Origin of the sequence: Bacteroides xylanisolvens, assembly GCF_018289135.1 — a bacterium.
Lineage (GTDB): Bacteria > Bacteroidota > Bacteroidia > Bacteroidales > Bacteroidaceae > Bacteroides > Bacteroides xylanisolvens.
The window spans coordinates 2,422,197-2,652,882 of record NZ_CP072216.1 but is presented as its reverse complement, the minus strand read 5'-3'; the positions used below and the strand labels follow the sequence as shown (position 1 = coordinate 2,652,882).

At 41.3% G+C, this 230,686-nt stretch carries 190 protein-coding genes, 3 tRNA genes, 3 pseudogenes and 1 riboswitch (2 of these 197 only partly in view); of the genes and pseudogenes, 96 read left to right on the top strand and 100 right to left on the bottom strand.

Translation table 11 applies throughout. The features are described 5' to 3' along the window. The 6 genes from INE92_RS11400 to fsa all read left to right on the top strand — a co-directional run. Positions 1-230: the end of a SusC/RagA family TonB-linked outer membrane protein gene (locus INE92_RS11400; protein WP_151921605.1), read on the top strand. Its footprint begins 3,364 nt before the window's first position; 230 of the gene's 3,594 nt are visible here — the last part of the coding sequence; its start codon lies off the left edge, out of view; its stop codon occupies positions 228-230. 21 nt (positions 231-251) lie between these two features. After that, complete coding sequence (locus INE92_RS11395) at positions 252-1,679, top strand: RagB/SusD family nutrient uptake outer membrane protein (protein ID WP_015533009.1); 1,428 nt, start codon at positions 252-254, stop codon at positions 1,677-1,679. 16 nt (positions 1,680-1,695) lie between these two features. Beyond that, the gene (locus tag INE92_RS11390) at positions 1,696-4,185 is read left to right on the top strand and encodes a zinc-dependent metalloprotease (protein WP_195436579.1); all 2,490 of its coding nucleotides are present in this window, start codon (positions 1,696-1,698) and stop codon (positions 4,183-4,185) included. Positions 4,186-4,493: 308 nt separating this feature from the next. Continuing rightward, entirely contained in the window at positions 4,494-5,240 is a 747-nt protein-coding gene (gene gpmA / locus INE92_RS11385; RefSeq protein ID WP_008026056.1) for a 2,3-diphosphoglycerate-dependent phosphoglycerate mutase, read from the top strand. A gap of 27 nt (positions 5,241-5,267) precedes the next feature. Continuing rightward, positions 5,268-6,320 (top strand): class I fructose-bisphosphate aldolase, encoded by a 1,053-nt coding sequence (locus tag INE92_RS11380; RefSeq protein ID WP_195436578.1) that lies wholly within the window; start codon positions 5,268-5,270, stop codon positions 6,318-6,320. Positions 6,321-6,387: 67 nt separating this feature from the next. Next, entirely contained in the window at positions 6,388-7,044 is a 657-nt protein-coding gene (gene fsa, locus INE92_RS11375; RefSeq protein WP_004312675.1) for a fructose-6-phosphate aldolase, read from the top strand. A 153-nt stretch (positions 7,045-7,197) separates the two neighbouring features. On the opposite strand, the gene INE92_RS11370 is transcribed toward fsa, so the two are convergent. Beyond that, positions 7,198-11,148: a hybrid sensor histidine kinase/response regulator transcription factor gene (locus INE92_RS11370; RefSeq protein ID WP_195436576.1), complete on the bottom strand. Its 3,951-nt coding sequence runs from the start codon at positions 11,146-11,148 to the stop codon at positions 7,198-7,200. A gap of 113 nt (positions 11,149-11,261) precedes the next feature. Here INE92_RS11370 and INE92_RS11365 point away from each other — a divergent pair, with 113 nt between their 5' ends. The 12 genes from INE92_RS11365 (at position 11,262) to INE92_RS11310 (ending at position 34,959) form a co-directional block, all read left to right on the top strand. Then, complete coding sequence (locus INE92_RS11365; RefSeq protein WP_008026060.1) at positions 11,262-12,692, top strand: RapZ C-terminal domain-containing protein; 1,431 nt, start codon at positions 11,262-11,264, stop codon at positions 12,690-12,692. 36 nt (positions 12,693-12,728) lie between these two features. After that, positions 12,729-13,478, top strand: a complete 750-nt coding sequence (locus INE92_RS11360; protein ID WP_004300821.1) for a nucleotidyltransferase family protein — start codon at positions 12,729-12,731, stop codon at positions 13,476-13,478. Positions 13,479-13,586: 108 nt separating this feature from the next. Then, complete coding sequence (locus INE92_RS11355; protein ID WP_117809719.1) at positions 13,587-15,569, top strand: hybrid sensor histidine kinase/response regulator; 1,983 nt, start codon at positions 13,587-13,589, stop codon at positions 15,567-15,569. A 659-nt stretch (positions 15,570-16,228) separates the two neighbouring features. Continuing rightward, a complete protein-coding gene (locus tag INE92_RS11350; RefSeq protein ID WP_008026065.1) occupies positions 16,229-17,278 on the top strand; it encodes a PD-(D/E)XK nuclease family transposase in 1,050 nt (349 codons plus the stop codon). A 295-nt stretch (positions 17,279-17,573) separates the two neighbouring features. Next, positions 17,574-20,780, top strand: coding sequence for a SusC/RagA family TonB-linked outer membrane protein (locus INE92_RS11345; protein ID WP_008017577.1), 3,207 nt, complete (start codon positions 17,574-17,576; stop codon positions 20,778-20,780). Positions 20,781-20,802: 22 nt separating this feature from the next. Continuing rightward, positions 20,803-22,617, top strand: a complete 1,815-nt coding sequence (locus INE92_RS11340) for a RagB/SusD family nutrient uptake outer membrane protein (RefSeq protein WP_008026069.1) — start codon at positions 20,803-20,805, stop codon at positions 22,615-22,617. Between the two features lie 271 nt (positions 22,618-22,888). Next, the gene (locus tag INE92_RS11335) at positions 22,889-24,472 is read left to right on the top strand and encodes a sulfatase family protein (RefSeq protein ID WP_004316231.1); all 1,584 of its coding nucleotides are present in this window, start codon (positions 22,889-22,891) and stop codon (positions 24,470-24,472) included. Positions 24,473-24,490: 18 nt separating this feature from the next. Beyond that, positions 24,491-26,815, top strand: a complete 2,325-nt coding sequence (locus INE92_RS11330) for a glycoside hydrolase family 20 protein (RefSeq protein WP_141409454.1) — start codon at positions 24,491-24,493, stop codon at positions 26,813-26,815. Positions 26,816-26,884: 69 nt separating this feature from the next. Then, a complete protein-coding gene (locus INE92_RS11325) occupies positions 26,885-29,974 on the top strand; it encodes a glycoside hydrolase family 2 TIM barrel-domain containing protein (RefSeq protein ID WP_008026074.1) in 3,090 nt (1,029 codons plus the stop codon). A 144-nt stretch (positions 29,975-30,118) separates the two neighbouring features. Then, positions 30,119-31,936, top strand: a complete 1,818-nt coding sequence (locus tag INE92_RS11320; RefSeq protein ID WP_195436575.1) for an alpha-L-fucosidase — start codon at positions 30,119-30,121, stop codon at positions 31,934-31,936. Positions 31,937-32,076: 140 nt separating this feature from the next. Next, on the top strand, positions 32,077-33,252 hold the full coding sequence (locus INE92_RS11315) for a mechanosensitive ion channel family protein (RefSeq protein ID WP_008017581.1): 1,176 nt from the start codon (positions 32,077-32,079) through the stop codon (positions 33,250-33,252). Positions 33,253-33,348: 96 nt separating this feature from the next. Then, positions 33,349-34,959, top strand: coding sequence for an ATP-binding protein (locus INE92_RS11310; RefSeq protein WP_004316226.1), 1,611 nt, complete (start codon positions 33,349-33,351; stop codon positions 34,957-34,959). A 78-nt stretch (positions 34,960-35,037) separates the two neighbouring features. Here INE92_RS11310 and INE92_RS11305 read toward each other — a convergent pair whose 3' ends face one another. Then, positions 35,038-36,255 carry an endonuclease/exonuclease/phosphatase family protein gene (locus INE92_RS11305; protein ID WP_008645821.1) on the bottom strand — a complete coding sequence of 406 codons (1,218 nt, stop codon included), beginning with the start codon at positions 36,253-36,255 and terminating at the stop codon, positions 35,038-35,040. Then, on the bottom strand, positions 36,236-37,696 hold the full coding sequence (locus INE92_RS11300; protein ID WP_008645824.1) for an aminoacyl-histidine dipeptidase: 1,461 nt from the start codon (positions 37,694-37,696) through the stop codon (positions 36,236-36,238). Before INE92_RS11300 ends, INE92_RS11305 begins: the two co-directional genes overlap by 20 nt. A gap of 133 nt (positions 37,697-37,829) precedes the next feature. Here INE92_RS11300 and INE92_RS11295 point away from each other — a divergent pair, with 133 nt between their 5' ends. Continuing rightward, positions 37,830-38,063 carry a hypothetical protein gene (locus tag INE92_RS11295; protein WP_008026083.1) on the top strand — a complete coding sequence of 78 codons (234 nt, stop codon included), beginning with the start codon at positions 37,830-37,832 and terminating at the stop codon, positions 38,061-38,063. A gap of 27 nt (positions 38,064-38,090) precedes the next feature. Continuing rightward, a complete protein-coding gene (locus INE92_RS11290) occupies positions 38,091-38,693 on the top strand; it encodes an OmpH/Skp family outer membrane protein (protein WP_032812121.1) in 603 nt (200 codons plus the stop codon). A gap of 114 nt (positions 38,694-38,807) precedes the next feature. On the opposite strand, the gene INE92_RS11285 is transcribed toward INE92_RS11290, so the two are convergent. Then, the gene (locus INE92_RS11285; RefSeq protein ID WP_120144005.1) at positions 38,808-39,149 is read right to left on the bottom strand and encodes a hypothetical protein; all 342 of its coding nucleotides are present in this window, start codon (positions 39,147-39,149) and stop codon (positions 38,808-38,810) included. 3 nt (positions 39,150-39,152) lie between these two features. Further along, a complete protein-coding gene (locus INE92_RS11280) occupies positions 39,153-39,449 on the bottom strand; it encodes an FtsB family cell division protein (protein WP_004316220.1) in 297 nt (98 codons plus the stop codon). 233 nt (positions 39,450-39,682) lie between these two features. On the opposite strand from INE92_RS11280, the gene INE92_RS11275 reads away from it, so the two are divergent. Then, complete coding sequence (locus INE92_RS11275; RefSeq protein ID WP_008026087.1) at positions 39,683-41,548, top strand: DNA polymerase III subunit gamma/tau; 1,866 nt, start codon at positions 39,683-39,685, stop codon at positions 41,546-41,548. A gap of 100 nt (positions 41,549-41,648) precedes the next feature. Here the strand turns inward: INE92_RS11275 and INE92_RS11270 are convergent, their stop codons facing one another. Beyond that, positions 41,649-41,882, bottom strand: coding sequence for a PspC domain-containing protein (locus INE92_RS11270; RefSeq protein WP_117685175.1), 234 nt, complete (start codon positions 41,880-41,882; stop codon positions 41,649-41,651). Positions 41,883-42,187: 305 nt separating this feature from the next. Here INE92_RS11270 and INE92_RS11265 point away from each other — a divergent pair, with 305 nt between their 5' ends. The 5 genes from INE92_RS11265 (at position 42,188) to INE92_RS11245 (ending at position 46,708) form a co-directional block, all read left to right on the top strand. Next, positions 42,188-42,721, top strand: coding sequence for a Crp/Fnr family transcriptional regulator (locus INE92_RS11265; RefSeq protein ID WP_008645828.1), 534 nt, complete (start codon positions 42,188-42,190; stop codon positions 42,719-42,721). Between the two features lie 60 nt (positions 42,722-42,781). Beyond that, positions 42,782-43,963 (top strand): acyltransferase, encoded by a 1,182-nt coding sequence (locus tag INE92_RS11260; protein WP_141409654.1) that lies wholly within the window; start codon positions 42,782-42,784, stop codon positions 43,961-43,963. A gap of 408 nt (positions 43,964-44,371) precedes the next feature. Further along, positions 44,372-44,728 (top strand): hypothetical protein, encoded by a 357-nt coding sequence (locus INE92_RS11255; protein WP_032845447.1) that lies wholly within the window; start codon positions 44,372-44,374, stop codon positions 44,726-44,728. A gap of 63 nt (positions 44,729-44,791) precedes the next feature. Further along, positions 44,792-45,706, top strand: coding sequence for a hypothetical protein (locus INE92_RS11250; protein ID WP_141409450.1), 915 nt, complete (start codon positions 44,792-44,794; stop codon positions 45,704-45,706). 12 nt (positions 45,707-45,718) lie between these two features. After that, positions 45,719-46,708: a hypothetical protein gene (locus INE92_RS11245; RefSeq protein WP_120144354.1), complete on the top strand. Its 990-nt coding sequence runs from the start codon at positions 45,719-45,721 to the stop codon at positions 46,706-46,708. A gap of 698 nt (positions 46,709-47,406) precedes the next feature. On the opposite strand, the gene tnpC (INE92_RS11240) is transcribed toward INE92_RS11245, so the two are convergent. The 10 genes from tnpC (INE92_RS11240) to INE92_RS11195 all read right to left on the bottom strand — a co-directional run bounded on the left by tnpC (INE92_RS11240) (position 47,407) and on the right by INE92_RS11195 (position 56,011). Continuing rightward, complete coding sequence (tnpC, locus tag INE92_RS11240; protein ID WP_141409449.1) at positions 47,407-49,176, bottom strand: IS66 family transposase; 1,770 nt, start codon at positions 49,174-49,176, stop codon at positions 47,407-47,409. Between the two features lie 107 nt (positions 49,177-49,283). After that, positions 49,284-49,616: an IS66 family insertion sequence element accessory protein TnpB gene (gene tnpB, locus INE92_RS11235; protein WP_004316244.1), complete on the bottom strand. Its 333-nt coding sequence runs from the start codon at positions 49,614-49,616 to the stop codon at positions 49,284-49,286. Beyond that, positions 49,610-49,984: a hypothetical protein gene (locus INE92_RS11230; protein WP_008641868.1), complete on the bottom strand. Its 375-nt coding sequence runs from the start codon at positions 49,982-49,984 to the stop codon at positions 49,610-49,612. Before INE92_RS11230 ends, tnpB (INE92_RS11235) begins: the two co-directional genes overlap by 7 nt. Positions 49,985-50,469: 485 nt before the next feature. Beyond that, positions 50,470-51,327 (bottom strand): IS3 family transposase, encoded by an 858-nt coding sequence (locus tag INE92_RS11225; RefSeq protein WP_015533000.1) that lies wholly within the window; start codon positions 51,325-51,327, stop codon positions 50,470-50,472. Between the two features lie 35 nt (positions 51,328-51,362). Beyond that, the gene (locus INE92_RS11220) at positions 51,363-51,743 is read right to left on the bottom strand and encodes a hypothetical protein (RefSeq protein WP_015532999.1); all 381 of its coding nucleotides are present in this window, start codon (positions 51,741-51,743) and stop codon (positions 51,363-51,365) included. A gap of 179 nt (positions 51,744-51,922) precedes the next feature. Continuing rightward, positions 51,923-53,692, bottom strand: coding sequence for an IS66 family transposase (gene tnpC / locus INE92_RS11215; protein ID WP_151928351.1), 1,770 nt, complete (start codon positions 53,690-53,692; stop codon positions 51,923-51,925). 107 nt (positions 53,693-53,799) lie between these two features. Beyond that, complete coding sequence (gene tnpB, locus INE92_RS11210) at positions 53,800-54,132, bottom strand: IS66 family insertion sequence element accessory protein TnpB (RefSeq protein ID WP_004316244.1); 333 nt, start codon at positions 54,130-54,132, stop codon at positions 53,800-53,802. Continuing rightward, positions 54,126-54,500, bottom strand: a complete 375-nt coding sequence (locus tag INE92_RS11205; RefSeq protein ID WP_008641868.1) for a hypothetical protein — start codon at positions 54,498-54,500, stop codon at positions 54,126-54,128. The genes tnpB (INE92_RS11210) and INE92_RS11205 overlap by 7 nt, the downstream gene beginning before the upstream one ends. Before the next feature lie 163 nt (positions 54,501-54,663). Further along, positions 54,664-55,599: an ISAon1 family transposase gene (locus INE92_RS11200; protein ID WP_008025715.1), complete on the bottom strand. Its 936-nt coding sequence runs from the start codon at positions 55,597-55,599 to the stop codon at positions 54,664-54,666. A 40-nt stretch (positions 55,600-55,639) separates the two neighbouring features. After that, a complete protein-coding gene (locus tag INE92_RS11195; protein WP_008640050.1) occupies positions 55,640-56,011 on the bottom strand; it encodes an ISAon1 family transposase N-terminal region protein in 372 nt (123 codons plus the stop codon). A gap of 324 nt (positions 56,012-56,335) precedes the next feature. Between INE92_RS11195 and INE92_RS11190 the strand changes: the two genes are divergently transcribed. Beyond that, positions 56,336-58,003 carry an ISL3 family transposase gene (locus tag INE92_RS11190; RefSeq protein WP_074911576.1) on the top strand — a complete coding sequence of 556 codons (1,668 nt, stop codon included), beginning with the start codon at positions 56,336-56,338 and terminating at the stop codon, positions 58,001-58,003. Positions 58,004-58,352: 349 nt separating this feature from the next. Here INE92_RS11190 and INE92_RS11185 read toward each other — a convergent pair whose 3' ends face one another. The 18 genes from INE92_RS11185 to rho all read right to left on the bottom strand — a co-directional run bounded on the left by INE92_RS11185 (position 58,353) and on the right by rho (position 80,380). Next, positions 58,353-58,958 (bottom strand): putative polyvalent protein kinase domain-containing protein, encoded by a 606-nt coding sequence (locus INE92_RS11185; RefSeq protein WP_008644546.1) that lies wholly within the window; start codon positions 58,956-58,958, stop codon positions 58,353-58,355. An 825-nt stretch (positions 58,959-59,783) separates the two neighbouring features. Further along, entirely contained in the window at positions 59,784-60,995 is a 1,212-nt protein-coding gene (locus tag INE92_RS11180; RefSeq protein WP_008644549.1) for a hypothetical protein, read from the bottom strand. 55 nt (positions 60,996-61,050) lie between these two features. After that, entirely contained in the window at positions 61,051-61,479 is a 429-nt protein-coding gene (locus INE92_RS11175) for a pepsin/retropepsin-like aspartic protease family protein (RefSeq protein ID WP_008644557.1), read from the bottom strand. 23 nt (positions 61,480-61,502) lie between these two features. Beyond that, positions 61,503-62,366 carry a WG repeat-containing protein gene (locus INE92_RS11170; RefSeq protein ID WP_008644563.1) on the bottom strand — a complete coding sequence of 288 codons (864 nt, stop codon included), beginning with the start codon at positions 62,364-62,366 and terminating at the stop codon, positions 61,503-61,505. Between the two features lie 944 nt (positions 62,367-63,310). Further along, complete coding sequence (locus INE92_RS11165; RefSeq protein ID WP_008644565.1) at positions 63,311-63,766, bottom strand: JAB domain-containing protein; 456 nt, start codon at positions 63,764-63,766, stop codon at positions 63,311-63,313. 8 nt (positions 63,767-63,774) lie between these two features. Beyond that, positions 63,775-64,860: a DUF3871 family protein gene (locus INE92_RS11160; protein ID WP_008644567.1), complete on the bottom strand. Its 1,086-nt coding sequence runs from the start codon at positions 64,858-64,860 to the stop codon at positions 63,775-63,777. Continuing rightward, complete coding sequence (locus tag INE92_RS11155) at positions 64,826-65,713, bottom strand: AAA family ATPase (RefSeq protein WP_151923693.1); 888 nt, start codon at positions 65,711-65,713, stop codon at positions 64,826-64,828. The genes INE92_RS11160 and INE92_RS11155 overlap by 35 nt, the downstream gene beginning before the upstream one ends. Positions 65,714-65,807: 94 nt before the next feature. Then, entirely contained in the window at positions 65,808-66,077 is a 270-nt protein-coding gene (locus tag INE92_RS11150; RefSeq protein ID WP_008644571.1) for a hypothetical protein, read from the bottom strand. Between the two features lie 330 nt (positions 66,078-66,407). After that, positions 66,408-67,082 carry a hypothetical protein gene (locus INE92_RS11145; protein ID WP_008644575.1) on the bottom strand — a complete coding sequence of 225 codons (675 nt, stop codon included), beginning with the start codon at positions 67,080-67,082 and terminating at the stop codon, positions 66,408-66,410. 234 nt (positions 67,083-67,316) lie between these two features. Beyond that, a complete protein-coding gene (locus INE92_RS11140) occupies positions 67,317-69,428 on the bottom strand; it encodes a DEAD/DEAH box helicase (protein WP_151923694.1) in 2,112 nt (703 codons plus the stop codon). Positions 69,429-69,528: 100 nt separating this feature from the next. After that, complete coding sequence (locus tag INE92_RS11135) at positions 69,529-70,824, bottom strand: phage integrase SAM-like domain-containing protein (protein WP_008644577.1); 1,296 nt, start codon at positions 70,822-70,824, stop codon at positions 69,529-69,531. A gap of 142 nt (positions 70,825-70,966) precedes the next feature. Further along, positions 70,967-71,042, bottom strand: a tRNA-His gene (locus INE92_RS11130). Positions 71,043-71,106: 64 nt separating this feature from the next. Further along, positions 71,107-72,261 (bottom strand): CapA family protein, encoded by a 1,155-nt coding sequence (locus INE92_RS11125; RefSeq protein ID WP_141409444.1) that lies wholly within the window; start codon positions 72,259-72,261, stop codon positions 71,107-71,109. Next, the gene (gene folD, locus INE92_RS11120; RefSeq protein WP_004312924.1) at positions 72,258-73,139 is read right to left on the bottom strand and encodes a bifunctional methylenetetrahydrofolate dehydrogenase/methenyltetrahydrofolate cyclohydrolase FolD; all 882 of its coding nucleotides are present in this window, start codon (positions 73,137-73,139) and stop codon (positions 72,258-72,260) included. Before folD ends, INE92_RS11125 begins: the two co-directional genes overlap by 4 nt. A 206-nt stretch (positions 73,140-73,345) precedes the next feature. Further along, complete coding sequence (gene ffh / locus INE92_RS11115; RefSeq protein WP_004312925.1) at positions 73,346-74,668, bottom strand: signal recognition particle protein; 1,323 nt, start codon at positions 74,666-74,668, stop codon at positions 73,346-73,348. A 104-nt stretch (positions 74,669-74,772) separates the two neighbouring features. Then, positions 74,773-76,095, bottom strand: coding sequence for an MATE family efflux transporter (locus INE92_RS11110; RefSeq protein WP_008025832.1), 1,323 nt, complete (start codon positions 76,093-76,095; stop codon positions 74,773-74,775). Positions 76,096-76,368: 273 nt separating this feature from the next. After that, positions 76,369-77,835 (bottom strand): sulfatase family protein, encoded by a 1,467-nt coding sequence (locus tag INE92_RS11105; RefSeq protein WP_015532996.1) that lies wholly within the window; start codon positions 77,833-77,835, stop codon positions 76,369-76,371. A 286-nt stretch (positions 77,836-78,121) separates the two neighbouring features. Further along, positions 78,122-80,380 carry a transcription termination factor Rho gene (rho, locus tag INE92_RS11100; protein ID WP_015532994.1) on the bottom strand — a complete coding sequence of 753 codons (2,259 nt, stop codon included), beginning with the start codon at positions 80,378-80,380 and terminating at the stop codon, positions 78,122-78,124. A 236-nt stretch (positions 80,381-80,616) separates the two neighbouring features. On the opposite strand from rho, the gene INE92_RS11095 reads away from it, so the two are divergent. Beyond that, the gene (locus tag INE92_RS11095; RefSeq protein ID WP_074705482.1) at positions 80,617-81,453 is read left to right on the top strand and encodes a 4Fe-4S binding protein; all 837 of its coding nucleotides are present in this window, start codon (positions 80,617-80,619) and stop codon (positions 81,451-81,453) included. On the opposite strand, the gene tilS is transcribed toward INE92_RS11095, so the two are convergent. Further along, positions 81,438-82,718 (bottom strand): tRNA lysidine(34) synthetase TilS, encoded by a 1,281-nt coding sequence (tilS, locus tag INE92_RS11090; RefSeq protein WP_195436736.1) that lies wholly within the window; start codon positions 82,716-82,718, stop codon positions 81,438-81,440. The genes INE92_RS11095 and tilS overlap by 16 nt on opposite strands. 145 nt (positions 82,719-82,863) lie before the next feature. On the opposite strand from tilS, the gene feoB reads away from it, so the two are divergent. The 3 genes from feoB (at position 82,864) to INE92_RS11075 (ending at position 85,685) form a co-directional block, all read left to right on the top strand. Further along, complete coding sequence (gene feoB / locus INE92_RS11085; protein ID WP_008774741.1) at positions 82,864-85,350, top strand: ferrous iron transport protein B; 2,487 nt, start codon at positions 82,864-82,866, stop codon at positions 85,348-85,350. After that, positions 85,347-85,562 (top strand): hypothetical protein, encoded by a 216-nt coding sequence (locus INE92_RS11080; RefSeq protein ID WP_004312937.1) that lies wholly within the window; start codon positions 85,347-85,349, stop codon positions 85,560-85,562. Before feoB ends, INE92_RS11080 begins: the two co-directional genes overlap by 4 nt. Positions 85,563-85,613: 51 nt before the next feature. Next, positions 85,614-85,685: transfer RNA gene (locus tag INE92_RS11075), tRNA-Cys, on the top strand. A gap of 204 nt (positions 85,686-85,889) precedes the next feature. Here INE92_RS11075 and INE92_RS11070 read toward each other — a convergent pair. From INE92_RS11070 to INE92_RS11045, 6 genes are all read right to left on the bottom strand, one after another. Continuing rightward, positions 85,890-86,174, bottom strand: coding sequence for a DUF3853 family protein (locus INE92_RS11070; protein ID WP_117610426.1), 285 nt, complete (start codon positions 86,172-86,174; stop codon positions 85,890-85,892). A 60-nt stretch (positions 86,175-86,234) separates the two neighbouring features. Next, a complete protein-coding gene (locus INE92_RS11065; protein ID WP_117610427.1) occupies positions 86,235-86,534 on the bottom strand; it encodes a helix-turn-helix domain-containing protein in 300 nt (99 codons plus the stop codon). A gap of 41 nt (positions 86,535-86,575) precedes the next feature. Beyond that, positions 86,576-86,908, bottom strand: a complete 333-nt coding sequence (locus INE92_RS11060) for a hypothetical protein (protein WP_151923698.1) — start codon at positions 86,906-86,908, stop codon at positions 86,576-86,578. A gap of 182 nt (positions 86,909-87,090) precedes the next feature. Then, a complete protein-coding gene (locus INE92_RS11055; RefSeq protein WP_147337299.1) occupies positions 87,091-87,321 on the bottom strand; it encodes a hypothetical protein in 231 nt (76 codons plus the stop codon). Positions 87,322-87,523: 202 nt separating this feature from the next. Beyond that, positions 87,524-87,718: a 2-C-methyl-D-erythritol 4-phosphate cytidylyltransferase gene (locus INE92_RS11050; RefSeq protein WP_117610430.1), complete on the bottom strand. Its 195-nt coding sequence runs from the start codon at positions 87,716-87,718 to the stop codon at positions 87,524-87,526. 120 nt (positions 87,719-87,838) lie between these two features. Further along, the gene (locus INE92_RS11045) at positions 87,839-88,231 is read right to left on the bottom strand and encodes a hypothetical protein (protein WP_117610431.1); all 393 of its coding nucleotides are present in this window, start codon (positions 88,229-88,231) and stop codon (positions 87,839-87,841) included. 167 nt (positions 88,232-88,398) lie between these two features. On the opposite strand from INE92_RS11045, the gene INE92_RS11040 reads away from it, so the two are divergent. The 5 genes and pseudogenes from INE92_RS11040 (at position 88,399) to INE92_RS11020 (ending at position 91,781) form a co-directional block, all read left to right on the top strand. Further along, positions 88,399-88,647, top strand: coding sequence for a helix-turn-helix domain-containing protein (locus INE92_RS11040; RefSeq protein WP_117610432.1), 249 nt, complete (start codon positions 88,399-88,401; stop codon positions 88,645-88,647). Between the two features lie 2 nt (positions 88,648-88,649). Continuing rightward, entirely contained in the window at positions 88,650-89,411 is a 762-nt protein-coding gene (locus INE92_RS11035; protein WP_117610462.1) for a Fic family protein, read from the top strand. A 3-nt stretch (positions 89,412-89,414) separates the two neighbouring features. Further along, positions 89,415-89,964, top strand: a pseudogene (gene fic / locus INE92_RS11030) (protein adenylyltransferase Fic). A 73-nt stretch (positions 89,965-90,037) separates the two neighbouring features. Next, a complete protein-coding gene (locus INE92_RS11025; protein ID WP_117610433.1) occupies positions 90,038-91,429 on the top strand; it encodes a P-loop NTPase fold protein in 1,392 nt (463 codons plus the stop codon). Beyond that, entirely contained in the window at positions 91,422-91,781 is a 360-nt protein-coding gene (locus tag INE92_RS11020; RefSeq protein WP_229097076.1) for a hypothetical protein, read from the top strand. The genes INE92_RS11025 and INE92_RS11020 overlap by 8 nt, the downstream gene beginning before the upstream one ends. Positions 91,782-91,818: 37 nt before the next feature. Here the strand turns inward: INE92_RS11020 and INE92_RS11015 are convergent, their stop codons facing one another. The 18 genes from INE92_RS11015 to INE92_RS10935 all read right to left on the bottom strand — a co-directional run bounded on the left by INE92_RS11015 (position 91,819) and on the right by INE92_RS10935 (position 106,977). Continuing rightward, positions 91,819-92,052: a hypothetical protein gene (locus INE92_RS11015; protein WP_117610434.1), complete on the bottom strand. Its 234-nt coding sequence runs from the start codon at positions 92,050-92,052 to the stop codon at positions 91,819-91,821. Further along, entirely contained in the window at positions 92,039-92,521 is a 483-nt protein-coding gene (locus INE92_RS11010) for a DNA-packaging protein (RefSeq protein ID WP_061447832.1), read from the bottom strand. Before INE92_RS11010 ends, INE92_RS11015 begins: the two co-directional genes overlap by 14 nt. A gap of 2 nt (positions 92,522-92,523) precedes the next feature. Further along, a complete protein-coding gene (locus tag INE92_RS11005; RefSeq protein ID WP_195436735.1) occupies positions 92,524-93,018 on the bottom strand; it encodes a hypothetical protein in 495 nt (164 codons plus the stop codon). A gap of 26 nt (positions 93,019-93,044) precedes the next feature. Next, positions 93,045-96,305, bottom strand: coding sequence for a phage tail tape measure protein (locus tag INE92_RS11000; RefSeq protein WP_195436734.1), 3,261 nt, complete (start codon positions 96,303-96,305; stop codon positions 93,045-93,047). 9 nt (positions 96,306-96,314) lie between these two features. Next, on the bottom strand, positions 96,315-96,644 hold the full coding sequence (locus INE92_RS10995; protein ID WP_117610438.1) for a hypothetical protein: 330 nt from the start codon (positions 96,642-96,644) through the stop codon (positions 96,315-96,317). A 25-nt stretch (positions 96,645-96,669) separates the two neighbouring features. After that, entirely contained in the window at positions 96,670-96,831 is a 162-nt protein-coding gene (locus tag INE92_RS10990; RefSeq protein WP_007754900.1) for a hypothetical protein, read from the bottom strand. A 4-nt stretch (positions 96,832-96,835) separates the two neighbouring features. Next, entirely contained in the window at positions 96,836-98,617 is a 1,782-nt protein-coding gene (locus tag INE92_RS10985; RefSeq protein ID WP_195436733.1) for a hypothetical protein, read from the bottom strand. A gap of 57 nt (positions 98,618-98,674) precedes the next feature. Further along, positions 98,675-99,094, bottom strand: coding sequence for a hypothetical protein (locus tag INE92_RS10980; protein WP_117610440.1), 420 nt, complete (start codon positions 99,092-99,094; stop codon positions 98,675-98,677). Positions 99,095-99,227: 133 nt separating this feature from the next. Beyond that, positions 99,228-99,500: a hypothetical protein gene (locus INE92_RS10975; protein ID WP_117610441.1), complete on the bottom strand. Its 273-nt coding sequence runs from the start codon at positions 99,498-99,500 to the stop codon at positions 99,228-99,230. A gap of 50 nt (positions 99,501-99,550) precedes the next feature. After that, positions 99,551-99,994, bottom strand: coding sequence for a RusA family crossover junction endodeoxyribonuclease (locus INE92_RS10970; protein WP_117610442.1), 444 nt, complete (start codon positions 99,992-99,994; stop codon positions 99,551-99,553). Positions 99,995-99,996: 2 nt separating this feature from the next. After that, on the bottom strand, positions 99,997-101,046 hold the full coding sequence (locus tag INE92_RS10965; protein ID WP_120144341.1) for a DUF6371 domain-containing protein: 1,050 nt from the start codon (positions 101,044-101,046) through the stop codon (positions 99,997-99,999). A 144-nt stretch (positions 101,047-101,190) separates the two neighbouring features. Then, entirely contained in the window at positions 101,191-102,225 is a 1,035-nt protein-coding gene (locus tag INE92_RS10960) for an AAA family ATPase (RefSeq protein ID WP_117610464.1), read from the bottom strand. Continuing rightward, entirely contained in the window at positions 102,218-102,526 is a 309-nt protein-coding gene (locus INE92_RS10955) for an AbrB family transcriptional regulator (protein ID WP_117610444.1), read from the bottom strand. The genes INE92_RS10960 and INE92_RS10955 overlap by 8 nt, the downstream gene beginning before the upstream one ends. 2 nt (positions 102,527-102,528) lie before the next feature. Further along, positions 102,529-102,735 carry a helix-turn-helix domain-containing protein gene (locus INE92_RS10950; protein ID WP_229097073.1) on the bottom strand — a complete coding sequence of 69 codons (207 nt, stop codon included), beginning with the start codon at positions 102,733-102,735 and terminating at the stop codon, positions 102,529-102,531. A gap of 31 nt (positions 102,736-102,766) precedes the next feature. Then, positions 102,767-104,074: an IS5 family transposase gene (locus INE92_RS10945; RefSeq protein WP_008771523.1), complete on the bottom strand. Its 1,308-nt coding sequence runs from the start codon at positions 104,072-104,074 to the stop codon at positions 102,767-102,769. A gap of 59 nt (positions 104,075-104,133) precedes the next feature. Next, positions 104,134-104,262 (bottom strand): hypothetical protein, encoded by a 129-nt coding sequence (locus INE92_RS27095; protein ID WP_262893712.1) that lies wholly within the window; start codon positions 104,260-104,262, stop codon positions 104,134-104,136. A gap of 177 nt (positions 104,263-104,439) precedes the next feature. Further along, complete coding sequence (locus tag INE92_RS10940; RefSeq protein ID WP_117610446.1) at positions 104,440-105,645, bottom strand: hypothetical protein; 1,206 nt, start codon at positions 105,643-105,645, stop codon at positions 104,440-104,442. 6 nt (positions 105,646-105,651) lie between these two features. After that, positions 105,652-106,977 carry a tyrosine-type recombinase/integrase gene (locus INE92_RS10935; protein ID WP_117515376.1) on the bottom strand — a complete coding sequence of 442 codons (1,326 nt, stop codon included), beginning with the start codon at positions 106,975-106,977 and terminating at the stop codon, positions 105,652-105,654. Between the two features lie 509 nt (positions 106,978-107,486). Between INE92_RS10935 and INE92_RS10930 the strand changes: the two are divergent. Both INE92_RS10930 and INE92_RS10925 read left to right on the top strand, forming a co-directional pair. After that, a pseudogene (locus INE92_RS10930) lies at positions 107,487-108,134 on the top strand (hypothetical protein); the annotation flags it as partial. Between the two features lie 283 nt (positions 108,135-108,417). Continuing rightward, positions 108,418-109,305, top strand: a complete 888-nt coding sequence (locus INE92_RS10925) for a DMT family transporter (RefSeq protein ID WP_008644587.1) — start codon at positions 108,418-108,420, stop codon at positions 109,303-109,305. A 46-nt stretch (positions 109,306-109,351) separates the two neighbouring features. Here INE92_RS10925 and INE92_RS10920 read toward each other — a convergent pair. After that, positions 109,352-109,425 (bottom strand) — tRNA-Thr (locus tag INE92_RS10920). A 94-nt stretch (positions 109,426-109,519) separates the two neighbouring features. On the opposite strand from INE92_RS10920, the gene INE92_RS10915 reads away from it, so the two are divergent. Both INE92_RS10915 and INE92_RS10910 read left to right on the top strand, forming a co-directional pair. Next, positions 109,520-110,122 (top strand): TlpA family protein disulfide reductase, encoded by a 603-nt coding sequence (locus INE92_RS10915; protein ID WP_015532990.1) that lies wholly within the window; start codon positions 109,520-109,522, stop codon positions 110,120-110,122. A gap of 230 nt (positions 110,123-110,352) precedes the next feature. Then, entirely contained in the window at positions 110,353-111,711 is a 1,359-nt protein-coding gene (locus INE92_RS10910) for a transposase (protein ID WP_212702029.1), read from the top strand. 276 nt (positions 111,712-111,987) lie between these two features. On the opposite strand, the gene INE92_RS10905 is transcribed toward INE92_RS10910, so the two are convergent. Then, positions 111,988-112,719 (bottom strand): class I SAM-dependent methyltransferase, encoded by a 732-nt coding sequence (locus INE92_RS10905; RefSeq protein WP_008644591.1) that lies wholly within the window; start codon positions 112,717-112,719, stop codon positions 111,988-111,990. Between the two features lie 95 nt (positions 112,720-112,814). Between INE92_RS10905 and INE92_RS10900 the strand changes: the two genes are divergently transcribed. Further along, a complete protein-coding gene (locus tag INE92_RS10900; RefSeq protein WP_004300779.1) occupies positions 112,815-113,000 on the top strand; it encodes a hypothetical protein in 186 nt (61 codons plus the stop codon). A gap of 786 nt (positions 113,001-113,786) precedes the next feature. On the opposite strand, the gene INE92_RS10895 is transcribed toward INE92_RS10900, so the two are convergent. The 6 genes from INE92_RS10895 to INE92_RS10870 form a co-directional block, all read right to left on the bottom strand. After that, positions 113,787-114,164 (bottom strand): VOC family protein, encoded by a 378-nt coding sequence (locus tag INE92_RS10895; RefSeq protein WP_004304308.1) that lies wholly within the window; start codon positions 114,162-114,164, stop codon positions 113,787-113,789. A gap of 14 nt (positions 114,165-114,178) precedes the next feature. Then, complete coding sequence (locus INE92_RS10890; RefSeq protein ID WP_009041223.1) at positions 114,179-115,324, bottom strand: DUF4468 domain-containing protein; 1,146 nt, start codon at positions 115,322-115,324, stop codon at positions 114,179-114,181. A 13-nt stretch (positions 115,325-115,337) separates the two neighbouring features. Continuing rightward, the gene (locus tag INE92_RS10885) at positions 115,338-116,069 is read right to left on the bottom strand and encodes an MBL fold metallo-hydrolase (RefSeq protein ID WP_195436770.1); all 732 of its coding nucleotides are present in this window, start codon (positions 116,067-116,069) and stop codon (positions 115,338-115,340) included. A 66-nt stretch (positions 116,070-116,135) separates the two neighbouring features. Beyond that, positions 116,136-116,783, bottom strand: a complete 648-nt coding sequence (gene pdxH, locus INE92_RS10880; protein ID WP_008025801.1) for a pyridoxamine 5'-phosphate oxidase — start codon at positions 116,781-116,783, stop codon at positions 116,136-116,138. A 43-nt stretch (positions 116,784-116,826) separates the two neighbouring features. Further along, positions 116,827-117,531 (bottom strand): pirin family protein, encoded by a 705-nt coding sequence (locus tag INE92_RS10875; protein WP_004314524.1) that lies wholly within the window; start codon positions 117,529-117,531, stop codon positions 116,827-116,829. A 63-nt stretch (positions 117,532-117,594) separates the two neighbouring features. Next, positions 117,595-118,596, bottom strand: a complete 1,002-nt coding sequence (locus INE92_RS10870) for a 2-hydroxyacid dehydrogenase (RefSeq protein ID WP_151926961.1) — start codon at positions 118,594-118,596, stop codon at positions 117,595-117,597. Positions 118,597-118,807: 211 nt separating this feature from the next. Between INE92_RS10870 and INE92_RS10865 the strand changes: the two genes are divergently transcribed. Further along, entirely contained in the window at positions 118,808-120,151 is a 1,344-nt protein-coding gene (locus INE92_RS10865) for an OmpP1/FadL family transporter (protein ID WP_055236463.1), read from the top strand. Positions 120,152-120,231: 80 nt separating this feature from the next. Continuing rightward, the gene (locus INE92_RS10860) at positions 120,232-121,662 is read left to right on the top strand and encodes an MAC/perforin domain-containing protein (RefSeq protein ID WP_151932097.1); all 1,431 of its coding nucleotides are present in this window, start codon (positions 120,232-120,234) and stop codon (positions 121,660-121,662) included. A gap of 466 nt (positions 121,663-122,128) precedes the next feature. On the opposite strand, the gene INE92_RS10855 is transcribed toward INE92_RS10860, so the two are convergent. Beyond that, the gene (locus tag INE92_RS10855; protein ID WP_055236461.1) at positions 122,129-123,418 is read right to left on the bottom strand and encodes a DcaP family trimeric outer membrane transporter; all 1,290 of its coding nucleotides are present in this window, start codon (positions 123,416-123,418) and stop codon (positions 122,129-122,131) included. Between the two features lie 164 nt (positions 123,419-123,582). Here INE92_RS10855 and INE92_RS10850 point away from each other — a divergent pair, with 164 nt between their 5' ends. Further along, positions 123,583-124,089, top strand: a complete 507-nt coding sequence (locus INE92_RS10850; protein WP_032851668.1) for an RNA polymerase sigma factor — start codon at positions 123,583-123,585, stop codon at positions 124,087-124,089. Positions 124,090-124,318: 229 nt separating this feature from the next. Here the strand turns inward: INE92_RS10850 and INE92_RS10845 are convergent, their stop codons facing one another. After that, positions 124,319-125,323, bottom strand: a complete 1,005-nt coding sequence (locus INE92_RS10845) for a virulence RhuM family protein (RefSeq protein ID WP_055236460.1) — start codon at positions 125,321-125,323, stop codon at positions 124,319-124,321. A gap of 234 nt (positions 125,324-125,557) precedes the next feature. Here INE92_RS10845 and INE92_RS10840 point away from each other — a divergent pair, with 234 nt between their 5' ends. The 4 genes from INE92_RS10840 to INE92_RS10825 all read left to right on the top strand — a co-directional run bounded on the left by INE92_RS10840 (position 125,558) and on the right by INE92_RS10825 (position 128,630). Beyond that, entirely contained in the window at positions 125,558-126,238 is a 681-nt protein-coding gene (locus INE92_RS10840; RefSeq protein WP_008644604.1) for a queuosine precursor transporter, read from the top strand. 8 nt (positions 126,239-126,246) lie between these two features. Continuing rightward, positions 126,247-126,906 (top strand): 7-cyano-7-deazaguanine synthase QueC, encoded by a 660-nt coding sequence (gene queC, locus INE92_RS10835; RefSeq protein ID WP_004314519.1) that lies wholly within the window; start codon positions 126,247-126,249, stop codon positions 126,904-126,906. A gap of 580 nt (positions 126,907-127,486) precedes the next feature. Beyond that, positions 127,487-127,942: a preQ(1) synthase gene (gene queF, locus INE92_RS10830; protein ID WP_008644607.1), complete on the top strand. Its 456-nt coding sequence runs from the start codon at positions 127,487-127,489 to the stop codon at positions 127,940-127,942. A 55-nt stretch (positions 127,943-127,997) separates the two neighbouring features. Next, a complete protein-coding gene (locus INE92_RS10825) occupies positions 127,998-128,630 on the top strand; it encodes an HD domain-containing protein (protein WP_117809087.1) in 633 nt (210 codons plus the stop codon). Positions 128,631-128,743: 113 nt separating this feature from the next. On the opposite strand, the gene rlmH is transcribed toward INE92_RS10825, so the two are convergent. Beyond that, positions 128,744-129,217: a 23S rRNA (pseudouridine(1915)-N(3))-methyltransferase RlmH gene (gene rlmH / locus INE92_RS10820; RefSeq protein WP_004314516.1), complete on the bottom strand. Its 474-nt coding sequence runs from the start codon at positions 129,215-129,217 to the stop codon at positions 128,744-128,746. A gap of 127 nt (positions 129,218-129,344) precedes the next feature. On the opposite strand from rlmH, the gene INE92_RS10815 reads away from it, so the two are divergent. The 7 genes from INE92_RS10815 to INE92_RS10785 all read left to right on the top strand — a co-directional run bounded on the left by INE92_RS10815 (position 129,345) and on the right by INE92_RS10785 (position 134,975). Further along, the gene (locus tag INE92_RS10815; protein ID WP_004311346.1) at positions 129,345-129,737 is read left to right on the top strand and encodes a DUF4783 domain-containing protein; all 393 of its coding nucleotides are present in this window, start codon (positions 129,345-129,347) and stop codon (positions 129,735-129,737) included. Next, positions 129,730-130,578 carry a carboxylating nicotinate-nucleotide diphosphorylase gene (nadC, locus tag INE92_RS10810; protein ID WP_195436769.1) on the top strand — a complete coding sequence of 283 codons (849 nt, stop codon included), beginning with the start codon at positions 129,730-129,732 and terminating at the stop codon, positions 130,576-130,578. The genes INE92_RS10815 and nadC overlap by 8 nt, the downstream gene beginning before the upstream one ends. A 226-nt stretch (positions 130,579-130,804) precedes the next feature. After that, positions 130,805-131,356, top strand: coding sequence for an RNA polymerase sigma factor (locus tag INE92_RS10805; RefSeq protein WP_004300758.1), 552 nt, complete (start codon positions 130,805-130,807; stop codon positions 131,354-131,356). Next, positions 131,340-132,389, top strand: coding sequence for a porin family protein (locus tag INE92_RS10800; RefSeq protein ID WP_004314513.1), 1,050 nt, complete (start codon positions 131,340-131,342; stop codon positions 132,387-132,389). The genes INE92_RS10805 and INE92_RS10800 overlap by 17 nt, the downstream gene beginning before the upstream one ends. 11 nt (positions 132,390-132,400) lie before the next feature. After that, a complete protein-coding gene (locus tag INE92_RS10795) occupies positions 132,401-132,925 on the top strand; it encodes a DUF4943 family protein (protein ID WP_008644616.1) in 525 nt (174 codons plus the stop codon). 211 nt (positions 132,926-133,136) lie between these two features. After that, positions 133,137-133,862 carry a DUF4858 domain-containing protein gene (locus INE92_RS10790; RefSeq protein WP_004314511.1) on the top strand — a complete coding sequence of 242 codons (726 nt, stop codon included), beginning with the start codon at positions 133,137-133,139 and terminating at the stop codon, positions 133,860-133,862. 168 nt (positions 133,863-134,030) lie between these two features. Then, positions 134,031-134,975, top strand: coding sequence for an NAD(P)H-dependent flavin oxidoreductase (locus INE92_RS10785; protein WP_195436768.1), 945 nt, complete (start codon positions 134,031-134,033; stop codon positions 134,973-134,975). A 336-nt stretch (positions 134,976-135,311) separates the two neighbouring features. On the opposite strand, the gene INE92_RS10780 is transcribed toward INE92_RS10785, so the two are convergent. Further along, positions 135,312-136,670, bottom strand: a complete 1,359-nt coding sequence (locus INE92_RS10780) for a transposase (RefSeq protein ID WP_172725346.1) — start codon at positions 136,668-136,670, stop codon at positions 135,312-135,314. 279 nt (positions 136,671-136,949) lie between these two features. Here INE92_RS10780 and INE92_RS10775 point away from each other — a divergent pair, with 279 nt between their 5' ends. Next, positions 136,950-138,227 (top strand): IS5 family transposase, encoded by a 1,278-nt coding sequence (locus tag INE92_RS10775; protein ID WP_195436805.1) that lies wholly within the window; start codon positions 136,950-136,952, stop codon positions 138,225-138,227. Positions 138,228-138,349: 122 nt separating this feature from the next. Here INE92_RS10775 and ald read toward each other — a convergent pair whose 3' ends face one another. The 5 genes from ald to INE92_RS10750 form a co-directional block, all read right to left on the bottom strand. Continuing rightward, the gene (gene ald, locus INE92_RS10770; protein WP_015532982.1) at positions 138,350-139,456 is read right to left on the bottom strand and encodes an alanine dehydrogenase; all 1,107 of its coding nucleotides are present in this window, start codon (positions 139,454-139,456) and stop codon (positions 138,350-138,352) included. Positions 139,457-139,586: 130 nt separating this feature from the next. Then, complete coding sequence (locus tag INE92_RS10765) at positions 139,587-140,270, bottom strand: WG repeat-containing protein (protein ID WP_015532981.1); 684 nt, start codon at positions 140,268-140,270, stop codon at positions 139,587-139,589. A gap of 441 nt (positions 140,271-140,711) precedes the next feature. Then, positions 140,712-142,049, bottom strand: a complete 1,338-nt coding sequence (locus tag INE92_RS10760; protein ID WP_015532980.1) for a RagB/SusD family nutrient uptake outer membrane protein — start codon at positions 142,047-142,049, stop codon at positions 140,712-140,714. A 10-nt stretch (positions 142,050-142,059) separates the two neighbouring features. Then, positions 142,060-145,407, bottom strand: coding sequence for a SusC/RagA family TonB-linked outer membrane protein (locus tag INE92_RS10755; protein WP_212702026.1), 3,348 nt, complete (start codon positions 145,405-145,407; stop codon positions 142,060-142,062). Between the two features lie 30 nt (positions 145,408-145,437). After that, entirely contained in the window at positions 145,438-148,071 is a 2,634-nt protein-coding gene (locus tag INE92_RS10750; protein ID WP_195436043.1) for a zinc-dependent metalloprotease, read from the bottom strand. A 198-nt stretch (positions 148,072-148,269) separates the two neighbouring features. On the opposite strand from INE92_RS10750, the gene INE92_RS10745 reads away from it, so the two are divergent. From INE92_RS10745 to INE92_RS10735, 3 genes are all read left to right on the top strand, one after another. Continuing rightward, positions 148,270-149,922 (top strand): M23 family metallopeptidase, encoded by a 1,653-nt coding sequence (locus INE92_RS10745; protein WP_008774697.1) that lies wholly within the window; start codon positions 148,270-148,272, stop codon positions 149,920-149,922. A gap of 28 nt (positions 149,923-149,950) precedes the next feature. Then, on the top strand, positions 149,951-151,594 hold the full coding sequence (locus INE92_RS10740; RefSeq protein WP_032849015.1) for a C69 family dipeptidase: 1,644 nt from the start codon (positions 149,951-149,953) through the stop codon (positions 151,592-151,594). A 159-nt stretch (positions 151,595-151,753) separates the two neighbouring features. Beyond that, positions 151,754-153,499: a phospho-sugar mutase gene (locus INE92_RS10735; RefSeq protein WP_004300737.1), complete on the top strand. Its 1,746-nt coding sequence runs from the start codon at positions 151,754-151,756 to the stop codon at positions 153,497-153,499. 385 nt (positions 153,500-153,884) lie between these two features. Here INE92_RS10735 and INE92_RS10730 read toward each other — a convergent pair whose 3' ends face one another. From INE92_RS10730 to nudC, 4 genes and pseudogenes are all read right to left on the bottom strand, one after another. Then, the gene (locus tag INE92_RS10730; protein ID WP_212702025.1) at positions 153,885-155,060 is read right to left on the bottom strand and encodes a DUF418 domain-containing protein; all 1,176 of its coding nucleotides are present in this window, start codon (positions 155,058-155,060) and stop codon (positions 153,885-153,887) included. A 15-nt stretch (positions 155,061-155,075) separates the two neighbouring features. Beyond that, a pseudogene (locus INE92_RS10725) lies at positions 155,076-156,118 on the bottom strand (acyltransferase family protein). Between the two features lie 80 nt (positions 156,119-156,198). Further along, the gene (locus tag INE92_RS10720; protein WP_008644635.1) at positions 156,199-156,762 is read right to left on the bottom strand and encodes a Crp/Fnr family transcriptional regulator; all 564 of its coding nucleotides are present in this window, start codon (positions 156,760-156,762) and stop codon (positions 156,199-156,201) included. Between the two features lie 7 nt (positions 156,763-156,769). Continuing rightward, entirely contained in the window at positions 156,770-157,564 is a 795-nt protein-coding gene (gene nudC / locus INE92_RS10715) for an NAD(+) diphosphatase (RefSeq protein WP_255344452.1), read from the bottom strand. A gap of 390 nt (positions 157,565-157,954) precedes the next feature. On the opposite strand from nudC, the gene INE92_RS10710 reads away from it, so the two are divergent. Then, complete coding sequence (locus tag INE92_RS10710) at positions 157,955-158,509, top strand: restriction endonuclease subunit S (RefSeq protein WP_134993716.1); 555 nt, start codon at positions 157,955-157,957, stop codon at positions 158,507-158,509. Positions 158,510-159,076: 567 nt separating this feature from the next. On the opposite strand, the gene INE92_RS10705 is transcribed toward INE92_RS10710, so the two are convergent. The 5 genes from INE92_RS10705 to cdd all read right to left on the bottom strand — a co-directional run bounded on the left by INE92_RS10705 (position 159,077) and on the right by cdd (position 164,621). Further along, positions 159,077-160,777 carry an ABC-F family ATP-binding cassette domain-containing protein gene (locus INE92_RS10705; RefSeq protein ID WP_004311332.1) on the bottom strand — a complete coding sequence of 567 codons (1,701 nt, stop codon included), beginning with the start codon at positions 160,775-160,777 and terminating at the stop codon, positions 159,077-159,079. Between the two features lie 376 nt (positions 160,778-161,153). Further along, the gene (locus INE92_RS10700; protein WP_212702023.1) at positions 161,154-162,527 is read right to left on the bottom strand and encodes an FAD-dependent oxidoreductase; all 1,374 of its coding nucleotides are present in this window, start codon (positions 162,525-162,527) and stop codon (positions 161,154-161,156) included. Positions 162,528-162,626: 99 nt separating this feature from the next. Continuing rightward, a complete protein-coding gene (locus INE92_RS10695; RefSeq protein WP_004304234.1) occupies positions 162,627-163,208 on the bottom strand; it encodes a DUF417 family protein in 582 nt (193 codons plus the stop codon). Between the two features lie 88 nt (positions 163,209-163,296). After that, positions 163,297-164,136, bottom strand: coding sequence for an AraC family transcriptional regulator (locus INE92_RS10690; protein WP_004304233.1), 840 nt, complete (start codon positions 164,134-164,136; stop codon positions 163,297-163,299). Between the two features lie 2 nt (positions 164,137-164,138). Further along, complete coding sequence (gene cdd, locus INE92_RS10685; RefSeq protein ID WP_004304232.1) at positions 164,139-164,621, bottom strand: cytidine deaminase; 483 nt, start codon at positions 164,619-164,621, stop codon at positions 164,139-164,141. Positions 164,622-164,731: 110 nt separating this feature from the next. On the opposite strand from cdd, the gene INE92_RS10680 reads away from it, so the two are divergent. From INE92_RS10680 to INE92_RS10555, 26 genes are all read left to right on the top strand, one after another. Then, entirely contained in the window at positions 164,732-165,637 is a 906-nt protein-coding gene (locus INE92_RS10680; protein WP_004311330.1) for a glucosaminidase domain-containing protein, read from the top strand. Positions 165,638-165,718: 81 nt separating this feature from the next. Next, the gene (locus INE92_RS10675) at positions 165,719-167,116 is read left to right on the top strand and encodes an NAD(P)/FAD-dependent oxidoreductase (RefSeq protein WP_120070546.1); all 1,398 of its coding nucleotides are present in this window, start codon (positions 165,719-165,721) and stop codon (positions 167,114-167,116) included. Between the two features lie 233 nt (positions 167,117-167,349). Next, complete coding sequence (locus INE92_RS10670; protein ID WP_195436041.1) at positions 167,350-168,597, top strand: efflux RND transporter periplasmic adaptor subunit; 1,248 nt, start codon at positions 167,350-167,352, stop codon at positions 168,595-168,597. Between the two features lie 17 nt (positions 168,598-168,614). Continuing rightward, entirely contained in the window at positions 168,615-169,280 is a 666-nt protein-coding gene (locus tag INE92_RS10665) for an ABC transporter ATP-binding protein (protein WP_008644652.1), read from the top strand. Positions 169,281-169,347: 67 nt separating this feature from the next. After that, positions 169,348-169,974, top strand: a complete 627-nt coding sequence (locus INE92_RS10660) for a GIN domain-containing protein (protein ID WP_195436040.1) — start codon at positions 169,348-169,350, stop codon at positions 169,972-169,974. Between the two features lie 96 nt (positions 169,975-170,070). Beyond that, positions 170,071-171,360: an ABC transporter permease gene (locus tag INE92_RS10655; protein WP_195436039.1), complete on the top strand. Its 1,290-nt coding sequence runs from the start codon at positions 170,071-170,073 to the stop codon at positions 171,358-171,360. A gap of 29 nt (positions 171,361-171,389) precedes the next feature. After that, a complete protein-coding gene (locus INE92_RS10650; protein ID WP_195436037.1) occupies positions 171,390-172,643 on the top strand; it encodes an ABC transporter permease in 1,254 nt (417 codons plus the stop codon). 84 nt (positions 172,644-172,727) lie between these two features. Beyond that, complete coding sequence (locus INE92_RS10645; protein ID WP_212702021.1) at positions 172,728-175,337, top strand: sensor histidine kinase; 2,610 nt, start codon at positions 172,728-172,730, stop codon at positions 175,335-175,337. Positions 175,338-175,466: 129 nt separating this feature from the next. Further along, positions 175,467-176,945: a TolC family protein gene (locus INE92_RS10640; protein WP_015532970.1), complete on the top strand. Its 1,479-nt coding sequence runs from the start codon at positions 175,467-175,469 to the stop codon at positions 176,943-176,945. A 301-nt stretch (positions 176,946-177,246) separates the two neighbouring features. Continuing rightward, positions 177,247-178,596, top strand: a complete 1,350-nt coding sequence (locus INE92_RS10635; RefSeq protein WP_004314283.1) for a sigma-54-dependent transcriptional regulator — start codon at positions 177,247-177,249, stop codon at positions 178,594-178,596. Between the two features lie 54 nt (positions 178,597-178,650). After that, positions 178,651-179,943 (top strand): sensor histidine kinase, encoded by a 1,293-nt coding sequence (locus INE92_RS10630; protein ID WP_195436033.1) that lies wholly within the window; start codon positions 178,651-178,653, stop codon positions 179,941-179,943. 97 nt (positions 179,944-180,040) lie between these two features. Further along, the gene (locus INE92_RS10625; protein ID WP_149944877.1) at positions 180,041-182,593 is read left to right on the top strand and encodes a DUF5686 and carboxypeptidase-like regulatory domain-containing protein; all 2,553 of its coding nucleotides are present in this window, start codon (positions 180,041-180,043) and stop codon (positions 182,591-182,593) included. 108 nt (positions 182,594-182,701) lie between these two features. Continuing rightward, positions 182,702-183,991, top strand: coding sequence for an inositol-3-phosphate synthase (locus INE92_RS10620; protein WP_004314280.1), 1,290 nt, complete (start codon positions 182,702-182,704; stop codon positions 183,989-183,991). 162 nt (positions 183,992-184,153) lie between these two features. Next, positions 184,154-184,633, top strand: a complete 480-nt coding sequence (locus INE92_RS10615) for a phosphatidylglycerophosphatase A family protein (RefSeq protein ID WP_004311319.1) — start codon at positions 184,154-184,156, stop codon at positions 184,631-184,633. Positions 184,634-184,647: 14 nt separating this feature from the next. After that, positions 184,648-185,115 (top strand): GtrA family protein, encoded by a 468-nt coding sequence (locus tag INE92_RS10610; protein ID WP_081104589.1) that lies wholly within the window; start codon positions 184,648-184,650, stop codon positions 185,113-185,115. A gap of 103 nt (positions 185,116-185,218) precedes the next feature. Beyond that, positions 185,219-185,869 (top strand): CDP-alcohol phosphatidyltransferase family protein, encoded by a 651-nt coding sequence (locus INE92_RS10605; RefSeq protein WP_009040796.1) that lies wholly within the window; start codon positions 185,219-185,221, stop codon positions 185,867-185,869. A 153-nt stretch (positions 185,870-186,022) separates the two neighbouring features. After that, positions 186,023-186,940 (top strand): phosphoinositol dihydroceramide synthase, encoded by a 918-nt coding sequence (locus tag INE92_RS10600; protein WP_004326585.1) that lies wholly within the window; start codon positions 186,023-186,025, stop codon positions 186,938-186,940. 108 nt (positions 186,941-187,048) lie between these two features. Then, entirely contained in the window at positions 187,049-188,059 is a 1,011-nt protein-coding gene (locus INE92_RS10595) for a lysylphosphatidylglycerol synthase transmembrane domain-containing protein (protein WP_032851591.1), read from the top strand. 133 nt (positions 188,060-188,192) lie between these two features. Continuing rightward, the gene (locus tag INE92_RS10590; RefSeq protein WP_004314277.1) at positions 188,193-189,365 is read left to right on the top strand and encodes an iron-containing alcohol dehydrogenase; all 1,173 of its coding nucleotides are present in this window, start codon (positions 188,193-188,195) and stop codon (positions 189,363-189,365) included. A gap of 219 nt (positions 189,366-189,584) precedes the next feature. Continuing rightward, the gene (locus INE92_RS10585; protein ID WP_195436031.1) at positions 189,585-192,722 is read left to right on the top strand and encodes a SusC/RagA family TonB-linked outer membrane protein; all 3,138 of its coding nucleotides are present in this window, start codon (positions 189,585-189,587) and stop codon (positions 192,720-192,722) included. Between the two features lie 8 nt (positions 192,723-192,730). Next, entirely contained in the window at positions 192,731-194,290 is a 1,560-nt protein-coding gene (locus tag INE92_RS10580) for a RagB/SusD family nutrient uptake outer membrane protein (protein WP_004304210.1), read from the top strand. A 12-nt stretch (positions 194,291-194,302) separates the two neighbouring features. Then, entirely contained in the window at positions 194,303-195,028 is a 726-nt protein-coding gene (locus INE92_RS10575) for a DUF4843 domain-containing protein (RefSeq protein WP_004314272.1), read from the top strand. A 9-nt stretch (positions 195,029-195,037) separates the two neighbouring features. Further along, complete coding sequence (locus tag INE92_RS10570) at positions 195,038-196,678, top strand: PKD-like family lipoprotein (RefSeq protein ID WP_195436025.1); 1,641 nt, start codon at positions 195,038-195,040, stop codon at positions 196,676-196,678. Between the two features lie 55 nt (positions 196,679-196,733). Next, positions 196,734-197,690 (top strand): fimbrillin family protein, encoded by a 957-nt coding sequence (locus INE92_RS10565; protein WP_004314313.1) that lies wholly within the window; start codon positions 196,734-196,736, stop codon positions 197,688-197,690. A 42-nt stretch (positions 197,691-197,732) separates the two neighbouring features. Further along, on the top strand, positions 197,733-200,300 hold the full coding sequence (locus tag INE92_RS10560; RefSeq protein WP_074705543.1) for a zinc-dependent metalloprotease: 2,568 nt from the start codon (positions 197,733-197,735) through the stop codon (positions 200,298-200,300). 274 nt (positions 200,301-200,574) lie between these two features. Continuing rightward, positions 200,575-201,930, top strand: a complete 1,356-nt coding sequence (locus INE92_RS10555; protein WP_004314315.1) for an ATP-binding protein — start codon at positions 200,575-200,577, stop codon at positions 201,928-201,930. A gap of 128 nt (positions 201,931-202,058) precedes the next feature. On the opposite strand, the gene INE92_RS10550 is transcribed toward INE92_RS10555, so the two are convergent. The 5 genes from INE92_RS10550 to INE92_RS10530 form a co-directional block, all read right to left on the bottom strand. Then, a complete protein-coding gene (locus tag INE92_RS10550; protein ID WP_015532968.1) occupies positions 202,059-202,508 on the bottom strand; it encodes an N-acetylmuramoyl-L-alanine amidase in 450 nt (149 codons plus the stop codon). A 72-nt stretch (positions 202,509-202,580) separates the two neighbouring features. Next, positions 202,581-202,874 (bottom strand): hypothetical protein, encoded by a 294-nt coding sequence (locus INE92_RS10545; protein ID WP_008648736.1) that lies wholly within the window; start codon positions 202,872-202,874, stop codon positions 202,581-202,583. A 121-nt stretch (positions 202,875-202,995) separates the two neighbouring features. After that, entirely contained in the window at positions 202,996-203,490 is a 495-nt protein-coding gene (locus INE92_RS10540; RefSeq protein WP_015532967.1) for an HU family DNA-binding protein, read from the bottom strand. 189 nt (positions 203,491-203,679) lie between these two features. Continuing rightward, positions 203,680-205,059, bottom strand: coding sequence for a replicative DNA helicase (dnaB, locus tag INE92_RS10535; RefSeq protein ID WP_004314319.1), 1,380 nt, complete (start codon positions 205,057-205,059; stop codon positions 203,680-203,682). Between the two features lie 47 nt (positions 205,060-205,106). Next, the gene (locus tag INE92_RS10530) at positions 205,107-205,730 is read right to left on the bottom strand and encodes a hypothetical protein (RefSeq protein WP_004314320.1); all 624 of its coding nucleotides are present in this window, start codon (positions 205,728-205,730) and stop codon (positions 205,107-205,109) included. 83 nt (positions 205,731-205,813) lie between these two features. Here INE92_RS10530 and INE92_RS10525 point away from each other — a divergent pair, with 83 nt between their 5' ends. Continuing rightward, positions 205,814-206,077, top strand: coding sequence for a hypothetical protein (locus tag INE92_RS10525; protein WP_004314321.1), 264 nt, complete (start codon positions 205,814-205,816; stop codon positions 206,075-206,077). A gap of 155 nt (positions 206,078-206,232) precedes the next feature. Here INE92_RS10525 and INE92_RS10520 read toward each other — a convergent pair whose 3' ends face one another. Next, positions 206,233-206,502 (bottom strand): DUF4248 domain-containing protein, encoded by a 270-nt coding sequence (locus tag INE92_RS10520; RefSeq protein ID WP_004300655.1) that lies wholly within the window; start codon positions 206,500-206,502, stop codon positions 206,233-206,235. 202 nt (positions 206,503-206,704) lie between these two features. Between INE92_RS10520 and INE92_RS10515 the strand changes: the two genes are divergently transcribed. From INE92_RS10515 to INE92_RS10505, 3 genes are all read left to right on the top strand, one after another. After that, positions 206,705-207,649: a tyrosine-type recombinase/integrase gene (locus INE92_RS10515; RefSeq protein WP_004314322.1), complete on the top strand. Its 945-nt coding sequence runs from the start codon at positions 206,705-206,707 to the stop codon at positions 207,647-207,649. 372 nt (positions 207,650-208,021) lie between these two features. Further along, positions 208,022-210,670 (top strand): collagen-like protein, encoded by a 2,649-nt coding sequence (locus INE92_RS26815; RefSeq protein ID WP_229096907.1) that lies wholly within the window; start codon positions 208,022-208,024, stop codon positions 210,668-210,670. Between the two features lie 567 nt (positions 210,671-211,237). Further along, entirely contained in the window at positions 211,238-212,794 is a 1,557-nt protein-coding gene (locus INE92_RS10505; RefSeq protein ID WP_195436024.1) for an ATP-binding protein, read from the top strand. Positions 212,795-212,839: 45 nt separating this feature from the next. Here the strand turns inward: INE92_RS10505 and INE92_RS10500 are convergent, their stop codons facing one another. Then, positions 212,840-214,414, bottom strand: a complete 1,575-nt coding sequence (locus INE92_RS10500) for an Rne/Rng family ribonuclease (RefSeq protein ID WP_004316204.1) — start codon at positions 214,412-214,414, stop codon at positions 212,840-212,842. 283 nt (positions 214,415-214,697) lie between these two features. Then, positions 214,698-214,973 (bottom strand): HU family DNA-binding protein, encoded by a 276-nt coding sequence (locus INE92_RS10495; protein WP_004300646.1) that lies wholly within the window; start codon positions 214,971-214,973, stop codon positions 214,698-214,700. Positions 214,974-215,184: 211 nt separating this feature from the next. Here INE92_RS10495 and mutY point away from each other — a divergent pair, with 211 nt between their 5' ends. From mutY to INE92_RS10475, 4 genes are all read left to right on the top strand, one after another. Next, positions 215,185-216,225, top strand: a complete 1,041-nt coding sequence (gene mutY / locus INE92_RS10490; RefSeq protein ID WP_008644690.1) for an A/G-specific adenine glycosylase — start codon at positions 215,185-215,187, stop codon at positions 216,223-216,225. A gap of 181 nt (positions 216,226-216,406) precedes the next feature. Then, the gene (locus INE92_RS10485) at positions 216,407-216,886 is read left to right on the top strand and encodes a single-stranded DNA-binding protein (protein WP_008025720.1); all 480 of its coding nucleotides are present in this window, start codon (positions 216,407-216,409) and stop codon (positions 216,884-216,886) included. A gap of 77 nt (positions 216,887-216,963) precedes the next feature. Then, complete coding sequence (locus tag INE92_RS10480) at positions 216,964-218,316, top strand: gliding motility-associated protein GldE (protein ID WP_008644692.1); 1,353 nt, start codon at positions 216,964-216,966, stop codon at positions 218,314-218,316. Positions 218,317-218,359: 43 nt separating this feature from the next. Next, positions 218,360-218,992: a 4'-phosphopantetheinyl transferase family protein gene (locus INE92_RS10475; protein WP_195436023.1), complete on the top strand. Its 633-nt coding sequence runs from the start codon at positions 218,360-218,362 to the stop codon at positions 218,990-218,992. Positions 218,993-219,171: 179 nt separating this feature from the next. Here INE92_RS10475 and INE92_RS10470 read toward each other — a convergent pair whose 3' ends face one another. From INE92_RS10470 to INE92_RS10440, 7 genes are all read right to left on the bottom strand, one after another. Continuing rightward, positions 219,172-219,396 carry a (4Fe-4S)-binding protein gene (locus INE92_RS10470; protein WP_008644695.1) on the bottom strand — a complete coding sequence of 75 codons (225 nt, stop codon included), beginning with the start codon at positions 219,394-219,396 and terminating at the stop codon, positions 219,172-219,174. 8 nt (positions 219,397-219,404) lie between these two features. Continuing rightward, the gene (locus INE92_RS10465; protein WP_004316210.1) at positions 219,405-219,707 is read right to left on the bottom strand and encodes a GNAT family N-acetyltransferase; all 303 of its coding nucleotides are present in this window, start codon (positions 219,705-219,707) and stop codon (positions 219,405-219,407) included. 169 nt (positions 219,708-219,876) lie between these two features. Further along, on the bottom strand, positions 219,877-221,250 hold the full coding sequence (locus tag INE92_RS10460) for a tryptophanase (protein ID WP_141409437.1): 1,374 nt from the start codon (positions 221,248-221,250) through the stop codon (positions 219,877-219,879). 236 nt (positions 221,251-221,486) lie between these two features. Continuing rightward, positions 221,487-222,272: a DUF4465 domain-containing protein gene (locus tag INE92_RS10455; RefSeq protein ID WP_004316212.1), complete on the bottom strand. Its 786-nt coding sequence runs from the start codon at positions 222,270-222,272 to the stop codon at positions 221,487-221,489. Positions 222,273-222,308: 36 nt separating this feature from the next. Next, positions 222,309-224,285, bottom strand: coding sequence for a YncE family protein (locus INE92_RS10450; protein ID WP_008016879.1), 1,977 nt, complete (start codon positions 224,283-224,285; stop codon positions 222,309-222,311). Positions 224,286-224,308: 23 nt separating this feature from the next. Further along, positions 224,309-226,351 (bottom strand): TonB-dependent receptor plug domain-containing protein, encoded by a 2,043-nt coding sequence (locus INE92_RS10445; protein WP_118407355.1) that lies wholly within the window; start codon positions 226,349-226,351, stop codon positions 224,309-224,311. Positions 226,352-226,534: 183 nt separating this feature from the next. Then, a riboswitch (cobalamin riboswitch) is annotated at positions 226,535-226,735 on the bottom strand. 266 nt (positions 226,736-227,001) lie between these two features. Continuing rightward, positions 227,002-227,946: a DUF5106 domain-containing protein gene (locus tag INE92_RS10440; RefSeq protein WP_008644705.1), complete on the bottom strand. Its 945-nt coding sequence runs from the start codon at positions 227,944-227,946 to the stop codon at positions 227,002-227,004. A gap of 75 nt (positions 227,947-228,021) precedes the next feature. On the opposite strand from INE92_RS10440, the gene INE92_RS10435 reads away from it, so the two are divergent. Both INE92_RS10435 and INE92_RS10430 read left to right on the top strand, forming a co-directional pair. Beyond that, complete coding sequence (locus INE92_RS10435; protein WP_044133446.1) at positions 228,022-230,085, top strand: tetratricopeptide repeat protein; 2,064 nt, start codon at positions 228,022-228,024, stop codon at positions 230,083-230,085. A gap of 102 nt (positions 230,086-230,187) precedes the next feature. Beyond that, positions 230,188-230,686: the 5' portion of an Rpn family recombination-promoting nuclease/putative transposase gene (locus tag INE92_RS10430; RefSeq protein ID WP_004314849.1), read on the top strand. Its footprint extends 326 nt past the window's final position; 499 of the gene's 825 nt are visible here — the first part of the coding sequence; the start codon lies at positions 230,188-230,190; the stop codon falls past the right edge of the window.

Here is a 230,686-nt window from a genome sequence, read left to right as displayed (position 1 = left end):
ATGCTGGTTATGTGAAATTGCGTAGCTTGAGTTTGGGGTATAGTTTGCCGTCTGGTATCTGCCGTCAAATCCGGCTTAATTCATTGAATTTGAAGTTGCAAGTGAACAACCTGTTTACCTGGTGTAAGGCAGGAAGCGACATTGACCCGGAAAGCTACGGATTGAACAGCGGCACACGCGGCATGGCTTCACCCAAGACTTATTCTATCGGATTATCAACAAGTTTCTAATTATTAAAAAGAATATAGGATATGCGTAAATTACTTTATATATTGCCGGTTCTGCTTATCTTGGGATTTGCGGCTTGCGAGAATTACGTGGATATTACCCCTACAGGAAAGAAGACTGTGGACTCTACCGAGACTTATTATGAATTGGTGGCTTTGCCGAACCGGAGTTATTATCCGTCGTCTTTTGCTTTGTTGAGTGATAATGTCTGGTCAAAAGAATCGAATATTATCGGCAAGGAATATCTTTCCTCTGATGGAATCAATATGACTTTTAATGAGGATGCCGATCGTAAAGAATTAAGTGATAATAATCTGTATGCAAACTGTTATCAATACATCTTACGCTCTAACATCGTGATTTCATTGGTAGATCATAGTACAGGTGACAAGGATGTGAAGGAGCTGGCTAAAGCGGAAGCAAAAATCATGCGTGCGTGGGATCATTTTATTCTGGTGAATACATTCGCTAAAGCCTACAATCCGGAGACAGCAGCCACTGACGGTGGTATTGCTATTGTCAGCGAATATGACTTGGAAGCGACTCCTACCAAAGCTACTGTTGCCCAAGTCTATGACTTTATCATCAAGGATATCGAGGATGCGTTACCTTATCTGCAGGAAGAACCGGTGAATGTATATCATCCGTCGAAAGCATTCGGCTATGCATTGGCGGCACGCGTTTACTTGTTCCACCGTGACTGGAAAAAGGCTAAGGATGCGGCGGAGGAATCTTTGAAACGGAACAATGCCTTGATAGATTATATAGCTTTGGATGCTGTAGGGGGGCCGACTAAGGTTTCAACTTATGCCAAAGGTGGCAATCCGGAAGTGTTGAATTATGCTTATATGGGTAGCACTTCGGACAATCCTGCTTATACCTATGGCATGATTAGTCCGGAATTGGTACAGCTTTTCGGAGATAATGACGAGCGTTTGAACCTGTTCTTCAAAACGACCGGTAATCTTGAGTACTACTTTGATGAAGGTTCCGGAGCTGCTTTATGGAACACTGCCCTTACCTATTCTAAGTTTCAATACATGGCTGTAGGTATGCGTACAGCCGAAGTTTATTTGATTTTGGCAGAGGCGATGGCACGTTTGAACGATTTGTCCGGATCCGTTGAAGTGTTGAATCAGTTACGTGAAAAACGAATCAAAGGAAGTGAAGCTGTGCTTCCGGAACCGGCTACACAGCGTGAGATGATGCAGGAAATCATTAACGAGCGTCGTAAAGAGTTGCTCTTCGGATTCAGCCGTTTCTGGGATTTGAAACGGTTCAATACGGAAGCCGACTATGCAAAGACGATTACCCGTACTTTTCCGCTGGTAACTACGACCGTAGAACAGAAAATATATACATTGAAACCGGATTCACGTTTGTACATTATCCCGTTCCCGGTAGCTGCCCGTGAGAAGAATCCCAATTTGACACTAAATACTAACGAATAAAATAGATAGAAAAGCGATGCGAAAAATTTTAATGATGGCGACATACATACTCTTTACACTACAATGTGTTGGAGTGTATGCCGGTGGTAAACTTCCGCTGGAGTATGGAAACAAAAATCTGGTAGTTCATGAAGATACGGTCAAAAAAGACACTGTCAAGAAGGCTACCGCTTACGAGAAACTGTTGAAAGATGGAGGAAGTGAATGTGAGGGTATGTTCACGATCCGTCACATCAAAGATGACTGGTATTTTGAAGTACCGGATTCTTTATTGGGACGATTGTTATTGGTTGTTACCCGCTTTAAAGCTGTTCCGCAAGGATTTAAAATGCTTAGTGGAGAAGAGGTGAACCGAAGTGTGGTTTATTGGGAACAACATAATGATAAAACTCTCTTCTTACGTGAATATGTGCAGTCGCAGTTTGCCCGCCCGGGTGATAAGATAGCAGAGGCGTTGAAGCAGTCTACTGTAGATCCGGTTATCGGTAAGTTTGATGTTATTGGTAGAAATCCGGAGACTCGGGCACAGCTTGTCAACGTCTCCAAGTTTCTTTTAAGTGATAACAAGACCTGTGGCTTTACATCAAGTGACCGTTCTATTCTTGGTATTGGTTCTTTAGTTCAGGATCGTACATTTATGGATACTATAAAGACCTATCCTATTAATGTGGAAGTAGTAACTTTGCGTACTTACAACATAACTTCCGGCAAACTGCCGGCTGCGGCAACAGGATCAGTGACTGTGAAATTGAATACCAGTATGGTAATGTTGCCTAAAGAGCCGATGCAGCCGAGACTGGCAGATGAACGGGTCGGCTTTTTTCAGAATCCGGTGACAGAATTCTCTGATGAACAGCAAGTCACATCGCGTGGAGCTATCATTCAGCGTTATCGGTTGGAACCGAAAGACCCGGAACGTTATCGTCGAGGGCAACTCACTGAACCGAAACGCCCTATTGTATACTATATAGACCCGGCGACACCCAAGAAATGGATCCCTTATCTTAAAGCCGGTGTGAACGATTGGAATGTTGCTTTTGAAGCAGCCGGATTTAAAAATGCCATTATTGCCAAAGAGTGGCCGGACGATCCCACAATGAGCTTGGATGATGCACGTTATAGTGTATTGCGTTATTTGCCTTCGGAAACAGAGAATGCCTACGGACCGCGTATTGTAGATCCGCGTAGCGGAGAAATAATGGAAAGTCATATCTGTTGGTATCATAACGTGATGAACCTACTTAAGAAATGGTATATGGTGCAGTGCGGACCTTTGGATAAACGTGCGCAATCAATGACCTTTGATGACAAATTAATGGGAACTCTGATTCAGTTTGTCTCCTCGCATGAAATAGGACACACACTCGGTTTGCGTCACAATATGGCTGCCAGTTCAGCTACTCCGGTAGAGAAGTTACGTGATAAAGCCTGGGTGGAAGCCAACGGTCACACGGTATCAATCATGGACTATGCACGATTCAATTATGTGGCACAGCCTGAAGATCGGATTTCAGAAAAAGGACTTTTCCCTCGCATTGGCGATTATGATAAATGGGCTATAAAATGGGGATATCAATATCGTCCGGAATTTAAAGACCCCTTTAAAGAGAAAGCGGCATTACGTGCCGAAGTTACCAAGAAACTGAAAGGAGACCATCGTTTATTGTTTATCGGTGATGAAGGAAAAGGCTCTGATCCGCGCAGCCAAAGCGAAGATTTGGGCGACAATAATATGAAGGCTAATGAATATGGTATCAAGAATCTGAAAAGAGTGATGGAGAACATTCTGACTTGGACGGCGCAACCTGACGGTCAGTATGACGATTTGAATACTATCTATAATTCAGTTCGCGTCCAATATCTGAAGTATACGCTGCAAGTACAGAAAAATCTGGGAGGCCGTTATACCAAAAATGTGCCGGATAGCAAAGGGCGTGATTATGTGCCGCGTAGTATACAAAAAGAGGTTGTTGAATGGTTGGGACGTAACTTGTTCGTAGCTCCCCTCTGGCTCTATCCGAACGAAGTGGTAAGTCGTGTAGGCCTGAAAGCGGTAGATGAAATTAGCGACCGTCAGAGTTCTGCGTTAGCTTTGTTGCTTGCGCCGGGAATGCTTCACAATATCTATTCAACTTCCTTCAGCGTACCCGAACCGTATTCACTGGACGAGTATTTGAATGACGTATTTGTCGCTGTATGGAAACCGTTGAACGATCCTAATGAGTTGGAGAACAATTTCCGTCGTCAAACACACCGGACTTATCTGTCGTTTGTAGAGCGTGTGATTAAACCTAATGAGAAAGATAATACAAGTTTGAATATGACAGTCACCCGTTCTGATATTCAACTCTTTATGGAGAAACATCTGGACAAGATTGAAGAGCATGTAAAGGAACAGTTGGCAGCTTGTAAGGAAGGAGATATGAACTATCGCCACTATTCATCTTTGCTGCGAAACATCAAAAAGACGAAAGAAACCTATTATGGAAAAGATGCTGATGTGTAGACTTCAACAGTGGAACTTTTTAAAAAGAACAGAAAAGTAGAACAGATTTTCTTGTATATATAAACTCTCTCTTTTTTACTTTAACAGACTTACTCTTCTCTAACGATAACCTTGCTTTGATGAATCATCATCCATAATGCAAGCTTAGAATTAGAGGAGGGTATTTTTTTATGTCCCTGATTACTGCATCCCGCTTCTTTGCAGAAAGAATCATTATTTCTGGGTATTGACAACTATTTGTTTTCTAGTGAACTTTGTGAAGAAACAATCTGTTGTATATATAAAAAGAAGAAAGGAGAATTTTAGAAATGAAAAAGATAGTATTACTTCGTCACGGAGAGAGTGCATGGAATAAAGAAAACCGCTTCACGGGCTGGACAGATGTCGATCTGACCGAAAAGGGAGTTGCCGAAGCTGAAAAAGCCGGAGAGACATTGAAAGAATATGGTTTCAATTTCGATAAGGCTTATACTTCCTATTTGAAGCGTGCGGTGAAAACCTTGAACTGTGTTCTCGATAAGATGAATCTGGACTGGATACCTGTAGAGAAAAACTGGCGCCTGAATGAAAAGCATTATGGTGAATTGCAGGGATTGAATAAAGCCGAGACTGCCGAGAAGTATGGAGAAGAACAAGTGCTTGTGTGGCGTCGTAGCTATGATATAGCTCCCAATCCGCTTTCGGAGAGTGATTTGAGAAACCCGCGTTTTGATTACCGTTATCATGAAGTGCCCGACGCCGAGTTACCTCGTACCGAATCATTGAAAGATACCATTGAACGTATCATGCCTTACTGGGAAAGTGATATATTCCCCAGTCTGAAAACGGCCCATACTTTATTGGTTGTGGCTCATGGTAATAGCCTGCGGGGTATCATAAAACATTTGAAAAATATCTCCGATGAAGATATCATAAAACTGAATCTGCCTACTGCTGTGCCTTACGTTTTTGAGTTTGATGAAAACCTGAACGTGGCCAACGACTATTTCCTGGGAAACCCGGAAGAGATCAAAAAACTGATGGAAGCAGTAGCCAATCAGGGAAAGAAAAAATAGAAAAGTTACACATTAAAAAATGAAGTTATGAGTAAAGTAGTAGAATTATTAAGAGATAAGGCCTGTTATTACCTGGACCACACTTGCGAAACCATTGATAAATCACTGATTCACGTTCCGTCTCCCGATACAATTGATAAAGTATGGATTGATTCGGACCGGAATATCAGAGTATTGAACAGTCTGCAAACGTTGTTGGGACATGGTCGCCTGGCAAATACCGGTTATGTATCCATACTTCCTGTCGATCAGGACATCGAACATACTGCCGGAGCATCATTTGCTCCCAATCCGATCTATTTCGATCCGGAGAATATCGTGAAACTGGCTATTGAAGGAGGTTGTAATGGAGTCGCTTCTACCTTTGGTATCCTTGGTTCCGTAGCACGTAAATATGCCCATAAAATACCTTTCATCGTCAAGTTAAATCACAATGAACTACTTTCTTATCCCAACACTTTCGACCAAGTACTGTTTGGTACAGTCAAAGAGGCCTGGAATATGGGAGCAGTAGCGGTAGGAGCCACCATCTATTTTGGTTCGGAACAGAGCCGCCGTCAGCTCGTGGAGATTGCCAATGCTTTTGAATATGCTCACGAACTGGGGATGGCAACCATTCTTTGGTGTTACCTGCGTAATAATGATTTCAAGAAAGGTGCTGTCGATTATCATGCGGCTGCCGATTTAACAGGACAGGCCGACCGTCTGGGAGTGACTATTAAAGCTGATATCATAAAACAGAAACTTCCTACTAATAATGGTGGTTTCAAAGCCATCGGCTTCGGCAAGGTAGACGAACGTATGTATACCGAACTGGCTTCCGAACACCCGATTGACCTTTGCCGTTATCAGGTTGCCAATGGCTATATGGGACGCGTTGGTTTGATTAACTCCGGTGGAGAATCTCACGGAGAATCAGATTTGCGTGATGCTGTCATTACAGCCGTTGTCAACAAACGTGCCGGTGGTATGGGATTGATTAGCGGACGTAAAGCGTTCCAGAAACCAATGAACGAAGGGGTGGAATTATTGAATACCATTCAGGATGTATATCTTGATTCGTCAATTACGATTGCTTAATCAGGGATGAATAAAAATAAATTCTTATCTTTGACTATTAGATCGTTAACCATTAAAAATTAAGAGTATGAAGTTTTTTATTGACACAGCTAATCTGGAGCAAATCCAGGAGGCTTATGACCTCGGAGTACTTGACGGAGTGACTACCAACCCTTCGCTGATGGCGAAAGAAGGTATCAAAGGAACGCAGAATCAGCGTGAGCATTATATTAAAATATGCGAGATCGTCAACGGAGATGTAAGTGCCGAAGTGATAGCAACCGATTATGAAGGAATGATTCGTGAAGGCGAAGAACTTGCCGCGCTCAATCCGCATATCGTAGTAAAAGTTCCCTGTATTGCCGATGGCATTAAAGCTATCAAACATTTCACGGAAAAGGGAATCCGCACGAACTGTACATTAGTCTTTTCAGTAGGGCAGGCATTGCTGGCAGCTAAAGCCGGAGCTACGTATGTTTCACCTTTTGTCGGCCGTCTGGACGACATTTGTGAAGATGGAGTAAGGCTTGTGGGAGATATCGTACGTATGTATCGTACGTATGACTATAAAACACAGGTGTTGGCTGCTTCCATCCGTAATACGAAACATATTATCGAATGTGTAGAAGTAGGAGCCGACGTTGCTACTTGCCCGTTGAGCGCTATTAAAGGATTGCTCAATCATCCGCTGACTGACTCGGGATTGAAGAAGTTCCTGGAAGACTATAAAAAAGTCAATGGTTGAGTAAGCAATGAAACTTGCAATATATTAAAATGTTAGGCACGAATTACACGGATTTCACGGTTTTAAAAATGGTAGTTATCATAAAACAACTATAAAAAAGCGTGAAACCTGTGTAATCCGTGCCTAAAAAATATTTATTTTCCGGGTAGCTTCTTATTGCTCTTTTTTCCTTTCCTGTTTCTGCTTTTCTTTGTATTGAGTCGGCGTTTCTCCCGTATATTGTTTGAAAGCCGTACTGAAATAGCGTGAAGTAGTAAAACCGACCTTCTCGGCAATTTCCGTGAACGACAGGTCAGTACTGGTGATTAAGGTGATCGCTTTCTCCATCCGGAATTTATTAATGTAATCATTGGCTCCCATATCGGTCAGAGCTTTCAGCTTATTGTAAAGGGAGGCTCTGCTCATACCTATCTCTTTACAAATAAAAGTGACATCCAGATGACTGCTATCCAAATGCTCCAGGATAATTTTATTCAGTTTCAACAGGAATGTTTCATCTGCCTGGCTAAAGGTGCTTTCTTCCGGCGCAGGGACTAGTCCTGTATTCAAATATCTCTTCTTGATAGATTCGCGGTTCTTCAACCGGTTGCGAATGATTTCCATCAGCATTTCTATCTCAAAAGGTTTAGTCAGATAAGCATCCGCCCCGTTCTTGTAACCACTCAACTGGCTTTGTTTATCATCTCTTGCTGTCAGCAGAACGATAGGAATGTGACTGATCGTAATATCTTCCTTTATATTTTTGCATAGTTCATATCCATTCATTCTCGGCATCATCACGTCGCTGATGATAATATCCGGGGCATGGCTTTTGGTCAGTTGAAGGGCTTCCACACCATCCGAAGCAATCACTACCCGTTTGAAATATTCTCCCAGTGACTTTTTCAGGAAGTCCGTCAAGTCCGGATTATCATCCACTACTAAAACACTGTAAGGACTCGTGTCGAAATTATCTTCCTCCGGTTGTTGTTCTTTACTATCGTCACTCATTAATTCGTTCAAATATGCTTTCGGTTGGCAGATAATCTCTTCCGATTGTTGTCTTAAGGGCAGTTCAAAGAAGAATGTCGCACCGGCATCCTGATTATCTTGTGCACCAATGGAACCTCCGTGTAGTTCTACCAGAATCTTGGAATAAGACAGTCCGATCCCTGTGCCGCTCTGCTCTCCTGTACCCTGATAGAAACGGGTGAAGAGTTTCTGTGTATTTACTTGTTTCAATCCGTTTCCCCGGTCAATGATGGAGATACGTACGCTATTCCTTTCGGAAAGCAACTCCGACATAATTGTTATTTCTGCATCCTGCGGACTGTGTTTCAAGGCATTGATAAGCAGATTACTTAGAATAATCTCACACTTATCTTTATCAAAACTTACAGTATCGATATGTGGATCAAGCTGATAACGGATATGGACGTTCTTTGCTTCTCCTTCACTGATGAAATCTTGGGATACATGTTCAATCCATTGATTGAGAACATACGGTTGTATCTGCAATTTGCTTTCTCCAACCTCCATCTTGCGTACATCGAGTACCATATTAATAAGGTTTTTCATTCGCTGCGCTTGACGGTAGATCGCTTTTATTGGCAAATACTGTGTATCTTCGGTAGAAAGGGATTTCAACATCCGGTTAAGTGGTGCGTATATTAACGTTAAAGGTGTACGCAACTCATGACTGATATTAATAAGAAAACGTACTTTTTCTTCATATACCTGTTGCTCATGTTCTTTCATTGCCCACTTTAACTTCTCTTCTTTACGTTTCCATGCTCTTCGGAAAGCTTCGATAATAGCGGCAGCAATAAAAACGGCACAACAAAGAATAAACCACCATGTCCGATACCAGGGAGGAAGGATGGTCAATTCCAGTACTTCCTGACTGGGAATCCAATTACCATCCTTGGCGGTACAGGATGCCATGATTTTATAACTTCCCGGAGGAAGTGAACGTATGGCCAGTTCGGGATTGTATGATTCGATTTGCTGGTCATTCAGCCCCTCTATTTGGTATCTGTACACTTTCTGTCGAAAAATATCTTTCTCTTTCGACATGATTCGAATAGTGATATTACTATTCCAGGGAGCAGAAATCCCTGTTGGATGATTCGTTAATTCGTTATTTACTGACTCTCCATTAATGATGACATCTGATAATTGGAGTTGGGGAAGTTCGGAAGTGGTTAATGGTATTTTGCTGTTAATATGCAGTAACCCTTTCACTCCACCCATGTAGACGTCTCCCCGCATACTTAATAGACGAGGTTTGGAAAGATATTCGTTTTGGATTACACCGTCTGATTCACCGAATAGAACGAATTTTTTCTCTTTGATGAGCCAAGCGAAAAGCATACTGTCGGCTCCTATCCATACTTTTCCTTGCTGGTCGCATGCGATCAATGTGATTTCACTAAATAGAGAGGTCGGGATTGGTGTCTGTATTTTGGTGGCAGGATTGTAGTGTACCAATCCGTAGTTGTTTCCAATCCAGAAATTTCCCTCTTCGTCTCGTGCAACAGAGTTGATCGTTGTATCTTTCCAACATCTGTACAGGGCTTTCAGTCGGTTGGTATGGTTGTCCAGTTCATATATGTGCTTCGTATCATTTAGATAAGTGATATTCTTATAATTGTCGATCGGTAAAAGAGCACCGATAATTTCCTGCTCTTTTTGTTCTATAACGGTACTGAAAGTACGTGTATTCAAATCATATATATAGATATGTTCTCCAAGGAACAGAATATTGTGATGAGTGTTCCGAAGTAGATTTACAGCCTTGCCTCGATTGCACAAGAGTGCTGTCGTTTTAGCGTCAACAATGGTGAAAGGCTGTTTTTCTCCTGTTGCCGGGTTGAAAATAAATACTCCCTGTGAGAAAAGAGAAATTAATAATTTGCCGGGAGTAAACTGGCAGATAGAGGCTACTTTGTCTTCCCAGGTGGAAGGGTAATGGATAAATTTCTCTGTGAGTGGGTTAAAGCTGTTGATGCCTCCTCCGTCTGTACCGACCCAAATTTGGTCTTGGGATTCTTGGAAAAGACTTAGAACGGTATTGTTGCTTAGTCCGCGGTCGTTGCCGGGAGGTACATCTGTATACGTTTTCATGGAAACTTCCCGGATGCTGATTAGTCCGTTACGGATGCTACCTGCCCACATATTATTGTTGCAGTCGTTGTACAGACATAAAATAGAGTTAGCGGGGAGTGAGTAGTTGTCACTTCCGGGCATATGCTCCAACAGCGAAATACGTCTTGTTTCCGGGTCGAGAATATTAATGCCTCCTCCGTCTGTTCCAATCCAGATTTCTCCTTCCCGTTCGGCGAGACTTAGTATGACATTGTTGCTTAAAGAGGAGTTGTGGGTAGTATATGTAGCCAGTAGTTTACCGTCGCGTGTCAGACAGTTCAGCCCTCCATTGTAGGGAGCTACCCAGATTCTTTTTTGTGAGTCTATGAGTACATTCATGATTTCTTTTCCACAATCGAAAGGAGGACGTCGGCATTTTCCGGTATTCAGGTCGAGCAGGAGTAGTCCTTGCCACCGGCTGCAACAGAGTAATGTGTGTTTATCCCATAGATTTAGTAGAGTCACATTATAATTGGGTTCTAAGTCAAATGTTTGTAGGAGGCGTAAAGAGGTATCCTGATAATTATAGAAAAAGATTTTATTTTTCGAACCGAATAACACTCCGTCATCAGTCAGGCAGGCGGAGTAGGCGATGATATTATTTCCTGTCTCATCAGTCGGTATAAAAAAGTCATCGCTTTGCCTCTGATAACGTGCCACTCCTTTGTCTGTCAGAATCCATATATTGTTTTGTACGTCTTCTATCATCTGGTAGATTAAATTGTGAGGAATGGAATGAGGGTTATTTGCCTGATGAATATATTTTTTGAGTTCATGTCCGTCATATCGCCCAAGTCCGGAACGGGTTCCAATCCATACAAATCCTTGTTTGTCCGTTAAAATACATCTCACGGTAGAGGGAAGACCATCTTTTAGGGAGATTTGCTTATAGTAATAATGACCGGCTTGAAGAGTGGAAACGCCGATAAACAGTGTGATAAATGCAATGCATAGTAGTAAAAAGGTTTTTGTTCTCATGAGATCAGGTCAGTTAAACTGAAACAAAGATAGTGTATTCGGATGAATATTAGTTAAATCCCCTCTCTTATTTTTTAGTTTTTATGCTTATCTTTGCTCGAAAATATACGACTATGATTACCGAAGAACTACAGAAACTTTATCAGTCATATACGGGCGTTCCCGCTGAAAACATAACAGAATTACCGTCTTCTGGTTCCAACCGCCGTTATTTTCGGCTGACGGGTATAGAAACATTGATTGGAGTCTACGGGGCTTCTATTGATGAGAATGAGGCATTTCTTTATATGGCAGGACACTTCCGCAAATGTGGACTGCCTGTTCCCGAAGTGCGCATTGCCTCGGAAGATAAAACCTATTATTTGCAGGAAGATTTGGGCGATACTCTGTTGTTCCATGCCATAGAGAAAGGACGTGCTACCAGTGTCTTTTCCGAAGAGGAAAAAGAGTTGCTTCGCAAAACGATTCGTCTGCTTCCTGCTATTCAATTTGCCGGGGCGGATGGATTTGATTTTTCCCGCTGTTATCCTCAACCGGAGTTCAACCAACGCTCTATTCTGTGGGATTTGAATTACTTCAAATATTGCTTCCTGAAAGCTACCGGCATGGAGTTTCAGGAAGACAAACTGGAAGATGATTTCCAAAAAATGAGCGATGTCTTGCTCCGCAGTTCTTCCGCTACTTTCATGTATCGTGATTTTCAAAGCCGTAATGTGATGATAAAAGACGGGGAACCGTGGTTTATCGACTTTCAGGGCGGACGCAAAGGCCCGTTCTATTATGACATAGCCTCTTTCCTGTGGCAGGCGAAAGCGAAATATCCCGATAGCCTCCGTAAAGAACTGCTGCAAGAATATATGGAAGCTCTTCGCAAATACCAACCGATTGACGAATCCTATTTTTATAGCCAGCTTCGCCACTTTGTCCTTTTCCGTACGCTGCAAGTGCTGGGGGCCTACGGTTTCCGTGGTTACTTTGAAAAAAAACCGCATTTTATCCAAAGCGTTCCTTATGCCATCGAAAACCTGCGTGAATTGTTAAAAGAAGAATATCCGGAATATCCGTATCTCTGTAACGTTTTGCGGGAGCTTACCGGACTGAAACAATTTACGGACGACCTGAAAAAGCGGCAGCTAACTGTCAAAGTAATGAGCTTTGCCTATAAAAAAGGAATTCCTGATGACTCTACCGGCAATGGAGGAGGATATGTGTTCGACTGCCGTGCCGTGAATAATCCCGGCAAGTATGAGCGTTACAAACCTTTCACCGGACTGGATGAACCTGTAATCACTTTCTTGGAAGAAGATGGCGAAATACTCCGTTTCCTCGATCATGTCTATGCTTTGGTAGATGCCTCCGTGAAACGTTATATGGAACGCGGATTCAGCAATTTGTCCGTCTGCTTCGGTTGCACCGGCGGACAGCATCGTTCTGTTTATTCTGCCCAGCATCTGGCAGAGCACCTGAATCAGAAATTTGGTGTGAAAGTCGAACTGGTGCATCGGGAACAGAATATCGAACATACGTTTGAGGCAACAATCTAAGAAGAGTAAATATTAAAGAAGAAAGTAACCGAAAGAATGAAAGCAATGATATTTGCAGCCGGTTTGGGTAGCCGGCTGAAGCCGCTCACCGATACCATGCCGAAGGCTTTGGTTCCCATAGCCGGACATCCGATGTTGGAACATGTGATCTTAAAACTGAAAGCTGCCGGATTCACAGAAATAGTGATTAATATCCATCATTTTGGCGAACAAATACTTGATTTCTTAGAAGCCAATGAGAATTTTGGGCTTATCATACATATTTCCGATGAACGCGATCTGTTGCTCGACACCGGTGGGGGAATTAAGAAAGCCCGTTCTTTCTTTGAAAACTCCGATGAGCCTTTCCTGATACACAATGTCGATATTCTTTCAGACGTGAATCTGAAAGAATTATATGACTACCATTTACGAAGCGGTGCTGTTGCCACTTTACTGGCCAGCCAACGTAAAACCTCCCGCTATCTTCTTTTTGATACAGATAAGAGACTTTGCGGATGGATAAACAAGGATACGGAACAAGTGAAACCGGAAGGTTTTCAGTATGATTCTTCCCTTTATCAAGAATATGCATTCAGTGGCATCCATGTACTTTCGCCCGCCATTTTTCAATGGATGACCTCTCCCTCATGGGATGGAAAATTCTCTATCATGGATTTCTATCTTGCCACTTGCCGGCAAGTAAACTATGGTGGTTACTTGACAGAAAAGTTGCATCTGATTGATATAGGCAAACCGGAAACATTAGCGAAAGCAGAAGGCTTCTTATACCAAAATGCGAAATAAAGATACTGAAAGAGGCTAAAAGGCCTCTTTCTTTCTATGTAACAAAATATTAAAGTAACTTTGCTTGGATAAACAATCAATATTGTAATACTATACAAATTTTGCTGCATGGAACAGACTTTGGTAAATGGGATAGCTGATAACTTATTGCATAATATCTTTAATGACTTGTCTGTAGGCTTGGAATTGTATGATAAGGACGGTCTCATGATAGATGTCAATTATTCACGGTTGAGATCAATGGGGATAAAAGACAAAAAGGATATTTTGGGCTATAATCTATTCAACTACACCAGTTTCTCTGATGAAATCAAGGAACAGATCAGAAAAGGAGAAACAGTGCGTTTCATGGCAAAATATGATTTTGATGACTTGTGCCGTCTTTTTCCTACTAATCTGTCCGGTATAAAATTCTTCGAGATTACCGTTTCTTTTGTACATAATGATAAGTCTGAAATTACCAATTATATGGTGATAACTCAAGATATCACCGAACGTGTTTTGTGGCAAAACAAATATGACAATCTTTACGAAGAGGTTGTGCGTTCGAAAAAAGAACTTCTTGAGAGCGAACAAAGAATGATCCATTTGATTCGTCAGAATGAATTGGTATTGAACAATATTAATTCGGGATTGGCATATATTGCGAACGACTATATCGTACAATGGGAGAATATCTCGCTTTGTAGTAAAAGCCTTTCTTATGAGGCTTACAAAAAAGGAGAACCTTGCTATCTGACAGCCCATAATCGCACCACTCCTTGTGAGAATTGTGTGATGCAACGTGCCCGGAAATCCGGTCAGGTAGAGTCTATCTTGTTTAATCTGGATAACAAGCATGTCATAGAAGTCTTTGCTACTCCCATATTTAATGAACAGGGAGATGTTGACGGTGTCGTGATTCGCGTAGATGATGTTACCGAGCGGCAGCACATGATAGGTGAACTTGAAAAGGCAAGGAGTCGTGCTGAACAATCCGATAAGTTGAAATCCGCCTTTCTGGCAAATATGAGCCACGAAATCCGTACACCGTTAAATGCTATCGTTGGTTTTTCCGATTTATTGATGGTGACGGAAGATCAAGAAGAAAAAGAAGAATTTATTCAGATTATCAATGCCAACAATGAGTTGCTTTTGAAACTGATTAACGACATACTGGATCTTTCGAAAATAGAAGCCGGCTCGGTAGAACTGAAATACGAAGATTTTGATTTGGCTGTTTATTTCAACGAATTAGCTGCTTCGATGCATCGTCGTGTAGTAAATCCGCAGGTTCGGTTAGTTCCCGTGAATCCTTATGAAACCTGTACCGTTCGTTTGGATAAAAACCGGTTAGCGCAGATTCTCACTAACTTTGTAACTAATGCTATCAAATATACCTCCAAAGGAACTATTGAAATGGGGTATGAAAAGATAGACGGAGATATTCGTCTTTACGTTCGCGATACAGGTATTGGTATACCGGAAGATAAAAAAGACAAGGTATTCCATCGTTTTGAGAAACTGGATGAATTTGCACAGGGAACCGGACTGGGACTGTCTATTTGTAAAGCCATCGTTGAGGCTTGCAGGGGAGAGATAGGCTTTGAGTCGGAATTTGATAAAGGGTCTTTATTTTGGGCGGTTTTGCCATGCCAGTTCGATTCGGTTGACAGCGAGCCGACTTCTTCACGTCGGAATAATGAGAAGGATGCAGATAATGAAAACGTTCTTGACTCCGAAGAAACAAAGAAAGTACCTAAAAGAGTGCTGGTCGTTGAAGATATTCAAAGTAACTTCTTTTTGGTATCTTCTATCTTGAAAAACAAATGTCAGTTGTTACACGCACCGAATGGACTGGAGGCAGTTGAGATTGTCCGTACCCAACCGGTGGATTTGGTACTGATGGATATGAAGATGCCTGTTATGGACGGGCGTACTGCAACCTCGGAGATCCGGAAGTTTAATGCTGAAATTCCGATTATCGCCTTGACTGCTCATGCCTTTGATGCTGACCGGGTAGCTGCGTTGAAAGCCGGTTGTGATGATTATCTGGTGAAGCCGATCAATGGTGCGAAGTTGATGCAGACTCTGAAAGAGTATGGTTGTTGAAAGGATGGGATTAAAAATATGCTGATCTGAAAAAGGGTATATTCTATTCTTTCTGTTTTTAATATATCGGTCACTTGTTTGTGGTGAAGGAAAAAACGCTCTGCATTTTGGATGAAAGAATGTAGGGTTGTTTGTTGTCCTGGATAATTCCTGTCTAAAAATAAATAATTCCTCTGTATTGCTATCTATATGCTTACTGTTTGCCCGTATGTAGTTTGCTTTATCATTTTTCTTTTGTGCGCTTGTGATGATGAACTAGCCTATAAACGGGCTTTTTCGAGGGCTTTTATAACTTGGTCGGTGAGTATGGAAGGCTTTCTCGGTGAGGAAGGATGTGTTCCTCACCGAGGAATGGCTTATTGCTCACCGAGGAAAATCATTTATTTCTTTAAAGAAAACGCATATCATCTGAAAATATATGCTGTATTGTGGTGGTAATATGCATATATATGTGGTAATATGGATGCTTTTAATTCCGGATTACCATCTTCAATAGTTTTGTTTTCTTTCTTAATCTGAAAAATAGAACATTTCTCTTGTTTGTTTGGAGGAATTGAAAGGGAGACAGCTTACTATAAAAGGCTATAAATCCGTAAAGTTTGGGATTGTTTTTTATGTTTATGGATTTAAATAGTTACCTTTGCTAAAAATAGAATATCATGTCCAAATACGTCAATCCTTTTACTGATATAGGATTTAAAATTATTTTTGGTCAACCGGCCAGTAAGAATTTGCTCATCACTTTGTTGAACGAATTACTTGCAGGTGAACATCATATTACAGAACTTACTTTTCTGGATAAGGAAGATCATGCAGACAATGTGAGTGATAAAGGTATCATTTATGATCTTTATTGCCGTACAGCAAGTGGTGAGTATATTATCGTGGAGATGCAGAATCGTTGGCACAGTAATTTTTTAGATCGTACACTTTATTATGTTTGTCGTGCTGTGAGTCGGCAGATAGAATCTCCTTCTTCAAAAGAAGTCCCTGTCCCTGAAGATCCGATGACTGCAAGAGAACCACTTGTCTCTTATGGAAAGCAGTATAGACTACCTACTATATATGGAATTTTCCTGATGAATTTCAAAGAGGAAAATTTAGAGGCTAAATTCCGTACGGATACGGTTCTTTCCGACCGTGATACAGGGAAGATTGTTAATCCGCATCTCCGGCAGATTTATTTGCAATTTCCTTATTTTACAAAGGATTTGTCGGACTGCCATACATTATATGATAAATTAATTTATGCACTGAAGAATATGAGCAATTGGAATAGAATGCCGGATGCTTTGAAAGAACAAGTGTTTGAACATCTGGCGAGATTGGCAGCAGTTGCCGATCTTTCGGAAGAAAACCGTATCGCTTATGATAAGGCATTAGATCGGTATAGGGTCAACCAAATTGTAGAGGAGGATGAACGGCGTAAAAACGAAGAGATGCGGAGAAAAGCGGCTGAAGAAGGGTTAAAGGAAGGGATGAAGGCCGGGTTGGAAAAAGGAGTGAAAAAAGGAAGGCTAGAGGGAATAAAAGAAGGGATGAAAGAAGGGATGAAAGAAGGGATGAAGGAAGGGTTGGAGAAAGGGTTGGAGAAAGGAGAGCAAAAGAAGCAAATTGAAATTGCTCGGAAGATGAGAGAGGACGGAATATCCATTGATATAATTATCAAATATACGGGTCTTCAATCTTCTGATATAGAAAACCTATAATATATCTTCATAGGAAAATTGTTGTAGTTATATTAGGATAAAATATAAAGGAGGCGGGAATATTCAAGAATGGATACTTCCGCTTTCTTTTTTTGATTCGTAAGATGTCCAACAATGTCTATGATGGTTAGATATATCGATGAAATGGATGATTTTAGACAAAATTGGAAAAATAGTAGCTAAAATAGAACATGCATATTCAGTAACCACGTCTATATTTGCGTATGGATTTCAGCAAAAAATCTGGAATAAGCTTTTTAATCTTTAAATTTAATAATTTATAAAAATGACTTCTATGAAGAACCTATCAAAAGTTTTTCTGCTATGTTTCATCACATTGTTTGCGTTTGTAGCGCAATCTATGGGACAAGGAAAAAACATTACCGGTCAGGTAGTGGATGCTCTAAATGAAAGTATGCCTGGTGTCAATGTACAAGTAAAAGGTACTACTAATGGGACAATTACCAACATTGATGGAAAATTCTCCATTTCCGTTCCAAACTCAAAATCAGTGTTGGTCTTTACTTTTATCGGTTATTCCAAACAAGAAATAGTGGTTGGAAATCAGACTAAAATTAACGTTCAATTAAAAGAGGATGCACAAAATTTGGATGAAGTAGTTGTTGTTGGTTATGGAACGGCTAAAAAGAGCGATTTAACAGGCGCTACAGCCAGTCTTCGTCCTGATGCGAATGATGCTTCAAAAGCTGTATCTATTGACGGGCTATTGCAAGGTAAGATTGCAGGTTTAAATGTAACAGCTTCAATGTCTACTCCGGGTGCTGCTTCTTCTGTCACTATTCGTGGTGCTAACTCATTACGTGGAGATAATCAGCCGTTATATGTGATTGATAATGTGCCGCAAGCATCTACTGGTGAGTTTGCCGAGTCTGCTGTGGGAGGTGGTGACTTCCAAATAGCTCAAGATCCGTTGAGTGCAATAAATCCTAATGATATTGAGGATATTACCGTCTTGAAAGATGCTTCTGCTACTGCGATTTATGGTTCTCGTGGTGCCAATGGCGTAATTCTTATTACAACTAAAAAGGGAAAGGCCGGAAAGGCAAAAGTAAATGTCACAGCGAACTTTACGATAGCTAATGCACGTAACTTGCACGATATGTTAAATTTGGAAGAGTATGCCGATTACACTAATTCTAAATTAGACCAACCGCGATATTATCTGCAACCTAATGGTGAAATGCGTTACGTATTTAGTGGTAATGAATCCGCTTATCAGGCAGATCCGAATAATCCGGAATTATATAAGGTTATTACCTATCGCAACTGGCAAAAAGAAGCATATACATCAGCTTTCTCACAGGTCTACTCGGCTTCTGTCAGTGGAGGAACTGCCGGTATGAAATATTATATCTCCGGTAACTTTAAGGATATTAATGGTATCGTAGAAAATACAGGAATAAAACAGGGTGACTTGCGTGCTAATTTAACTGCTGAATTATCTAAAAAAGTAACTTTAAATTTGATATTGAGCGGTTCATTAAAGCAGAATGATATGATGACGGGCGGTAATACAACCGGAGGCGTTGCCGGATCTTTGGCTCGTACGGTTCTTGATACAGCTCCTTATATTGTTCCTGATGATGATCCGGGTGCTTTGGAATCAAAAATGAATGTATTTAGTTGGGTAAATGATTATGATGATATTACTAATAATAAGACATTTAATGGAAGCTTGAATCTGAATTGGAACATTAATAAATATTTCTCGTATAGTCTGCGTGCAGGGGGGAATATAATTGTCAATGACCGTAAACGTTGGTATGGGATTCAGTTACCTCCGGGAGAAAATGTGAAGGGTTTACTGGCAATCAGTAATGTCAATAAGTCTAATTATACAGTGGAAAACCTGTTAAACTTTAATATGGACTTGACTAAGGATTTTCGTCTGTCGGCAACAGCGGGTATCACTTATGATGAATATCATTTTCTGACAGAGAATGTTTCAGGCAATACTTTTTCTATCTATGACTTACGTACTAAAGGATTGTCTAATGCAGGAAAAGTGGATGTAAAACAGCCTATACAAAAAGATTATCAATTACTTTCATATTTAGGACGTGTTAATTTATCTGCTTATGATAAGTACTTGTTGACGGCTTCATTGCGTGCTGACGGATCCAGTAAATTTAAAAAGGGTAATCGTTGGGCATATTTCCCGTCTTTCTCATTAGCATGGCGTATGGAACAGGAAGCTTATATGAAGAGCATTGATTGGCTAAGTCAGTTGAAGGTACGTGTTGGTTATGGTGAGACAGGTAATCAGGGTATTGATCCATATCAGTCTCTATCTATTTATGAAAATAAGGTGGACTATGCTGATGGAGATGGGAATAAACTGACGTCTATGCAAATCAAAAGTCTGCAAAATGAGGGTTTGAAGTGGGAACGTACTTCTTCGTGGAATGTTGGTCTTGACTTTGGTTTCTTTAATGGTCGCCTGAATGGTGCATTTGATTATTACCGTAAAAACACAAAAGATTTGTTGGTTGAGCGTGCTCTGCCATATTCCAGTGGATTTGCAACAGTGATGATAAATGAAGGCTCGTTGTTGAATAAAGGTTTTGAGTTTAGTTTAAATGCTGATATTATTCGCAGTAACGGGTGGAAGTGGAATGTAGGCGGAAATATTGGTTTCAACAAGACTACGATTGAGAATTTAGGTTTGGAAGTTTCTGATATAGGTTCCTTGAAAGGAGTACGTGGTTATTTAGGTAAGACGATTGGCGATCATTTTGGACCTGCAAATGTTTTTATTGAGGGTGAGGCTCCGGGACTATTTTTCGGTTATAAGACACAGGGAATTATTCAGGAAGAAGATGTTGTTGATGGCAAAGTAGGATATATCTCATCAGATGGTTCTACCAAATATTACACTTCATCTGTTGGAAATGATATGGCAGCTGGTAATATTAAATGTGTGGATGTGAATGAAGATGGTATAGTAGATCCTAATGACATGGTTGTGATAGGTGATCCGAATCCTGATTTCACCTATGGTTTCCAGACACGTTTGGAATGGAAGAATCTCTCTCTCTCTGCTTCTTTTACAGGTGTTTATGGTAATGATATTCTGAATACAAATATCCGTTACGAACAGACTCCTTCCAGACAGGCTGGAAACTTGAGAAAAGATGCTTATTATAATGCCTGGACTCCGGAGAATCGTTCTAATTTATATCCGTCGTCTACTTCAAATGTAAAAGGTGTTGTTTATGATCGTTATGTAGAAGATGGAAGTTATTTGCGTTGTTCAGATATTACGCTGAATTATATTTTGCCTAAAGCGTGGATGACTAAGATTGGGTTCCAGAATACCAGTATTTTTGCTTCAGTAAAGAATGCATTTGTTATAACCAATTATAGTGGATATGATCCGGAGGTAAATAGCTTTGCATTTGATGGCCTGCGTCGGGGTATTGATATGAATGCTTTTCCAAATATGCGTTCTTTTGTGTTTGGCTTGAATGTAACCTTTTAATTTACAATAAATGATTATGAAAATGAAGAAATTTACCTATATATTTTTATTAGCAAGCTGCTTATTATTGGCTTCTTGTGAATCGTGGTTAGATGAAGACCCGCAATATACTTTGAATACACAAATTCAGTTTTCTACTTCTGAAAAGGCACGTGCAGCATTATATGGATGCTATGGTTATTTTGCATTGACTAGTGGAGGATATGGTCAGCATTGGCAAGAAATTCCGGTACGATATAGTGGTTTCGGATGGGCACAGACTAATGGGGGTACAAATGATATGTGTGGATGGCTGCAATGTGACTATACAGATGATCTGTTGACAAATGCATGGTATGTAATGTATAAAGTAATTAATGAAACGAATGCATTTATAGCCAACGTAGAAAGTACTTCTTTGGAGGATAAAGACGAAATGGCTGCAGAGGCTCATTTCTTGCGTGCCTTGTCTTATTATAACCTTGCAATATGTTGGGGAGATGTACCCTTGAAGACAACTCCTTCTTCTCATGACGGCGTAGCTGTACCTCGTTCCTCGCGTTTAGAGGTGTTGGATGTTGTACGAAGTGACTTGGAATTTGCTTCAAAATATTTGCCGGAAACGAATTCTGATGGATTTCCAACGAAATGGACTGCAGAAGCATATTTAGGTAAGTTGTATCATACTTTAGGTTGTTTGGGTGATGCTACAGCTTGGGAAAAAGCAAAGACCTATTTTGAAGGAGTGAAAGGTAAATATGATTTGGAATCGAAATTTTCTAATTTATTTGTTGATAAGATTAAAGGTTCTAAAGAATCTATATTTCAACTGGGATTTCAGGTGAATGGTGAGTTGTCTTCTTTTAATAGGGGATCTTGGGTTTTTAATCCTGCTGCATCATCGTATGGTAAGAGTTTCCATAGAGTGAAGTGTACGAAAGCTTTTTATGATTTCTTTGCGGGAACCTATTGGGGAGATCCTCGTATTGAGACTACATTTATGGCAAAATGGAGAAAATGTACAAACAATATCGGACCTGTAGCTCAAGTAGAGCCTGTGCCGTCTGCCCGTGACTCTACCTATGAATATCCTTATTTCACTTATGATAGCGGTATAAAACCTGCCGGTTGGAAAAATAACAAGTTGTTAGTTGGTAGAATTCCTTATGAGTTATTGACTAATAAAGAGAATCCGAGCGCGGATGAAATTTTGGCTATCACGAATGATGAAACCAAATTTGATGAGAAATATCGTAAAGGATTGAAAGATTTTTTGAATGTATGTACTGCGGCGGGTAGGACAGGAGAAAGAGCGGCATGGCCTCATTTTGCAAAAGCTTTTGATATGAATATGGCAGGTATTGCCAGTCATAAAAATCTAATTTTATATCGTTATGCAGATTTATTATTGATGTTGGCTGATGTCTATAATGAATTGGATAGAAAAGACGATGCAATTAATACAGTAGATCTCGTGTTGGCGCGTGCACGTAAGTCGGGAGCTAAGGTTTCGACACAACCAGCCAAATGGGAGTCAACATTAACAAAAGATCAAGTACGTGAAAAGATATTCTTTGAAAGACTTTTTGAAGGTGCCGGTGAAACTGAAATGTATCAAATGATGCGCTTGCGTGGAACTGAATATTTGAAAAAAGCACTTACTGTGAATAATAATCACTCAATAACTAAAAAGTGGCAGGAGAATAATCCCAATGCAACGGGAGTCTGGGGTGAACGTATTTACAATAATGGAAATTTGAATGATGAGACTTTCTTGAAAAAGAATTTGTTGTTCCCTATTCCGCGTGATGAAATGAATACTAATATAGCTATTACAAAAAATAACTTCGGCTATTAAAAATAGTAGTTATAACAAGTTGTTTTTTCCCGAATGCAGAGGAGGAGTGTTTCTGCTTTTCATTCGGGTTTTCTTTATATAAATAGAAATCATTGTATATATTTTCTTGGATTTGCTGGATTGGAAATGAGTTGTAAATAGTGTTTTTGCCATTTTTCCTTCTGAAACAGACAAAAATGGAGAATATTGGAAATTAATTGGTTATTTGTGAACATGGATTTTGTTGACAGGTCTCTACCTTTGTCACTACAATCTAATATAAAGTTGTTTTATGGAAAAACTGCAATCAAACTTATTCTTTCCTTTAGCAGGAATAGCTGCCGTAGCTTCCCTTGCTTCCTGCTCAAACAAGCAAAGGCCTGCGGAGCAACTCCCTTTGAATATCGTCTACATTATGACAGACGACCACACAGCTCAAATGATGAGCTGTTACGACACACGCTACATGGAAACCCCCAACCTCGACCGCATTGCTGCTGACGGTGTACGTTTTACTCAAAGCTTTGTTGCCAATTCTTTAAGCGGCCCCAGCCGTGCCTGCATGATAACGGGCAAACATAGTTGTGCCAATAAATTCTATGATAATACCACTTGCGTATTCGACAGTTCGCAACAAACTTTTCCGAAACTGTTGCAGAAAATCGGTTATCAGACAGCATTGGTGGGTAAATGGCATCTTGAAAGCTTGCCTTCCGGCTTTGATTACTGGCAGATTGTTCCCGGACAAGGAGACTACTACAACCCGGATTTCATCACACAAAACAATGACACTATTCAAAAACATGGATACATCACGAATCTTATTACCGATGACGCCATTGACTGGATAGAAAACAAACGCAATCCGGAAAAACCTTTCTGCCTTTTGATTCACCACAAGGCAATTCACCGTAACTGGTTGGCGGATACTTGCAACCTGGCTTTGTACGAAGATAAAACCTTCCCGCTACCGGATAATTTCTTTGACGATTATGAAGGACGTCCCGCCGCTGCCGCGCAAGAGATGAATATTGTGAAGGACATGGACATGATTTATGACCTCAAAATGCTTCGTCCTGATAAAAACACCCGTCTGAAATCCTTATATGAGAAGTATGTCGGACGTATGGACGAAGGTCAACGTGCTGCATGGGACAAATTCTACACGCCGGTTATAGATGATTTCTACAGGCAGAACCTGCAAGGCAAGGAACTTGCCAATTGGAAATTCCAGCGTTACATGCGTGACTATATGAAGACCGTAAAATCACTGGACGACAATGTTGGTCGTGTACTCGACTATCTGAAAGAGAAAGGCTTGCTGGATAACACACTTGTCGTCTATACTTCCGACCAAGGATTCTACATGGGTGAACACGGTTGGTTTGATAAACGCTTCATGTACGAAGAATCCATGCGTACACCGCTTATCATGCGTTTGCCGAAAGGATTCGACCGCAGGGGTGATATCACAGAAATGGTACAGAACATCGACTATGCACCCACCTTCCTCGAATTGGCAGGAGCAGAAATCCCTTCTGATATCCAAGGGATATCCCTCGTTCCTTTACTGAAAGGCGAACATCCGAAAGACTGGCGGAAAGCTCTCTACTATCATTTCTATGAATATCCCGCTGAACACATGGTGAAACGTCATTACGGGGTACGTACAGACCGCTATAAATTGATTCATTTCTATAATGATATCAACTGGTGGGAACTCTACGACTTGCAGGCAGACCCGTCGGAAATGCACAACCTCTACGGGCAACCTGAATACGAATCGGTAGTGAAAGAACTGAAAGAAGAAATGCTGAAACTTCAGGAGCAATACAATGACCCTGTCCGCTTCTCACCGGAAAGAGACAAGGAATAACACCAACGTATATACACCATGAAAAGATACATCTTAATCATTCTCATACTGCTTTCGCCACTGACAGTGTTCTTGCAGGCTGATAACTTAACATCCCCTTTAATTTCAATAGTACCACGCCCGACACAGATTGTGCCGGGTAGTGGTAATTTCACCTTTTCTGCAAAAACGGCCTTTGCGGTAGAAAATCAGGAACAAGCCGTGATTGCCCGCAATTTTATCGACTTGTTTACCCGTGCTGCCGGAATAACTCCGGCTTTGAATGTCGGCAGCAAAGAAGGACAAATTCGTTTTGTGACGGATTCTTCTTTTAAACCCGAAGCATATCTGTTGGAGATTACACCGCAACAGATACTTATTAAAGCTTCGGATACAAAGGGTTTCTTTTATGCCCTGCAATCTATTCGCCAACTCCTGCCTGCTGCCATAGAATCAGAGCAACCGGTACAGAATATCGCTTGGAGCGTTCCCGCAATGACAGTTCAGGATGAGCCCCGTTTTGGTTTCAGAGGATTACTTTTGGACCCGGTACGTTGCTTTATTCCCAAAGAGAACGTACTGCGAATCATCGACTGTATGGCGATGTTGAAAATAAACAAACTTCATTTTCATCTGACGGACGATAACGGCTGGCGGATTGAAATAAAGAAATATCCTCGTTTGACGGAAGTAGGAGCGTGGAGAGTAGACCGTACGGATGTACCTTTTCACTCACGCCGTAACCCGGAGCGTGGAGAGCTTACTCCAATAGGTGGTTTCTATACACAGGAGGAGATTCGGGAAATTGTAGCTTATGCTGCCGACAGACAAATAGAAGTCATTCCGGAAATAGATGTACCGGCACACAGTAACGCTGCTTTGGCTGCTTATCCCCAGTTTGCTTGTCCGGTTGTGAAAGACTTTATCGGTGTACTTCCCGGCTTGGGAGGACGAAATTCCGAGATTATCTACTGTGCGGGAAATGATAGCGTATTTACATTCTTGCAGGATGTCTTTGACGAAATTCTGGCACTTTTCCCTTCCCGCTATATTCATGTCGGAGGAGATGAAGCGCGAAAGACGAACTGGGAAAAATGTCCGCTTTGTCAGAAACGGATGAGAAAGCAGCATTTAGCCAATGAGGAAGACTTGCAAGGTTATTTCATGAAGCGTATCAGTGATTACCTGCGTAAGAAAGGACGCGAGGTGATTGGCTGGGATGAGTTGACAAACAGTTCTTTTCTTCCCGAAGAATCCATTATTCTCGGTTGGCAGGGAATGGGAACGGCTGCCCTGAAAGCTGCTGAAAAAGGACATCGTTTTATCATGACTCCGGCGCGTATCATGTACCTGATTCGCTATCAGGGACCGCAATGGTTTGAACCGGTAACGTATTTCGGTAACAATACCCTAAAAGATGTTTTTGATTACGAACCTGTACAAAAAGACTGGAAACCGGAATACGAATCATTGCTAATGGGTATACAGGCCTGTATGTGGACGGAATTCTGTAATAAACCGGAAGACGTGGATTATCTTTTGTTCCCTCGTCTGGCTGCCTTGGCAGAAGTGGCTTGGACAGCTGCAGGAACGAAGGACTGGACTGGATTTTTGAAACGAATGGATGTATACAATTCGCATATTGCAGAAAAAGGAATTGTTTATGCCCGCTCAATGTATAACATACAACAGACGGTGACACCAGTGGACGGACATCTGGAAGTGAGTTTGGAATGTATCCGTCCGGATGTGGAAATTTATTATACACTGAATGGGAGTAATCCGGCAATGTCTTCTCATCGTTACGACGGACCTATCTGTGTGACGAAAACGCAAATGGTGAAAGCCGCTACCTTTATGAACGGCAAGCAAATGGGAGAAACCTTAGAGTTACCACTCACATGGAACAAAGCTACGGCAAAACCTTTGCTTGACAATAAGAAGAACGAAATGTTATTAGTCAATGGATTGCGGGGAAGCTTGAAATATACTGATTTTGAATGGTGTAACTGGAGCCGGAATGATTCTATCTCTTTCACAATAGATTTGCAGAGTCAGGAAAAACTGAATAAATTAACCATTGGTTGCATTACGAATTATGGAATGGGAGCGCACAAACCGAAAATGATTCGCGTAGAAGTTTCTGATGATAATCGTACCTACCATGCCATAGGAGAATTGAACTTTTCTCCGGAAGAAATCTATCAGGAAGGAACTTTCAGAAATGACTATTCGATAGACATGGGCGGAGTATCTGCTCGTTATGTCCGGGTGACGGCAGAAGGTGCGGGGATATGTCCCGACGAGCATGTCCGCCCCGGTCAGGAAGCGAGAGTCTATTTTGATGAAGTGATTATAGAATAGTAATCAAGTAGTTAAAAATAGCAATTAGGTGCTTTGTAAAACAATCTTGTATAAACTAATTATGATGACATGCTTATGAACATTAGCTTTAAGAAACGAACTTCTTTAATCTTATCAGCAGTACTGGCTGCCACTACTTTCACGTTAGCGCAGCAACAACCGTTACCCGAATGGCAGAGCCAGTATGCGGTGGGACTGAACAAACTCGCTCCTCACACATACGTATGGCCTTATGCCAACGCTTCCGACATTGAAAAGCCGGGAGGGTATGAACAGTCTCCTTTTTATATGAGCCTGAACGGAAAGTGGAAATTCCATTGGGTGAAGAATCCCGATAACCGTCCGAAGGACTTTTACCAACCTTCTTATTACACAGGAGGATGGGCGGACATCAATGTGCCTGGCAACTGGGAACGTCAGGGTTATGGCACAGCTATCTATGTCAACGAAACGTATGAATTTGACGATAAAATGTTCAACTTCAAGAAGAATCCGCCGCTGGTACCGCATGCGGAGAATGAAGTCGGCTCATACCGCCGTACCTTCAAAGTGCCTGCCGACTGGAAAGGACGCCGGGTAGTACTTTGTTGTGAAGGGGTCATCTCTTTCTATTATGTATGGGTGAATGGAAAATTGCTTGGATACAATCAGGGGTCAAAGACAGCTGCCGAATGGGATATTACTGACGTCCTCAATGAAGGCGAAAATGTGGTTGCTTTGGAAGTGTACCGATGGAGTGCGGGTGCTTACTTGGAATGTCAGGATATGTGGCGTTTGAGTGGTATCGAACGCGATGTGTATCTTTACAGCACTCCCAAACAGTACATTGCCGACTACAAACTGAATGCATCTTTGGACAAAGAGAAATACAAAGATGGAATTTTCGGACTTGAAGTGACCGTAGAGGGACCTTCTATTACACCTGGAGCCACTTCTATTGCTTATACCCTGAAAGACGCCGAAGGCAAAACTGTCCTGCAGGATGCCATCCGGATAAAATCCCGTGGATTGAGCAATCTTATCACGTTTGATAGAAAGAATCTACCTGATGTAAAGGCTTGGAGCGCAGAGTATCCTCATCTTTACACATTAATACTCGAACTGAAGGATGAACAAGGCAAGGTCACCGAACTGACGGGTTGCGAAGTCGGCTTCCGTACTTCGGAAATTAAGGACGGACGTTTCTGCATCAACGGTGTTCCGGTATTGGTGAAAGGAACCAATCGCCACGAACACTCCCAGCTGGGACGTACCGTGAGCAAAGAACTGATGGAACTGGACATCAAACTGATGAAGCTGCACAATATCAACATGGTGCGTAACTCGCATTATCCGACTCACCCTTACTGGTATCAGCTTTGCGACCGCTACGGATTGTACATGATTGATGAGGCAAATATCGAATCCCACGGCATGGGATATGGGGCTGCTTCTCTTGCCAAAGACACTACCTGGCTGACCGCACACATGGACCGCACCCACCGGATGTACGAACGTTCCAAGAATCATCCCGCTATCGTCATCTGGTCGTTGGGAAATGAAGCCGGCAACGGAATCAACTTCGAGCGTACCTACGACTGGCTGAAATCGGTAGAAAACACTCGCCCCGTGCAATACGAACGTGCCGAATTGAACTATAATACGGATATTTACTGCCGTATGTACCGCAGTGTGGACGACATCAAAGCATATCTTGCGAAGAAAGACATCTACCGTCCTTTTATTCTTTGTGAATACCTGCACGCGATGGGCAACAGTTGCGGCGGACTGAAAGAATACTGGGATGTATTTGAAAACAATCCGATGGCACAAGGTGGCTGCGTTTGGGACTGGGTGGACCAGTCATTCCGCGAAATAGACAAAAACGGTAAATGGTATTGGACGTATGGCGGTGATTACGGGCCGGAAGGAATCCCGAGTTTCGGTAACTTCTGCTGTAACGGTTTGGTAGGCGCCAATCGTGAACCGCATCCGCATTTGCTTGAGGTAAAGAAAGTATACCAGAATATAAAAGCGACTTTGGCAGATCAAAAGAATCTGACTATCCGTGTCAAGAACTGGTATGACTTCTCTAATCTGAATGAGTATGTACTGAACTGGAATGTGACGGCAGACAATGGCAAGATTTTGGCAGAAGGTACGAAAACGATTGATTGTGCACCGCACGCTACCGTAGATGTAGCTTTAGGCGCTGTCAAACTTCCGAATACAATTCGTGAGGCTTATCTGAATATCAGCTGGATGCGTCGTGAAGCATCTTCAATGATCGATAAGGACTGGGAAGTGGCATACGATCAGTTCGTGCTTGCCGGTAATAAGAATTACACAGGCTACCGTCCGCAAAAAGCAGGTGAAACGGCTTTCACCGTTGACAAGCAAACAGGGGCGCTGACTTCATTGAACCTGAATGGCAAAGAATTATTAGCTGCTCCGCTGACATTGAGCCTTTTCCGCCCGGCAACGGATAATGACAACCGGGATAAGAACGGTGCACGTCTGTGGCGTAATGCAGGATTGGATAATCTGACCCAAAAGGTCGTTTCACTGAAAGAGGGCAAGACTTCGACCACTGCCCGGGTGGAAATTCTAAATGCGAAAGCGCAAAAGATAGGAACTGCCGACTTTGTTTATTCATTGGATAAAAACGGTGCGTTGAAAGTACTTACTACTTTCCAGTCCGACACGACCATCGTGAAATCAATGGCACGTCTGGGACTGACATTCCGTGTGGCGAACACCTACGATCAGGTTTCTTACCTCGGACGTGGAGGGAATGAAACATACATTGACCGCAATCAGTCCGGCAAAATCGGTGTATATCAGACCACACCGGAACGGATGTTTCATTATTATGTTGCTCCGCAATCTACGGGCAACCGCACCGATGTACGTTGGGCGAAGTTGGCAAATACTTCCGGCGAAGGCCTCTTTGTAGAATCAAATCGTGTTTTCCAGTTTAGTATGATTCCTTTCTCGGATGTATTATTAGAGAAGGCCCGCCATATCAATGAACTGGAACGTGATGGCTTGTTGACAGTGCATCTGGATGCCGAACAGGCAGGCGTGGGAACGGCTACTTGTGGTCCCGGAGTGTTACCGCAATACTTGGTTCCATTAAAGAAACAGAGTTTTGAATTTACCCTTTATCCGGTGAAATAGATACTAAATCAATAGGTTATTTAGATTATATATAAAGGTGGGGGTTACACTGATTGAATGGGATATCGTAAGAAAGTATTCCATGAGAATCGTGAAATCCGTACCTTTATTTTATTTTTGTAAAACTGCAATAATTTATAGGCTATGAATAAACTACTAATCTCTCTCTTATTGTCTTCTACCCTCATCGGTGGAGTGCAGGCACAGAAAAAAGAAAACTACTACGTGAAGCATGTTGAATTTCCTCAAGATGCAACGCTCGAACAGAAAGTCGATATGGCAGCGCGGCTGGTACCCACTCCGCAACAATATGCCTGGCAACAAATGGAACTGACCGCTTTCCTTCATTTTGGCATCAACACTTTTACCGGACGTGAATGGGGAGACGGAAAAGAAGATCCCGCACTCTTTAATCCTTCAGAACTCGATGCTGAACAATGGGTGAAGAGTTTGAAAAATGCAGGTTTCAAAATGGTTATTCTGACCGCAAAGCATCACGACGGTTTCTGCCTGTGGCCTACAGCTACAACGAAACATTCCGTAGCCTCTTCTCCTTGGAAGAACGGACAGGGGGATGTCGTAAAAGAACTTCGGAAAGCCTGCGATAAATATGATATGAAGTTCGGCGTCTATCTTTCTCCGTGGGACCGCAATGCGGAATGTTATGGAGACTCTCCCCGTTACAATGAATTTTTTGTCCGTCAATTGACGGAATTGCTCACCAATTATGGTGAGGTGCATGAAGTCTGGTTCGACGGGGCGAATGGCGAAGGCCCGAACGGAAAGAAACAAGTGTATGACTGGGACGCTTTCTATAAAACCATTCAACGCCTTCAACCGAAAGCAGTAATGGCGATTATGGGCGACGATGTCCGCTGGGTAGGAAACGAGAAAGGGATAGGCCGTGAAACGGAATGGAATGCCACCGTACTGACTCCGGGAATTTATGCCCGCTCGACAGAAAACAACAAACGTCTGGGTGTCTTTAGCAAAGCGGAAGATTTAGGAAGCCGCAAAATGCTGGAGAAAGCTACGGAATTATTCTGGTATCCTTCGGAAGTGGATGTGTCCATCCGTCCGGGATGGTTCTATCATGCGGAAGAAGACGCGAAAGTGAAATCCTTGAAACATCTGTCGGATATTTATTTCCAGTCGGTAGGATATAACTCCGTGCTTTTATTGAATATACCGCCCGACCGCAAAGGCTTGATTAATGAAGCGGACGTGAATCGTCTGGAGGAATTTGCAGCTTACCGTGAACAGATATTTGCCGATAACCGGGTGAAGAAAGGGAGAAACTACTGGAATGCCATTTCGGGCAGTGAAGCCGTTTATTCTTTGGAACCGGGTTCGGAAATTAACTTAGTGATGCTTCAGGAAGATATCACAAAAGGACAGAGAGTGGAGTCTTTCGTCGTAGAGGCTTTGACTGATAACGGTTGGAAAGAAGTAGGCAAGGGTACGACAATCGGATATAAACGTATGCTGCGTTTCCCGGTCGTGAAAGCCAGTCAGTTACGGGTGAAGATTGACGAATGTCGTCTGACTGCTCATATTAACCAAGTGGCCGCTTATTATGCAGCTCCTTTGCAGGAAGTGGTTCAGGGTGAAGATTGGAATAATCTGCCTCGTGCCAGCTGGAAACAAGTCGCTGATTCTCCGTTGACGATTGACTTGGGCAAATCGGTGACATTAGCCAGCTTTACTTATGCCCCTTCGAAAGCGGAAGCGAAACCGACGATGGCTTTCCGTTATAAATTCTTTGTGAGCATGGACGGAAAGCACTGGAAGGAAGTTCCTGCCAATGGTGAGTTCAGTAATATCATGCACAACCCGCTGCCGCAAACGGTCACTTTCGGGCAGAAAGTACAGGCGCGTTATATTAAGTTGGAGGCTACTACACCTACCGCAACAACCGCGAAAGTAGGAATGGATGAAATAGGAGTGATAACAACTCCCTGATGGGATTGTTATCGCTGAAAGATATGCTTAGAGAATAGCAGTGAAGACTGGCAGTCCCGATTTCTTGTGAATCGGACGCCAGTCTTTTTTTCTAAACCAAATGAATCTTTTGCTGTTATTAATAAAAAAGGACAGAAGTTATGCTTGTACTAGATTTAGGAAAATGGATGAACAAAATCCTGATAGATTGGGGAATAGACCCGACAGTTGCCGACCGTTTTGATGAGACTATTATTGCTGTGCTGATGATAGCAATTGCTATCGGTCTGAATTATCTCTGCCAGGCGATTCTTATAGGAGGAATGAAGCGGTACACCCGTCGGAAACCGCACCTTTGGAATACGTTGCTGATGAAGCGCAAAGTGTTTCACAACCTGATTCATACGGTTCCGGCTTTTCTGGTTTATTCTTTACTGCCAATGGCTTTTATTCGTGGCAAGGACTTATTGCTTATTTCCCAGAAAGCTTGTGCCGTTTACATAATCTTTTCTTTGCTGTTGGCCATTAATGGGATTCTATTGATGATAATGGATATCTACGACGGGAAGGAGTCAATGAAGAACCGTCCGATGAAAGGATTCATTCAGGTGTTGCAGGTGCTTCTGTTCTTTGTCGGTGGAATCATTATCATTGCCATTATTGTGAATAAGTCCCCAGCCAGTTTGTTTGCGGGATTAGGGGCTTCGGCCGCCATACTGATGCTGGTATTCAAGGATTCCATACTAGGATTTGTGGCGGGGATCCAGCTTTCCGCCAATGATATGGTTCGTCCGGGCGACTGGATAACGCTTCCTTCCGGTGCTGCCAATGGCACAGTGCAGGAGATTACTCTGAATACAGTCAAGATTCAGAATTTCGATAATACGATTTCTACCGTTCCCCCTTATACCTTGGTCAGCAGCCCTTTCCAGAACTGGCGGGGAATGGTGCAATCAGGAGGACGAAGGGTAATGAAGAATATAACCCTGGATTTGACTACGCTCCAATTCTGTACGCCCGAAATGCTCGACCGTTATCGGAAGGAAATCCCTTTGATGGCGGATTATCAGCCTGAAGAAGGTGTAGTACCTACCAATTCCCAGGTTTATCGTGTATATATCGAGCGTTATTTGTGCAGCTTGCCTGTGGTGAATCAAGATTTGGACTTGATTATCAGCCAGAAAGAAGCCACGATGTATGGAGTACCTATTCAAGTTTACTTCTTCTCCCGAAACAAAGTTTGGAAAGAATACGAACGTATCCAGTCGGACATCTTCGACCATTTGCTGGCAATGGTTCCCAAGTTTGACTTGAAGGTTTATCAGTATTCGGATTAATATAACAAAATTCGTTTTATAATGTCCGGAATCGTTTGTATTTATGCCTGTTTTCACGTATCTTCGTCTAGTGATTCATAAAAAGCCGATAAAAAGATGAAATATCCTATTGGAATACAGAGCTTTGACCGCCTTCGTGAAGACGGTTTTGTTTATGTAGACAAGACTGCCTTAGTTTACAACCTTGTGCAAACGGGTTCAATCTATTTCTTGAGTCGTCCCCGTCGTTTTGGGAAGAGTCTGTTGGTGAGTACACTTGCCTGTTATTTTCAGGGGCGGAAAGAACTTTTCGACGGACTGGCAATTGCTGACCTTGAAAAAGACTGGTTGCAATATCCTATTTTCCGCATTGACTTTAACGGTGGGCCATACACCCAACCGGGAGTGCTCGAAGCAACTATCGAAGGGTATTTAGGCAATTGGGAAGACATCTATGGCAAAAATCTGAACTATACTACCACAGGTGACCGCTTCAAGGAACTGCTCCGCCGTGCTTATGAACGGACAGGGCAGCGTGCGGTAGTACTGATTGATGAATATGACAAACCAATTCTCGATGTGTTGGATACCGGAACTTACACCTGCAACCATGTAGGAGAGAAACTTTTGCTTGAAGACCATCACAGGGAAATTCTGAAATCTTTTTATTCCACCTTCAAAGGAGCTGACGAATACTTGAAATTCGTACTGTTGACGGGAGTTACGAAATTTTCGCAAGTAAGTGTGTTCAGTGGCTTCAACCAACCAAAAGACATTAGTATGGATGAACGCTACGAATCACTATGCGGAATCACTCAGGAAGAATTGGAGAAATACTTCGCAGAACCCATCTCGCGATTGGCAACTAAATACGAATGTACGGTGGAGGAAATGAAGGACTGGTTGAAACGGCAGTACGATGGCTATCATTTTAGTACGAACATGGCCGCCATCTATAATCCGTTTAGCATACTTAATGCCTTTGATATGAATGAAATCCGTGACTACTGGTTCGCCACCGGTACCCCGACTTATTTGATACGTCTGCTACAACACAGTCGCGAACAGATGAATGAACTAACAGGAAAATTCTACGACCCAACTATGTTTATAGACTACAAAGCGGATGTGGAACAGCCCCTACCAATGATTTTTCAAAGCGGATACCTCACAATCAAGGAATATAATAAAAAAATGGGAACCTATCTGCTCGATTTCCCAAACAACGAAGTACGGAAGGGATTCTTGTCTGTATTAGCAGCCAATTATATGAAGCCGAAGAGTAAAGAAGTGACGAGTTGGATAACAGATGCCGTGATGGACCTTGAACGCGGTGATACAGATGCGTTCCGCCGTTCCCTCACCTCTTTTTTGGCAAGTATTCCCTATGACTCCCACGGCTCGTTGAAAGATATAGATATAACAGAAAAGCATTTTCAATACACTTTTTATCTATTGCTTCGACTGATAGGCGTATATTGCACCGCCATCCATTGCGAGGACCGCCAAAGCTACGGACGGGTGGATTGTACGCTGGAGATGGAGGATTACGTCTATATCTTTGAATTCAAAATGGATGGAACAGCACAGGAAGCTCTGGAACAAATAGAGAAGACTGGCTACGCCAAGCCTTATTTGGCAGACAAACGAAAAGTGATTTGCATCGGAGTGAACTTCTCATCTGTCACACGGACAGTAGAAGACTGGGAAGAAGTTTCTATCGTATGAGAAATATCATAATTATTTTCCAAGATATATTTGTTGTTCATTCATTATTATAGAAAGAACTAACGAGACGGTACTTTATTAATATAAAATCAGCTCGAAGTCTGCATAAATAGGTAAATGGTCGCTGACACCGCCTTGATACTTCATCCCCTTATAAGTGCGGAAAGGTTCTTTATCACCATATTTTTCGTCATCTTTCAGTAAAAAGGGGAGAAGGCATACATTTGCTTTTTCTTCGCTGGTGAAAAAGTGATTTGATTGATTTAATAGAGTGCCTGATACAATCAAGTGATCGAGTAATCCCCATTCACCACGATATTTGTAAGAACCGAAGTCTTTTGATTTAGCTTTCCGGGCGAGTAGGTGATATAGTTTTAATGAGGAGGGGGCAACTGTTGAGAAGTTGGTGGAGCCGGTTGTTGAGGCTAGGTTATTGGTAGTAACAGGAGGTGCTTCGGCTTCCAGTATTTTCTGAATAGATTGATTCGTCGGGTAATCGTTGAAATCCCCCATAATAATGACTTGCGGAAGAGAACGAATGCTCATAATGCTATCAACTTCCATACGCAGAATATGAGCTGCATATAAGCGATAGGATTCCGATTCTTTGGCTCCACCCGAACGGCTGGGGAGGTGGCAGACAAATACGTCGAGGGTATCTCCCGTCAGTAGAAGTCCGCTGACGTGTAGCAAATCTCTTGTCGGGCGGTATTGCTTCAACGGAGGGATGGAAATGGAACGGGAAGATAATAGTTTGAATAAATCCCGTTGATAAAGCAAGGCTACGTCAATTCCTCTTAAATCAGGGGAGTTGGTCATTACATAACGATAACTAAGCTCTTTTAAAGGAGAACGGCGGGTCAGGTCACGAAGCACTGTATCATTTTCTACTTCACATAATCCGACTAATGCAGGCGGACTCCATTCGCCAATAGCAGTAATTACACGGGCAACGTCAACCAGCTTTTTTTTATATCTGCTATAATTCCAATGACGCATCGCGTCGGGAAGAAATTCATGATCGTTCTTCAAACTGTCGTGGTGTGTATCAAACTGGTTTTCTATGTTCCAACTTACAACGCGGAAAGGGATTCTTTCTTGTTGAGAGGGGACTTGTGTGTCGTGATAGCCTTGTCCTTCGTGAGAATCTTGTGCGATAGCATAAGAAGGAGCAAAGAAACTTACAGCTATTAAATTCATTGCAAAAAAGAGCATGGCAACAGCTACTCTCTTTTCACTGTTACCATACTCTTCTTTATGTTGACTTATCTGTCTGTTATTTCTTGGCAGGAACATGTGCCAAGATATCCAATAGATGTTTCCAGAATTTCTCAACGGTAGGAATAAGCATTCGTTCGTCAGGAGAGTGAACACCTGTCAGTGTCGGTCCGAAAGAAATCATATCCAGCGTTGGATATTTATCAAGGAACAGACCACATTCCAATCCTGCATGGATGGCTTTAACTTTCGCGTCTACACCAAACAGACGCTTGTAAGATTCAACAGCCACTTCGAGGATAGCCGAGTGGGGATTCGGTTTCCATCCCGGATAACCCTCGCCAAACGTAACATTGGCTCCCGCCAGTTGGAATACAGCACGAACCGTGTTCGCCATATCGTTGCGTGCGGATAGTATCGAGCTCCGCTGACTAGTTTCAATGCGGATGACATGATTCGGCTTCATCTTGACAGATGCCAGGTTGGTAGAAGTTTCCACCAGTCCGGGAATATCCTGGCTCATGGCGTATACACCGTGAGGAGCTGCATACAGAGCTTTTAATAAACGGGTAGTGGTATCCTGGTCGATAGCCGTCTTGCGGGGAGTTTCCGATTCGAGAACCAACTTTAAGTCGGGCTCTACAACGGATAATTCGTCTTCCATTTCGCTGGTGAAGATATTCAGTTCGGTGCGGACATCATGTTTGGCATCTTCGGGAACAGCACAGATAGTGTATGCCTCGCGGGGAATAGCGTTGCGCAGATTACCACCGTTGATTTCACAGAGGTACAGATCGTGTCTGGCAGCCATGCGGGAAAGGAAACGGTTCAGTATTTTGTTGGCATTTCCCCGTCCCAAATGAATATCACCACCGGAGTGACCACCTTTCAAACCTTTCACTTCCACTTTGAAGAAGAAATATCCGGCAGGAATTTCCACCTCTTTATATGTAAATTCTGCAACGGAGTCAATGCCTCCGGCACAGCCGATAAAGATTTCCCCTTCATCTTCCGAATCGAGGTTCAGAAGAATATCACCGCTCATAAAGCCTTCCTGCAGGGCGAAAGCTCCGGTAAGCCCCGTTTCTTCGTCTACGGTAAACAGACATTCCAACGGACCATGTTCAATGCTGTCGTCAGCCAGAATAGCCAGTTCGGTAGCTACACCGATACCGTTGTCGGCTCCGAGGGTAGTGCCTTTGGCTTTCAGCCATTCACCGTCAATTTCCGTTTCGATGGGGTCGGTGAGGAAGTCATGTTGAACGTCATTGTTCTTTTCGCACACCATGTCGATATGTGATTGCAATACGACGGTTTGAAGATTTTCCTTTCCCGGAGTAGCGGGTTTTTTAATCAATACGTTGCCGGCTTCGTCCACCTTGGTTTCCAGGTTATGTTTTGCTCCGAATGCCTTCAGGTAGGCAATCATTTTCTCTTCCTTCTTCGAAGGGCGTGGCACTTGGCAGATTTCTTCGAAATACTTGAATACGCCAGCCGGCTTTAAGTCTTTTTTTTCCATGCTGTTTTTATTTTATAATAGGAATAGAAGGGCTGTTTTCGCTTCTTCTATTGCTAAATATGGTTAATTTGATTGACTTATCTGAACTCATATCTCATTAAAGCCTATCTTTGCACTCACAAAATTAATAGAAATGGTTGAGACTATACTGATAACTTTGTTAATAGTTGCTATTTCCCTGGTATTATTAGGGGTGAAAGTATTCTTTACGAAGGGTGGAAAATTCCCGAATGGTCATGTGAGCGGGAATAAAACGTTGCGTCAGAAAGGAATCGGATGCGCACAGTCGCAGGATCGCGAAGCACAAAAGAAACCGCGTTTTTCTATTGATGAGTTGGAAAAAGCCTTGAACGATAGTATGAATTAAATTTATTAAAAACAATACTTATTAATTATGAATAGAATGAACTACCTCATGAACGGTTTGGCTGCTCTTGCGTTTATCGTTTTATTTTCACAATGTGCTGGCAAAACTGACAATCAAACTACAAGTACTCCGGCACAGGCTAATGCCGAACTGTCAGGAATGAAAATTGCCTATGTTGAAATAGATACGCTGCTTGCCAAATACAATTTCTGTATTGACTTGAATGAGGCGATGGTAAAGAAGAGCGAGAACGTTCGCATGACATTGAATCAGAAGGCTACCTCTTTGAACAAGGAAAAACAAGATTTCCAGAAGAAAGTAGAAAACAATGCTTTCCTGTCACAAGATAGAGCGCAGCAAGAATACAACCGTCTGGTGAAGTTGGAACAAGATTTGCAAGAGTTGAGTAACAAACTTCAGAATGGTTTGATGGAAGAGAACAACAAGAACAGCTTGCAGTTCCGCGATTCTATCAACGCTTTCCTGAAAGAATATAATAAGACTCACGGATATAGCCTGATTTTCAGCAACACAGGTTTTGATAACCTGCTTTATGCTGACAGCACTTTTAATATCACAAAAGAAATTGTTGATGGGTTGAATGCAAGATATTCACCTGTGAAGAAATAATAGTGAAGGATAAAAAATAAACGTTCCGTTTCCTGATAAAAAGGACGGAACGTTATTCAATATTTTTTTCGATTTCTGCCTGTTCAAGACTGTAAAGCTATGAACAGGCTTTTTTTATGCCCTTTCTTTTTCTTCTTCCTGCGGAATACGGAAAGCGGTGTAAAGTTCGAGGATAGCAGCAACCGTGAGGCAGGCAATCCATTCATTGCCTCGGGTGGTAAACATAAAGGCTCCGGTCAGGATCAGCGCCAATGCTCCGAATATCTGCTGAACGCGTAGGCGTTTTAGTGTTTTGCCTTTTCCTTTGACGGGCGTGTTCACTTGTGCCAATGCGAAAAATCCGGCTCCGATAGTATATATGTAAGGAGCATAGATCCATCCGGTGATAAATACAGCTGCTCCGGTGAGAGCCATGATAGCGCCTACAACGAAAAGGGCGGGTACTAATTGTTTCATTCTTTAATCTTCAAAAACGTAAATATCTTCGTTGGGTTTCTTCATCAGATACTTTTCACGGGCGATCTGCTCGATGGCGTCCGGATTGGTCGTTATTTCGTTGAGACGCTTGGTGTTCTCTTCGTAATCTGCCCGATATTTTTCTATCTCTTCTTTCAACTGGCTGATCTCCCGTTCATATCCGAAACGACGAACTAGGCTGTTCTCGTCCAGAAAGCCAATGATAACAGCAAACGCAACGACCGTAATGAGATACTTTCGTCTGCGTATGAAACTCCAGATACTGATTAGTTTACCCATAATTTCTCCTTTTAATATCTGCAAAGATAAAACTAATAACTTAAAAACTTATCGCTTTAGCTTCAAAACTTCTCTCTTTATCCCTTATTACATCTCACTTTTTTTGTGTACATTTGCAGAGTAAGCGAAAACAGGCTTCACTCGGCATAGTTCAAGCTAGCTTGACTCTGCTCTCATTTGCACTGTTTTTGCAGAGTAAGCGAAAATTCAAAAAAACAGAGAGAATCCCGGATATGGAAAACTATATTGTTTCAGCCCGTAAGTACCGTCCGTCCACGTTCGAATCGGTGGTAGGACAGCGGGCGTTGACTACTACGCTGAAAAATGCAATTGCTACCCAAAAACTGGCTCATGCTTATTTGTTTTGCGGACCACGTGGGGTAGGGAAGACCACTTGTGCGCGTATCTTTGCCAAAACCATCAATTGTATGACGCCTACTGCCGACGGAGAGGCTTGTAATCAGTGTGAGTCATGTGTAGCTTTCAACGAACAGCGATCATACAATATTCACGAACTCGATGCTGCTTCCAACAACTCGGTAGATGACATTCGCCAGTTGGTGGAGCAAGTACGCATCCCGCCGCAGATTGGTAAGTATAAGGTATATATCATCGACGAGGTGCACATGCTTTCGGCATCTGCTTTCAATGCGTTCCTGAAAACGCTGGAAGAACCTCCCCGTCATGCTATCTTTATCCTGGCTACGACGGAGAAGCATAAGATTCTCCCTACCATTCTTTCCCGTTGTCAGATTTATGACTTTAACCGGATAAGCGTGGAAGATACGGTGAATCATTTGTCGTATGTTGCTTCGAAAGAAGGAATCACGGCGGAGCCGGAAGCACTGAACGTGATAGCTATGAAGGCAGACGGTGGTATGCGTGATGCTTTGTCTATCTTCGATCAGGTTGTAAGTTTCACCGGAGGAAATATCACCTATAAGAGTGTGATTGATAATCTGAACGTTCTTGATTATGAATATTATTTCCGCCTGACGGATTGTTTCCTCGAAAATAAGGTAAGTGATGCTTTGTTGCTTTTCAATGATATATTGAATAAAGGCTTTGACGGAAGTCATTTTATTACCGGATTATCGTCTCATTTCCGTGACCTGTTGGTGGGGAAAGACCCGGTGACATTGCCTCTACTGGAAGTGGGAGCGAGCATACGTCAACGCTATCAGGAACAGGCGCAGAAATGTCCGTTACCTTTCCTGTACCGGGCCATGAAGCTTTGTAATGAGTGTGATTTGAATTACCGCATCAGCAAAAATAAGCGTTTGCTGGTAGAACTGACCTTGATACAGGTTGCACAGCTTACCACCGAGGGGGATGACGTGAGTGGTGGGCGTGGCCCTACGAAGACCATAAAACCCATATTCACACAGCCTGCCGCAGCTCAGCAGCCGCAGGTCGCTTCTGCAACTCAGGTTCAGCAGGCTTCCCTTCATACGTCTCCGTCTTCAGTAACAACACAGGCTGTTAATGGCACTACTGCCCGGCATCCGCAAGCATCTGCAGCAGTGCAACCGGGAGCATCAGCTTCTTCTGGTGCGGCTTCGTCTGCTCCGTCGCAAGGAGCGGGAGTTGCCCCGACTGTCAAGGAAGAACGGAAAATTCCGGTGATGAAGATGTCTAGTTTGGGCGTGTCTATCAAGAATCCGCAGCGCGATCAGACAACGCAGAATACAGTTACCACTCATGTTCCCAGAGTACAGCAACCGGAAGAAGATTTTATTTTCAATGATCGGGATTTGAATTATTACTGGCAGGAATATGCCGGTCAGTTGCCGAAAGAACAGGATGCTCTTACTAAACGTATGCAGATGCTCCGTCCGGTATTGCTTAATAACTCAACGACTTTTGAAGTGGTAGTTGATAATGAGTTTGCTGCAAAGGATTTTACAGCTTTGATTCCTGAATTGCAGAGTTATCTTCGTGGTAGGCTGAAAAACAGCAAAGTGGTGATGACAGTGCGGGTAAGTGAGGCTACGGAAACAATACGTCCTGTGGGACGTGTCGAGAAATTCCAGATGATGGCTCAAAAGAATCAGGCGTTGATGCAGCTGAAAGATGAGTTCGGACTGGAGTTATACTAATGTACTTACTTCTATCGGATTACCATCTTCCAGGAACGAAGGCTTTTATCTATATCGGATACCGGTATGAAAATATGGTCTATACTTTTGATTTTTTATCTTAATGTAAACGTTGATTCATACGGTCTTCGTATCCGTCTGAAGATCTTTTTCCCGGCATGACAATCCACAGGATTATATATATGATTACTCCGGCGAAAGCAGTGAAGAATGTAGCTAATATATACACTATTCTTAGTAAGGTAGGGTCCCATCCGAAATATTCGGCTATTCCGGCGCATACACCTGCGATCATTCGGTTGGAAGAACGGGTTAATTTCTTTTCATTTTCCATGATGTACTTTGTTTTAGTGCGAATACTATACAAATATAAAGAATATCATTGGGATAATCGAATAAAATCGGCAGATTATGGCAGAAAAGTATGGATACCCGGTCATGAAACAACAACGGAAAGGCAAGGGGAGCAATCCATAAATGTTAATCTGGGCGATATATAAAAATGCAGCTTGTTTATTTATTATAGGAGCATTTTTGTATTTTTGTAGCTGCTTAATAAAAAAACAGGAAAGAGTAAATAAGCGTTGTGAAAGTCAAATGATGCATAATACGATAAACTCACTTAAAGCCAAGTCAAACATGAGCAATAGTTCCATCAATGAGCTGTTTGCTCATAGCTCTTTATTGGAACTGCCCAAAAAACATATCCTAACGTCCTCTTTCCAGAATGATAAAAACTTTTATTTCATTGAAAAAGGTATAGCACGCTCATATTGTGTAATTAACGACAAAGAACTCACCTCATGGTTTAGTACAGAAGGAGATATCGTTTTTTCGACGAACAATTTTTATGGGAACCAACAAGGGTACGAATATGAAGTTGTTCAGTTATTGGAAAATACGGTATTATATGCCGTGCCGATAAAAGATTTAGAAAAGCTGTATCAGACTAATATAGAAATAGCGAACTGGTCAAGGATTTTGCATCAAGAGGCTTTTATAATGAATGAAAAACGTTTAATTTCAAGACTGTATAAGTCAGCGGAAGAACGATATATAGAATTGTTGCAAACACGTCCGGATCTCTTCCAAAGAGTAAATTTGGGTTATATTGCATCTTTTTTAGGCATCTCTCAAGTTACGTTGTGCCATTTGAGGAACAAGATTAAATAATAGGGTTGTTTCGTTTCCTTCGCATTGCTTTATTCTGCTTTTTTAAGTAGTTTAAAAAAAATGTCATACCATTGTCCTAACTTTGCAATTGAAAAAATTGAATACCAAATGAAAAATGTGAATCATATAGTATGGGCTGATTTAATTCGTGTGATAGCCATTTTAATGGTCATCTGTATCCATTGTTCAGACCCTTTCAATGTTTCTCCTGAAGCTCGTTTAAATCCGGAGTATAACTTATGGGGGAGTATTTATGGAGCTTTCTTGCGTCCGTGCGTACCGTTGTTTGTGATGCTGACAGGAATGTTATTATTACCGGTAGAACAGGAAATCGGACAATTTTATAAAAAAAAGATGCTTCGTGTAATAGTCCCTTTTATTGTATGGTCTTTATTATATAATTTGTTTCCGTGGTTTACGGGTATTTTAGGGCTGGATAATTCTGTTTTGTCTGAAATGTTTGCGTATGCAGGAGAGTCTCCAAGTCAAACTTGGGATAGTTGCTTGCATAATATTCTTATGATTCCTTTTAACTTCAATACATATACAGTTCCTTTATGGTACATATATATGTTGATAGGATTATATTTGTATATGCCTTTTTTTTCTGCATGGCTGAAACAAGCAACAGAGAAACAAATGAAAATATTCTTATCCGTTTGGTTTATCACCTTATTTCTGCCTTATTGCCAAGAATATATATCCAGCTATATAGGAGGTACTTGTGCTTGGAATGACTATGGCACTTTATATTATTTTTCAGGTTTTAGCGGTTATCTGCTTTTAGGCTATTATTTGAAAGACAGAAACAAGTTGTCGGTGAAAAAGACTGTTATTTTATCTCTCATTCTTTTTAGTGTCGGTTATGCCATAACGTATTATGGATTCAGGAATATGACTTCACAACCTGATATTACAGAGCGCCAAATGGAATTATTCTTTTTATACTGTTCGCCCAATGTCTTTTTAATGACGGTTGCCTGGTATTTATTAATTCAAAAAGTAAAGGTAACGTCTCCCTTAATTATATCAGCCTTAAAGAATATAACAAAATGTGGACTGGGTATCTATATGATACATTATTTTGCTGTAGGAATAGGTTATTTAGCAATTGACAGAATTGATTTACCTATATTCATGCGTATTCCAGCGACAGCTTTATTTGTGTTTATCGTATCGTGGTGTATAGTTGCATTATTCTACAAAGTGCTGCCTAAGGCTGCGAAATGGATAATGGGATAGTTTAGTTTTGCTACATAAATGAAAAACGGATAAAAGAAAAAAGGGGGCAGTCCGAAAATTAAGGGGGAGTGATTTGGGGCAATCACATTCTTAAAATAAACACATAGCGGCCCATATCGAGCGTTTCATCATACCGAAGAACGCCACAAGTCCACGCAGCAGTTCGACAAGCTAAGGCGGAACATACGGCAGCCCATACAGCAACGGAAAGGCAAGGTGGGATGAAGCTATAACCGTGTTATCTCGCTGGAAAACAATAAAAAAGTGCTATTCATAATCCTTTGTGAATAACATTTTTCTATATTTGCAAATAAAAAAGTACATCGGGAGCTGTGCCGCATACGTGACGAACAAAAGACTTTCGGAAAAATACACGTGAATACAGAATTACAACCACATATATAAAACATGAAAGCAACAATACCATATAAAAGAATTGAAAACACTCTGTTTGCTATTATCCCTCTACTCGTGGGATGGCGTATCACTTCTTATTATACATCTGCTTTACCCGATTTCGACATAGCGGCTAACGATATATTCATAACGATAGAATGTAAAGTGCAGACATTTGTATTATGGGGGATTATGTTATTCTTTTTCTACGTCATCGGAAAACAAGTGAATAATATACGGAAAAGACGGTTGTTCAAGATAACTGCCGTGTTGGTATATTGGTTAATCGTGTGGGGTATCTGCTACTACCAATGTGCCATAGAAGCGGTGCGGAACTGGAATGATATGATGAATGGGAATGTTGGATAGACTAAGTATTTACAGTTATCCGAATTATCAATATAAACAAACTATGACAGGAAAACAGGTGACATGAAGAAACGAAAAAAAAAGAGCAACAAGCAATCGAGGCGTGAAATCATTGCCGATGTCAAGCGTAGAGAGGTTGAGTGGAGAAAGGAAAGGAGAAAGGAAAGGTGGCGTATATGCAAATCCCATATCATGTTGTGGGGAACATTTATATCTTTCTTCTTATTACTTATATTCGTCATGCTGTCAGATATACGTAATACCTTCTCCAACATCATACTTGGATTGATAGCCATTAACGGTGGGATTTATCTATTTATGTACATCCTGTTTAAAGCAGCCCGGAATCTGACCATCCGGATACCTCTGAAAAATGGCGAAAGTACGGGAAATACGCAATGGTTGCTGGATTCTTCGGAAACTTTGGTAGAGCCTGAATATTTAAGCCGGTGTGATGACAAACAGATTGTTATTGATAATGACGGCATATCGGTGAGAGTATTGTTTTTTCTGATCTGGCTTGTTATATTTTTAGCTATGGTTTATCTCGGTTTAACTCCTTCAAAACTTGCAACTGAAGATTATGGAAGTACATTACTGCTTCTTGAGTTGTACTTGCTTATCCTGGCACTAGGAATAAGTGCCATTCTACAACCTTGGCAGCGGATTGTTTTTGATCGTGTTTCCAGAACTGTAACTATACCAGGACGACTTCTGCTGCATAAAAAAGAAACCATACCTTATAGTCAGGCTGAACTCACGATTCGTTATTACATGGGGCGTGGTTCGTTGGGGGTTGTGACAAGTATAATAATTTCCAATTCCAATTCACCCAGCCTGTTAAGTGGAGTTTCCTTAATGCCAGGCGATATAGATGAAGCCAGGCGTTTTGCACGCTTCATACAACTATACATGGAAAAAGAGGAGTTGCCGGACATACCAGAATTTGAGAAATACAGGAATGAAGTAAACGTTTAAATTGAAATAATAATGGGTAGAATCATTTTATTTTTTTTAGGAAGTGCATTGTTTTTGTCCGGCTGCAAGAATAGTAAACAGCCGGAAGGTTATAATTCTGTTAATATTATTGAATATGTTAATGTTTATGATGAAAACAACAGGATTCTAACCGCACAGGGTACTGAATATGACTATCTCTATTTTGGAGACAATAAAGATAAAGAGATCTTGGCTGATGTAAATAATTTTACAACGATATATAGTTATGATAATGATTCTTCCTGCTATACTGTAAAGGAACCCTTGTCGGAATCATTGCTAAAAACAATGAGATACACTGAAAATACCATAGAAGAACTTGTATTGGAAAATAATAAGGACACATTTAGTTATTCTTTTTCTCTCTATCATGATAAGAATAAACCTAAGTATAAAAAAGATATTATAATATTAGGAGATGAACCCTTTTCTGACTCAAGATATGAGGAATACTACTACTATGATAATAATGGAAATAATACGAAAAAAATCTATCATGACTTGAACACCGGGGAAAGAGAAGAAACCTATAAATTTAATGATACAGATTATAAGGAAGCTGTTAATCTTGTCCCTTCTTCCGATTACAAACAAAACATCGAGTGTTCATTGAAACAAACTGTTAATGATACCTTAATCACTCGGATTACCTTAAACGGTGTAATTAATAGAGTGATGAAGGAATACATTGATGGAAAAAAGAAAATTAAGGAAGAGTTTGACAATGACATGACTTTAATCAATAAAGAAACAGAGTATGAAGAAAGAGGACTGAAGGTAAATGTTAATCATACTTTAAGAAGTACAGGTTACTCAACCGACAGTATCTATTATGAAGGAAACAAAAAAGTTAAGCATATTTATAATTCTGACTACAATGGCACCATAACAGTTGAAATTTCAGAATATGATGAGCAAGGAAATATAATAAAGAAAACAATAAAACTCCGATGGGCGTCAGATAATAAAATTACTAGTTGAATACAAACTTATTTATATTTACATTATTTACAGGTTATTGCATCTCTATTTCAAACAGATAATGTTTGTCTGTTTTACCATTTTTTGATTAATATCAAACAGAATAATTGGTTAGCATTGGCTATATATCTTTCTCTTTTTTTGCCAGCTGCTTTTATAAAATTGTCGCCGATAGTTTGTATTTTCGGGAAAAGCTATTATATATGCAAATGAAAGAGTTATTTGCCAGCATAGTAACGTAAATCTCTGAAAATCGCACGGTTGCTAACTCGTTACCGCCACTTCTCAAATAATTCGCTAAAAGTTTATTTCTCAATCGGTTAAGTCTGATCGATGAAAATCTAAAATAGATTCATTCTTACACGGTTTTGATTCTTTTCACCACAGAGGACACGGAGAACACAGAGGTGAATTTGTTTTATGACTTACGGTTGTGACCCTAATTTTGATGCGTAATCCTCCTACCATAAAGTTGAAAAAACATGAAAACATCTGCCACCTGCAACGAAAAGCGTGTAATGTACTAGTTGATAAATAGTTGGAGCGTTGCAGATACCTGCGGCAGATAGGTTGCAGATAAAGTATCTGCAACACAGTATAAACCTTACATAAGCTAATTCTCCAGTAAGCACTCATTGTATGGCTGTCCCTTTTTCTATACTCTGTAGTGGAGTATATAGCATCTCTTTATCTAATAATTAGTATTCTTTATTATTGTTGATAGGTAATAGTGACATGTAATTTGTTTCTCCTGCCGTTAATTTAGTTAAAATCTCCGCTATATATTTAACCGGCCGTAATCCATTCATCTTACATGTTTCAATAATCGAGTATAGCATAGAAGCATTCTTTGCTCCTAGTTCAGAACCGCAAAACAGATAATTCTTCCGTCCCATGCAAATGGGTTTCATCATCCTCTCGGCCGGATTATTATCTATTTCCGCCTTTCCATTTTGCACATAACGCGATACTGCTTCCCATTCATTGACAGCATATCTGACCGCTTTTAGAAAAAGGTTGGCTGTATCTCCGCGGGTTTGCTCAAAAACAGGTTGTATCATCTGCCATATTTCTGCCAATATAGGAATTGCCCTCTTCTGACGTTCCATCCTGCGTTCATCTTCGGAGAGAAGATTAATTCTGCAATCCGCCTCCACCCAGTATAGGTTTGATATCAGGTTAATTATATCTGCAGACCGATGGTCGGTCTGTAATGCATCGACAAACTTTCGCCTGACGTGTGCCATACATCCGTACCGTGTTATTGAGGAATCTTCCCGTTCAAACATTTTATAGACATTGTATCCGTCGGTGGTGACACTTCCCCGGAAGCCTGCAAAGAACTTTTGGGCGACCTTCATGCTACGGCTGCCGTTGTCATACAGATAATAGGCTATTTTCCGGTCGGGATTCTTTATTCCCCAAATGTATTGTTTACGGTATTCATACTTACCCTTCTGCTGGTTGTACACTCTGACCTGTTCGGTAGTCTCATCACTGAACAGCATGCTTCCGGGTGTGAGAAGCAACTGCCGGAAAGGTTCCTCAAGCTTGCACAACTCCTTCATGTGCCTCTTTATCCAGGCCAAAACGGTAGAGGTGTTGAAACGTGCACCGGCATCCTTGAGACGGTCTACGACCCGTTCAAGAGACAAACCGTACTGGTATTTGTCAACCAAAATGCGGGCCATCAGTTCAAAATCCACAGGATATCCTTCAAGGACGTTCTCAAACGGTCTGCGGGTATCATTTTTGTCTGTAGGCTGATAATAGTTTGAGATGTTTCCCTGTGTATCCACCAGCCGTACAAGTTTGAATACATGTTTGACCACTTGATGTTGAATCGAGTATTGAATCCATTCACGTATGCCTATCTTGCGTGCACCCGAAGGGATATCCGATTCATCACAGTAATGTACCACCACATTCTCCGCACCGGTGGACTGCTTGCCATAATCCTTACGGCAGGAAGGGGATTCAGGCCGGGGAGCGGCCTCAGAAGAGGTTGATTCCGCAGCTTTCTGCTCCAAGTCTTCAACCGGAGCCGAAGGAGCGGAGCCGTCAAAATCATCCTTATCCTCTTTGAGGTCTTTTTGCTTCGTTGCGGACAAGGAAGATTTCTTCTCGGATTTACGCCCGTATAACTGCCGTTTCTGTCTGGCAATCTCATAAAGCTCATCAGCACGCGTATTCTCGAGCGCTTCAAGGGCACTGGAAAGCTCCTGTATTTTCTCTTCTGCGGCTGACTTGGCCTCAAGGGTCCGAGAAAGACGGTTGGAAAGCGCCTTGTTGTCATGTCTCATGCTTTTCAGTTCCTCAAGTGCCCTGTCAAGTTTAGACAGGATCTGCATATTACCCGACTGCTGTTCACGCTGCAAGTCGTCAAGCAGGTTTCGAAGCCGCAGGATCTCATCATCCTTTGACAGTAGCTGGGCGATTAATATGTTGATCGTTTCCTTGTCTTCCATGTCGCAAATATACAAAAAAAAACTGACTTATGCAAGACTTTTAATATATTAATATATTGATAGTCAGATATATAACCGCATACAATCGATTCTTCTGTAACCTCGTACTACCCTACGAGTAATTCTTTGCGGACAGTACCCTGGAGCAGAACCACGAGTTTCTCCCAACCGATTTCATAACGATGACTGGCCTTGCAGAAAACAGGCAGGAGGAAACGGTCTTTGTCCAGCTTCTTCCAATAAAGCACGTATCCCCCTGTATCATGATGAAGGATTTTGATGTTCCGCCGGTCCTTACTCAAAAAGATGAAAATGTCCCCTGTGGAGGGCTCTTTGCCCATAATCTTGCGTACCAGTTCGGCAAGGGTGAAAATACCTTTTCGCATATCTACCGGACCTTCGCACAGGTAGAAGCGCATGCTGGGATTCAGCCCTAACATAATGTTCCCAGGTTTTGAAGCAGAGCTGTTATGCTCTCAAGATTAGTGTTACATTTTCGGATCTCAACTCCGTTGCCCAGTTTTAGACGAAACGAAACAATCTCAAAGTTGTCCGATTTGACAGATTTGGGAGATAATGTACAACGTGAATGACCGGAGGGGGAACCGTTCACATGAATAGGAGTCAGCTGCATACCGGAAGGGGAAGTGGGGTTAGTTAATTGACACTTGTAATGACGATACCAGCCAAGGAATTTATAATAATCAACGCCAAAACGATGGCAATACTCCAAAAGAGAGACTTGGCAACCACTGTCGGATGACTGATAAGCAGAAAGAATCTCTAAAAAACAATCAGTAGAGTCCATAAGAATAAAATTTTAAGTTCTGTGCAAAGGTAAAGCTGACTGATAGGATAAACAAGAGCCATACAATGAGTGCTTACAATTCTCCAGGAGGGCAAAAGTTTATTGTATACATTGACTTCCCGTTTCCAGGCGGGGAACTGTAGTTTCCTGTATTAGAAATTACAGTTTCCACGGCAGGAAACGAGAGTTTCTAAGGCGGGACACTACAGTTTCTACGTAAGGATTGTACTGTACTGGATTTAGTTGACAACTTCGTTTGTTATACCTAAGTTAGTTAACTCAATATATTTTAAAACCTAAATAAGTTTACTTGTCCCTTTGTAATTCCTTAATAAGTTGTCATATTAAAGATGTTGCAAACATATGTATCTTTTCTTATAAATGCAAGACTTCGGGCTGTAAACTTCATTAAACAACAAAAACTCTTCGCTCGGGGATCGCCCTCGCGGCAAGGGGCGGGAGCACCCGTCCCGACGAGCGGGACTTCAACTACCTTTTTCCGCGTACTTACGAATATGTTCCATCGGTGTTTTCATTTGTATACCTTGATGGGGTCGAACATAATTGTATGCATATATGGCGTCGCTTATACGTTTATCCAACTGTTCAAAGCTGTCATCTTCGCAGTCAAACAACCACCCATTCTTGATCGTGTTATTCATCCGTTCAGCCAGGGCATTATGTAGCGGATCTCCACACTGCGTCATACTAATATTGATATGATGTTTCTTGAGCATATCCACATACAGGTTTGAGCAGTATTGCACTCCCCGGTCAGAATGGTGTATGAGACTACTCAAATCAACATTGTATCTGTTGTAAAAGTCTATAGCCATCCTCAGTGCCTTTAAGGGACCTTCCGCTTCAAGTGTTTTGCACAGGGCATATCCAACTATCGCCCGACTGCCCGCATCGGTAAGAAGAGACAGGTAAGCCCATCCCTGGTACGTGGCAACATAGGTTATGTCCGCTACAACCATTGAACCGAATGTGTCAGCTACAAATTTAGGAGTAACATTTAGCAAGTCCGGATAAATGTAATAATTATGATTAGAATTTGTTGTCTTTGGTCTCACATGTCTGACACGTTGACACAGGCCATTAGCACGAAAAATATTATAGCATTGATCACGCCCAATGACCATCCTGACACCAAACTTGCGGAGACAGCATGCATAGAGTTCACGTATACCAGCCTTAGGCATAAGTTTACGTAACTCATTACAATACAACACAATGCTTGATGTGAGGATGTCTATTTCCTTTTTTCTGTTGACATGCTTATAATAACCTTGTCTGGTTATGCCGAAGTAATCACAGAGGAACTGTAGCCTACCGCGCATATGACGGGCAGAGTTCCCCTGTGACAAGGTATCGATTACTTGGCATCGGAGTTTTTTCGAACCTTGATGTGATAGGTTGACTCAGCAAGATTTATTAATTCCTCACAAGCTTCATGACGAAGACTTTCCTCCTGAAGAGCACGCTGAAGTTTGCGATTTTCGGCACGCAATGCAGCGAGTTCTTTCTCCAGTTCATTGAGAGACTCAGCAGAGTATTTGTTGAAAGAGGGGTGGTCTGTACTCATAACTTTATCATTTATATGATACTTATCAAGCCAAAGAATCAGCAGACGACGGCAAATACCGGTACGTTTGGCAAACTGATACTTCGTTTCCGAAGTAGATAAATACTCACGAATATAAGACATTCGTTCGGATTCTGTGTAAGGAGTGTACTTCTTTTTTAATTCTTTCATGGGAATTTCGCATTTAAGAAGTGTCAACTTATTTAGTACACTACAGATACTGTCGTTTCCCCGTAGAGACACCACAAATTATCCATAGAGTCACCCCAATTATCCGTAAGCACTCATTGTATGGCTGTCCCTTTTTCTATACTCTGTAGTGGAGTATATAGCATCTCTTTATCCAATAATTAGTATTCTTTATTATTGTTGATAGGTAATAGTGACATGTAATTTGTTTCTCCTGCCGTTAATTTAGTTAAAATTTCCGCTATATATTTCACCGGCCTTAATCCATTCATCTTACATGTTTCAATAATTGAGTATAACATAGAAGCATTCTTTGCCCCTAGTTCCGATCCGCAAAACAGATAATTCTTTCTTCCCATACAAATGGGCTTCATCATCCTCTCGGCCGTATTATTATCAATTTCCGCCTTTCCATTTTGTACATAACGCGATACTGCTTCCCATTCATTGACAGCATATCTGACCGCTTTTAGAAAAAGGTTGGCTGTATCCCCGCGTGTTTGATCAAAAACGGGTTTTATCATCTGCCATATTTCTGCCAATATAGGAATTGCCCTCTTCTGACGTTCCATCCTGCGTTCATCTTCGGAGAGAAGATTAATTCTGCAATCCGCCTCCACCCAGTATAGGTTTGATATCAGGTTGATTATGTCTGCAGACCGATGGTCGGTCTGTAATGCATCGACAAACTTTCGCCTGACGTGTGCCATACATCCGTACCGTGTTATTGAGGAATCTTCCCGTTCAAACATTTTATAGACATTGTAGCCGTCGGTGGTGACACTTCCCCGGAAGCCTGCGAAGAACTTTTGGGCGACCTTCATGCTACGGCTGCCGTTGTCATACAGATAATAAGCTATTTTCCGGTCGGGATTCTTTATTCCCCAAATGTATTGTTTACGGTATTCATACTTACCCTTCTGCTGGTTGTACACTCTGACCTGTTCGGTAGTCTCATCACTGAACAGCATGCTTCCGGGTGTGAGAAGCAACTGCCGGAAAGGTTCCTCAAGCTTGCACAACTCCTTCATGTGCCTCTTTATCCAAGCCAAAACGGTAGAGGTGTTGAAACGTGCACCGGCATCCTTGAGACGGTCTACGACCCGTTCAAGAGACAAACCGTACTGGTATTTGTCAACCAAAATGCGGGCCATCAGTTCAAAATCCACAGGATATCCTTCAAGGACGTTCTCAAACGGTCTGCGGGTATCATTTTTGTCTGTAGGCTGATAATAGTTCGAGATGTTTCCCTGTGTATCCACCAGCCGTACAAGTTTGAATACATGTTTGACCACTTGATGTTGAATCGAGTATTGAATCCATTCACGTATGCCTATCTTGCGTGCACCCGAAGGGATATCCGATTCATCACAGTAATGTACCACCACATTCTCCGCACCGGTGGACTGCTTGCCATAATCCTTACGGCAGGAAGGGGATTCAGGCCGGGGAGCGGCCTCAGAAGAGGCTGATTCCGCAGCTTTCTGCTCCAAGTCTTCAACCGGAGCCGAAGGAGCGGAGCCGTCAAAATCATCCTTATCCTCTTTGAGGTCTTTTTGCTTCGTTGCGGACAAGGAAGATTTCTTCTCGGATTTACGCCCGTATAACTGCCGTTTCTGTCTGGCAATCTCATAAAGCTCATCAGCACGCGTATTCTCGAGCGCTTCAAGGGCACTGGAAAGCTCCTGTATTTTCTCTTCTGCGGCTGACTTGGCCTCAAGGGCCCGGGAAAGACGGTTGGAAAGCGCCTTGTTGTCATGTCTCATGCTTTTCAGTTCCTCAAGTGCCCTGTCAAGTTTAGACAGGATCTGCATATTACCCGACTGCTGTTCACGCTGCAAGTCGTCAAGCAGGTTTCGAAGCCGCAGGATCTCATCATCCTTTGACAGTAGCTGGGCGATTAATACGTTGATCGTTTCCTTGTCTTCCATGTCGCAAATATACAAAAAAAAACTGACTTATGCAAGACTTTTAATATATTAATATATTGATAGTCAGATATATAACCGCATACAATCGATTCTTCTGTAACCTCGTACTACCCTACGAGTAATTCTTTGCGGACAGTACCCTGGAGCAGAACCACGAGTTTCTCCCAACCGATTTCATAACGATGACTGGCCTTGCAGAAAACAGGCAGGAGGAAACGGTCTTTGTCCAGCTTCTTCCAATAAAGCACGTATCCCCCTGTATCATGATGAAGGATTTTGATGTTCCGCCGGTCCTTACTCAAAAAGATGAAAATGTCCCCTGTGGAGGGCTCTTTGCCCATAATCTTGCGTACCAGTTCGGCAAGGGTGAAAATACCTTTTCGCATATCTACCGGACCTTCGCACAGGTAGAAGCGCATGCTGGGATTCAGCCCTAACATAATGTTCCCAGGTTTTGAAGCAGAGCTGTTATGCTCTCAAGATTAGTGTTACATTTTCGGATCTCAACTCCGTTGCCCAGTTTTAGACGAAACGAAACAATCTCAAAGTTGTCCGATTTGACAGATTTGGGAGATAATGTACAACGTGAATGACCGGAGGGGGAACCGTTCACATGAATAGGAGTCAGCTGCATACCGGAAGGGGAAGTGGGGTTAGTTAATTGACACTTGTAATGACGATACCAGCCAAGGAATTTATAATAATCAACGCCAAAACGATGGCAATACTCCAAAAGAGAGACTTGGCAACCACTGTCGGATGACTGATAAGCAGAAAGAATCTCTAAAAAACAATCAGTAGAGTCCATAAGAATAAAATTTTAAGTTCTGTGCAAAGGTAAAACTGACTGATAGGATAAACAAGAGCCATACAATGAGTGCTTACCAATTATCCCATAGCTTTGCACAAAGGAATCAAGGCTTTTTCGGCTCAGTTGTAATTCTTGGGGGATTAAGTTTAGTCAATTCCCTTCATGCATATACCTTTGCTAGCCTAAAAAGGAAGAAGCTCATATCCACTACTCCTCTAAATGATGCCCTAAATGCTTTGATTTTAGCATTAAATGCTTCCGCTGCTGCATTTGTACTCCTGTTCACAAAGAAGTTCAGAATCCTTTCATAATGATTCTCAATAGAGTTTGCTACTGTTGTGAATGTATCGTATCCATATTCTTCAATCTTATTATACCATAGTGCCAGCTTTGCTCTTGCTACATCCTTGTCATAGTTTGTGGAAAAGATCTTTCCCAACTCCAATGAGTAGTAATATACGTGCTTAATATCTTCAAACTGCTTGAAAAGTAATTCTGCCCTGATTTTCTGACTCTTGGTCCATTTATCAGGTGATTTAAATAATAAATATCTGCTTCTGGCCAATAATTGCCTGAGTGTATCTCCGTTTTCGAGTTCTTCTGCTTTATATACTTCCCCCTTCTCTTTTGCCGCTTTCATAGCTTTATTCTCCTCTTTTATCACTTGCCATCTATATGTAATGCGCAACTCTTGTACAGCTTCGTATACAAGTTTTTGTACATGAAACCTATCAATCACCTGCATGGCACGTGGAAAGCACGTTTTGGCAATCTTTTGCATGCTCCCGGCCATATCCAGTGTAATTTCTTTGACCTGATTACGCAGCTCCTGTGGCATCTTTGTAAGTACCGCAATGATATCATCGGTTTTAGTGCCCTGAATTACAGCTATAATAGAACCTTTCCTACCTCGCTTATCTCTATTTATTAAGATGGTATAAAGATCTCCCTTACTTAAAGCCGTTTCGTCAATACATAGGTGATAACCCATATTCTTTGGATAAAGGATATACTCTTGGGCATGTGCTCTCTGATCCCAATTCTGGAAGTCACTCAGGTGGTCTTTATATTGGCTTTGAAGCTGTTTGCCATCCATACAGTAATGCTCAGCTACACTTTGGCAGCTAACGGCGTGATTATCTAAGTAATTCTTTTAAAAAAGCACCGAACTCAGCGGTTATGCGAGTACCGGTGGCTACCAAACTCCAGTCACGACTATATGTCTGCCCAGTGGATGGATCTTCCCAGCGACGACGCTTGATACGTAAATAAACGGCTTTACCACGGATAGGGAAGTCCTGAACTTCAATCTCAGGGAGGAAACCTTTTGAGTGAAGATGGAGATCAGAGTACTCAGCAGGAATAGTGGCTTTCTCCTCTAGATAAAGAATAAAGCAAGTATCCTGAGAAACATGATTGACTAGGGTAAAGTAATCAAGGATTCCTGAAGGCAAGAACAAGCTTAAAGAAGCAACAGGATCAATCGTTTGGGAAGAGGATGTTTTCATGATGCAAAAATAAGAATTTTAACGCAATCCCCCAAGGTTTCAGACTGAGCCGCTTTTTCTTTGATTATATAACGTGTTGCAGATACTTTATCTGCAACCTATCTGCCACAGGTATCTGCAACGTTCCAACTATTTATTAACTAGTGTATTACACGCTTTTCGTTGCAGGTGGCAGATGTTTTTATGTTTTTCAAGGTTCTTCGTCAAATTTGGTGGTAATCTCTTTTTTATTTCAACTGTCTTCTTCTTTCTTAATCCTATTAAAAGTTGTAGATATGTTTGCTTTTTAGTAACTTTAAAGACACCACATCATTAAGAGTTACAATGCAACAAGTCATATCTACAACGTACAAATATACATCAAAAAAAGAAAATACTCCTACAAATAGGGGATTATTCCATGATTTCAGATTCAGTCTTGGCTACGATAATCTGCAACAAGATGGTATCTCTGAAGCTGTTGGCTCATTGACGGTCTTTTTACATACGGCTGGCAAGGGGGCTTCCTGTCCTTATTGCGGACATTTCAGTCACCGATTGCACAGTTACTACTCCCGTCATATTCAGGATCTTGAAGTTTACGGTCATACTTTGGAGTTAGTCATAAAGGTTGGTAAATATTATTGTGACAATGTTTCTTGTCCGCAAAAAATATTCTGCGAACCGTTGTCTTTTCTGGCTCGTCGGTATGGTAGACGGAGCTATCTTGTTGAGGAACGCATCAGATCGATAAGCTTGGAACTTACTTCCCGAAAGGCCTCTTCTCTTTTGCAGCTGTTCCATATAACGGCCAGTAGCTCTTCCTGCTTACGCATCCTACAACAGTGCGGGCAACATAATCCTATGCATAATAAAAGTATTTATGTAGGTATTGATGATTTTGCCTATAAAAAAGGTAAGGATTATATGAGTGTGGTCGTAGACCAGATGACACACATGCCTATTGCTTTGTTAGAGGATAGAAGCGGAGAAGCGCTTGATAACTGGCTCGCCCGGAATCCTCAAATACAATATATAACGAGAGACCGTGGAAGATGTTTCACAGAGGCTATAAACAGAATAATCCCTGGTGTTACACAAATCTGCGACCGGTTCCATCTAACCAAGAATATGACGGACACAATGATACCGGAAATAGAGAAAATGATTCGTCAGACTAAGCAAAAGCTCAAATACGAATATCCTGACAGAGACACGGCTTCTTCGTTAATTCTTCAGGACATATTTAACATGGGAGATGTCCGACACAGAGAAAAATTGAAGATATACAGGGAAAGCCTGAACTTAAAAATGCAGGGGATGACCATTGAGCAGACAGCCGCACATTTAGGCAAGAAAAGTCGCTACATTTATAAGCTCATTCACAACAGGAGAATAGGGGCATACTTGAATGAGCAACAGAAGACAGCTCTTAAATATGTATCCGAACTGGCTACAATCATTAGTGCGGGCTGTATTACCCGAAATATATTGGCACAAAAAATGGGAAGTAAAATCAGTGGCGCACTTATTGGAAGGATAACATCCAGCTTGCGAAAAATGTATCAACAAAAGAGGAAAGAAGTCAAGGAGCATAATGAGAGCATTGAAAACGGAAGTAAAACACAGAGAGTTTCACAGAATCAGATACGCAAATACATTCTAAAGGGAGAATCGGATAATCCTAAACTAGCGGAACTGTATAAGTCCTCACCGCAGATTAAAGAACTTTTAAGCGTGTGTCAGAATTTCAGAGATATGATTAATGGGAACACTTATGATAAGGATATTAGAAAGTGGATTGAAAAAGCGAAGGCAACACGGAATATGGCACTGACGAACTTTGCATATGGTATTGAAAAAGACTGGGAGGCAGTACAGGCAGCTATTGATATCCCCTTCAGTAACGGATTACTGGAGGGGACAGTGAATAAAATTAAAGCGGTAAAAAGACAGATGTACAATAGGGCAGGAATTAAACTACTGAGAGCGAAGATTATTTATTCACAATAGAAGAAGTACCACCAAATTTGACGAAGAACCTTTTTCAACTTTATAGTAGGAAAAAATTTAGCACTTGAATGATATTCTACCCACAAAAAGAAAACCCTCATAAGTACTTAACTTACAAGGGTTTTTGTTGGGTGGAAGACCGGACTCGAACCGGCGACATTCAGAACCACAATCAGGCATAGTAACACCTTTATCTTTAATAGTTGTTAGTTTGTTTATACTTTCTCTTAACAGCCTATAGAACAACTATAGACCAACAATAGTAGTATTACTGCTATGCTAGTATCATACTACTAATAGCACTTGGACTGTGCTAAGTTTCCTGCTTCTGTTTCATAACTAAATTTATTTAAAGTGTTATCTCAATAGGTCTAAATCTGATTTGGGTATCAATGAAGTAAAGCTTGTCATCAATACCATACAGCACATTATTAGGTACTGCATCAAAAACCTCATATTCTGCATTGTGATATTCATCCTCATAGACCATTTCAAAGCCTAATGCTTGCATGTGTTCTGCTATTTCTTCCTCTGTAGCTTCTCTTTTAGCTCTGACATAAGGTTGAACTAACACAGCACAAAACTCATGTTGACTGTTATAAGCAAAGCCAATCATCTGATAAGTGACATTGCTAAAGAATACGTTATGAGCTTCTATCCTAATGAAGAAGTTCTCAAGGTCTTCACCTGCATACTCAAAGTTGTTTAACTTGAATACAATATCTTCATGACCTGTGAATACTTCATTTTCTCCCCCTTTACTAAGGTAAGATAAGGGGAGAGAGTTTATGTTAATCCATAAGTTATGTTGAGTAGCAAATAGTTTTAGCTCTTCAATTTGCCTTCTCTTATAGCCTTCTGCTGGTTCAACATTTCCTGCTGCTTTTTTTTCTCTTCTAATGAGATTGGCTGCTTCTGCCAAGAGGCTATTGACTTGAGAGTGCTCTCTATCCATTGCTTGTGGAATTCATTAATATAGGTTCTTTCCATGCTTTAATCATTTAAAGTGGTTGATGCAAATGTAGTAAATCCATTTGGTTCATCCAATATTATTCTTCACTTTGTGCTAGGTTACCTTCTCTTCTTACATGTGAGAACTGGCTATGATGTAAGTATTAGTAGGATAAGAAGCATCTTATTAATAGATAGAGCAAGAAGGCAGAGCATCCAAGACTAGTATAAGGGTTATGTATAATATCAATAACTAGGCACTTGAAAATGATGATACACTTCTTAACTAGGGTCATCTTCACCTTAACAGGCTTCTCCCAAGAGTATTCAGGTTGCCTATAAGTCATCTCTTTAATTAGATGACTATGGTTGTACCAGATGCATAGGATGGCAATCAGCCAACCTATCAGGTTGAACCAAGGATTAATCCACTGATCTTTCAAGTCTACTTGTCCATAAGGCTCATATTTCATAATTATCTTCTGCTATTTAATATTACAAATATGCTGAATATAGTAGAAAAAGCTGTGACTGAACAGATTCCTAACAGCACTCCATTAATGAAAGATGAGGATATAATCCAACCTGCAATACTGGCTATTATAAGCCATTTGATACTTGTAGGAGTAAGTTGTTTAGTAAATAGAGCTACCAAAGTAAAGAATAAACTTCCTATAGAGCCTGTCAAAAAGAGCCATTGTAAATCAGCAAAGTAGCCAATAAGCCCTAGTATGGGTAAGAGTAAAACTATAATCTGTATCATGTCAATCTCGAATTTTAAGTTCTTTGAAATCAATAATCCACTTGTTCTCCAGTAAGAAGTCAGTACTTAATCATTGTTCCAACTAAGCTGAAAAGTATAAATAGTATTATTGATTGGAATATTAATGTTCATATTATCACTCTTCTTATATTTAATGTTAAAATAACCAGCGTATTGAGTCTGATTTTGCAATGTGTTGACTTTAGCATAACCTTCATTTATTTGTGCCTTTATTTGATACTGTTGCTGTAAATAGGCATTGGTATTATTAGATGCATTTTGTTGTGCTGCATATGCTGCTGCTCCATTATAAGATTGTGTGTGACTTTTGCCATAAACAGTGGAATATGATGAAGCAGTAGCATTCATATATCCATATGTGTTTCCAATGAAACCAGAGGCTGAAGTATATGAACTAGTGTAACCATTTCCTGAGAAGTTAGTAGTTGAACTAGAGTATCCTGCTCCAGAAGCAGCAAGTCCTTGAGCCATTCCATACAGAGCCGCACTCCACGCTTGTTTATTCTTTACCTTTTTCATGTATTGTTCATATGATAAGACCTCTAAATCCTGAACAACTTCTTTGTTTTTGTCATAAGTTTTAGCTGTTATTGATAATGGATTAAATAGTAGACTTCTTCCTGTGAAGTTCTGTATGTCAATGTATGGTGTATAATACTTTCCATAACTGTTATTCAGAGTTAGGTAAAGAGAGATGAGCAATCCTTGATGTTTGAAATAGTAAATACTTTGACCATCTTTCATATATATGCCATACTCTTTTACAGGGGTAGAGGCTATATAGTCATCAATATTGATGAAATCCTTCTTTACTTCTGGATTTAATGTTATACCATAGAAGTTAAATGCATCTTTATTATTTTCATCTTCAACCATATCAAATTCAATAGTTGAATCTGGTAGTTTCTCAAATTCTAGACTAAAGTAATGAATTTGGTCTTTTGAATCAAATATCATGTATCTATTTTCTCCTTCACTATTAATGGGGATATTAATACTATTAAGGAGCTTATATCTTTTATTGGTATTCTTATCCTTTAAATATGAATTTTCACCAATATTCATCCAACCTCCTCCTTCAAAGTAATTGATATATTTAAAATGAATTATTGTACTATATTCTCTATAGTCAATTTGTGTAATCTGCATACTCTGAGGATGTTGTTTGCAATGTACATCTGAATATTGTGCATTCATCTTAATAGTAGCTGATAATATGAACCATATTATCATACTGGTTTTCATAATTGTGTTCATAATCTTTTGGTTTTATAAGTTATTAATATATAATTGATTATTCTAATAGAATGAATTATTGTTTATTGGATATTGTCAATTGAAGCTCTTTGAAGTCTACAATCCATTCATAATCCACCAAAAAATGGATGCCTAAGACCCCATGTATCTGTACTCCAGATTCTTCTTGTACATGCTTCATGCCATCAGATACATCTAATACAGAGAAGATTGAAGTATAATTCTTTCCCTCAAAATCAAATGTAGCTTCTATCTGTGGTGTCTCATGTTGCTGACCTTCAAACCCCATAATAGAACCTTGCTTATCTAATGATTTGAAGTTCTTCTGAAAGTGCTCATATACAAAGCTGAATAATATGTTGTTGGTAGAACCGGTATCAATTAATAGACACAAATCTCTATTTGTTCCTGTGTCATCAGTACAAGTGACAACAATAAGGGGTAGCCCTGTCTTTTGCAGTCCCCAGTATAAAGGAAATTCCATATTATATATATTAAAGTTAGTAATCAATCTATATTCCAATAGGCATCCAAGTCTCCTTCAAAAGCATCAGCTAGTCCACTTTCTACATCTTCTCTACTCCATCCATCATAATAATCTCGGCAATCATCATAACTTGAGTCTTCATCATTTGAGTAATATACATGATGGGGGGTATAATTATATGGTAGCTTGGGTTCTTCACGTTTATAGTAAGATAGCTTCAAACACTCTTTTCCTGTATCTTCTTTTGTATGAGCTAGAAAAAATAATTTACCATTAATATTGGAGACGATAGAAATGCAAATTTCTGATTTTGGAAGGTTGTTCACATCAAAAGCCACATATCCCTTGCCGCAACCTATGCTAAAATAAGCTAAGTTGGTTTCTTTTTCTTTAAAAACTCTCAGTAATTCTATGTTGTATAATTTCTTAAAACTATCTATCGGAAAAGTCTTAATATAGATTAGTCCATCTAGTAATGTATAGTTGTATAGGATTTTATTTATATCTAAAATGTATTCATTCTCATTAATAAAAGTCTTAATTCTAAATATATACTCATCTTTTAAGGGATATATTTTATCAAATTGGAAGGGTAATATTATATTGCCTTGTGTGTTAATTATTCCCCATTTTCCATCTTTGACAGCTCTTGCTAATCCCCAACAGAAAGAAGAATCACACCATGAATATAATCCAAAAGGGATAATTTGAGTATTATCTATGTTAATGTAAGCATACTGTAGACTTGCATTTCTGACCATAGCTAATCCACAACTGAAAGGATTGAAGTTAGTATATTGTGGTGGAATAATAATATTCCCACTTTTATCTTTCAATCCAAAAAGACTATTCTCTTGGTAAATTATAAAGTCTGCATTTTCCATAATAATTTCCTTTTGTAGCATACTACAAAAAGAAGGTGTGAGCCTAACCTTGATTGCTTATCAGAAGGTATCGCCAAACACCTATAACCATGCAAACAAGGAAAGCCCACACCTATATAGGTATGAGCATTCACTAACCTGCTTTTGATGGTTATATCTGATTGAAATTGGCGATTTCTCTGATAACATCAAGCAAGAAGCAAACACTTCTTTTCTAATATGTCTTGTTAAACTTCTATTTCATTAGTTGTCATTTAATTAATACTGTTGCAAAGATAGAACTTTCCAGTAATACTTCATCATTTGACTGCCATAATTTAATAGGTTTCAAGTCATATTAGTACCATAGGTGCAGGCTATATCCTTATTGCACAAAGGTAAGCTTAATTATTCATTTTCTATATGCTAAACTGATAAATAGAGCACCAGTAACTATCAATATAAGCCACTGTAATATCATATCTAATGCTGTCATATATACACAAGTTAAAGCCCCAGTCCATGATGAACTAGGGCTATCAACAACAATAAAACACATAGTAAGAAGCATATAACCTCTTAATCCTTAAGTATCATACTGGTGAGAACAAAGCCTACCAGAATCAAGATAATCTCACACATAATTCAATCAACATTTAATTTAGTCTAACTTACTAACTATTGCTATAATTCATGTTTACATACTTCACCGAACCTCAAGTGGTTAAGTTATTATAGCAGCACTTCTCTCTATCCTGTAATCAAATACCGTTAACCTATATTAGAAGAGGCAGTCAACTTCTATTAAACTGTCCTCTGATTTGCCATTCTACATCACTTACTTTGTATATATAATATGCAAGAAAGTGAGGCTGGGGAAATTTCCCATCATAATGGTATAATAACAGCAGAGGGAATTGATTTAATAGAAGGTAGGATATTGTAGACCTTAGAAGGTTAAGTATTTATAGTTTTCCTTCATCATAATAGGAGTAGTATTCCTTCTCTGGGCTTAAGATTACATGGTCTGCTACATGAATCTCCATGAGTTCTGCTGCCTTCCTTACTTTTTCAGTCAAAGCATCATCCAAAGTACTGGGTTTCATGCTTCCAGAAGGGTGATTATGTGCCAATATTACCTGTGTTGCATTAGCCAATAAGGCAGCTTGTAATATCAACCTTACATCTACATAAGTTGCAGATATTCCACCTTCTGAAATAGGTACTATACCCAATACTCTATTAGACTGATTAAGTAGTACTACTTTAAAGCTTTCCTTGTATTCTATTGTGTCATCAGGGAAGCACTTTATCAATAGTTCATAGGCATCCTGTGAGCTATTTATCTTGTATCTAGTTGATGATTTGACATTGCTTTTATAGCTCAATTGAACCTCTGCTACATTCATTATACTGTCCATAAGATACACTAATTAATGAACCAACTATATTCATTCTCACCATATAAAGCCTTATTAAGTCCTTCTGCCAGTTGAGTGGCATTAAGTGACCTGTCCAAGAAGTTATCAATGTAGCTACTTTTATTAGCTCCAGTTAGTAAGTTGTACACATTCCACATGCTGATTTCCCTGCTGTCCAAAAGGGTACTAAAGTTATCATCATTATAATATGCTTTGGCAACTAATCCTATCTGGGTATCAGTCATTAGCATCTGTGGTAACTTCTTCTTTTGGTCTACAGGTAAGAACTGATATAATCTGCATCTACCTAAGAACTGGGCAAATTGGGACTCTCTCATATAAGTATCCTTATAAGCTGACATATAATACATGTGTTGGGCTATATTGTACTCTTGGAACAGCCTCACCACTGCATTGAATAGTTCAGTTGTACTCATAACCTTTAATTCTGACCTGTAACCATCTGTTGAGACACACATGTTACAACATACAAGATTTTTAAAGCCAATGAACACCTTGAACTTCTCTGCACCCTTTTTGCTGTAAAGGTTTTCATGGTTATAAGCTCTAACTCCACCTATGGTTAAATTCAGTCTGTTACCTGCAATATCCTCATATATGGTAGGTATCTCAAAACAGAACATCATTCTCTCAAAGTAGATGGTTTTATCAGATTCCAGTAATTGATTCACTGGCTTATGAATAGCTTCCGGTATCCTACCTTTGATAACATGGCTTACCCTAATGGCAGGTTCTTCTATTCTCTCATTGGAGAACACCTTATTAGCTGCTTCCCATACAGTTTCAATGAAACTGGAGTGTGATATAGTAACCTCATTATCTTTAGAGAACACAGGTGTAATACATTCCTCCTTGAGGTATTGCATGGTTACTTCCTTTGTATTAGCCTCAATAAAAGGTAACTTATTACCTTCTCTGGTGCTTATGGAATCAGCTTCTACAGGATTTGTTGACATAATACCTGTGTTGATGATTTCCATTGGCTCAACTATTTGAACATGAGAGTCTTCTTTGTTGATTCTATTAGGGTATATCAGATTAGCTCTGACTGGCTGCAACTGCATTATTTCCATATCTAATGTAATTAGGGGTATAGTTAATAGTTGGTTGATTCTTTTGTACCTGAAGTGCTGCTTTCTTCTGCATGAATTCTGATGTTAACTGCTGATACCATTCAGGATAAGCATGATAGATGGCAGTCAGTTCTTCAATGGTTTTACTGCTGTTAATCTTGCTCCTTATCATCTCCAGATTGACACCATCATTACACCAATCAAGTATTATCTGACCTGTAGCAGATGTAATGGTAAAATCAGGCTTACCTATGAACAGGTTTGTCCTGTCTTTAGATGCAATAGTCTGGTGCTTCATGTTGATGTCAAATACTATGGTAAATTCATAATCTATACCATCTCTCATGACTGCTTTTAGTCCTACTTTCTCTGGTATCATCTTGCCATTCTTCTCACTTAGAACATAGTCCTGTTTGCATCTCATAGTGCATATAACATGGCTTCCAGACTGCAATACTTTCTGCATAAAAGCATTGATTCTAGGTGTCACTTTCTGCCAGTTGGTGAAGCTGTTACCTTGTAATCCTGCATGGTATTCAAGTAAAGTATCCCAGCATTGAGAAATGCTATCAATTATGATAACTTCCATACCTGCACCTTCACATATTTCAATAGCTTGTATATAAGTTTCAGGTGTAAAGTTATCACTTAGACTTAATACATTATAAGCACCTAAGTGAGCATAAAGGTCAGCACTTCCATTCTCACTGTCAATAATGGCTATCTTAGTCCAGTCATTACATAAACCATAAGCTAAAAGCAATGCAGAATAGGTCTTACCTGAACCTGCACAGCCTTGTAAAGCAAGCTTAATTTTAGCCTGCTTCTTGGATGAAACTCTTAAATTCAACATATCTGAATAGGATTAATTGTTATACACAGTCTATAAAGAAAAAAGGAAGCAAGTCCTAATAAACTTGCCTCCTTGAGGTCTACATTGAGACCTGTCATAAAGTTGCTAATGTCATAGCTCCACCTTCACCTCTTTGATGCAGCATATAGAACATATCACCTGTATCTGGTGAACATACTTGAGAGATAACAGGATTGGTTACTTCTCCATTAAGAAATTTGTCACTTGCTGCACCTATTTCACAGCCATAAACAAAGAAGCACTTCCCTGTATGAGGATTTTGCTTTACCTCAATCTTACTTACTCCCTTTTGAGCCTTGAACTCATTCACTGTCACTGTCTCTAAGAACTTTAACTTTTCCATAATCTTGTATTTTATTGTTGTGCAGACAGACTATTCTGCTGCTGTTGATTCAGTTACTATGGTGGGGTAATGAGCTAACTGTAATGAGCTTATAATGTAAATCCAATATTCCCCAATATGCATAGGGGGACTATCCCACTCCTAAGGTAAGGGGAGGGAGACTTTGTGACTTAGAGTGCACTTGTAAGTATCAAATTGAAGAAAAAAATAAAAAATTTAGAAGTATAATATATCAGGTGACAGTAAGAAGTGCTATATATTAGTTATGTACATATAAAACAATCCCCTGCCTTCAGGTGTAAAAACAGGGGATATTGGGGTATGTATCATTCATTCATCATTAATAGTATCAAGGTAATGCTTGATTTCATCATCATCTGGTACATGTGATATAACTTTGTCTATCCAAGTATCGTGACCCAAATGAGGGTACAGAAGGACTTTAGATTCCATGTGCTCAGTCCATGCTAGTGCCATTGGAACATCATAAGAAGACCAGATTACTTTCTTCTCAATCAATAAGTCTCTATACTTTTTATATGTATTCTTTGCCATATCCAAGTGGCTATAAATGGCTTTGTCTGATAGGTCTACCCTGAACTCTTTGTTAACACAAAGGCAGTATAACCCTATCATAACTCCTTTCTCTTCTGGACTTAAAGAGCTGTCACTGAATAACTCTGCCCATATAATTCTGAAATTCTTAGGAGGATTGGGTAGATAATAGATATTCCTTCTAATCTCTCTTTGCTGCTGTATAGTCTCTACTCTATATCCTTTATCTTCTAGCTCCTTTAGTCTGGGGATAAAGGAATCTTTGATATAATCTGTACTTACTCCTGTAAGCTCTGACAACTGACTGATAGTAGTATCTGTTGTCATGTAATTGCTTTCCCTTTGAGGATAGGCATTAATATAGAGACCTGCTAATAGGTAGAGCTGCTTTGGATTGAAGTACCTGCAAGCTTCAATGGGGATGATAGTGAATTGTTTAACTATTGTCATTAATTCTGATTTTATAGGGGTCAAAATCCACCCCATACTAATTACCTACAGTAATAAAGGATTAAAGGTAATTAGTATAGGGTGATATTTGACCCTAAGGTTGCTTCTGTTGATAGCTAATGTCATATTAGAGATATATCACTCCTATAACCATCTGACTATCAAATGTAAATATAGTAAATAAAGTCTATAATACCAATATTCTTATCATTTATCTGATTGTATATTAACCTTCTATAACATAAATAACTTTAACAAGTTATTCTCTTTGGTAGCTATCCTGCCGGTATGTTCTTTAAAACCTCTTGGATTCTCTCCTCTGATGGTGTACTTATTCCCAGATGTCCTGTCAGTGGCATATATGCTTTTCAATAAGGCTACATACTTTCTAGGTTTCAGTACCTTATGTAGATGATACTGGACTATAGGAGCTAATATCTCTTGTATCTCACTTGCTGAATAGCTCTTATTTAAGGTGAAACTTCTTCTTATTGCAACCTTGAAAGGATGCTCTTCATCTAGTGCCCAATACATAACTGCATTATTGAGATTCTTGTAAGCTATACTGTTACTTGTTCTAATCTCCCATAGCTGATGTAGCAAACTATCAAGGTCAACATATTTGTAGAGCTTAATGAATCTCTCTAAGAATATCTTTGTCCTGCTTCTACTTTGCCTAATGTATAAGTGCAAAGTATTGTCATTCAACTGCCCTGTGGTTGATAATACTTTGATGTTATCTATGGCTTCTTGAATGTAACTATCTGTCAACTTATTCTGTGCATCCTTATTGGTTTTCTCTATGCTGTTTTGCTCTGGAGAAACACCATGAGGTAGGGATTTATAACTAATGATGTTAACCTGTTTACCTAGTACTTCTTTCAAGGTTTCAGGCATAAAATATGAGGCATATAAGTCGGTTCTTTCAATGATGTAATCTATATTGAGGTAGGCAGGTACATTCTTTCCATATATATCCTTTCTAGTCAAGTTAATTAACTCATTCCCTGCAATTCTCTCCTGTGCTTTCTCTCTTATGGCTTCTTTGATTATTGCAAATAGATCAGTCAAGGTATAATCCCCCTGTGAGATAGTATCTGCTGATTCAAGTACTTTGAGTACCTTTTGGGCTTTGTTTAATAGAGTGGCAGTGTACTTTTCCATACTTTCCATTACTGATACATATCCTAAGGTGTTATATATAATAGTTTCACTTAATACTCCATTATCCTTTCTGCATCTACCATGTATTTGTGTCATTCTATCTAAGGTCAACATTGAGTGACTTCTTCTTACATCTGATACAGTGATTAGATGGTAACTATCCTCTATATCTATACCAGTGAAGTAGCAACAGGTGGCAAAGTTAATCCTAGCAGGTAAGGTATCATTGTCTCCTAGTTTAGGTGCAAAGTATTCTCCTGCTTCCTTTATGGATGCCTCACTACATAGGATAGCACATTCCTTTCTGGTTTCTTCATCTAAGGTTGATAAGATATTCTGTATTTGTAGTATGGAGTTATAGGCTATGAATATCTTATCTCTAGGGTGAGAGATAATCTCTTCTATAACAGTTTGCGTGGTATTATTAGTGTGCAATAACTTAACATCTCTTCGGGCATTATATATCCAAGTTATGGAGAACTTACATTCTTTCTTTAGTAGTGGATTGATGAACTCCTTCATAGTAGCTGTTACCATACATCTGTTCTTTAATGGGAACATAAGGTAGTAGTCAATCACATTCTCCAATTGGGGTCTGAAGTTGTTGTCAGTCTGGAGAACATCAATCTCATCAATCATAAGAAAGTAGTCTTTATAGTTTTTTCCTATGATACCTAACAGCCTACCTAGACTGTCTGCAACTACTAGAAGTTTCTTGTATCCATCTTTTGCAAGGTATTCCTCAATCTGCTGATTAGTTACCTTTTCCTTTTCACCTTTAATCTCACTACCTACATATAATGTATTAGGATGCTTTGAGTGTTTACTATAAGCCAGAGCCTTAGTAGGAAAGACTATGATTGAGTTTCTCTTTGAGTTTATCTCAAGAGTAGTAGCTCCAATACCTGGTATCTTCTTGTCTACTAACCCATGAGGCATCTTGGTTAAATAGTTAGATAGTAAGTGCTTCTTATTGGCAAAAATCCCTGTTACTTTATTAGGAGCTTCACCAACGGGAAAACCTGATAAGTCTTCAATTACTGTATCAGGAGTTATAGTTATTCCATTCTCCTTTAGTTCCTGTATAGTCTGGTAGTCTTTTTCTGTCAAGTCATCCCAATCTATTACATCTGCAAAGGTATTGTAAGTAATATCACTATACTGTTGAGTAGCCTCTTTCATGTGCTCACTTTGTTTAAGGTTATATATAAGTAGTAAGTGAACAAATATACTAAAGAACCTCCATAGTCCAATCAACTACAGAGGTTCTTTTGTGTTAAACTTACTTCACTTCTGGACTAGGCAGCTCACTATAACTACCAAATACATACTCAACCACCTTCTTGTTAGCTTCATTCTCTATCTTGAAGTCTCTTTCAATATAGATGTCAGTGACTTTCATAGCCTCATCAATATGATTTAAGGCAGCATGAACTGTATACTTATCTATGCCTACCTTGTTAACAGCTAATGTAGCCCATGAGTGCCTTGCAGCATAGTACTCCAAATCATCCACTTTTAGTATTTTGCCAATTTGCTTTAACCCAAGATTGATGGCTCTGTTGAAGTTCTTGAAAGTAGAATAGAGATGATAGAAGCAGAACACCTTCTTCTGTGTGTAATCTTCATATTTCTTCATTAAAGGTAGTAAGACAGGAAGAACATCTACTTTCATCTTAGCTTTATCAAGTCTTCTGTCTGTAGTCTTAGTCCTGTAATAGGTAATTGAACCATCTTCCAGTTCACTACAGTTATACAAGTCAGCAGAGTTCATCCCTATAAGACAGAAAGAAAGGATAAAGCAATCCTTAGCAAGGTTGAAAGGACATAACCTTTCTCTACCATTAGCATTAATGATATAGGGTAATTCCCATATCTTCTTAATTAACTCTGCTGATAATGCTCTCTTCCTAGTTGCTTCCTGCTTTGGTATCACCAAGTTCTCAAAAGGTGAGTTAGGTATCCTAATGAGATTCCTGTCATAATCATTGTACTTCTTCTTAGCTTCATTGAATAGATGTCTGATGCTACTAGTGTACAGTGATACCATTCTGTTAGAGGGTATTCTCTTTCCTTTCTTCTGAAGTTCTGCTACTTGTTTAGCCCTTTTCTTGTGAAGGTATTCCATGAACTCCATCATTAACAACTTGGTAACTTGGTTAGTATTTAATTTGTCCTTTCCTAAGAAGGCAATGAAGGCATTGAGGGCAGTTTGATAATTTCTCTTACCCTTGACCTCTGTAGCTGCCAACCAGTCTTTGCAGAACTGGATAAAGTCAATAGGAGTATTCTTTTCCTTCTCTTTCTGGATATAATCAAGTACATCACTTAAGGTTAAATTGGAAGCCTCCAATGGAAGCCCCATACATAACTCTTCATAGTATCTGACCAATCTGTCAGCTTCCTTGATGTACTTTGGATTCTTTAACTTGAAGTCCTTAGTCAGGTCTTCTGCTCTTACAAAGATATGAGTAGCCAACCTCTTAACCTCTCTGTTGTAGGTTAGCCTAATCTTTACGTTATAAGTTTTATCAACTTTTTGCTTAGATTTTAAGACTTCAGCTTTAATAGTCAACATGTTACATTGGTTTATTGGGAACAACAATAGACCAACAACTATACTTTAAAGGGGTAATTTAGCCTAATTTCTGCACCTGAATGATGCTCTACCAACAAAGAAAAAGTCCTTATAAGTATCTAACTTACAAGGACTTCTCTTTGGGTGGAAGACCGGACTCGAACCGGCGACATTCAGAACCACAATCTGACGCTCTAACCAACTGAACTACATCCACCATGTCTGCGTTTCTCTAACGCGGTGCAAAGATAGATATTATCTTCTAATCTCCAAAAGATTCTGCTATTTTTTTTCGAAAAAAGTATATTCTTTTATTCCCTGATTGTGCTTGTTGAAAAGGGTTCGCGCGTCATTCGTGAAGATTTTCAGAGAGTTACGTGCTTGTAAAGGAATTGAATCAATTGGGAAATTGACGGGGAGTAATTGATGATTTTTTTTCCCGGACTGAATGGGGCGGACTGTCCAGACTAAACTATACTCGCAATTATTGAGACGGACTGTGCTGTCTTTTACTAATTCCATTCTTACCATCAGTCCACCATCGGTGCGGCGGGCGGACATATTGGAAATATAATTTCCCAGTGAATAGACTACGAGATGTTTGTCGTTCGTCACGCTGTCTGTGCGAACTTCAATGGGTTGAACTACGTGAGGATGGGAGCCGATGACATGATTTACTCCTTTTTGAATCAGCCAGTCAGCAAGGAATTTCTGCTCTTTGTCCGGGAGCGACTGGTATTCGATTCCCCAATGCATACAAGCTATGATTGCGTCCGGTTTCATTGCTTTGCTCTCTTCAATATCTTTGGCGATAACTGTTGTATCAATATAGTTCACGATATTGGGAGGAGTAACGGGGATACCGTTTGTGCCATACGTATAGTTGAGCAGGGCGATGCGGAACCCGTTCTTTTCCAATAAAAGAGGATATTTCTTATCGCGTTCTTCGGTGTTGATATATGTGCCTGCATGTGGAATTTTCAACGAGTCGATAAGTTGAATGGTACGCTCCAGTCCGGATTTGCCACGGTCGAGACTATGATTGTTGGCAGTCACTAAAACATTGAAACCTGCGTCATGAATTGCGGTCAGAAATTCGTCCGGTGCGCTGAAAGCAGGATAACCTTTGTAGGGTTTGCCTCCTAACGTAACTTCCAGATTGGCGATAGCGAGATCGGCTCTCCCTATTTCTTCTTTAACGTACGTAAAACAGGTGGAATAATCATAGCCGGTTGAGGTTCGTGCAGCGTTGATTTGTCCTTGATGCTGCATGAGGTCACCTACGAAAAGGAGTCGTAGGGTATCAGTGGGGGAAATACTGTCGGTTGCGGAAAGGCTGTCCGACAGGGTATCGATGATAGAATCTCTCTTTGCCTGCGACCGGGAGGTGCAGGACAAAGAGAGAAGTAAAATCATCAGAAACAAGCTATGTTTCATTGATAAATGGCTTTCTTGCCAGCTAAGAGTGTATTTTTCATTAACGATACAATCGTCATCGGTCCAACACCGCCCGGTACGGGAGTGATAAAGGAACATTTTGGGGCAACTTCGTCAAACTTCACGTCACCAGTCAGTTTGAAGCCTGATTTCTTGGTTGCATCCGGCACACGCGTAGTACCTACATCGATAACTACCGCACCTTCTTTCACCATTTCGGCTTTTACAAAGTTGGGTTGTCCCAGGGCAGCGATGATAATATCAGCTTCCTGACATTCTTTTATTAAGTCTTTGCTGCGGCTGTGGCATACCGTCACTGTGGCATCGCCCGGATAGGCTTTCTGCATCATCAGGGCAGCCATCGGTTTGCCGACGATATTGCTACGTCCGAGTACAACACATTTTTTGCCGGAAGTCTCTATTTCGTAACGTTTCAACAATTCGAGGATACCGTTGGGAGTAGCGGATACATAGCACGGAAGTCCGATGGACATACGGCCTACGTTGATCGGGTGGAAGCCGTCTACATCTTTACGGTAATCAATCGTTTCGATTACTTTCTGTTCGGAGATATGTTTAGGTAAGGGAAGTTGTACGATAAAGCCGTCTACATCGTCGTCTTCATTCAGTTCGCGTACTTTGGCAAGCAGTTCTTCTTCGGTCACGTCACTTTCATAACGGATGAGGGAGGACTTGAATCCACATACTTCACAGGCTTTTACTTTGGCAGCTACATACGTTTCGCTACCACCATCGTGTCCAACAAGGATAGCCGCCAGATGCGGGCGTTTTCCGCCACGAGCCACAATTTCGGCTACTTCGGCTGCAATCTCTTGTTTCACTTGTTCGGAAATGGCTTTTCCGTCTATCAGAGTCATATTTTCAGGGTATTTATTGGTGATGGGCAAAAGTAAAATAAATAACTGAACTCTCCAAAAGGATTGGAATTTTTGTCAGGAGATGAGCAGTATATTATCAGTTTGTTAGTGGAGAAACTACTTTCTACCGTAGGCTTCCGGATACAAAAAAGAGGAAGTCGAAACTTCCTCTTTTTTGTTATAATCAGTTTGGATCTATTGAATGATTATCTTTTCATTTTAGGCATCATCTTACCCATCTTGCTGCTAGTTACCATCTTCATCATTTTGCGAGTCTGGTCGAACTGTTTCAGCAGGCGGTTTACTTCCTGAATAGTCGTTCCGCTACCTTTTGCGATACGTGTACGACGTGATCCGTTCAGTATTTCCGGGTTGGAACGTTCTGCCGGAGTCATAGAATAGATGATAGCTTCGATGCTTTTGAAAGCATTGTCGTCAATATCAATATCTTTGATTGCCTTTCCTACTCCCGGAATCATGGAGGCAAGGTCTTTCAGATTACCCATTTTCTTGATTTGTGCAATCTGGCTAAGGAAGTCATTGAAGTCGAATTGGTTCTTGGCTATTTTCTTCTGTAAACGTTTAGCCTCTTCTTCATCATATTGTTCCTGTGCACGTTCTACCAATGAAACGATGTCACCCATACCGAGAATACGGTCGGCCATACGGGCAGGGTGGAATTGGTCGATTGCTTCCAGCTTTTCACCTGTACCAACAAATTTGATCGGTTTGTTCACTACCGAACGGATAGAAAGAGCCGCACCACCGCGGGTATCACCATCAAGTTTGGTCAGTACCACACCGTTGAAGTCCAGACGTTCGTTGAATTCTTTAGCCGTGTTTACAGCATCCTGACCGGTCATGGAGTCTACCACGAACAGAATTTCGTTCGGATTGATTGCTTCTTTGATAGCGGCGATCTCGTTCATCATCTGTTCGTCTACTGCCAGACGTCCGGCTGTATCGACGATAACGAGGTCATATCCTTTGGCTTTAGCTTCCTGAATAGCGTGTTGTGCGATTTCTACCGGATTCTTGCTGTCCAGTTCGCAGTACATCGGTACTTCGATTTGTTCTGCCAATACGCGCAACTGTTCGATAGCTGCCGGACGGTAAACGTCACAAGCAACCAGTAATGGCTTACGGTTTTTCTTGGTTTTCAGCATCCGTGCCAACTTACCGGAGAAGGTGGTCTTACCCGAACCTTGCAAACCTGACATCAGGATGACTGCCGGACGGGCGTCGATATTGATCTCGGCTGTCTCTCCACCCATCAACTGCGTAAGTTCATCATGTACGATTTTCACCATCAACTGGCTTGGCTTCACAGCCGTAAGCACGTTCTGGCCAAGAGCTTTTTCTTTCACTGTATCCGTGAAATTCTTTGCCACCTTGTAGTTTACGTCGGCGTCGAGAAGTGCTTTACGTACGTCTTTCAGCGTCTCCGCCACGTTGATTTCGGTGATTTTGCCTTCACCTTTCAGAATCTTGAATGACCGTTCTAGTCTTTCACTTAAATTATCGAACATAGTTATTTAATTACGAATTACTAATTACAATTTACTTGGGCGAAAGAGGGACTTTTCCGTCTACTCTTTATTTGAGCTTGCAAATGTACAAAAATCTCTTGTATTTATATCTTTTTATTCTGCCATTTTGCTTTTTTGAGATAAATATAACTTGTTATCAACAGCAAGCTATAATACACAATCTCAATCGTAAAGCAAATTTCGATCGGTGCTTTCAGCCACATTCCGATGAAAATGATGTATGATCCGTAGATGATAATTGTAATCGTTTCGAGCAACAGGGCTGCCTGTGTATTTCCTGTTCCGGAGATACCGTTGAACACCACGTTGGCTACGGATGCGATAAGCATGGCGCAACAAATTACATATACCGAAGGTACGGACTCCGTAATGAGCGCAGCTTCACTGGTGTAGATAGAGAGCAGGAACTGCGGAAACAGTGCCGATACCGCTACTAACCCCAGCATGATGAAAAAGGAGAAACGCGCAATTTTATTAATGAGCGGCATCACGTGCTGGATGCCTCCTGCACCAATAGCATTGCTGACAAGACTGTTGGTAGTCGTAGCCAGTGCGTTGACCGGAATCAGCAATACGACATAAATACTCCGGACGATATTGGCAATCGCCAGTTCCCGTTGTCCTAACCGTTCTACGGCTACGAAGAAAACAAACCAGGTAGCCATCGACAGGAAATATTGCAGCATGGTGAAGCAGGAGATACTAAGGATCCGCATCAGCAATGCAGGGTCGAATGTGCGCAGGCGGTTCATACCGTATTTCTTTAAATCGACCGTGGCATACGTATAGATGACGAAAAAGAGAATGGAGGAGGCTTCTGCCAATACGGAAGCAATAGCAGCCCCTTTGATACCCATTTCCGGCAAACCGAACTTTCCGAAGATTAATGCATAGTCCAGTACGACATTGGTTAATGCCATGACAATGGCATTGATGGTTAGCACTTTAGTGCGTGTAATGCCGATGTACAATGCCCGGAACATGACATTGATAAAAGAGAAAAAGAATCCGTAAATACGCCAGTCCAGAAACTCCATTGTTCCTTCGTAGATGGATTCTGAAGAAACTAGCAAACGCATGATGTTTCCACCGAATGCCTTGGTGAATCCAAATAGTAGCAGTGCCATCACGAACAGGAACATGACTCCTTGAATCATGACAGGGCCGACATCTGAATAGCGGCCTTCGCCATTGCGTCGTGCTATGACAATCTGCGAACCGGTACTGAATCCGAATGCGATGGTGAATACACATATATAAAATAACCCGCCCATAGCCGATGCTCCAAGAGCTACCTCGCTCACGTGTCCGAGGAATGCTGTGTCGGTGACATTGATGACATTTTGTGCCAGCAAGCTTAGTAGTATCGGGTAACTGACACTCCAAATCTGTTTGTTGGTATACATAATTAAGCGTTTAAGTTTACACTTTGCAAAGATAGTGCTTTATTTCGATTCGGAGGCGATGGGGTAGATGAAAACTATTTCCGGACCTTCGGGAGTTTTATCGTTAGTTGATTCGGAATGAAGTATGTCTCCCTTACGGCTTAATATGAACCGGATGATTTGTGTTTGCCGGTGTTCTTGGGCTATACTAGTGCGGTGCTTGCTTGTAAGTTTGCCAGCGAAAGAACTAAAAAGAGTGAAGATTTCTTTGTTGTCTTCACTCTTTTTTATTATTTATTTTCTTTTGAGTATTTCCCGAACTCCAGGACCTTCGTGGTTAGGGTAGCCGGGAGTATGGTTTCTGCATCGTGGATCAGCATCTACTTTCAAGCTTCGGTAGTCATCTTTTGTGCGGGTGATGTAATCATCAAGCATGGCACGGTGTTCTGCGAGAACTTTACTGTATTTCGGATCTTTGGCGAGATTCTTACGTTCTCCCGGATCTTTTTTCATATCATATAGTTCTTCTCCGTTGCCTTCCAGATAGTGCGTGTATTTGTATCTCGGTCCGCGTACCATACGTCCGGGGGTAACGACATATTCATATTCGCTGTGCCATTCGGAAACTACATAAGGGTGAGTCTTTTTCTGTTTCTCTCCTTTTAATGTAGGTGCGAGACTGATTCCCGGCTTTTCGACTGGAACGGAAATTCCTGCCAAATCACAAAGGGTAGGCAAAAGATCCAGCGTAGGCTGTGTCAATAGTTGCTTTACTGGTTTTTTCTGTTGTTTGATGCCGGGGCCTGCGAAGATAAACGGAACGTTTGTCATTTCATCATAGAAACTAATATGCTTGGTCACCATACGGTGTGAAGCCATTCCGTCGCCATGATCGGCCATGATAACAACGATGGTGTTTCTTCCGGCAGGAGTGGAGTAAAGAGCTTTTAATACACTGTCTACTTGCTTGGACACCATTTTAGTATAGTGCTGGAAAGCGGCAATGTAATGACGGTAATTCTCTTCATTCCAATGAGAGGCCTGGGTCATGCGGCGATGGCTGCAACAGATGTATTGCACCGGTTTGGGGATATTGTTCCAGTCTTCCACGTCGAAGTTGGCTGGTAGTTCAGGAAGAGTTCCGCTGATGGGGCGGTCGGTATGTACTCCTTCATTTGCTCCTACGAATCCGCAAATGTTGTGAGGGTTCTGAAAATCGGCAATACAGATGAAGGGTTCTTTGGGAGGGTTGCTTAAATAAGCAACAGCGTCTTCGCAGGTTCCTACGTCCAGGAAGCTGTCGTTATTGACCGGGAACTCCGGATCAGTGAATGGTTTGGCTACCGGTTCTTTGTGTTTGAATCCTCTTAGGGAGCCCATGTCGTGTGTTTTTCCGAAGTGTACGGCTTCGTAACCGTTTTCGGAAAAAAGGCTTCCTAGTGTCGGTACATTTTCGGGAATACGTGGGTTGATAGGTTCGCTGGAGTTCGAACGTACATTCGTTTGATGAGGCATCATGCCGCTCCATAAAGCTGCGCGTGAAGGTTGGCTGAGAGGGCAGCCTACATAAGCATTGGAGAAGATAACTCCTCGTGAAGCGACTTCGTCAATAGGGAGGGTGCAGCCTTGTGTTTGCCCGTAAGCTCCGACGACGCGTTGTGTCAAATGGTCGCACTGGATAATCAGGAAATTGGGCTTTTCTTGAGCTTGGGCTGCTACGCCGCATAGGGCTAATCCCATGAATGGATAAATAGTTTTCATTACTGGTTAGAATTAAGTAATAGTTGATTTTGAAACAAAAGTAGGAAAAAAGGAAATGCAAAAAAGGGTGAAGTAGTAGTTTTGGACGCAAGTGAAAGTATTTTGTACAAAAATGTAATGTGTGATGGAGTATTAGGGGGAACTATTGCTGATGAACGTTGGATTGTGAAGGATGAACGGCAAGTGGTTATTGATTAACGGGGTGGCTAAAAAAGAGAACGGTGAACAAACTGCAATTATTAGGACGCAGTTTGTTCACCGTTCATCATTTATCGTTTACCGCTAATTAGCTGTTCATGCTCATCAGGAATTCATCGTTATCTCTGGTCTTTTCCAAACGGTCTTTAACGAAGTCCATTGCTTCGATCGGATTCATGTCTGCAAGATATTTACGTAATATCCACATGCGGTCAAGAGTTGTCTTATCAAGCAACAGGTCGTCGCGACGAGTGCTGGATGCAGTAATGTTGACTGCCGGGAAGATACGTTTGTTGGACAGGTTGCGGTCGAGCTGCAACTCCATGTTGCCGGTACCCTTAAATTCTTCGAAGATAACTTCGTCCATTTTAGAACCGGTATCGATCAATGCGGTAGCGATGATGGTCAACGAGCCGCCGTTTTCAATATTACGGGCAGCACCGAAGAAACGTTTAGGTTTGTGAAGTGCATTTGCATCCACACCACCGGAAAGAACTTTACCGGATGCAGGAGATACTGTATTGTATGCACGAGCCAGACGGGTGATAGAATCAAGGAAGATCACTACGTCGTGACCACATTCTACCAAACGTTTTGCCTTTTCCAATACAATACCTGCAATTTTTACGTGACGTTCTGCCGGTTCGTCGAAAGTAGAAGCGATAACTTCTGCATTAACGCTGCGTGCCATATCGGTTACTTCTTCCGGACGTTCGTCAATCAGCAGCATAATCATGTAAACTTCCGGGTGATTGGCTGCAATAGCGTTAGCGATATCTTTCATTAAGATAGTCTTACCTGTCTTTGGCTGGGCAACGATCAAGGCACGTTGTCCTTTACCGATAGGAGCGAAAAGGTCAACAACGCGTGCAGACATGGAGTCTGAATAACCGCCTTTGCAAAGTTTGAACTTTTCATCCGGGAAAAGAGGTGTCAGATGTTCGAAAGGAACACGGTCGCGAACGAAAGCTGCGTCACGTCCGTTAATTTTCGACACTTTTACCAACGGGAAATATTTTTCTCCTTCTTTGGGTGGACGGATAACACCTTCCACTACATCACCGGTTTTCAAACCAAAGAGTTTGATTTGAGATTGTGATACATAAATGTCGTCCGGAGAAGAAAGGTAGTTGTAATCGGAAGAACGGAGGAATCCGTATCCATCCTGCATGATTTCCAGAACGCCTACTCCGTTGAGAATATCATCGAATTCGTAAGGCTTTTCGCGTTCAATAACCTTGCGCTCCTGCTGTTGTTGCTGTTGTGCCGGAAGATTCTCGTTCGCATGGTTTTGCTGAGTGGCACGTGGCATCGGTAAGCGTTGTTGGTTCTGATTCTGAACCTGATTTTGATTATTGTTATTACGCTGGAAATTATTATTGTTGTTATTAGCGTTATTGCTATTATTGTTCACATTGTTGTTACCGTTGTTATTGTCGCGTGGACGGACAATACGCGGGCGTTGCTGCTGTGCTTGCTGCTGTTGAGATTGTTGTTGCTGTTGAGGATGAGATGGCTGTTCAGGTGCTGTTTGCACAGGTTCTGTTTTAGTTGCCTCGAATTTGCCAAAGAGTTCGGTAGGAAGCTCTATTTTTTCAGAAGGCAGATCTTCGATTGGAATAAAATCATCATCGTCAACGCTGGATAAGATATTGCTTTCCTCGTCGATAACGGGTGCGGCTTTCTTTTGTGGTTTATCTATAACTTTTTTCTCTGCAACAGGCTTGTTTGGCTCTGCGGCTGGTTTATTTGTTTCTGCAGCCGGTTTGCTTTTTGCTTTCTTTTCAGCAGTCGGCTGTTGTGCTGGAGCAGCTTTTTCTTTTGTTTCAGTAGTTTTCTCTGCAACAACAGGCTTAGTTTCCACCACTTTGGGAGCAGCCGGTGTTACATTTTCTACTTCTTTTTTCTCTTCTGCGTCAGCGCTCTTGCGTGGACGTCCCACTTTACGCTTGGGAGCAGTAGTAGCGTTTTCTGCTTTAGCTTCTACAACAGGAGCTTCTTTTTCTTTGTTTGTACTTTCTTCTTTCTTGGAAGGTTGTGGTGCTTTTACAGGAGTGGCTTCTTTTGTTTTATTAACCTCTCCACTCTTTGGTGTGGAAACTACCTTGTCTTCTTTTTTGGTAGGAGCTACCCGTGAACGCTTTTTCTTTTGTTCTTCATTTTTGCGTTCTTCTTTGAGCTTATCTGCGGCAACTTTCTTAGTAGCTCCTACAATAGCCTGTTCATCGAGTATCTTATAAACAAGGTCTTCTTTTTTGTATGAGTCTGCTTTTTTTATGCCTAACTCTTTGGCAATAACTTGAAGTTCCGACAGATTTTTGTCGTTTAATTGGATAATGTTATACATATAGTATGGTAAGTTATTAATATTTCTTTTTTTGCTGAATTACGGACAGCATTACTACAGCTTATGGCTACAGATATGCAAGCATACGTTTTGTTTTTTATTCTGAATTAGGGATGTATATGTTGAATCGTAGAATGTTTCAACGGGGCAAAGATAATAATTTTTTTTGGTTTCATGAACAATCAAACATTTTTTTCCACGTAAAAGTGTATCTTTGCTACATAAAAGAAAATAGTATGACAGTAAATGAAGCTCATTTAATTTATTTTTCGCCTACACACACATCTAAACAAGTTGCGGAAGCGATTGTTCACGGTACGGGCATAAAAAATATCCTTCCTATCAATGTGACGCAGCAGATTGCAGATGAAATCGTGATTCCTGCATCTGCTTTGGCCATTATTGTAGTGCCTGTGTATGGAGGGCATGTCGCTCCTCTGGCAATGGAGCGTTTGCAGTACATCCGGGGAGTGGATACTCCGACCGTTTTGGTGGTGGTGTATGGAAACCGTGCTTATGAAAAAGCTTTAATGGAACTGGATGCTTTTGCTATTCCTCATGGATTGAAAGTGATTGCCGGGGCAACTTTTATTGGAGAGCATTCATATAGTACTGATAAACACCCGATTGCGATGGGACGTCCCGATGAGTCGGATTTGGCCTTTGCTACGGAATTTGGGAAGAAAATCATGGAAAAAATACAGGCTGCCGATAGCATGGATACCCTTTATCCGGTAGACGTACGTGCTATCAAACGTCCGAGCCAGCCATTTTTTCCTTTGTTTCGCTTTTTGAGGAAAGTTATCAAGTTGCGTAAAAGTGGAACACCGCTTCCCCGCACTCCTTGGGTGGAGGATGAGAATTTGTGTACCCATTGTGGGTTGTGTGTGGTCCGTTGTCCGGCAGGGGCTATAACGAAAGGGGATGAGCTGCATACAGATGAAGCTAAATGTATCAAGTGTTGTGCCTGTGTAAAAGCCTGCGTTAAGAAAGCACGGGTGTATGATACTCCTTTTGCGGCTTTGTTGTCAGATTGCTTCAAGAAACAGAAATTGCCTCAAACTATTTTGTAGATTACGACACGCTTAGTCGTTTCATCAATACGAAAGCGGTTGTCTGTTCGTTCGCCTATCAGCCACGCAATGTGTTCTCCACAGCAGAGTACCCACTGGCGTTCTTTTTGACTGATAGAAAATTTGCGGTCGGTCAGATAATCGCTTATTTTTTTCTTTCCTTTCATTCCGAAAGGAATAAAAGTGTCTCCTGTCTGCCATTTCCGGTAATGAATATCTCCATTCAGTTTGTCGGCATCAAAACAGGCTATTCCTTTGTCGCGTGGAATTAGGAAATCAGGGGTGTATTCTTTTTCTTCTTTGATGATTTGAAAAGGAAGAAGAATTTCATTTCCCGATTCAATAGCTTCTATTAATAAGAATTCTCTGTCTTTTATCACTCTCCATTTTTTACTGCAAAATTGTTTGCCCGGTTGGCTGTGAAGCGAAAAGGCAATATCTTTGATTTGTGCAGAATTGAAGCCTAGAGGATGCAAGATTTCGAATAGAATAGCTTCGGGTGCCGGTTCTTTTACTAACTCACTGATTCGGATACCTTCTATCGTTACAATATTATTTTTGGTTTCCTCTATGCATTTATTATATATGGTAGCTACATCATTCAGATAATTGCTCGTGTCTATCAGATTCTTTTTGACTGACGGATTGATTTCCTGCATAAGAGGAAGGAGATTGAGCCGGATTTTGTTACGGGTATATTCGTCTTCCAGATTGGTACTGTCTGTTACATAATCTTGTCCAATGCTCTCCAGATAATGAATGATATCTTCTCGATTGACGCAAAGCAGAGGCCGCACGATTGCTCCGTTGCGGGGGCGGATTCCTAATAAACCGGTAATTCCTGTACCTCGAATCAGATTGAGTAGTATGGTTTCTACGCTATCATCCTGATGATGTGCTACGGCGATCACATCTGCCTGGCATTCTTTTCTCGTTTTCTCGAACCAGTCATAGCGTAATTCCCGTGCAGCCATTTCAATCGAAATCTGTTTTTCCTTTGCGTATTGTGTCGTGTTAAAATCAATTGTATGCAAATGGATTCCGGTTCTTTTGCAAAGTTGGCGGACAAACAGTTCATCCCGGTCTGATTCTTCGCCTCGCAGGTGGAAATTACAGTGTGCGGCTTCGCAATGATAACCTGCTGTGTGCAGAATACATAGCAGTGCCACCGAGTCGGCACCGCCACTCAATGCAATCAGGACTTTGGCATCCAGTGAGAACAAATGTTCTTTTTCTATATATTTTGTAACGCGTTGTTGTATCATATCTGCAAAGATACGAGTTTATCAATAAGTTTTTTTATTTTTCCTAAATCTTTTGGAGGAAGAAAATGGCTGCTATTTAAAAACATTCTAAATAATTTGCGTGCTCCGAAGTTATGAATTATCTTTGCCGAAAATTTTGAGAGTTATGCGTTTGTCCGAATTAAAAACAGGAGAAAAAGGTGTTATTGTAAAGGTATTGGGGCACGGTGGTTTTCGTAAACGTATTGTGGAGATGGGCTTCATTAAAGGTAAAACGGTTGAAGTGCTGTTGAACGCTCCCCTAAAAGATCCCATAAAATATAAAGTCTTAGGTTATGAAATATCTCTTCGTCGTCAGGAAGCTGAAATGATCGAAGTAATCAGCGAGGAGGAGGCAAAAGAACTGGCTGAAAAGACTGTTTATCATGAAGGATTACCCGAAGACCTTTCAGTAAAAGAAGAAGATATGAAACGGTTGGCGTTAGGTAAACGTCGCACCATCAATGTTGCCTTGGTCGGAAACCCGAACAGTGGCAAGACTTCTTTGTTTAATCTTGCGTCCGGTGCTCATGAGCATGTAGGTAATTATAGCGGTGTGACCGTGGATGCCAAAGAAGGTTATTTTGACTTCGAAGGTTATCATTTCCGTATTGTCGATCTGCCGGGAACTTATTCTTTATCTGCTTATACGCCGGAAGAAATCTATGTTCGCCGTCATATTATCGATGAAACTCCTGACGTGATTATTAATGTCGTCGATTCTTCTAATCTGGAGCGAAACTTATATCTGACTACTCAATTGATAGACATGAATGTCCGCATGGTAGTGGCTCTGAATATCTATGATGAACTGGAAGCCAGTGGAAATACATTGGATTACCATTTGTTGAGCAAGTTGTTCGGGGTGCCGATGTTGCCTACTGCCAGTAAGAAAAATCGTGGATTGGATACGTTGTTTCATGTAGTTATCAATCTGTATGAAGGAGTAGACTTCTTCGATAAACAGGGAAACATGAATCCGGAAGTTCTCAAAGACTTGACTGAATGGCATGACTCTTTGGAAGACCGTAAGAACCATGAGGAAGAGCATCTGGAAGATTATGTGCGTGAACATAAAAAGACGGGGCGCGTCTTCCGGCATATTCATATAAACCACGGTCCTGATATAGAAAAAGCGATTGAGGCTGTAAAAAGTGAAGTGTCCAAGAACGAGTTTATCCGGCATAAATATTCTACCCGTTTCCTCTCCATTAAATTGTTGGAGAATGATCCTGACATTGAGCGTATTGTACGCACATTGCCGAATGCGGATGAAATTTTTCATGTCCGCGACAAGATGTCGAAGCGTGTTCAGGAGACAATGAATGAGGATTGTGAATCGGCTATTACTGATGCTAAATATGGATTTATCAGTGGTGCGTTGAAAGAAACGTTCACGGATAATCATCTGGAACAGGCGCAGACAACAAAGGTATTGGATTCGATTGTAACTCATCGTGTCTGGGGATTTCCTATTTTCTTTCTTTTTATGTATCTGATGTTTGAAGGTACATTTGTCATTGGCGAATATCCGATGATGGGGATTGAATGGATGGTAGAGCAGCTTGGTGAATTGTTGCGCAATAATATGTCGGAAGGTCCATTTAAAGATCTGCTGATTGATGGAATTATCGGTGGGGTAGGAGCTGTCATTGTTTTCTTACCGAATATCCTGATTCTGTATTTCTGTATTTCTATCATGGAGGATTCTGGTTATATGGCTCGTGCGGCTTTTATCATGGATAAGATCATGCATAAAATGGGGTTGCACGGAAAGTCGTTTATTCCTCTGATTATGGGATTCGGATGTAATGTGCCTGCGATTATAGCGTCCCGTACTATTGAGAACCGGAAGAGTCGTCTCATTACCATGTTGGTGAATCCATTGATGTCTTGTAGTGCGCGTCTGCCGATTTATTTATTGTTGGTGGGTGCTTTCTTCCCGAACAATGCAAGTTTGGTGCTGTTAAGTATCTATGTGATTGGTATTGTGCTGGCCGTGGTAATGGCTCGCTTGTTTAGCAAGTTTCTGATAAAGGGTGATGATACGCCGTTTGTGATGGAGCTTCCTCCTTACCGAATGCCGACAGCGAAGTCTATCTTCCGGCATACATGGGAAAAGGGAGCGCAGTATCTGAAAAAGATGGGTGGAATTATTATGATTGCTTCTATTATTATCTGGTTTCTGGGATATTATCCGAATCATGATGCTTATGAAACGGTTGCCGAGCAGCAGGAGAATTCTTATATCGGTCAGTTGGGGCGTGGAATAGAGCCGGTAATAAAGCCATTGGGATTTGATTGGAAATTAGGTATTGGCTTGCTTTCCGGTGTAGGGGCGAAAGAATTGGTGGTAAGTACGTTAGGCGTTTTGTATGCAGATGATCCGGATGCTGACTCGGTGAGTTTGGCAGAACGTATTCCGATTACTCCATTGGTCGCTTTCTGTTATATGCTGTTTGTATTGATTTACTTCCCGTGTATTGCGGCGTTGGCGGCTATCAAACAGGAATCGGGTAGTTGGAAATGGGCGCTTTTTGCTGCCTGTTATACAACGGCATTAGCTTGGCTTGTATCATTTACTGTTTATCAGATTGGAGGATTGTTTGTATGAATAATTGGCAAGAGTGGGTAGTCGGAGTACTCGTTGTGCTCTGCATTGCCCGTGTCGTATATGGAATATTTCTTTTTTTTCGTCGTACGCGGGAAAATCAGAATCCTTGTGACAGCTGCGTAAGTGGCTGTGAACTAAAGGATATGATGGAGAAGAAACGCAGAGAGTGTGATGTAAAGAAAAAAAGTACAAAGAAAAATTGCTGCGGATAGTTGGTAGTTTCAAAATTTGTACTACCTTTGCAACCGCAAACGAGAAATAATGGTTCCTTGGATGAGTGGCTTAGTCAGCGGTCTGCAAAACCGTGTACGGCGGTTCGAATCCGCCAGGAACCTCACGAAGCCCTTTCAGATGTTTTCTGGAAGGGTTTTTCTTTGCTCTTAACTGAAAATGGTACTACATTGGTACTACAAAATTAGGGTAGGAAAAGTGTGATTCTTCTTCTCACATGTGTAATGACTACGGAAAAATCTTTGTAGTGTATCAGTTCCAAATAGCGGTATTCGGAAGTTTGGTTCTAATAACTTTCATTATTGCAATTAATTTTGCTTTCCGAATAATTCTAAAGCCAAATCATGATCTATTACAATAGTTCTCCCTCTTTGTTTTATTGCCTCATCTAGTATTCCCGATGATTTTATTTTTGAAGCATGTCGCTTTGTGCAGTGTAATAAATCGGCTAATCCCTGTAAACCATATACATATCTTTTTTCTTCTATCTGTTTGATTTTTGAGATAAGGCTGGTTATTAGTTCTTTTAAATCTCCTACTGTTAAGTCAATTAGGCGAGTGTCGTCTGAAAATCTTCTTTCTATTCCTATCATAGTATTATTTATTAAGTTATAAATTAATCTCCAACAATTGCTTTTTCAGCTCTTTTCTGATTATTTCCTATTTAAAATGGCATCAATATCAGATTGTCTATAAAGCCTTTTTCCTCCAACTTCTATTACACGTAAATATCCATTTTTATTCCACTGATATAATGTGCTACGGTTGACATGCAATAGTTTTGCGGTTTCATTGGGAGTAAGGTATTCTTTGGGTTGCTTTGTTTCTAAAATCAAACGTTCTATATCATCTTTTGACTGTTGGAGAAGATAATCTGCAAATTCTTTTAGCTCCTTGATCGTAATCGTTATGGAAATATTTAAATCGCTTTCCAATAAATCTTGTAATTTCATAATTTGTTGATTTTATATTAAATTGCTTTTGGCTATTTTATCTACATCTGTATTTTTTGAAGACACTTTAGAATGTTTCCACTCTCAATAGCTTCCATAATTTCATGCAGTTTATAGTATATATGTCCTCTAGGTTCGGAAATTTCGTCACCTTCTTCGTTTACCATTGTTTCAATACCAAATTGATAAGGGAATACTAGTTTCCGTTTCTCTAAATTTTTAAGAACTCCGCTTCCGAAACGGTCTTCCGCATCGGATTTACATATAAGAATTTTTTTATTTTTGAGATTTGCATTTCTTTCATTCTTATATGCTTCAATACCTAATTTAATACCAATCTCAATGGCTTGCTTAATAATCGGATCTATTTCCATGTTTTTTTTCTTTTTGTTAAGTGACAAATGAACGAAAATAATTGGAGTTATTACGACATTTTGATCTTTTTATTTGTGGGTTTATCTCATTCATCCTCATAAATAGCCATCATAAAAAGAAAACCCGGCAACCGTATTGTTACCGGGCGTCTTTGTTGATGGCGTCAACTTTCATGTATCATTTATTGATGTGAGTTGTAACCCATTTCATTTAGTACTGTACAATTGTCCTTACTTAGACCTGCATTAAAACTGGTGCCGGATTCTACAGTTACTAGCCTGTCAATAACGCAAGTCTGGCAATACATTACGTTAACCGTTACTTTATCGTTGTTTTGTAGAATCTTTAGTAGTCTTTCGATAAACTGCTCTCCTTCTTCTATCCGTTCTTTGCTAGCGGGCTCTATTACCATTTTCATAGTTATATTTTATATTGATTGATTCCTGTTGTTATCGTTAAACATTTCATCCCATACGCAGAAAGCAAGAAGGATGATACAAATAATTAGTATAGCGTTCATAATTGATTAAATATCAAAGAAGTGTTCTCCCTTTTTCCTGAATATCCTATAGCCAGTGTATAGGCATCCAAATACTATCAATATCTCCATCTCGTTATAGCTTAATGGTTGTAACCTGTTGGTATATCGTGGAGGCTCTCATTATCTCTAATGGTGTGCCAGTCACTTCTATTGCCGTGTACTCTTCGTATTCGAATACATTATGCTTTATTCCTTCTATCTTTAGCATGGTAGTAATATCCTCTACTTGCTTGCTCTCGTGGAGCTTATAAACCTTTGTTTCTATCATATAGTGTAATTTATGATAGGGGGAATTCCCCCTATGGTTAATAATTCAGTGAAAGGGAAGCACCTATTTTCACAAACCAGTACTTCCATGAAAACAAATCAAATATTATGAATAAAAAAACTAGTCACCGCAATACGAGCCACACCCGTAGCCCATTGCACGATTAATACGGTTTTGATACTCATTATAAGAGATACCCTCTTTGCGTGCTGCTATCTCGCCTTTCATGCGTTCCGCTTTAGCTTCCGCTTCTCTTCTGATACGGTCGGCTTCGATTTGTGCACGAAGAAGAACCGAACTAATGGCGGCTTGCTCGTTCTCTTCACGTACCTTTGCTTCACGTGCTTTAGTCTCTGCTTCGATTGCTTGGCGTTCTTCGGCTACTCTAACCTCAAACTTTGCCATGCTCCAAGATTTACGGAGTGCATCGGAGAATGTCGGGTACTTTGCACGTGCATTGTTATACAAGTTGTGTGCTCTCTTCATTATCTGGCTTAAATTGTAGCGTTTCATATCCGTAATGTTTTATATTTCGTTTATGATGCAAATGTAATATAAAACGGTACATTGAACCAAATTAAAAGAAATATTTAACATTACTTTAACCGAAAAATGTAACGTTATTACGGTACATTTAATAATAATTCTTATATTTGTACCGTAAACTAAAACATTACGATATGGATTTAAGAATAAAGGAAGTTATAAAAGAAAAAGGCATGACCATAACAGAGCTTGCCGATAAGATGGGAATAAATAGAGTGAATCTGTCTAATATGGTTAATGGTAACCCAACAGTCGAAACATTAAACAAAATAGCAGGTGCTTTGGAAGTTCCAGTTACTGAACTCTTTGAGCAACCAAAGTCTGGAACCGCTTCTCTCACCTGTCCCCATTGTGGAAAGAATATCAATATCAAAGCAGAATGACTATGAATGAAGAAATGAAACAATTATTGAATGAAGTTGATACGCTCAAGGTTCAGTTATCAACCTTGCGCCCACTTCCTGAAGAAGCACTGAAAAAGGTTCAAGATGCTTTAGATATTGAATATACTTATGAAAGTAACCGCATAGAAGGCAATACTTTAACTTTGCAGGAAACCGCCCTAGTAGTAAATGAAGGAGTTACCATATCCGGTAAATCTATGCGTGAACATTTGGAAGCTATCAATCATAGCGAAGCTATTGATTATATCAAAGATATAGCGAAGAAGGATATAGAGATAAGCGAACGCACTATCAAAGAAATACACGCTCTTATTTTGCATGGAATAGACCGTGAAAATGCCGGGAAATATCGTACCGTTCCCGTTATGATTTCCGGTAGTACCCACATGCCGCCACAACCTTATTTAATACAGAAGCAAATGGAGGATTTTATGATAAAGTACCGGCAGATGGAGGAAGAAAAAGTACATCCGGTACTTATAGCCGCATATCTTCACGACGAACTTGTACGTATTCATCCGTTTATTGATGGAAACGGGCGAACGTCACGTTTATTGATGAATCTTTATCTTTTACGGAATGGGTATACATTGGTTACTTTAAAAGGTAGCAATGAGGATAAAATAAGTTATTATAAAGCACTGGAAGAATCTCATACAGAGAATAAGCCGGAAGCCTTTCAAAAACTTGTTGTTGAGGCCGAAATAGCCTCTTTACAAAGATATTTGTCTATAATGCAATAGGGTATGAATACAAATGAAATAGATAAATTGAGCTTTGCAAAAGCTCATGCCTTGTTTGAAACTGGAGATATAGATCGTATTGAGGTGGGAACCGTAAAGGGATTGTGTGACATACACCGTTATTTGTTCGATGGGTTGTACAGGTTTGCTGGACAGGTGCGTACGTTGAATATAGTAAAGGGAAACTTTCGTTTTGCTAATTGTATGTATCTTGATGTGATGCTCCCAGTAATAGAAAAGATGCCGGAAACGAAATTTGAGGAAATCATTGCTAAATATGTGGAAATGAATATTGCCCACCCGTTTATGGAAGGCAACGGCCGTACTATGCGCATTTGGCTCGATATGATACTTAAAAAACGTCTTGACATGGTGATCGATTGGCAGAATGTATAAGGTTCTCTATTGGCAAGCTATGGAAAGAAGCCCGATTAACGACCTAGAATTGCGGACTTTGTTACATCAAGGATTAACCAACCAGGTAGATGATCGAGAAGTTATATTTAAAGGTGTTACACAATCTTATTATTATGAGGGTTACGAACCTGAGTAATCTAGAGAATAAATTCGTTTTGTTCTTATTATGGAGATTGGAATAGAAAGTGAGGAATAATACAGAAATATTTATGCGTCAAATAGAAACAAAGGGTATGATGGAGCAATTTCAGGCTCATCTAAATAATACAAATAACCAACGAATTATTTTTTCAGGTTGTTTTGGAAGTGGCAAAACTACATTTTTAAATAATTTTTTTAATGATCCAGCACAACAGGAAAAATATTACGTATGTAAACTATTCCCAGTAAATTATGTGACTTCAACTAATAAAGACATTTACGAGTTAATAAAATTCGACATATTAATTCAATTGTTGGGGACTGGGATTACGATTGAAAGAACTGATTTTGAAAAAGTTTCTACAATATGTAGGTCGGTGAAAAGTAATGCGCTTAAGTTATTGCAAAGTATATTGGAAGTAGCATCACTTATTGATGAGAATACAGTAAAGTTGGGTAAAGCAATAGAAGTGATTGCGAATATATACAAAGACTACAAGGATGATTCTCCAAAGACTAAAATAGAACAATTTTTAAACGATTTAGAGAATGAGATAGGTACTAGTTATGAAATGAACGACATATCTAATTTGATAAGAGAAATGCTTATTAAAGCTAGCAAATTAGAGAATAAGCAAAAAGAAACTATTTTGTTGATAGATGATTTTGATCGTCTTGAACCATTACAGTCTTTTCGTTTGTTAAATATTTTGTCTACAAATGACAATGAAACGGGTACAGGAGAGAATAAATTTGGGTTTGATAAAATTATTATAGTATGTGATATAAATAATTTGCGTGATTGCTTTGTACATATCAATGGAACCAATAAAGCTTTCAATGGATATATTGATAAATTCTATTCAACGGAAATCTTTCGTTTTGATATAAGGAATGATCTTGTGAAAGTCATAAATATTCTATTCAGTCAAATAAATATGCCGCCTGATGTAAGAAGTGAATTTTTTGAACGTTATCTTGACATTATTCAGGTAATGATTAATTGTGGGGAAATAAATGTTAGAACAATAACAAAAATTCAAGAGGCACATATTGAGATAATACCAACAAAGACTCTTGACGATTTTCATAAAACGTGTGATTATGCAGGATTATTATTTCTTGTTTTGAAAAAAATGTTTGTAGATGATTATGAAGTTTCTAATGCGATATCAGCCTGTTCTATACAAGAACCATTATCTCCGTATAGGAAGAATTTTACAGCTATAAATGAAGTATTATGTCTTTTATATCCATCAATAACGGAGAAACAACAACATGAATTATTAATTTATGATAATAAATATACATTCAATATTCAAAAAACTGCATATTACTCATATTGGAAATTAGTTGCTGTAAATGGTGTTACAGATTATTATGCACTTACATTTCCTGTATTTCATCTGTTAGATAGAATTAAATATCAATATTTGAACATTCCTAAGTCTTATGAGTGATGTGGTAAAAATAAATGTTAATATGATTGTAGCCATATCCGAAGAATTGCTGTTTAAGCTAGTAGAATTTGCAGAAAATTTGGGTCGTAAAAAAGAACGAATTAGCTTATTCAAAGAATCTCAATTTATATCTCAAAATCAGGCACATATCCGGTATGGCAAAGGAAATGTTACTAAATGGGTAAAAGCTGGCATAGTGAAGAAATATAAAGATGTTGATGGAAAGTTACGTTCCGGCGTCCGTTATGATGTGCTTGACCTGGAATCAGCCGCTTTTAAATGTAATTATATGAAAGAACTTTCTCCTTTGGCAAAGGCTGAAATGAGAGAAATAATAAGCCCCGTTCCTTGATTGGTTCGGGACTTTTGTTTATACTTAGCCATTAAAACTATAATTTATATTCATCATTCAGACGTTTTATGATCCTTTTTATTGTTGAGGCTGATAGCTTATGCTTGTTTGAAAGAAAGTCCCGAATTTCGGCTTCTTTTCGTCCTTCTGCAAGCATATCTCTATACTCATAGAACATATCAAGATACATTATATCATCTGCGCTCACTCCGTTTCTGTTCATTGTAGCGAGTAGAAAGCGGCTTGATGCTAAAACCTCATATACTTTCATCTGCTTTGGGAATATAAGGTAAGAAATCAAAGCCTTTAAACTCTTTACTGTTGATGGTATGAGTTACCTTTTGTTTATCAGAAAGACCTATAATTCGGGAAACTATATTGGGGTTAAACGCACCAACAATAGCACCTTCTAATTGTTGTGTCCTGATGACATTCTCTATGCGTGTAATGACTACGGAAAAATCTTCATGACTACCTTTTTTAAAATCGTTCCAAAAGGACTTACTAACATCTAAATAAGCCATTAACCCGGTCAGAGAGTAAGGACGTTGTGTAGGGCTTTCTTCTTTTTCCTTTATTTCTCCTTTCGTTTTATTCTTGATTGCTTTCCATGGAGTCCTGTCACAATAGGCAAAATACTCACAGGCTGCTTCCCACAACTGTTCAGGAGAAGCAAAACGCTTGCTTCTCCCATGCTTGTTTCTCAACTTCCAAAATTGGTTTCCTTTAGGTGCAGACATAACTAATGTTCTTTTAATTGTTTGATTAAATCCGCTTCTTCCTGATTCTTGACTACAACGGTCAATCCTGTAGAAACTTCTCCGGAATGCTCGGTGTTCTGTTTGTTCTTCCATCTGTCAGGAGCAAGGTTTGTGAGAAGGAATATTCCGGCTCCCACATTAGGTTCAACACGGACATTTTTTCTTACTTCCTTTTTCAACTTCTTTTTCTTGCCTTCCATGTAGTATTCAGAAGAAACCTGTTCGTATTCATACCCGATGGCAGACCTTGCAAGGGAAGAAACTACATTGCGTTCTAACCCGTTTTTGAAATCTTCTTTCGCCTGTTTTATAGCAGTCCCGAAAGTTTCATTTTCCATCCACCGGTAATAGGTACTCTTTCCGATTCCCATTACATTACAGAAATCAATAAGCTTTGCCCCTCCGTACTCCATGAGTCCGTTTTCGCTTACCCACAACTCACATTCTCTTATTATTTGTTCATTAAACTTTGCCATATTTTCAATAGTTTTTAATTAATATATTATAAATTACCTAAGTTTTCAAGTACTTCAACTCGTTTTCCAACTGTGTTTATTTCAGTTACAGATACCACCGGATTAGGCATCATCTGGACTCCTTTTGCTACAGCTCTTGCTAACATATCCTCTCCCATGGTCTGATTACTTGATGCGGTGATGTTTATCGGAACACCGCCTCCCATTTGGTTAAATGAGGAAAGGATCGGAGCGAATAACTCCGTGGTTCTTGCTGTCATTACCGATTCTCCGTTACTTAGTTGTGCCGGTATGCTATCACTCGTTCCGGTTCCCGGCCCGGTAACTAATCCACCGGTTGCAAACTTGGCGGATTTAATAGACTTCATAGCAGTTCCCATCATAGCAGTAACAGCACCAACAACAGTTCCAATGGCTGCAAGCATATCTATCCATGTTGCACTTGAACTGGTAGCCGTTTTAACAGCATTTGCAATAGCTACTCCCTGCGCTATGGCAACTTCTGCAATCGCTAATAGTTTTGCGGCACGTGCCATTTCTTCATTAGTTTCTCCTGCCAACTCCAACAAGGAAGAGATTCCACCAATAAGATTTCCAATAGCTTCTGATTTCTGTGTTTCGATTTCTACTTCTTTATCAGCTAGTTCTTTTTCTGCATCAAGATAGGCATTTTTAAGCTCCAGCTTACGAAGATTGAAAGCTTCTATACTTTCTCCTTCCATTTGTTGGATGGCGTCTAATTCCTCCTTTCTTTGCTTTAATCTGATACGATAAACTTCCGTTTCATCATTGTACACTTTTGCAATCTCGGTTTCATAGCGAAGTTTCATTGCATCCTGTTGCTTTTTTAGTAAATCCGCATCATGTTGTTTTACAAGATCATCAATTTTCTTATTATATTTTTCACGGATGGCAAATTTCATCTGTTCGGTAAGCTCGGTATTAGAAAGGTCTAAATCCCGTTGCGCAATTAATTGCTGCATCTTCAGTTGATATTCCTGTTCGCTTCCTTTCTTGATATATTCAAGCTGTATTTCTATAAGCTTCTGGCGGTTGGCAATTTCCTTCTGCAATTCTTCATCGGATAGCTTCTTTAGTGCCTGCTGTTTTTGTGCTTCTAATGAAGTGATTTGCTTATTGATGGCCTCTTTTGCTTTAGGTGTCAAATCCTCCTCCGTTTTAATACGCTTTTTAAGATCCTCTATCTGGCGGGAATACTGTAGTTCGATCTCTTCCGTTTGACGTTTCCGGCTATCTTTTATCAGTTTTAAGGCTTCATCTTCTGCTTTCCTCAATTCGGCAATTTCTTTCTTTTTTGCTTCAATATTGGTAGCACTGGTGATACCCCCCGTTGCTTTGCCTGTAGGCTCATAATTCGTTATATCATTTATTTGTTTTCTTAGAGATTCAACAACTGATAATTGATTCATTCGCTCTTTCCAAGATTTGCTAATATCCTGATTTATTTCTTTATTAGTACGATCTAACCCTAGTCCTTGTCTAATAATTGAAGCATCTTTTAGTTCTTTATTGTATTTCTCGTTTATATCTATAGTCTTTTGGAAATATTCTTCCTCTTGTGCCAATGATAATTCGAGAATCTTTAGTTGATCTTGTTTTGCTTTCTCTAAAGCTTCATTGTCGGATATTCCCTGTTTAATATATTCTTTCCGGGCTTTTTCTATATCAATATACTTCTTTTTTGCCATGTCTGTCCCAATAGTCTCTCCTAATCGTTTTGCAATGGCTTCTTCTCTATTGGATATAGTCTCTACGGTATCAAACAGCCCTCTAACCTCTTTAATTAGTTCTGAAAGAACGGAGTTCACAAATAGCTTAATCTTAGTTGTCATTTTCTCAAATGATCCTCCGGTAGCATCAAACAGCAAAGCAATCTCTTTTGTTAATTCGGTTTGAGAATTAATTAAATCTTCTTCGACACGTCCTAACTCTCCGGCCTTAGCTTTCACTTCATCCAAATTGGTAGAAATATCTTTCAGTGTCCGGATATACTTCAAACCTGCATCTTCTCCCGGTCCGCCAAATATATCAGCAATGGCAGTACCAACAGCAGCGGAACTTTCCGGAAGCTCATTCAATTTATCAGAAACAAGTTGCATAACCTCAAAAGTAGTAATAGACCCGCTTTGTAACTCCTTTTGTATTTTCTTCGAATTTAGCCCGATCCCCTCTAATGCTGCGGCAGTGGAATCTGTCATTTCTCGGAGCCGTATATTTGCTTCTTTAATCGTATCTATACCCTTATCGGAGAATATACCCTGCTTGTTGGTCTCTGCGATGATGGCTACAAACTGATCGGCAGATATTCCAGCCTCTTTGAAATATGCCGGGTATTCTTTCAGGCTATCCAGAAATTCGCCATTCGCATCTGCTCCGGCTATAAATCCGTCTTTTATTATTTGCAAAGCCTTCTCGGAAGTGATACCAAATTGTTTTGATACCGTATTAGCGGAAATAAGTACTTCTTTAAAGTCTTTCCCGTAATAGTCTGCCAGAGCTTGCACTTCACTTCGATAAGCCTTCAAATCATCCCCTGATTTATCAGTGAATTGCCTTGTTAACTTTGTAGCCTCAACCAAACCTTTATTGTAATCATACCACCATTTAAAGACAACGCCAGCACCCGCTATCCCTGCGATGCCTAAAAATACTTTATTCTTTAAAAGGGAAGTTAGGGTATTTCCGAAGGCGGAAGCTTCCGTTTTTAGATTGGAGAAAAGACCGGAACCGCTTTTGGCATTGTCTGCCATACGTAACAAGGAATCAGCAAAAGAGTTATTCATTCCCAGAGCGTTTTTTATGGCTTCTTCGTAGCTTCCGACACTTCGGTAGAAACGTTGAGTTTCTCCTTCCGCTTCTTTGAGTGAATCTGTTATACCGTTGATCTTGATTTTAAGCTCCTGCCCTCTGCTTGTTTTTCTTTCTACTTCCGAAAGGCTGTCATACTCTGATGTAAGATTGGATAATTGCGCCCGGAGCTGCTTTAAACTACCTGCCTGTTCCTTTTCAATCTTTATATTATTTCTAACATCTTTAGTAAGCGTCTGAACCACGTCTTTAGCGTGCATCATCTTTTTTTCTGTTTCTACGAGCTTGGCATTATACTCCTCTTGTGATATTTTCTTGTCCTTCAGGGCTTTTTTATACTCTGCCTCTTCTTTCTTCAAGTCATCAATAACCGCCCGGTATTTTGCAATGTTCCGGATCGCATCATCATATCGAACTTTTATCTCTAGTACTTTTTCTACTGTATTTTCATTTTTCATAACTCTTTTCTATTTTTCGGTTAATACTCCGTTACTTGCAAAAAATAAAGCCATAACAAGGGCTGGGAAAGTTTTGCTATCTCCTTTGATATTCAGATTATCCAGGAGTGAAAGCATTTTTTTACGTTTTTCGGAATCCGGCTCATGTTCATTTATCAAATTCTCGATCATTGATAATGTTGATACAGCCTCCATCCGGTTGTTTTGGATTAATTCTGTAACTCGTTTGCCTTCTGCTACTATTTTCTGAATAGTAGTTTTATACTCTTTGGCCATCTTATCAAAAGCCAAAGCTAATTTCATGGCTTCTCTGTTGTTTAATAAATCTTTTTCTGTCATAATCATTTTATATTTAATCATTAAATTACAAATCTCCCAGATGATCCAAAGCTTCGTCCGGTATTTCCATATTTATAGCCTCCTCCATAGAGATAGAATGTCCCAAATACTCTTCTAAAAGCATTTTTCTAGTTTGATTGGCCTGTTCGGTAATACTCCGAATCTTTTCTTCTACATTTTCTTCCATGTCATTACAATTTTAAAAGTTTACACTCGCATATATCATTCTCTTTGGTCGTTATCTCTATGATAGCCAGATAACAACCATATTGAGCCAAATAAACCGGTATATCCATCTCTAAGTCTCGCAACTCGATACTGTTAAGACGGATATACTCGGTCACTACCTTTGCATTATTGATTAGTCCTTTGTACGTCTGATAGTTATTTGCAATTAAGGTAGTCCATTCTAGCCCCTTGAATATTCCCTTCGTGCCATCAAGCAATAATATCCGGGGATTTGTTTTGTTATACTCCAACTCTCCTTCCTCGTTATAAGAATAAAGAGGAATATAAGCAACGCCTCCTTTTGTACTGCAGGCGGAGAAAGGCAAAGTGATGGCATCACGTTCGTACTCAATCGTGGCATCATCAACCTGGATATTTCCGTCATAGTTTCCCATGACATTATCATCTTCTTTATACCGGAACCAGTTGTTTTGAGCAATATTATCAAGGGTGTACTGTAAGTTTCTTGGCGTTACGCTATTATAAGCCATTATCACACGATTCGTCCAGTCTACAGCTTTAGATTTGTTTGCAGACAGATTATCGAAGGGAATAAACTTGATCCCGTTTTCGCCATCCGGTAAGGCAAACAAACCGACCATTGAGGCAACGGCTTTGATGAAGTCTATTTGCTTGATGTCCGGAAGATTGGGAACTAGGGGAAATTTCTCACCTAGTAAAACATCCTCTTCTCTTTCTGTTATCGTTACTGATAAACTCCCTGATACACTATTTATCGGTTGTTTTCCGTTTCCACTTGATATTATAAAATATCCATCTTTATAGACTGTAGCAGAAGTGTCAAAGCTATAAACTAGCCGAATATATGGCGGTTCTATATATGCAGCCGGTTTATATATGTTTATTATTTCCTCCTGCTTGGTCGGTGTGCTATAAACTGTGATTTGAAAAGGCGTATTTAAATAATCAATCCCCTGTGAGTAAGTGTATGAAACTTCTATTGTTCCTTTCAGTTTCAATGTTGAATCAAATTTCGGGTAAATATCCCGGCTCCCATTAGTGCTAACATACTGTTGGGTACTATCTCCTACAGCTTCAAATTTGATTATTGATGAATCATACCCTGTTACTTTTAAAGTCATTGGGTAGGCATCATATATCTTTTGTGAATCATTCCTCGTTAGAAGAGGAACAATCATTTTATCTATAAAAGTCTTTTTATCAGAAGGGAAATTAAACGTTACTCCGCTTTCTTCTTGAATCTTGTCTAAAATCCATTTCACAGTAACTACAGGATGATACCACACGTTCGGATCACCGGAGTTAAAACCGTAGTCAATAAGTGGAAATTGTGCTGAATTGCTTCCCTTATTACTCCATATTACCCAGTCCACACCTTCCACTGTCCCGTGTGTAATATCCGTTAGCTTCTTGCCATCGTTTACTATACTGGCAAAGTTTGTGACGTTTCCCCATGTAAGAGCAACCTCTATTGTCTCGCCAGTTTCTAGTAGTACTACATTGGCATTTTTAATCATTTTAACACCATTTCGCAATAATGTTCCTTTATGCTTTAGGTACGGATAACGGCTTGTTGAACTGGGAAGATGTGCGCACTCAATCAAAGCCAGATTCTTTGCCGTTTTCGGCAACCTGATCGTATAACTCCTATTACTTATAATTTTACTAATATCGGTTAGCAGGTTACTCTTGTAGCTCAAAGTAATATCCGTCTTGTTAAGATCGGCTTTTGTGTTATTGATATATAATTCATCTCTTGTCATAGCATATTTTTTATTTATACCGGGTAGACCATCCGAAGCAGACCTACCCGGTATCGGTTATACAATCTTTGCCAGTGCGGAAATGAGTTTTTCCAGTTCTTCGCCTTCAATGGAAAAGCCGGGCTCCTCTCCGCTATCTTCCCTTACTTGTCTGGCTTCATCACTTTCATCAATGGTGATAACTGCGAGGTTGGCCGGTGTTTCGTCCGGGTTTATTCCTCTGTATACCGTGATTTTGTCCACGAAAGATTCCGTTTTAAGATCTATTCCAGATTTAGGCAGTTCTTCACTACCTAATTTTAGCAACTGAATCCCCAGTTTACGGGCTTCTTCCGCATTTAGGTGTACGGTGTTCTCTTCTGTTATGGATTCCCCGTTTACTGTTTTAGTGATAAGGACTTCGTTGTTGTCACATCTTCTCACATAAAGATGTTTTTCACTATCTTTTCTTACTCCGAAAAATGTTTCTTGTTTCATGACCTAAAAAATTAAATTGGTTAATAAAATATTTGTTCTCTAATTCTTTTGCAACGATTAGACAAACACCTATCTGATAATACTTTTCCTCGTTTAATGGGCATTTGTTTAAATGATTCTTTTAAAAATAAACTTACGAGGGTTTTATAAACCCATTATCTAAATAATATCTCGCTTGCTCATATTTGGGGAATGTCAAAGCCCAATAACCAAAGGCGTTGTTACCGGGATAGCTAACACAGTTAAACCGTTTATTTATCTTGCGTTTGAACACTTCATAAACGATTGCTCCTCCTGGAAATATACGCTTGTATAAGTAAACTTCAGTTTGGGGATTATATCCGATTTGGATAAATCGCTCTTTGTTCTTAATAAACTCTTTCTTTAATTCTTTAATTGCTTCCATAACTTTTAAATGTTGCTCTCGCTCATTTTAAGGTGAGCGAAAATGATAATTTACTCTTTTGGGTACTCTTGCTCATCTGACAGATGAAAGTGATTTTCGCTCGCTTTATTTTGGCTGAATATATTTTTTTGCTCGTTTATCTCTTCCATACCAAACTCTACTCTCGGATTCCGTCGGTCTATCCGTTTCTCCGCATGAATCTCAAAACAAAGGCTGTCATTTGTAATAGCCTCCACCATTTGCAAGCAATCAAGGATCGTTTTTAAGGCATTATCCAGATCGAAGCGAATATTCCCATGCCATACACGAATAAATAGCTTGAAACGACCGGAAATGCGCTTTCCTCGATACTTCTTGCATTGTAGGCAGAAGGATTTCTCATACTCCCTGATCCGGTCGTTTTTGATGATCCGTTTCTGACCGTCTTTGCCCGGTACGGCTTGATAGTTATTTGCTTTCGCTATCACTTGCCCGTATATTATTTCTATTTCCATACTCAAACGTTATATGTTATTTGCCGGGAAACTCCTATTTCTTTGGCATAAGCCATTATTTCACCAATATTCATACCTTTCTGTGTATGTCGTTCCCGAAGAAGAACGTCCGCCACGTCCCAGTTATTCGGTAGTCCTTCACATATCCGGCTAACTGTTACATCTATTCCGGCGCTGTGCAATATTTCGGCTTTTTCTTCCCATTTTGCCAACATTCCACTATCAGGATATAAAACTACTCTTTTGCCTGATAACGGCTTGAAAACGGCTGTTTCCGTCCATTTGCATCCGTTACAGCCTCCTGATGCTATCCAAGTGATTTCGGGCATCAAAATAGAGCATATAAGGGCTGATTTCTCACTTTCAACAATTCCTATCCGGGATGAGGTTTTTATTAAATGGCAACCGAAGAATGTTTGCTGAAGATTAGCCTCATAGTTTTTGAGAAGCGTTTTCCCGGCAAACCAAATCTTATCCATCGGTCGAGTATCTGGAATATACTTTTGCGCCTTATCGCTCCACATCTCCGCCCGGTCTTGTTTTTTCATCCGTTTTCCCGTATTGGGATTATAAGCCATAACCTTTAGTTGGCATAATTTGCCTTTTTCGTTAATCTGTGGAAAGGTGGTAGATAATCCGTCATTGTTTCTCCAGTGGCGAGATGTCCCGACATGGTAGAGATCAAACACCCGGTTTGCCTCAACATCTCCGAACTCTTTAGACATAAACTGGAATAGATTGTTTCTGTCTCGGTGTGTATCTGTTGCCAACAACGAAGAAGGTAGATAAGATATGGGAATTGCTTTAGGTGGTTCCGGCTGTTTCCATGTGGTAAACTCATTTCGTTTATCGGCCGGGTGTGCCTTGAAATATTCCGAAGGTGTCAGATGATAGCCGCAACGTTCCCGGTTGCAACGTCCGCACGATTCATCAATAGGAACATTCCTTTCATCAACATAATAAGTAAATTCTCCTTTATGTCCGCATTGCGGGCAGGTGTGGCGGGTACTCGTTCCTGCGTATTTTTGTAGGTGATATGTATGTTCACTCATAAATCAAAATCTTTAAATTTTATAGCACCGTATTAATAACCGTATTTTTACCGTATTTTTGCCGTACACCGTATTAACCGTATTCACCCCCTTCTATAGAAGGGGTGATGAGTACGGTAGAAAAGTACGGTACGGTAACGGTTATTAAAATGGTAGTGTATCATTAGCTTTTTCAATCTTTGGCAGGTAATAACAGCCTACCTGATTTTTGATAATATATCCATTCTCTACCGCTTTCTTTATATTCTTTTCGGAAGCGCTTTCTTTCACCCCAAGATGTAACATTAGTTTCTGTCTTAAATCCGAATAGGTTATAGTTGCCGGATATTGAGGCATGATACTTGATAGTGTCTGTTGTAGTTTATCCGTTTTTGCTTCAATGGGTATGTATTCAGCCTCAACGGGAAGCCCTTCCAAAACCATAAATGCAAAGTCCATCGGTCGCATATCTCTAGTTTTAGCCCATTTGCATAACGTTACATCTCCTTTAGCCTCCGCAAAAATTGCTGTTTCGCACTTCCGCAAAGCTTCCGATCCAAGATGTCCCCGGGCTTTTTCACTTCCTACATTGGCGTGAATGACTGTCAGAACGTGGCAATCATATTCTTTTGTAAAAGCCATCAAATCATTAATTACAGACGTTGATTGCTCCGAACTGTTGGGATCGGCTATTAGATCACTAACTCCATCAAGAACGACAAAATCAGGATGATATAGATTCATGCACGCATAAAAAATTTTATGTCTTATTGGCGGCTGATACTCTCTCAACATGTGAATAATGATATTATCTGAATTGATGTTAGTTGGAAGCCCTGCAATGCGGTGTAGTCTCCGGCCGATCTTCGCCACGTGCCCCGGTGCTTGCTCCGTATCAATCCAAAGTAACTTTCCAGATCCGTTCGGGTTGTCTAATCCCATACACCCGTTTTCATTCAGGAACGCCCCGGCAATACCAGAACATAGAAAACTCTTTCTTGCACCGGGTAAACCAATAACGAAAGAAAAATTTCCCCGGGTACATACAGGTAGGTTTCCTTTTGATACGAGCATTTGCGGATCGGGTATATTTTGTGATAAGTCCAGGCGGCTACATTGAATAGCATCCATTATATCGGATGGAATCTCAATCACAGGCTTTTCAAATTCGCTAACAATCTGTTTTATTGCTTCACTCATTGCCATTAACCTCCCAATCAATAGACATTTGCCGTTTATCTGGCTCTAACCAGTATAGTTTTCTTCTATCGTCCAGACGAACGTCTTTAATGTCCCAACCTTCATCATTACGGAGGGTGGAGATTACACGTCTAGCATCATTCGAATTTGTTTCAGCGTTGATTTCTTTTGCTGTTACTTTCCGACCAGATAAGAAAATAGATCGTACCTGTTGAATTATTCGAGATGATTTGCTATCTTTGTTTCCGGATCTATGTTGGAGATTGGCGGTCGTGGAGGCTGCCTTTTTCTTTTCTTTCATAGTCACGCCCTCCGATATTTGAATACGACCTGCTTTTTTACTGCCTCATCAATAGCATCCGCTTCATACAGGATTCTACTACCTACACGCTTGGAGATAAGAAGTCCGTCTTTTGTTATTCTCGCCAATGTTGGTAAGGTGACATGAAGGATTTCAGCGGCTTCTTTTCGAGTGTAGAACTTTGGTTCTTTCTTAGCAGTTACAGACAATATTCTTTCTGAAACTCTATCTAGTCGTCCCTTAAAAAGTACTCATCTGCGGGATATTGCAAGAAAACAGTGTCCCGCAGATTTTTTCAACAAGTAGCCAAAGAACCCTCATGGCTCTTTTGAAGTTGTACGCTGCTGCGGCTAAGAGCAGATTGACAACATCCCCGAACACACCTTTATAAAAGTTGCGTCCTAAACGAAAGTCTGATTTCAAATGCCCGATAGTCGGCTCTATTCCTGCACGCTTGCAGAATAGCTTATGTTTCTTCTTGCGTGTGTAATAACTGTCTTTCCTGTTTGGAACATCGGGTATCAGTATCCCGGTGCCGCCCACCTCTTTCTTTCCTCTGTACCCCCTGTCCCCGGCCAACTTCCTGATCTTCTTTCCGGTAATGCGTTCCACCTGCCTGAGGGATTCTTCAATGGTATGCCCGTCATATTCATTCCGGAAAGACTTGGCACCCAGTATGACACCGGTAATTGAGCGGACGATTGAAACCTTGTTGCCGAACTCGTATTTCTTATGTTCTTTCCCCTTGCTGATACACTGCACCTCCGGTTCATGCAGGGAATAGATTTTCCCGGGAGAATTGCGCTTCTGTGAAAGCACCCGCTCAAAGAGGTCGAGCAGGGAGTCGTAGCCGTGGTTTTCTTTCAGGTTGCGCCTCAGTTCCCTGACAAGCCTTCCCGCAATGGTGCGCAGCCGCTTGTCCGCTTTCAGGGCCTTGCCACGGTTCTTGGGGTGGTTACGGAAACGCTGGTCACGGTAGATCTTCTTGAGGACAAAGGTATAGCTCTGGCGCAAAGGAAGCCCTAAGGATTTTACGACAGACAACACTTTGCGGACTATCTTTTTATGCAACTTCGCATCCGTGGGATAAGTCACGTTCTTTTCCTGTACCGTGGAATCGATGAAGGCCGTGCAGTGATGGTCCGGGCCGTCGTCCTCCTGATTGACGCGGATACTTTCTGACAGAATCAGTTCCATGCCATTTTCTCCGACACGCTTACGGAAGTGTACCAGTTCGCTTGCATTGCAGGGATAGGAAGGCGTGAATTCCAACATACCGCAAAAGTACTGGTAATAAGCATTCTCGCTCCATTGTTCAACAACCGATTCATCGGACAGGTTACGCACGTGCTTAAGAATCAGAAGTCCGCACATCAGGCGGATGGGTTTGGCCGGACGACCGTTGACGGCACAGTATAGCGGGGAGAAAGCTTCTTCAAAACGGCGCCAGTCTATCTTATTGGCAAGCAGGTATAAGGGATGCCTGGGATTCAGCTGGTCTGTCAAAGAGCTGAACAAGGAGGGCTGAGGGGTGGTCTTGTTTATCATAATAATCTGCAAGTTTTCAACCATAAAGATACAAAAACTTGCAGATATATCAAAGCAATTTATATATTAATATGTTGATTATTAGGCGTAAAAGCACATTCTAAGGGGCGACTATCTACAATCACATCTACAAATGGATCAAAGAAACTCATAATTATAGCTTGCTGGGTTGCATTTAATTCTTTCATAACTTATACTTTTTAATTGTTATGAAGGCAGGGTGTGCACGTCCTAATCTTCAACTGCGAAGATACATTGGGGAGAAATTGGGATTTATTGGGGAATATAAAAAAAAACGCATTGATAAAATGTTGATTATCAATGCGCTTCTGAAATATTTATTGGGGAGTTTATTGGGGCGTTTTTTATTTATTGGGGGAAACTCCTAAATCGGCTATAAAACTGCTAAAATTTATATCGATTTGGCTATATCCTTCGCAGCTTGTATCGGTTCTCAATGTAGCTTTCATAAAATCTACATTATTGAAGACTTCTTTTTTAATAAATTCGATCCATTTTTTGCGACTTCCTTTATCTTTTATGCTGTTGGCTATATTCTTAAATACAACTTTTGTCCTATTAAACTCATCTTTTTTAATAGATAGAGTTCTTGAATTGTCACAATTAAGTAATCTGATAAAATCATCTATAGGGATACTATTCCATTGATTATTGTTGCATTTGTTATAGATTTTTCTTATTAATGTTTTGTCGATTTTAGGAATGTTGTTATCATCAATGATGTTTTCTATTGCTTCTATTGAATATTCATCACTATGTTCTTTAATATATCTCCCGATCATTGTAGAAAAGAAGAAAACATCAAAATCATTCTCAATTTGATTACTGCAGGAAAGATAATAACTATAGTACAACCGGGTTGCTTGTTTTAAAATCCAGGTATGTAACTCAAATGCGTTTTCTTTTTCGGGCTCATTATTATTTTCATATATTTTTTCTGTCCATTCTATTAAACCTTGTAATACTATAATTAAATGATATTCAAGCCTCATTCCAATATATAATGTTATTAGTTCAATGAGTTGGTTTTGAATTTTAATAGGATGTTGATTATTCTCTTTTATAAATATACAGACTTTATTTAATGTCTCTATTATGTTCTTAAAATCTTCTGTTCCTAAAAAAACGTCTAGCTTATGCTCTTTTAGCTTTCTGTAATATGTGTAAAGTCCATATTCGCATTTATAGTTATTCGACATAAACAGATCATCAAAACTTTCATCTTCTTTTTTTAGATTTTCAAAAAATAATGTCTTTTTAATTTTTTCATTAGATAATGCTAAGATCAGATCGTACATAATTGCGTTTCCTTCATTAATTAGCTCTTCTGAATTATCCATTACTAATTTGGTGCCTTGAGCCAATATCTCATCGCATCTCTTGAGGTTTGATATATCTTCTGCATTATAATTAGCTCCTATCTTGATTATTGCTTCGTCAATTGATATATTATCTTCTAATAAGTATTTATAAACTTCTGCAAAATCATCCTTATAATATTTCTTCCACTCACATTCTAGCTGATTGTATTGTTCTTTCCAATTTTCCATGATTGATTATTTTGCTATTCGTAATTTCGTGAAATAATTCTCTTTAGCTGCTAGCATGCTCTTTTCCGATTCATCCAGTTTAAGGTACGTCTTTAGTTGCTGCTCGCTGTTGTGTCCAGTGATAGCCATAATAGAACTTAATGAAGCCCCGGCTTTATACATATTGGTTGCTAAGCTTCTTCGGCAGGTATGAGTTTTAAGAAGGTCGCAGAAACGTTTCTTTGCTGTATACTCCATTGCTCCCCGTTGTTCGTCCAACTCTACTATTTCCGTCCATCCTAAAGCCTCTCCAATCTCTTTGATATGGTCGTTTATCTTTTGGTCGTAGACTTTGGGAAGTGTACCGTTATATTTGTCAAGGATAGCTGCAACCCGATAATCAAGAGGAATATAAACGATATTTCCGGTCTTTTCCTGTTTAAGTTTGATGTACTTATTGCCATCGGTAAGGGTAACTATCATTTTTGAATTGATGCGCTTATAATCACTTACTCGTTGCCCGGTCAGACAGCCGACTACAAACACATCTTTTATCTTTTCCCATGCCGGACGATTGGATAAATCGTACTCATAAAGTTCCTGTATTCGTTCTTCAGTCAAGTAGACATTATCAACATCTTTATAGATCACATCAAAACCAAACCGGACGTTTGCCGCATCCATTAGTTTAAGCTGTTCGGCTGCATAACAGATTGTTTTGCATATCTTCACCATCCGGGCAATAGTATTAGGGGAATATTCCTTATCTGTGAGGAATGATCGAAAGTCATTATAAAACTCTATTGTCAGATCCTCAAAATCAATAACCTTTAGCCTTGTTTCCTGATACGCTTTAAACTGGGATTGAAAGCCTTTGTAGCTTTTGATTGTTCCAGGAGATATATTTGTAGTTCCTCCCTTCTTTTTCCGTTTTCCTGTTTCGCATTCGTGAATGAATTGTGCTATGAAGTCGTTGAAGTTGGTAGCCTGTTCTTCTTCTAGGGCTTTAGCTTCGGCTTCTGCTCGTTCTTTTTCGGCTGCTATCTGTTCAGCATATACTATTTCATGTATACGCTCTTTAGCCATGTTGGAAGTTATGGCTACACCATTTTTTATTAGTGCGTCAATCGTTGATGAAATAGCGTCTAGTTTAAGGTAAAGTTCTTTTCCTTTGCCTGTCCTGAAAGCTGTTAGAGCTTTGGCTCCTGTTAAAGATTTGTTCCACTCTTTTATATCAACCTCTAATCCGGTAGATACTCGAATGTTAATCTTTGGAACCCTGTTTTGTATGCGAGCGTATAAGGTTGCATATCCTTCGCTTTTGTCAGTTCTCAAAATGAATGTTGCACCCATATTTTTACTTTTATAAGTTGGTACTACAAAGATAGAGATTCTTTTTGATTTGGTACTACATTGGTACTACAAACTTTTATCTTATTTTATTCTATTTTCTTTGTGTGATAAATAATTTGTTGTTTTTCAGTAGTTTATGAAGATAATGTTTTATCTAATAAATAAGGAAAATAAAGAAAAAGAGGTTCGCCAGGAACCTCAACTATCACTTTAAAGCCCTTGAGAGTCAAGCACTTTCAAGGGCTTATTTTTTACGGAGACCGTTTCGGGGGACCACTTGAAAATTTGAGAATATTCGGCTCAGTCTGAATACCTGCTTTATTCTTTATTTAGAAGAGAAATCTATTGTTCCTGCTGGGTGCTCTCGTCAATTCCCGCATTATGGTATGGTACAATAGGTACTGTGTTTAATTCTTTATTTTAGGCTTTTCCCTATCGACAATTATAGTATTCACTAGTTTTTTATGATTTTCCTGCGTTACTTTTGTTATAAACCAAAAGAAAAACCCATGAAAAAGATTTTATTTATCCTATTTGCTACCCAATTTATTTTGGCTCCTTATATAATAAAGAGCTATGGTGCAAATCTTATTGAAGACAATTATGAGTATTCGGGAGTTAATCAAGGGAGAAAGACTGTCGAAAAGGATATCTTTGGAAATATCATCATTCGTGATGATAAAGGCAATAGGAAGACCATTGAAAAGGATATTTTTGGGAATATCACTATTCGTGATGATAAAGGCAATAGAAAGACCATTGAAGAGGATATTTTTGGAAATATTACCATTCGTGATGATAAGGGCAATAGAAAGACTATTGAAAAAGATATTTTTGGGAATATCACCATTCGCGATGATAAAGGTAATAGAAAGACTATCGAAGAGGATATTTTTGGAAATACCATCATTCGCGATGATAAAGGTAATAGAAAGACTATCGAAGAGGATATTTTTGGAAATACTATCATTCGAGACAATAAAGGTAATAGAAAGACGATTAAAAAAGATATCTTTGGAAATACCATTATCGAAGATGACAAAGGCAATAGAACAACCATTAAAAAAGATATTTTTGGGAACGAAATAATTGAAAGTAGTGATGGTCATAGAAAAATTATCAAAAAGGATATTTTTGGAAATACCATTATCGAAGATGACAAAGGCAATAGAACAACCATTAAAAAAGATATTTTTGGGAACGAAATAATTGAAAGTAGTGATGGTCATAGAAAAATTATCAAAAAGGATATTTTTGGAAATACAGTTATTGAGGATTATTAAAAGGTTATATTTATAAGGAGGAAATGTATCAGACTTATCTTCTTGTACTGATTTAGGGGTTAGATCGATTAACTGATAATGTGAAATTAATGGTGATATTAAAGAAATATTTATGATCTTTGTACCCATGAATATCGGAAATTAGTTGAATAGATTGATGAATCGTATAAAAGGTATACTTTATGCAGCGGTGTCTTCCTCTACTTTTGGACTGGCTCCGTTCTTTTCCCTCACTTTATTGTTGGCAGGTTTTTCAGCTTTCGAAGTGCTTTCCTATCGTTGGGGAGTGGCGACAATTGCGTTGACTCTGTTCGGATGGTGTTCGGGATGTAGTTTTCGATTGGAAAAGAAGGATTTTTTAGTTGTTCTTTTATTAAGTTTGTTGAGGGCAGTTACTTCATTCAGTTTGCTTATAGCATATCAGAATATAGCTACCGGGGTGGCGTCAACCATTCATTTTATGTATCCGTTGGCGGTATCTCTAGTCATGATGTACTTCTTTCAGGAAAAGAAATCCCTTTGGGTGATGTTTGCGGTCTTCATGTCCTTATTAGGAGCGGCCTTGCTTTCATCGGGGGAACTAGAGGCGAAAAATGGTGATACGATAGTCGGACTGGTAGCAGCTTGTGTTTCTGTGTTTTCCTATGCGGGGTATATTGTTGGTGTACGAATGACACGCGCTGTTCGAATCAATTCCACTGTACTGACTTGTTATGTTATGGGGTTAGGAACCGTTCTTTATTTTATAGGTGCTCTGACTACTTCCGGGCTTCGGCTGGTAGCTGACGGTTATACCTGGTTGATTATTTTGGGACTTGCATTACCGGCTACAGCCATTTCTAATATAACATTGGTACGGGCTATTAAATATGCAGGGCCTACGTTGACATCTATTTTAGGTGCGATGGAACCATTGACAGCTGTGGTGATCGGAGTTTTTGTGTTTAAAGAATTATTTACTCTGAATAGCGCTATTGGGATTATTTTAATTCTGTTGGCTGTGAGTGTGGTAATATTTCGTAAACAAAAAAATGAAAGAGTATAAAAAAATGCTGTTTTACCTGATCGGATAAACAACATTTTTATAGGAGAGCCTCTTGTCGGATTCGAACCAACGACCCCGAGATTACAAATCACGTGCTCTGGCCAACTGAGCTAAAGAGGCGTTTTTCTTTTGCGGGTGCAAAGGTATGAATTTCTTTTAAAAATGCAAATACATCGCATACTTTTTTTATATTTGCAAAGTTACCAATGATTAGATGAAAATGAAAATTATGAATGTATGTGGTATGGCGATTTTAGCCATAAGTATATGGGCTTGTTCCGGACAGAAAAAGGGGACGGCAAATGTAGAAGTTGCAACAGATAGTGTAGAAGTAGCTGCAGATGCTATATCTGTTCAGACAGATAGTACAGGATATATTGTTCGGGTAGGAGAGATGGCTCCGGACTTTACGATTACCCTGACAGATGGTAAACAAGTGAGTTTATCTTCCCTTCGTGGTAAGGTTGTCATGTTGCAGTTTACTGCAAGTTGGTGCGGAGTTTGTCGTAAAGAAATGCCGTTTATTGAGAAGGATATTTGGTTAAAGCATAAAAATAATGCAGACTTTGCTTTAATTGGCATTGACCGTGACGAACCACTTGATAAAGTATTGGCTTTTGCTAAATCTACCGGAGTGACTTATCCGTTAGGACTGGATCCGGGAGCTGATATTTTTGCGAAATATGCATTGCGTGAATCCGGAATAACAAGAAATGTGTTAGTTGATAAGGAAGGAAGAATTGTAAAACTGACTCGTTTGTATAATGAAGAAGAGTTTGCTTCTCTTGTACAGAAGATTAATGAGATGCTGAAATGAAAGAAAGCCTTCATTAGGCGTTTTTGACGGAGCATTTATGAGCATATAAAAATAGTGACGCTATCCTGATGTGATGGCGTCACTATTTGGGTTATATAGGGATATTCCTAAAATAATAAAATTTAAGGCAACTAATTCATTGCGAGTTAGTTGCCTTTTTTGTATCTTTAAGCATTCCCCCCAAAAAACGGTTTGACGGCCAAAACGGGGGTAATTAAAAATAAAAACACATGGTAAAGATACAAAAAATCTCAGAAATCGAACCTTGTTTAGGTTTTACCGAGTTCGATATGCTTAAAAAATATCGTCAAAGTTTTGCAACGAGTGAATTAGGTCGCCTCCATTCTCTGTTCCCTTTCTCGGAACTGGCCCGACAAATGCATTTGAAGTCCTCTCCTTTTGGGCGTAAAAGTTATTTTTCTCCCGAAGGTAAAATAGCCTTGATGGTCTTGAAGTCCTATACCAACTTTTCCGATGCACAACTGATTGAGCATTTAAACGGTAATATTCATTACCAGTTATTTTGTGGTGTTCAGATTGATCCGCTTCATCCACTAACCAATCCTAAAATCGTTAGTGCAATTCGTCAGGAACTAGCGGATCGCCTTGACGTTGAGTCCCTCCAGCTCATTCTTGCCGAGCATTGGACACCTTATCTTGAGAACCTTCATGTCTGTATGACCGATGCCACCTGTTATGAAAGTCATCTGCGTTTCCCTACTGATACCAAACTCTTATGGGAAGGTATTGTATGGCTTCATCGTCATCTGTGCAAACATTGCCAGACCTTGCACATACAACGTCCCCGTAACAAGTATCTTGATGTACGCCGTGCCTATCTTGCTTATAGCAAACTGCGTAAACGCAGGAAATCACAGACTCGTATGCTTACACGAAGGTTACTTCAGTTATTGGAAAGGTTACTTGACCAGCTGGAGCTGCTTCATTCATCCTACAGGAACAGGCTTACACTATCCTCTGATTACCAAAGACGTTTCTCGGTCATACAGACAGTCCTTGAGCAAGGGAAGAATTTATTTGCAGGCAAAAAAGTGTCCAACCGTATCGTGAGTATCGACCGGCATTACCTTCGCCCCATTATCAGAGGCAAGGAAACCAAATCCGTTGAATTCGGAGCCAAAGTCAACAATATACAGATAGACGGAATCTCCTTTATAGAACATATCTCCTTTAAGGCTTTTAACGAAGGAGTACGTTTGAAAGACTGTATTCATCTGCAACAACAACTGACCGGGGTTAGGGTTAAGGCGCTTGCGGCGGATTCAATCTATGCCAATAATGCCAACCGGAAATTTTGTACAAAATATCATATAAGTACTTCCTTTAAGCGTAAGGGCAGAGCTGCCAAAGATGAGCCGCTTCGGAAAATCTTACGGTCGGAACTCAGCCGTGAAAGAGCTACCCGCCTGGAAGGAAGTTTTGGAACGCAGAAACAACATTACTCACTGGCCAGGATAAAAGCTAGAAACAGGAAAACGGAAGTACTTTGGATTTTCTTTGGGATACATACAGCCAATGCGGTATGTATGATAGAAAAGGTCGAAAAGAAAAAAAGAAAGGCAGCATAATCTAACTAAAATAACAGGAAAAACAGGAGAGGTTTTAACTTCCCCTAAAAAAGACATGTACATAATGCATGGGTGGGAAGGAAAAAATAAGAATATGTAAACAATATTCTACAAAAAAGATAGAAGACTGGGAGAGTTGAACGAAAAAATCAAGAGAAAAGCTCACGTAAAGCAAAGCTTTTCTCTTGATTTTTTAGAAAGAGGAACATTTACTGAATATCCCTATATAGTGACGCTATCCGGAACACATACCGTCACTATATAATAATGAGCTTTTCAAGCAATACTAAGTTTGACAAGGTAATCGTAATGTTTTCCTTCTTTCACCAGTTCTGCCTTAAAACCACATTCGGAAGCGTATAAGCTAAGAGTCTGGAAATCTATATATAACCAGTCGAATGTGTCTCCTTTTACATCTTTATATTGCATTTGGAAGTCAATCTCTCCATAATAATCTCCGGCCAGATCGATGACTATGCTGCCGTCTTCTTCTTCAAAAAGATAGCGCAAATCGCTGGAATCCATGAGTATGCATCCGCCGGGACGGAGAATACGTTTCATTCGTTGGAAGAATCCGGGCATATTATTCAGTCTTCCGATAATTCCGGAACCATTCATAAGCATCAGGATCGTATTGAATGTTTCGGTAAATGTTTCGTCAAAAAGGTTGATGAGGCGCGGATCGTTCACTCCGCGTTGTTGCATCACTTCGACGGATAACGGAGAAATATCAATGGCACACACTTCTTTTCCCATTTCCTGAAGTGCCAGTGCATGGCATCCGCTTCCGGCACCTACATCCAATATTCGTCCTGTAGCCATTTGTAGGGCGGTACGCTCTAATATAGGCATAGACTGTATACTACGGAATAATTCTTTGACGGGAATTTCATCTTCTTCGAATTGGGAAGAGAATACCCGCAAACGATCAGCTCTGTGATGGTTGAAATAATCAGAAATAGCGGCTCCCATCGGGTCCTTTTCTGCAGAAAGAGTTGTTGTTGCCATTGGTGGTTACGATTGTTAACTCTGCAAAGATAAATAAATCCGCAGAAAAGGGTTATCTTTGCCGTCGGAAATGTTGAATACTAATAAATGATTATATGAGTATAGAAGAAGCAATCATGGGTGGAATCGTTTTTAAAGGTAAGAAAGATAAGCCCAAAGAAGAGGAAAAAGTGAAGACGAAAGCGAAAAAAGCGACGTATATTCGTGGACAGCATGGTTCGGGTGCAGCGAAGATGAAAGCAGATATCCGGAAGAAGAGAGCTAGCCGTCATAAGAAATAAAAGTATGGTTATAAATATAATAATTTGTGTAGTATCTGTTGTACTTATGTTGCGGGGTGCTTTTCTAATTCTGAAAATGGGACTCTTGTGGATGCTTCATTGCAGGATAATAAAATCGTATGACAGGAAAACACATGGAAAGGTAGTGGATATAGAGACACAGGTAAAGTCTGATGGTATGAATATTACTGATGTATGTATACCAAAAATAAAATATAAATTGGAGGGAGAAGACGAAAAGTGTTGCCAATTTCTTCCTTCTAATCTAAAGAGTGGAGAGGAAAATAACATTTATCTTTATCCAAAACAGTATCATATAGATGATAAGGTTACCATATTGTATGATAAAGGTAAGGCGAATGATATGTTTGTGTTGCCCAGAATGCAACTAATGAGGCTGCTTGTTAACCAATTTGTTCCTGGTTGTTTTTTCATACTGTCGGCAATTTTAGGATTATGCTTTGTTTTTTAGAAACAGCATAGGCTGTCCGAAAAGCCTTAGAGGAATATTATAGAGTAGTACAATAATAGTAGAGTCAAGTCAAGGTTAAAAGGGAAGAGCCCGATGCAAAACCGGACTCTTTATCAATCTTGTTAATTTTTAGAGACATTTATTGAATATCTCTGCTTAGAAATACAAAAAAAGGCAACTAACTCGCAGTGAATTAGTTGCCTTATCTTTTTTATTTATTGAATGTCCCTTTTTAATCTGTTTAGCTTTTTAGGGCCACTCCAAATTGTAGTAAGGGTGATTTTCCTTTTTAGGGACTTTTGGGACGACCTCTCTTACTTCTGCGGAAGAATCTCAATCCAGTAATCGTCCGGGTCATTGATGAAATAAAGCCCCATGGCCGTGTTCTCAAAACATACACAATTCATTTCTTTGTGATAAGCTCTGATTGCATCGTAATCGCCGGCTACACGAAAGCAGAGATGGCTTTCGTTTTCCCCCAGTTCGTATGGAGCAGTATGATCTTTCAACCACGTCAATTCCAGCAAGAAACCTGTTTCGTTATCAGTCAGGTAGACTAACGTGAACGAGCCGTCGGATGCTTCCTTCCGATGATGTTCTTTTAAGCCGAGTGCTTTTTCATAAAAAGCGATACTCCGCTCCAGATTAGTGACGTTGATATTAAAATGGTCAAATTTACTTTTTATTTCCATTGTTGCGATTTTCTTTATTTTTTCATTAAGAGCTTCACGATTTCTCCAACATACGTGCGCGGTTGTCCGGCTTGCGGAGTTGTCTGTGAAGGCATTTTCTTACATTCGATAACAGCCGAAGGTGTTGTTTGGTTTGGAGCGTACAATTTTAATGTATAGCTATCTGCCTTTTCTATTGCATCGTAAGCTTGATCGGGTGAAAGCGTGCAATAGGCAACTGCTTTTCCTGATTGATAACCAAGTGCGCCACCAGCATTTGCAGTCATATTGGTCATGTTGAACTCATCTTTTCCGATGCTGATTACTAATTTTCCGCTTCCCATCAAAGCATATACTTCACCCGGGATTTGTTTCAAATCAATTTCTATATAACCCGGCATATCAGCGGAAGCCTTGCCTGCAGGAGTAGCAGGAGTGAGAGTTGCAGCAGGAACAGTGGTTTGAGCAGGTTCGCCAGTTGTCACTTTTATATCAGTCTTTTTATCTGCGCCACCAATGACAATCGGACCTGCGGCTGCAACGATTGATGGAGTTTTTTGCTCTTCTTCTTTCTTCTTTTTCTCTGTTTTCGGACGGGTATCAGGTGCTCCGAAAGCTACCGCTACATCCATAAATATATCATCGGCGAAGTCTACGGTTTTTCTACGCCATTTAGCCAAGCCACGTACTAATTTAGTCTTAGCTTTATTGAGCGCATATTTATCAGTAATCCATTCTTCGGCTTTATATTTTTCTGTTTCACGATAAGTAAAACGGATTTTTTCAAGCTCTACCAGGCAGTTTCCGGGGTTGCAGGTAACGGTAATCTGATAGTTAACTAATGTACGGTCTAATGACAGGGCACTGGAGCTGAAAACAATCCATTCTTCTCCAATACCGGCAATTGTTCCTTTTGCTTCGTCGGAGAAAACAATGCGGCTATCGATGTTTTTATTCTCTTTCAGACGTTCATCCATCCACTTTGTCATTGTGTCGTAGATTTGTGCCTGACTCATTCCGGGAATCTGGAACTCTTTGGAAAATACTACTTTACCTTCTACTTCAGGAACGGCTCCTACAAGGTACCTGGTGTCATCTTTCTTCTCTTTTGCAGAATCTGCCTTCATTGCCATCGGCAATGCGAGAAACATAGTAAGAAACAGAATCGTAAATTTATTCATAATTATAATGTGTTTATTTGGTAATCTCAAAACTTTCGCCCCGACGGGTGATGCTGATAAAACGGCATCCTGCATTTTCTGCAAAACTACGAAGCGCATTTCCTCCTTCATAATCTTCACTGAAGTGCATGGGCACAAATATAGTAGTTTTTATTTGTTCGATGAACTGTTTTGCCCCTTTCATATAATCTTTTCCCATTCTCCGATCCATCGGGAATAGCACTAGATCGATGTTAGGCACTTTTTCTTTTAAATATTTAACTTCTGCAAGGAAATCACCATTGGCTTTTCGTATCTCTTCTTCGGTCGATTCTTCACTCCAATGCCAGTTGTTCAAGTCGCCGGCATGGAAGATACTCCAATCTTGTAAGTGAAGAAGGAGCGAACTGCCGACATCTGTTGATCCGAAGGCGTCGATGCGGATCGTGTCGTCTTCGTAGGTTTCTCCTTTTTTAATATAGAAAGCATCTTCGGCTTTGGCACGATGGGACTTCAGAATATCTTTGGAGAAGATGTATTGAATGTCGGGGCGTTGCTCTTTCCAAGTCAATATTTCACGGTTAAAGTGATCGGGATGGAAATGAGTGGCCAATACGTACAGTTTACCCGGCCTTTGCAGGAGATAATCATGCACGATTCCCCGGTTGTGTTCCGTTTCGGAAGAATCTTTGTAGTAATCGATGATAATGGTTACACCTTCCATTTCGATGGCGAAACCGCTGTGATAAATATAATCCAGTGTCATAGCTGACTATTTTATGGTTGCAATATTACGTATTCTCGTTGGAGTTGCCAAGAAAAATCGACGAAATCAAGGAGCAAGACGACTGATTTTCCATTCACCGTCCGGTTGTAGGGTGTATAGAAAGCGGTCGTGCAGTCGGTTGGGGCGTCCTTGCCAGAATTCAATCCTTGTAGGTGTGACGGCATATCCGCCCCAATTATCAGGTCTTTCCACTTCTTTTCCAATCCATCGGGCGGCTTCTCTGACGAAGGATCGTATCAATTGCATTCTGCTTGCTATCGGTTGACTTTGCGGAGAAATTCGTGCGCCAATCCGGCTTTTATAAGGACGCTTCCGGAAGTATTCATCCGATTCTTCCGGTGAAACTTTCGTCGCTATTCCTTCTATATGTATTTGTCTTTCGAGAGCGTGCCAGACAAAAGAGAGGGAGATAGATGGGTTTTGTGCCAATTGTTTGCCTTTGCGGCTTTCGTAATTGGTATAAAAGATAAATTTTCCATCATGGAGTCCTTTTAACAATACTGTACGTGTGGACGGTCTCCCTTCGGGGGATACAGTTCCTACAATGACCGCAGTCGGTTCGTCCACTTCTGCGTCAATCGCTTCTTGCAGCCAACGACTGAAAAGCGAAAGCGGGTCGCCGGGAAGTTCACTTTCCCGCAACCCGCCTTTCGTATATTCCTGTCGGATATCTGCTATGTTTAATTTCGCCATAAGATTATCTGGCAGCTTTAGTTTATTATTTTTAATGATGATATCACATAGGTACTTCTATTAATAGAATATGTGAGTCTTTCAATGTCTCCAGTTCAACGCTGTTCGTATCGTAAACACCCATGCCGTCACGGCGTTTCAACACTTCACCGTCTACTACTATTTCTCCTTCAATGAGGAAGATATAGACGCCTGCATGACTTTGATGCATGTGATAACCTAATTTCTTTCCGGCTTCTACTTTGCCGATGGAGAACCAGGTATCTTGCAAAAGGGAAGCAGGTGTGCTACCGTCGGGAGATACGATGACTGCCAGTTCGTTCGGACGCTCCAGTTCTGCAATGCTAAAATCCTGATAAACGGGACGGGTATTCCGTTCTCTCGGCATAATCCAAATTTGCAGGAATTCCACCGGTTCTACCGGACTTGCATTTACTTCACTATGGAAGATTCCTGTTCCCGCACTCATTGTCTGAATTTCTCCGACAGTAATAATGCGGCTGTTCTTCTTGCTGTCTCCATGTTGCAGATGTCCTTTCAGAGGAATGGAAATGATTTCCATATTCTTATGCGGGTGAGTCTGAAAACCTTGTCCGGGCGCAACCTTATCATCATTCAATACGCGAAGAGCACCAAAATTGATACGGTCGGAGTCGAAGTACTCGTCAAAACTGAAAGTGTGATAACTATCCAGCCAATCATACTGGGAATGTCCTCTTGTATCTGCTTTATGTATTACTTTTTTCATAAAAACTGTCCTTTCTCTTATTTGTTTATATGTTTGGTAAACAAAGAAAGCGGCTTAAAAGTTTTATTTCTTCACTTCATTTAATAAAGGCTTGTGATTGATAAAATCTTTTATGTTTTGCAGGGTGGTTACGGCAATATTCTCCATTGCTTCATGTGTGAAAAAAGCTTGATGAGAGGTGACGATTACATTGTTGAACGAGAGCAAACGGGCGAGTACATCATCGTCGATGATGCGGTCGGATTGATCTTCATAAAAGTATTCGCTTTCTTCCTCGTATACGTCCAGTCCTGCGGAACCTATTTTCTTGTTCTTCAGTCCTTCAATCAGCGCATTGGTATGGATCAGTTGCCCGCGACCGGTATTGATAATCATTACTCCGTCTTTCATTTTGCTGATGGAGTAGTCGTTTATCAGGTATTTGGTCTCTTCAGTGAGCGGACAGTGTAAGGAGATAATATCCGAATTGTGGTATAGTTCGTCCAGTGAAGTATAAACTATTTGTTCTTGACGAGCGAAGTTGTAGTCCGGATAAAGGTCATAAGCCAGTACGTTCATTCCGAACCCTTTTAAGATGTGAATCAGTATTTTCGCTATTTTTCCTGTGCCGATGATACCTGCTGTTTTCCCGTGCATATCGAATCCCATCAGACCGTGCAGGGAGAAATTACCGTCTTTGGTACGCCAGGAGGCGCGGGGGATTTTTCGGTTTAGCGATAGCATAAGTGCTACCGTGTATTCTGCAACAGCATAGGGAGAATAAGCGGGAACCCGCACTACGGTGATTCCGGCAGCGGCGGCAGCATTTAAATCTACATTATTAAATCCGGCACAGCGTAATGCCAGTAGTTTCACTCCGTTTGCCGCCATCACACGGATTACTTCTGCGTCGGTAACGTCGTTCACAAAGATACAGACTGCATCCACTCCTTGTGTCAGTAGTACGTTGTTTTTATTCAGATGTCCTTTGTAATAGCGTATTTCAAATCCAAACTCTTTGTTTTTGTCATTGAAAGAGGACTCGTCATAAGGCTTTGTGCCGAAAAATGCAATTGTATAGGCCATAATAGTATTCTATAAATTATTATTCTATTAAAACGTAAAAACAGGTGGATTTGTTTGCTCTCTGTATAGTGATAAATATAGATTGTTTCATTAGAAACAGTTTGTTTTTTCAATTAAAATGGGCAGGTAAATGAAAATAAATGCACAGACGTATCTCTCGTGTGCAATAATATCGTATCTTTGCGCCCGAAATAATTAAAAAAAGATTTAGATGAGAAAAATTTCCTTGATTGGATTTGTAATGCTAATCGTTTCAATTCCAACTTTTGCCGGAGGCCTTCTGACAAATACTAATCAACATGTGGCTTTTTTGAGAATGTTAGCACGTGGTGCTTCCATTGATATTGACGGTGTTTATTCTAATCCTGCCGGTTTGGCTTTCTTGCCGGGTGATGGTCTTTATCTTTCTTTGAACGGACAAAGTGCTTATCAAACTCGTAACATAGATATGACATTTCCGCTGTTTCCGGAAGACGGACACAGGCGTTATTATAAAGGTAAAGCTTCTGCACCTTTTGTTCCTAGTTTTCAGGGTGCTTATAAAAAAGGTGATTGGACTATTTCCGGTAGCTTTGCTGTTGTAGGAGGTGGTGGAAAAGCTTCCTTTGATGATGGCTTGGGCATGTTCGATTCAATGGTAATAGGACAAATTTTTCAGGCTACTCCTACGCCAGGAACTATTAGTCCTGCTATGTACTCTATTAATAGTGCAATGGATGGAAGCCAGTTTATTTATGGTGTTCAATTAGGTTTGTCATACAAAATAAACGATTGGTTGGCTGTTTTTGGTGGTGGACGTATGAACTATTTCAGTGGCGGATACGAAGGATTTTTGACAGCAAAAGTGAATACTGATTTGCCGGGTATGCCGATAGGTACAGAATTGGCTGGTATTGAACTAGATTGTGACCAAACAGGTTGGGGTATAACACCTATTCTTGGAGTTGATGTGAAATTGGGTAAATGGAATATTGGTTTGAAGTATGAGTTCATGACGAGTTTGAATCTTGAAAATAAGACAAAGAAAGCTGAAGTGCGCCAAAATGGAGTTGTAGTACCAGATAATTTGAATCCATTAGTTGATTATAAAGATGGAGTAAATACTCCGAATGATATTCCTGCTTTATTGACTGCTGCTGTTGGTTATGAAATCCTTCCTACACTTCGTGCAACTTTAGAATATCATCATTTCTTCGATAAGGCTGCCGGAATGGCAAATGATAAACAGAAAGCTTTGAAACATGGCACGCACGAAGTTTTAGTTGGCGCAGAGTGGGACGTAACTAAGCAACTGACTATCAGTGGTGGTTATCAAAACACAGATTATGGATTGGCTGACGATTTCCAAAATGATATTAGTTTCTCATGTGACTCCTATTCACTAGGCTTCGGTGCTGCAATCAAGATGACAAAACATCTGACAATGAATGTCGCTTACTTTTGGACAAATTATAAAGACTATAACAAAGTGGCTGAAAGTGCGCTTGGAGCGGTATCAACTACTTACAGTCGTACAAATAAGGTGTTTGGTCTTGGAGTAGATTATAGATTTTAATTTTTCTTATTGATATAAATGAATAAAATATGAAATATATTATCTTTTTATTGGTAATAGTTTTGACATCTTGTAATAATATGGAAGATGTAGAAAATGAAGTTTTAGGTTCAACAAAGTCTAATGAAATTACTGTTACTACTCGTTCTGCAGGTGATGGTAAAATGGATTTACTTGGCTATGGATATAACTGTTTATATTCAATTGGTGATAGTTATAAAGGCGGATTAAACGCAGTAATTGATATAGAACGTTATGTTTCTGGAGATGCAAGAGACCCTCTTACTGGAGAAAAGGTAACTGGCATGCCTAAAGGAAAAATAGAGGAATCTTTATCTCATGGTGATTTCTCCCAGAAAGAGGTTTATGGTTCTTCGTTGGATGATTTTTATAGAAAAGTGAGTTCTAAATATACTCTGAATACAGGCTCGTGGATTAAATGGGGTTCTTTGGAATTTAAACTGGATTTTGATAATACAATCACTCAGAAAGATAAATATTCTTTTTATAAAGTTGATTTATGTATAAACACGAAAAGACTATTTTTTAATACTTTTAATGTTAAAAGACTAAAGTACTTTTTGAGTGATGATTTTTTATTTGCACTGAAATATTATACTGCTAAAGAAATCGTAGACGATTATGGAACACATGTCTTAACAGATGTTTATGTTGGTGGGAAGCTTTCTATTTTAGCATCTGCATTAGAAACTGATAAAACTAAGGATGATCTTATTAAATTAACAACAGATTTTGCATCTAGGATTATTACGAGTAATACTGTAGATTTGAAAGTTTCGCAAAACCTTGTGAATACTTCGCTGTCTGTAATTCAATCAGGTGGTAATAAATATATTCAAAATAAGATAATAAGGAGTGAAAATGGTATGATCTCAACTAATGTTATTAATTGGGATGAATGGGCTAATAGTGTTGATGTAGATCACTCTACTTTAATACGGAGTGGTGTAGACCATTTAATTCCTATTTGGGAATTTATTGATGACCCTAAATTGAAGGAAGAAGTTATATCGGAGATCAATGCAAGAAATAGCCAGCAAGAGATGCCTTTATTTGACTATACTTCATATCCTTCTTTTACGTTAACAACTACTGATGCCACTCAACGTGGTTCATGGGATACTAGAAATATTATAAATAGAAATAATATTGTGAATCTTAGTCAAGATGGAACTTATACTATTAAATTCTCGAAAATTAGTGGAACTTATAATTATTTTATAAATCATACACACGAGATGGCATGTCGCTATAACTGGTTGGGGGGAATTATACGTTTGGACTCTTTAACAATAAATGGTTCATCTTTTTATGTTGAAATGCCAAAAAATAAGACGTTAATAGGTGTACATTTTGATCGTGATTATGGTAGAACAGGTAAACCTGACGGTTATTCATATTTTGTTTCAGAATACGAAGATGAAATAACAGTTAGAGATAATAAGAATAACCGTATAGTAAAAATTCCTGTAAAAATAAACTTTCAGTGATTTTATTCTTTGGAATATTACTTCTTTGGTGATAAGAAAACTAGTATGGTAGTTGGTAAGCAGAATATATTGAAATATTGCACACATAAATAACTTGCGGGTGTGGAATGGGTTATTACAAACTATTCATTATCAGTGGTGATTATCAGAAAACTGGTTACAGATTGAATGATGATTTCCACAGATACAGGTTTCTCTTATAATTTTACTCCATAGGTCTTGGTGTCGTGTCAACTCATTTGGGCATTGAGTCTGGGTGTTGCTTATCGGGGGATTACATATAGTGATTATACAAAAGGGAAGGTTGGGAGGCATCTATTGATAAAGACGTTTATAGCCGTACCAATAAAGTATTTGGCGTGAGCGTGAACTACAAGTTCTAAATTTCTAATCCTTTATATGTATAGAAAAGCCGTCTCGGACATGATGTTGAGACGGCTTTTTTGTTTTACTGTTCTATGTTAGTTTAGAAAGAATATTGTACCAGCATATTCAACCGGTTGGCGTGGCGGGTTGAAGAACTGAAATCAGTACGCCATCCTCTTAAATATTCTACGCCCACTTGCAAATTACTGCTTACATTCCAGAAAGCATTAGTCACTAAATACTGTCCTTTACGATAGGATTCCGGATTTTCACTTGGATATCCATTTTCAGAATAAAGTCTGGATAAACTATATGTACCGGATATAAAGATGCTCGGACAAAGGTTGTATTGCAGCCCTGCATACCATCCCAGCATTGGGAGAACCTGCATTTTTCCCTCATTATCAGGATCGGGAACGATATCTACGTTCAGATTACTTAAATCGTTCAGGTAAGATCCGATACCTTTTCCATAATTAAACTGTCCGAATGCCTGTAATTTCTTCGTAATATTGAAGGTTGTAGATGCTTGCAGACCGAAGCCGGTGGCGGAATAGGCTTTCTCATGTACATTACTTGAGTAGGTCATACTACGGACAATGGCACCTAATTTAACGTGACTGCTACTATTCCAGTTATACTGTACGGAAGTGGCAAAGTCCGGCATTCGTTGGGTGTTGATAGACAAGTCATTGTTGGCTGTACCGTCTACTGAAGGCATTTCCATTGAAACACCGAATTTCCAGTTTTTCAACTTATCACACATATAGCTTAATTGCGTAGTGCGGTAAAAGGCTGAACCGTTAGGTCCTGCAAAGTCGATAGTTGGAGGCAGTGCGGAGAGGTCCATGAACGAACCATAGCTGTACCCGATAGTGAAACCGAGGAATTGTGCGTAAGCGTTTTGTAATTCGAAGGTCTTTCCATCGCCACGGAAGTTTCCGGCAGTGTAAACTACGAAGTCTCCCAAATGTTTGGTACGTCCTACCAATTTGAGGAACAGGGTGGAAGTGGTGATGTCCATCTGGAATTGGTTCTTTGCAAAATTGCCGCTTCCGCGTTGTGGTATCAATGCCGGATAGAAATCTACATCATTAACGATACCGTTAAAATCATACTCTGCCGTTGCACGAACGTATCCTCCGATACCGAGGGCGAATTTCCCTTTCTGATCAGTGAGCAGGAAGCGGGGAGCATTGGGGTCGTGAAAACGCATCTGTGAACGGTCGTTCATGATTCGGATGATTTCATCTCCTGCTTTGTTCTTTGAGACAAACATGATCGAGTTGGGCTCTTCATCTTCGATGATTACCTTCTTTTGCGCATGGGCACAGAGGGGGAAAATTCCTATCCCCAGTAGCATAGCTACCATTTTAAAGCTTGTTTTCATTATGAGTTAAGTTTTAGGTGAATGCCCAATCAACAACTAAAAAAAGAAATGGTTGAGAGGGGCAAAGGAAAAATTGCCAAACTAATCGGAAGAATTGCTATTTATAATGATTCTAAAAAAGCGGATCTTTGTATCGTACTAATTTAGATAAAAGAAATACGACGATGGAAAAAGTAGATTTTACGAAAGGAATATTAGCGATACAACCGGATTTGCATCGCTTCGCATATAAATTGACGGCAGATCGCGAATCTGCCAATGATTTGGTTCAGGATTGTTTGTTGCAGGCATTAGATAATCAGGAGAAGTTTACGTATAGCAAAAATCTGAAAGGATGGATGTATACGCTAATGCGTAATATTTTCGTGAATAACTATCGTCGTACAGTTCGCGAAATGAACTTGATTGATGATAGTTACTCCATCAATCAACAACATCTGATAGAAGATGAGGATGCTGACAGATTCGAATTTACATACGATATGAAACAGTTGTATAAGGTGATACATTCCATACCGGAAGAGATGAAAGTGCCTTTTCAGATGTTTGTAGCTGGATTTAAATATAGAGAAATTGCCGAGAAATTAGGATTGCCGATGGGAACGGTGAAGAGCCGTTTGTTTTTCATCCGTAAACGGTTGAAAGAGGAATTGAAAGATTTCTCCTCCTGATGCGCCTTTTTAATTGAGTGATGTGTTTTAAGGTCAAAGTGATGAGCCTTCCTGTCAGAATACGACGCTGATGGGAAGGCTCTTTTTTATTGTCAATCCAGTATTTCCTGTACTCTGTGTTTAGCCTTTTGGACAGTTGCTTGTGCGGTATGGGTTGCTTCTATAGCTTTTTCTTTCACTGTAGTCGTCTGAAAAGGATTGTTCATAGAGAGTTTTCATTTTTTTTTAGTCATCCTTTCTTTTTAGTTTTATGATGCAGTGTTTTGATACTGTTGAGGTAGGCTTGTTCTACAGGTGAAAGCGTGCGTACTTCCCACTTGCGATATTCTGTTTCAGCTTTATCCATAGCTTGTTCATGACTTATCATACCGGCATCCATCAATAGAACTTCTCCCGTGGAAGACAGTATGGCATCCAGATGTTTGATGTAATCGTTCATGTACATTGGACGATGCTTGATAGCTTGTACTTCGGCAAAATCAAAATATCCGGAGACAAGGTTGTTCAGCACTTTGAGTTCTTCTGCGCTCAAGTAGTTCTTGGCTATCTTTGCATCGCGCAAGGTCGGATGGTCGCCTTTAAAGGAAGTTAGTCCCATCATGTGTTGGTCGGTATCGGCTCGTTCATAAATAACTTCTGCAGCTGTATGTCCGTGGGCTGCAAAGTGTAGCTTATTCTGAACAATCTTGAAGAATTCAATAGATTGTTTGGCGTGGGGATCGTAATCTACGGCAGTAGCATAGATATCAAGCACTTGTCTATACATCACCTTTTCAGACGATCGGATGTCACGGATGCGGTCGAGTAACTCTTTCCAATAATAGCCTCCTCCCATCTGCTTCAATCGTTCATCATCCATGGTAAAGCCTTTGATGATATATTCTTTAAGGCGTGCCGTTGCCCATTGACGGAAGTGTGTGGCTTGAATTGAATTTATTCGGTAGCCTAAAGATATTATCATATCAAGATTGTAGTGAGGAATTTCTCTTTCAACCATGCGCGCTCCTTCTTGTCGAACCTGTCGGATTTTCCGACAGGTTGATTCTTCAACAAGTTCACCATCTTCATAAATGTGCTTAATATGTTCTACCACATTTGTTCGAGATGTCTGGTAAAGGTCGGCCATTTGCTGTTGGGATAGCCATACGGTATCTTCGTCCATCTGCACTTCTATGTGTGTCTGCCCGTCTTCGCTTTGGTAGATGATGATATTGCTTTTATTTTCTTTTGCCATGATTTAGAGATATCGTTTTTTAAAATATAGTTTATAAGTTTAATCTTTGATACAAACATTAAGCTCTGTATTTGGCAAAGTTATGTCTTTTCAGTGAAATGTATGTCAATCATCGGATTTCTTTTGCTTTTTCATAGTTTTTCCTATACCTTTGCAGCGCAAAAGAATAAAAAGACATTTGATGCCGTGAATAGCGGTCGTGTATTCTAGAACACCACGTAAAAAACAGGAATTATGAAAGAAAAAGTATCTGTACCCTTTATGCTGCTGGGTATCCTTTTTAACGTTTGCCTTATTGCAGCCAATCTTCTTGAAACGAAAGTAATCCAGATCGGTAGTTTGACCGTGACAGCCGGATTATTGGTTTTTCCTATTTCTTATATTATAAATGACTGTATCGCCGAGGTTTGGGGATTCAAGAAAGCGCGCCTTATCATTTGGAGTGGTTTTGCTATGAACTTCTTTGTGGTTGCTCTTGGGTTGATAGCTGTTGCCATTCCTGCTGCTCCTTTTTGGGAAGGTGAAGAGCACTTTGATTTTGTGTTCGGTATGGCTCCTCGTATTGTGGCTGCCAGTCTGATGGCCTTTTTGGTAGGCTCGTTTCTTAATGCATATGTGATGAGTAAAATGAAAGTAGCCAGTCAGGGACGTAACTTTTCAGCCCGTGCCATTTGGTCGACTGTGGTGGGTGAGACTGCCGATTCATTGATTTTCTTCCCAGTAGCTTTTGGAGGTGTCATTGCTTGGAAAGAACTGCTTATCATGATGGGGATTCAGATTGTATTGAAATCCTTGTATGAGGTGATGATCCTCCCGGTAACGATCCGTGTGGTGAAAGCAATCAAGAAAATAGACGGTAGCGATGTCTACGACACCAATATCTCTTATAATGTATTGAAAGTCAAAGATATTTAATGTAGAATATGAATAGAGAAGCAGCATTGGTTGTGTTTAGTGGTGGGCAGGATTCTACCACTTGCTTGTTTTGGGCAAAACGCAATTTTAAGAAAGTATATGCCTTGAGTTTTCTGTATGGTCAGAAGCATCAGAAAGAAGTGGAATTTGCGCGGGAGATAGCCCGGAAAGCGGAAGTGGAATTTGATGTGATGGATGTTTCCTTCATCGGACAGCTAGGCCATAATTCATTGACCGATACCACCATGGTGATGGATCAGGAAAAGCCGGCAGATAGTGTTCCCAATACATTTGTTCCGGGACGTAACCTGTTCTTTTTGAGTATTGCGGCTGTGTATGCCCGTGAACGTGGTATTAATCATTTGGTAACGGGAGTTTCCCAAACGGATTTCAGCGGTTATCCCGATTGTAGGGATGCGTTTATCAAGTCTCTCAATGTGACTCTCAATCTGGCTATGGATGAACAGTTTGTGATTCATACTCCTTTGATGTGGATTGATAAAGCAGAGACATGGGCGTTGGCCGACAAACTGGGAGTACTGGAACTGATTCGCACCGAGACTTTGACATGCTATAATGGTGTTCAAGGAGATGGCTGCGGACATTGCCCGGCTTGTACGTTACGACGGGAAGGATTGGAGAAGTATTTAAAAAGTAAGAATCAATAATATCTCTACATAGAGATTAAAATGCATTTTCTTGCTGTCATCTGTCACATTGTTGTTGTTAAACAGTTGATTATAAAATAAATAGTTTGTGACAGCAAGTGGTGACAGCAACAAAACTTGATATTTTGCCGTCACATCTATTGTCACCGGTAAGTTTCAACTAATAGAAGATAGTAGCTTCTGCCTGGAATGTATTGGCTTAGTTTAGTTTCAGCAGCTTGAAACTAAAGTTCCAACGGTAGGAAACTAGAGTTTCAACGGTGGGAAACTAAAGTTTTTGTTACTTGAAACTATTAGTTCCAAGGCGTGAAACACTTGGTTCCTCGGTGTGAAACACTTTGTTTCCTTTAATGAAACTCTTTGTTTCAGGTAATGAAACAAACTGTAACAAGTAAGCTGCGGATAAAGCAACCGTGGGTTAAGAGTTGATGGTGATAGGTGATAGATGCGGTGATAGGTTGTAAAACGAATCTTTCACCACTGAAACATCGATGAATAGAGTGTTTAAGACTGGCCGGTGATAGGTGAAAGAGGAAATGTGTTTTTTTATCTAGAATAGGGGTTGTAGTTAACGAGTACAATGACAGAATTAAAAGACCAACTTTCTTTATTAGGAAGAAAGACCGAGTATAAGCAAGATTATGCTCCTGAAGTATTGGAAGCTTTTGATAATAAGCATCCTGAAAATGACTATTGGGTACGTTTTAACTGCCCGGAATTTACAAGTCTGTGTCCTATCACAGGGCAACCGGATTTTGCTGAAATACGTATCAGCTACATTCCTGATATAAAAATGGTAGAAAGTAAGAGTTTGAAACTCTATCTTTTCAGTTTCCGCAGTCATGGTGCTTTTCATGAGGACTGCGTAAATATCATTATGAAGGATCTTATAAAATTAATGAATCCCAAATATATTGAAGTAACAGGTATCTTTACTCCTCGTGGCGGTATTTCTATCTATCCATACGCCAATTACGGTCGTCCGGGAACAAAATTCGAGCAGATGGCGGAACATCGTTTGATGAATCGGGAGTAAATGAATCGGGAATAATAGTAAAGATATAAAAACTCATTAGCTAAAAATATCGAATATGACTCATCATGTGCCCGCTGATTTGCAAAGCTATGTTTGCCAAAGTATTATCCCTCAATATGCCAACTTTGATAAAGCGCATCAAATCGATCATGTAGAAAAGGTGATTGAGGAAAGTCTGAAATTAGCGATGCATTATGAAGTCGATTATTCGATGGTTTACATCATTGCTGCTTATCATGACTTGGGGTTGTATGAAGGACGTGAATTTCATCATATAGCCTCCGGTAAAGTTTTGTTAGCTGATGAAACTTTACGTCGTTGGTTTACCGAAGAACAACTGTTACAAATGAAAGAAGCGATAGAAGATCATCGGGCTTCCAACAAACAGGCTCCTAGAACAATCTATGGAATGATTGTTGCCGAGGCTGACCGAATTATAGATCCCGAAATAACTTTGCGTCGTACCGTTCAATATGGATTATCCCATTATCCGGAAATGGATAAAGAGGGGCAATATGCCCGCTTTCGGAGACATCTTACTGATAAATATGCAGAAGGAGGGTATCTGAAACTATGGATACCCCAATCGGATAATGCAGGTCGGTTGGCGGAACTTCGAAATTTGATTGCTAATGAGGACGAACTGATTAAGGTATTTGATAAGTTGTATTCAGATGAATTAGGATAGACTATCCTGATATTTTTTTACTTTTATATTTATCGGGTTGTAGTTTACAAAGAAACTATTTATTTCAGAGTAGCCAAAATAGGCTACTCCTTTTAACATTATATTGGAATACTTTATTCATGATGATACGGCCCTCCATTCAATATCGTCATTGCCCGATAAATCTGCTCCACGAATATTAACCGAATCATTTGATGAGAAAAAGTCATCTTCGACATTGAAATCTTTTCGTGTGCTGCCTGATACACTTTTTCTGAAAAGCCATAAGGGCCTCCGATAATAAAAACGAGCCGTTTATTCACCGTATTCATTTTCCGTTTCATATATTCGGCAAACTCAAGAGAGCGCATTTCTTTTCCGTGTTCATCGAGCAGCACCACGACGTCACCCGGTTGAAGAGCTTTCAGTATCAGTTCTCCTTCCTTTTCTTTCTGTACTTCCATTGAAAGACTCTTGGTGTTTTTCAGTTCGGGAATTACTTCCATATCAAAAGTGATATAGCGTTTGGTACGCTGGATATAGTCGTTGATGGCAGTGATATAGTGTTGTTCTACGGTTCGTCCTACGACGAGCAGGGTTGTTTTCATACGTCTACAATTCTGATTATTGCACAAAAATAGGCATTTTTTATGTTATTCTGCAATTAATGCTTACCTTTGCCTATCATTAGTTGAAAGTTTAAGCCTTTAAACTTCAACTTAAAAGCTTGTAATTATGAAAAAACGAGTGCTCGTAGGAATGACCGCATTGCTTCTTTCCCTCTCGTTGCTAATGGCGCAAGAGATACCGGCAGGAGTGATTACGGCATTTAAAAGAGGAAGCTCGCAAGAGCTAAGTAAGTATATGGGGGACAAGGTAAACCTGGTGCTCCAAGGTCGCTCGACAAACGTTGACAAACAGAAAGCAACAGCTGCGATGCAGGAATTCTTTACGGAGAATAAAGTCAGCGGATTTAATGTGAACCATCAGGGAAAACGGGACGAATCAAGTTTCGTTATCGGCACGTTGGCTACTACTAATGGGAACTTTCGTGTGAACTGCTTCCTGAAGAAAGTGCAGAATCAATATTTAATACATCAAATAAGAATTGACAAGATCAATGAATAAGGAAAAAGAACTGATCGACAAGTTGATCGATCTTGCTTTTGCAGAAGATATAGGTGATGGCGATCATACCACCCTTTCATGTATTCCCGCTACGGCAATGGGAAAATCAAAATTGCTTATCAAAGAAGCCGGTGTGCTGGCAGGTATCGAAGTTGCCAAAGAAATTTTCAACCGCTTCGACTCCACTATGAAAGTGGAAGTGTTTATCAACGATGGAACAGAAGTGAAACCGGGCGACGTAGCAATGGTAGTGGAAGGAAAAGTGCAATCTTTGCTTCAGACCGAACGCCTGATGTTGAACGTGATGCAGCGTATGAGCGGCATCGCAACCATGACCCGCAAATACGCAAAGGTATTGGAAGGAACAAATACCCGTGTGCTCGACACCCGTAAGACAACTCCCGGTATGCGTATCCTCGAAAAAATGGCAGTGAAAATCGGTGGTGGAGTAAACCATCGTATTGGTTTGTTCGATATGATTCTTCTGAAAGACAACCACGTAGACTTTGCCGGAGGTATCGACAAAGCTATCACTCGCGCTAAAGAATATTGCAAGGAAAAAGGCAAAGACCTAAAAATAGAAATAGAAGTCCGCAGCTTCGACGAACTGCAACAAGTTCTTGACCTCGGCGGAGTGGATCGTATCATGTTTGATAACTTCACTCCCGAAATGACTAAGAAAGCAGTGGAGATGGTAGCAGGCAAATACGAAACCGAATCTTCGGGCGGCATTACTTTTGATACCCTCCGTGACTATGCCGAATGTGGCGTAGACTTCATCTCGGTAGGGGCTTTGACTCATTCAGTGAAAGGACTGGATATGAGTTTCAAAGCGTGCTGATTTTTTTCACCACAGAGGACGCAGAGTACACAGAGGAACAATGATAGGAAATTCTTCCTATAAAGTAAGTTTAAAACCTCTGTGTACTCTGCGTCCTCTGTGGTGAACTCTCTTCTATTCTTTAACTTCTTTTAGCAATATTCCTTGCAGCATTCTTCAAACTCTTGCGTCTAATGAGTAAAACGACGCAGACATACGTTCGATTTTAAAAAAAAAGTAATTGACTTTGGAAAACGAGATAGAACTGATAAAGGGCTGTCGGGCAGGAAAGGATTCAGCCCGAAAGGAACTTTACACCCTCTATTCCAAACAGATGCTGGCGGTATGTTTCCGCTATACGGGCGATATGGATGCGGCGCACGATGTACTGCATGACGGTTTCATCAAGATTTTTACCAACTTCTCGTTCCGGGGCGAGTCTTCGCTCTGTACATGGATAACCCGGGTGATGGTTACTCAATCACTCGATTTCCTGCGGCGGGAGAAACGAGTCAGCCAGTTGGTAGTGCATGAAGAGCAGCTTCCCGATATACCGGATATATCGGACTCGGGAGGAGGGGCTGGAATCTCCGAAGAGCAATTGATGGCTTTTATTGCCGAATTGCCGGATGGTTGCCGAACCGTTTTCAACCTTTATGTGTTTGAAGAGAAATCGCACAAGGAGATAGCCAAGATGCTTCACATTAAAGAACATTCGTCTACTTCGCAGTTGCACCGGGCCAAGTATTTGTTAGCAAAAAGAATTAAAGAGTATAGGAATCATGAAGAAAGAAAATGATGAAATAACCGATCTGTTTCGCACGCGTCTCGCTGATGCAGGGATGAGTGTACGGGATGGCTTTTGGGAAGAGCTCTCGCAGGAAATACCTGTGGCTTGCCAGCATCGTCGTCGGATTCTGCTCTTCCGTGTGGCGGCTGCGGCATCTGTATTGCTCGTTTTGGCGGCCTCGTCGGCTACTTTCTTGTATTTCTCTCCCAAAGAAGAAATGGAAGAAGCATTTACAAAGATAGCCGTGACAAATGGAGGGCAGATGGATGGAGATGGAATACGCGTCAATCAGTTACCGTTGCCGGTAGAACCGGTGTTGCCGAAACCGGCTCCAAAGTCTTACGGTATGCTGTCACAATACACGGAGGAAGAAGATTCGCTTTCTATCACTTTCTCCATGTCGTTTTCTTTTTCCGCCACCACTTCCACAGGAAATGGCAACCGATATGGTAATCAAGGGAATAACGGCTTTTGGCAGGCAACAAACGGTGATACGGAATCATCTGTAGCTCCGGAAGAACAATCGAATGTGAATGTGGCTCAACCCAAAGCGGTGAAAAAGCATCGCTGGGCGATGAAAGTTCAGGTAGGCACGGCGCTTCCGGCTGATAATGGCACTTATAAAATGCCGGTTTCCGCAGGGGTAACGGTAGAGCGTAAACTAAACGAATCTCTCGGAATAGAAACCGGACTGCTTTATTCAAACCTTCGTTCGGCGGGGCAGCATTTGCACTATCTGGGTATCCCCGTTAAAGTAAATGTAACACTGGTAGATACGAAGAAATTTGACCTTTACGCTACCGTAGGCGGAATAGCCGATAAATGTATCGCCGGCGCGCCGGACAACAGTTTTAAAGAAGAACCTATCCAACTGGCAGTGACTGCCGGCATTGGAATCAATTATAAGATTAATGACCGACTTGCTGTTTTTGCCGAACCCGGAGTTTCGCATCATTTCAAAACAGATTCGAAACTGGCTACGGTACGAACGAAACGGCCGACTAATTTTAATTTACTTTGCGGACTTCGCATGACGTATTAATCCTTATGAAAATGAAAAAAACACTACTAATGCTGTGGATGGCTGTTTGCCTGATCGTATCTTTTACAGGATGCACCAGCGAAGAAATGGATTATAACAATCCGGATGTTGCCCTTTTTGTGAAACAATTGAAGTCGGGTACGTACAAGATGAAGAATGATAAAGGGGTGGTGGAGGTCCCTCATTTTACGGAAGAGGACATCCCCGAACTTTTAAAATATGCAGAAGATCTGACCATTATTCCTTCTTTTCCGTCGGTTTATAATATGAACAACGGTAAAATTCGGTTGGGCGAGTGTATGCTTTGGGTGATTGAGTCTATCCGTCAGGGCACACCGCCGTCATTAGGTTGCAAAATGGTATTGGCGAATGCTGAAAATTATGAAGCAATTTATTTCCTGACTGATGAGGAGGTGCTCGATGCAGCCGCTTGTTATCGTAGTTGGTGGGAAGAGCGCCAATATCCGAAAACAAGATGGACGATTGATCCGTGCTACGATGAGCCGCTTTGTGGATCGGGTTATCGTTGGTGGTAACAAAGGAGGAGCCTTCGGAAAGTAAAAAATAGGAAACATTCATGTGGGAACGTTTGTTTGTATCAGTAGTCTTATGCTGCTGACAGGGGATTACTACGCTCAAAAGACCGCTTCTCGTAGGAGAATATAGGTGGTAACGTAAGGGAGAAAAGTATGTGCATTAGTGTATATGAAGTGCTCCAAAATAACAGGTAATGAAAGAGGATAGAGGATGGATAGATTGAAACGGTTTATTGCAACGATGGTACTGTGCCTGACGGCTTTATTTGCATATTCGCAAGTATGGACGGCGCAAGACTCTTTGCATTTGAAGAAATTGCTGGAGAGTGACCAGGAGTTGCATTTGAATATGGATGCTGTAAAGTCGATTGATTTCGGAACTGCGGTTGGTACTCCCCGAATGTCGGAGGAGAAAAGCTGGATGATGCCTGATGAATCGCTTCCTGAAGCATTGCCTAAACCGAAAGTGGTGTTGAGTTTGATGCCATATAAAGCGAATACCCGTTATAACTGGGACCCTATCTATCAGAAGAAGATAAAGATTGATAAAAACACTTGGCGGGGAGATCCTTTCTATGAGATACGCCATCAAAGATCCTACTCGAACTGGGCACGTAATCCGATGGCGAAAGGGGTGCGTAAATCTTTGGATGAGATACAGGCGAGTGGAGTACGTTTCCGACAGTTGAGCGAACGTGCCAATGGAATGATGGTGAACACGGTAGTGATGGACGCACCTATTCCCTTGTTTGGTGGAAGTGGGGTATATATCAATGGCGGAACGGTCGGCGGACTTGACCTGATGGCTGTCTTTACCAAAGAGTTCTGGAATAAGAAAGGCAGAGATAACCGCGCCCGCACATTGGAGGTTTTGAGAACTTATGGAGATTCTACAACTGTGTTGATAAATAAACCGATCGAACAGATTGCACGCTGAAGACGTTATAATGATGTGTTGATGTAACAATGTGTAATGTACTGACTTGAGAGTGTTTGTAATTGAATAATTAGTATATTTGTGTATTGTTATGTTGGCGCATTGTTATATAACTCTGTCGTTTTCATTGGTATTTTGGCATATTAAAACATAGATAAATAATTAATTATGAATAGAATTACTTCCCTTCTGGGTATTCAATATCCTATTATTCAAGGTGGTATGGTGTGGTGTAGCGGTTGGCGTCTTGCTTCTGCCGTGAGCAATGCCGGCGGATTGGGATTGATCGGCGCCGGTTCTATGCATCCGGACACTTTACGTGAACATATCCGTAAATGTAATGCGGCCACAAAATTTCCCTTTGGAGTGAATATCCCTTTGATGTATCCCCAAATAGAAGAGATTATGAATATTGTAGTGGAAGAGGGAGTGAAGAGTGTTTTTACCTCTGCCGGAAATCCGAAAACGTGGACCGGATGGTTGAAGGAGCGTGGAATAACAGTTGTTCATGTCGTTTCATCTTCTCGTTTTGCTATGAAATGTGAAGAAGCCGGGGTGGATGCAGTAGTAGCTGAAGGTTTCGAAGCCGGAGGGCATAATGGACGGGAGGAAACAACGACTTTCTGTTTGATTCCTGCTGTGCATGAGGCTACCACATTGCCTTTGATAGCCGCGGGAGGTATTGGTACAGGAGAAGGAATACTGGCTGCTATGGTGTTGGGGGCGGAAGGTGTGCAAATAGGAACACGTTTTGCGCTGACTGAAGAAAGTTCAGCGAGTCCGGTATTTAAAGATTATTGTTTGAGTCTCGGTGAAGGGGATACTAAGTTGTTGTTGAAAAAGCTGGCTCCGACACGATTGGTAAAAAATGCTTTTCGTGAAGCGGTGGAGAAGGCTGAAGATAGTGGTGCAACTTCCGAGGAATTAAGAACTTTGCTCGGACGCGGACGTGCTAAGAAAGGTATCTTCGAAGGTGACTTGGAAGGAGGTGAACTGGAAATAGGTCAGGTCTCGGCAATAATATCCCGTCGACAGTCGGTGGCAGAGGTGATGAATGAATTGGTTGAATCTTATCGGCAAGCTGTGGAGAAAAAATATTTGTTTGAACGATAAATGATAATTTTGCGGGGTGCCCTGAAAGGGCATAATTGTATACGGTTCCGCCCTTTCAGGGCTTGTGGCTGATGTGTTTTTTTCGTAGGGCGTTGCCCTACGCTATATAATTAGGGATATTCAGTAAATGTTCCTCTTTCTAAAAAATCAAGAGAAAAGCTTTGCTTTACGTGAGCTTTTCTCTTGATTTTTTCGTTCAACTCTCCCAGTCTTCTATCTTTTTTGTAGAATATTGTTTACATATTCTTATTTTTTCCTTCCCACCCATGCATTATGTACATGTCTTTTTTAGGGGAAGTTAAAACCTCTCCTGTTTTTCCTGTTATTTTAGTTAGATTATGCTGCCTTTCTTTTTTTCTTTTCGACCTTTTCTATCATACATACCGCATTGGCTGTATGTATCCCAAAGAAAATCCAAAGTACTTCCGTTTTCCTGTTTCTAGCTTTTATCCTGGCCAGTGAGTAATGTTGTTTCTGCGTTCCAAAACTTCCTTCCAGGCGGGTAGCTCTTTCACGGCTGAGTTCCGACCGTAAGATTTTCCGAAGCGGCTCATCTTTGGCAGCTCTGCCCTTACGCTTAAAGGAAGTACTTATATGATATTTTGTACAAAATTTCCGGTTGGCATTATTGGCATAGATTGAATCCGCCGCAAGCGCCTTAACCCTAACCCCGGTCAGTTGTTGTTGCAGATGAATACAGTCTTTCAAACGTACTCCTTCGTTAAAAGCCTTAAAGGAGATATGTTCTATAAAGGAGATTCCGTCTATCTGTATATTGTTGACTTTGGCTCCGAATTCAACGGATTTGGTTTCCTTGCCTCTGATAATGGGGCGAAGGTAATGCCGGTCGATACTCACGATACGGTTGGACACTTTTTTGCCTGCAAATAAATTCTTCCCTTGCTCAAGGACTGTCTGTATGACCGAGAAACGTCTTTGGTAATCAGAGGATAGTGTAAGCCTGTTCCTGTAGGATGAATGAAGCAGCTCCAGCTGGTCAAGTAACTTTTCCAATAACTGAAGTAACCTTCGTGTAAGCATACGAGTCTGTGATTTCCTGCGTTTACGCAGTTTGCTATAAGCAAGATAGGCACGGCGTACATCAAGATACTTGTTACGGGGACGTTGTATGTGCAAGGTCTGGCAATGTTTGCACAGATGACGATGAAGCCATACAATACCTTCCCATAAGAGTTTGGTATCAGTAGGGAAACGCAGATGACTTTCATAACAGGTGGCATCGGTCATACAGACATGAAGGTTCTCAAGATAAGGTGTCCAATGCTCGGCAAGAATGAGCTGGAGGGACTCAACGTCAAGGCGATCCGCTAGTTCCTGACGAATTGCACTAACGATTTTAGGATTGGTTAGTGGATGAAGCGGATCAATCTGAACACCACAAAATAACTGGTAATGAATATTACCGTTTAAATGCTCAATCAGTTGTGCATCGGAAAAGTTGGTATAGGACTTCAAGACCATCAAGGCTATTTTACCTTCGGGAGAAAAATAACTTTTACGCCCAAAAGGAGAGGACTTCAAATGCATTTGTCGGGCCAGTTCCGAGAAAGGGAACAGAGAATGGAGGCGACCTAATTCACTCGTTGCAAAACTTTGACGATATTTTTTAAGCATATCGAACTCGGTAAAACCTAAACAAGGTTCGATTTCTGAGATTTTTTGTATCTTTACCATGTGTTTTTATTTTTAATTACCCCCGTTTTGGCCGTCAAACCGTTTTTTGGGGGGAATGCTTAAAGATACAAAAAAGGCAACTAACTCGCAATGAATTAGTTGCCTTAAATTTTATTATTTTAGGAATATCCCTAATTAGTCGCCCCTTAGAATGTGCTTTTACGCCTAATAATCAACATATTAATATATAAATTGCTTTGATATATCTGCAAGTTTTTGTATCTTTATGGTTGAAAACTTGCAGATTATTATGATAAACAAGCCCCCCCTCAGCCCTCCTTGTTCAGCTCTTTGACAGACCAGCTGAATCCCAGGCATCCCTTATACCTGCTTGCCAATAAGATAGACTGGCGCCGTTTTGAAGAAGCTTTCTCCCCGCTATACTGTGCCGTCAACGGTCGTCCGGCCAAACCCATCCGCCTGATGTGCGGACTTCTGATTCTTAAGCACGTGCGTAACCTGTCCGATGAATCGGTTGTTGAACAATGGAGCGAGAATGCTTATTACCAGTACTTTTGCGGTATGTTGGAATTCACGCCTTCCTATCCCTGCAATGCAAGCGAACTGGTACACTTCCGTAAGCGTGTCGGAGAAAATGGCATGGAACTGATTCTGTCAGAAAGTATCCGCGTCAATCAGGAGGACGACGGCCCGGACCATCACTGCACGGCCTTCATCGATTCCACGGTACAGGAAAAGAACGTGACTTATCCCACGGATGCGAAGTTGCATAAAAAGATAGTCCGCAAAGTGTTGTCTGTCGTAAAATCCTTAGGGCTTCCTTTGCGCCAGAGCTATACCTTTGTCCTCAAGAAGATCTACCGTGACCAGCGTTTCCGTAACCACCCCAAGAACCGTGGCAAGGCCCTGAAAGCGGACAAGCGGCTGCGCACCATTGCGGGAAGGCTTGTCAGGGAACTGAGGCGCAACCTGAAAGAAAACCACGGCTACGACTCCCTGCTCGACCTCTTTGAGCGGGTGCTTTCACAGAAGCGCAATTCTCCCGGGAAAATCTATTCCCTGCATGAACCGGAGGTGCAGTGTATCAGCAAGGGGAAAGAACATAAGAAATACGAGTTCGGCAACAAGGTTTCAATCGTCCGCTCAATTACCGGTGTCATACTGGGTGCCAAGTCTTTCCGGAATGAATATGACGGGCATACCATTGAAGAATCCCTCAGGCAGGTGGAACGCATTACCGGAAAGAAGATCAGGAAGTTGGCCGGGGACAGGGGGTACAGAGGAAAGAAAGAGGTGGGCGGCACCGGGATACTGATACCCGATGTTCCAAACAGGAAAGACAGTTATTACACACGCAAGAAGAAACATAAGCTATTCTGCAAGCGTGCAGGAATAGAGCCGACTATCGGGCATTTGAAATCAGACTTTCGTTTAGGACGCAACTTTTATAAAGGTGTGTTCGGGGATGTTGTCAATCTGCTCTTAGCCGCAGCAGCGTACAACTTCAAAAGAGCCATGAGGGTTCTTTGGCTACTTGTTGAAAAAATCTGCGGGACACTGTTTTCTTGCAATATCCCGCAGATGAGTACTTTTTAAGGGACGACTAATTAAGCCCTTTCAGGGCACCCCAATAAATATATAATTGTAAGGCTTTCAGCCTAACTGCAAAATTCTCATTTAACCGATAAATTCCCATTTAACCGCTAAATTTCCATTTATTATAGGCTGACAGGTTCGTGCTTCAAACCAAATACATCGGCTACAGCTTTATAAACGATTTTTCCTTCTACAATATTCAGTCCGAGAGCCAATGCCGGATTATCTTTGCAGGCTTTTTTCCATCCCTTATTTGCTAAAGCGATCACGTAGGGGAGGGTAGCATTAGTCAGTGCAAGAGTGGAAGTATAAGGTACGGCTCCCGGGATATTAGCTACTGCATAATGAACGATTCCGTCTACAATATAGGTCGGTGCACTGTGGGTGGTTGGGTGAGAAGTCTCGAAGCATCCTCCCTGGTCAATTGCTACATCTACTAATACTGTGCCGGGTTGCATCATCGAAAGCATCTCTTTAGTAATCAGATGTGGTGCTTTATCGCCGGGAATCAATACGGAACCGACAACTAAATCAACATCCGGCAATTCTTTTCTGATTCTTAGTTCGGATGCATACAATGTCTTTACATTCTTAGGAAGTGTTTCACTCAAATAGCGCAAACGTGCCAGATTTATATCTGTGATAGTGACGTCTGCCCCCATTCCCGCAGCCATTTGCGCAGCATTGCTACCTACGATTCCGCCACCTAAAATTAATACTTTAGCCGGTTTAACACCTGGTACACCTCCCAAAAGAATACCTTTTCCACCTTGCGGCTTTTCCAAGAAACGGGCACCTTCCTGAATAGACATACGTCCGGCAACTTCGCTCATCGGAATTAATAAAGGTAGTGTATGGTCTGCTTCTTCTACAGTTTCGTAAGCCAGGCATATTGATTTGTTGGAGAGCATGGCAAGGGTTAACTCCCTGTCGGAAGCAAAATGGAAATAAGTGAATAGTAACTGTCCTTTTCTTATTAAGTTATATTCAGTGATTATCGGCTCTTTCACCTTTACGATCATCTCGGCAGTAGCGTAAATATCTTCTATTGTTGGCAGGATATGTGCGCCGACAGCTTGATATGCTTCATCCGGAAAACCGCTATTTATTCCCGCTGTATGTTGGATAAATACCCGATGCCCTTGTTTTACCACTTCAGCCACTCCCGAAGGTGTCATGCCTACACGGTTCTCATTGTTTTTGATTTCCTTTGGTACTCCGATAATCATAATGTTGCGTATTAAAGATTTAACATGTTCGAAAGTACGAAAAATCCCCTTACGTTGTTGTTCGTAAGGGGATGTTTTAGAACAGAATGTCTTCGCGTGTTGAGATGAATAAATGCGTAGAGTGGTTGTTTTATAGACATTCACTGCCCTGCTTGTTGATTTTCATGCTTTTTCCATAGAGACCCACTCGAGCTATGTTGTTATAAAAGGGTTCTGCAATATCGTACTTAAAAGGAAGTACTTCTTCATTATCTTTGTTTATGTATCCCCACTTGGACGACTGGCTTTCAATGCAAACGGCAGCTAATCCTTCAGAAAAAGAGCATCCATTATCATATTCCAGCGGAATGACAACTTCTCCTTTCTTATTAATGAATCCAACTTTGTTGTGTAGTGAGACGAGGGCTAATCCTTCCGCGAATTGCTCTATTTGATTGTAAGTCGGTGGAAGAATGTAGTTTCCTTGTCTGTCAATCAGTCCCCATAATCCATCCTGACATACTCGTGCACATTCTTGCTCAAACGAGTGAGCGGCTGCGTATTTAAACGGAATCCGTATTTGTCCGGTATGGTCGATGAATCCGTATTGAGAATTGAGTACTACCATCCCTAATCCTTCTTTAAACGAGAAAGCCCGTTCATACATTAGAGGAATGACAATGTCATATTCTTTATTAATGTATCCCCATTGGATTTTTCCTTTAACCGGTGCCAATCCTTCAGAGAAACGGCCAATGGCCGAGAAGCGCTTTTTCTTATTAGCTACCCCATAAGCTAAAAAAGAAGCGAAGAACTTTGTAATAGTGCTGCTCATTTTCTTTATTGTTTGTGTGGTAAGCGTCCGGATACCATATATATACAAGAGAAGCGTGGACGTCGTTAGTTCATTCTATTCAAGGCTCTGGTAAACCTATTGGGAAATGAACAACAGAGTCCACGCCCTTGCATATAACAAAGACGTGAACGCTTAGTTGCCATTATCTCCCCAATTAAAGAATTTACCAGATTCTGAATAGAGATAATATTCTAAACGCTTCTACGTTATTAATCGTAATAAGTCGCTACAAAGATATGGATTTTCTGTTAATCGGCAATTCTTTTGGGGATAAAGATTTAGCGATGGACGAGATGTGTAGATAAAATATAAAGTAGTTAGTGGACAGAATAAAAAAACTCCCCTTACGCTTTTGGTAAAGAGAGTTTTTATAGTTTGTTATTTAGTGATATCTATGAGAGTATAGATGGTAATATGTTATTAGTTTAATAATCCAGGATTGGCATCAATTGCATCTTGTGGAATACGCAATGTATAGCGGGAATCATCTTGTACAAGTGTGTAGGTCACATCTTCTATTTCTTTTTTGATTTCTGGTCGAGTAGTTCGGCGTAAATCAAACCAGCGATGTCCTTCAAAAGCAAGCTCACGAGCGCGTTCTTTCAGAATTTCTGTGATTAGCTTTTCTTGGCTCATCGCATTTATTTCATTCTTCTTTTGTTCATAACCTTCTGGTGTATAACGATTCTCTACTAACTTTAGAAGTCGTGAACGTGCTTCAGGCAATTTGTTTAAATGTGCAGCAGCTTCTGCTGAATTTAAATAAAACTCTCCAGTGCGGAAAGTACATTTGAATCTAGATTCACCACTTTTGATAGAAGTATAATCTCCATTTTTATTTGCTTGATAGTACTTGTTTGGGCGTAGATCTTTTCCTTCCTCATATTCTTGTAAAAATGCAGGGTATAGTAAGAGTGATCCGGCATAATCGCTATTCGGGAAAATTTCATAGGCAGTGATCATTTCTACAGATGTAAATTCATTAGGAAGTTTGTCTCCTTCATCGTTTAGGTTCACTAATGTTGATTTTCCGGCTAGTACACGTTCCGAAGATTCATAAGATTTGCCCCATTCACCCATGTATAAATATACCCGTGATTCCATAGCATCTACTGACAATGTTGAGAAACGGTATGAATATTGAACTTCCCATTCTTTTTTATTAATCAGTTTCCTTGCTGTTTCTATATCAGACAATATGGAGGTATATATTTCTTTTACAGTGTTTCGTGATGGTATTTCTTCTAAATCAGTATTGAGTTTGAGAGGAACTGCTTTGGTTTCTAATGCTCCGGCAGCTGTATAAGGTTGTCCATAAAGGTTGACCAATATAAAGTGCATATATGCTCTCATGAGGTAAGCTTCTCCAACTAATTGATTAATATCTTCTTGGCTTCCTTCTGATATTTCATCCTTTTTATCGATGATTGCGTTGGCATAATAGATATTGGTATAATAGGCCGCCCATCCAAATTGTCTCGTACTTGCATTCGGATTAACATCATTCCATTTTTCAACATCTCCTAAAGAATTTTTGGAAGTGGCATCAGACTGTAATATGGTTGCGATATCTGTTCTGATTTCGCATATTCCTCTGTCATTGAGTGCTGTATTGTAAGCTGTTGTGAATAAAGCTCTGTATTCAGCTAGCGTATTGGGAATTACTTGGCCTACTGGCTGTATGTCCAAATAACTATCACAAGAAGATAATAACAGGCTTCCTATTAATGTGAATATATAATATATTTTCTTTGTCATAATATATTTTTTAAAAGTTAAGACTTAGATTGAAGGTAATGGATTTGGGAACTGGGGTAGAGTATAGGTTGCCCATTGACTCCGGATCCATATAATTATCATAATTAGAGCTGATAACGAATAGGTTACGAGCCTCTAATCCTACAGTTGCTCCGCCGATACTTAGTTTATGCAGCCATTCGGATGGCACCCGATAAGCAAGACGAATATTTTGTAAGCGTACAAAGCTTAGTTTTTTTACCCAGATGTCCAGTGATCTGTAAATGTCATTTCGAGTACTGAACAAGTAGTAGTCAGCCGGATTGTAGTTATACGTTGCTAATGCAGGGAATTTTCCTGTTTTATTTTCTGGTGTCCATCTATCCAGTATGTCTCTATTCATATTGCGTCCTGGATCTAAGTCAGACACATTATAACTTGGAGTAGTTTTTACGTGTGCTCCAAAATTATAAGAAAAATTCAGGTTCAGTTCCCAATTGCGGTAATTGAACGTATTTAGAAAACCGCCCGTATAGGGAGCGTCTGACGTTCCGACATAGCTGTAGAAATCTCTTTGTTCTTCGCTATTCGGTCCTATTTGGTAAGTGCCAAGCCCGTCTTCATTTGATGTCATTCTAAATAATTCTTCCACAGTGACAGCTTTGCCCTCTTTATTCTCAAGATAGATTTGCCCTGTATCAGGATTTATACCTTTTGTTTTTAGGGCAAAGATTGCACCTACAGGATATCCTTCCAGACTAGGAGTCACTTGGCTTTTATCTGTAAGTACTTTTAGTACTTTATTTTGATTATATGCGAAGTTGAAAGTAGTGTACCAAGAGAAGTTTTTAGTGGTGATATTACGTGTCTGCAGATTTACTTCTACACCTTTATTTTCCATACTAGCCCAGTTTATAGACATATTAGTGAATCCATTTTCCAAAGCTAATGCTTTAGAACCAATTAAGTCTGTTCCTTTTCTATAGTAGTAATCTACACTAAGATTAATGGCTTGATTGAGTACGGAAAAATCCATTCCTAAATTGTAAGATGCTGTTTTTTCCCAGCGTAATTTACTGTTGGGAGCACTATTGATAATAATATTTTCTTCACTGTAGCCAGGTAAAATATTCACATTATCATATTTCCCGACTAGGAATGGAGAGGTTCCCTTATCAATATTTCCTTGTAAACCATAAGAAAGGCGAAGAGCTAAATTATCAATCCATTTGTATTGTCTAATGAACGATTCATTAGATAAACGCCACAAACCGCTTACCGAATAGATTGGTAAGAAACGGTATTTCTTATCTACTCCGAATAAATCAGAACCATCCATGCGCACACTTCCTCCCAATGTATAACGATTCATTAAAGTATATGAACCATTGGCAAAGAAAGAAGCAAAAGCGTTTTCCTTGTACGATTTAGTTTTTATATTCCAATCATTGGCTTGTGCTTCATCTTTAAATATGAGATTCTGGAATGTTAGTTTCTTGGGATCATATCCGTATCCGGTTGAGGCTTGGTTGTCTACCCAGTTTTTGCGAATTTCCGAACCAGCCATTATTTGTATGTCATGTATATCCCCAAATGTGTTTTTGTATTCTCCTTGTATTTTCCATGTGAGTTGTGAGGTTGTACTATTAGTTGTTTTAAGCATGCCTCCTTCTGGTATAAGATAGGTTTGTACACCATTTTTCCAATATTTATTGGTTTCACGTATATTCCTAATATTATATGAATTTATCCCGGCATATTCTTCTTGCGACAATTGATCCCATTGCACACCAATCTGTGAATAAACTTTCCACTGATCGTTAAAACGTAGCTGAACATCAAAGATAGAATTGATGGCTGTGGTGACAGATTCTTTATTGGTGTTTGCTCGTTCTTCGAATATATTAAAGCCTTGCTTTTCATCTGTTTCACTACTTCTGACTACGTCGTAATCGTAAAGGTAGTTTCCTTGTTCGTCAAACGGAGCAAAGTAAGGGTTGGCGATACGTGAATAATATATAGGGTTAATAAGTCCGTAAGTATCAGTCATAAATGTGTTATTCTTGCGTCTGTTGGCAAAAATAGACATTCCAATTTTTAATATTTTGTTGATTTGGTAAGACGTTTTACTGGTCAGATTAAAACGACTCATGCTTACACCTGGTACATTTCCGTTTTCTTTGACATAACCAAGTGAGTTGTAATAAGTAACCTTTTCGCTACCACCGGAAATGCTAAAGTTATATTCTTGCGTGAAAGCATCTCTGAATAATATATCATTCCAGTCTGTATTGATTGTTTTCAGTTTGTTTATAGCATTTTGGGCTTCAGGTGTCAGTCCGTTCCACCCCTGTTCTTTATAGATGTCTATTAAGTTATATTGTTTCATGATAGCAGCAACTTTTCCTTTTTCAGGAAATACCGGTATCGGATCTGTTAATCCCCATAATATGTCAAACCGTGCTTCTTTTAACAATTGAAGTTCCAAATCGACTTTCTCTTCCGAGTTTAGTAAGTTGAGTCGTGAAGTATTGAGATTTGGAGTATAAGTCAATTTAGTATTGAAGTTAATAACAGGTTTTCCGGTTTTTCCTCTTTTGGTTGTTACCACAATTACGCCATTTGCAGCACGTGCACCATAGATAGCAGTAGCAGCTGCATCTTTTAATATCGTAATGCTTTCAATGTCGTTTGGACTTAAACCTGCGATAGAAGATTGTGACATATTTACGATGTCATTATCGTTATCTTTGTTGATTTCTGGAATATCAGTCCCTTCCAAAGGTATCCCATCCAATACCCACAACGGGTCTTGTGTTCCATTCAGTGAAGCCGTGCCACGAATACGAATACGTGCTGGAGCTCCCGGTGCACCGGAAGTTGTCGTTACAGCCACACCGGCGATTTGTCCCGCTAATGCCTGGTCGATACTTTTTGCAGCACCTACCATTCCATCTGTTACATCTACTTTGGCAATGGCAGCAGTCAGTTTACGACGTTCCAGTTCTTGATAACCGGTTACTACGACGTCTCCCAATGTGTGTGCAGAAGCTTGAAGTACAATACGATAAGTATCTTTTCCTGCTTGCAAAACGATGTCTTGTTCTTCAAATCCTATATAACTACAATGTAACCTAGTCACCTTTTCCGGAATGGAAATGGAGAATTTACCATCCATATCAGTGATAGTACCTAGAGAAGTCTGTGATGCTCCGGCCTTTTTTAAGTCATCTGCGTTAACATATACGGAAGCACCGATCAGAGGTTCATTATCTTCACCGGATATAACGACTCCGGTGATTGTACGATTAGCAGCGCTGGCAAAGGCCAGCGCATTTGCAAAGAGGCATATAAGAATGCACAAGTATTTTTTTCTCATTAATGTAGATAGTTAAAGTAATAAGTGGTTTTATTTGATTCCTAAAGCAGTATTAATACGCAGAATCATGTCCTCATAATGATAGCGTGCAGCAGTATCGGAAGTTCCGAGACGGTTCTGCAACAACTTCTTGATACGTAATAATTCACCGCGTTTCACAGAAATAGCATCTGAAATACGGTTGAGCTGGCTGCCATAGAAATTGAGCACACGTGGAGCCCCCATCCGCTCTTCCTGACGAAGTGCACGTTGTTCGGCAGCGTAACAGCTACAGAAAGGAGTAGCGTGGTCAAGCAAGAAATGTTCGTTGGCGATCTTCTTGTTGATTTTAACAGCTTCCGGTTCTGCAGCGGCTGTAAGTAATGCATCGAGGAAGTTTTTCTGCAAAGAACGTTCCATAACGTTAGGGATGCCACCGCGTTCGGTAACACCGAAAATATTCTTATGAAGTCCGTCCATAAGCTCCACTACTGTAAAGGCCTTCTTTCCGTTGACAGATTCATTCTCTATCATACGCATCAAACGAGTATTGCCAAGTAAATCCCAAAGGATATAGGCTTGGGCGTTCTTTAAGATTTGTGTAGGAGCATTCTCCTGTTTTCCGATGGGAGTATTGCGAAGTAGATAAGTATATTGCCCCACTTCCGTGTCAAACAGCCATTTAGGGTATGTCAAAACTTCATCCATCAGAAATTTCAGTGAAGCTTGTTGTTTCTCTTTCTCTACGAATGTGTAAGTTTTAACGCCGTCTCCTACAATTGTATTTTCAATGTAGATACCGCCAATATTGGCAAGGACATGATATAAATAGTTGTTCCATTGGTTGATTACAGCGTAGTAGAGGCGAGATGCTTCTTCATAAGTTTGTCCCTTCTCACCGGTAGTAGTCCATTGAAGAATTTGTGGAACGATACGTTTAAGATTCTCAATGCCAAGTAAAGAAGAGCGAACCGGATCATCACCTAAATCTTCGTTCTGTGCACGTGGATCTACCGCATCGCGGACGTCCTGTGCCTCACTATATTTATAAAGCCGATCAGTATGTTTGCTCAAGAAATCGAATAAAATATCTTTTTCTTCTTCCGGAGTACTCTTTCCGTACCAACGATATCCATATTCGATAGCGAACATATCGTATGGACCGATATGCGGAGAAAGAACTTTCACGCCATCTCCAGGCTGTGCGATATAATTGAATCGTGCATAATCCATGATAGATGAAGCGGTAGAGTTCATTCTGGAAGTGAATGCTTCGGAACGTAATGAATCTGTCGGGAAAGCCCATGAACCCATCATATTGTGGCGGAGTCCCAGAGAGTGGCCTACCTCATGACAGGCGACGAATCGAATGGCATCTCCCATCAAAGCATCAGGCAATTGTACATTACGTGCTTCCGGACACACTGTTCCGGTCTGGACAGTAATCCATTCACGTACCATAGAAAGCACATTGTGCCACCACATAATATCAGCTTCCAGGATTTCTCCGGAACGGGGATCTAACAGAGAAGGTCCCATTGCATTTTTCTTTTCTGAAGCAGCATAAGTCAGTACGGAGTAATTGACATCATCCATGTCTACATGCATACTGTCCGTGATTTCTTTGGCGATAATCGCATTCTTGAAACCAGCCTTTTCAAAGGCAATCTGCCAGTCCTCGATACCTTTCTTAATGTACGAACGCCATTGGTAAGGAGTTGAATTATCAATGTAGAAGACAATCGGTTTGGCAGGTTCCACCATCTGACCTTTCAGATAAGCCTCCCGATCTTCCGGTTTGGGTTCCATACGCCAGCGGGTGATATACTGTGTCTTATCCGTACGCTGCTGCGCATCACTAAAACTTAATAACGGATTCGTGAAATAACCGACCTTCTGATTGTCGAATCGTCCCATCATCGGCTTCTCGGGCAATAAGAGAATAGAAGAACTAACTTCCACCGTTACATAAACAGTAGTAGTACCTTCCGTTACCCGGGTAGTCAACTCGGAAGTTGCCACGACATTGTTTGAAAAGGATTTGATGGATAGAATACGTGATAAATTCTTGATAGCCGAAGTACCCAGATTAATATTGGTAAATACGTTATTGATACTGGTTTCCGTACCATCATAAATATCATTCACCTTGATTACTAATGCCGTAGAATCTGCATTGACTGCTTCGATCTTGAATGCGGCAATCAGCGGAGAGATAAAATTATCCTTTACCGAACGGAAGATAGCATCCGTTTGGGGGGCCAGAGGTAATGGACGTTGTTGGCGTAACATTAGTTTGCCCGTCGCTTTGTCCCATTCCATGCAAACCATCTGGTTTTCATAGTTTACTCCGCGGTTTACACCCGCATCATTAAGTTCGGTAGGAACTCGTTGCAGCTTATTGACAACTAATAAGTCACGTCCCAAAAGTGAGGTGGGAATTTCAAAATAATAATCATTCTTCTTTTGATGTACAGCAAACATCCCTTTGGTCGTTTTACTGTCTTCCACTAATTTCTCGTAGTCGCTTTTACTCTTCTCTTCTTTCTCTTCTGGTTTTTTCTTTTTCTTTTTAAACCAACTCAGATTTTCTGTAGCGGGGGTAGTTGCAAATGCCGAGAGCGCTTCTCCACTCAGCAATATACATGCAATGACCGCTGCCATTACTTTTACATACATTCTCATTGAGTTTCTAACTTTTAATTATAATTAAAAAACGGCTACAAAAGTACTAATATAAATAACATAATGACTACTAATTTGCAATGAATATAACATTAAAAAGAAATATTAACTAGTATCTACGGTCATCATTCTCCTCGGATATTTCATAGTTTAGTGGGAATAGTGTACATTTGCGGGAGTAAAAAAGTGAACGGAATGATGAGACGATATATCACTGCTTTGATGCTGGCTTGCTGCATCGGAGGGTATGGACAAGAGAAGAAGCAAGTAACCTTTGTACCTCCTTTTGACTTTCCTCTTACATTGAGTGGGAACTTTGGAGAAATCCGCTCCAATCACTTCCACGGCGGACTGGATTTTAAGACAGGCGGAGTTATCGGTAAACCCGTTCGTGCTCTCGCTGATGGCTATATTTCGCGTATTCGCGTCACGAATGGTTCGGGATATGTACTTGATGTCTGTTATCACAATGGCTATTCAACGATCAACCGCCATTTGAGTGGTTTTGTTTCTCCCATTGCCGAAAGGGTGGAGAAACTTCAATATGAAGAAGAAAGCTGGGAAGTAGAGATTGTTCCCGAACCGGGAGAATATCCGGTGAAAGGAGGTCAGCAGATCGCATGGAGCGGAAATACCGGATATTCGTTCGGTCCGCATCTTCACCTGGATGTATTTGAAACGGAATCGGGAGATTATATTGACCCTATGCCTTTCTTTCAATCGAAAATAAAAGATACGCGTGCTCCGAAAGCGGATGGCATTCTATTTTTTCCGCAACTGGGTAAAGGAGTAGTGGATGGAAAGCAAGAGAATAAAACCATCCTTCCCAATAGTGAGCGTCCGGTGGAAGCATGGGGAGTGATAGGTGTGGGGATCAAAGCATACGATTACATGGATGGAGTGAATAACCATTATGGAGTTTATTCAGTTGTGCTTACGGTAGATGGAAATGAAATATTTCGTAGCACCGTAGATCGTTTCTCGCAGGAAGAGAACCGGATGATTAATTCCTGGACTTACGGGCAATATATGAAATCTTTCATTGATCCGGGCAACACTTTGCGTCTGCTAAAAGCATCGAATGATAACCGTGGCTTGGTGACAATTGATGAGGAACGGGACTATCAGTTCTTATATACATTAAAAGATGCTTTCGGAAACACTTCCAAATATAGTTTCACCGTACGGGGTCGGAAACAGCCGATTGAACCGTTGAATCATCGGGAGAAATATTATTTTACCTGGAATAAGACTAATTATCTGCAAGAACCGGGATTGAACCTGGTTGTTCCGAAAGGAATGTTGTATGATGATGTTCCCCTCAATTATCAGGTGAAGGCGGATAGTGGTGCCGTTGCTTTTACTTATCAGCTGAATGATAAGGCGGTTCCGCTGCATGCAGCTTGTGAACTGTGTATCGGGTTGCGTAGAAAACCAATTGCCGATACGACGAAATATTATGTGGCCCGCATAACTCCCAAAGGAGGAAAGTACAGCGTAGGCGGAAAGTATGAAGACGGATACATGAAAGCATCTATCCGGGAGTTGGGAACTTACACTGTTGCCATCGATACCATCCCGCCGGAGATTATCCCTGTCAACAAGAATCAGTGGGGAAGAAACGGAAAAATTGTCTATCGTTTGAAAGATCAGGGCGCGGGAATTGCTTCCTATCGTGGAACGATTGACGGAAAGTATGCGCTTTTCGGACGTCCCAATATTGTGAAATCATACTGGGAATGTACGTTGGACCCCAAACGCGTAAAGAAGGGAGGCAAGCATACTGTTGAATTTACAGTGACCGACTATTGTGGGAATGAAACAGTGGCCCGTGAAAGCTTTATTTGGTAAATTATTAAAAGTGAATCATATATTTATTATGAAGAGAAGAATTATTCTTTGTGCCGCCGTATTGATGGCGGCTGTGGCGAACACCTTCGCCTGCACCAACCTGATTGTCGGAAAAAATGCGTCTGCCGATGGCTCGACGATTGTTTCCTATTCTGCCGACTCGTACGGCTTATTCGGAGAACTTTATCATTATCCGGCTGCTACCTATCCAAAAGGTACGATGCTGAAAGTTTATGAATGGGATACCGGCAAGTATCTGGGAGAAATAGAGCAGGCACGCCAGACTTACAATGTAGTCGGTAATATGAATGAATATCAGGTTACCATTGGTGAGACAACTTTCGGCGGACGTCCGGAATTGGCCGATTCTACAGGGATTATCGATTACGGAAGTCTGATTTATATCGGTTTGCAACGTTCGCGCACTGCCCGTGAAGCTATTAAGATCATGACCGACTTAGTGCAGCAATACGGCTACTATAGCGAAGGAGAATCCTTTACTATTGCCGATCCGAACGAAATATGGATTATGGAAATGATTGGTAAAGGTCCCGGCATCCGTGGAGCAGTTTGGGTAGCTGTACGTGTGCCCGATGATTGTATTTCGGCCCATGCCAACCAGTCACGTATCCACCAGTTTGATATGAACGACAAGGAAAACTGTATGTACTCTCCGGATGTCGTTTCTTTTGCCCGTGAGAAGGGATATTTTAATGGAGTAAACAAAGACTTTAGTTTCTCATTAGCCTATGCGCCTCTTGATTTTGGTGCCCGTCGTTTCTGTGAGGCTCGTGTGTGGAGCTATTTTAATAAGTTTACGGATAACGGAAAAGATTATCTTCCTTACATTGAGGGAAAGACCAATACGCCGATGCCTCTTTTTGTGAAACCGAAACATAAGTTATCCGTGCAAGATGTGAAAGATATGATGCGCGACCATTATGAAGGAACGCCCCTTGACATCTCCAATGATTTTGGAGCCGGACCTTATAAGACACCTTACCGTCTTTCTCCTCTGAACTTCAAGGTAGATGGCCAGGAATATTTCAACGAACGTCCGATTTCCACTCAACAAAGCGGGTTTGTATTTGTTGCACAAATGCGGGCTCATAAGCCGGACCCGATAGGCGGTGTACTTTGGTTTGGTGTGGATGATGCGAACATGGCTGTATTTACCCCGGTTTATTGTTGTGCTACTAAAGTGCCGGTATGTTATACCCGTGTAGATGGGGCCGATTATATTACTTTCTCCTGGAATTCTGCTTTCTGGATTTTCAACTGGGTATCTAATATGGTCTATCCGCGTTATGATTTGATGATCGGTGATGTACGGGAAGCGCAGAAAGAAATGGAAACTACTTTCAACAATGCACAGGAAGGCATTGAAGAAATGGCTGCCAAACTGCTGGCAAAAGATAAGAACGCAGCGGTTGACTTTCTGACAAACTATACAAATATGACCGCACAGAGCACTTTCGATACTTGGAAACAATTGGGTACATTCTTGATTGTGAAGTACAATGATGGAGTGGTGAAACGTGTTAAAGACGGTCAGTTTGAGCGTAATTCTATTGGACAACCTGCCGGAGTGATGCGTCCCGGATATCCGAAAGAATTCTTGCAGGAATATGTCAAGCAGACTGGTGACAGATATAAAGTGCCACAAGAATAGATATTAAGTATGAGATATTAGGTATTAAGTATATCGCTTTTTAATTCTTAATTCTCAAATTTCAATTAAAAGAATAGGAATTATAAACTTATTATTTTACATTTGTGTGCTCAAGAAATTGATAATAAATAATTCATTAACCAATAAATAACAATCGAAATGGAAAATCAGGAACTTATTAAACAGGTCACTGAAAAAGCCGAAAAATGGCTAACCCCGGCTTATGATGCTGAAACCCAGGCTGAAGTGAAGCGTATGTTGGAAAACGATGATAAAACCGAACTAATTGAAGCTTTCTACAAAGATCTTGAATTTGGTACTGGTGGTCTGCGTGGTATTATGGGTGTAGGTAGCAATCGTATGAATATCTATACGGTAGGTGCTGCCACTCAAGGACTTTCCAACTATCTGAAAAAGAACTTCAAAGACCTGCCGCAGATTTCTGTAGTAGTAGGTCACGATTGCCGCAACAACAGCCGTTTGTTTGCGGAGACTTCTGCTAATATTTTCTCTGCCAATGGTATCAAAGTATATCTGTTTGACGACATGCGTCCGACACCGGAAATGTCTTTCGCCATCCGTCACCTCGGTTGCCAGAGCGGTATCATTCTGACTGCTTCTCACAATCCGAAAGAATACAACGGTTACAAGGCATATTGGGACGATGGTGCACAGGTATTGGCTCCACACGATAAAGGTATCATCGACGAAGTGAATGCAATTGCTTCTGCTGCCGATATTAAATTCCAGGGAAATCCGGATTTGATTCAGATTATCGGTGAAGACATCGATAAGATTTATTTGGATATGGTGAAAACTGTTTCTATTGATCCGGCAGCTATCGCCCGTCACAAAGACATGAAGATTGTCTATACTCCGATCCACGGTACAGGTATGATGTTGATTCCTCGTGCATTGAAAATGTGGGGATTCGAAAACGTATTTACTGTGCCCGAACAGATGATTAAGGACGGTAACTTCCCGACTGTCGTATCTCCGAACCCGGAAAACGCGGAAGCTCTTTCTATGGCTGTAAACCTTGCCAAAGAAATTGATGCTGACCTCGTTATGGCTTCCGACCCGGATGCTGACCGTGTGGGTATTGCTTGCAAGGATGATAAAGGCGAATGGGTACTGATTAACGGTAATCAGACTTGTATGATGTACCTTTATTATATTCTGACACAGTACAAACAACTGGGTAAGATTAAAGGTGGCGAGTTCTGCGTGAAGACAATCGTTACAACTGAACTAATCAAGAAAATCGCAGATAAGAACAATATCGAAATGCTTGACTGCTACACCGGATTTAAATGGATTGCCCGTGAAATCCGTCTGCGTGAAGGCAAACAGAAATATATCGGTGGCGGTGAAGAAAGCTACGGATTCCTTGCCGAAGATTTCGTTCGCGATAAAGATGCCGTATCAGCTTGCTGTTTGATTGCTGAAGTTGCTGCATGGGCAAAAGATAATGGAAAATCCTTGTATCAGTTGTTGCTGGATATCTACGTAGAATACGGATTCTCTAAAGAGTTTACTGTAAACGTAGTGAAACCGGGTAAGAGTGGTGCAGAAGAAATCAAAGCTATGATGGAGAACTTCCGTGCCAATCCTCCGAAAGAATTGGGTGGCTCTAAAGTGATCTTGAGCAAAGATTATAAGACACTGAAACAGACAGATGATAAAGGTAACGTAACTGCAATCGATATGCCGGAACCATCTAACGTACTTCAATATTTCACTGAAGACGGTAGCAAAGTTTCTGTTCGTCCTTCAGGTACAGAACCGAAGATTAAGTTCTATATGGAAGTTCAGGGTGAAATGGGTTGCCGCAATTGTTATGCTTCTGCCGAATCTGCTGCAATGGAAAAGATTGAAGCAGTGAAGAAATCATTGGGTATCTGATTTTGTTTCTTCTGAAATTTCAGATATAGATAACGAAAGATAAATAAATAGCGCCTCCATGGTCTTTTCGAAGATTATGGAGGCGCTTCTTTTTCTCTATACATAGCTCTGATTCTGCCTATTTTCGGGCTTTTTCCCCAACTTGGCACAGTTCTTTCATTTCCTTTGCATTCTTTAAGTCCACTTGCTAATCCTTCTTGCCCGAATCTTGTTGTATTGACATCATCTCAATTTCAACCCGCAGGCTGCGGATACACATGTTTTGTTGATGCTTTAGAGTGATACGTTCAGTTTCATATTCGTAAGTTGTTCGTTTGTAGTTATGTGTATTTCGTGGCCTGCTTTTTTAGTCTATTTTTCAGTCAGTGCTATTTCTTTTTTTCTGTTATTTCTTCGTGCCTATCCAAGTCCATTTATGCCATATTGTTTCCAATGGTCCTTGTTTATGTTTAGACAGCCACCATTTGCAGAACCGAACCTGCGCCAGGAAAAGAATAATACCGATAATCAGGCTAAGAGTATATCCACAGTAAGGAGCAAGATAGAATCCGAATGGGAAATAGATAATGGCTCCCAAAATAGATTGAGAAATATAATTGGTCAAACTCATTTTTCCGTAGAATCGCAGATTAGATACAGTTTTCTTGAACTGCTCCTTCTGATAAAGCAACACGAAAGAAGCAACAAGTACAATCGTAAATGCAAATTTCTGCCACATATCAAAGGCAGTACCTACCGTTTGCTGAATTAAACTGCTGTCACTTTGCATGATCTGTTCTTTCAGAGAATACAGTGGCGCGAAACTGATAGCTGCAATAATAAGTGCTTTCATCCAGAACTTCAAATGAGATTCGGTAGTTACGAACAATTCTTTGCGTCCGATATATAAGCCAAACAGGAAAAGTCCGGCAGTCTGCAAGAAACGTCCGGCACCGATAGCCCAAAACAAGCTTGCTTTCTGTCCTAAAGTAACATTGCCTATCAGAAAATCCCAAAAGTTTCCGGCTTTGGTGTATTCTGCTACTTCAGCATACATGGCTCCGACATTCAAATCGGGTAGGGTATAGGCAGGATTGAAAAGGCTCATTATATAATGAAACCATTCAATCGGTTGCAGTGAAAACAAGATGGCGGTGATTAGAATCGCTTTGTCACTCCATTTACGTACGATAAACAGCACAAGACTGACTACAACAAACAGAAGCAGGACATCTCCTGCCGGGAAGAAAGCGGCATTCAAAGTGGCGAATCCTGCCAGTAATATCATTCTCCATAAAAAGCGGTAACCAAAATCTTTTCCTTTCAACTGCTGGTTGTGCGACTGGATATAGAAAGTGAATCCGAAAAGCAGAGCGAATATGGCATAAGACTTTCCGGCAAGCAGTGAAAATGTCGCATTAAATACTCCGGCATCCAAAATGGTGAGCCATTCAGGAGAACTTTCCGGATATACGGGGAAAATGAAATGCTCCAGGTTATGAACCAGAAGGATGGCCATTACAGCAAATCCTCTAAGAGCATCTACTACTTCAATTCGGGGTGTTTTTGTTGATAATTCCATGGGGCTAATTTATGATTATTTTTTAGTTAGTATTCGTTTTACCCATCTATTGGCAGGCTTTTCAAAATAATAATAAGAAAGTAAGCTAAGCGCAATAGTGATGCAAAAAATGACGGGGACACTTATCATCCAATGCATGTGCCATTGATACAGAGTAGCCATTTGGGTGTATGTGAGTATAATAAATAAATGTATCAGGTAGAAACTGTAACTGATTTCTCCTCCTATCACTAAGACCCGATTGGATAGTAACCGGGATATATACCCTCTTTGTAAGGCAAAGATAAGTATCACCAAAGAAACGGGTAGCCAGTAGTAACAAGAATAGCGGTATACTTTGGGAATGTCTGCGGTACAAAAATAGAAAACAAAAAATAAAATGACTACTCCTATTTCTAATAGTGTTCCGGTGGAATAAGAAATCTTTTTGTTGAATATCGACCGATAAAACTGATAAAGTAAAACACCTACAAAAAAGTCCGGCAGGCGGGTGATTGGATTTACATACCAGTATGCTTTAATTTGTTCTTCAGCAGTCAGATGCATACCTGTCAGCATAACCAGCAGGCAGATGAAAAGAGTGATGCATAGATTCCGTTTACTATTTAAGAAAGGAATGATGAGGGGGAAACAGAAATAAAATAACTGTTCGCAGCCCAGACTCCACGAAGGACTATTGAATGAGAAAAAATAATCTGCAGAAGGGAAGAACGGTTGCAATAAAAAAGTGGAAGCGGCGAAGTGTTTTATCCAGTCTGTCGTATCGTTGTATTGAACATACCCTCCTATACATGCGGCAATTAATAGAGTAAGTAGATGGAGGGGGTAAATGCGGGCAATGCGTGCTACCCAAAAGTACGTTTGGTGGTGATCTTTTCCAATAACTTTTCTTCATAATTATAGGCAATAATGAAGCCACTAAGGATGAAGAAAAAGCTGACTCCAACAAATCCTTCTTTAAAGAAGTGTGTGTCGAAGCTCGGATCCAGAACATAACAATGTGCCCCGAATACCATCAAGGCAAATAATATTCGTAAAGAAGTTAATGTGTTAATCACGATACTTATCAGTTTTTTTGTATTCGCTGACAAAAGTACTGCTTTCTTGTGATATAAAAATTCACATAGATTAAAAAGAATCAAGATTCGGACCGTAGACGGCTAAGATGTTGGGGAGTCATGCCTAGAAAGGAGGCTATATATCCCAATTGGGCACGGTGAATGACATCTGGTTGCTCACGTAAAAGTTGTTCATAACGTTCTTTAGCCGGAAGATACAATCGGTTGATATGGTGAATATCCATGTACAACAAACATTCCTGATGAATAACACGTCCCCAGTTGGCAATTTCTATATTAGTTTCATAAATCTGATTTAAATCTTCAATGCGTATGGCATATAATTCACAATCTTCCAGTAATTCTACATATTCGTATCCCGGTTGATTATGATATAAATCTTTCATGGCAAAGGTAATATCACCTTCGCGTGAAAACCAGATCGTGATTTCTTCTCCGTCACGTAAACAATAGGACCTACAAAATCCTTTTTCAATAAAGTAGACGTGGCGGTCTAGTACTCCACCGTGTATCAGTAAATGTTTTTTAGGAAGCTCCATTTTCTTCATATAGCTGAAGAGTACTTCCAAAGAACTGTCGGATACCGGATAATACTGACGGATTCCTTTGATGATATTTTTCATGTTTGATTTATTCATTTGGATGCTCTATCCACCAATCAATCATCTTTCGGGCAAGACTAAGTTTTCTGGGAAGTTCGGGTAAATTGTCTCTTGTATAAAAGTCTCCCGAACTCAATTCTTCATCTTGGAGGTTGATTTCCCCTCCGGCATAATCAGCAATAAAGCCGACCATTAGTCCGCTGGGATAAGGCCAGGGCTGATTACCGAAATAAGTGATATTCTTTACATCCAGTCCGGTTTCTTCTTTCACTTCACGTGCTACACATTCTTCTAGCGTTTCTCCGGTTTCCAGAAATCCGGCAACGAGACTGTTGAATGTTCCTTTAAAATTGCGGGCATGCACTAAGAGTAGTGAATCTTTTTTTCTCACTAATACAAGTATCGCTGTGGAAATGGAAGGATATACTTCCCGGCCACATTTCGGACAACGCTTCATGATAGATTCTTTCTGTTCCATAGGCGTGCCGCAGGCGGAACAAAAGCGGCTGTTTCTATCCCAATGCAGAATCTCATGTGCTTTTCCTGCTGTCTGATAATGAGACAAAGGAAGATATTCATAGCAGGCACGAAGCCCTATCATGATCCATTGCTCCGATTCTTCAATGGGAGAGGAGAGGGAGAAAGCCTTGCAGTTTCTCTCTTCCAGTGTAGTGATATTGTGTACGGTTGTTTTTTCTTTAATAACAATAGGAGAGCTTTCTCCACACGGGATGGCATATATACCATCCTCTTTTTTCTCAAGAAGCAGTTGGTCTTTGTAAAAGATAAACCACCATGATTGTGCTGTCTGATTCATTTTAATTCTAATTCTTGATCTTCGCGCTGCGAAGTTATAAAAAAACTAGATTGATATTTAGACTTATCAGATAAAATACAGGGCAACTGCACCAAAATTTGATTCATAACCGTGCAGAAATGAGCTAAATGATAATTTTGCGGAGTGCCCTGAAAGGGCTTAATTATATAGCGTAGGGCAACGCCCTACGAAAAAACGGTAATCTGAATTTGCGCCCTGAAAGGGCATAATTGTATACAGTTCCGCCCTTTCAGGGCTTGTGGCTGGTGTGTCTTTTTCGTAGGGCGTTGCCCTACGCTATATAATTAAGCCCTTTCAGGGCACCCCAATAAATATATAATTGTAAGGCTTTCAGCCTAACTGCAAAATTCCCATTTAACCGATAAATTCTCATTTATGGAACAGTGGAAAAAATATCAATTAAAGGATGTGACCACCCTTTTAGGGGATGGTTTACATGGTACCCCAAAATATGACAAAAATGGAACTGTTTTTTTTATCAATGGGAATAATCTTGTTGATGGAAAAATCGAAATAAAAGATTCAACAAAGCGTGTGTCAGAAGATGAAGCTAATAAGTATAGGAAAAATCTAAACCATCGAACTATATTAGTTTCTATCAATGGTACAATCGGTAATGTCGCAAAATATCAAGGAGAAGCGTGCATCTTGGGTAAAAGCGCTTGTTACTTCAATGTTGCAGAAGATTTCGACTTGAATTTTATATATTACGTTGTTGCCTCCCAACAGTTCAAGAATAGCATAATGCATTTAGCTACAGGTACAACGATTAAAAATGTGTCATTGGAAACAATGAGGAATTATTCATTTGTAGCACCAAGCATAAATGAACAAAAGCGCATATCATCTCTTCTTTCATCTCTTGATAATAAAATAGACTTGAACCGTCGGATAAATGATAATTTTGCGGAGTGCCCTGAAAGGGCTTAATTATATAGCGTAGGGCAACGCCCTACGTAAAAACGACAATCTGAATTTGCGCCCTGAAAGGGCATAATTGTATACAGTTCCGCCCTTTCAGGGCTTGTGGCTGGTGTGTTTTTTTCGTAGGGCGTTGCCCTACGCTATATAATTAAGCCCTTTCAGGGCACCCCAATAAATATATAATTGTAAGGCTTTCAGCCTAACCGATAAATTCTCATTTAACCGATAGATTCCCATTTAATTAAGAACTGTACTGAAACAAGTTAAACGGTGCGCTAATGATGGGTCAAAGGTGAGGGTTGGTGAGGGTAGATTTATAACTTTCGTATTTTTTTTATAGATAAAAAAGGAGATAGTATAGAAAATAATAAAATAAAAGGTTATAAATCTACCCTCACCAACCCTCACCTTTGACCCATATCTTATAATAAAAAGATAACGGGGAATCTTAAAAACTCAATCATCTTTTTCAGATTTACCACAACGTTTCCAGAATACTTCATTATTTTATTCAAAACTGTGCGGATATGAATTAAATTTTGGTGCGGTTGCCCTGGATAAAATATCAATAGACTAACTCAATAAAATGCATTGTTCGACACCAATTTCCTGAATAAAATAATTGTCGTGTGAGATTGCTATCACAGTACCTGCATAATTTTTGATAGTAGCAGTGATAATTTCAATACTTTGTATGTCCAAATTGTTGGTAGGTTCATCCAGGATAAACATATCAGGGGTATTGTTACTAATCATCAGACAGCAGAAAGCGAGACGCATTTTCTCACCACCACTAAGTTTCCGGCAGGATTTGTCCCATTCGGATGCAGGAAACAAGTAACGGTTTAGAATAATCTTTATTTCATGCTCCGGCAGATTCCGGCTGTTGAAAGCGTAAGCCTGTTCAAGAATACTGTTCCGGTCGTCAATGATCGAATACTCTTGATTCAAATAGACATAGCTAAAGTCCGTCCGTGTCAGGGTTCCTTCCTGTGGTTGAAGTTGGCCGGTGATTAATTTCAATAGAGTTGTCTTCCCGCTACCGTTGGCTCCTTCTATACGGAGGCGGTCTCCGCTCTTTAGCTGAAAACTGACAGGAGCTTGCCAAAGCTGTTGTTTTGAGATACTATTTTCCTGAATATCATTGCTATTCGGATTGGGATGATAACCTGTGTCAGACGAATTTATTTCATCATTCGTCAGAATATCATTGTTAACCGAATTGGAATGATAACTGAAGTTAATCTCTTTTGCTGTCACTAATATCTTCCCGGTATGAAGCGAGGAACTATTGAAGTCGGTTTTTAATGCAGCAGTCGGAGAGAGCGAACCTCGAAGCTGGTTGCGTTCATTTGTTAACTTCTCGGCTTTCTCCTGATGAACGCCAGTCAGTTTACTGGTGCTCTTCTCGGATTTCCCTTGGAGTGCGTTCAATACAATGCGTGGAACTCCTTTTTTTATATTACTCTTTTCGCCGCGTACATTCTGTTTGTCCCTGCGTTCGGCCGTTTCGCGAGCCACTTTACGGGCAATACGTAGTGCCTTTTCTTTTTCTTCAATACGTTGTTGTAATGCTTCCTGCATCAGCGTTTTTTGTTCTTTGTAGAATTCGTAATTTCCGCCATAATAATTGATTTGATGCTTCTTTAGTTCGCAAATCTCGGGGAGAAGATTGAGCAGGGTGCGGTCATGACTTACCACCAACAGGGTGGAACGATATTTTTCTACCCAGTCATATAAACGTTGTCTGCCGGAAGAATCGAGATGATTGGTCGGTTCATCCATAAGTATGACAGATGGATGATGAATGTCCATACCTGCCAGGAATACGCGGGTCTTTTCGCCGCCACTAAGCAGATTCATCGGGTAGGATAGCGTAAACTGTCCTAATCCCCATAAATCGAGAGCGGCGATGGAACGTTCTTCGATATTCCAGTCATCATTTAGAATGGTGAAATTCTCGTTTGAGACATCTCCTGCCAGGATGGCGTGCAGAGCTTGCTGTTTACGCTCTATTTGAAGAGCTTGTGCAATGGTCAGTGAATCATATTGCCCGAAATGTTGCGGGATATAATATAGGTCGTCCGGGCGGACAATGACACCGGAAGAGGGTGATAACTGTCCGGCAATAATTTGTAGCAAAGTAGATTTGCCACAACCATTGTTACCGACTAATCCCAATTTCTGCCCTTTACTGATGGCGAAATTGAGGTCACTGAATAATACTTCTTTATCCGGATGGATATAGCTGATTTGTTGGATACTGATAGACATGACGATCTATTGGGTTTGAGGTTGAAAATAGAGTGAAAAAAACACAGGATAGGGGGAACGACAAACACAATACTGGCTAAACAACACGGATTTCGTGATGCTTAACAAAATAGAAAAAGCATATAAGAAAAGTGATGTTTACTTAGAAGTGTTGTCTTACTTAGTAATTCTCATTGCGGTAGGTATATAGTTTAACTTGGCGGCAAAGATAACACTTTCTATTAGATTTCACTCTATTAAGACTGAAAAAGAATGAATTTCATTTATTTAGAGGCTCCGTTTACCTCATTCAGAGCCTCCGATTACTCCAAATAGAGCCTCTGTTTACCCTATTCAGAGGCTCTGTTTTAGAAGTGAGTTATACTCTTTCTTATTCTTATACATCAAACAGTTGATTTAATCCCTCACTCATACTGGGATGCGTGAAGATAAAATCGCGCAAGAATGTAGAGGTTTGCCCTGTTTTTATCGCCATAGCTACGATATTGATGATTTCTGAAGCATCGGCGCAGAATAGAGTACAGCCCATAATCTTCCCGTTATGATTATTGATGATAGCTTTTAGCATACCATCTGTCTGCCTCAATGTACGGGTACGGACGATGGAGGAAGCCGGCAACCGGGAAACCTTAAATGAATATCCTCTTTTCAGAGCTTCTTCTTCACTGATTCCGATATGTGCCAATGGCGGATCAATAAACACTGCATATTGCACAGGATCACGGTCTCCGATATCACGTTTCTTGTCGCCGAAGAGCTGATCGCGGATAATCCGGAAATCATCCAGCGAGAGATATGTAAATTGCGATCCGCCTTTCACATCTCCCATTGCCCATATATGAGGAACAGTAGTGCGTAACTGATCGTTTACGATGATAGCTCCGTGAGCATCAACTCCTACACCCGCTGCTTGCAGATTCAATCCCTCAATCATCGGTTTACGTCCCGTTGCGATAAGAATGGCATCTCCATCTACATAATAAGGAGTACCGTCGGATATGTCCGAGTAAGTCAGTGTCACTCCGTCATTCGTGTCATGGATAGACTGTGCACGAGCGTTCAGATGGATTTCAATACCTTTCTTCTCCATCACTTCTTTGACGCTGTTTGCAATATCCCGATCTTCGCGAGGCATAAATTTGTTTCCTCCTTCGAGTATCGTCACTTTACTGCCGAAACCGGCATACATAGAAGCGAACTCCAGTCCGATATATCCTCCACCTATGATAATCAGGTGATGAGGAAGTACACTTAAGTCCAAAAGCGCACTACTGGTATATACGTGCTGACTTTGCTGAATACCATCTATTGCAGGGATAATGGGAGTAGACCCCGTGTTGATAAATATCTCTTTTCCTTTCAGTTCGATTTCTCCTTCGGGAAGTTCCACTTTTATGGTATCGGCGGATATGAAAGACCCCGTTCCAGTATAGATAGTCACATTAGGACGTTTGCTTAGTCTTTCGTAATTATCATTCCTAAGAAAGGAAGTGAGGCGGTTCTTTCGGCCGATGGCCTGTTTGTACATATTCGCCTGCTTCGGAAAATCATCGTGGTAAAGCAAAGCGGAAACCTCGGCTTCATGCACCAGCGTCTTTGTTGGGATACAGGCTACATTCGGACAGCTTCCTCCATACATCATGTTGGAACGTTCTACGATGGGCACTTGCCATCCGCGGTTGGAAAGTTCGGCAGCCAGGGTTTTCCCTGCCTTGCCGAATCCTATAATAATTGCATCATATTGTTTCATAACTTCTTGTATTAATGATTTGTATGAGACTATATAACAGTCTGAAAATACGATTTGTTCCGCAATGGCAAGAAGTCAGAATCCTCTTTAGTGGTTGTCTTAGTCTTTTTTAAGTGTTTTGAGTACGCGTTGTGACGAGTCGGATAATAACACTACGGCACTGGCCAGGATCACAATGTCTTTAATCACCAACCGCCCTGCACCGGATAGTAATGGGAAACCGAATTCTCCGCTTCCCAAGTCGGGAACCCAGACTTCCGGGGTGGTGACAAGAAAAGAAAGTGTGCCGAGCGTCATGATAATGGCGAGGGTGTCGCCTGCCAATCCCACTTTTGGGAAAAAGATTCCCAAGAATACCAGTATGCCGATCCCCATAATAAGAGCTCCCAGTCCGTAAGAGAAAGTATAAGTGCGGTTTGCTTCGTGCCATGCACGATTTTCCGGGACAAAAGCACCTTCCGCATTTTTATGTTCTTTGTATTCGGGTGCACCTTTAGCATAGAAGAAACTCATAAAAGGACTGTTGGCAACAAACGGAACAATCCCGTCGGCTTCATAATGGAAATACTTCAATCCGCCTATCCATACAAATACTACCAGGATGGCAACGCGGATAAATTTCATACCAAAACTTTTCAGACTTGAAGTGAAGGTCAGTAAAGCGATCAATTTCTCTTTCATTTTGTTGGGGTTTTAATGGGTTTATCTTATGTTGCAAAGGTCGTCCATTTCCACTACCCCCAAAATAGCAATACTTCCGTATGCCTTGTCAATTTTTCCCTTCCTGTGTGTTTCTGAATTGCACGGCGCTCTGTCCAGTCATATTTTTGAAGAAACGGCTGAAAGAAGCCTGGTCTTCAAATCCCAGAATATCGGCAATCTCTTTGGCGCTTTTGTTGCTGTAAAGCAGGAGACGTTTAGCTTCCGCTTCCACCCGTTCGTGGATAACCCGAAGCGGCGAAGGCAGTTTGCAGGTAGAAAAGATGTTCGATAGTGTCTTGGGAGATTTATGCAACATATCGGCATAGTCCTGCACCTGTTTCTTCGTCCGGTAATGCTCGTCGACCAAGTTATAGTATTGGCGGACAATCTCAAAACCGGATTCTTTTTCACGGGTGATATTCATGCGGTGACGTGCAATTCGGGTACATTGGATAATGAAACGTTTTAGCAGGATGCGTAGCATCTCCTCCTGCAGGCTGTCGGAAACGGTAAACTCGTTTTCCAGTGCTTCGGTAATGGTGTCGAGTTCTTTACGTTCTTTTTCATTCAGGGTAAAACGGATCAGGTGAGAAGAACCGTTGAACAGGAAACCGCTGCATGACACTTCATGGTCGTTGCCATAGATACAATAGAAATTGCTGTTGAACAACAAAGTCAGGTATTCACCATCAATCGATTTAAATTCGAGGTGTTGCAGATGAGTGAGTGAAATCACTTCATCTTGGGTAAGTATCATTTCCTGATGGTCGATTTCTACTGTGATGCTTCCGTTGCGTACCCATATAAATTTATAAAGCCCTTTTTCTTTTTGCAGTGCTTTTTCTGTCAGATAAGAGTCTGTAAGTGCGAGTGTTCCTTTTAGTTTCGTGTGATATTGTTGTAACATAATTAATCCTCCATTGCTGATGCGTCAAATGATAACGGCAGTAGATCGCCTATACTTTTTACTTCGTAGATACATTCTTTGCCATATAATAGGATGCGGATGGGTTGTTTGTAACGCTTTTCCGTTTCCAGAATCACTTGCCGGCAAGCACCGCAGGGAGGAATCGGATGGTCGATGAAGTCCTTTTCCGTTCGTGCCGCAATGGCAAGAGTGACAACCGGTTGGTCGGGATATTGGGAGTTGGCATAGAATAGGGTAGTACGTTCTGCACAAAGCCCCGACGGATAGGCCGCATTTTCCTGATTGGTTCCTGTCACTACTGTCCCGTTGCCCAATAGCGCAGCGGCACCTACGGAGAAATGGGAGTACGGAGAATAACTACGAGCTGTTGCCTCCATGGCAGTCTTTATAAGTGACCGATCGCCCTCATTCAACTCATCATATTGATATACTTTAATAATAGCGGTAATTGTGAGGTCTTTCATATACGTCAGGGTATTGGTTTCTACAATTAATGTTACAAAGTTAGGAAAGAGATTGATAATCCCAATTATTTTTCAGATTTTTGTGCCATCTAATTCACATCTGAATAAAAATGGAGAATAAACTGCATAGACTTATCTTTTTAACCGTTGTTTTTTTCTTTGCCGTAGGAGTGCAGGCACAGAAACGGAATGCCCGTTACGTCGAGTATATAAATAAGTATAGTGATTTGGCTGTTGAACAGATGAAGCTTCATAAGATTCCGGCGAGTATTACATTGGCACAAGGATTGCTGGAAAGCGGTGCCGGATACAGCCAGTTGGCACGAAAGAGTAATAACCACTTTGGTATTAAGTGTGGTGGCAGTTGGCGGGGACGTACGGTTCGTCATGATGATGATGCCCGTAACGAATGTTTCCGTGCTTATAAGCATCCGCGTGACTCTTACGAAGATCATTCCGACTTCCTTAGAAGAGGTGCCCGTTACGCTTTTCTTTTTAAACTGGACATCACCGATTATAAAGGCTGGGCGCGTGGACTGAAAAAAGCAGGCTATGCTACCGATCCTTCTTATGCTAATCGTCTGATTACAATTATCGAAGATTATGACTTGTATAAATACGACCGTAAGGGGGTATATTCGGAACGGAAACTGAAAAAGAATCCTTGGTTGATGAGCCCGCATCAGGTGTATATCGCTAATGATATTGCTTATGTGGTAGCCCGCAACGGTGATACCTTTAAAGATTTAGGCAAGGAATTCGATATTAGTTGGAGGAAACTTGTGAAGTACAACGACTTGCAGCGTGATTATACCTTGATGGAAGGAGATATCATCTACCTGAAGAGCAAGAAGAAAAAGGCTTCCAAACCTTATACTGTATATGTTGTGAAAGATGGAGATTCCATGCATGGCATCTCTCAAAAATATGGTATCCGCCTCAAAAATCTGTATAAGATGAATCGTAAGGATGGTGAGTATGTTCCGGAAATCGGAGATAGATTGCGTCTGCGGTAGAGACTTCTCTCAAAAGTTTCGAATTTCGGAAACTTAATGACTCATTCATGTGTTATTATCTTGATAAAACATGATTAGAATATGAGTCTAAACATTGCAAAAAGTAATAAGAAACGTGTCGTCATAGTAGGCGGTGGTTTCGGTGGCTTGAAACTGGCTAACAAGCTGAAAAAGTCAGGCTTTCAAGTCGTATTGATAGATAAAAACAACTATCATCAGTTTCCTCCTTTGATTTATCAGGTGGCTTCGGCCGGTATGGAGCCAACTTCCATATCCTTCCCCTTCCGTAAAATATTCCAGCATCGGAAAGATTTCTATTTCCGTATGGCGGAAGTACGTGCCATTTTCCCGGAAAAGAATATGATACAGACTTCCATCGGAAAAGCAGAATATGACTATCTGGTGTTAGCAGCAGGTACTACAACCAACTATTTCGGTAATAAACATATCGAAGAGGAAGCCATGCCGATGAAAAATGTGTCAGAAGCGATGGGATTGCGAAACGCTCTTCTGGCTAATCTGGAACGAGCGCTGACCTGTTCAACAAAGCAGGAACAACAAGAGCTATTGAATATTGTAATTGTAGGAGGTGGAGCTACCGGGATAGAAGTAGCCGGAATACTTTCCGAGATGAAGAAATTCGTCTTGCCGAATGATTATCCTGATATGCCCAGCAGTCTGATGCATATCTATTTGATTGAAGCCGGGCCGCGATTGCTTGCCGGAATGTCAGAAGAATCTTCTGCACATGCTGAACAGTTTCTCCGTGAAATGGGAGTAAATATCCTGTTGAATAAACGTGTTGTGGATTATCGTGACCATAAAGTAGTACTCGAAGATGGTACAGAGATTGCCACGCGTACTTTTATCTGGGTGAGTGGTGTCACCGGTGTGACTATCGGCAATCTGGATGCCTCTCTGATTGGGCGTGGAGGACGTATTAAAGTCGATTCATTCAACCGTGTAGAAGGGATGAATAATGTGTTTGCTATTGGCGACCAATGTATTCAGTTGGCTGATGAAAATTACCCGAACGGGCATCCTCAACTGGCACAAGTGGCGATCCAGCAAGGAGAACTATTGGCAAAGAATCTGATTCGTATGGAGAAAGGACAGGAAATGAAACCTTTCCATTACCGCAATTTAGGTTCGATGGCGACTGTCGGGCGCAATCGTGCCGTGGCAGAGTTTAGTAAAGTAAAGATGCAGGGATGGTTTGCCTGGGTGATGTGGCTCGTTGTTCATCTACGTTCTATCCTTGGAGTGCGTAATAAAGTGATTGTGCTCTTAAATTGGATCTGGAATTATTTCACTTACGATCAATCCATGCGTATGATTGTCTATGCCCGTAAAGCAAAAGAAATTCGTGATCGTGAAAAACTGGAGGAGACTAATCATTGGGGAAAAGAACTGATACAGGAACCGAAGCAACACTCTCCGCAGGAGATTCAGCAAGCTTCCGAACTAGAGAAAAAATAGTCAATGAGAAGTCATTATACCGTAGTTGACAATCCGTCATTATCCAGGTGTACTGGCCTTCCGCCGACAGGTGGATAGATTCATATTCTGAACAGTAAATTCGTACAGGGTGTCCGATATCGGACACCCTTTGTTTTTTGTTACATTCTATTTATCAATTACTTACGTTTTTGGCATAGATTTGGTATATGAAATGCTAAATTGATACATGATAAAATCGTAAACGATCAGATATGGACAGAGAAATTCCTAAAGAAATACGTCAGAAAGAACGTAATAAGAAGATCATTCGTTATTCATCCATCGGGGTGGCAAGTATTGTTGTCATTGGTGTACTTATATCTGTACTAAGGGCAGGAGTGGAGGCAAAAGATCTTGTCTTTTCCACAGTCGATACAGGAGTTATTGAGGTAAGTGTCAGTGCTTCCGGCAAGGTGGTTCCTGCATTTGAAGAAATAATCAATTCTCCAATCAACAGTCGTATTCTTGAAGTTTATAAAAAAGGAGGAGATAGCGTAGATGTAGGTACTCCGATTCTGAAACTCGATCTTCAGAGTACGGAAACCGAATATAAAAAGTTGCTGGACGAAGAGCAGATGCGTCGGTATAAGCTCGATCAGCTTCGTGTCAATAATCAGACGAAGCTTTCCGATATGGCGATGCAGATCAAAGTTTCGGCTATGAAATTAAGCCGGATGAAGGTGGAGTTGAGAAATGAACACTATTTGGACAGTCTCGGTGCGGGAACAACGGATAAAGTGCGCCAGGCTGAATTGAGCTATAATGTAGCCCAGTTAGAATACGAACAACTCCAACAGCAATATAAAAATGAGAAGGAAGTAGCTGCCGCCGAACTGAAGGTGCAGGAACTCGATTTTAATATCTTCCGTAAGAGCCTCTCCGAAAAGAAACGTACTTTGGATGATGCGCAAATCCGTTCTCCGCGCAGAGCTATTCTTACCTATATTAATAACCAGATTGGTGCGCAGATTTCCGAAGGCGAACAAGTCGCTATCATTTCCGATTTAAGTCATTTTAAGGTAGAAGGTGAGATTGCTGATACGTATGGCGACCGTGTGGCAGCTGGAGGAAAAGCAATTGTTAAGATAGGAAGCGATAAACTGGAAGGAACGGTCAGCAGTGTAACACCGTTATCCAAGAATGGCGTCATATCATTCACGGTTCAGTTGAAGGAAGATAATCATCGTCGTCTGCGCTCCGGATTGAAGACGGATGTTTATGTGATGAATGCTGTAAAGGAAGATGTGATGCGTGTTGCCAATGGCTCTTTCTATGTGGGGCGTGGTGAATACGAATTGTTTGTCTGCAACTCTGACAATGAACTGGTCAAACGTAAGATACAGTTGGGTGATTCAAACTTTGAATATGTAGAAGTTTTGAGTGGATTGCAACCGGGTGACAGGGTAGTGGTAAGTGATATGAGTGCATATAAGAACAAGAATAAGCTGAAGATTAAATAAATTAAACACTAGAAGTTATGATAACATTGAACTCTCTTTCCAAAATTTACCGTACTGATGAGATTGAAACGGTAGCGTTGGAAAATGTGAATCTGACGGTAGAACGTGGAGAATTCCTAAGTATAATGGGACCTTCCGGGTGCGGAAAATCTACATTGTTGAATATAATGGGATTACTTGACGCACCTACCATGGGAATAGTGGAAATCAATGGAATACGTACCGAAGGAATGAAAGACAAAGAATTGGCCGTTTTTCGTAATAAAACGCTTGGTTTTGTGTTTCAGTCTTTCCATTTGATTAATTCGTTAAATGTGACGGATAATGTGGAGTTGCCTTTACTTTATCGCCGTGTTGGCAGTAGTGAGCGAAAGCGGTTGGCGCAAGAGGTATTGGAAAAAGTAGGGTTAAGCCATCGTATGAGACATTTTCCTACACAACTTTCCGGTGGTCAGTGCCAACGTGTAGCTATTGCCCGTGCTATTATCGGTAATCCTGAAATAATCCTTGCCGATGAGCCGACAGGTAACTTGGATTCAAGGATGGGAGCCGAAGTAATGGAACTGCTTCACCGACTGAATAAAGAAGACGGACGAACCATTGTTATGGTCACCCATAATGAAGAACAGGCAAAGCAGACTTCGCGTACCATTCGTTTCTTTGACGGACGACAGGTGCAGTAGAACCTGCGTTTTATACATAAAACTAAATAGAAAAACAGATTAATATTTCTCTAAATTAAAAACCACCATGACAAAGAATATTTTTATCGTTGCGATAGCTGTCCTGTTAAGTGTTGCTTTTTGTTCGCTATCGGCACAAAATGTGAGTAAAGATTATAATGTAGGCGACTTTTCTGCCATCAATCTGCAATCTGTCGGAAATATTATTTTCGCTCAATCGGCAGAATGTACCTGCCGTTTGGAAGGGCCTTCTGAATTTGTAGAGAAAACCCGGGTAACGGTGAAGAACGGTACACTGGTTATCGATTATAAAGAGAAGAATGCAAAGAATGTCAAGAATCTGACTTTTTACATCACTGCTCCCGATTTGAGTAAAGTGAAAATCGACGGGGTAGGGAACTTTGATGCAAAGGAAAAATTGAATCTTAAAAATATAGCTTTCGAACTTGACGGAGTGGGAAATTGCAACGTGAAAAATCTTCATTGCGATGAACTGAAACTCGATGTCGACGGAGTAGGCAATATGAAAATGAATGTTGACTGTGGCCTTATCAAGGCTAAAGTGGATGGAGTAGGTAATATCACTTTATCGGGTAAGGCTGATACTGCTTTCTTTAAAAAGGATGGTGTTGGTAAAATCAATCACAAAAACCTGAAATGTAAGGATATAACAAAGAAGGGATGGAATTTCTAATATGGAACGTTCTTTGACGAACTTCTGTGGAACCTAATCGAAGAAGAATAAAAAAGACGGGTAAGAAATATACTGAACTCTATACTGGTAACGATCATGATAAAACTCTATTTTAAACAAGCATTCCATCTGTTGGGAGAAAATAAACTGCTTTCTTCTATTTCTATTATTGGTACAGCTTTGGCTATTGCTATGATAATGGTAATTGTGATTACTTTACGTGCGACTATTGCTCCCTTTGCACCGGAAACCCATCGTGACCGGATGCTTATTTTCCGGTTTGCCGGACTTCAAAGTAAGTCCAACGTGAATTGGCAAAGCAATGGCCCTATCGGATACAATACGGCAAAGGCTTGTTTCAAAGCAATGACAATTCCCGAAGCAGTTTCCATAACCAATATCTGGCAGGAAACAATGCTGGCTGCTAAACCGGCAGGTGAGATGGAAAGTTGTAGTGTGTTGCAAACAGACGAGGCTTTCTGGAAAATATTTGAATTTGAGTTTCTATCCGGTAAACCGTATGATAATGCCGATTTTGATGCCGGAGCAGCAAAAGCTGTGATTTCCGAAGATATGGCTCGCCGCTTGTTCGGAACGTCAGAAGTGGTTGGAAAAACATTCCTTCTGAATCATTCGGCTTATATTGTTTGCGGAGTGGTACGTCCGGTCTCTAAACTGGCGAAATACGCCTATGCGCAAGTTTGGATTCCTTTGAGTTCAACAAGTGCCTTCACAGCCACTTGGGGCGATGACAATATCATGGGTATGACTGCCGTCTATATACTGGCTAAATCGAAAGACGATTTTCCGGCTATTCGTCAGGAGGCAGACCGCTTGCGGGCTATCTTTATGGCAGGGCATCCCAATTTCGATTTACTCTATCGCGGACAGCCTGATACTTATTTCGTAGCCGCGCAACGCTATTCCGCCAACAATCCTCCTGCTGTGAAAGAAGCAGTACGGCAATACATACTGACATTACTTGTCTTATTGATTGTTCCTGCCGTCAACTTGTCCGGACTTACTTTGTCACGCATGCGTAAGCGTATCTCCGAAATAGGAGTGCGAAAAGCCTTTGGTGCCCCCAGACGGGAGCTTATGATGCAGGTACTATCCGAAAATATGCTTTATTCCCTGTTCGGAGGAATTCTCGGACTGGTATTAAGTTATGTCGCCGCTTTCCTTTTGGGAGGAATGCTTTTCTCCGTAGACTTTGTATCCAATGGTGTGGAGGATTTGCGGACCATGTGTGTCGACTTACTGTTCGATCCTACCGTATTCCTGCTGGCATTTCTGGCTTGCTTCCTACTCAATTTATTAAGTGCCGCCATTCCGGCATGGAGAGTAACTCGCACCAATATTGTGGATGCCATCAACGAAAGATAATTCTTCAACTCATCTAAATTCTAAAGAAAATGCAACTATTAAAACAAATATGGAACGAGCGCCGGTCAAACGGGTGGTTGTGGTCAGAACTATTAATTGTTTTTGTGGTCCTGTGGTATGTGGTCGACTGGACGTATGTGACAGCGCGTACTTATTACGAACCGGTAGGATTTGATATTACCGATACGTATTATTTGGAGCTAAGCCTGAAAAACGACAAGAGTAATTCCTATCTTTCGAAAGAGCAAAAGAGTACATCTTTAGGACAAGATATTATCGAGTTGACTAATCGTCTCCGGAGATTGCCGGAAGTGGAGGCCGTTTCAATATCCAATAATGCGCGTCCCTATATCGGGAGTAACTCCGGTAGTATGTTACGTATCGATACATTAGTTAGTAATCCGCTACGGCGTTCGGTAACCCCTGACTTTTTTCAGGTCTTTCGTTATCAAAGTGCTGATGGGAGTGGTTATCAGCCGTTGGTGCAAGCTTTAAGGAATGGCAATGTCGTTGTTGGTGAAAATTTCTTGCCCAAAGATTATAAAGGCGATCGTACGCTGTTGGGTAAAGAAATGGTCGATGTGGATGATTCTACGAAAGTGTACAAGATAGGGGGAGTTTCGAAGAAGGTGCGTTACAATGACTTTTGGCCTAACTACAGTGATCGGTATGTAGCCATTGAACTTCCTGAAAAGATAATGGTCGAACTTGACGATGAACTTTATCCTTCAAGTGTAGAAGTTTGTCTGCGTGTGAAGCCGGGGACTTCTAAAGACTTTGCGGAACATTTGATGAAATTGTCTGTCAACCAGTTGAGTGTCGGCAACTTATTCATCTTGAAAGTGCATGATTATGAAGATATACGGAATGATTTCCAGCAAGAGAGCTATAATCAGGTACAGGTACGTTTCTGGATGATGGGATTCTTATTGCTTAATATCCTGTTGGGCATTGTCGGCACCTTCTGGTTCCGTACGCAGCACCGTCGTGCCGAGTCTGCGCTTCGTATAGCAGTCGGGTCCAGCCGGATGCAGCTTTGGCAACGTTTAAATAAAGAAGGATTGCTATTGTTGACTCTGGCTGCTTTGCCTGCCGCCGTCATCTGTTATAATATCGGCCATCTGGAGTTGACTGAAGGGTATATGGAGTGGGGAGTAGTGCGTTTTCTTATTACATTTGTCATAACCTATTTCCTGATGTCTTTAATGATTCTCGTTGGCATTTGGTTTCCTGCTCGTCAGGTAATTCGCATACACCCTGCCGAGGCGTTGCGCGAAGAATAAAAAACTTGGGCTATCTGTTTGTTTTCAATATAATTAACGTATCTTTGTCGGCATAATATTGAAAACACCGCAGGCTTTAATTATATGAATCGACGCTACTATTGTTTGCTTATCGTTCTGTTTTTTGCTGTTCTTATTCAGGCGGCAGCAGCGGAACGTACATACAATATCCTGTTTATACAGTCATACACCTCACAGACTCCTTGGCATAGCGACCTTAATCAGGGGTTGGTCAAAGGATTTAAAGAAAGTGGCCTGAAGGTGAATATAACAACGGAGTATCTTGATGCCGATTTTTGGGCATTCAACTCCGAGAAAGTAATTATGCGTCGTTTTTGTCAGCGTGCTCGTGACAGGCAGACCGATTTGATTATAACAGCAAGTGATGAAGCTTTCTATACTCTTTTTGCCTGTGGAGATTCGTTGCCTTTGCAGATACCGGTCGTGTTTTTCGGCATTAAGTATCCTGATATGGAGCTGATTGCTACTCATCCCAATGTTTGCGGGTTCACTGCCAATCCGGATTTTGATGTCATATTGCGTCAGGCGCAAAAGATATTTCCCCAGCGGAAAGAAGTGGTATGTGTGATAGATAACAGCTTTTTGAGTAACAAAGGCCTTGAAGATTTTGAAGAAGAGTGGAAAATCTTTCAAAAAGACAATCCGGATTATAGAATGAAAGTCTATAATACCCAAAATCATACAACGAGTCACATCATTGCTGCTATTTGTTACCCTCGTAACAGCTACGAACGTCTGGTGGTTGCTCCTAAATGGTCGCCTTTCCTTTCATTCGTTGGCAAAAACTCAAAAGCTCCCGTATTTTCGAGTCAGAATGTGGGGTTAACTAATGGCGTATTCTGTGCATACGATTCCGATAGTTATGCTTCAGCATTATCGGCAGCTCAAAGGGCTGCTTTAGTCTTAAAAGATACATCTCCCCAAGAAATAGGAGTGACAGAAATCACGCAGGGATTCATCTATGACTATAAACAGTTGGATTATTTTCATATTGACCCTGATAAAGTATCCTCTAGCGGAACCATCGTCAACGAACCGTATTGGGAAAAATATAAATACCTTTTTATACTGCTCTATCCGTCTATCCTGGCGTTGCTGATAGCTTCTATCGTGTGGTTGATGCGTGCCAACCGGCGTGAGTCCAAACGACGGATTCAGGCACAGACCCGTCTGCTCGTGCAGAATAAACTTGTGGAACAGCGTAATGAGTTTGATAATGTATTTCATTCCATCCGTGATGGTGTGATAACGTATGATACCGATTTGCACATTCATTTCACAAACCGCTCCTTATTACAAATGCTGCATTTGCCGTATGAGTCAGGGGGCCGTTTTTATGAAGGAATGATGGCAGGCAGCATCTTCAAGATATATTATAACGGTCAGGATATTCTTCATTCTATGCTGAAGCAGGTAGCTGCTAAAGGAGAAAGTGTGAAGATACCCCAGGGAGCTTTCATGAAAGAAGTGCATAGTGATAAATACTTCCCGGTGTCGGGGGAAATAGTCCCGATCCGTTCAAAGGATACGATTACCGATATGGCACTTTCCGCACGGAATATTTCGAATGAAGAAATGCAGAAGCGTTTCTTTGATATGGCAGTAGACGAAAGCTCCATCTATCCGTGGCAGTTTGATATGGAAACCAACTGTTTCATTTTCCCGCAAGGTTTCTTGAAACGTCTTGGATACGATGAATCGGTTACTACCATCTCCCGTGATGAAATGGATCGCACTATCCATCCTGATGATTTGAAGGAAATAAGTCCGTTATTTAATAGAGCATTGACAGGAGAAGATTCCAATACCCATCTGAATTTCCGTCAGCGGAATGTCAACGGAGAGTATGAATGGTGGGAATATCGTTCTTCCGTAATCACGGGATTGACACAAGATTCATTGTACAATATATTAGGTGTTTGCCAGAGTATCCAGCGATATAAGACTGCCGAGCAGGAGATGAGAGAGGCTCGTGATAAAGCCCTCCAGGCTGACAAACTGAAATCGGCGTTCCTTGCCAACATGAGTCACGAGATTCGGACTCCGTTGAATGCGATTGTAGGTTTCTCCGATTTGCTAAGCGATACGAGTGGTTTTACAAGCGAAGAGATTGCCCAGTTTATCGGAACCATTAATAAGAATTGCGGCCTGTTACTGGCTTTGATTAATGATATTCTTGATTTGTCACGTATCGAATCGGGAACCATGGAATTTATGTTCGCCGAGCATAACCTGCCGCTGTTATTAAAGACCGTCCATGATTCTCAACGCTTGAATATGCCACCGGGAGTAGAACTGGTGTTGCGTATGCCCGAAAGTGATAAGAAATATCTTACGACAGATAATGTACGCTTGCAGCAAGTCGTGAATAATCTGATAAATAACGCTGCTAAATTTACGAGCAGCGGTTTCATTACTTTTGGCTATGAAGATGATGAGGTTCCCGGCTACACCCGCATCTTTGTGGAGGATACCGGAGTCGGTATTTCTGAAGAAGGTATCCGTCATATATTCGAACGATTCTATAAAGTCGATAATTTCACCCAAGGAGCAGGTTTGGGATTAAGTATTTGTCAGACCATCATCGAACGTCTGAATGGTACCATCTCCGTCACCTCCGAAGTAGGTAAAGGCACTCGTTTCACTGTGCGCCTTCCTAACTACTGCGAATAATCGAACGTTCACTTTTGGGCATAGTGTCCGAAAATGGACACTTTTCTTATTTTCTAATCTGTTGATAATAAAAACTTTACTTTTTTGGCACATCGTTTGATTCTCTCATAGTGGAAAATACTGTGTATAATGAAAAAGAAAAGTATATTGTTTGCTCTTGCTGCCGTTTGCCTGCCGTTGGCATTGTCGGCACAGAAGGAAAGGGAAATAACCTTGAATGAAGCTATTGCTATGGCGCGTATTCAATCTGTTGACGCTGCTGTTGCCTTGAATGAATTGAAAACGGCCTATTGGGAATTTCGTACCTTTCGTGCCGATCTTCTGCCGGAAGTCAACCTGACCGGAACCCTGCCTAATTATAACAAATCGTATAGTTCTTATCAAAATTCGGACGGTTCTTACGGTTTCGTCCGTAATAACACATTGGGGCTTACCGGTGATCTTTCTATCGATCAAAATATCTGGCTTACCGGTGGTAAACTCTCGCTGACTTCCTCTCTCGACTATATCAAGCAATTGGGAACCGGAGGAGACCGGCATTTTATGTCGGTTCCTGTCACATTACAACTTACACAACCCATCTTTGGAGTCAATAATATAAAGTGGAACAGACGCATCGAACCGGTTCGTTATGCCGAAGCGAAAGCAGCTTTTATCACTGCTACCGAAGAAGTGACGATGCGTGCCATCACTTATTACTTTAATCTTTTGTTGGCAAAAGAAAATCTTGGCACGGCGAAACAGAACCAGACAAACGCCGACCACCTTTATGAAGTAGCCCTTGCCAAACGCAAAATGGGGCAGATTTCCGAGAATGAACTCTTGCAGTTGAAGCTCTCCGCTTTGAATGCGAAGGCTGCATTGACGGAAGCAGAGAGTGATCTCAATGCCAAGATGTTCCAGCTCCGTGCCTTTTTGGGAGTAGGAGAGGATGAAGTACTAAACCCGGTTCTTCCCGAAGCTGTGGATGGCCCGAGGATGGAGTACAATCAGGTGTTAAATAAAGCATTGGAACGTAATTCTTTTGCACAGAATATCCGTCGCCGCCAGTTGGAAGCCGATTATGAAGTAGCTACTGCACGCGGAAATTTGCGTAGTGTCGATTTGTTTGCAAGCGTAGGGTATACGGGTGAGAACCGGAATTTTCCGGCCGTTTACAGGAACTTGCAGGACAATCAGATTGTTCAGGTAGGCGTTAAGATTCCGATTCTCGATTGGGGAAAACGCCGTGGGAAAGTCCGGGTAGCCAAGAGTAATCGGGATGTAGTGCTTTCAAAAATTCGTCAGGAACAGATAAACTTCAACCAGGATATTTTTCTGTTGGTGGAGCATTTCAATAATCAGGCACAGCAATTGGACATAGCCAAAGAAGCCGATGCGATAGCCCAGCAACGATATAAAACAAGTATTGAAACTTTCCTGATAGGTAAAATCAATACCTTGGATTTGAATGATGCGCAGAACTCTAAAGATGATGCGAGACAGAAACATATTTCCGAACTTTATTATTATTGGTATTATTATTATCAGATTCGCAGTCTGACACTATGGGATTTTCGTACCAATACCGAACTTGAAGCTGATTTTGATGAAATCATCCGGCAATAGAAAGGGGAGGAAAAAGCTTTTGAATCTTATGGAGGAACTTGCCGGAGATTATGGGAAAAGTTTTTCAAGTCTGCAAACAGACTATTGCGTATTTATGCCTGATTCATTTGGTATTACGAACTATTTATAGTACCTTTGAAACTCGATTTTAACACTCGGGAAATGAAAAATACGTAAATAATACAGAAAAATTCATCCCCCATTATAAATAAAGAAAGAAATAAAAAAAGAAATACTTCTTCTTGGAAGATTGAAAAAACAGAAGAAGTTTTCTTGGTAGAGGAATCTTGCAATTTTAACTATGATTCTGATAATTGATGACGACAGCGCAGTGCGTTCTTCGCTTAGCTTCATGTTGAAGCGGGCAGGATATGAAGCACAGACCGTTCCCGGTCCGCGGGAAGCTATGGAAGTAGTACGTTCCGTAGCTCCGGATTTAATCCTGATGGATATGAACTTCACTCTTTCTACAACGGGTGAGGAGGGTTTGACCCTACTCAAACAAGTAAAAATATTCCGTCCCGAAACACCGGTGATATTGATGACTGCTTGGGGAAGTATCCAACTTGCCGTGCAAGGAATGCAGGCAGGAGCTTTTGATTTCATAACGAAGCCCTGGAATAATGCCGCCTTGTTGCAACGCATCGAAACGGCACTCCAACTTTCGGGCACTCCACAGGAACCAACGCAGGAACAGAGCGATTCTTTCGACCGCAGCCACATCATCGGGCGTAGCCAGGGATTGATGGATGTGTTGAATACGATTGCCCGCATAGCAAAGACCAATGCCTCTGTTCTCATTACAGGGGAAAGCGGAACAGGTAAGGAATTGATAGCCGAGGCCATTCATATTAATAGTCAGCGAGCCAAACACCCCTTTGTGAAAGTGAATCTTGGAGGTATCTCTCAAAGCCTGTTCGAAAGTGAAATGTTCGGGCACAAGAAAGGAGCTTTTACCGATGCTTCCGCAGACCGTATCGGACGTTTCGAAATGGCAAACAAAGGGACGATTTTTCTGGATGAAATAGGTGATCTCGATCCTTCGTGCCAGGTGAAGTTACTGCGTGTATTGCAGGATCAGACATTTGAAGTGCTCGGCGACAGCCGTCCGCGTAAGACGGATATCCGGGTGGTATCAGCCACCAATGCCGATTTGCGCAAAATGGTAGGCGAACGTACTTTTCGTGAAGACCTCTTCTATCGTATCAATCTGATAACTGTGAAGCTGCCGGCCTTGCGCGAACGTCGCGAAGATATTCCCTTGCTGGCACGTCATTTTGCCGACCGTCAGGCGGTAACCAACGGATTGCCTCGTACGGAGTTCTCTGCCGATGCCCTGCAATTCTTGAGCCGTTTGCCCTATCCGGGGAATATTCGTGAATTGAAGAACTTGGTGGAACGTACCATTTTGGTAAGTGGTAAACCGCTGCTTGATGCTTCCGATTTTGATGCGCAGTATATTCGCCACGATGACGCAAGAGTGACCGAAGGCGCAGCTCTGGCTGGTATGACTTTGGATGAAATAGAACGCCAGACCATTCTCCAGGCGTTGGACCGTTACAAAGGAAATTTGAGTCAGGTAGCTACGGCATTGGGTATCAGTCGTGCAGCACTCTACCGCCGTCTCGAAAAATATAATATAACAATGTGATAGATTTAGGTACGTGCCTAATAATATTAAGATTAACCGTTAACCACAGATAACGTGCGTATAAAAGGATTCTTTTACATACTAGTCTTTCTGCTGCTGGCATTAGGTAGTGTATTGCTGTTCCTTTCCAGTCAACTGAATACAATCTTTTTCTACATAGGGGAGGGGCTGATACTTTTCATCCTCATTTATCTGACCTTTTTCTATCGTAAGATCGTGAAGCCGTTGAATACAATCGGAAGCGGCATGGAACTGTTGCGTGAGCAGGATTTCAGTAGCCGTCTTAGCCCTGTAGGTCAATATGAGGCCGATCGTGTGGTGAATATCTTCAACCGCATGATGGAACAGCTCAAGAATGAACGTCTCCGCCTGCGTGAACAGAATAATTTTCTTGATTTGCTGATTAAAGCTTCTCCGATGGGAGTGATTATAACTTCCCTTGATGAAGACCTTTCGGAATTGAATCCGATGGCTTTGAAAATGCTGGGTGTTCGTTTGGAAGACGCACAAGGCAAGAAGATGAAAGAGATTGATTCTCCGTTAGCGGTGGAATTGGCTAACCTCCCGAAAGGAGAGAAGGTAACCGTCCGTCTGAACGACTCGAATATCTACCGGTGTACTCATTCTTCTTTCATTGATCGTGGATTTCAGCATCCCTTCTACTTGGTAGAAACCCTCACCGACGAAGTGATGAAAGCGGAAAAGAAAGCATACGAGAAAGTGATTCGCATGATTGCCCACGAAGTGAACAACACGACTGCCGGCATTACTTCCACACTGGATACGGTAGAACAAGCCCTTTCCAGCGAAGAAGGAATGGAAGACATCTGCGACGTGATGCGTGTATGTACCGACCGTTGTTTCTCGATGAGTCGTTTCATCACCCGTTTTGCCGATGTGGTGAAAATCCCCGAACCGACACTTTCTTCTGTTAATCTGAATGATTTGGTTTTCACCTGCAAGCGGTTTATGGAAGGAATGTGTAATGACCGTCGCATTACACTCCGCATGGAAATAGACGAAAGTGTGAAAGATGTGATGCTGGATGCCGCTTTGTTTGAGCAAGTACTCGTAAATATCATCAAAAATGCAGCGGAAAGCATTGAAGCCGATGGGGAAATAATAGTCCGCACCCTCGCTCCGGCTACTGTTGAAGTGATAGATAACGGTCAGGGAATCAGCAAAGAAACAGAAGCTAAACTGTTCAGTCCTTTCTTCTCTACCAAACCGAACGGTCAGGGAATCGGACTCATCTTTATTCGCGAAGTACTGATGCGTCATGGGTGCACATTCTCTTTGCGAACCTATGCCGACGGACTGACCCGATTCCGTATTACTTTCCCCTAATTGTGTCAAATAAGAACATTTCTTCCGTCAAATAGACCTTTTTTTGTCTTGAAATCACTCCTACCTTTGCCCCGCTCAATTCAATAGGATTTAAGGTATGAGATTAATGAAAAAAGGCACATTGACGCTCTTTCTTTTATTGGCTATCAGTATTCCGCTCAGTGCGCAGTATGTGGTACAAGGGGTGGTGACTGATTCTCTGACCAAAGAACCTTTGCCTTATGCATCTGTACGCTTAAAAGACACGACCGAAGGAACTACTACCGGAAGCGACGGACGCTTTTACTTCAAAACCCACCGCTCCGAAGCAGTGCTTGTAATCTCTGTAATCGGATATAATGACTATGTCCGCACCATTCGCCCTGCCCGTAATGCATCCTATAAAGTAGCACTTGCGCCTACCGAATACGCGCTTGGTGAAGTGGTAGTCAAACCCAAACGTGAGCACTACCGGAAGAAAGATAATCCCGCCGTAGAATTTGTCCGCCGCATGATTGAAAGCCGTGACAACTACTCTCCCTACGAGAAAGACTTCTGGCAACGCGAACGTTATGAAAAGACCACCTTTGCGTTGAATAACTTCGATGAAGAGAAACAGAAAAAATGGCTATATCGTAAATTTGATTTCCTGACAGAATATGTAGATACTTCTGCCGTTACCGGTAAACCGATTCTGACGGTATCAGCCCGTGAACTGCTTGCCACAGACTATTACCGGAAATCTCCCCGTTCCGAGAAGCAATGGGTGAAAGGACGCAAACAGGCCGGTGTCGATGAGTTTCTCTCTAAACAAGGGATGCAGGCAGCCATCAATGAAGTCTTCAAAGACGTCGATATCTACGAAAACAACATTTCCCTGTTTACGAATAAGTTTGTCAGTCCCTTGTCCCGTATCGGCACAGGCTTTTATAAATATTACCTGATGGACACGTTGCAGATTGCCGGAGAGCTTTGTGCAGACCTCGCTTTCACGCCTTTTAATTCCGAGTCTTTCGGTTTCAACGGACACCTGTATGTGACGCTCGACTCTACCTACTTTGTTAAACGTGCCGTATTCAACTTTCCCAAAAAGATAAACCTGAACTTTGTAGACTACATGTTGCTCGAACAGGAATTTAAGCGCGCTGAAGACGGCACACGCCTGCTCGATCATGAAAGTATCACTGTTGAGTTTAAACTGACCGAAGGACAGGACGGTATTTTTGCCCGCCGGGTAGCGGATTACAGCAACTACACCTTTACGCCGACTGCTGAAGCCGACAAAGCCTTCACCAAACCCGAACGTATTATTGAAGAGACGGAAGCCCTGTCGCGTCCCGAATCATTCTGGGCGGAGAATCGTCCGCAAGCCGCCATCTCCCAGCAGGAAAACTCGGTAGACCGCCTGATGACACAATTACGCAGTTATCCGGTGTATTACTGGACGGAGAAAGTGCTTTCCATTCTCTTTACGGGATATATTCCCACCTCCAAAGAAGCACCACTTTTCTATATCGGCCCGATGAATGCCACTATCAGCGGTAACACATTGGAAGGCCCCCGTATCCGTGCCGGAGGTATGACTACCGCCTGGCTCAATCCGCACCTGTTTGGCAAAGGATATGTGGCTTACGGGTTTAAAGATGAAAGAGTGAAAGGATTGGCGGAACTGGAATATTCTTTCAAGAAGAAGAAAGAATACGCCAATGAATTTCCTATCCATTCATTGAAATTGCGTTACGAATCAGATGTGAACCAGTATGGACAAAATTACCTGTATACAAGCAAAGACAATGTGTTCCTGGCCTTGAAACGTGAGAAGGACGACCGTATCGGCTATTTCCGGCAGGCGGAGATGACCTATACCAATGAGTTTTATTCCGGCTTTTCTTTCCAGTTGACAGCGCGTACACGGAAAGATGAGTCCTCCTACCTGATTCCTTTTTTAAAGAAAGAAGGAGATACCTACACCCCGGTAAAAGATTTCTCTGTCAGTGCGGCAGAGTTGAAACTGCGTTATGCTCCGAACGAGAAATTCTTCCAGACCCAATGGAACCGTTTTCCCGTATCGTTGGATGCACCGGTGTTTACCTTGTCTCATACCATTGCCGGAAAAGGAGTGTTGGGCAGCGATTACACTTACAATCATACCGAAGCCGGTATTCAGAAACGTTTCTGGTTTTCCGCGTTCGGCTATACGGACGTTATACTAAAAGCAGGTAAAGTGTGGGATAAAGTACCTTTTCCGTTGCTTATCATGCCTAATGCCAACCTTTCTTATACCATCCAACCGGAATCTTACTCGTTGATGAATGCGATGGAGTTTATGAACGATGAATATTTCTCGTGGGATGTTACTTATTTCCTCAACGGATGGCTGTTCAACCGGGTACCGTTGTTGAAAAAACTAAAATGGAGGGAAATAGTTTCCTGTCGTGGATTATATGGACATTTGAGCGATAAAAACAACCCGGCTTTGAGTGACGGTTTGTTCGCTTTTCCGATAGAAAACACACAAACAATGGGAAAAACACCTTATGTGGAGGCGGGTGTCGGTATTGAAAACATTTTCAAGGTGTTACGTTTGGACTATATCTGGAGGATCACTTATCGTGATTCGCCCGGGATTGACAGATCAGGCTTGAGAATAAGTCTCCACATGACCTTTTAAAAGTTAAATCCTGCTAATTGCAATGTTTATATGACAAATAAAGACTGTATTAGTAATTAATTAATCTTATTTTTGCATCAATTTTAGTTTAATTTTAATAGAATAGAAATGAAACAAGAAATTAAACCCGCTACCGGGCGTCTTGGCGTCTTGGTAGTCGGAGTGGGTGGTGCGGTAGCTACCACGATGATTGTAGGTACACTAGCCTCTCGCAAGGGACTGGCAAAACCGATAGGATCTATTACACAGTTAGCCACAATGCGCATGGAGAACAACGAAGAAAAACTCATCAAGGACGTTGTGCCCTTGACGAATTTGGAAGACATTGTTTTCGGAGGATGGGATATTTTCCCGGACAACGCATACGAAGCTGCTATGTACGCCGAGGTTTTGAAAGAAAAAGACCTGAATGGAGTAAAAGAAGAGTTGGAAGCTATCAAACCGATGCCGGCTGCTTTCGATCACAACTGGGCAAAACGTCTGAACGGTACACACGTGAAGAAGGCTGCTACCCGTTGGGAAATGGTAGAACAACTTCGTCAGGATATCCGCGACTTCAAAGCTGCTAACAACTGCGAACGCGTAGTGGTGCTTTGGGCTGCAAGTACTGAAATTTACATTCCGCTGTCTGACGAACACATGTCACTCGCTGCTTTAGAGAAAGCAATGAAGGAAAACAATACAGACGTGATTTCTCCGAGTATGTGTTACGCGTATGCTGCTATTGCAGAAGGTGCTCCGTTCGTAATGGGGGCTCCTAACTTGTGTGTGGATACTCCTGCTATGTGGGAATTCTCTAAACAAAAGAATGTACCTATCTCCGGTAAAGACTTCAAGAGTGGTCAGACACTGATGAAAACCGTATTGGCTCCGATGTTCAAAACCCGTATGCTGGGTGTGAACGGTTGGTTCTCTACCAATATCCTCGGTAACCGCGACGGTGAAGTGCTCGATGATCCGGACAACTTCAAGACAAAAGAAGTCAGCAAGCTGTCTGTAATCGATACTATCTTCGAACCTGAAAAATATCCGGATCTCTACGGAGATGTTTATCATAAAGTACGTATCAACTATTATCCTCCCCGCAAAGACAACAAAGAAGCATGGGACAACATCGACATCTTCGGATGGATGGGCTACCCGATGGAAATCAAGGTGAACTTCCTTTGCCGCGACTCTATCCTTGCAGCTCCTATCGCTCTTGACCTTGTGTTGTTCAGCGACTTGGCAATGCGTGCGGGCATGTGTGGCATCCAGACTTGGTTGTCATTCTTCTGCAAGAGCCCGATGCACGATTTCGAACATCAGCCCGAACACGACTTGTTTACACAATGGAGAATGGTAAAACAGACATTGCGTAACATGATTGGTGAAAAAGAACCTGATTACTTAGCTTAATCAGTAACCCCAAATAATAAGTTGAGATTGAGATTTACCATCCTATAAAGACTGGTGGATACTCAACCTCAACTTTTACTTTTTTATTGTACAAATTCCCCATTCGTTTGGGGGACTCGTGACACAACCGACTCGTAGTTTGTAATTAGTAATTAGTAATAAATGAAGCGTCCTCCCTTTCTACCTGTTTTTATAGGCACGGGCTTTGGCTCCGGTTTTTCTCCTTTTGCTCCCGGCACGGCTGGGGCGTTACTGGCTTCTATCATTTGGATTGCACTTTATTTTCTCTTTCCTTTCTCTTGGGTATTATGGCTGACTGCCGCTTTGGTGATTGTATTTACATTCGCCGGCATTTGGGCTGCCGATAAGCTGGAGACTTATTGGGGAGAAGATCCTTCGCGTGTGGTAGTGGATGAGATGGTGGGAGTGTGGATACCGTTGTTGGCTGTTCCCAATGATGACAAATGGTTTTGGTACGTGATTGCGGCTTTTGCCTTGTTCCGCATCTTTGATATAGCCAAACCGTTGGGCATACGTCGTATGGAAAGCCTGAAAGGTGGGGTAGGGGTCATGATGGACGATGTTTTGGCGGGAGTGTATAGTTTTATATTGTTAGTGGGAGCGAGATGGGTGATTGGCTGAAAAAAGTTGCACGGATGATTTCCCAGAAAGGCGGCATCTTCATGTTTTTGAGGGCGCAGCTTTCTGCTCAAATGGCAACTATTGCAGACTTTCTCGTTACGATTCTTCTGGTCAGGCTGTTTGATGTCTACTATGTATATGCCACCCTGGCGGGAGCTATCTATGGAGGAATCGTTAATTGCGTTATCAACTATAAATGGACTTTTAAATCGAAAGGAAAGAAAACACACGTTGCTGTAAAATTTATCCTTGTATGGGTTTGCAGTGTTTGGCTCAATACGTGGGGAACGTATGCACTGACGGAATCATTAGCGAAGATTCCCTGGGTACGCAACACACTTAGCCTGTATTTCGGAGATTTTTTCATTATTCCTAAAGTGGTAGTGGCAGTCATCGTGGCACTGTTCTGGAACTATAATATGCAACGCTTTTTTGTTTACCGGAATATAGATATAAGAAGTTTGTTCGGAAAAAGAAACTGAAAAACGGATTGAAAAGACTGATGAGAAAACGAAAGAATTAGATATATACAGATTGAGAAAACAGAAGATTTAGATAAAAATAGCTATAAACAGATTTAAACAGATGAATTACAGAGATTATTTACAACAGTTGATTTATAAGATTATCAATCCCCTGATACGCGGAATGATTAAAATAGGAATCACTCCTAACTTTATCACCACTACCGGATTTATCCTGAATGTAGTAGCGGCAGGTATGTTTGTATATGCCGGCATATATGGCGGACAGAACGATTTGGCCATTATCGGCTGGGCAGGAGGTGTGATTTTGTTTGCCGGACTGTTCGATATGATGGACGGACGTGTAGCTCGCCTAGGCAACATGAGTTCCAAGTTCGGTGCGCTTTACGATTCAGTACTCGACCGTTATAGTGAATTGATGACTTTCTTTGGTATCTGTTACTATTTATCAATGAAAGATTATTTCCTTTATGCACTCATTGCATTTGTGGCACTAATCGGCTCACTGATGGTAAGCTATGTGCGTGCCCGTGCCGAAGGCTTAGGAATTGAATGTAAAGTCGGATTCATGCAACGTCCGGAACGCGTAGTGCTGACCAGTCTCGGAGCTTTGTTCTGTGGCGTTTTCAAAGATATCACCGTTTTCGAACCAATCCTGATTATGATTGTTCCTCTGGCTTTTGTTGCCCTGTTTGCCAATATCACGGCATTTGCTCGTGTGAGACATTGCTACAAAGTGATGAAAGAATGAATTAATTTACTGTTGGACGATTTACTATTTACATCGTACATCCTAAATAGTACATCGTAAATAGTCCAATAGTAAATAGTCCAATAGTAAATAGTCTAATAGTAAATAGTCTAGTTGTCTAATCAAAACATTATAATGATAAAGAATATTCAAATGCCGTCGAAGAGAGAAGCCCTGACTGTGACAGTCATTATGGCTCTTTTCCTTTTGCTGACAAGTATCTTCATCGGGCTTCGTTCCGAGCACCTGTTAATGGCGGTACTCTATTTAGTTTTATTTTTTGCCGGATTACCTACTCGTAAGTTGGCTGTGGCCCTGTTACCTTTCGCCATTTTTGGAATCTCGTATGACTGGATGCGTATTTGCCCCAACTACGAAGTGAACCCGATTGATGTGGCCGGACTGTATAATCTCGAAAAGTCTCTTTTCGGAGTAATGGATAATGGTCTTCTGGTTACTCCTTGCGAATACTTCGCTGCACACAACTGGCCGATAGCGGACGTTTTTGCCGGAATCTTCTACCTTTGTTGGGTTCCCGTTCCCATCCTGTTCGGTCTTTGCCTGTATTTCAAGAAAGAAAGAAAAACCTACCTTCGCTTTGCGTTAGTATTCTTGTTTGTCAATTTGATTGGTTTTGCCGGTTATTATATTCATCCGGCCGCTCCGCCTTGGTATGCCATCAACTACGGTTTCGAACCGATATTAAACACACCGGGTAATGTTGCAGGATTGGGACGCTTTGATGCATTCTTCGGAGTAACCATCTTTGATTCTATCTACGGGCGTAATGCTAATGTTTTTGCGGCAGTGCCTTCACTGCATGCGGCCTATATGGTAGTTGCATTGGTGTATGCCATTATTGGTAAATGCAGGTGGTATGTGGTTACTCTTTTCTCTATTATCATGGTCGGCATTTGGGGAACAGCTATTTATTCATGCCATCATTATATCATTGATGTATTACTTGGCATCTCTTGCGCGTTAATCGGTTGGCTGGTATTCGAATACATATTGATGAGAATCCCGGCGTTCAAAAGATTCTTCGAAAGATATTATACGTATATAAAGTAAGATTATATGTGAATAAAGTGAGATATATACCCATACAAAAAGCAAGTATATACTCATATAAAAGCAGATATATACCCATATAAAAAATAGATATAAGTCTCACAAATAGTGAAGAACAAGTACCGTAATATATTTCTCGCTTTTGGTATCATTGCCGTTCTGATAATGATATTCACTTTTGATATGGATTATCAGGAGCTTTGGCTGAATTTGAAGCGTGCAGGGGTATATTTACCTTTGGTTTTGTTGCTATGGCTGTTTGTCTACCTTATTAATACAGTATCGTGGTACATCATCATCCGTAGTGGTGGTAAGACGGGGTTTTCATTTGTCCGGCTCTACAAATTCACAGTAACAGGTTTTGCGCTTAATTACGTGACTCCTGTTGGGCTGATGGGAGGCGAACCATATCGCATTATGGAGCTGAAACCCTATATAGGAATAGAACGCGCCACCTCTTCCGTGATTCTTTATGTGATGATGCATATCTTTTCCCACTTTTGCTTTTGGTTAAGTTCAGTGTTGCTTTACGTTTGTCTCTATCCGGTGGGGTGGATGATGGGGATAATCTTAGGAGCTATTACTGTCTTTTGCTTGCTGATTGTTATTCTTTTTATGAAAGGCTATCGGCAGGGGATGGCTGTGGCTTTTGTCCGTATGGGTGGTCGTATTCCTTTTCTGAAAAAGAAAGTATTTCATTTTGCAAACGCGCATAAAGAGAAGTTGGAGAATATAGACAAACAAATTGCCCTTCTCCACCAACAAAAGAAACAAACCTTTTATAGCGCCCTCTTACTGGAATATACCGCCCGTGTAGTCAGTTGTCTTGAAATATGGCTGATACTGAACGTGCTGACCACCCATGTCAGCTTTGCCGACTGCTGCCTGATTGCGGCTTTCTCTTCTTTACTTGCTAATCTGCTGTTTTTCCTGCCTATGCAATTGGGAGGTCGTGAAGGTGGCTTTGCCCTCGCCGTAGGCGGCCTTTCCCTTTCCGGAGCTTACGGAGTCTATGCCGCTTTGATTACCCGTATACGCGAAATGGTCTGGATTGTAATCGGACTTGTACTAATGAAAGTAGGAAATTTTAAACAATCAAAAGAAAGATATTCTGCTTAAATTTATAACTTTGTCTGATCTATAAAGACTCTTATGAAGGGCTCTATAAAAGAACTTATAGAAAAACTTGTCAAAGGAGTTCTATTTGGATCTATAGAAAAGACTGACGAAAAGACCTATAAAGAAAACGACAATGAATAATTTTATCTTTTACAGCCCTACTGAATTCGTGTTCGGTCGGGATACGGAAGCGCAGACCGGAGTGTTAGTACAGAAATACGGTGCACGCAAAATAATGATTGTTTATGGTGGCGGTTCCGTGATACGTAGCGGCTTGTTGGCCCGTGTTGAGAAATCATTGCAGGAAGTAGGTATTCCCTATTGCATGCTGGGTGGTGTACAGCCTAACCCGATAGACACGAAAGTGTATGAAGGAATCGATCTCTGCCGGAAAGAAAACGTAGACATGATGCTCGCCGTTGGTGGTGGCTCTGTGATTGATACGGCGAAAGCCATTGCAGCCGGAGTTCCTTACAACGGAGATTTCTGGGATTTCTACATCGGAAAAGCCATTGTGACGAAAGCATTGAAAGTAGCCGTTGTGTTAACGATTCCTGCTGCCGGAAGCGAAGGTTCCGGTAACACCGTCATCACGAAAGTCGATGGCTTACAGAAATTAAGCCTCCGTGCTCCCGGTGTACTACGTCCTGTTTTTGCCGTGATGAACCCCGAGCTGACCTACACACTTCCTCCTTTCCAAACCGCCTGCGGCATTGCCGATATGATGGCACACATCATGGAACGCTATTTCACCAACACGAAAGATGTAGAAATAGGCGATCGCCTGTGCGAAGGTACCCTGCTTGCCATCATCAAAGAGGCAACTACCGTCATGAAAGACCCCGAAAACTACGGAGCCCGTGCCAATCTGATGTGGTGCGGAACGATCGCCCACAATGGAACCTGTGGTGTAGGTTGTGAAGAGGACTGGGCTTCCCACTTCCTCGAACATGAAATCAGCGCCATCTATAACGTGACTCATGGTGCCGGACTCTCCGTAATCTTCCCTGCCTGGATGACATGGATGACAGAACACAATGTGGATAAGATAGCCCAATACGCCATCCGAGTGTGGGGAGTGGCAGAATCAGACGATAAAAAGGCGGTAGCCCTTGAAGGAATTTCCCGTCTGAAATCCTTCTTTACTTCCATCGGCCTGCCTGTGACCTTCAAAGAACTTGGCATTGAGAATCCCGACATCGACCGCCTTGCAGATAGTCTGCACCGGAATAAAGGTGAATTGGTAGGCAACTATGTCAAATTAGCGAAACAGGACAGCAAAGAGATATACCGTCTGGCATTATAAAAAAACAGATATAACCGACAGCTGCATCATTTGCCTTTTGATAGAGGATAAATGATGCAGTTATTCTTTTTGCTATTGATTAATACCTAAACAGAAGCAAAAAGATTTTGCTTTAATTATATTTTGGTATAATAGTTGTGTAAAATACCTAAAATTCGTGATTGCTCCGTCTATCATATAAGAATACTTTTGCGGGTGTAATAACTATATATATCCGTTATGCAAAAGCTAAATTCCGGGGCTTTGAATAGAATCTTATTGTTTGTATACATTTTATCACTATCTACTAATGCAATAGCCCAAAACAAAAATAATTCAAAAGAGACATATCTTCTTCCTCCACACGGAAATTGTGTTTATGGCCGGGTGATTGAGAAACTCTCTAAAGAACCGATGGTAGGAGTGACGATTCGTTTGGATGGTCATTCTACTGGTGTAATTACCGATATAAACGGTTGCTATGTATTGACCCTGCCCGAAAAAGGCGGTCTGGTTATCTATTCCTACATCGGTTTTGAAACCCGTAAAATCAAAGTCACTTCCCGGCAGAAAGTCGATGTGCAGATGGTAGAAGCTACCGAAAGTATTCAGGAAGTGATTGTAACCGGCTATAACTCCATACAGAAAGAAAGTTTCACTGGAAATACCACAAAGATAGAGAAAGAAGACCTGTTAAAAGTCAACCCGAACAACCTGATTTCGGCCATTCAGACTTTCGATCCCTCTTTCAGAATACAGGAGAATCTGGCTGCTGGTTCCGATCCCAACAGCCTGCCTCAATTCGTCTTGCGTGGTCAGACCGGTATCGGAGAAACGACACTTGGGCAGACCTCCACCTCCTCCATTTCGCGGGAAGTGCTAAGCGGTAATTCCAACCTGCCTATCTTCATACTGGACGGCTTTGAAGTCGATGTAGAAAAGATATACGACCTCGATATGAATAGCATCCACAGCATCAATATCCTGAAAGATGCTGCCGCCACTGCCATGTACGGTTCACGTGCGGCCAACGGAGTAATTGTCATTGAACGGCGTGCGCCCGAAGCCGGAAAGTTCCGTGTACAGTATTCCGGAGTACTTTCTGCCGAACTGCCGGATTTATCCTCCTACAATCTGATGAACGCCCGTGAGAAGCTGGAAACCGAACGCCTGGCAGGACTATATGACAGCAACACCCCGGAAATAGACCCCTATACCAACGGTTACTACCAACGACTCAATAATGTACTGACAGGTGTCGATACCTATTGGCTTTCTCAAGGACTGCGCACGGCTCTGAACCATAAACACTCCGTTTTCATAGACGGTGGAGAAAACGACGTGCGCTGGGGAGTGGAACTGGGATTCAGAGGAACGGAAGGAGTGATGAAACACTCTTCCCGTAAGAATGCCAATGCCGCTTTTTATGTAGACTACCGCATTGGCGGACTACAAATAAAGAACAAAGTGACCTACACTTATAACAAAAGCACAGATGTCCCCTTCAATTCATTCAGCGATTACTCCCATTTACTTCCTTATATGCGTCTGTATGATGAAAATGGCGATTATGTGCGCCGTCTCGAAAAGTTCGACGGGGCTAGCGGCACACAAGTAAATCCACTGTACGAAATCAACTTCTACAACAGCTTCGACCATTCCGGTTATGATGAAGTAACCGATGATCTTAGTCTGAATTGGCGTATCACCGACGGTCTGCGTCTGCGCGGTCAGTTTTCCGTCCTGATGAGAAATTCTACCGGTGATCTGTACAAAGATCCCGCATCGGCCAGTTATTCAGCCAGTACAGGCAACATCAATGGTGAAAAAACAGAATCCACACAAAAGAGAACAGTGATAGACGGAAGCCTGTCACTCATGTACAACAATACCTTCAAGGGACACAATCTCAATATCTGCTTGTCCTCCAACATGAGACAAACGCAGAGCACTGCTTCCGAAACACGTTACCGGGGATTCCCTGGTGGCGACCTTGTCTCTTCAAACTATGCGGCAGAAGTATACGGAAAGCCCAGCAGCTCCGACAATACCACCCGCTTGGTAGGAGCCTTGCTTACTTCCAACTACACCTATAACAATATCTATCTCGCCGACCTTACAGGACGTATCGACGGTTCTTCCGAATTCGGTTCCGATAAAAGATGGTCCATGTTCTGGTCAACAGGAGCAGGAATCAACATTCATAATTATGATTTTATGAAGTCGAATGAACTCTTTTCCATGTTGAAGTTCCGTGTCTCCTACGGACTGACCGGAAAGACCAACTTCTCCCTCTATTCGGCCAAAGATATGTATCAGCTGCAAACAGACAGCTGGTATCCCACAGGCTACGGTGTATTCCTCTATCAGATGGGAAATCCGAACCTGAAATGGGAACGTAAATACACCCTCGACTATGGAGTTGAAATCGGACTGTGGCACGATAAAATCTATCTGAAAGCCTCTGCCTACGACGAGCGTACCATCGACCTGATAACCGATTATACCATCCCTTCCTCTACCGGATTCACCTCCTACAAAGAAAACATGGGAAAGGTGAAAAACACCGGCGTCGAACTGGAACTGCGGGCACGACTTTACAGTGACAGAAACTGGCTCTTCCAGCTCTACGGCAGCTTTGCAAGAAACAAAAACACGATTATTGAAATCTCCCAGGCAATGCGCGACTATAATAAAAGAGTGGAAGAACTGTTCAGCGGATATAACCCCGAAAGCAGCTCCGATTCAAAATATGCTAAAACATACCTGAAATATTACGAAGGAGCCTCTCTGACCTCTATTTACGGGATGAAGTCATTGGGAATCAGCCCCACAAACGGCAAAGAAATCTACCTTCGCCGGAATGGTGACGTTACCGATGTATGGTCTGCCGACGAATGGACCATTATTGGCGATACAGCTCCCAAGGGACAAGGCTCATTCGGTTATACCCTGTCCTATAAACAGTTATCCATGTTTGCTTCTTTCCTCTATACTTTTGGTGGAGATGCTTACAACAATACCCTCGTCTCCTATGTAGAGAATGCCGACATTAAAAATGACAATGTAGATAAGCGGGTATTGCTCGACCGTTGGCAGAAACCGGGAGACATAACCACCATGAAAGATATTCGTGACCGTAATGTCACCACCGGCGCATCTTCGCGTTTTGTACAGAAAAACAATACCCTGCAATGGAGTTCATTGACAATGAGCTACAATTTCCGTCCCGAACAATTAAAGAAACTCCATCTGTCCGGCCTGCGTCTTTCGTTCACGATGAACGACCTGTTCTATTGGTCTACCATCCGTCAGGAACGGGGACTGGATTATCCTTATTCGCGTTCATTCAATCTGACTACTAACATCATATTCTAACCATACAAATGAAGAAACTAATCAGCCATATACTAATAGCCCTGACAGGAATGTTAGCCGTTTCCTGCAATGCCTGGCTGGACGTAACACCAGAAAATGCGATAGCCGACGACGATCTGTTTTCCACCGGTTTCGGCTACCGGAATGCCCTGAATGGTATCTACACCAATCTGGCGTCCGACGAACTTTACGGTAAGCAACTAAGCTGGGGATTCCTTAGTGCCATCTCCCAGCAATACAATCAAAAGGCGGGAACCATCTCTCCGATGTATGCCGACGCTTCCGAACTTATCTATAACACGGTCGACACCGAACCCGTCGTGACAGCTATCTGGGAAAAAGGCTATAAAGTGATAGCCAACCTGAACAAGCTCATCGAGAACATCCGGCCCACGGACATCTCTTTGTTCGAATACGGAGAAGAAGAGAAAAACCTCATTTACGCCGAAGCCTTGTCATTAAGAGCCATGATGCATTTTGACCTACTTCGCTTGTTTGCTCCTGCAACGGCAACCAATCCTTCGGGCGCCTATCTTCCTTACCGCGATAAATACGAAGCCGCAGTGGTAGAAAAATGTACCGTTACCGATTTTATCGAGAAAGTCCTGAAAGACCTGCTCGAAGCGGAAGACATTCTGCGTAAGTTTGACACCGAATACCATCCCGAAGCGATGTACGCTTCACAAATGTACGAACCTACTCCCGAATGGAATGCCCGCTACCGCTTCAACTCCGGTTCCTATATAGACGATATGGGAGCATTCTTCTGGTATCGTGGCATCCGCTTCAACTATCTGGCATTGCTGGGGTTGAAAGCCCGTGTCTGCATCTATGCCGGTCCTGCCTACTACAAGAATGCCGAGACAGCCGCCAAAGAACTTTACAACACCTATTACCAGCAGAAACGGTGGATAGGCTTTACAGAAGGAGAGAACATTACCTGCAATCTCAATTCCCGATATACAAAAGTCTCCCACGACATATTGTTCGGCTTGTACAAGAAACAGCTGGCTACGGATTATGAACAGGCCGTATGGGGCTCTTCCTCTTCTTCGTCAACCACCCGTTTGCCGTTGGCAAATATCCCTTCCCTGTTTGCTTCGGACAATACGGGCGTATATACCGACTATCGGCTCACCTACCTGATCGGGACTACCAATGAAACCCAGTCGAAGTATTACACACTGAAGTATAACCCTTCCGTAGAATCAGTAGTAGAAGCAATGGAGAATCCGATGATACCAGTGATCCGGTTCAGTGAAATCTGTCATATCCTGGCGGAGATCAGTAGCTATAATGGCAAGATAACCGAAGGAATCAACTACCTCGAAACAGTTCGAAAAGCCCGTGGAGCTGAACGTACCCTTAGTCTGACAGTCAGCACCCGTGAACAACTGGATGCCGAAATACTGCTCGATATACGGAAAGAAATGATAGGCGAAGGTGGAACCTTCTACACCTACAAACGGATGAACCTCTCCACCGTGCCCGATTCCGACGAGGAAGGAGAAATCAACATGACAGGTTCTTATGTACTTCCATTGCCTACCAGTGAAACAACCAACTAATGCCCGGATAAGATGAAACGAATATTGACATATACCATCTTCTGCCTGCTGTTCGTTCTCACCTCTTGCAGTGAAGAGCAGCTGGACGTTTATAATGGAGACAATTACGTCTATTTTACTTACATGAGCGATAAGTCTCCACAGAAAATAACATTCAACTTTGCTACAGATGCACCCTTGCTTCGAGAAGGAACCGTGAAAGTGAAAATGACACTTCTTGGCTACCTGCTCGAAGAAAATGCCACCTGTGATATTTCCGCAGTGGGAGAGAAAAGCACCGCCCGTTCCGGCATCGACTATGCCCCTTTGACCTCCGGCATCTTCCATAGCGGACTGGCGGAAGACACCTACGAAGTCACCGTCTATCGCAATGAAGACCTGCTCAACACAGACTACACCCTTACCCTTTCACTGGATGCAGTGGAAAACTGTCTGGTGGGTCCGGCAGAATACAAACACGTCACGATTCAAGTGACCGACCGGATTTCCCAACCTGTTTGGTGGAACCAGAGTTCGGCAGCCAATCTGGGTACTTATTCGGATATGAAATACCGTGTTTTTATCATTTTCATGGATGGTGAGATACTCGAATCATTGGATAAATACACCGGTATTGAGTTTGTCAACCTGATAGCCGACTTCAAGGCCTGGTGGAAAGACCAGTGGCAGCAAGGCAATTACCAATATTATGATACAGACGGAGTGACACCGCTGTATGAAACCATTCTCGATAACTGATAATAAATTATGAAGCGAAAAACAATACTATTCATTTCAATCCTGCAGCTTCTCATGATAACCGGCTGTTATGACGATTTGGGAAACTATGACTATACAAACTCTACCAAAGTTTCTTTTGTGAACTCCGCTTCATCGGACTACACGTTTATGGTAGGCGACCTTTTCGAGATGGATGCGCCCATCAACTTCTCAACGGACATCGGGAATGTTGATGAACTTTTCACCGTTCAATGGTATCTGAACCGTGAACTGATCTACACAGGTTATCATCTGAAGTATCAGTTCGAAAAAGGCGGAACGTACGAACTGATACTGAAAGTCATCAATAAGGAAACGAATGAAACATACATCAGCAATAAATATACCTTGACGGGAAAGAACAGTTTCGACTGGGGCTGGATGATTCTCTCCAACAAAGGAGACGGAAAATCTTCTTTATCTTTCATCAATCCCGGCCTCCGGGCTACGCACGATGTAGAAAACATCATCGAAGATGGTCTGGGTACAGACCCGCTCGGGATCTATTACTATTATGTATTAGGCTCTATCTCCGGTTCCTACGTGTCAGGTTTGCCGAAAATCCTGATAAATCAGGGTAGTGGAAGTGTCACGCTAGATGGCAATTCGTTGCAAAAAGACATGTGGCTTGCCCACGAATTTGAAAACCGTAAAGAGCCGGAAGGCTTGAAGATAATGGACTTCGCATTCAAGGAAGAATATTACGTGATTTGCTCCGAACAGGGGGAAGTGTATATCCGTGCCGTAGGCACTGACAATAAAGCGATTCCTTATTACGGGAAGTACGGCGCCATGCCGTATGAGTTTGAGGGAGGTAGCCGTATCACCTGTTTCGCACCGTTCCACAACGTCACTTATTGGTGTGCCGACGAAGAACGTTGTATCTTGTATGATGAGCAAAATGCCCGTTTTATCGGCATTACACATTATCCGCAGTGGGGAGCAGTTTATACTCCTGCCATCGTCTACTTCAAAACATACGATCAGGATTTGGAAGTTCCCTCCGGTGTGTTGCGGGTGAACAATATGGGAGCGGGAACCCGCTGCCTGGCAATAGGGGCTTACGAAAAGAAAGATGTAGCCTCCAACGGCGGGCTGACATTTTGGTCAAACTACGTGTCGCTGATTGACGTGCAGGGAACCGGAAATTATGATTTGCACGAGTTTGCCGTAAAAGACATGGATAATAACTCTCACCTGATAACCGGTACGGATCAATACGGATTCAGCGGCAGCTCCTTATTGACTCCGCAAAGTGTCATTAAGATGTCCTCCAATTTTGAAAAGACCCCTTATTTCTACTTTACCGATGGAGATAAGAATCTCTATATATACAGTATGCAGATGCGCAGCCATATGCTGGCTTACACAGCAGGCAGCCGTATCACCGGCATCAGTGGAAGTCCTGTTGTTTGTGAGTTTTATGGCTATGGGGGAAATAGCACTGATCCGAATTTCCGGCTGGCACTTTCGCAGGAAAATGGGGATATCGCCATCATCGATGTAAACACGAGCCAGATGGTACGTCTCTTCGAAGGTTTTGCTCCCGATTTGGAATTGAAGACTTTTAGCGGGTTTGGCGATGTGAAAGGCATGGTATGGTGCACGAACTATGAAGGAGAATATTAATTGGAAAAAGAAAATAACCTATCAGTAAATAATTAATCATTTAAACGAGAAAAGTATGAAAAATAGACTGTTTTATTTTGCTGCTTGTGTAGCTTTAGTATTGTCTTCAGTAAGTTGCAGCAGTGACGATGGTGAAGAAGAAGATGCAGATATTCCCGTAGTGGGGAAAATTGCTGTTTCCGGTGCTTATAATGTGTATTCCCATGGAAGCCAGGGATGGATTGAAGCGGACAAGATAGGAATATATGTGTTGTCCGATGGCAAACCGCAGGATAACTTGCCGTATGCTCCGTCGGAAGTAGCGGTGGCTACTACTACAGAATTGGATGGTAAAACGTATATAGTATATGATCGTGATAGTCGTGTGACTGAAGATATTACGCTGAATCCTTCTTCCGAACTTGCTGCAGGATTTAAGGGTGGCGATCACACTATTTATGCCTATACGCCCTATAACGCAGCTTCACAAGATTATAAGGCTGTCGCTTTGCCCAACTTAGCTGTGCAGGAGTATTATGAATCAGAGTTTATGCCGCATCGTAATTATAGCTTTGCTTATGCTTCGGCTACTACATCTAGCTATTCTGCTGCAACTGTTTCTTTGGGAGAATTCAAACCATTGTTTTCTCAAATCACTTTACCGGGTGCGGGATGCCCGGATTCTTTTGTCGGTAAGAAATTTACTAAAGTGGTGGTGAGCTGTGACCATCCGATTGCCTACGAAGATGGAGCAACTGTAGATTTGTCGACAGGTAAAATTTCCGGTACTCCGATAAACAGTATTACTTATAATCTTCCTAATGGCGGCTTCGAGATAACTGCCGGGTATTTTGGTGCCAGTTTGGAGACCTGTTATATGATGATTGCCGTACCTTTTGAAACAGGGCTAACTTATACCTATAATTTTACTTTGACAATTGATGGACAGGAATATACTATTTCAGGCAAACCGAATGAAAAGATGTCTAGTATCAACAACTTAAATATGTATGGCATTGCCGGTATCGAATAATTATTATCTTTGTATCTGTATATAAATATTAAAAAAGAAAGCATGAAGAAATTAGTTTCAATTCTGATGATTCTGGCAATGATCGTTCCATTGGCCGGAGCACAATCGACGGACATCTTCAAGAAAAAGAAGAAAAAGAAGAGCAAGACGGAAGCGGTGGATAAAGCCAAGGCTGACTCCATTGCCAAGAGTAAGAAAGATGCTCTGCAACCTTACGCAAAAGTAATCACCGGCAAAGCCAAAACAATGGACGGCTTTTTTAAAGTGCATTACGTAGATGGTAAATATTTCTTCGAAATAGCCGACTCTCTTTTCGGACGTGATATTTTGATTGTGAACAGAGTTGTGAAAGCACCGGTAGACGCGCAGAAACGTAAAGTAGGCTATCCGGGAGATTACATCAGCGACGAAGTGATCCGTTTCGAGAAAGGACGCGGCGACAAACTGTTCGTGCGTGAAATCTCTTATCTCGAACATTCTGCTGATACACTGGGTATGTATCAGGCCGTATTGAACTCCAATGTTCAACCCATTGTGGCCACCTTCCCGCTGAAAACTGTCCGTAAAGAAGGAGAAACTACCAACTATGTGATCGACATGACCGACTATATCCGTAAGGACAACGAAATGTTTTCATTCACCAGCCGGGTGAAAGACAACATCGGAGCGAGCAGCATGGTAGACGACGCCAGTTATATCGACACACTGAAAGCCTTTCCGCAAAACATCGAAATACGTACCGTGCGTACCTTCCAGCGGAAGAAAGGAGGAGGCAGTGGACTTGAGAAACTGCTGGCAGCTTTCTTTGCCACCTCTACCACTCCGTTGACTTACGAACTGAACAGCTCTATGCTATTACTTCCCAAGGAACCGATGAAACCGAGATTGCACGACGACCGGGTAGGTTACTTTGCTGTGAGCTATAAGGATTTTGACGAGAATCCGCAAGGAGTGAAGTATAAAGCGAATATCACCCGCTGGCGTCTCGAACCCAAAGACGAAGACCGCGAGAAATACCTGCGTGGCGAATTGGTGGAACCAAAGAAACCGATTATCATTTATATCGACCCTGCCACTCCGAAGAAATGGGTTCCGTACCTTATTCAGGGAGTGAACGACTGGCAAGCCGCTTTTGAGAAAGCAGGATTCAAAAATGCAATCTTCGGCAAAGAAGCACCGACGGACGATCCTACCTGGAGCTTGGAAGACGCCCGCCATTCGGCTATCGTGTACAAGCCTTCCGATATTCCGAATGCAAGCGGACCTCACGTGCACGACCCTCGCAGCGGTGAAATTCTTGAAACGCATATCAACTGGTATCACAATGTGATGAGCCTGCTTTACAACTGGTACATCGTGCAGGCAGGAGCCATTGATCCGGGAGCACGCAAACCGATGTTCGACGATGAACTGATGGGCGAACTGGTACGTTTTGTATCTTCCCACGAGGTGGGACATACATTAGGACTGCGTCATAACTTCGGTTCTTCCAATACCGTCCCGGTAGAGAAACTTAGAGACAAAATATGGGTGGAAGCCAACGGTCATACACCGTCTATCATGGACTATGCACGCTTCAACTATGTGGCACAGCCGGAAGACAACGTTTCACGTTCGGGAATATTCCCCCGTATCGGTATGTATGATAAATGGGCGATTGAATGGGGCTATCGTTGGATGCCTGAATATGAAACGGCGGAAGCCGAAATACCTCACTTGAATAAGTGGATCATTGAGAAGCTGCGGGAGGACAAACGCTATACGTTCGGAACGGAACTCGACAGAAACGATCCCCGCAACCAGAGTGAAGATTTGGGAGATGATGCCATGCTGGCAAGCTCGTATGGAATCAAAAACCTGAAACGTGTGATGCCTGAAATCATGAACTGGACTTATGAACCGAATGAGGGTTATATGAAAGCTGTCCGTTTGTATCAGAATGTGGTGGGACAATTCGACTTGTACATGGGCCATGTGGCTACCAATGTGGCCGGTATCTACCACAATCCGATTTCTGTGGAACAGACAGACATGAAAGCGGTGGAATATGTTCCGAAGGATATTCAGAAGAAAGCGGTCGACTTCCTGAACAAGGAACTGTTTACCACACCGACCTGGCTGATGGATGATAAACTGTCCGAAAGAACTGGTATCAATACTTTCAATTCGATCTACCGTGTACAGAGCAGTACATTGAAACAACTGCTTAGCAGCCGCACACTTGATAAGATGACGGACAACGAACTGGTCAACGGAGCGAAGGCATACACAGCCAACGATTTGTTCCGTGATTTGAAGAAGAGTATCTGGAGCGATATGCAAGGAGGAAAGAAACCGGATGCTTCCCAACGTAGTTTGCAAAAGACTTATGTCAATGCGTTGATTGGAATGCTTGATAAACCGAAGAACAGTTCCGGTTCGCTCGGAAGTCTGGGTGGTTATTCGCTCGTAGCTTTCGATTTCCCTTCTGAAGCACCGACTATTGCACGCGGACAGTTGACTGATCTTAGAAGAGACCTGACCAATGCGGCAAATGCTTCCAGTGGAATATACAGAAGTCATTATCTGAACTTGAAAGCGTTGATTGATGCTGCATTCGACGTGAAGTAGAAAAATAATTTACGATTAAGTTCATTTACGATTAGACGATTTACGATGTACGATTGGAGTTAGTACATGGTAAGTCGTCTAATTTGTAGATTAGCTGATTGTAAATACGTTCTTTTTGCCCCATATTTACGACAGTATTAGGTGGCTTTGCCCCATTTTTGAAACATGAACGATAGACTTTTTCCCCATCTTTGAAACAAAATCAATGGTATTTTGCCCCATCTTTGGAAATTCTTTATAACTTTGTTGCTGAAAATCAATAAATTTGTGGTTTATGTTTAAAAGAGATATCTTATTTCATCTGGAAAGATGGAAAGACGATACGCATAGAAAGCCTTTGATATTGCGTGGAGCAAGGCAAGTCGGTAAAACAACGGTAGTCAACGAATTTGGAAAGCAGTTTGACAATTACCTGTATTTGAATTTGGAGAAACGGGAGGCAGCATCCTTGTTTGAGTTGAATGTATCTCTAAAAGATTTGATGCCTTTATTTTTTGCACATTGTGGAAAGATAAGGAATGAAGGAACTATATTACTTTTTATTGATGAAATTCAAAATTCAGCAAAGGCAGTAGCGTTATTACGCTATTTCTATGAAGAATTACCTGATATTTATGTAATTGCTGCCGGTTCATTATTAGAAAACCTGATAGATGTACGTGTTTCATTTCCGGTGGGAAGGGTGCAATATATGGCATTGCGTCCTTGTTCATTTCGCGAGTTTCTGGGTGCTGTTGGAGAAGAACCTTTATTATCCGTTTTAGATAAGCCTGAAATCACTCTCGCTTTCCATGATCGTTTGATGTTATTGTTTAATATCTATACGTTGATTGGAGGTATGCCGGAAGTTGTGCAACTCTATGCGGAGCGCAGGGATATTTTATCCTTGGAGTCCACTTATGAAACTCTTTTGCAAGGCTACCGGGATGATGTGGAAAAATATGCTTTGGGAAAACAACTTCCGGAAGTGATTCGCTTTATATTAAAAGAAGGATGGCATAAAGCTGGACAAATTATAACTTTAGGAGGATTTGCTGGTTCGTCTTATAATGCTCGGGAAGTGGGAGAGGCTTTTCGTTTATTGGAAAAGGCGATGTTGCTGGAATTAGTTTATCCGACTACGGCAACGGAAGTTCCGGCCACTCCTGAAATAAAGCGTATGCCCAAACTGGTCTGGTTAGATACAGGATTGGTGAATTATGCGGCACAAGTACAGAAAGAGGTTTTGGGAGCAAAAGATATAATGGATGCTTGGCGTGGTATGATAGCGGAGCAGATTGTAGCGCAAGAACTGTTGACACTGACAGATAAAGTCAGTCAGAAACGTTGTTTCTGGGTGCGTAATAAAAGTGGTTCTAATGCAGAAGTCGATTATGTGTGGGTGCAGGATTCTATGGTTTATCCCATTGAAGTCAAATCAGGGCATAACGCCCACTTGCGTTCCTTACATTCTTTTATGAATCACTCTAATCAGACTGTTGCAGTCAGAATATGGTCGCAGCCTTATGCTGTGGATGAGGTAAAGACGGCAGACGGAAAAGAATTCAAATTGATAAATCTACCTTTTTACCTCGTTGGAAAATTAGACAGCATATTGCGTCGGTTTGAAACAACCTTTGATAACGCGTAGTCTAGCAAAATCATAAGTTAAAGATTAGGCACGGATTACATAGATTTCACGGTTAGTGCTATGCTTGTACAAAGCAACCGTGAAATCCGTGTTATCCGTGCCTAAATTATAATAAAGCTATTTTTTTTTTAGACTTTATCCCAATCCGTTTCAGCATTAAAACAGGGACAGGCCTTGATCCATTCTTCCGGTTCTATTTCGCCGTTTCCGTTCAGGTCGGGACTTAGATCCCGATGTCCGCAGATCCGGCAATTCGGATAATCTTTCAATAAAGCGAGAATCAATACCCGGAGCGAATGTTTCTGCCATTCGGTACGGGTATCTTTCGGTTGTCCTTTGCAATCGAGTCCGCCCTCATAGCAGATACCTATACTTTCTTTGTTGAAACCGCGGCTGTGCGCACCAATTCGTTCTATCGGACGGGTAGATTTTATATCCCCGTTCTTGCGGATATAGAAATGATAACCCGTTCCGTTGAATCCTCGTCTGCGATGACAGACGTCCAGGTCATATTCTGTGAAACTCTTGTCTTCGCGCGTAGTGGAGCAATGGATTACTATCAGGTTTATAGTTCTCATGAATGGATTAAATAGATTGAATAGGTTCTGTAAATTGCACAGGTTCCATAATTTGCATTAATTGAATCATTATCATGCCTCTGCTGCACTACGTTGTGCACATTCCTTATTAATACATTGTAAGGCAGCAGCCTGTGCCAGCTGATCTCTTAATGAGAATATCTCCGTATGCATCTCTTTCACTTTCGAGCTAAGGTCGAAATAATCCTTCAACACTTTTTCCAATTGCTGCATCAGAAAAGTATATTGGTCTTTCACCAGTTCGCTGAACTCTTTTACTTCTTGCGCCATTACTTTGCGCTTTTTGCGATTACTGCCCAGAAAGGGCAGGATCGTCATAATGATCTCTATGATTTTATCGAGCATTTTAATAAATTGAGGATTGAAAATTGAGAATTAAAAAATAAATGTAGAAGAAAACAGAAACCGCATGGAGAGTAACTGTAGAAATCACTCTGTAATACCCATGCGGCACTGTTTTTAATGATTAAGCTGCCGGGTCCGGAGCTTCTCCGCTTCCACCGCTACCGCTGTTTCCACCATCCGCGTCTTCTCCGTCACCCTTTCCGGCCAGGATGAAATCGACATTATTCTCGCCTCGGGTAGTGGCATGACTCGTATTCACCAGCTGAAGTGCCTTGTCTGCCACAAAACGAACATTTACTCTGCGGATATTGCGCACCGTGCAATCCTTCTCCTTTTCCGCCCCTTCGCTGCTCAACGTGATATGGAACGTGCCCAATCCGTCGATCTTCACCTTGTCGCCCTGGGTAAGCGACAGGCGCAACTGATCAACAAAAGCCTCGATGGAATGCTTCACATCTCCTGCTGTAAGCGATGAGTTCGCTTCGATGGCATCGGCCAGCTTGTTGATGTCCATCACTCTCACTGTACCCGATTTCTGGCGTACATAATACAACATCTGTGAATCCGGCTGATTCACATACTTTCTGCGCTGATAGCGCTCCACTAATACATTCATACAATTAAAAAAGTTAAGGTTTAAGTAATAATATTTTCTGTCCTTGTTGACATTACAAATATACGAAATTTGAAAGGGAAAGTCAAGTATTTTGCTATTTATTTTATATCAATAATGAAATAAAAAAAGAAATTCCATACAGCTATATATTGTAATATAAAATTGTATGGAATCGGGGTGAATCTGTATCTATTTAGCATGTTTCAGCATGTATTCCAGCGGTGGGACGTATTCGGTGATTTTTGTCATTGCCGAATTATGCCTGAAGTATACGTTTCCCGTCTCTCCGTTGCGTTGTTTGGCTATGATTGCTATGCCTAGTTCTTCGGTAGGGTAACCGCTTTCGCGGTCGGTTGTTATTCGTGCGAGGGCGGGGCGGTAGAGTAATATCACGACGTCCGCATCCTGCTCGATTGCGCCACTTTCGCGGAGATGTGCCAGTTCGGGGCGGCCTGCGGGGCGGTTTTCCGATTCGCGGTTTAGCTGGCTAAGCAGTACCACCGGTACGTTTAGCTCTTTGGCCAGCAACTTCGCTTTGCGGGTGGCTTGTGCCACTTCCTGTTCGCGGTTGCGGTTGTTTTGGCCGGTTGTCATGTCGCAGAGTTGCAGGTAGTCTATAATGATCGCGTCGCACGCATGTTGGCTTTGCAGCAGTCGCGCGCTGGATCGTACGTGTTCCATGTTGACCGAGGTGCTGTCGTCTACGTGTATCGGCAGACGTTTGAGGTCGGCGGCTGCCGTGCGTGCCTCTGCAAGCTCTTGCGGGCTGACGGTTCCCGACCGCCAATGGCGGGCACTGACTTCGCTGGCTGCTGTCAGCCATCGGTCGGCCAGTCTTTCTCCTTGCATTTCGAGGCTGTAGACGGCTACGGCATGTCCTGCCATGGCTGCGTTTCGTGCCAGATGTAGTGCGAATGCCGTTTTTCCTACGCCGGGACGGGCGGCGATTACCACTAGTTCGCCGTTTTGGAGTCCGGACGTCATGCGGTCCAGGTCTGCCAGTCCGGTAGGGATGCCGGTCACTCCGTTTATGTTGTTGGCAATACGTCCTTCGGCTTCGGTCATGGTGGCGGTCATCAGTTCATCCATGTCCCGCATGTGGTTGTTGTGGCCGAATTCGCCTTCCAGACGGTCGAGCAGGTTGTGCGCGTCCATCAACGAGTCGTCGATGTCCATCGTTTCGTCTAGCGAGCAGGCGAGTAGTTTGTTGAATCCCAAGGTCATTTCGCGTCGTAGATATTTCTCGTGTACGATCTGCGCGTGATATTCGAGGTGGGCGGAAGTCGCCACTTTGCTGCTCAACTGGGTGATGCCGAACGCTCCGCCCGCCTCTTCGAGCTTTCCGCGGTGGGAAAGCTCTTCTTTTACGGTGAGGATGTCTATTTTCATTCCGGCGTGGTACATAGCCAGTATGGCGGCGTAGATCAGTTGGTGGCGCAGGACGTAGAACATTTCGGGGCGCAGCTTGTCGGCTATCAGTGGTATAGCCCTCTGCTCTATCAGGCAGGCGCCGATGATGGCTTCTTCTATTTCGGGAGCCTGTGGTGAAACTCTGTTTTCGGTATTCATAATCAGTGTTTGTTTAATCAGTCTTCGTTTAATTGGGATTCGTTTTATCAGTATTCGTTTAGGAAAGCTTTGTTGGATAAATAGCTGGCGGCGTGGAGCAGGTAGTTGATGTTTGTTTGGTGGAAATAATAATCTTCTACCTTGTCGATGGCGAGTTGCTGTTCCTTGTCGCTTAATTTTTTCCATTCGCGTTGCGCTTTGGCGATGTTTTCTTTGGGAAGCTGCGTGATGCTGTGAAACTCATTCCAAAACAGGCGGAACTTCTCGTTGACGGCTTTCTTTTTCTGCTTGCCGCTGTCGGGGGCTCCTACCCATTTGTCGTATTCGACGACACGGATATGCAGGGACGAGTTGTTGGGATGGGGGACGATTTCGATGATCCCCAGGATGGCAAGGGCGTGTATGAATCGGAAGGTTTTTCCGACAGACCAGCGGAAAATGCGGCTCCAGTCGCGGTAGCTGAACATGCTTTCGCCTCTTTTGCACAGGTAGTCTTTGTGCTGCCGGTCGCTGTATAACGTGTCCGAATAGTTTACTTTCATCAGGATTTTCAGGAGCGCTTCTATTTCTCCGGCTTCTATGTTCGGGTCTTCTATCTGTTGTTGTAGCAGGGCTTTGGGGATAATGAGAAAACCATGTTCCATCATGGCTTCAAAATTGAAATTGTTCATTGGGTTATCGTTTTAAATTTCTGTAAAGGTACGCCGTTCTTGTGCGATGCGCAAGGGGTGTGGTTCCGTGCGGACGGGTGTGGATGAATAAAGGGTGCCGCGATGCGCAAATGGCTGTTTTTTTCTTCTTTCATGAAGCCGGGGAAGGAGTGGGGATGGAACGAATGCTCTGTTGGTGGTTGGCGGAGCTTCTGTTGGTGGTTGGTGGAGCTTCTGTTTGTGACTGGTGGAGCTTCTGTTGGAGAAAAAACAAAGCCTTCGTTTGGGGGGATTCGAAGGTCTTGTTTGTAGTGAAAAAACGGTCATTTTTGCCTAACGCTTTGTGGAACGCTTTTTTCTTTCTGTAAATAGCTGTATGATTGGTAGTTATCTTCGTTTTGAAAAAAGTGATGAACGCAAAGTGGAATACATAATAAACAATAAAAGATAAATGATATATTTAAAAATATATAGTTCGATTTTCCTTTTATTTCTTGTCCGTGTTTTCGTTTTCTGTTACGCGCTAAACGTTTGTCGGCAAGTCAATGTGGGGAGGTCCCCAGTGTCGGTAGATGATTAGCTGCATTTCAGGACTGACATCGATTGTTTGGCTGGTGTAATACGCAGCAACCAGTTGTTCGTTCAATGTCTTGTTTGCTTTAATGCGTTTGCGCATTTTTTTGCTGGCGGAAGAAGCGTTTGCCAGATCGGGAAAATACTCCTTCGCCAATTCGGAGAAATACTTGAATCCATTAATGCTGTAGCGTTCGGCAGCTGGTTCATTGTTGTTCATAATTTTTTTATACTTTAAATGGTTAAAATAATATGTTGTTTGAAAAATTGCGCAAATGTATGAAATTTACTTTGATGATTAATGTAAATGTTTTAGTTTTTATTTTTTAGATTTTATGTATGTAAATTTTTGAAGATATATTTTTGTATTTTACTAAAGTAAAATGTGGGAAAAGTAAATATTAATTATTAATTTATTTTTAATGAAAAAGGAAAGTTTTACTTTGTTTATGAAACAAGTGGCTGTTGATTTGCAGCAGAGTGGAAATTTAGGGACTGCTCATGTATACAGAAGTACGTTGAATGCGATTCTTACTTTTCAGGGTTCCGATCGTTTGTCGTTTCGGGAAATCACTCCGGAGTGGCTGAAGCATTTTGAGGGTAGTCTTCGTGCACGTGGGTGTAGTTGGAATACGGTGTCTACGTATCTTCGCACGTTGCGTGCGGTTTACAATCGCGCTGTCGATCTTCGGAAGGCATCATACGTGCCGCATCTTTTTCGCTCCGTATATACAGGTACGCGGGCAGACCGCCGTCGGGCATTGGATATGGAGGATATGAAGAAGGTATTTGCCCGTCTGTTGCAGTCGGACGCCATCACTCCTGCCATGAAGGGGGCGCAGGAGTTGTTCATTCTTATGTTCTTGCTTCGGGGACTGCCTTTTGTCGACTTGGCTTATTTGCGCAAGAGTGATCTCCGGGGAAATGTGATTAGTTATCGTCGTCGTAAAACGGGACGTCCGTTGTCTGTGACGTTGACGACGGAAGCGATGTTTCTTTTGCAAAAGTATATGAATCGGGAGGAACAGTCGCCTTATTTGTTCCCGATTCTTCATAGTGACGAAGGTTCGCCAAAGGCGTATAGGGAATATCAACTGGCATTGCGCAATTTTAATTATCAGTTGGAATTATTAGGAAAGGCATTGGGACTCAAAGACCGGTTGAGCTCGTACACCGCCCGCCATACCTGGGCTACGACTGCGTATTATTGCGAAATTCATCCGGGTATTATTTCCGAAGCGATGGGACATTCGTCCATCACCGTGACAGAAACTTATTTGAAGCCTTTCCGAAATAAGAAAATTGATGAAGCAAATATGCAGGTACTTGATTTTATAAAACGATCTGTGGTCGGCGTAAGTGCTTGATTTTTATTCTGTTACTTTGTAGGTAACGGGTTGAAATATCGGTGCAAATATGAGCATATTTCTTAAAACAACCAAACGAAATCATACATTTTTTCTAATAAACTACTCAAAACAGGAATTAAACAAATAAAACACGCGGATTCTTTGTATTAGGGCTTTGTTAACTTCTAAATTTTGCAAAAGGTCTCCCGCCCCTCTGCCGCTTCTAAGAAGCAGGGGTAAAAATGTAATCGCATATTGTTTCATTTTTCCGTATTGACTACTCCAAAAGAGCAGGAACAAAGGTTTCTCCGTTACCTACAAAGTAACGGGCGGTCTATTATTGAAACTTAGTGTTTAATAATATATTATTAATGTAATTTTTAAGTAGTTATGAAGAAAAATTTTGTTAGGGTAATGCTTTTCGGGGCATTGACGCTTGCTACTGTCACTTATGTAGGCTGTAAAGACTATGATGATGACATCGACAATCTGCAAACGCAGATTGATGCCAATGCGGCAGGTCTTGCTGAACTGCAAGCAAAAGTGAATGCAGGTAATTGGGTAACAGACATTAAAAGTATCACTGGTGGATTTGAAATTACTTTCAACAATGGAAATAAATATTCTATTGTGAATGGTAAAGATGGATCTGTCGTTGAAATTGGAGAAAATGGAAACTGGTTTATAGACGGTGTTGATACTGGGAAACCGGCACGAGGTGAAAAGGGTGAGACCGGTGCTACTGGTCCTGTCGGTCCTGTTGGCCCCGAAGGTCCTGTTGGTCCTGTTGGCCCCGAAGGTTCTGTTGGTCCTGTTGGTCCCGAAGGTCCTGTCGGTCCTGTTGGCCCCGAAGGTCCTATCGGTCCTGTTGGTCCCGAAGGTCCTGCTGGTCCTGCCGGAAAATCTCCTTTTATTGGTGATGGAACAGGTGAATTTGAAAAAGATTATTGGTATTTCTATGATGACGCTACAGATAAATGGGTGAAAGGTGATTATTCGTCAGCCACTGTTTATGCTGTACAGAATGAGGGATTACCTAGCTTTACTCTACATGTAAAAGATAAAACTACTGGAACAGAATTAACAACTATTCTGCCTACTGCAGCTTTGATTAGTAGCCTTGAAGGAGTGACTATTGAGAATGGTAAAATCACTGCAGGCGGAACAAAGGAACTTAAATTAAGTTATGCTCAATGCAAAGCTGATTTCACTTTTGGTATGGAGGATGAGAAAAAAGAATTTAAGAAAAATGACCTGTTAATAACTAATTCCGGCGTGTTGAATGCGTTGATTAATCCAGTAGGTCCTGACTTTACTGATAGCAAATATCAAATCTATTTGATGAATTCTCAAAATGAAGCTAATTTTGTTATCTCTAAGATTGAACAAAATAAAACTGCAAAACCATTGACACGTGCTACCGAAGCCAAAGTGAATCGTGGTGTTTACGACCTTACTGTTACACTAAAAGATGGCTTGAATTTGGAAACTGCCCTTCCTGCAGATGAAGCATACGCATTCTGTACAAAAGACGCATGGAACAATGAAATAATCTCTGCTTATGATGTTAAAATCAAACCGGAAGCAGTTACAAGTGCTACTAAACTGGTAGATGCAGCAGTGTCCGCAAAAGTTGGTGAGGTACAGGTTTTGGATGACTTGGCAGCTGCAGCTACCACCACTCCTATGGATTTGAGTACAGTCTATGCATATTATTATAAGTTGGCAGCCGATGCTCCTGAAGGTGTAACATTGGGGACGAACGAAGCCGGCAAACAAACCATCACTTCTACCAAAGGGCAAGAAGCAAAGGTTGAAGTCTGCTATATAACTACAAATGGTATTCCTTTTGATGGAGAAACTCATGAGGGCATTGATTATTCTAGCGTCGGTGGCTCCTCTGCTCCGGCTAAACTGACTGTCACCTTCAAGCAAATAGAAACAAAATCTTTGGCAGCACAGACGGTAGTTTGGAATAAATCAGAAAAATCCGACATTGCTGTGTCAGCAGCTAATATTAAGGCAATCAAAGACGCTATTACTACTGCTAAACTTGCTAGCTCAACTGCCACGGCTAACGATGGAGATAAAGTGAAGTTTAGTGGTATTGCTTCTGGTGATACTAAATATGATAACCTGAAACTGACAGTAACCGCTGCATACAAGGGTACTATGGAAGCCGTATTGACAGTTGACGTTGACGCAACGAAGCAAATTGTATTCAAATTACCGGTAACTGTTGATTATAAGACGCCTGTATTTACAAAAACTTCAGGTATGTGGACTGAAGATGGCAAGGTGTCTCTTCTGATTAATGAAACTAAGAATGCTGATAAGATTCAGAGCATCAGTCTCGAAAGAGAAATGGGCTCAATCTTTACTACATGGAACGCTATTACTGGCGGAGTTACTTCAGGTATATACAACAGCATTACGTATGATGTTGACAAGAATGGTGACGATCATGTAGGAAGTGTAGCTAACGATAAGTTCACAGTAGACATGGCTCACGCTAAAGACAATATGGCATTCTCTGTAGATGTAAATTGTCAGCCTAACGATGCTACTGAACCTGCTTCAATTGCTAACCAAAAGATTCAATTCATCTCATTATCAGAATTGCTTAAATCGGAATTTGGTGCAACGGACGCTAAAAAAGGTATCACAACAGCGTATACAGCTAAAACCATAGATTCAGAGATTGATGTATTAGGTGACATTGTATGGAAAGACAGAAAAGGCAAGGCAATGTGGCCGACTGCAGATAATAACACTTATGACACTGGTACTTTGACTACCGCTGACGCTGTTCTTGCTCTTTATGGATATTCTATTAAGGTAGAACTAAGTGACAAAACTAACTTCAGGTTTTCTACTGGACAGAAATTGATATTAACAGATGCTGGTAAGGCCTTGAAGGGTCTTGTGAAAGATTTGGTAGTGACAGTTACTATTACTCCTTCAATCAGCTGGAGCGCAACATCTCCTGCACCTGTGGTGAAGACAGTAACATTCCCTACTGCTCTCTTTGCGGATTAATTTGAAATCCTTTAATGTTCTATTAGATAGCTCCTCTATATTTGCCTCTGGCAGAGGTGGGAGCTATCTCTAGAATGATATAACATAATAGGAGAGCCCGTGCTTGTTGAAGTGCGTTCTCTCCATAAATATGAAACCCTTCTTCACCGAAGTGTGAAGATTATATGTTGAGAAGTGACAAAGCGAAGAGACACAGCTTGTGAAAGTCCATCCTTCCATCTTTGTTCTTCTATTAGAAAAGGGATGCCTCCCCACATTTCCTACTGGCATCCCTTTTATCTTTACTCTTGGGACGTCTTTTTTTGTTGTACTAGAATCAATTGCTAGTCGCCCATTTCCCTATAGGTAAAGGAGACGTCCTCAAGATACAGAAAGCCCGAGCTTGCGAAAGTCCGGGCTTTTCGTAATTTTGTGCAGTCATTATCCCCTTATTTTATCGTCCCTAAGTTTCCGGGGAAATGTGCAGAATGAATGATTGAAAAGAATCTTTTAACCTGCCATGACAAAGATTTCTATTAAAAATATATATCTTTGCAAGAAAGGCATTGATTAATAAAAGAAGAGAATATGAGCCATAAAATTTATCCGATCGGTATTCAGAATTTCGAAAAAATTCGTAATGACGGTTATTTCTATATTGATAAGACAGCACTGATGTATCAAATGGTAAAGACCGGAAGTTATTACTTCTTGAGTCGTCCGCGCCGTTTCGGAAAGAGTCTGCTCCTCTCCACCTTAGAGGCCTATTTTCAAGGAAAGAAAGAACTGTTTGAAGGGCTGGCTGTGGAAAAACTGGAAAAGGACTGGATCAAATATCCTATACTGCATCTGGATCTTAATATCGAGAAATATGATACATCCGAAAGTCTGGATAATATACTTGATAAATCGCTGACAGCATGGGAAAAACTATATGGTGCCGAGCCGTCCGAACGTTCGTTTTCCTTGCGTTTTGCCGGTATCATAGAGCGCGCTTGTAAGTTGGCGGGGCAACGTGTGGTTATTCTTGTCGATGAATATGACAAACCCATGTTGCAAGCCATCGGTAATGAAGAATTGCAAAAGCAATTTCGGAATACATTAAAGCCTTTTTATGGAGCGCTTAAAACAATGGACGGTTGCATCAAGTTTGCATTCCTTACCGGTGTGACAAAGTTTGGCAAAGTCAGTGTGTTTAGTGACTTGAACAACTTGGATGATATATCCATGTGGAATGAGTATGTCGAAATCTGTGGCATTAGCGAGCGTGAAATCCACAACAATTTGGAAACAGAGCTTCATGAATTTGCTGCTGCGCGCGGAATAACGTATGATAAACTTTGTGAAGAGTTGAGAGAGTGCTATGACGGTTACCATTTTACGCACAATTCTATTGGTATGTACAATCCGTTCAGTTTGCTTAATGCTTTCAAACGTAAGGATTTCGGCAGCTATTGGTTTGAAACGGGCACACCGACCTATCTGGTGAAATTGCTGCAAAAACATCATTATGACTTGGAGCGGATGACGCATGAAGAAACCGACGCCCAAGTATTGAATAGCATAGACTCTGAATCTACTAATCCCATTCCGGTGATTTATCAGAGTGGCTACCTCACCATTAAAGGGTATGATGAAGAATTTGGAATGTATCGGTTAGGTTTCCCGAATCGTGAAGTAGAAGAAGGATTTGTCCGTTTCCTGCTTCCTTATTATGCGAATGTAAATAAGGTAGAATCTCCGTTTGAAATTCAGAAATTTGTTCGTGAAGTACGTTCCGGCGATTACAGTTCTTTCTTCCGTCGCTTGCAAAGCTTCTTTGCAGATACCACCTACGAAGTGATTCGCGATCAGGAATTGCATTACGAGAACGTGCTTTTCATCGTTTTTAAACTGGTCGGCTTCTATGCCAAAGTGGAATATCATACAAGCGAAGGACGCATCGACCTTGTCTTGCAGACAGACAAATTCATCTATATCATGGAATTTAAACTGAACGGTACGGCAGAAGAAGCATTGCAGCAGATAAATGACAAGCATTACGCTCTTCCTTTCGAGATGGATGAACGGAAACTCTTTAAAATAGGAGTAAATTTCAGTGCGGAAACCCGTAATATTGAAAAATGGATAGTTGAAGAAAAATAGATAAAACAAAAAGGCGGCTCGTTTTGACCGGGCCGCCTTTTCTGTTTATTTGATTTCGATTTCTTCCTTCATATCGATTTCCTCTCCATGTGTATCATAGAACACATATTGCAGAAATGCGAGTTTTTGACTTGGAATAATCTTGATACCGAATCCGTATTTCATTTGCCACTTCCGTTTCAGGGAAACGAGTCCCTGATTGATATAAGCGGCAACATACGGATGGACGTGTAACGAGAATTTCTTAACCTTCAGTTTATTGACCAGGTAATCAATTTTACTCTCCAAAGTGTCCGTAAAAAGAATGGACGACTTGATAGTGCCTTTGCCGAAGCAAGTGGGGCAGGTTTCGGTCGTGTTGACGTCCATTGCCGGACGCACACGTTGGCGTGTAATCTGCATTAGCCCGAATTTGCTAAGCGGCAGAATATTATGCCGTGCCCTGTCTTTCTGCATATTGGCACACATTCGTTCATAAAGCTTCTGACGGTTTTCGGCTTCATTCATATCGATGAAGTCCACGACAATGATACCACCCATATCTCTTAATCGCAATTGGCGGGCCAGCTCGTCGGCGGCTCCCAGGTTTACTTCGAGTGCGTTACCTTCCTGCCCGTTGGCATTCTTGGTGCGGTTACCGCTGTTCACGTCTACTACGTGAAGCGCCTCAGTGTGCTCAATAATCAGATAGGCACCACTCTTGTAAGAGATTGTTTTACCAAACGATGATTTAATCTGCTTGGTGATACCGAAATTGTCGTAAATGGGAAGTTGACCTTTGTACAGTTTCACGATATTAGCCCGGTCGGGCGCAATCAGTGATACATAGTCTTTAATTTCATTGTACACAGCCTCGTCGTTGACGTGAATATTCTCAAAAGAAGGGTTGAAGAGGTCGCGCAACAAACCTACGGCGCGGCTGGTTTCTTCATAAATCAACGTCGGATACTTGGTGGCTTTTTGTACTTTTACCATCGCATCTTCCCAATGCTTAACCAGGACTTTAAGCTCTCCGTCGAGTTCGGCTACGCGTTTGCCTTCGGCTACCGTGCGGACGATGACACCGAAGTTTTTCGGCTTGATGCTCATCAGCAATTGTTTCAGGCGGGCGCGTTCTTCGCTCGATTTAATTTTTTGTGAAACAGAAACCTTGTCATTAAAAGGGATCAGTACGAGATAGCGTCCGGCAAACGAAATTTCGGACGTCAGTCGCGGTCCCTTAGTGGAGATCGGTTCCTTAACGATTTGCACCACTACTTCTTGTCCTACCTTGAGGGTGTTGGATACTGTTCCATCCTTGTCAAGATCGGGAAGCAGGGTTGCTTTGCTGATGGAGGTCAGCTTCTTTTTGTCGCTTAAAGTCTGCTTTACAAACTTTTCGAGTGAGTTAAATTGAGGACCCAAGTCCAGATAATGAAGGAAAGCGTCTTTCTCGTAACCAACGTCTACAAAGCATGCATTCAGTCCGGGCATCAATTTCTTGATACGTCCCAAATACATATTGCCCACAGAGAAAGAAATATTTCTTCCTTCGCTTTGAAGTTCCACCAGGCTCTTATCTTCGAGAAGGGCGATGGAGACCTCTTTGGGCTGTACGTCAACTACTAGTTCACTTGTCACTGTTTTGTTTCCTTATTATTGATTGAATCTCATTTATATGAACAACTTTTTTGACAAATTGTTCATTTTGGGTTAGCTACTTAAACAAAGAACAAACTTGAAAGACATTAGCTTCGCAAGTTTGTTCTTTATTTCTGTGTGATCCAGACTTAAAAATTATTTTTTGCTTTTATGTCTGTTCTTTCTTAGTCTTTTTTTACGCTTGTGCGTAGACATTTTATGTCTTTTTTTCTTTTTTCCGCTTGGCATAGCTTCACATTTTATGGGTTAATACTCTTGTTTATTATTTCTTTACTGAAATTGTAAATGTCTTAGCCGGTTTGAAAGCCGGAATGTTGTGCTCCGGAATAATGATCGTAGTATTTTTAGAAATGTTACGAGCAGTCTTTTGTGCTCTTTTCTTTACTACGAAACTACCAAACCCACGCAAGTATACGTTCTCATCGTTAGACAATGAATCCTTTACTGCATCCATAAATGCCTCAACTGTTGTAAGAACTGTCTGCTTATCAATTCCAGTTTTCTTTGTAATCTCGTTTACAATATCTGCTTTAGTCATTTTTCCTTAAAAAAAATATTATTACTATGTTATTGCTAATTTTTTGGACTGCAAATATATAGCTTTTTAAGCTCCTAAAAAAATATATTCTGCACATTTTTCTAAAAAAATAGTGGCATAGGGTTTTCTTAGAACCAAAAGAGTTACTTTTGTGTGCCTTTTGGATAGGATAGGCAAGATAAATGTTAGATAATACACTAGGAACGAGGATATGAACGAGTTTACTAAAACGATTGTAGAGTGGTATAAAGAGAATAAACGTGAACTGCCCTGGAGGGAGTCTGCCGATCCGTATCTGATCTGGATTTCGGAGATCATTCTTCAACAGACGCGGGTGGCGCAGGGGTATGATTATTTTCTTCGTTTTATCAAACGTTTTCCCGATGTGCGGACTTTAGCCGCTGCGGAGGAGGATGAAGTGATGAAATACTGGCAAGGACTGGGGTATTACTCACGTGCCCGCAATCTTCATGCCGCCGCCAAAAGCATGAATGGGGTTTTCCCGGAAACGTATCCGGAAGTGCTGGCTCTGAAAGGAGTGGGGGAGTATACAGCGGCAGCGATCTGTTCGTTTGCTTACGGTATGCCTTATGCGGTAGTGGACGGTAATGTGTACCGGGTGCTTTCCCGTTATTTCGGCATCGATACTCCGATTGATTCGACAGAAGGAAAAAAGCTCTTTGCAGCATTGGCGGATGAGATGCTGGATAAGAAGCATCCGGCTGTTTACAATCAGGGAATAATGGATTTCGGGGCGATTCAGTGCACTCCGCAGTCGCCTGATTGTTTGTTCTGTCCGTTGGTGGGCAGTTGCTCGGCACTTTCGAAAGGCTTGGTGGCAAAACTTCCGGTGAAGCAACACAAAACAAAGACAACGAACCGTTACTTTAATTATATTTATGTACGTGCGGGCGCGTATACCTTTATAAATAAACGGACGGGCAATGATATTTGGAAAAATCTGTTCGAACTGCCCTTGATAGAAACTCCGACGGCTCTTTCGGAAGAAGATTTTTTGACTTTACCGGAATTTCGTGCACTCTTTGCGCCGGGGGAAGTACCGGTGGTACGTTCGGTTTGCAGGGAGGTGAAGCATGTATTGTCTCACCGGGTTATCTATGCTAATCTATATGAAGTGACCTTGTCTGAAAATTTGACTTCTTTCAGTGATTTCCTGAAAATAAGGGTGGACGAACTGGAGCAATACGCTGTTTCTAAATTAGTACAAGACTTGCTACAAGCATTAGAATAAGCATTAGAATAAGTATTAAGTAATAAGTATTGAGTATTACCCATGCAGTTTATGGCGCAGCCTAATACTTAATACTTAAAACTTAATACTTGATTTTATACTTAAAATCTTGCATCCTATTGTTATTCTGTTTAATTTTGGCAGCAGATTTAATTTTAAGAATCATAAACTTGATACAGATATGTCAGTAAATAGAGTGATATTGATAGGAAACGTAGGACAAGATCCTCGGGTAAAATACTTCGATACAGGTTCGGCAGTAGCAACTTTCCCGTTGGCTACAACGGATCGTGGATATACGTTGGCTAATGGAACCCAGATTCCCGAAAGAACAGAGTGGCATAATATCGTTGCATCCAACCGTTTGGCGGAGATTGTGGATAAGTATGTGCACAAAGGTGACAAACTGTATCTGGAAGGAAAGATAAGAACACGTTCTTATAGCGACCAGTCGGGTGCTATGCGCTATATCACCGAAATTTATGTGGATAATATGGAAATGCTGTCTCCGAAAGGAGCCAATCCGGGTGCGGGAGCTTCTGCTACTGGACAACCGGCTACGGGGCAACAGCAACAACCGGTTGCCGGCCAGTCGCAACAAGCGCAGCAGTCGCAGGCACAACCCGCACAAGATAATCCGACAGATGATTTGCCGTTCTAGATAATGTGATAGTGTGCCAATAGGTTTTCGCGAGCTTCTTGGCACATTATCTTTTGTTTAATTAAAATATAGACTCTTTGGACTCAGATGGTTATTTAAGCCAATTGGCTGACATTTTCAACGGTATTACCGTAAACACTCCTTCTATCTCTGCTATTATTGCCATAGTATTGGCAGGTGTACTCCTGCTTGCTTCCGGCTTTGCTTCGGCTTCCGAAATAGCTTTTTTCTCACTTACTCCTTCCGACCGGAATGATATTGATGAACAGAATCATCCTTCCGACGAAAAAATAAGTGCCCTGTTGGGGGATTCAGAACGCCTCCTGGCAACGATATTGATTACGAACAACTTTGTGAATGTAACCATTATCATGCTCTGCAACTTCTTCTTTATGAATGTATTTGTTTTTCATTCTCCATTGGCAGAGTTCTTGATACTGACCGTCATCCTGACTTTCCTATTGTTGTTGTTCGGTGAAATCATGCCGAAAATCTATTCAGCACAGAAGACTTTGGCTTTTTGCCGTTTTTCGGCACCGGGGATTTACTTCCTGGAAAAACTGTTCCGTCCGATAGCTACTGTGCTTGTACGTTCAACCACTTTTCTGAATAAACATTTTGTAAAGAAGAGCCACAATATTTCTGTCGATGAATTGTCGCACGCATTGGAGCTGACAGATAAAGCGGAACTCTCTGAAGAGAATAATATCTTGGAGGGTATTATCCGTTTCGGCGGTGAAACTGTGAAGGAGGTGATGACATCACGTCTGGATATGGTCGATCTGGATATCCGTACCTCTTTCAAGGAGGTGATGCAATGTATCATTGAAAATGCTTATTCGCGTATTCCTATCTATTCCGGTTCGCGGGATAATATCAAGGGGGTATTGTATATTAAAGACTTGCTGCCTCATGTCAACAAGGGGGATAATTTCCGTTGGCAGTCATTGATCCGTCCGGCTTATTTTGTGCCGGAAACAAAGATGATTGATGATCTGTTACGTGACTTTCAGGCGAATAAAATTCATATTGCCATTGTTGTGGATGAGTTTGGAGGAACTTCCGGACTGGTGACGATGGAGGATATTATCGAAGAGATTGTAGGTGAGATTCATGATGAATATGATGATGAAGAACGTACATACGTTGTCTTGAATGACCATACTTGGATATTTGAAGCGAAGACGCAGTTGACGGATTTCTATAAGATTGCGAAAGTAGACGAAGACGAGTTTGAAAAGGTGGTGGGAGATGCGGATACATTGGCGGGTATGCTGCTCGAAATTAAAGGTGAATTCCCGGCATTGCATGAGAAAGTGACTTATCACCATTATGAGTTTGAAGTGCTCGAAATGGATAGTCGTCGTATCCTGAAAGTGAAGTTTACAATTCTGCCGAAGGATATGGAAGGCTCGGTAGAGAAGGAATAATCTTGGAATCATAATTTTGAAAGCATAATCAAGCAAACGTAAGATGGCGTTATTTCTGCAACATAAGACGGATGATATACAGTGGGCTGTCTGGAAGATGGAAGAGTCTTTGGATGCTCTGTTGGCTCTTTTGCCGGATGCGCGAAGAGTGTTCTGTGAACAGGAATTGAATCGTTTTGTCTCCGAACGGCGTAAGATGGAATGGTTGTCCGTTCGTGTTTTGTTGTATGCCATGTTGCAGGAGGATAAGGAAATCGGTTATTCTCCCGAGGGAAAACCTTATCTGACGGATCATTCTTTTTTCATCAGTATTTCTCATACGAAAGGTTATGTAGCTGTGATGCTTGCTTCTTTCACTCCGGCAGGTATTGATATTGAGCAATATGCTCAACGCGTTCACAAGGTATCTGATCGGTATATCCGTTCTGACGAACAAACGGAACCTTATCAGGACGATATGACTTGGGGACTGTTATTGCATTGGTCGGCAAAGGAAGCTGTTTTTAAGCGGATGGAAAACGCGGACGCTGATCTTCGTAAACTCCGTTTGACGCATTTTATTCCTCAAGAGCAAGGAACGTTTCAGGTTCAGGAGTTGGCGACGGAGCAGCAGGAACTTTACTCTGTCGGTTATCGTATTTGTCTGGACTTTGTATTGACGTGGACATTGAGTTGAATAGGAGAAGAGATGGAGTGCTTCTACCTGTTTTTCTTTTCTTTGTAATGTGTGATGTCTTGACATAATAAAATAAACCCCGAAAGTTTTTGTATGACTTTCGGGGTTCACTTTATATTCGGACGCCCTCATGATTTTATGAACTCACGGCTTTTCAGACGGGTTCTTTTATGGTTGGTTTACTTCTCTTTTTTGTTAAGTCGGTAGCTCAATGCTCCTGACGGACATTTGCTGATTTGTGCAATTAATTCTTCCGTAGTCGCATTTTCTATTTGCACCCAGGGTCTTTCTTTAGGATGATAGACATTGGGTAGCATCTTTACACATATTCCGGCATGCTGGCATAATTCCGGTTTCCATACAATGGTCAGTTCACCATTGGTGTATTCTATTTTCTTTTCCATATCTGTATTTATTTAATATGAATACCACGCATTACAATTCGCTTCCATTCCGGATGTTTGTGAATATATCCGGCTACAAACGGGCAAAGCGGTACCAGGCGTAAACCTTGTCGTTCAATGTCTGTCAGTGCTTTTTCTGCAAGTTGTGATCCTACTCCCTTGCCGCCTAATGAGGCGGGTACTTCTGTATGTACAAGGTATATTTCTCCATTGTTTGATTTGATATAGTCTATTTCGGCTATTTTGCCATCGATCTGAAATTCATATCGATGTTTTTCTTCGTTGTCTATTAATTTATAATCTTCTGCCATAATTTTACGTATTAAGTTCGATTATAATATAAACACTTGGGAAACACTTTTGTTTTATGCAAACAATTATTCTTGTTAATGGAGAAAGTATTGCCCGTTCATACTGGCACTGGTCTTTTCAATCCCTTTCTATTACTTCTTCAACTGATATTTGTTATTTTTTCTAAGTTTATAATCTTTCCAATTGAACTGTGAAATGTCTCATTAAAGGCGCTTCCCAGGCGATACGCACTCCGTGAGTGATGCTTTCTCTACGTTCATATACATTTTTGAGAGCAGCGGCTATTACATTCATATGATTGTCTGTATATACTCTGCGGGGAATGGCGAGGCGGAGTAAATCAAGACCGTTAAAACGATTTTCATGAGTTATCGGATCACGGTCGGCGAGGATATAACCGATCTCGCATCCACGGATACCGGCTTCCAAATAAAGTTCTATGGTCAGCGTCTGTGCCGGGAATTCTTCTTTGGGAACGTGCGTCAGTACTTTAGGTGCATCAATGAAGATGGCGTGGCCTCCGGCCGGTCGTTGGTAAGGAATTCCGTATTCATCCAGTTTCTTTGCCAGGTATTCCACTTGCTTGATACGTGTTTCGAGATTGTCGAATTCGGTGTTTTCATCCAAGCCGATGGTAAGAGCGTTCATGTCCCGTCCGTTCATTCCTCCATAGGTGAGATAGCCTTCGTATTGTACGCAGAAACCTTTTGCGCCTTCATACCAGTCTGAACGTCGTGTGGCGATAAATCCACCCATATTGACGATTCCGTCTTTCTTGGCACTCATTGTCATGCCATCGGCTAGAGAGAACATTTCCCGTGTGATTTCTTTGATGGTTTTGTCTTGATAACCTTCTTCGCGCATCTTGATGAAATAGGCGTTTTCGGCAAAGCGTGCAGAGTCGAAAAGTACGGGTTTGCCGTATTTGTCAGCAATGGCACGTACTTCATGCAGGTTTTGCATGGATACGGGTTGTCCTCCGGCTGTATTGTTGGTGATGGTTACGATGATAAAAGGAATTCGTTCTGCATATTCTGTCAGGGCTTTCTGCAATTTATCAGGGTCTACATTTCCTTTGAACGGGATTTCCAGTTGGGTATGTTTTGCTGCATCGATAGTGCAGTCTAATGCGGTGGCATGGCGTCCTTCGATGTGTCCTTTGGTGGTGTCAAAATGTGAGTTGCCGGGTACAATGTCTCCTTCATGCACGAGATAAGAGAAAAGCACATTTTCTGCGGCACGTCCTTGATGGGTAGGTATGATATATTCAAATCCTGTCAGTTTCGTAATCATCTCTTTCAACTTAAAGAAAGAGGTTGCTCCGGCGTAGCTTTCATCGCCTAGCATCATTCCCGCCCATTGACGGTCGCTCATCGCTCCGGTTCCGGAATCGGTGATGAGATCGATATAAACTTGTTCTGATTTGAGTTGAAAGACATTATAATGTGCTTCTTTAATCCATTGCTCGCGTTCTTCACGTGTGCTTTTCCGGATGGGTTCTACCATCTTTATTTTCCATGATTCAGCAAAAGGTAATTCCATTGTCGTAGATTTAATAGTTTTGAACGACGAATGTAGCTAAAATTTGTGTGATTAACAAATATATAGTGTCTTTTTGTTAGTGAGAGTTATTGGGTTTACTTCTCTATGGGCTGGTAATATATCAAAATGTAGTGAGTAGATAGAAAGAGAGCCGGATTTCTTAAAAGAATATCCGGCCCTTTAAAATTATGCGGTCGATTGATGTTTAATCTCAACCAATCAAACAAGTTGGTTATTTAGTCTTCAATAGTGATACCGTCAAGACAGAAATAGGTTGGGGTCATTGCACCCCATTGGTCTTCTTTGGTGGTCTTGATATTGAATTTCAATCCCTCTGTTTCGCCTAATGAAGTTAGGTCTACCCATTTCCATGTAGTTACAAATTGGGTTCCTTCACCTAAAGTGCACTCTACACTTTGAGTTTTATCCATATTATAGATGATGATTTTGAAAGAATCTGTATTTCCAAATTTATCTTTTCCTTCGAATATAGAACTACCTTCCTTCATACTATTGTAAGCATAGACACAGTTTGTTAAATATAGTCCTTTTACTCTATAGGATTCCAATTTGTTTGAATTGTCGTGGTCTCTGAAACGGATTGCAGCTTCTTTATCAGAATTCTTTCCAATTTTATATCCGGCAGCTCCCACGATAACGTATGTATTATTGATTACTCCTTTTTTAGTGATAGCGCGATAATCATAAGTTGCGAAGTCTGGGCAATCTTTTTCTGTACAATTTGTAAATGCAAAACTATCTGAATAGAAACCGTATGTTGAAGATACACAGTCAAATTCAAAGATACCACTAGCGTCAGTTAATAGATTATATTTGTAGTTAGTTGTCCCCCAGTCGCTACTAACAGACCATGAATCATCCGGATTTTCTTGATCGCCCATATCAAGTGTATGAGTTTCGTAATTGGGCAGGCTAAGCACGTATGTTTTTGTATCGTCATCATCGCTACAGCCACAAAATACAAATACTGATAACAGTAATAATAAAGATAATTTCTTCATGTTCTTTTCTGATTTTAGTTATTAATTAATTATTGATTATTTCTTGAAATGTAAGTTCTCAATGGTGGTAACTTCGGTTGATATTTCACCCATTTGTCCTGCATCCTGATTGACTGCGGTCATAATCTTCACGAAGTCGATTTGATCCAAGTCTACCGGACTGCCATTACTATCCACAGCCCAATCTATCTTGAAATTACTTCCTTCCTTGCTGTTAGGATGGTTGTCTGCATATCCCCACGGATAGCAATATCCTACCCATAATCCGTTCTCTAAAACGGCATTATCTTTTAGACGTGTTCCCTGGAATGTGATTTCATCACTTTCTATCCAAAGTGGATAATATGATTCCTGGTTATGGAAGCTGTTGCGGAAGATATATCCTTCGTTGCCTTGATTGTCTTTCCAAAAAACTTTTAGGTTGGCTGGATTCGGACGGTGATAGGTTATCTCGTATCCGCGTGTTTCAGTGTCTTTCCCGTATTCGCTTCCTTTCAATTCATACCACTCGTCGTCAGGCTTTCCATTGCCATTTACATCTTTAGATACAAATACGATTCCCGGTTCTGCACTTCCGCCCAATGCTCCTGTTCCGGTTTTGGAGTTATAGTAAGCATTGCCTTTTATCTTGAAGTCATATTCTCCTGTTACATTCGGAATGGATTGTGGGAATCCTAAAACAATGTAACCGCCGAATCCTCCCAATGTAAGGAGTGATTTCTGCTGGATTCTGCGGGTTGCTTCTTCTAGTATATCATCATAAGTAAAGCCTTTCTTATATGCTGAAGTGGTAGTGTTGATAAACTGTCCGGGAGCAGGGCGATATTCCCATACTTTATTGGCGAAGGCCAGAGGATTTTCCTTATCATCATCGTTGTCATCAATATCGCTTTGTGAGGCTTTGTCACTGAATGCAATTGTATTCGGGTTAAGTCCGATGTTGTTCAGACGGAACATGAGTTGTCCTTGTTGGTTGAAACAAAGTAAGTCTCCATAGGTGGTGTAATCACGGGCTTCGGTGATATATACATTGTTGCTGTAAGGATTGATGTTGATGCCGTATGGCGTTTTTATCACTGTTCCGTCAGTTATGAAATTCTCACGGATTGTCTCTTCTGTTTTCAGATTGAACATCTTGATAGAAGAGGTCTGCGTGTTATAATTGTAATTGTATAGATAGGCAATCTCTCCATCGATGGCAAAGTTTTGTACTTTCTCGTTAGATTGAGTGACTTTGTTTGTCCGGCAGTCTATCTTGACGAAGTTATAATCGCCGGCTTCTACATCTTCGCCACGGGTGGCTACATAAACGGTTTCGTCCGGCCCTGCTACTATTTTACCGGGATTCGGGCCTACTGTTAGTTTGCTACTTTCTTTAAATGTGGCAATATCGACAACAGATACCGTGTTGTCTACCCCCACCAGTCCTGATGAATAGTCCAACCCGCCGGAATTGGAAATATATAACTTTTCGTTTTGTACACAAATACCGTCGGGATTGCGTCCCACTGATGTGATAGCTTCTATGGATAGGGAGGTTGTGTCTATACGTGCAACGGTTCCATCGTATGAACATACGTATGCCTTTTCTTTGTGAAAAGCGATGTAGCGTGGTTGACGGGAACTTCCGTTTTCTGCCAGCATTTGAATCTGTTTCAATGAGCTTCCCGTACGAAAGTCTATCACTTCTACCGTACTGGAGATATTGACTATCACATATATCTTGCTTCCGTAGATGGCCATGTCATTGGCAGTGTCTCCTAATCCCCGGCGGTTGACTGCTTTGAAATAGTCACGAACCATTTGCTGGTTGCCGAAAGAAAAACGTGCCAGCGAGCTATTGTTCTGATTGAACAGTCCTTCGCATAATACATATAATTCGGCGGTACCCGTTTCTGTCGGATCGCCTATAATGCCTGATGTGAAGGGTTTGTCCTCCATATCATCACATGCTACGAATAAGATTATGGATGACAGCCAGCACGAGAATATATATATTAGTTTCCTTTTCACGTCAATATCTTACTTTATAATAGTTAATATCTTATTTTTATTGTCGCCCTTACGGATCGTCCGGGCATTGGGAAATATTTCACAATCTCGTAATTCTTATCCATCAGGTTCAATACTTCCACGCTGAAAGAGGTAGTGATTTTTCTGATCTGAAAGTCACGGTTTGCAGAAATGCTGTGGTCGCTATAACTATCCAATCGGTTTTCGGCAATGTTTTGTCCTAATGCATAGCGTTTTCCGGAAAAAAGGAATGAATAAGACAGATTGATCCACGGTGTTTCGACGCCTGCCTGTCCCGAAGCGGAGACGCGGGGAGTGTAGGCTATTTGATGTTTGTATGTCGATTCATACGTGTTCGGATCGGGCGGGGTGACATCTAATGCTCGTTGGTATGTGTAGTTACCCGAGAGGTTGATGCGTATTTTATCCCAAGGTTGGAGGGACAGGCTTCCTGTGGCATCAATGCCTTTGATGTCAACTTCACCCAGATTCTTCATGCTCCATACGGCAAGGTTTTTGGTAGGGTAGGCGATAATTTTATCTGTCACTTTGTTATAATAGGCGTCAACGGTTACTGACAGATAGGGTAGGAACGGGCATACATTTTTATTGTATGTCAGTCCGATGTTGTATTGTTTGGCCTTTTCCGGCTTTAGTTGGGTGTTGCCTACTTCTTCGTAATATAAGTCGTTGAAACTTGCCAGACGGAAAATGTCTTTATAGAAGAAGCGGACACGGAATTCTTCATGCCGGAAAGGTTTGAAAGCGGCACTTACATAAGGGGTTAGCTTACGGTGATTGCCGGCACTACCGCCTTTCTTCACATCTTCATTGATAACGGTTGCCAATGCGGATGCGGAGATTGTTAACCAGTCATTTACGTATTTTCCGGCGAATGCTGTTAGCCATGAGTAACGTGTGGGGTGTACAAAGTTGGCTAGATCGGCGTTCATGGTGTTGATGCTTCCATCTGTGGAAAGTGAGAAAGAGAGGTTGCTCAACAGTCTGTATAGTACAGAAGCGGAAAGGTAATATTCCTGCTGGTAATAGCTGTTTTCTGTTTTCTTTAAAGAGTTCTTGGTATCGGGGTCCAGATAACGTTGATAGCTCCAATTCCACTTGGCAGAGGTTTGGAACACCCATTGCCGGCTGAATTCTTTCTTGTATTGACTTTGGATGAATGTGTTTTTATCCCACAAGTGTTGTGTGGAATGGTCGTTATAGAAGGTTGTAGCTTTGGGTAGTCCCCGGGAGGACTGAAAGTAGTAGGCTTTCAACCGCCATTGTTCTTTATCGGAGAAGTTGCCGTAAAGTCCGGCTTCGGCACGGAATGTCTGTACGTCTGTATTCTTTCGTTTTTCACGTGAGGACAAGTCTTCTGCCGCATTTCCATAATGTAGTGTGTACGGATAATGTCCGTCGGAGGACATCCATTCGCCATTGGCTGACATGCTCCATGTCTTATTGAATTGTTGTTCCAGTAGCAGGGAGGGATTGATTAATCCCCAGGAGCCGGTTTTGAAAGCTCCAGCTATATTGGTCTTTTTGCCTTTGGTGAATAGCGGCGTGAGTGTCTGTATATTCAATATGCCTGCTGACGCGAAGAAGCGGGCAGGTTGGAAGATGTTATCGCTTTGTCCGTTGTTTAGAGAAAGGCGGTCTACGTTGTCGAGAGAGAAACGCCCGATATCTATTTGTCCGGTTTGGCAGTCGGTCAGGGTGATTCCGTCATAACCGACAGCGGTATGTTGGGCTCCCAGGCTTCGTATGGATACTGTTTTCAGTCCGCCGATACCTCCGTAATCTTTTACGGTCACTCCGGCAAAGTGTTTCACCGCGTCGGAGACTTGCAGGGCGTGCAGGTTTTTCAGGGCGTCTTTGGAGAAGACTTGCAGGGGAGCGGTTGAGCGTACTTCGCGGGTCTGATAGATATCTGATACTGTTATTTCGGGAATAGAATATGTATGTGTCGTATCTACCTTTTGCTGTTGTGCAAAAAGTGGTATGGATAAGAATTGGCAGCTGAATGCTGCAAAGATCACTTTATTAAATGTTCTTTTCTTCATTTATTCCTTTTTCAGTCTGTTACTGTTTAAAAGTGTCCGGGCGAAATCCCTTCGACCGGACACGCATAAATAAACTTGGCAGAGTTTATCCGTTTTAACACACTTTCTCTGAATCAGAGTGATGAATGAAATGATAGACGACTTGTCCGGTTCATTAGACTCAACGCTTTTTCCTCGAAAGCAGTGAAACTTATTTGCATGGTAGGTCTTCTGACTTATTCCTGTTACAAACGCCTTCCCGGATTGGTCTCCAGTGGCAATGAGTGAATTGCTTGTAACTTATATGGAACTTACAGCAGCGGGACTGTTCAGGACTTGCACCTGATTCCCTTTTAATTGCTTCCCCCGCATGGGAGTCGCAAACCAATGCGCGACAAAGATAGGGAGTTTATTTGTTTTTTCCAAAGGGATGTTCTTTTTCTTTCGTCTTGATACGAAAGAGAAAGAACCAAAAAGAAAGAATCAAGGCTGCGTTTTTTCAGCTACTCCGGTGCTTCCTTCGGCTAAAGGGCAGAAACTCGCTACGCTCAAACAGTCTGCCCTTTTTGACGCCGAAGAAAACACCTGCGCTTGACGCTGAAAAAACGAGGCCGGGAAACCATGCGGCGTGAGCGGTGTGGCATGGGCACGTGTGTGGGCGGCGTGGGGGCTTATTGTTCGCCTTTCATTAGCAGGTATTCTTCGATGGTTTGCGCGGGAGCATCTTTCAGAAGTACTGTCTTATCCTTGTTTAGAAGGTAGAGGGTAGGGATGGCTTTCAGGTCATACAGTTGTTGTTCCTTGATAGCGAAGGTCTTATCATATCCGTTAACCCATTCTTTGGGGAATTCATTTAGGTGTTTTCGCCATTCGTCCAACTCTTCGTCGGGATAAATGGAGAGGACTGTTAGTCTCTTTTGTTCCAGAAGTTGATTGATGATAGGGGCGTTTTTTAATGCTTCGATTGTCTCCGTGCAGGCATGGCATCCCGGGTTATTGATAAATAATAAGGTATAGTCCGATTTTTGTTGATAAAGAGAACCCTGTGTGCCGGAAGCTAATGTATAGTTAAAATTCAGTGCTTTGGTTCCGATACGGTTTTTCTGAGCCAGTTCGCGACGGGCTTTGGGACGTACCTTTTCTATTTCTTCCAGTACGGGAGAAGCCAACATGGCATCCAGTACAGGGATATAAAACTCTTCGTTACGCATCGGGGAGTTAGGGTCGTATAGATATTTGTCTGCCAAATCAGTGATGTAAGTGAATACTTTCTTATCCACGTTTGTCCGTTCGATTGTTTTCTGCATAGCTTGCTGTGCAGTTTCTAATGGAACATGGTTCAGTATATCACAATAGTCTGCCCAAGCTTGTTCGGTCACTTCGGGATGATGGACATAATTGGTATCGGCAAAGTTTACGTTATCCCAATAGTGCTTTACTAGGAAATCTGCCCGTAGCTCGGGTGCTGTCAGCATTGGCGGGATGGTAGGTAGCGTAAAGGAGGTGATGGTATCTTTGGGAGCTTCTTTGGAGTTTTGGCTGGATGCATTCCCGCTTTTGCAGGCGCAAAGCAGTAGAATACAGAAGACTGGGATAAGATTTATATTTGTTCTCATAACTTGCTGAATTGTTTTCAATTTACTATTGGTGAGCAAAGATAAAAAAACTATGTGTGAAAATGCACTGTTTTAATGAAAATGCTATATTTGTGTCGGCAAACAAACATACAATGCATATCTATGATTAAATCCACCTACATATTCTTCGTTTTTTTTATGCTGACGGCTGTGTGGAGTTGCAACCGACCTTCTGACATGCAGCGGGAACATCCTGCCGTTTCTCCCACATTCTATGCCGACAGTCTTCGTACATTGGGGCGTGGTATCCGCTTGATTAAGGAGGAGAAGGAAAGTCTGGCTTTCCCGCCGCTTGATTCCGTGTTCCGGCTTCCGGTGGACGATGTGCTCACTACCGAAGAATTGCGCCGTTTATCTTCCGAATCTCTCCGCCGGTTAATGATATACTTCAATCTGATGATGAACTTTGAGTCCGGCTATCAGTATTTTGATTCGTTGGAGCGGGCGAAACACCCCGTTGTCTCCCGTTATTGCCGCAGGGAACTGTGGGTGGTAAAGGCGCAGATGCTTATGGCGCTCGACCGCCATGCGGAGGCGGTGGACTATCTCAACCGGGCGATGGCACTGAAAGATGAGAACAACGACCCGTTGAGCGAGATATTTTGTACAGCTACGGCAGGCATCACCTATATGGGTGTCGACACTATCAGCACTCGTGCCGAGTCCGCTTTCCGTAGAGCCTGCCGAGTGGCAGAACGCTCGGGCCTAAGCAACTATTGGCTTTATCCACAAGCTATCGGGCGGCTTGCCGATATATACCTTCAGCAGGGGAAGTATGAAGAAAGTATCTCCCTCTGTCGTGAAGCTATCCGTCTATGTGAGAAGTCGGGCAGCTATCACGGCAAGCTAGTGGTGGCGGAGATTCTGACGGAAGCCTACCGCCTGCTCGGGCTCTATGATGAAGCGTTTCGCTATTGTGCCGTAGGAACGGGCGAGCCGGCACGTGCCGAAGTTGACAATAACTTGATAGGTCGTTTCTTCATTGCGAAGGCGGAGATACACAACAATCTGAATCGCCCCGATTCCGCACTCCTGGTTCTTGCGCAGGCCGACAGTTGCTTTGACCGGACGAAGAACGACTACTATCATTTGATGGTGCAGATAGACCGGATGTATTATCTTGCCGCCTTTCCCGACTCTGTGAATGTGGCTTTGAGAGGCTTTGCCGCACTTGAAGGTAAAGTTCCCCGTCACCGCCTGCCATATTATGACTATTATTACGGTGCCACTCTTGCCCGCGTCGGTAAATGGTTGGAGGCAATCCCCCTGCTTCGGAAATCTATTGGCGAGTTGAAAGATATATCCGAGCTTCACCCTGCTTCGGAAGCGGCGGAATTGTTAATGGAAGGCTATCGCCACACGAGGCGGGCGGTGGATATGCTTACTGTCTTTCCCGAATATCGGATGATGAGAGATTCGGTGACCCGCGAAGACAAGATACACCAGTTGGCATCGGCAAATATCCGTTTCGAAACACAGAAGAAAGAACAGGAGAATCGTCTGCTGACTGCCGAAGTCCGTCTTCAGGATACCCTGTTGCATGTATATTCCATAGCCGGAGTGTGTGCATTGCTACTCGTCTTTTTTATAGCCGGCTGGATGGTGATGCGCCACCGCAATCTGCGGCTCCGGTGGCAGCTCGAGGCGCAGGAACATGAGCGGGCTGACGAACGGTTGCGTGATCAGGAAAGCAGGCTTCACGAACTGATAGCCGCCCGTCAGGACTTGTACGAACACAACCGCTCCCTTATCCGCCAGCTTTCTGATATCCAGGCGCGCCACCGCAACACGTGCGAACTTGACAGCGTGATGGAAAGCCTTCAATCCCACTTGCTCACCCGTAAGGAAGAAGAGGATTTCCGTAACGCCTTTTTGTCCGTCTATCCGTCGGCGCTGCTACATCTTCGTGAAGCCTGTCCGGCGGTGACACGTAGCGAGGAACTGTTTTGTATGTTGGTTCTGCTCAAACAATCCAACGAAGAACTGGCGCGGACGCTCGGTATCAGCGTGGCAAGTGTGTCCAAAACCCGATACCGCATCCGTGTGAAGCTTGGTCTGCCCGAAGGTTCGGACACTGATGCGGAAATCCGTCACATTATGGCAGGGGAAGATTTATAGAATCGGTTCTTCCAGTCATTCAGCAATATTAACCCGGAACTTTCATCATTAAACAAAAAATGTCTATCTTTGTTGTCAATATACACAACCAATACATTAATAATGGGAAGATTTATTAATCCCTTTACCGACTATGGCTTTAAGTTTTTATTCGGCAGAGAGGTAGAAAAGGAGTTATTAATCGACTTCTTGAACGATTTGCTCTCTGGAGAGCACGTGATTACCGACATCCAGTTCCTTAACAACGAACAGCAGCCGGAAGTAAAAACAGAACGGGGGATTATCTACGATATCTACTGTATGACTGACACAGGTGAACGGATAATCGTAGAAATGCAGAATCGTGAGCAACCTTACTTTAAAGATCGTGCTCTCTTCTACCTCTCTCGTGCGATTACGCAACAAGCTAAAAGCGGTCCTTGGGACTTCCGGTTGGATGCTGTATACGGAGTGTTTTTTATGAACTTTGTGATTGACAAGGACATGCCTGCGAAGATAAGGACTGATGTAATCCTTTCCGACCGGGATACAGGACAGCTTTTCAATAACAAGTTTCGGCAGATTTTTATCGAACTGCCTAACTTTGACAAAGAAGAGGATG

Excerpts from the sequence above, each read along its gene's own strand:
- INE92_RS11395 (WP_015533009.1), top strand. The coding sequence starts at position 252 with ATGCGTAAATTACTTTATATATTGCCGGTTCTGCTTATCTTGGGATTT.
- INE92_RS11390 (WP_195436579.1), top strand. The coding sequence starts at position 1,696 with ATGCGAAAAATTTTAATGATGGCGACATACATACTCTTTACACTACAA.
- gpmA (WP_008026056.1), top strand. The coding sequence starts at position 4,494 with ATGAAAAAGATAGTATTACTTCGTCACGGAGAGAGTGCATGGAATAAA.
- INE92_RS11380 (WP_195436578.1), top strand. The coding sequence starts at position 5,268 with ATGAGTAAAGTAGTAGAATTATTAAGAGATAAGGCCTGTTATTACCTG.
- fsa (WP_004312675.1), top strand. The coding sequence starts at position 6,388 with ATGAAGTTTTTTATTGACACAGCTAATCTGGAGCAAATCCAGGAGGCT.
- INE92_RS11370 (WP_195436576.1), bottom strand. The coding sequence starts at position 11,148 with ATGAGAACAAAAACCTTTTTACTACTATGCATTGCATTTATCACACTG.
- INE92_RS11365 (WP_008026060.1), top strand. The coding sequence starts at position 11,262 with ATGATTACCGAAGAACTACAGAAACTTTATCAGTCATATACGGGCGTT.
- INE92_RS11360 (WP_004300821.1), top strand. The coding sequence starts at position 12,729 with ATGAAAGCAATGATATTTGCAGCCGGTTTGGGTAGCCGGCTGAAGCCG.
- INE92_RS11355 (WP_117809719.1), top strand. The coding sequence starts at position 13,587 with ATGGAACAGACTTTGGTAAATGGGATAGCTGATAACTTATTGCATAAT.
- INE92_RS11350 (WP_008026065.1), top strand. The coding sequence starts at position 16,229 with ATGTCCAAATACGTCAATCCTTTTACTGATATAGGATTTAAAATTATT.
- INE92_RS11345 (WP_008017577.1), top strand. The coding sequence starts at position 17,574 with ATGAAGAACCTATCAAAAGTTTTTCTGCTATGTTTCATCACATTGTTT.
- INE92_RS11340 (WP_008026069.1), top strand. The coding sequence starts at position 20,803 with ATGAAGAAATTTACCTATATATTTTTATTAGCAAGCTGCTTATTATTG.
- INE92_RS11335 (WP_004316231.1), top strand. The coding sequence starts at position 22,889 with ATGGAAAAACTGCAATCAAACTTATTCTTTCCTTTAGCAGGAATAGCT.
- INE92_RS11330 (WP_141409454.1), top strand. The coding sequence starts at position 24,491 with ATGAAAAGATACATCTTAATCATTCTCATACTGCTTTCGCCACTGACA.
- INE92_RS11325 (WP_008026074.1), top strand. The coding sequence starts at position 26,885 with ATGCTTATGAACATTAGCTTTAAGAAACGAACTTCTTTAATCTTATCA.
- INE92_RS11320 (WP_195436575.1), top strand. The coding sequence starts at position 30,119 with ATGAATAAACTACTAATCTCTCTCTTATTGTCTTCTACCCTCATCGGT.
- INE92_RS11315 (WP_008017581.1), top strand. The coding sequence starts at position 32,077 with ATGCTTGTACTAGATTTAGGAAAATGGATGAACAAAATCCTGATAGAT.
- INE92_RS11310 (WP_004316226.1), top strand. The coding sequence starts at position 33,349 with ATGAAATATCCTATTGGAATACAGAGCTTTGACCGCCTTCGTGAAGAC.
- INE92_RS11305 (WP_008645821.1), bottom strand. The coding sequence starts at position 36,255 with ATGTTCCTGCCAAGAAATAACAGACAGATAAGTCAACATAAAGAAGAG.
- INE92_RS11300 (WP_008645824.1), bottom strand. The coding sequence starts at position 37,696 with ATGGAAAAAAAAGACTTAAAGCCGGCTGGCGTATTCAAGTATTTCGAA.
- INE92_RS11295 (WP_008026083.1), top strand. The coding sequence starts at position 37,830 with ATGGTTGAGACTATACTGATAACTTTGTTAATAGTTGCTATTTCCCTG.
- INE92_RS11290 (WP_032812121.1), top strand. The coding sequence starts at position 38,091 with ATGAATAGAATGAACTACCTCATGAACGGTTTGGCTGCTCTTGCGTTT.
- INE92_RS11285 (WP_120144005.1), bottom strand. The coding sequence starts at position 39,149 with ATGAAACAATTAGTACCCGCCCTTTTCGTTGTAGGCGCTATCATGGCT.
- INE92_RS11280 (WP_004316220.1), bottom strand. The coding sequence starts at position 39,449 with ATGGGTAAACTAATCAGTATCTGGAGTTTCATACGCAGACGAAAGTAT.
- INE92_RS11275 (WP_008026087.1), top strand. The coding sequence starts at position 39,683 with ATGGAAAACTATATTGTTTCAGCCCGTAAGTACCGTCCGTCCACGTTC.
- INE92_RS11270 (WP_117685175.1), bottom strand. The coding sequence starts at position 41,882 with ATGGAAAATGAAAAGAAATTAACCCGTTCTTCCAACCGAATGATCGCA.
- INE92_RS11265 (WP_008645828.1), top strand. The coding sequence starts at position 42,188 with ATGAGCAATAGTTCCATCAATGAGCTGTTTGCTCATAGCTCTTTATTG.
- INE92_RS11260 (WP_141409654.1), top strand. The coding sequence starts at position 42,782 with ATGTCATACCATTGTCCTAACTTTGCAATTGAAAAAATTGAATACCAA.
- INE92_RS11255 (WP_032845447.1), top strand. The coding sequence starts at position 44,372 with ATGAAAGCAACAATACCATATAAAAGAATTGAAAACACTCTGTTTGCT.
- INE92_RS11250 (WP_141409450.1), top strand. The coding sequence starts at position 44,792 with ATGAAGAAACGAAAAAAAAAGAGCAACAAGCAATCGAGGCGTGAAATC.
- INE92_RS11245 (WP_120144354.1), top strand. The coding sequence starts at position 45,719 with ATGGGTAGAATCATTTTATTTTTTTTAGGAAGTGCATTGTTTTTGTCC.
- tnpC (WP_141409449.1), bottom strand. The coding sequence starts at position 49,176 with ATGGAAGACAAGGAAACGATCAACATATTAATCGCCCAGCTACTGTCA.
- tnpB (WP_004316244.1), bottom strand. The coding sequence starts at position 49,616 with ATGTTAGGGCTGAATCCCAGCATGCGCTTCTACCTGTGCGAAGGTCCG.
- INE92_RS11230 (WP_008641868.1), bottom strand. The coding sequence starts at position 49,984 with ATGGACTCTACTGATTGTTTTTTAGAGATTCTTTCTGCTTATCAGTCA.
- INE92_RS11225 (WP_015533000.1), bottom strand. The coding sequence starts at position 51,327 with ATGCGCGGTAGGCTACAGTTCCTCTGTGATTACTTCGGCATAACCAGA.
- INE92_RS11220 (WP_015532999.1), bottom strand. The coding sequence starts at position 51,743 with ATGAAAGAATTAAAAAAGAAGTACACTCCTTACACAGAATCCGAACGA.
- tnpC (WP_151928351.1), bottom strand. The coding sequence starts at position 53,692 with ATGGAAGACAAGGAAACGATCAACGTATTAATCGCCCAGCTACTGTCA.
- tnpB (WP_004316244.1), bottom strand. The coding sequence starts at position 54,132 with ATGTTAGGGCTGAATCCCAGCATGCGCTTCTACCTGTGCGAAGGTCCG.
- INE92_RS11205 (WP_008641868.1), bottom strand. The coding sequence starts at position 54,500 with ATGGACTCTACTGATTGTTTTTTAGAGATTCTTTCTGCTTATCAGTCA.
- INE92_RS11200 (WP_008025715.1), bottom strand. The coding sequence starts at position 55,599 with ATGGATGGCAAACAGCTTCAAAGCCAATATAAAGACCACCTGAGTGAC.
- INE92_RS11195 (WP_008640050.1), bottom strand. The coding sequence starts at position 56,011 with ATGAAAACATCCTCTTCCCAAACGATTGATCCTGTTGCTTCTTTAAGC.
- INE92_RS11190 (WP_074911576.1), top strand. The coding sequence starts at position 56,336 with ATGCAACAAGTCATATCTACAACGTACAAATATACATCAAAAAAAGAA.
- INE92_RS11185 (WP_008644546.1), bottom strand. The coding sequence starts at position 58,958 with ATGGATAGAGAGCACTCTCAAGTCAATAGCCTCTTGGCAGAAGCAGCC.
- INE92_RS11180 (WP_008644549.1), bottom strand. The coding sequence starts at position 60,995 with ATGAACACAATTATGAAAACCAGTATGATAATATGGTTCATATTATCA.
- INE92_RS11175 (WP_008644557.1), bottom strand. The coding sequence starts at position 61,479 with ATGGAATTTCCTTTATACTGGGGACTGCAAAAGACAGGGCTACCCCTT.
- INE92_RS11170 (WP_008644563.1), bottom strand. The coding sequence starts at position 62,366 with ATGGAAAATGCAGACTTTATAATTTACCAAGAGAATAGTCTTTTTGGA.
- INE92_RS11165 (WP_008644565.1), bottom strand. The coding sequence starts at position 63,766 with ATGGACAGTATAATGAATGTAGCAGAGGTTCAATTGAGCTATAAAAGC.
- INE92_RS11160 (WP_008644567.1), bottom strand. The coding sequence starts at position 64,860 with ATGGAAATAATGCAGTTGCAGCCAGTCAGAGCTAATCTGATATACCCT.
- INE92_RS11155 (WP_151923693.1), bottom strand. The coding sequence starts at position 65,713 with ATGTTGAATTTAAGAGTTTCATCCAAGAAGCAGGCTAAAATTAAGCTT.
- INE92_RS11150 (WP_008644571.1), bottom strand. The coding sequence starts at position 66,077 with ATGGAAAAGTTAAAGTTCTTAGAGACAGTGACAGTGAATGAGTTCAAG.
- INE92_RS11145 (WP_008644575.1), bottom strand. The coding sequence starts at position 67,082 with ATGACAATAGTTAAACAATTCACTATCATCCCCATTGAAGCTTGCAGG.
- INE92_RS11140 (WP_151923694.1), bottom strand. The coding sequence starts at position 69,428 with ATGAAAGAGGCTACTCAACAGTATAGTGATATTACTTACAATACCTTT.
- INE92_RS11135 (WP_008644577.1), bottom strand. The coding sequence starts at position 70,824 with ATGTTGACTATTAAAGCTGAAGTCTTAAAATCTAAGCAAAAAGTTGAT.
- INE92_RS11125 (WP_141409444.1), bottom strand. The coding sequence starts at position 72,261 with ATGAAACATAGCTTGTTTCTGATGATTTTACTTCTCTCTTTGTCCTGC.
- folD (WP_004312924.1), bottom strand. The coding sequence starts at position 73,139 with ATGACTCTGATAGACGGAAAAGCCATTTCCGAACAAGTGAAACAAGAG.
- ffh (WP_004312925.1), bottom strand. The coding sequence starts at position 74,668 with ATGTTCGATAATTTAAGTGAAAGACTAGAACGGTCATTCAAGATTCTG.
- INE92_RS11110 (WP_008025832.1), bottom strand. The coding sequence starts at position 76,095 with ATGTATACCAACAAACAGATTTGGAGTGTCAGTTACCCGATACTACTA.
- INE92_RS11105 (WP_015532996.1), bottom strand. The coding sequence starts at position 77,835 with ATGAAAACTATTTATCCATTCATGGGATTAGCCCTATGCGGCGTAGCA.
- rho (WP_015532994.1), bottom strand. The coding sequence starts at position 80,380 with ATGTATAACATTATCCAATTAAACGACAAAAATCTGTCGGAACTTCAA.
- INE92_RS11095 (WP_074705482.1), top strand. The coding sequence starts at position 80,617 with ATGACAGTAAATGAAGCTCATTTAATTTATTTTTCGCCTACACACACA.
- tilS (WP_195436736.1), bottom strand. The coding sequence starts at position 82,718 with ATGATACAACAACGCGTTACAAAATATATAGAAAAAGAACATTTGTTC.
- feoB (WP_008774741.1), top strand. The coding sequence starts at position 82,864 with ATGCGTTTGTCCGAATTAAAAACAGGAGAAAAAGGTGTTATTGTAAAG.
- INE92_RS11080 (WP_004312937.1), top strand. The coding sequence starts at position 85,347 with ATGAATAATTGGCAAGAGTGGGTAGTCGGAGTACTCGTTGTGCTCTGC.
- INE92_RS11070 (WP_117610426.1), bottom strand. The coding sequence starts at position 86,174 with ATGATAGGAATAGAAAGAAGATTTTCAGACGACACTCGCCTAATTGAC.
- INE92_RS11065 (WP_117610427.1), bottom strand. The coding sequence starts at position 86,534 with ATGAAATTACAAGATTTATTGGAAAGCGATTTAAATATTTCCATAACG.
- INE92_RS11060 (WP_151923698.1), bottom strand. The coding sequence starts at position 86,908 with ATGGAAATAGATCCGATTATTAAGCAAGCCATTGAGATTGGTATTAAA.
- INE92_RS11055 (WP_147337299.1), bottom strand. The coding sequence starts at position 87,321 with ATGGTAATAGAGCCCGCTAGCAAAGAACGGATAGAAGAAGGAGAGCAG.
- INE92_RS11050 (WP_117610430.1), bottom strand. The coding sequence starts at position 87,718 with ATGATAGAAACAAAGGTTTATAAGCTCCACGAGAGCAAGCAAGTAGAG.
- INE92_RS11045 (WP_117610431.1), bottom strand. The coding sequence starts at position 88,231 with ATGAAACGCTACAATTTAAGCCAGATAATGAAGAGAGCACACAACTTG.
- INE92_RS11040 (WP_117610432.1), top strand. The coding sequence starts at position 88,399 with ATGGATTTAAGAATAAAGGAAGTTATAAAAGAAAAAGGCATGACCATA.
- INE92_RS11035 (WP_117610462.1), top strand. The coding sequence starts at position 88,650 with ATGAATGAAGAAATGAAACAATTATTGAATGAAGTTGATACGCTCAAG.
- INE92_RS11025 (WP_117610433.1), top strand. The coding sequence starts at position 90,038 with ATGCGTCAAATAGAAACAAAGGGTATGATGGAGCAATTTCAGGCTCAT.
- INE92_RS11020 (WP_229097076.1), top strand. The coding sequence starts at position 91,422 with ATGAGTGATGTGGTAAAAATAAATGTTAATATGATTGTAGCCATATCC.
- INE92_RS11015 (WP_117610434.1), bottom strand. The coding sequence starts at position 92,052 with ATGAAAGTATATGAGGTTTTAGCATCAAGCCGCTTTCTACTCGCTACA.
- INE92_RS11010 (WP_061447832.1), bottom strand. The coding sequence starts at position 92,521 with ATGTCTGCACCTAAAGGAAACCAATTTTGGAAGTTGAGAAACAAGCAT.
- INE92_RS11005 (WP_195436735.1), bottom strand. The coding sequence starts at position 93,018 with ATGGCAAAGTTTAATGAACAAATAATAAGAGAATGTGAGTTGTGGGTA.
- INE92_RS11000 (WP_195436734.1), bottom strand. The coding sequence starts at position 96,305 with ATGAAAAATGAAAATACAGTAGAAAAAGTACTAGAGATAAAAGTTCGA.
- INE92_RS10995 (WP_117610438.1), bottom strand. The coding sequence starts at position 96,644 with ATGACAGAAAAAGATTTATTAAACAACAGAGAAGCCATGAAATTAGCT.
- INE92_RS10990 (WP_007754900.1), bottom strand. The coding sequence starts at position 96,831 with ATGGAAGAAAATGTAGAAGAAAAGATTCGGAGTATTACCGAACAGGCC.
- INE92_RS10985 (WP_195436733.1), bottom strand. The coding sequence starts at position 98,617 with ATGACAAGAGATGAATTATATATCAATAACACAAAAGCCGATCTTAAC.
- INE92_RS10980 (WP_117610440.1), bottom strand. The coding sequence starts at position 99,094 with ATGAAACAAGAAACATTTTTCGGAGTAAGAAAAGATAGTGAAAAACAT.
- INE92_RS10975 (WP_117610441.1), bottom strand. The coding sequence starts at position 99,500 with ATGGAAGCAATTAAAGAATTAAAGAAAGAGTTTATTAAGAACAAAGAG.
- INE92_RS10970 (WP_117610442.1), bottom strand. The coding sequence starts at position 99,994 with ATGGAAATAGAAATAATATACGGGCAAGTGATAGCGAAAGCAAATAAC.
- INE92_RS10965 (WP_120144341.1), bottom strand. The coding sequence starts at position 101,046 with ATGAGTGAACATACATATCACCTACAAAAATACGCAGGAACGAGTACC.
- INE92_RS10960 (WP_117610464.1), bottom strand. The coding sequence starts at position 102,225 with ATGAGTGAAGCAATAAAACAGATTGTTAGCGAATTTGAAAAGCCTGTG.
- INE92_RS10955 (WP_117610444.1), bottom strand. The coding sequence starts at position 102,526 with ATGAAAGAAAAGAAAAAGGCAGCCTCCACGACCGCCAATCTCCAACAT.
- INE92_RS10945 (WP_008771523.1), bottom strand. The coding sequence starts at position 104,074 with ATGATAAACAAGACCACCCCTCAGCCCTCCTTGTTCAGCTCTTTGACA.
- INE92_RS27095 (WP_262893712.1), bottom strand. The coding sequence starts at position 104,262 with ATGAAAGAATTAAATGCAACCCAGCAAGCTATAATTATGAGTTTCTTT.
- INE92_RS10940 (WP_117610446.1), bottom strand. The coding sequence starts at position 105,645 with ATGGAAAATTGGAAAGAACAATACAATCAGCTAGAATGTGAGTGGAAG.
- INE92_RS10935 (WP_117515376.1), bottom strand. The coding sequence starts at position 106,977 with ATGGGTGCAACATTCATTTTGAGAACTGACAAAAGCGAAGGATATGCA.
- INE92_RS10925 (WP_008644587.1), top strand. The coding sequence starts at position 108,418 with ATGAATCGTATAAAAGGTATACTTTATGCAGCGGTGTCTTCCTCTACT.
- INE92_RS10915 (WP_015532990.1), top strand. The coding sequence starts at position 109,520 with ATGAAAATGAAAATTATGAATGTATGTGGTATGGCGATTTTAGCCATA.
- INE92_RS10910 (WP_212702029.1), top strand. The coding sequence starts at position 110,353 with ATGGTAAAGATACAAAAAATCTCAGAAATCGAACCTTGTTTAGGTTTT.
- INE92_RS10905 (WP_008644591.1), bottom strand. The coding sequence starts at position 112,719 with ATGGCAACAACAACTCTTTCTGCAGAAAAGGACCCGATGGGAGCCGCT.
- INE92_RS10900 (WP_004300779.1), top strand. The coding sequence starts at position 112,815 with ATGAGTATAGAAGAAGCAATCATGGGTGGAATCGTTTTTAAAGGTAAG.
- INE92_RS10895 (WP_004304308.1), bottom strand. The coding sequence starts at position 114,164 with ATGGAAATAAAAAGTAAATTTGACCATTTTAATATCAACGTCACTAAT.
- INE92_RS10890 (WP_009041223.1), bottom strand. The coding sequence starts at position 115,324 with ATGAATAAATTTACGATTCTGTTTCTTACTATGTTTCTCGCATTGCCG.
- INE92_RS10885 (WP_195436770.1), bottom strand. The coding sequence starts at position 116,069 with ATGACACTGGATTATATTTATCACAGCGGTTTCGCCATCGAAATGGAA.
- pdxH (WP_008025801.1), bottom strand. The coding sequence starts at position 116,783 with ATGGCGAAATTAAACATAGCAGATATCCGACAGGAATATACGAAAGGC.
- INE92_RS10875 (WP_004314524.1), bottom strand. The coding sequence starts at position 117,531 with ATGAAAAAAGTAATACATAAAGCAGATACAAGAGGACATTCCCAGTAT.
- INE92_RS10870 (WP_151926961.1), bottom strand. The coding sequence starts at position 118,596 with ATGGCCTATACAATTGCATTTTTCGGCACAAAGCCTTATGACGAGTCC.
- INE92_RS10865 (WP_055236463.1), top strand. The coding sequence starts at position 118,808 with ATGAGAAAAATTTCCTTGATTGGATTTGTAATGCTAATCGTTTCAATT.
- INE92_RS10860 (WP_151932097.1), top strand. The coding sequence starts at position 120,232 with ATGGAAGATGTAGAAAATGAAGTTTTAGGTTCAACAAAGTCTAATGAA.
- INE92_RS10855 (WP_055236461.1), bottom strand. The coding sequence starts at position 123,418 with ATGAAAACAAGCTTTAAAATGGTAGCTATGCTACTGGGGATAGGAATT.
- INE92_RS10850 (WP_032851668.1), top strand. The coding sequence starts at position 123,583 with ATGGAAAAAGTAGATTTTACGAAAGGAATATTAGCGATACAACCGGAT.
- INE92_RS10845 (WP_055236460.1), bottom strand. The coding sequence starts at position 125,323 with ATGGCAAAAGAAAATAAAAGCAATATCATCATCTACCAAAGCGAAGAC.
- INE92_RS10840 (WP_008644604.1), top strand. The coding sequence starts at position 125,558 with ATGAAAGAAAAAGTATCTGTACCCTTTATGCTGCTGGGTATCCTTTTT.
- queC (WP_004314519.1), top strand. The coding sequence starts at position 126,247 with ATGAATAGAGAAGCAGCATTGGTTGTGTTTAGTGGTGGGCAGGATTCT.
- queF (WP_008644607.1), top strand. The coding sequence starts at position 127,487 with ATGACAGAATTAAAAGACCAACTTTCTTTATTAGGAAGAAAGACCGAG.
- INE92_RS10825 (WP_117809087.1), top strand. The coding sequence starts at position 127,998 with ATGACTCATCATGTGCCCGCTGATTTGCAAAGCTATGTTTGCCAAAGT.
- rlmH (WP_004314516.1), bottom strand. The coding sequence starts at position 129,217 with ATGAAAACAACCCTGCTCGTCGTAGGACGAACCGTAGAACAACACTAT.
- INE92_RS10815 (WP_004311346.1), top strand. The coding sequence starts at position 129,345 with ATGAAAAAACGAGTGCTCGTAGGAATGACCGCATTGCTTCTTTCCCTC.
- nadC (WP_195436769.1), top strand. The coding sequence starts at position 129,730 with ATGAATAAGGAAAAAGAACTGATCGACAAGTTGATCGATCTTGCTTTT.
- INE92_RS10800 (WP_004314513.1), top strand. The coding sequence starts at position 131,340 with ATGAAGAAAGAAAATGATGAAATAACCGATCTGTTTCGCACGCGTCTC.
- INE92_RS10795 (WP_008644616.1), top strand. The coding sequence starts at position 132,401 with ATGAAAAAAACACTACTAATGCTGTGGATGGCTGTTTGCCTGATCGTA.
- INE92_RS10790 (WP_004314511.1), top strand. The coding sequence starts at position 133,137 with ATGGATAGATTGAAACGGTTTATTGCAACGATGGTACTGTGCCTGACG.
- INE92_RS10785 (WP_195436768.1), top strand. The coding sequence starts at position 134,031 with ATGAATAGAATTACTTCCCTTCTGGGTATTCAATATCCTATTATTCAA.
- INE92_RS10780 (WP_172725346.1), bottom strand. The coding sequence starts at position 136,670 with ATGGTAAAGATACAAAAAATCTCAGAAATCGAACCTTGTTTAGGTTTT.
- ald (WP_015532982.1), bottom strand. The coding sequence starts at position 139,456 with ATGATTATCGGAGTACCAAAGGAAATCAAAAACAATGAGAACCGTGTA.
- INE92_RS10765 (WP_015532981.1), bottom strand. The coding sequence starts at position 140,270 with ATGAGCAGCACTATTACAAAGTTCTTCGCTTCTTTTTTAGCTTATGGG.
- INE92_RS10760 (WP_015532980.1), bottom strand. The coding sequence starts at position 142,049 with ATGACAAAGAAAATATATTATATATTCACATTAATAGGAAGCCTGTTA.
- INE92_RS10755 (WP_212702026.1), bottom strand. The coding sequence starts at position 145,407 with ATGAGAAAAAAATACTTGTGCATTCTTATATGCCTCTTTGCAAATGCG.
- INE92_RS10750 (WP_195436043.1), bottom strand. The coding sequence starts at position 148,071 with ATGAGAATGTATGTAAAAGTAATGGCAGCGGTCATTGCATGTATATTG.
- INE92_RS10745 (WP_008774697.1), top strand. The coding sequence starts at position 148,270 with ATGAGACGATATATCACTGCTTTGATGCTGGCTTGCTGCATCGGAGGG.
- INE92_RS10740 (WP_032849015.1), top strand. The coding sequence starts at position 149,951 with ATGAAGAGAAGAATTATTCTTTGTGCCGCCGTATTGATGGCGGCTGTG.
- INE92_RS10735 (WP_004300737.1), top strand. The coding sequence starts at position 151,754 with ATGGAAAATCAGGAACTTATTAAACAGGTCACTGAAAAAGCCGAAAAA.
- INE92_RS10730 (WP_212702025.1), bottom strand. The coding sequence starts at position 155,060 with ATGGAATTATCAACAAAAACACCCCGAATTGAAGTAGTAGATGCTCTT.
- INE92_RS10720 (WP_008644635.1), bottom strand. The coding sequence starts at position 156,762 with ATGAAAAATATCATCAAAGGAATCCGTCAGTATTATCCGGTATCCGAC.
- INE92_RS10710 (WP_134993716.1), top strand. The coding sequence starts at position 157,955 with ATGGAACAGTGGAAAAAATATCAATTAAAGGATGTGACCACCCTTTTA.
- INE92_RS10705 (WP_004311332.1), bottom strand. The coding sequence starts at position 160,777 with ATGTCTATCAGTATCCAACAAATCAGCTATATCCATCCGGATAAAGAA.
- INE92_RS10700 (WP_212702023.1), bottom strand. The coding sequence starts at position 162,527 with ATGAAACAATATGATGCAATTATTATAGGATTCGGCAAGGCAGGGAAA.
- INE92_RS10695 (WP_004304234.1), bottom strand. The coding sequence starts at position 163,208 with ATGAAAGAGAAATTGATCGCTTTACTGACCTTCACTTCAAGTCTGAAA.
- INE92_RS10690 (WP_004304233.1), bottom strand. The coding sequence starts at position 164,136 with ATGTTACAACAATATCACACGAAACTAAAAGGAACACTCGCACTTACA.
- cdd (WP_004304232.1), bottom strand. The coding sequence starts at position 164,621 with ATGAAAGACCTCACAATTACCGCTATTATTAAAGTATATCAATATGAT.
- INE92_RS10680 (WP_004311330.1), top strand. The coding sequence starts at position 164,732 with ATGGAGAATAAACTGCATAGACTTATCTTTTTAACCGTTGTTTTTTTC.
- INE92_RS10675 (WP_120070546.1), top strand. The coding sequence starts at position 165,719 with ATGAGTCTAAACATTGCAAAAAGTAATAAGAAACGTGTCGTCATAGTA.
- INE92_RS10670 (WP_195436041.1), top strand. The coding sequence starts at position 167,350 with ATGGACAGAGAAATTCCTAAAGAAATACGTCAGAAAGAACGTAATAAG.
- INE92_RS10665 (WP_008644652.1), top strand. The coding sequence starts at position 168,615 with ATGATAACATTGAACTCTCTTTCCAAAATTTACCGTACTGATGAGATT.
- INE92_RS10660 (WP_195436040.1), top strand. The coding sequence starts at position 169,348 with ATGACAAAGAATATTTTTATCGTTGCGATAGCTGTCCTGTTAAGTGTT.
- INE92_RS10655 (WP_195436039.1), top strand. The coding sequence starts at position 170,071 with ATGATAAAACTCTATTTTAAACAAGCATTCCATCTGTTGGGAGAAAAT.
- INE92_RS10650 (WP_195436037.1), top strand. The coding sequence starts at position 171,390 with ATGCAACTATTAAAACAAATATGGAACGAGCGCCGGTCAAACGGGTGG.
- INE92_RS10645 (WP_212702021.1), top strand. The coding sequence starts at position 172,728 with ATGAATCGACGCTACTATTGTTTGCTTATCGTTCTGTTTTTTGCTGTT.
- INE92_RS10640 (WP_015532970.1), top strand. The coding sequence starts at position 175,467 with ATGAAAAAGAAAAGTATATTGTTTGCTCTTGCTGCCGTTTGCCTGCCG.
- INE92_RS10635 (WP_004314283.1), top strand. The coding sequence starts at position 177,247 with ATGATTCTGATAATTGATGACGACAGCGCAGTGCGTTCTTCGCTTAGC.
- INE92_RS10625 (WP_149944877.1), top strand. The coding sequence starts at position 180,041 with ATGAGATTAATGAAAAAAGGCACATTGACGCTCTTTCTTTTATTGGCT.
- INE92_RS10620 (WP_004314280.1), top strand. The coding sequence starts at position 182,702 with ATGAAACAAGAAATTAAACCCGCTACCGGGCGTCTTGGCGTCTTGGTA.
- INE92_RS10615 (WP_004311319.1), top strand. The coding sequence starts at position 184,154 with ATGAAGCGTCCTCCCTTTCTACCTGTTTTTATAGGCACGGGCTTTGGC.
- INE92_RS10610 (WP_081104589.1), top strand. The coding sequence starts at position 184,648 with ATGATTTCCCAGAAAGGCGGCATCTTCATGTTTTTGAGGGCGCAGCTT.
- INE92_RS10605 (WP_009040796.1), top strand. The coding sequence starts at position 185,219 with ATGAATTACAGAGATTATTTACAACAGTTGATTTATAAGATTATCAAT.
- INE92_RS10600 (WP_004326585.1), top strand. The coding sequence starts at position 186,023 with ATGCCGTCGAAGAGAGAAGCCCTGACTGTGACAGTCATTATGGCTCTT.
- INE92_RS10590 (WP_004314277.1), top strand. The coding sequence starts at position 188,193 with ATGAATAATTTTATCTTTTACAGCCCTACTGAATTCGTGTTCGGTCGG.
- INE92_RS10585 (WP_195436031.1), top strand. The coding sequence starts at position 189,585 with ATGCAAAAGCTAAATTCCGGGGCTTTGAATAGAATCTTATTGTTTGTA.
- INE92_RS10580 (WP_004304210.1), top strand. The coding sequence starts at position 192,731 with ATGAAGAAACTAATCAGCCATATACTAATAGCCCTGACAGGAATGTTA.
- INE92_RS10575 (WP_004314272.1), top strand. The coding sequence starts at position 194,303 with ATGAAACGAATATTGACATATACCATCTTCTGCCTGCTGTTCGTTCTC.
- INE92_RS10570 (WP_195436025.1), top strand. The coding sequence starts at position 195,038 with ATGAAGCGAAAAACAATACTATTCATTTCAATCCTGCAGCTTCTCATG.
- INE92_RS10565 (WP_004314313.1), top strand. The coding sequence starts at position 196,734 with ATGAAAAATAGACTGTTTTATTTTGCTGCTTGTGTAGCTTTAGTATTG.
- INE92_RS10560 (WP_074705543.1), top strand. The coding sequence starts at position 197,733 with ATGAAGAAATTAGTTTCAATTCTGATGATTCTGGCAATGATCGTTCCA.
- INE92_RS10555 (WP_004314315.1), top strand. The coding sequence starts at position 200,575 with ATGTTTAAAAGAGATATCTTATTTCATCTGGAAAGATGGAAAGACGAT.
- INE92_RS10550 (WP_015532968.1), bottom strand. The coding sequence starts at position 202,508 with ATGAGAACTATAAACCTGATAGTAATCCATTGCTCCACTACGCGCGAA.
- INE92_RS10545 (WP_008648736.1), bottom strand. The coding sequence starts at position 202,874 with ATGCTCGATAAAATCATAGAGATCATTATGACGATCCTGCCCTTTCTG.
- INE92_RS10540 (WP_015532967.1), bottom strand. The coding sequence starts at position 203,490 with ATGAATGTATTAGTGGAGCGCTATCAGCGCAGAAAGTATGTGAATCAG.
- dnaB (WP_004314319.1), bottom strand. The coding sequence starts at position 205,059 with ATGAATACCGAAAACAGAGTTTCACCACAGGCTCCCGAAATAGAAGAA.
- INE92_RS10530 (WP_004314320.1), bottom strand. The coding sequence starts at position 205,730 with ATGAACAATTTCAATTTTGAAGCCATGATGGAACATGGTTTTCTCATT.
- INE92_RS10525 (WP_004314321.1), top strand. The coding sequence starts at position 205,814 with ATGAATAAAGGGTGCCGCGATGCGCAAATGGCTGTTTTTTTCTTCTTT.
- INE92_RS10520 (WP_004300655.1), bottom strand. The coding sequence starts at position 206,502 with ATGAACAACAATGAACCAGCTGCCGAACGCTACAGCATTAATGGATTC.
- INE92_RS10515 (WP_004314322.1), top strand. The coding sequence starts at position 206,705 with ATGAAAAAGGAAAGTTTTACTTTGTTTATGAAACAAGTGGCTGTTGAT.
- INE92_RS26815 (WP_229096907.1), top strand. The coding sequence starts at position 208,022 with ATGAAGAAAAATTTTGTTAGGGTAATGCTTTTCGGGGCATTGACGCTT.
- INE92_RS10505 (WP_195436024.1), top strand. The coding sequence starts at position 211,238 with ATGAGCCATAAAATTTATCCGATCGGTATTCAGAATTTCGAAAAAATT.
- INE92_RS10495 (WP_004300646.1), bottom strand. The coding sequence starts at position 214,973 with ATGACTAAAGCAGATATTGTAAACGAGATTACAAAGAAAACTGGAATT.
- mutY (WP_008644690.1), top strand. The coding sequence starts at position 215,185 with ATGAACGAGTTTACTAAAACGATTGTAGAGTGGTATAAAGAGAATAAA.
- INE92_RS10485 (WP_008025720.1), top strand. The coding sequence starts at position 216,407 with ATGTCAGTAAATAGAGTGATATTGATAGGAAACGTAGGACAAGATCCT.
- INE92_RS10475 (WP_195436023.1), top strand. The coding sequence starts at position 218,360 with ATGGCGTTATTTCTGCAACATAAGACGGATGATATACAGTGGGCTGTC.
- INE92_RS10470 (WP_008644695.1), bottom strand. The coding sequence starts at position 219,396 with ATGGAAAAGAAAATAGAATACACCAATGGTGAACTGACCATTGTATGG.
- INE92_RS10465 (WP_004316210.1), bottom strand. The coding sequence starts at position 219,707 with ATGGCAGAAGATTATAAATTAATAGACAACGAAGAAAAACATCGATAT.
- INE92_RS10460 (WP_141409437.1), bottom strand. The coding sequence starts at position 221,250 with ATGGAATTACCTTTTGCTGAATCATGGAAAATAAAGATGGTAGAACCC.
- INE92_RS10455 (WP_004316212.1), bottom strand. The coding sequence starts at position 222,272 with ATGAAGAAATTATCTTTATTATTACTGTTATCAGTATTTGTATTTTGT.
- INE92_RS10445 (WP_118407355.1), bottom strand. The coding sequence starts at position 226,351 with ATGAAGAAAAGAACATTTAATAAAGTGATCTTTGCAGCATTCAGCTGC.
- INE92_RS10440 (WP_008644705.1), bottom strand. The coding sequence starts at position 227,946 with ATGAGAACAAATATAAATCTTATCCCAGTCTTCTGTATTCTACTGCTT.
- INE92_RS10435 (WP_044133446.1), top strand. The coding sequence starts at position 228,022 with ATGAAAATGCTATATTTGTGTCGGCAAACAAACATACAATGCATATCT.